We start from the raw sequence: 230,686 nt of genomic DNA on the forward strand, positions 1-230,686 counted from the left end.
GGAAATTTGCACCGTAGCACCTTCCACTTGTACACCAATGGCGGAAATGTTGCCGGAACCAGAAATACTGGAGTTCATCGATTTTGCAGAGCCCTTGAGGTTCATGTCTCCGGAACCGCTTACTCTGGCTTCTAATTCGGTGGCTTCAAACTCCAGGTTCATATTGCCGGAACCAGAAATGCCCAGTGCCAACGCGCCTAGGTTTTTGAATGCCGTTTCTCCTTTTACATCGCCGGAACCACTGATTTTTACCGCATTCAGCTTAGGTACGGTGATGTACACATTGAATTTGTCGTAGCGACCTACATTTTCAGTAAAGCGGATTTTCCAGTGTTTATCAACTACTTCTTTGGAAAGCAAACTGATCAGGTTTTCGTGCGATTCTACCTCTATTTTTTGTTCGTTGCCCTGGCGCACGTAAACGTTGCCAGAAAAGGTCAAACTGAAACCTTCGAAATCCGAAATATCGAGTGTTTTGCGAACAATGGCACCTTTACCTTGTACACCGTTGCCCCAACCCCACCAGTTTTGGGCGGAAACGGATAGACCAGTCAATAATAAAGTCAGGGTGAAAAATGAGCTTAATGATTTCATCGAAGTGTTTTTTGATGGTGATCTCTTCAACAGATGATCAAAAGGACGAGTGCCCCCTAGCATAGGTTGCTTTTTTTCAAAGAAATCTTTTCTCAATCGAAAAAAATTTGGTTAAAACTATTCTAAAATTTGTGCCAAATCGGTGCTTTTTGAAGGGTATTGTTAACAAAAACCAATCATCACGTTAAAGTAAAGTTACACCTATAACTTCCTTTTAAACTTGTATTTTTCCGGCAAGTCTAATGGACAAATAACCAAAAAATCCTGTTTACTATGAAAAAGATGATTGCTCTGCTGGCGCTGATTGCGCCGATGTTCTTGCTCGGTATGGTTGATGCACAAGCACAAGGCCGCTGGGAATTTTTAGGCAAACGCGCCGTGAATTATGGTTTGGATCGCGACGTGATCCCGGTTACCTGGCGCGATGGCGCTTTTGATGGGATCAAAATTGAGGTCAAGGGAGGAGCATTGAATATGCGTAAATGTGTGGTTCACTTCGAAAATGGTGGCAAACAAGAAATTGACCTGCGTCACAATTTTGACCGTGGCAGTGATTCAAGAATAGTGGACTTGCGCGGCAACAACCGTTTGGTTGAAAAAATCGAATTTTGGTACGATACCAAAAACGCTGCACGCAACAAGGCGGTGGTGTTTGTCTACGGAAGGCATTAATTGCTAAAAATAGACTGCTTTTAAGTCGGGTTTAAATGGCGAAGGCAAGTTCAGTTCAACTGACTTGCCTTCTTTCGTATCACCTCAAATGGTGTAAATAAGCGAGAATGATTTTAGAGCAAGCTTTAGAATGCATTCACCCCGTTAACGGTGGTGTATTTAAAGCTCAGTTTTTTATCAGGATTCACCCTTTTGAAGGCAGATTGGCACATCAAGGTAGCTTCATGGAAACCACACAAGATCAGTTTCAATTTGCCTGGGTAGGTATTGATATCCCCAATAGCATAAACCCCGGGGATATTGGTGCTGTAATCAAAGGTGTTTACCTCGATCGCGTTTTTATCCACGTTCAAACCCCAGTTGCCCAATGGCCCAAGTTCTGGAGACAAGCCAAAAAGCGGGATAAAATAATCCGTTGAACGAACCACTTCTCCTTTTTCCTTGGTGTCAATCACTACATCGGTCAACACGCCATTGCCGCGCAGACCTGTTGTTTGAGAATCAGTCAACAAGTCGATGCGGCCACTGTGTGCCAATTCATGCACTTTTTCTACTGAATCTGGTGCACCACGGAAGTCCTTCCGGCGGTGAATCAAGGTTACTTCACTGGCTACTTCAGCCAGGAAAATTGTCCAATCCAGCGCAGAGTCACCTCCACCAGCAATTACTACCCGCTTGTTACGGTATTTCTCCGGATCCCGGATGATGTAATCGATGCCTTTGTCTTCAAAACGCTCCAGGTTCTCAAGTGGTGGTTTGCGGGGTTCAAAGCAGCCCAAGCCGCCCGCAATGGCAATTACAGGTGCCTGAATTTGAGTACCTTTACTGGTGGTCAGCACAAAGTGACCATTTTCGAGTTGTTCAAACCTTTCAGCACGCTCACCCAGGGTAAAGCCAGGCTTAAAAGGAGCGATTTGTTCCATCAGGTTATCAACCAAATCACCGGCCAAGATAGAAGGGAACCCGGGGATGTCATAGATTGGCTTCTTTGGATAAATTTCAGCCAATTGACCACCAGGTACTGGCAGTGAATCCACCAGGTGGCAGCGCATTTTCAACAATCCGGCCTCAAATACTGTGAAAAGCCCTACTGGCCCTGCTCCTACAATGAGAATGTCTGTCTGGATCATTTGTTTGGATCAATTTAAACAGAAAAAGTGCACAAATTTAAAACGATTCGTGAATCAATTTGGATGATATTTGGCATCTGTTGGGGCGCCCCTTCGTGGGCGCCCTTCGGCAGGGGCACCCACAGAGGGGTGCCCTTACTTGTGTTTGTTGACGAAAAAACCGGGGTGTAATCCACATTCCGTTTTTCCAGTTCCTGCCCAGCGACCTTCGCGGCCTTTGCCTTTTTGGGTACAGTGGGTACATCCGATTGAACCATAACCCTGGCTTTCCAGGGGGTGTTGTGGCAACTTGAACCAGGAAGCCCAGTACAAGAAATCCCCCTCAGTAAGGTCGATCAATGGATGGAATTTAATGATATCGCCCTGCTGTTCAAAAATGCGCAGGTGCGAACGAAAATCAGTTTGATAAGCCATCAGACCCGAAATCCAGACCTTGTGCTCCTCCTTCAGCGGCTCCAACGGAACCACTTTATTGATGGAACAACACATTTTGGGATGGTCCTTCCACCATTCCTCGTCACGAGTCAGGGCATTTTGGGTTGGGTCGGGAAGAACATCGATCACATTGAGTCGGTACAACTCCGTGAGTTCTTCTTTGTAGGCAAGGGTTTCGGGAAAATGGTAAGTGGTATCGATGAAATATACCTTTTGGGTAGGGCGGTGCTCGGAAATCAGGCGCAGCAAAAACGCAGCGCTGGCACCAAAGGAAGAAGTCATCAAGACTTCATTTTCATCGAAAATTTCATACAACTTCTGAATACGCTCCTCAAAATTCAGTGGCTCAAAAATCTCATTCAGGTACTCTACACTATACTCCTCTACATCGAGTTCAGGAGTAGGTAAGGCTTGTGATGTCGACATACTATTGGTTGTGTTGAGTAGCTAAAGAGTTGAAAGGTTGGAAAGTTGAAAGGACTACACCTCGACTCTGCTCGGCGACCGTCCTTTCAACTTCTCAATTTTTCAATTCTTCAACCTTTTTTCAAAAATTCAATACAATTTCCCGTACAGTTGCCGCCACATTCACATCCGGCCATACCCGTTAGCAAGGTAGAAGTGATTTGATTGAGCATCCGCACTTTATGCGCGAAATCGCCACCGAGGCGATCGCGGATTTCGTTGAGTTTGGGCAACAGATCTTCCACTTCTTCCGGCAACGCTGCTTCCAAAACCTGGCGGAAACGTTTGGCAAAAGTGGGCGACTGCCCATTCGTTGAAATACCAATTTTCAAAGGTCCACGGGTCACGATTGATCCGAGGTAAAAATCACAGAGATCAGGGGTATCAGCCACATTGATCAACTTGCCAGCTGCTTTGGCAGCATGTTGCACCTCACGGTTCAGTTCCGGGATATTCGTTGCGGCAATGATCAAGTCATGCCCCTGAATATCCTCGATCTGAAAAGCTTTGTGCTGAATCTGCACAAAGTGCTTTCCAATCTGGCTCAGTAATTTTTCAATCTCCGGGTTTACCCAAGTGGCTACCATTGTAACCTGGGCTTTGGGGCTGCTTTTGAGGATGAACGAGAGTTTTTCGTAACCTACTTCCCCGGCGCCTACAATGAGGGTGCGCAGGGTGTGCAGTTTCAAAAAAACCGGATACAACTCGTTTTGCTCCATCTTAGACGCTAATGTGCTCATTGGTAACTTCCCCTTTTTTTGACAAAGCCACATAATTTGGCTCGGCCTGTTTGTATAAAGGGTGCAAAGCTACTACATCTCCGATAACTATAATACCCGGTGAGCTCGCATCAGCCATTGCTACACGTTCAGCCAGGTTGTGTACACGACCCAGGACAACTTTTTCCTCGGGAGTTGATCCATTTTGAACCACCATTGCCGGGGTATCTCTTTTACCTAGAGCCGCATAGATGTTCATGATATCGCCCAATTTGCGCATGCCCATCAGGATAACTGCAGTGGCGCTGGATTGAGCGGCCAGTTCAACATCTTTGGAGATGCTACCTGAGCGGGTTGTACCCGTTACTACCCAAAAGCTTTCGTTGATGCCCCGACAGGTTACCGGAACGCCTTGCAGGCCGGGAACGGCGATGCAGGAAGAAAGCCCAGGAACGATGTCCACTTTGATGCCAAACATGGCTGCATGCGCCATTTCCTCATAACCACGGCCAAAAACGAAGGGATCGCCTCCTTTCAGGCGCACTACATGACCATGATTCATGGCGTATTCAACCAACATCCAGTTGATGTCTTCTTGTGGGTGGGTGTGCTTCGCTGCACGTTTGCCAACATCCACCAGAATGGCACCGGGACGCACCATTTCGAGCACTTCTTCGCTGACCAGCGCATCGTACAATACGACGTCGGCTTGCTGGAGTGCTTTCCAGGCTTTGATCGTGAGCAGTTCTGGATCTCCAGGACCTGCACCAACGAGGGTTATTTTGGGTATGATTGGATTGATCATGTTTCGTTTTTTCCCACGAATAAATTCATGGGTTGCGTGGGTTAAACGGCTAAAGCCGTTGGTTGTCCGGGTTACGCGCGATAATAATCGCCAACTACCTTTTTATCGATGCCGTTGCTTTCTACCAATTGAGCCTCACGCTGTGCGATAACCGAGCGGACAAAGGCATCCGCTTGAGCGACGTAGTCACTGGCGAAGTTTTCTTCTGGCTCGTATTGGTTGATTTGCAAAACGGTTGCAGTGAAATCATTGAGTAGGGTGTAATCACCCGTGGCTACGTAATGGGTTTGAAAGTCGTCGATGACCCCTTTTTGGGTATTGCACTTCACGTCTTTGCTCAGCAACATTCCTTTGGCAGCCACCACAAATGCCGCGTAGCTGGAATAAATCGCATCTGACCACAGGCCCTGCTCCAAAGATTCTTTAGCTACAGCAATTTTGTCAATAGCGTCTTTGAGGATTACACCAACCATGTCCAGCATGACCCCGGCGCACTCGCCTACCCCAATTTCTTGCTTGTACAAGCGATCCTGGCCCCAGTCGAAATATTCTTCCTGGGTCATGGTTTTGAGGTCAGCCAATGGTTTAAGCAGTGCGTAGAAATACTTGTCACCCTGGCGCAGAAAATAATCGTTGTAGTATTCTCCTTCGCCACCATTTTTCTCAAAGTCGTCCAACACGTATCTCACCACATCGGGGATACGTTTGGTGGGTACCTTGACAATTTTGTCGGCGATGAAGCCGCGCCCATCGGGGGCAACTCCACCGCCTAAAACGACCTGCATAGCTGGAATAACCAAATCTCCGTGTTTGAATGAACTACCATGGAAGCCCAAATTTGCAGCCATGTGCTGGCCGCAGGCGTTCATACAACCACTTATTTTAATCTTAAAAAACTTCTCATCAATCAATTCAGGGTATTCTTCCCGAATCATTTCTTCCAAAATCCTGGACAATCCGGTACTGTTGGTTACACCCAAGGCACAAGTATCTGTACCAGGGCATGCTGTGATATCAGCAGTAGAATCAGCGCCAGGCAAAGCCAGACCCAATTCATGCAACTTGTTGAACAAAAGAGGCAAAGCTTCGGGACGTACAAATTTCAACAAAATACCCTGGTTGATGGTAAAGCGGATGTCGTCAGCGGCATATTGTTTGATGACCGCCGCCAAGGCACGCGCCTTGTCAGAAGGCAAATCGCCCAATACTACGCGGACATATACACCATAATATCCCTTTTGTTTCTGCTCAAAAGTGTTGGTGCGCTTCCATTCCTGGTACCAGTGTTCATCTACGGGAGCTAAGTCAGCAGGGATGATGCCTTTTCCAATTGGTGCTTCTTCAGGCACCAGGTTGCGGTCAATAGCAACCGACTTATTTTTGAGTGCTTTCCATTCCTGTTTGACCAGTTCCATCCAGGCTTCAAAACCCAGTTTTTGGATGAGGAACTTCATCCTCGCCTTCATGCGCTTTTCACGTTCGCCGTAGCGGTCAAATACCCGTATGCCGGCTTCCATGAAAGGAATGATTTGATCTTCAGCCAAAAATTCGTAGGCCACTATACCCGTAATGGCTTGGGCACCCAAACCACCACCAACCAATACTTTAAAACCACGTTGCTCCTGGCCATCCACCACCTGTACTTTGGGGATAAAACCATAATCGTGGAAATAAGTGAAAGCAGAATCTTCTTCGCTGGAAGAAAAGGCAATTTTGATTTTGCGGCCCATTTCCTGGCAGATCGGGTTGCGCAAAAAGTATTGGAAAGATGCTTCAGCATAAGGTGAAACATCAAAGGGTTCTTTTGGGTCGATCCCGGCAGTTGGAGAAGCAGTGAAGTTCCGCACTGTGTTGCCACAAGCTTCGCGGGCGGTGAGGTTCATCTGCGCCAACTCCGTCCAAACTTTGGGCGAATTTGCCAGTTTCACGTAGTGCAACTGGATGTTTTGGCGGGTGGTGATGTGCAGATTTCCGGTTGCATAACGGTCCGAAACATCTGCGATACGCACCAATTGATCGGAATTGATACGGCCATAAGGCAATTTAAGGCGAAACATTTGTACCCCTTCCTGGCGCTGACCATACACACCACGGGTCAAGCGATACAAGCGGAAGCGCTCGGTATCTTCTTTGCCACGCTGAAAATCATGGATGCGGCGCTCCAATTCCTGGATGTCTTTTTGATCTGCTGCACTTACGGTAGAAAAGTCGTGTTCGTAATTGCTCATGGTTTTTGTGTATGGCCCACGATTTGAGTCGCGGTTTGTTTTGGATTAAAAAAAGCCCTGTCGGGTACAATCCGGCAGGGCTTTTTATGCTAAAGGACAATATATGTACACATCAAGCTATACCCCTGCCAGTCGGCTGCAACAGCACGCACAACAACAACCCATCATTGGGCTATTCAGTGTGGACAATGGCTTGGATATTGCGAGCATATTTTTGTGTTTTGAGCTAGTTGCGTCGCAATATTGCTTGCACTAGCGTGATTTCACAGTGCAAGTATAGGGGCATTTTTTTTCTCGTGCAATTATTTTAAGAGAATTTTATCATTTTTTTGATGTCAAAATACTTGAACATATATTCATATGTCCCTTTAATCGTGGGTTTTGAACATATAGAGTGCCAAGAGGCACTCTATATGTAACTTATTTGATTATAAAATCACTTTAATCGTTTAACTACGGCCAATGGTTGGATGAATTTGCCGGTCAGCGTGGAATTGCGGGTATTGATCCCAGTCTCAGTCAGAATTTTATGGGCTTGCTCTGTAGTAAGATCGGGATTGATACTTTTCATCAGGCCCAGCAAACCCGCTACATAAGGTGTAGCCATTGAAGTTCCGTTGTAGGTCTCATAGCGGTTATTGGGGATGGTGGAATAAATGCCCACACCCGGAGCAGCTACGCCATATGGAATATCCTGTACAAAATTGGAGAATTCAGCGCGGTTGAGTTCGTTATCAACAGCTGAAACTCCAATGACTCCTTTAGAGTTGACAGGACTAAACTGCGCAGCGTTGCGGTTGGAGTTCCCTGCAGCCACTACTACAATTGCACCTTTATTATTGGCATACTTGACCGCCTTGTCGTAAGCTCTTTGCCGACTTTGATTGCTCGGACCGCCCAGTGACAAAGAAATCACATCTGCATTGGCATCTGCTGCTTTGATGATGCCATCAATGATGATTTCCTGAGTGCCAAAACCCTGATCACTCAACACTTTTACACTGGTGATGGAGGTGAAGCGATTGTCTCGGGAATACGAAGCTACGCCTATCCCATTGTTGGATACTGCCCCAGCAATACCTGCACAATGGGTGCCGTGCCCTTTGAAGTCGCGATTGGATGCAGCGTCAATGGATTTAAAATTGGCTTTGAGGTCTTCGTGGTTACCATCCACCCCGGTGTCCAGAATAGCGATCAGTGCTTTGCGCACCGGTTGTATCTTATTTTGATCCAAATAATTGTACAATTGATCCATTTGCATGCGGTCAAAGCCCCATAGGTTGGCAACCCCGGGGTCGTTGATCCCAAATTTAGAAGGTAATCTAGTCGGGTTTTCGGCTTTACGCAGCGGCTCTACCTGGATAAGTTCATTTTCTTCCGTCCATACAACTGCGCTGGAACGGCTCAGTTGCTGCTCAATCCGTACAAGATTTTTGACCTTGGCATTCGGAATATCGACTAGGTAATAATTGTCCAACTCGGTAGAATTGGCATCTTTTGGGAAAAAGGCCCGCCGCAGGTTCAGGCCATATTTATTTGAGATGTTATTCAATTCGCTTACCTGATGTCCTTCTTTTAACTCCAACAAAATTTCACCCTGGGCATCCAGCGGGATCTGTTCGTGGTAAGGGAATGTGGTACTTACAAATTGGCGGTAAAACCAAAACAACGCCACTAAAGCCAAAACCACCCCTACCCAAAAACCTTTGCTCCAACCCGCCATGCGGCTAAAGATGGCGCCAAATACCCCCAAAAAGAGCATATCCCGAAAAACCGTCTGGAATTTATATACCATCGGTGCAGCCGCCGTCACCATACTTATTGAGTACAATACCAGCGCCAAAAACATCAAACGGCTGAAGTATTTTTCAGCCAATTCGCGCTTTAAAGCGAACCAAAGTGCCAGTGCCACGAAGGCTACAGCAAAACTTAGACCATATAACGCGATCATAGTCAGGATTTAAATTTGGTGGAAATTTAAGCTTTTCCACCTTACCATGCCACTCTATTTTGGAATAATCGCCCAACGGACATTCTGCCAGGATAAAACCTTTCTTTTCAACCGATCCTGATCTGGATATGTTTGTTTCTCGCAAGTCTGTGATAAGAATTACAGCCTGGGGCATTAAATCATCCTTAGTATTGCACGCTACGTGGTAGTAAATATGCGTAGCTTGATTAAATTTGCGCACAATTCCGCAAAGAGCATATCTAAGGATATAAAAACAGTTAAAAATGGCAAACACAGCAGAACACCTGCACTGCGTCATCATCGGTTCCGGACCTGCCGGATATACCGCCGCCGTTTATGCGGCCAGAGCCAACATGAACCCTGTACTTTTCACCGGTAAAGACCCCGGTGGCCAGTTGATGATCACCAATGATGTGGAGAACTACCCCGGATATCCAAGTGGCATCATGGGCCCAGAAATGATGGAAGATTTCCGCAAACAAGCCGAGCGCTTTGGTACCCAAATCCGTTACGAAATGATCACCAAGGTAGATTTTAGCGGCTCTGTACACAAAATGTGGACAGAAAGTGAGCAGGAAATCCATGCCGATGCAGTTATCATTGCCACCGGTGCCAGCGCCAAATGGCTGGGACTGGAATCTGAGAAAAAATTCTGGAGCAAAGGTGTTTCTGCTTGCGCGGTATGTGATGGCTTTTTCTTCCGCGGACAAGAAGTTGCCGTGGTAGGTGGTGGTGATACTGCTGCGGAGGAAGCCACTTATTTGGCCAAACTTTGCCCTAAAGTACACCTGATCGTGCGCCGTGACCAACTGCGTGCTTCTAAAATTATGCAGGAAAGAGTTTTAAATGCTGAGAATATCGTTATACATTGGAACTCTGAAACGCAGGAAGTCCTCGGCGAGAACGAAGTAGAGGGCGTAAAACTGCTCAACAATAAAACCGGTGAAACAACCGTAATTCCTGTTAAAGGATTTTTTGTAGCCATTGGCCACCAACCCAACACCGATATATTCAAAGGTTGGTTGGACATGGATGAAACTGGTTACCTCAAAACCGTACCAGGTCGTACCCTAACCAATATAGAAGGAGTTTTCGCCAGTGGCGACGCCCAAGACAACATCTACCGCCAAGCTGTAACTGCTGCTGGAACCGGGTGTATGGCTGCATTGGATGCAGAGCGTTATTTGGCCGCCAAGGGAGTGATTTAAAGTTGAGAAGTTGAGAGGTTGAGAAGTTTAGGCTATCGCAAGTGGTGTTGACATAGTCCTTGTCAAAATAATTCGCGGTAGCCTCAACTTCTCAACTCCTCAACTCCTCAACTCAACCAAAACACACAAACACTTTAAACATGTCAACAGCTACCCGTTTTCGCGCTGGGGTACTCTTTGGAGAAGAAGTAACCGAGTTGCTGAATTATGCCAATGAGAACAACTTTGCATTGCCAGCCGTCAATGTAATTGGTACCAACTCTGTCAACGCCGTTTTGGAAACTGCTCGGGAGGTAAATTCTCCGGTAATCATTCAGTTTTCCAATGGTGGTGCTTCTTTTTTTGCAGGAAAAGGCTTGAGTAATTCTGGCCAAAAGGCGTCCATCATTGGTGGGATCTCTGGAGCGATGCACGTTCACCAAGTTGCCGAAGCTTACGGTATCCCTGTGATTTTACACACGGACCACTGTGCTAAAAACATTTTGCCTTGGGTTGACGGCCTGCTGGACGCCAGTGAAAAACATTTCGCCGCCACTGGTCAGCCATTGTACAGCTCTCATATGCTCGACTTGTCGGAAGAGCCACTGCACGAGAACATCGAAATCTGCGTGGAATACTTCAAACGCATGGCCAAAATGGGCATGACCCTGGAAATTGAATTGGGTGTAACCGGTGGTGAAGAAGACGGAGTAGACAACTCGGATGTGGACAACTCAAAGTTGTACACCCAGCCAGAAGAAGTTGACTACGCCTACCAACACCTCAAAGCAGTTAGTCCAAATTTCACGATTGCGGCAGCTTTCGGAAACGTACACGGAGTATACAAACCCGGTAACGTACAACTGACACCAAAAATCCTGAAAAACTCTCAGGATTTCATCAAAGCCAAACACAACTTGAGTGGCGACACACCCGTTAACTTTGTATTCCACGGCGGTTCTGGTTCTTCTCGTGAAGAAATTCGCGAGGCAATTGAATACGGTGCCATCAAAATGAACATCGACACTGATATTCAATGGGCATACTGGGCCGGCGTTAAGGATTATTACGTAAAAAATGAAGGTTACCTCCAAGGCCAAATCGGCAACCCAGAAGGAGACGACAAACCGAATAAAAAATTCTACGATCCACGGGTATGGCTGCGGGAAGGTGAAAAAAGCCTCATCTCACGCCTGAAAGTGGCATTTGAGGATTTGAATTGTATCAACCGCAACGTTTAATAGTGATGAATGATAAGTGATAAATGATGAATTGGTACAGGAATTTGGATCAATTCATCATTTATCATTTATCATCCATCACTCATCATTTCCTATGCTTCGACTCACCACCCTCTTCCTCCTCCTCCTCGCGCTGAGTGCCTGCCAAAATAACGGTAATAAGGAATCGGATTGCCAAACCAAACCGCAAGCAATGATGCGGGAAGGCATGCGTGGCGTGGCAGAGCACAAGTTTACAGTCAGTGGAATTGAAAGTGAAGAATTCGTCAGATTTGTCAATGGAAAAACCCTGACAATTTTGCAAAGTGGTTGTGAAAAAATCCGCCAGGAATTTCGTTTTGAACTAAAAGAAAAACCCAGTCAAGACGATGCTGCCTTTTGGACCGATCAAGCCATTTTAAATTTGGCAGCTTTGGCAGTTTTGGATCCTCAACTCATGCCATTGAGCAATTGGGTCATGATGATCCGGGCACAAAAAGATGACATCCGGCTTGCCGAAACCAAGGCACTGGAAGGAGGTTTTTACACCAAAATCGACCGCATCACCAGCAATGACAGGGTTTTTCTAATCATTACCCTTTCCAACTACCCAACTTAGCTTTTTTCGTTCGTCGAAAAAATCAAAATACTCACAATCAGTTAGTTGCAATAAAAATCAATATCATTTTTCTGTTTTTAAAAATAAACCATATTCATAATCAATTACTCATCAAATTCTTAAGCAAAAGAATGACAGCTTCAGCAAAATCTGAACTGACAAATTTGCACTTGGAAAAACTTGACTTCACTCATGGCATTTCCTAATTTTGAGGAAGTTTTTATCCAGGCTTATCTACACATTTGATTAAGCGAATCGTCGGGAAATGCATTATTCAACAACACCTAGCATCCTCATAGTGTCCTATCTGAGTCAACGATCATCATTTTCGTTGCGCAACTGGCCTATCGCTGGGAATTTCCCTGATCATCCTACTGAATAATCACTTTGTCGCACGAGGCTCCCATAACCGTCGCCTATCCAGGATGACGCTGTTATGCCACCATATTAAGTATCAGTAAGTTAGTAAATTCGCTCCGCTACCCAACCAGGTCAGCGGAGTTTTTGTTTTGTATATAAGGGTAAGTATCTATCTTCGCGGGGCGAAACGGTCGAAGTGACCCTATGCGCTCAACAAACTCTACTTTACATTAATTCAACCTGTCATCATGAATTTTGATCTTATCGTTATAGGCAGCGGTCCCGGTGGTTATGTTGCCGCCATTCGTGCGTCTCAATTGGGTTTGAAAGTGGCTGTGGTCGAACGTGAATCATTGGGCGGAATTTGCCTCAACTGGGGTTGCATTCCCACCAAAGCACTCATCAAAAGTGCTCAGGTTTTTGAATACATTCAGCATGCTGAAGATTATGGTATCAAGGTTGGCAGTGCCAAAGCAGATTGGGAAAGCATCGTAAAGCGTAGCCGTGGGGTAGCCGATGGCATGAGCAAGGGTGTCAATTTCCTGATGAAAAAAAATAAAATTACCGTCATCAACGGAAATGGCGTTTTGACTACTGACAAACAAGTAGAGGTAACCGACGCCCAGGGAGCCAAAACCAAGTACAGTGCAACGCACATCATCATCGCCACTGGTGGTCGGGCCAAAGGTTTGCCCAACGTACCCATCGACGGTGAAAAAGTAATCGACTACCGTAAAGCAATGGTCCTGGAAAAACAACCCAAAAGTATGGTTGTCATCGGAGCTGGCGCCATCGGGGTGGAATTTGCTTATGTGTACGCCGCTATTGGTACTGAAGTCACGATAGTAGAGTTTATGGAGCAAGGATTGTTGCCACGTGAGGATGCCGATATTTCTAAAGAATTGGGCAAAATTTACAGCAAAAAAGGCATCCGGGTAATGGGCAACTCTGCCGTGGAAAGTGTAGATACTTCTGGCAAAGGCTGCGTGGTTAAAGTAAAAGACCGCAAAACTGGGAACGTAGAAGAAATCAAATGTGACATCGTCCTGTCCGCAGCAGGAGTAGCTGCCAATACCGAAAACATCGGACTGGAAGCCCTGGGCATCAAGACAGATCGCGGAATGATCTTGGTGGATGAATTTTACCACACCAATGTGCCAGGTATTTATGCCATTGGAGATGTTATTCCAACCGCTGCACTAGCTCACGTTGCCAGCGCAGAGGGCATCATTTGTGTGGAAAACATCACCGGACACCATCCAGAACCACTCGATTACAACAACATTCCATCTTGCACCTATTGTGTGCCTGAAATCGCTTCGGTTGGACTTACCGAACAACAAGCCAAAGATAAAGGTTACGAGCTCAAAGTGGGCAAATTCCCCTTTAGCGCTTCGGGTAAAGCCAGTGCAGCAGGCGACAAAACCGGCTTTGTAAAAGTCATTTTTGACGCCAAATATGGAGAATTCCTGGGCGCTCACATGATCGGCCAAAATGTGACCGAAATGATTGCCGAGGTAGTGGCTACCCGTAAATTGGAAACAACCGGCCATGAAATCATCAAAACCGTTCACCCCCACCCTACCATGAGCGAAGCGCTGATGGAAGCGGCCGCAGCGGCGTATGGTGAGGTGATTCACATATAAAATTCGTAGGGGCGACCCTCGCGGTCGCCCCTGCCATCCACGTAATCCAATAGGAACATTGCCGCCCCTCGCGGTCGCCCCGTTATCCCAAAAGGGCAACCACAAAGGGTTGCCCCAACAACCGCCCATGCCCATCCCCGTAACCATCCTCACCGGTTTCCTCGGAGCTGGCAAAACCAGCCTGCTCAACCAACTCATTGCCAATTACCCGGAGAAAAAATTCGCCATCATTGAAAACGAATTTGGTGAAGTGCCTATCGATGGTGATCTGGTGATTGGTGCCAGTGATGCTATTTTCGAATTGGCCAACGGCTGTATTTGTTGCTCCCTCAATGGCGAATTGGTTGAAACGCTGGAAAAACTACTCGATTCCGGAAAAAGTTTTGACCATCTGATCATCGAAACCACTGGCATGGCCGAACCCGATGCCGTAGCAGCCGCTTTTGTGAGTGATCCGGGTATCCAATCTGCTTTTCAATTGGACGGCACCATTTGTCTGGTTGATGCAGTTAGTGTACAGGAAACCCTGGCTGAACGGGAAGAGGCAGTCAAACAAATCACCTTTGCCGATCACATTGTCATCAATAAATCTGACGATGTACAGCCCCATTACCTTGAAGCCCTCCAATCCAATTTGAGGGAAATGAACCCCTTGGCGGATATCAGTCTGGCCAATTATGGTCATACCAAGGCAGCTCTTTTATCCTTGCATGCCTACGAAACTGGGCCATTGGAACAACGCATCAAAACTGTGGTACCAGATAGTCATTCACATGGGCATGAGCATGGTCATCATCACCATCATTCCGACGTCACTGCACATAGTTTCACCTTCGAACCAGCTTTTGATCTGCTTGCTTTTATCCATTGGAGCAAGGTCTTGTTGATGATTCAGGGTAAAAACATCTATCGCATCAAAGGGATTTTGAATGTGGGAAAGGAAGTATCTAAAATGGTTTTTCAATCTGTGCGCACTCAATCGGCCTTTACCCGCGCAGGAGATTGGCCCGAAGATGAACCGCGCCTGTCCCGGATTGTGATTATTGGGAAGGGATTGAAGCGGGAGGCGTTGGAGAAGGCATTGCGGAGTTGTCTACAGAAAGGTTGAGGAGTTGAGGAGTTTAGAAGTTGAGGCTGCCGCAGCGATTTTGACACTGGTGTTGTCCAAGTCTCTGCGGCAGCCTCAACTTCTAAACCTCTCAACTTCTCAACTCTTCCCTTTTTACTCCCCCAGCGCACTCATCTGATTCCACATCCGCTCATTCGGAGCATCCGCAGTGATGGTCACTGGCTCCTGCTTTACAGGATGCAGAAAAGACATTGAACGGCAGTGCAAATAAATGCTGCCATCCTGATTGGCCTGGCTGTAGCCATATTTCACATCGCCCACAATAGGGCAACCAATTTTGGACAATTGTACCCTGATTTGGTGAGGGCGTCCCGTAATTGGTTTGACCAATAAGAGGTATCGCGCTTCCAAATTGCCGATCAATTCGTAGTCAAGATCCGACTTCTTGGCATCCTTCGAGCGATTGCTTAACTGATCCAAAGCCTTCGAAACATTGCGTTCCTGGTCTTTAAGGATGTAATGAGTCAGATGGCCATATTCCGGAAAAGGCCGATTTTCGGTAATGGCCCAATAGCGTTTTTCTACCTTCCGCTCTTTAAACAGTTCGTTCATGCGGATCAGCGCCTTGCTTGTCCGGGCAAAAATAACGGCTCCACTCACTGGGCGGTCCAAGCGGTGTACTACGCCCAAAAACACATCACCAGGTTTTTTGTACCGGAATTTGATGTAGTCTTTTACATAGTCCACCAAGGGAGTATCTTCGGTTTCGTCACCTTGAACCAGAATGCCCGCGGGCTTGTTTACCGCGATGAGATGATTATCTTCGTAGATTACTTGTAAGTTCATACCGCAAAGTTATGAAATTAACGCTTGGCTTTTCTCCCTGTCCTAACGACACTTTTATTTTTGATGCCATGATTCATGGTAGAATTGATACCGAGGGGCTCGAATTCGAGCTTTTTTTGGGCGATGTAGAAGAATTGAACCGCCGCGCAGGGCTTGCCGATTTAGACATCACCAAACTCAGTTACCATGCCTATGCCCATTTGACAGAAAAATACATCCTCTTGGATGCAGGTAGTGCCTTAGGCAACAACTGTGGGCCACTGCTGATTGGCAAGTCCTCGATTCCTCATGAGCATATTCCCAATCTAAAAATTGCCATACCCGGGAAATTGACCACCGCCAATTTTTTACTTAGCCTGGCCTTCCCTGCTGCTACCCAAAAAGTGGAAATGCTATTTTCTGAGATTGAAACAGCTGTAATAAATGGTGTCGTTGATGCAGGTTTGATCATTCATGAGAATCGTTTCACCTACATGGATAAAGGCCTGGTGAAACTGATTGATTTGGGTGAATATTGGGAGCAAAGTACAGGCATGCCAATTCCCTTGGGAGGAATCGTCATCAAACGAAGCTTGCCAGAGTCCATCATCCACAAAGTGAATCGCATCATCCGGCGAAGTGTTGAATACGCCTGGGACAATCCTGCCGCTTCTGAAAGCTTCATTGCCCAACATGCTCAGGAAATGGATCCTGCTGTCCGCCGCCAACACATCGACCTCTATGTGAATCATTTTTCAGCCGATTTAGGTGCGCAGGGCCGTGCTGCTGTTGAACATTTGTTCAAGGTTGCGGAGGAGAAAAAAATCATCCCGACTCAAAAACAAGCAATTTTTCTATCTTTTACTGCCTAATTTTCATAAAACAACATAGTTACTCTATAAAAATCCAAAGAATCTATAAACATATTTTCATTTGTTGGTAGATTCTGGTATATTCGCTTCAGTTTAGTTGATTCCTTCCACTGTAATACATCTCTTATTTCCCCTCGTATAACTTCCCTTAGAAACACTGTGATTAGTCAATGTGAACCTTGATGATCTAATCCATGTCGTTTACGTTGCGTCGTAAGCACCCATTGGTGTTTAACGACCTAATTGTTCATTGTACCTATGAAAAAGGATAAAAAAACAGGAGAAGAGATGAGTGACAAGAAACGTTTGCAGGGTTTGGTTTGGGATGGCTTGTTCAATTCACTGGAAGAAAAACCAGGAGAAAACAAGAATTCTACTACTCAAAAGAAGGAGAAAAAAGGCAAAAAAGCCAATGGAGACAAGGAGAAGCCCGAGGACAACACCAGTACAGAATAAGGCCCGGTTTTACCCGTTAAAGGTACTGCGATAAGCTAGCGGGGTTGTCTTTTTGAGCAGTTTGAACTGTCGGTTAAAATTGGATAGGTTGTTAAATCCACTTTCCAGGGAAATAGCAGAGATGCTCATTTTATCCTGAACAAGCAATTTACATGCATGCTCTATCCGAATCTCGGTAATGAACTGAGAAAAGGTGCGCCGCGTCCTTTTTTTGAAATACCGACTAAAGGCAGATTCACTCATGTTGGCCAACCTGGCTACATCGCTCAACTGGATTTCTTGTTGGTAATTCTGGACAATGTAGGACAATACTCCATTGATTCTGGCTGAATCTACTTCATTTTGTAAAGACATGGAGTTCGTGGTCAATTCCTGGATGTCTTCACTTTCACTCAATATCGCCAATACTGCAATCAATTCCAATAAGCGGTTGATGCCCGTAAGGAATTGAAGTCCTTCAATTTTGGTAGCCACTTTTTTTACAGTTTCGGGGCCAAAATTCAACCCAAGCTTCGAGCGTTCCAGCAAATTTTTGATCGCCTGACACTCCGGCAAGTCAAAAAAATTCCCGCCCATAAAGTCTTCCAAAAAATGAATCACCAAAGACCTTGCCCGCACGTTGCTGTCTTTGGCATAAAACTGCTCATCATTGCGGTAGTAATGGGGTAAATAAGCTCCAATCATACACAAGTCTCCAGGTTTAAAGTGGGAAATATTACTCCCAACAAATTTCTTACCCGTGCTTTCCAAAACCAAAACAATCTCGTATTCGGGGTGATAATGCCAGGGGGTAGCAAAAAAAGCGGCGTCCTGAGCAAAAAAATTAAAGGACGAGTTGGGCGGCGGTGTGATTTTTAATAATTGCGGCTTCATGGTTTAAATGTCGCGAATTTTACACTAAAAATAATGGATTTTTTCCAGAACACCTCCAATTATGAGCATAAAAGTATCAGAAATCAACAAAATATCAGTATTCCTTCTACTTGCAAATTCCGACATTTGTACCGCACTCATTAAATTTTTAGAATTTTATTTTAAACAAACAACATTTAGCAGCATGAAAAGTCCATTACACGGAATGATGCTAGTTTTGACACTTTTGCTGAGCTGTCAATTCGCATTTGCCCAAACCCGTCAAATTACGGGAAAAATTACCGACACCAATGGAGATGGCCTGATTGGCGCCTCGATTGCGGTGAAGGGAACTACTACAGGTACTGTCACCGATGCCGACGGTGCATTTGCCTTAGCGGTGAGCAACGAGTCTGTTTTGGTGATCAGTTACACTGGTTACAACACCAAGGAAGAAACGGTGGGCACCAGAACAGTGGTCGACATTACTCTGGAAGAAAACGTATCAGAATTAGCCGAAACGGTGGTGGTTGGTTATGGTACCCAACGCAAAAGTCAATTGACCGGGGCCATTTCTTCAATTAGCGCCAAGCAGATCACTGAATTGCCGATTACCAATGCTCGTCAGGCCCTACAAGGTCGCGCAGCAGGGGTAGACGTAGTGCAGGCAGGTAGCCGCCCTGGTTCCGGCCCAACGGTTCGGATTCGCGGACGTCGTTCCATCCAGGCTTCCAACGATCCATTGTACGTAGTAGACGGTATCCCACTTGCTGGGGGTATCGACGACATCAACCCACAGGACATCCAATCAATGGAAGTACTGAAAGATGCCTCTGCAACAGCCATCTATGGTTCCAGAGGTTCTAACGGGGTAGTTTTGGTAACGACCAAACGAGGAAAGAGTGGTAAATCAGTCGTAAGTTTTGACACTTATTACGGTATCTCCGACGCCTTGGGCCGCATTGATGTAATGGATGGACCACAATTTGCCGAATACAAGCGTGAATCTCGCCGGGCGATTGGCACTTATCCTGCTGGGCCTGCTACAGCGGATGCTGACGCCAAATTGTTTGAACCCATTGAATTGGATGGTATTGCCAAAAACCGTACCACCGATTACCAGGATTATTTGCTGCGTCAGGGAACCATTCAAAGCCATCAATTGGGCGTATCGGGTGGTGACAAAAAAACACTGTTTAACATTTCCGCCAACTACTTCAACGACAAAGGGATCATTTACAATCAGGATTTTACCCGTTACACTTTCCGATTGAACCTTGATCACCAAATTTCCCAAAACATCAAAATAGGTACTTCTACCCTGCTGGTTTACAGCGAGCGCAACGGGGAAAACTTCAACCCCTATGGTGGTGCCTTGCAGGAAAACCCGCTGGGTAAACCCTACGATGACAATGGCAACCTGATCTTTTTGCCTACTTCTGATGGTTTGCGGACCAACCCGATTGCTGAGGTTATTCCTGGTGCACAAATTGATTTGACCAAACGTACTCGGATGTTTACCAGCTTGTACGGAGAATGGGAGATTCTGGAGGGTTTGAAATACCGCGTCAATTTTGGCCCAGACTTTACCAATAATAGAAATGGTCGTTTTATCGGAAGTTTGACCAACGCTCGCCGGGCAGGTCAGGCCGTTGCTAACACCAACTATAGCTATTCTTTCAACTATACTTTGGAGAACATTCTGACTTATGGCAAGAGCTTTGGGGCCAACAACCTGAACATCACCGCCATGCAATCATTGCAAAAGGATGACTTTGAAACCGCCAGCATCAGTGTAGATGGTATTCCGGTTGAAACTCAACAGTTCTATGCACTGGGGCAAGCTTCTATTATTAACAACCCAGGTACCGGGATCACCCAATGGGCGCTGAACTCTTACATGGGTCGTATCAATTACGATTTCCAAGGCAAATACTTGTTGACCTTGACTGGTCGTTATGATGGTTCTTCCCGTTTCGGTGCCAACACCAAATACGGTTTCTTCCCTTCTGCAGCCATTGGCTGGAACATCAGTGAGGAAGGATTCCTGAAAGGTTCCAAGTGGTTGGAGCAATTGAAACTGCGCGCCAGCTACGGATCAATTGGTAACACGGCGATCAACCCATACCAAACCCAAACTTCTCTGAGCCGGACTACTTATTTGTTCGGAACTACCGGAGCATATGGCTACCGTCCAAACGTATTGGGTAACCCTGACCTGAAATGGGAATCTACTTCTACCGCCAACATCGGTTTGGACTTCTCGCTTTGGGCTGGCCGGGTTTATGGTAACATCGAAGTGTATCAAGCGGATACCCGCGATCTATTGTTGAACGACCAATTGCCGCTGACCAGTGGTTTCTCCAGTGTATTGCGCAACGTAGGTCGTACCCGCAACAAAGGTTTGGAAGTGACCTTATCTACTGTTAACATCGACAAAGGTGACTTCCGTTGGAGCACCGACCTGCAATTTACCCACAACAAAGAAGCCATCCTGGAGCTGTTCAACGGTAAGGTGGATGACATCGGTAACGCCCGTTTCATTGGCCAACCTTTGACTGCTTATTTCGATTTCAAAAAAATCGGCATCTGGCAAACCAGCGAACTGGATTTGGCCACCAAATACCAGCGCAAGCCAGGAGAAATCAAGGTTGAAGACGTAAACGGCGACGGCAAACACGATGCATCAGACCGTACGATTCTTGGTTCTCAGGTTCCAAAATGGAGTGGAGGTATCACCAACCGTTTTGAATACAAAGGATTTGACTTGTCCTTCTTCTTCTTCGCCCGGATTGGTAGCATGTTCCAAAGTGGTTTCCACTCTTCTTTCAACTCTCTGGCCGGTCGTTACAACAACTTGGACGTAGATTACTGGACGCCCAACAACCCAACCAATGAATTCCCACGTCCAAACCAGAACCAGGAATTCCCGGTATACCAGTCTACTTTGACTTACTTCAGCGGTACTTTTGTTAAATTGCGCAACATCAACTTCGGTTACAATGTACCGACCAAAAAGATCGCAGGTTTGCGCATCTTTACCAGTATCCAGAACCCATACATCTGGTCTGAATACCGTCAGAAGTACAAAGGTATCGACAACGAAACGGATGGTACGGTTAACGAAAACCAAACTCCTTCCGTACGCCAGATTACCTTTGGTATCAACGCGAAGTTTTAATAAAATCACTCATTCAAATAAAATAGTCATAACATGAAAAAAGTGCATGTTATTAAATTTATAGCCTTTGCAGCGGTGTTGTTGTCTACACCTGCTTGTGAAGATCTTTTGACCGAAGTTCCAGTGAGCCAGGTCAGTGGTTTGTACCTCGACTCCAGGGCTGGTTTTGAAGATGCGGTAGAAGCAACTTATTCAACTTTGCGCGACTGGTATGGCCGCGAGGCAGCTTTTACCCTCACAGTTTTTGGTACCGATACCTATACCATGGGTGCGGATGGTAGCTTCAAGTTTGTGAACCAATACACCTCACAAATGGATAGCCGCTTGACCCCTACCCGTGACGTGTGGAACTTCTTTTATCGGGCCATCAACACGGCCAACGCAGTGATTGACCGTGCAGGTGTCAGCATCACAGGTTTGGATCCTGCTGTTCAAAAAGTTCGGGTTGCAGAAACCAAGTTTTTGCGCGCCCACGACTACTTTTTGTTGGTGCAAATGTTTGGTCCAGTACACCTTACCTTGAAGGAAAACAAAGAGGTTCAAAAAACTGCGTCACGTACTCCTGTACCTGAAATCTACAAAGCCATTGTAGCTGACCTGGAATCTGCACTAGCAGACTTGCCCGTAAGCCAGGCTCAGTATGGTCGCGTGACCAAAGGAGCGTGTGAGCACCTACTGGCTAGGGTTTATTTGACCAAAGCTACATCTGAAGCCAAAGCAGCTGACGATTTTGCCAAGGCGGCTACTTATGCTCAGAACGTGATCAAAAACTACAGCTACAGCCTCGTGCCAGATTTTGCCAAACTGTGGGAACAAGGTGGTGCCGAGGTAAATAGTGAAGTAATCATGGCCTGCCAGTACTCTGCTGACCCGCTGACCAATATTGGTCAAACAGTAGGTACCAACAACATAGGCAGCGGTATTGGTAGCGACCAAAGTGGTAATGGCAACAATGGTCACTTGTACTTCGGGATGGAATACGATACCCAGGCAGGAATGCAACGCGATGTATTTTATGGCCGTCCATTCAAACGTTTCCGTCCAACCGATTACATGTTGAATGTGGTATTCAAATTTGAAGACCGGGTCAACGATTCTCGTTACAAGAAGACTTTCCGCGATACCTGGTTGTGCAATCGCCCAGGTACATTCACCAACGTTTTTGACACTTCGAAAAAGTCTTTGACTTTTGCATCTGGGGATACCACCATGTTCATCCCTGGTTACGAAATGTCCTTGGAAGAACGCGCCAAGCGCAAGTATCAGGTTTTGGTACCTAGCTTGTACAAAGCCAACCTCTTCCCTACCCTGATCAAACACATGGACCAAACTCGTCCAGACCGTACGTATGAGCCAGGTAGCCGCGACTTCTTCATGTTCCGTTTGGCTGAAACTTACCTGATTGCCGCTGAAGCTTTAATCAAGCAAAACAAGGCTGCTGAAGCCGTTCCATTCATCAACGCAGTCCGCCGCCGTGCCGCATGGCCAGGCAAACAAGCTGCGATGGAAATCACCGAAGCTCAAGCTACTATGGATTTCATCATGGAGGAAAGAGAGCGTGAATTGGCTGGCGAAATGTTCCGTTGGTTTGACCTGAAGCGTTGGGGCAACCTGGTACAACGGGTGAGAACTTACAACGTGGATGCTGCACCAAACATCAAGGATTTCCACGTTTTGCGTCCAATTCCACAGGATCAGATCGACCGTACTGCGGGTGGAGCAGCTAGCTTCCCTCAGAATCCAGGTTATTAATTAGTTTCTTTTCATAATGAGTGCATAACCACAGCGGTGCAGGTTTTCCCAAGCCGCTGTGGTTGGCGCTTGCTGCAGTTGTTCCTACTACTACTACTTTTAAAAACAGAACCTATTCCAAAACCTAGCAGAGTTTGCAAAGGTTTTGGGGTAGGTTTTTTTTATGCAAGTGGTGATGCTGTAAACAGCGTAAAACGCTAGAAGGGCATACCGTGCGTCAAACCAATCAACTTCCTGGTCAATGCCGGAGCGTAATAGAGCGTCTTGAGCGCCAGTTGGGTACTGACTTTTTTGCCAAACAAATGTTGTAAGTGCTGCCCTGCCCATATCCGTGTGCTGAAATTGGCTTTCCAGGCACTTGTGTACTGCTTTACCAACTCCGTTTTGTTGATCTTTCCTTCCACATATGACGGCATTAGGTCGGCCAGAATTTTCGACGCTCGCATGGCCATACTCATGCCATTGCCACAAAGTGGAGTAATGGCACCCGCCGCATCACCAAGCATCAACATGCCATTGAGATAGGTATCCTTGGGATGAAAATAGACATTGCTGATCACCAAGGGTTTGTCGAATAAAAAACTGGACTGCGTAAAGTATTTTTTGAGGAACGGGTTTTTGTACAAAACCGCTTCTTCCATGGATTTAAGGTCGTTGCCATTGCGCTGCAAATTGCTGGACTTGGACAGATAACACAGACAGTATCGGTTCCCATCTACTTTTGAAACCCCACAATAGCCATCCTGAAAATTGTGCAATTCTATCCGGTCGGGAGTAAGGTCAGTTTCAATATGGTACTTAACGGCAATGTAATTGGGCAAATGATTGGCAATTTTATCTGGCGATTTAGCAAACGATGGGGCGTATTTCCCAAAACTCCCGCACAACAAATTCGCCTGGTATTTGCCCATTGTAGTGGTGATTTCCGCCACGGGAGCATCCGCATGTTGGGCATCCAAAACCTTACAATTTTCTAAAACAGTGACGCCCCACTTGCGCGCAATCTGGCACAATTGATGATCCAGGGTGAACCTGCTGATGCCAAAACCACCCAAAGACAAGGGGCTGTTGAGCATAAAGCCCCCCTCCGCAGAGATGCCCAATTGGGTGAGTCGAGGCAAACCAAGATCGTTCAGCGGCATGCCCAAGTCTTGTAAAAAGTCCCAGCTTTCCATCGAGATGTACTCCCCACAAACCTTGTGCTGCGGGTAAGTATTTTTTTCAAACAAGACCACCTCCATACCTTGCCGGGCCAGTTGAATCGCCAGACACAAGCCGCCTAAACCGCCACCAATGATGGCGCAAGAGTAAATTTTATTGTCCACTTCCATAGATGATGACTTCGTGGCGAAAGGCCCATTTGTTTTTGACGGAGAAATGTTTGGCTCCAGCTTTTCTGATGATGTCCAACCACTCTTTTTTCACAAACCCACGCGCCACGGACAGCGGCGCATCGTTTTTAACCAAGTACGATTTTGAAAAAAGGGCAGTTAGTATTTTGATGGACCAATAGGCAAAGCCGTTTCGCTCCAAATCATTGATGATTAACACCTTGTTTTTGTCCAAAGCGAATTGAATGAGTTCAATCAATTGCCGTTCGTCCAGGTGATGACAGAACAAACAAGCGTGAATGATGTCAACCTGAGGAACGTGTTGGAACATGTTTCGGTAATCATCACAAATAAACTGGATATCGGGGCGAGGTTTGTGCCGGCTTGCGTATTCGATACAAACCGGTTTCAGGTCAATACCAATAAGTTTTAGTTTCAATCTTTTGCGCAGCTGCCATTGCTGAATGCGTTTAAGGGTATCCCCGCCGCCACAACCAATATCAATGAGGGTGTAGGCTTTTTCGGGCTGGATCACATTTTTTAATGCCGAAAATGTGATGTCGTACCCCCCCAACAAGGCATTAATCCGGTCCAATTCCTTCAGGTTTTGGTACAAGTCCGCAGTCGGGATGTCCTCGGCATCCAAGAGTTCTTTTTCTAGGCTACGTTGTTCAAGCATGGCACAATTGCATGGTTTCAACCGTCAGGCCTGGTCCAAAAGCGGCGGCAAAAATATTTTTGCCATCGGCAATAGGGCCGAGCTTATCCAGGATATTTTTCAGTACAAACAATACGGTAGGCGACGACATATTGCCATAATCTTTGAGTACCTGATAAGATGCGGACAAGTCGGCAGCCGAGAGCCCCAGCGCTTCTCCAAAGCTGTCCACAATTTTTTTCCCCCCTGGATGCACGGCCCAATGGTCGATGGACGCTGGGTTGATGCCCACATTGTCCAACATGCCTTTGATGTTGTTTTTGATCAAATCGCCGACATAAGAAGTCAAGTTCATGATGAACCCCGTTTCAGAAAGTTGCCAAGCCATTTCCTTGCGGCTATCGGGAATACAAAATGAATCGAAGCTGGTTATTTTTACATTCCGGCTTTGTTCCTCTTCTGCGGGCTGGCTGCTCAGCAACACAGCTGCGCTACCATCGCCAAAAAGGACATTGCAGAGCAGATAATCCTGGTTGTAAATGGTTTGAAAATGCAAAGTGCACAACTCAGTACAGACCACCAAAACTTTGGCATCGGGCTGGCTTTTGCAGATCCCATCAGCTTGTTTGAGGGCGATGATGGCCGCATTACAACCCAAAAAATTGACACTGCTGCGGTGCGTGGTTGGCGGCAAGGCAAGAGCTTGCATCAATTCAATGTCCAAACCTGGCGCCGACAAGCCCGTGCAGGTTACGGTAATAAGGTGCGTGATGCTGCTTTTGATGCTGGCAAAATCCGGCAAGTTCTGAATGGCCTTCAGTGAAAGTGGCAAGGCTTCTTTTTTAAAGCGATCCATCCTTTGGGTAAGCCCGGGCGAAGGAATGAGTTGGGTGTTTTTGGGAAAAAAAGTGAATTGTTCTGCAGGCAATCCGTAATCCTCCAGCACCGAATAACGGGTGGAAGTTCCCGATTTGTCGGCGAGAATTTTGACTTTCCTTTTTACACTCAAATCATCAATCGAGTTACTGTAAAATTGGGTGAGCACATGCTGCTCATATCCATAATCGGGTACCGCAGTGGCTATGTTAACGATGTAACTCATAGGAAGTTAATTTTTCAAGCATAAAACAATAAAGCAGATGTTCATCGAAACTGCCGCAAGGACGTTCATCCGCATGGTGTTTTTGAAATCTGCGTTGCGTGTATCTTTAATGACTTGGCTAAACCAATACCCAAAGAAGACCGCAATCGGTAGGAAGAAGGCTTGAATGATGTAAAAACTGGCGATTTGATTGATGTTGCTGAAATAGATAAAATAGCAAAGATTACAGATGCCAAACATGATGGCCGAAAAAACAAACGTGCCACGATAGCCCAATTTGTAACTAATGGTAACCACGCCGTCATCCAAATCCTGTTTGTGTTGATAAATCTGGGTAAGGGGGTAAACCCCGGCGATTTGAAACGAACAGGCCGCCATCACCCAAAGATTGCTTGCATTCAGCTCCAAAAACTCTTTGGTAATCCCCACATGAGACAGGTAATAAGTGAAGCCCCCCTGAAAAAGAGCCACAACCAAAAAACCGGTAAAGGGATATTTTTTCAAGCGAATTTGTCTTGCACTATATGCTCTTGATGCTGCGACACAGATCAGCAAGCACAAAGCAAAGCCAATATTTACCAACCACATGGAGAGAAGGATAGCAACAATATCCATGATCAAGGTGACATAAAACAAGCGGATGGTGGGCATGGGTGGTTTTTCCAAACCGCCAATACTGTCCTGATCTTTGTCGACATAACTATTGTATCCATTGCTGGCGGGGTAAATCAAAAAATGGAGGATCAAAAAGGGATACAATACATCCGTCCACGAGAAATTGCTGCGGATTTGGCTCAATGCCAAAATAAAAACGGGCATGAGCAAAAGGGAAAAAGGAATCCTTAACAATTTGAGGGTGTCTCTATCTATCATCTTTTTCGTTTGAAAAGGTGGATTATAGCTAAAAAAGGATGTTTTTCTAGAGTGATGCTCGATTTTCCAAGGAGAGTACTTCAACGGTAACATGGAAATCCACTTTAAGTTGTACTTTTACAAGAAAAACAGGCTTTCTGTTGCGGGTAAATCTCATTTCAACCGTCTTTTAACTATCAAACTTTTTCAAACATTCAACTTGTCAAATATGGCATCACGCAGAGAATTTATCATCAAATCAGCTATGGCTGGTGCTACGGTTGGAATTTCGGCCAAGAGCTACGCCAGGATACTAGGCTCCAACGACCGGGTTCGAGTGGGTTGTGTTGGCTTTTCGGATCGTTTCAGGTCTTCTCACGTCCCTCCTTTCAAAGCTTTGATGAAAGAGATGAACTTCGAAATGGTAGCCTTGTCCGATATCTGGAATCGCCGCCGGGAAGAGGGAAAAGCCTTTATAGACAAACAATTGGGCAGTGACGTAAAGGTTTTTAACAACAATGAAGAACTGTATGCTTCCAAAATGGTGGATGCAGTTTTTATCAGCACTGCCGATTTTCAACACGCGCTACATACCATCGAAGCAGTAAAAGCGGGTTGTGATACCTATTCAGAAAAGCCCCTGGCGGAAACCATGGAGGACAACCGGGCAGTACTCAAAGCTGTACGGGATTCCAAAAAAATTGTTCAAATCGGTTCTCAACGCCGTAGCGGTTCCAATTATCACGCTGCAGCGGATTACATCAAGTCGGGTAAATTTGGCCCCATTGTGATGGTCGAACTGATGTGGAACGTCAATCAACCCGGGCGCTGGCGCCGGCCTGAATTGGTCAAAAACCTCAAAGAATCTGACGTGGATTGGAAGCGGTATTTGATGAACCGTCCTTTTGAAGCTTTTGACCCACGCAAATATTTGGAATATCGTTTGTTTTGGCCTTATTCTTCCGGAATCCCTGGCCAATGGATGAGCCACCAGATCGACACTGTTCACTGGTTTAGTGGTTTGCCGCATCCACGTAGTGTAGTTGCAAACGGTGGAATTTACCAGTGGAAAGATGGCCGTAAAAACGCGGATACCCTTACTGTGGTGTTTGACTACGGTCCCATCAATGACCCAACTACTGGTTTCCAGGTCCAATTCACTTCACGTTTTTCAAACGCGGCTGGAGATACCAAAGAATTGTACTACTCTAATGGTGGTATGATCAATTTGGATACCAATGAAATTTCGGCTACTGGTGGTTTGCGCGAGCGGGAGGCCGCCGCGATGGGATTGAAAGCGAACCTTTTGCAGCCGCTGAAACTGGAAGGCATCAAGGTTGAAACAGATGCCAATACAGGTGGCGATACCTTAACTTTCAACCACATCAAAAACTGGATGGAATGTGTACGGAGCCGCAAGGAGCCCAATGCACCGATTGAAGCTGGTTATCAGCACTCAATTGCCACGATCATGTCCAACGCTGCCTGGCGCACTGGCGAAAGGGTTACCTTTGATGCCAAAAAGCAGGAAGTGCTGGCTGGAGGGAAAGTATTTAAGTACTAGGCTTCGACTTCGCTCAGCCACCGAAGAAATATTTTTTGTCATTGAATTGGGCAGGGTGTACAGATTATATACCTTGCCCTTTTCTTTTGGCATCAATTAAAAATTGGTCCGATTCAAACTATAAGCAACAAACATTTATGAATGCACAGTTTTCACTACAAGGTAAAGCCGTAATTGTTACAGGAGGTACTGGTATTTTGGGAGGCTCATTTATCAAAGGCATTGCCGCCGCAGGCGGAGCCATAGGTATTTTAGGCAGAAATGAAGAGGTAGCACAGGCTAGAGCAGCAGCAATCAACCAAGCGGGCGGAAAAGCCATTGCGCTGATTGCCGATGTTATGCAAGAAGCACAACTCAATGCAGCCAAGGAAAAAATGCTGGAAGCTTTTGGCCGCATCGATGGCCTGGTAAATGGGGCCGGTGGCAACATGCCTGAAGGCGTTGTCCCCCCCGGAGGAGATATTTTCGACCTGAATATGGAGGGCATGCGCAAGGTAATGGACCTTAACTTGTACGGTACACTAATGCCTACCCAGGTTTTTGGTCGCACGATTGCCGAAAACGGGGGCAGTATTGTCAATATTTCTTCGGTATCCTCCACTTCTGCCATTACACGAGTGCTGGGCTACAGCATGGGAAAATCGGCGATTGACAGTTACACCCGCTGGTTCGCACTCGAAATGGCCAATCGCTATGGGGACAAAGTGCGCATGAATGCCCTGGTGCCTGGTTTTTTCCTCACTGAACAAAACCGCAGTTTATTGACCAATCCTGATGGCAGTTTTACCTCTCGTGGTGAGTTGATTGTGCAAAACACCCCTTTCAAACGCTTGGGAGACCCGGATGAACTCATTGGCGCGCTCGTTTGGTTGTTGAGCGATGCCTCCTCTTTTGTTACCGGAACAACAATTAATGTAGATGGTGGATTTTTGGCTTTTAGTGGTGTATAAAAGCCTTTAAAATTACTGGTTCCGTTGCCAATCAGGCTTACTATTATGTGGGAAAGCACTGGAGATGTCTTACAAAAAAACCTACTATCTGTTGTCAACCAATGCCAACCCTGATGGCAACGAAGTAATGGTATATACCAATTTCCAAGGCTATTCTAATTTCATTGACGCGAAATTTCGGGCCATCCAGGTATTGGGAACTTATTACCAGTACGGATGATAAAAGCAGCAGTTTCCCCGAATTTTGTGGGAATAAACCGCCGCAGTGGTTGAGCTTTTGCTCAATTAAGCTCAATCACTGCCGTAGTTGCCATCAATGTGAACCAACTATTACTTTACCTCTCGCGCTGAGTTGATTACGCCCACTTTTAAGCGCTTAGGCAAACCAGATGAATCCATTGACACACTCATTTGGTTGTTGAACGATTCCTCCTTTTTTGTCATCAAAATAACAATTAATATGAAAAGTGGGTTCTGAGCTTTTAGTGACGTATAAGTTATTGTGATTTTGAATTATATTTATGTTTCCTTTCACTACCTGAGTATCATTTGATGTAAACAAATTAGGGATTTTCAACCTTTAATAATAAGTTCCTATGGCAAACACAAATGGGAATGTTTATCCTGCGTTAGGGATAAACGCTCAAAATCAAGTTTTTGGAGTTGATTCCAACAACAACATTCACCTTTTATCTGCTGAAAATTTTGCTCAGGTCATCGCCATTTCTGAAAATGGTACCATCTGGGTGATCTCTACCGATCCAGTTTCTGGCGGGGCGCAGATTTCCTGGAGTATTGGTGATGGCAACTGGACACCTGTTAACAATGACCCTGGAGCTGTACTCATTACAGGTACCACTGCAGATGGTGCGTTGTATTACACGGAAAGTGAAACCCTGTGGGCAATTCAGACTGCCTACAATGAGGGCGAACAAATTGGGCAAATACCAGCTGTCCAAAACCTCGACTACGGAGGTGGCTATCTTTGGATGGTGGCGCCCATTCAACCAAATACAGAGGCTTGCCTCCAATTCACGCCCACAGATGGGACATACAATTGGAAACCCTTTGCCGGATTGCCAGAGCCTTCTAGTATTTCCGTCAATTATATGGGAGACTGTTACGGGGTAAATGAATTTTCGCCAGTGTACTATTCAAGCGATGGCACCAATACTGGAAGTGATGGTTCTGGAGCAACCGGAAGTGCCCTTGAGATTACCTTCAAAAACACTTATTACGTGTTGTCTACCAATGGCAATGAAAATGGTAATGATGTACTGATTTGGGAGGACGTCAACGGAGGCACATTTGTGAGTGCGGGCTTTCAAGCCATTCAAGTGTTAGGAACCTACTATTTAGCAGGTTCTTGATGCTTTAAAAACTGTAGAGACGCAAACATTTGCGTCTCTACAGCCAGCTCTTTCTACTTTTTACCCGCCACCTTCACTCTCTGTACAAAAGCCTGGGCCCGGTTGTTGTCTACAATCTGGATTTCGAAATTCTCTCCATCCTCCATTTTAAGCACCAACTCGGTTTTTTTCATCTTGTTGGCCTCGTCCATGAAGCGGCTATCGTTGGAGGTCATTTCCAAAATGCCTTGCTTGTAGCCGTAGTAATAATAAATGTCGTTGGGTAACTTGAGGTAAAAGTATACCCGGTCATCATCGTTGCTCGGCATTTTGAACTCTACGTAAGAAGTAATCACCTTATTGACCATCGTTCCGTTCACGGAGATAAGGCCAATCTTATCCTTGGTACTGACAAAAGATTGGTAATCCATATCCCAACGCATCTTCAAACCCGAGAGCAGGAAGTTGTAAGTATTGTATTTTTTAGGCAAGTCTGCCAAGCCTGTGCTGATTTCCGCAATGGCTTTGTCCACACTTTCGTCTGCGGGAAAAAGCATGGTCATCCGCCGCTGGTAGTAGGGTAAATCCGTGAGGTAATTGACCGTTTCTGAACCAAAACCCGCAGCTTCAATTTCGTTTTGCATGATGCGCATCAATTTATCGGGGATGCGCATGCTCAAGCCGGAAATCACATCGATGTCGACGGGTGGTGGTGGTGTTTTACCAATCAAACTGTCTGGAATATTGGCAAATTCACCCGTAATGCTGCCAGCTGCATCAACCTTTACATATTTGAGCGCTGTGCCAATATTGATCTTTCCTTCACCCTCTACTTTACCCGTTTTGTTGCTAAAAATCAAGCGCGAGCCCTGTAGGCCATTGGCGATAACCTTAGTGGAATCACCAAAAGTAAATTGGTCCTTGGCCGCGTCGTATCTGAATACCCCTTTGGTCGGCAAAATGGCCCGATCCTTGCGGAAATACAGGGGCATCATAACACTGGGGTAAGCAAAACTCATTTCTTTGCTCAGGTAAAAACCAGTTTCCAGTGGCACTCCGTCGATACTTTTGGGGGAGTCGTATTTGATGGCCAGGTTGCTTTTATCGCCCTCACTTTTCAGGGTAAACCAATGTCTGACCGGCAATTTATCAGCCTCCAGACGGGCAAAACCATCAAATTTCAAATTTCTGGATTCTGAAGACAAATTGATCGTTCCATAAAATGAGGTTTTCCGATCAATGATAAAACTGTCTTCCTCTGCGACCGTACCTTCTGCACGGGTGGCAGTTGCCTTTTCACTCGCCTTTCCTTTACCTATCCGTTGGCCTACGATGCTGCTGAATTCAATTTCCTGCTTTTTATTCGCCACATTGTATTCATAAAAACCGTGGGCTCGGTAATCCTTTCGCCCATTGATGCTCACAGTAGCCCGATTGATCTTGTGGTTTTTGTTCAAAGTATCACAAATGATGGTGGCATTGCGCAAGGAATCCATAATGGCCTTGGGTTGAATGTAAACTGTGCCACTATCAGGGATGATCATGGCATCGGCCGATTTGATGAATGGCACTTCCGTGACTTTGAGCAGGTAGGTTTTGAGGTCGTAGGACGCCCTTTTCCCCTTAAAGCGCAGGGAATCCTGATCAGGATGCACCGAGGTAAATGTGCCCATTTTAGTGGAGTCCGATTTAAACCGAATCATCGAGTTTTTCATTTCCCAGATGAATTCGTTCATGGAAGTCACATATTGATTGAGCGGCAGTTTGGTTTCAAGGTACTCATCCAGCGCTTTAAAACGGCCTAGCTGTTTGTCAAAGTCAACATCGCTGCGCAAGCGATCCGATTGGATGGCAATAGCTCCTGCTTCTTCGGCCTTGATCTTGAGGGCAGTGGTATCGGCTTTTGCTGAAAAGGCTCCAAAGTTAAATTGTTTGGAAGTCAAAGCTGCTTGTGGCCAGTCCAACAAACCATTGCCTTTCAGACCGCCAGGAGTCAGGGCAAGGGTACCGGTTAAAGTATGTTCGCCGGATTTAAAAATCTGGAAAGCGTTCTTTTCAGATCGCACATACATACTATCACGGTAAGGTTTCCAGTTCAGGCGTACCAGTTCACCGTGTACCTGGGGCACTTCTTCTTCCTTGCTGCGCTTTTCAGCTAGGTCAAAGTCCTTGGCCCCAGCCGTCATTAGTTTGGGCAAAAAGTGTACATCTTCAGATTCCAGGGTAGCTCCGAGGTATTGGATTTTACCCTTGCCCCAAAGTCCCTTGTTGCTCAAGTCAAGTTCGCCAGAAAAACGGCCCTTCACTTTGTAAGCCGGATAACCTTTCTCGGGTGTTTTGTGTACAAAACCCAGGGAATAATCGTGCTCACGGACCTTGAGGGTTTCTTCAAAATCAGGGAAGATTTGGGCCGAAACCAATTTGCCCCGGAAGTTGACCATTTCTTTGACATAGTTGTCCAAACTATTGAAAAAGAAAGGTTTTAGTTCAAAATAAAAAGAGTCACGTTTGTACAAGGTGTCCTTCACAAAGGGGTTCTTTTTGCCATCATAATATTTACCATCGTAATAGACGTAACTGCTGGAGCGACTATTGAGATTGGGGAAAATGGGGACATCGTTTTTCCCGCTGCGGTTCCCTTCTGCATCAATAAGCAGGGTAGCCTTAAAGTTCTCGATATCAGAAGTCAACGCGAAAGGATTGATTTCCTCCATTTTATGGGTCTTTGGCAGTTTGTCAGGCACAAATAAACGCCAGTATTTGAAGGAGTCACTAGTAACTGAAAACTTGCCATAATCAAAATGCAGTTTATTGCCACGCAATTCGCTGAACCCCGCTTTGAGTAACCCTTTGGAGTCGATGTCTCGGTTTTGGCGCATCACTAGGGTGGCGCTATCAGGCAACACCCCTACTTGTTGTAAACGACTGAACTCGAGCCATTTTACACCAATTATCCGAATCGAGTTGTCTTTTAGATTTAGAGTCGCATTTGCACTGTCTGTTTTGGATAAAATCCGCAATTGATCATAATCCGAACGTTGCATGTACGAATTGTAATAGTGTTGGACCTTGTCCTGGACATGAATCAACAAGCTGTCTGCGTCGTAACGAATAAAACCTTGTCCAACCAAATCATAAATCAAAGTGGTGATGTTTTCCACCTTAAAAGTTGGATTGAGTTTTCGAGCAAACTCATCGGCATAGATGTCTTTTACCCCAATTTCATCCGTCAGCTGTTTCAATTTTGCCAATGGATTTGAGGTAGCAATGCTTTGTAGCTGGTCGTAATCCTTCTTGTTAAAATACTGTAGGGATTCAAACTTGACCGGCTCCTTGCGGGCAAAACTTACCGATTTGTCTCCAATCACCACGGAATCTTTGGACAGGTATGCCTTGAAGTTGTCGGCGTCGAAATTGATTTGATGACTGGAACTGAAGAAGGGGTTTCTGTCGCTACCCCGCTCACCCCGGTATAAATGCAATACCTGATCCTTGATGGTATAGCGGAAATTGACTGAAGGGTGGTATAAGGAATCTTTTTTGTAATAAAACACTGCCTCTACCCCTTCACCGCCAATTTGTTGTCCCCGGCGCACCGAAAAACGACGGGCACTACCTTTAAAAATGCGCTGGTTCTTTTTATCGTAAATCTCCAGAACGGCCCTCCGATTATCCGAACCTGTACCATAAATGGTGGTGCCTTCCAGGTTAAATCCTCCCTTAAAGCGTACCCCATCGGCAAAGTTTTTGATTTCCATATCCTTATTGGCCGAATTGAAGCGGGGGTAGGAACCTTGCCCATCTGCGGATACCTTATCGCTGAATTGGCCAGGAATTTTTTGACTGCCAAAGTATTGTGGATAAACCAAAAACGCCTGGTCGGTTTCGTAAATGCCTTTGTTGACGTCCAATTTGTAGTTGCCCAACTCCGTAATCACCGTTGAGTCCAAACCAACCCTTTGCCAACCAACCTGGCCGCCTTTCCCTACCCATTCACCCTTGAGCGGATAGTAAGTCCCACTGGTATTGGCCAAACGAATCGAGTCGTTTTTGCGTGATGCTACCAGATTCCCTTCTTCCATCTCCAAATAGGGTTGCTTGTTTTTGTAGCGGAGATGAATCTTATCTGAGTAAATTTTCCAAACGGTACTGGCTGGTTCAGCCTTGTTAAATGCCTTGTTTTTAAAGAACTGAGTGGAAAATGCTATAAAATCACTGAATTGGGTCGTCTGATGGTTTCCCGATAAAAGCAAAGAGTCAAGAATGACATGCCATCCTCCAAATTTCTGCTCATCGGGCATGGTACCTTTAAACGCCATCAAAGCATTGAGGTAAGCTTGAAAGTGTGGATTAGGACTAAGCCTCCGGGTGAGCATATAATTGCAAGTGCGAATGACTCGCTCCCCTTCGACGGTACTGAAACTTCCAGCCCGAAAAATTCCGTCAAATTCCTTATAGGTTTTTTCCAGTACCTCATTTTTGGAAGAGGTCATGAATGCACCAAGTTGAGACAAAAATTCGGGTGTTTCTACCGCGAATTTTTCTGGTCGTTGTGCAAAGAGCGCCAGGCAAAAGCCCAGAAAAAATAGTGTGGCAATCGAGTGGCGAAAAAAGATTTTCATGAAACCGTGTTTGCCCGGGACCTTACAGGAAATCTTCAATTTGGGGTCCTCCGCGAAACCACGTCAGACTATGATTCAATGCAGCCTCAGCGCCAACCAATTGCCTTTCTCTAAAGATTGTACCGGAGAAAAACCATGTTGGCGTGCTTCCGCTTCGACCAATTCCCGATCTGTCTTAAGAATCCCGGAAATGAGCAAAATACCGCCTTGTTTGAGTTTTTGATGTAACGTTGGAAAAGCATCCAAAATTACACCTCGGTTGATATTCGCTAAAATAATATCATAACCGTTCCCATCTACAACGCTCAGATCACCCAAAAGTGCATGTATAGCTCCCGACACTCCGTTAATTTTCGCGTTTTCCAGGGTATTTTCATACGATGGGGGTTCAATATCAACCGCATCGATTAGGCGTGCTCCCAATTTGGCCGCCAAAATGGCTAAAATTCCCGTGCCACAGCCAAAATCAAATACATATTTATCTTGAAAATCAAGGTCAGCCATCAATTGCATCACCATATGGGTGGTCTCGTGATGCCCGGTTCCGAAGGCCATTTTGGGGTTGATGATGATCTCATGCTCAACGCCTTGCATGGTTTCGTGAAAATCAGCCCGCACCCCACAAAAATTGCCCACGGTAATGGGCTGGAAATTGGACTCCCAGATGCTATTCCAGTTTTGATAAGGTATTTCCTCTACTGTAAATTCAACGCCTAATGGCGCTACAATTTCCTGTACCTCGGCGCTAAACGCAGCGACATCCGCAGGTAAAGGCACAAAGGCCAGAAGAAACTCACTGCCTTCTTCAAAGGTGTCAAAAGGAAGTTCGCCCAACAAAGCGACCAAAATTTCTTGCAACTCTGCTGAGGCAGGAAAGGTGTATTGTAAATAATTCATCGGAAATTTTAAAAGAAATTAAGCTTCTTGCTGGCGGAATTTTACCGTTGAAGGAGCCACCCCAAAGGTATGGTCTTTGATCAATTCAGGTGCTTCAATTTGTAAACCAATTTTAATGATCGCCAAATGATGCACTGCATGATCGTGTAAAAAGGTGATTTCACGGCCCAGGGACGAGGGATATTCGGGACGGGTTGCGTCGTTTTGAATGGAAAAATCTCCACGCACCTTTACCGGGGTGTATTCCTCAAGCGTCAACAAGTATTCCAGTTCCTGGCCAAAAGCGGTCATGGCAAACAATGGGTCCTGTTCTATGCGCACATCGCGGTCGCGTTGGGCGTAGTCCACGGTTTGCTGGGCTGCTCCACGAGCCAGGCAACGAAAAAAGTCGTAAATGTGCCGAAAGTGCTGGCCAATCGAAGATCCATTGTAAATGGCCAAAGGAGCTTTGTAGAGCTGGTCCTCGATCCTGGTCAGAATGCCATTGATTTGGTTGACGATGTTGATGATGCCTTCTTTTCCGTTCATTTTTGTGTCATATCTCCATGGATGAATCCATGGGTTGAGTTAGTATGGTGGCCTCCCACGGATGAATCCGTGGGTTGGCTGGGTAAGTTGAAGATCAAGGCTATACGCACAAATCTAATAAACCTCATTCCTAGCAGACTTCAGCGTATTGATCAGCAAGGCGACTACGGTCAATTGGCCCACACCACCGGGTACTGGGGTAATCCAGGCGACCTTGGGTGCAACTGCTGCATAATCTACATCTCCTACGAGTTTATAACCCGATTTGGATGTTGGATCTTCCACCCGATTGATGCCTACATCGATGATGACTGCGCCTTCTTTAACCATATCTCCCTTGACAAATTCCGGTGCTCCGATGGCAGCAATCAGAATATCGGCTTTGCGGGTATGGGCAGCCAAGTCAGCTGTACGGCTGTGGCAAACCGTAACCGTCGCATCGCCTGGATACCCTTTGCGTGACAACAAAATGCTGATCGGGGTTCCTACAATGTTGCTGCGGCCCAACACCACGACTTCTTTACCCGAAGTTGGAATCTCGTAACGCTTTAAAATCTCCAGAATTCCCATCGGGGTAGCTGGCAAATAACAAGGAAGTCCTTGCGCCATCCTTCCAAAATTGACGGGATGGAAGCCATCTACATCCTTGCGTGGCTCAATGGCTAAAGTGACCTTGTGCTCATCAATGTGCTTAGGCAGTGGCAATTGTACGATGAATCCATCAACTGAATTGTCGCCGTTGAGCTGTTCTACAATTTCTAGCAATTCTTTTTCCGAAGTGTCCGCTGGACGATGAATCAAAGTGGATAAAAAACCTACTTCTTCACAAGAGCGGACCTTGTTGCGCACATAAGCTTGACTGGCTGGATTGTCACCGATCAATACCGCGACCAAATGGGGAATTTTGCCGCCTTGAGTTTTGATTTGATCTACTTCTTTGCGGAGCTCCGCCTTAATCGTTTGGGCCAATTGTTTCCCGTCGAGAATTGCCATTGTTGATGATTGATTTAAAAATTCAAAGGTACAAGTCTTCATGCGAAGGAGTTCCTTTGGGGCAATAAAAAATAATCAGCTTTGAGAAAAATTACTTTAATCCCCACTGCCTTATATTGGAGCCAAAATCGATTTTATCATGCAATCCAGAAGAAAATTCATCCAACAAGCAGGTTTGTTGAGCACTGGGGTTTTGTTGAGTCAAACCCCTGCCTGGGCCTGGAATAACTATAGCTTTGAAAGCAAACGCCCTGCGCCAGGTGACCGCAAATTCAGTAGCGCGGCGGTCGAAGCAACCATCGATCGTTTAAAAAAACAAATCGCTGACCCGGAACTGGCCTGGTTGTTTGAAAACTGTTTTCCCAATACGCTGGATACCACCGTTGAATTTGAAATCATCGATGGCAAACCCGATACCTATGTCATCACTGGAGACATTGATGCCATGTGGCTACGCGACAGTACCGCGCAGGTTTGGCCTTATTTACCTTTGATCAAAGAAGACAAACCACTGCGAGAGTTGATCGCTGGTGTCATCAATCGCCAAAAAAAATGCATCATCCTCGATCCTTATGCCAACGCTTTTTATAAGGATGTGAACAAGGAAAGTGAATGGAAAAAGGATTATACCACCATGAAACCGGGCATCCACGAGCGCAAATGGGAGATCGACTCCTTGTGCTACCCCATTCGCCTGGCTTACCACTACCACAAAACAACTGGAGACACCAGTGTTTTTGATGCCGATTGGGTACGGACTATCGAATTGACGCTGCAAACCTTCAAAGAGCAACAACGCAAGGATGGCAATGGCCCTTATACTTTCCAGCGCAATACTTATTGGGCTACCGATGGCGTGCCACTTTCCGGTTATGGGTATCCGGTGAAGCCGGTGGGTTTGATTTGTTCGGTGTTCCGGCCTAGCGATGACGCGACCATTTATCCTTTCCTGATTCCGGCGAACTTCTTTGCGGTGGTTTCCTTGCGTCAGGCTGCTGAATTGTTGAATAAGGTGCTCAACAATACCGCCCTCGCCTTGAAATGTACGGCTTTGGCGATGGAGGTTGAAAAAGCACTGCAACAACACGCCATCATCAACCACCAAACCTACGGGCGCTTGTACGCCTATGAAGTCAATGGCTATGGTAGTTTCAATTTGATGGATGATGCTAATGTTCCAAGCCTTTTGTCCCTACCCTATCTGGGTGCGGTTAAAAATACCGATGTGGTGTACCAAAATACGCGGAAGTACTTGTTGTCGACCAATAACCCTTTCTTCTTCAAAGGTAAGGCGGCCGAGGGCATCGGTGGGCCACACGCGGGGATGAACATGATTTGGCCATTGAGCATCACCATGCGGGGTTTGACCTCGACCAATGCGGCTGAGGTAACGCAATGCCTGCACAACCTGAAGGCTACACACGGGGGCACAGGGTTCATGCACGAGGCTTTCCACAAGGATGATGCGACCAATTTTACGCGGAAGTGGTTTGCCTGGGCGAATACGCTATTTGGTGAGTTGGTGATGGATACGAGTGCTAAGTATCCGGCGATTTTGGCGATGAAGGAGGTGTAAATACTAGGCTTTTGGCAAGTTGATAATCAAGGACTTGTGCACGAATCCAGAACCCCTTCCCGAAAGTTTTAGACTTTCGGGAAGGTAAAGCAGTGCTGCGTTGCTCGACCTCCCCGAAAGTCTAAAACTTTCGGGGAGGAGTCTTAGATGTTACATAATATGCCTATTATTTGCCTAATAATCAAAACATAACCGGTTTACTATTGCTTCACCAGCCCCATTTCCCCCGCCTTTTCCAGCATCAACCCGTATGCTGCCTCAAACTCATTCGGAATCACCCCATCGAGAATGGCTTCCCTTACGTAGTTTTTGATGTCGCCCACCTCACGTGAAGGGCCGATTCCAAAGGTTTCCATGATGATTTCACCCGTAATCGGTGGCTGCCAATTGCGAAGTTGATCCCGTTCTTCCACCACTTGCAGGCGCTGGCGCACCAACTCATAGTTTTCGAGGTATTTTTTGACTTTATCGGGGTTTTTGGAGGTGATGTCCGCTTCACAAAGCAGCATCAGGTCTTCCAGGTCATCATCCGCATCTACCAACAAACGGCGCATGGCGGAGTCGGTGATTTCTTCTTTGGTCAAACTGATGGGGCGCAAGTGCAGGCGAACCAGCTTTTGCACATATTTCATCTTGTGATCCATCGGCAGTCGGAAACGGCGGAAGATGGTCGGCACCATATTGGCGCCTAGCGTTTCATGCCCATGAAAGGTCCAACCTTGTTCTGGATGAAAACGTTTAGTGGGTGGTTTCGCGATATCGTGCAGAATGGCCGACCAACGCAACCAAAGGTTTTCGGTTTTTTTGCTCAGGTTATCCAGCACTTGCAATGTGTGATAAAAATTATCCTTGTGCCCCCGGCCATTGCGGATTTCCACGCCGTGTAAGGCAGTCATTTCTGGAAAAATGATGTGCAACAAACCTGAATCGAACAGGAGTTTGAAGCCTACCGAAGGTTTGGGAGCCTGAATGATTTTGTTCAGCTCTATCGCAATCCGTTCTGCAGAAATGATTTTGATGCGTTCCTTGTAGACGCTGATCGCTTTGAAGGTAGCGGGTTCGATAGCGAAATCGAGTTGAGTGGCAAAACGAATGGCTCGCATCATTCGCAATGGATCGTCGGAAAAGGTTTTTCCAGGGTCTAAAGGGGTGCGAATGATTTTTCGTTCCAAATCGCCTAGCCCATCAAAAGGATCAATGATGTTGCCAAAATCTGGTTCATTCAAGCTAACGGCCAGGGCGTTGATGGTGAAATCACGGCGGTTCTGATCGTCTTCCAGCGAACCGTTTTCCACCGCCGGTTTGCGCGAATCGTGGCGATAGGATTCTTTCCGCGCCCCCACAAACTCCACTTCCAGATCGCGGTGTTTGATCATGGCCGTACCAAAACGTTGGAAAACCGCAATCCGAGGCACCGGGTGCAATTCACCAGCTACCCTCTCCGCGAGTTCGATACCACTGCCTACACATACGATGTCGATGTCTTTGGACGCACGCGCCAACAAGCGGTCGCGTACATATCCACCTACGACATAGGCAGGCACCTGCATCTTTGCTGCTGCATAGCTTACGATCTCCAGGATCTTGCGTTCGTTATCTTGAATCTTAAAGACCACTACTTTTCAGGTTAAAATACCGATTCAGCCTCAACTGCGCTGTACTGATCTTCCAATCGGTCGAGTATTTCAAATAAAATCGCAGGCGTTTCTTCGGTGACCAATTGGCCCCGAAATTCCTTGATACCCGGAAATCCACGGAAGTAATTGGTGTAATGCCGGCGCATTTCTACCACGCCCAGTTTGGCCCCCTTCCAATCAATGGAATGTTGCAAGTGCTGGCGTACCGCATCGACCCGCTCGTGAATATCGGGTGGAGCTAAAAGCTCACCAGTTGCGAAATAATGCTTGATTTCACGGAAAATCCAGGGATAACCAATGGAAGCCCGACCAATCATAATGCCATCAACCCCGTACCGATCGCGGTATTCTTTGGCTTTTTGGGGGGTATCAATATCTCCATTGCCAAAAATGGGGATGTGGATCCGTGGGTTGTTTTTAACCTTGGCGATCCAGCTCCAATCGGATTCACCCTTGTACATCTGCACACGGGTACGCGCATGAATGGACAAGGCTTTAATGCCAATGTCTTGTAGTCGCTCTGCGACATCTTCAATAAAAATGGTATTGGAATCCCAACCCAAGCGGGTTTTTACAGTGACGGGTAGATTGGTGGATTTGACCACCGCTTCGGTCAGTTCCACCATTTTTTTGACATCGCGCAGGATACCTGCGCCTGCCATTTTGCAGACCACTTTTTGTACTGGGCAGCCGTAATTGATGTCCAGTACTTCGGGCTTTGCTGCTTCGACAATTTCGGCAGCACGCATCATGGAGTCCAATTCTGCGCCGAAGATTTGTACACCAATCGGCCGCTCTTCGTCGTAGATGTCCAATTTTTGCAAACTTTTGGTCGCGTCCCGAATCAAACCCTCAACGGAGATGAACTCGGTGTACATCATATCTGCACCTTGCTTTTTGCACAAAGCCCGGAAAGGTGGATCACTCACATCTTCCATGGGTGCTAAAAGCAGGGGGAATTCTCCCAATTCAACTTGCGCAATTTTTACCATATCCCTTTTGTGCATTAGAAGTGCCGCAAAAATAGATTGATTTAACCAATCGGACTTCAAAAAAATTCCAATTTGTGGAATTAAATCGGCTTTTTGCTTAAAATCCTGTTAATTGTAGTGAGGATAAACACCTGGGGCTTTACTTTTGTGTTTTCTTTGTTCTACCCCACCCCACGTGGGATATAACCCTAATTTTTCACAAGTAGTCAGAAAATGTATAAATCCTTTGCTAGTCCTGTTTTAATCGCTATCCTATTCCTGTTGCTGGGTTGTTCGCCTTATCGCCAACGTGATTTGGTTGGAGGATGGCAGGCTGTTGCTATTTCACAAGAAGGTGATACCCTTCAAATTGATCCCAAAGTGGTACAATTTACCTTTAACAAAAATGAAGGGTATACGTTCAAAAGTACCCTCAACTACCACGAATCTGGCACTTATTATATCCTGAACAAGCGGCTGTTTACCATGGATACCCTCAATCGGGCTTCTACAGAAAAAGCAGTAGAAATCCTGATGCTGACTCCCGATTCCCTACACCTCAAAATGAGTGATGCGGGCAAAGACCGTTTGATGAAATTGGTTAAACAGAAATAATCAACGCTGAGATCCAGCGCTGGATCAGCACCTCACCATTTTTTTCTTTTTACCGATGGCGCCCTTTTCTTGAATCTTGTAAATGTATTCTCCGGCGTCGGGTACTTTACAGGAGGTTCCACCCATGTCTACAAAGACCGTACCAATGGATTCGGATAGTTCAATACAGGATTCGGTCATTTCCGGGAATTGTGAGCCAACCATAATCATAAAACCATTCATGGTGTAGCGCACCCGGTTTTGAGCCTGGTGGATGTTTTTTTTCACCCGATCCAATAGTTGTTGGTACAAAGCCAGGTCTAATTCGGCATTGGGCTTCAATTGAGCCCAATAAGACAAGATGGCCCAACCCGCCGAGGCAATGGTTTCCTCTGGTGATTCGATCCATTCCAAACCCAATTCCAGGCCATGTGGCGATTCTGCAGCCACCCAGGCTACGGTGTAATCGTGGATCATGTACCAGTAGGCACCCTTAACCCAATGACGCAAATCGTCTTTGCTGATTTTTTTTTCATCTACGATCAGTCCCGCAAGGTACATGGCATCGGAGTTGCCAGTATTGTAAAGATCCAGCGCCAGTTGGTACTCCTTTTTAAGCTTGAGTTCTTTGATGATGGTTTTCATATCGCCCACTTTTACACCATAAAAAGGCTCTCGGGCACCGTGTTTCATCAAGGTGTTTTTAGTGGTAGGGCTGTTGTACTTTTCCAGCGATTGCATGACTTCGTTGACAGTAGGCATGGTTTTGGGTATTTGTGGCAGGATGTTTTTTATACCAGGCACCAAAATAAAAATAAAAATTTATAAAAACAAAAAACAAACACTTTTAATTGTTTCGAATTTCAATTTCTTTTCCACTGGCTACATTACTTTTGAGTCAAGATCAAGACCATGAAAACGGCAGTACTCATCATCGACGACGAAATCAAACTCCGCAGTTTGCTTGCCCGCCTTTTGCAACTGGAGGATTATGAAGTAAGTGAGGCAGGTGATTGCCAATCCGGGCTCAAAAAACTGGCCCAGCAAGATTTCCCCGTGGTTCTTTGTGACGTCAAACTACCCGACGGCAATGGCGTAGACCTTACTGCCGAAATCAAACAAAAATACCCCCTCACCGAAGTCATTTTACTTACCGCTTACGGCAACATTCCCGATGGGGTAAAAGCCATCAAAAATGGCGCTTTTGACTATTTGGTAAAAGGCGACGACAACAACCGCATCATTACCTTGTTGGCTCAAGCTACCGAGAAAGCCTTAGTTGCGAGGGCTCATTCCAGTTCCCCTGCTCCGGCCAAAGTGCCCCTTGATTTTCAACAGGTCATTGGTCAATCTCCGGCTATTCAAAAAGCCATAGCGCTCGCCCGGAAAGTCGCCCCCACCAATGCCAGCATTTTATTGACTGGAGAAACGGGCACGGGCAAAGACGTTTTTGCCCAGGCCATCCACCAGGCTAGTTTGCGCAAAGGCAAAACGTTTGTTGCCCTCAATTGCGCTGCATTTTCCAGAGAAATCATTGAAAGTGAATTATTTGGGCACAAAGCTGGGGCCTTCACCGGAGCGATAAAAGACAAAAAAGGTTTATTGGAAGAGGCGCACGAAGGCACGCTCTTTTTAGATGAGATTGGTGAAATGCCGCTGGAGTTGCAGACCAAATTGCTGCGGGTGCTCGAAAATGGAGAATTCCTGAAAATTGGCCAAACCAAAACCCAAAAAGTGGATGTCCGCATCATTGCCGCCACCAACCGCAACCTGGAACAAGACGGCAACAATGGGCAGTTCAGGATTGATTTGTACTACCGCCTGGCCACTTTTGCCATTCATTTGCCTTCTTTGAACGAAAGGCTGGAAGATATTCCCTTGCTGGTGAAGCATTTTATGGATCAGTTCAGCCAAAAGCTCAATAAAAAAATCAGCAGCACCCATCCGGATTTTTTAAAAGCCTTGCAGCAGCACCAATGGCGAGGCAATATCCGCGAGTTGCGCAATACCATTGAGCGCGCTTGTATCTTGAGTGAGACATCACAACTGGAAAGTGATACCCTACCCTGGGATTTTTTGCATCAAGCCAATAGCGGCACCACTGGGGTCTTGTCTTTGAAGGAGGTAGAAAAACGGCACATCTCACGGATGCTGGAACATACCCACGGCAATAAGACCCAAACTGCGGAGTTACTGGGCATTGGATTGACTACATTGTATGCCAAGATCAAAGAGTATCAATTGTAAGGTTAAAATTTAGCCCCGCTCCGTGGCAAACTTTTCCTAAGGCCGGGGCGTTAAGTTTTTTAGACCCGCCTCTATCAGGATCGTACCCAAGGCTTAAACAAACGTTTTTGACGATTATCCAGGCATTTCCCACACTCAAACATGACGTTGAGCTGTGGGTTCACCATTGTTTAACTGCAACAAACGTATCGTATTTATGAATTCACTATGGACCAAAATAATCCTTAACACCACCCTACGCAAAAAGAAACTGAGCAAATACAGCAATTATGTACTCGCCAAAGGCCTAAAGCAGTTTCAAATTTTATTCAAACGCCGCCTCATTCAGCTCTTTTTGTTGAGTATGGGGGTTTTGTCGGCAGGCTTTGGCTTGAAAGGTTTTTTATTGCCCAATCATTTCATCGATGGAGGGGCGGTCGGGATATCTTTGCTGATTTCCGAAATCACCGATTGGCCCCTTTCGCTGTTGTTGCTCCTGGTCAATATTCCTTTTGTCCTGCTGGGGTTACGCACCATTGGCCTTGATTTTGCGGTCAAAACAGCCATTGGCATAGTCGCCTTGGCGCTTGCAGTTGAGGTGATTCCTTATCCACAAATAACGGAAGATAAATTGTTGGTCTCGGTCTTTGGTGGTTTTTTCCTGGGGGCCGGGATTGGGCTTTCAATGCGCGGCGGCGGCGTGATCGATGGAACTGAAGTGCTCGCGCTCAACATCAGCAAACGCTCCGGGCTTTCGGTCGGTGATTTGATCTTGATTTTCAACATCATCATCTTTTCGGTTGCGGCTTACTTGCTGTCCATCGAAACGGCCCTGTACTCCATTTTGACTTACCTGGCAGCCTCCAAAACAGTTGATTTTATTGTAGAAGGGATCGAAGAATATACCGGGGTGACCATCATTTCTCCCAAATCCGAAGATATCCGCCAAATGATCATCCACGACATTGGCCGGGGGGTAACCATCTACAAAGGTGAACGTGGCTTTGGTAGAACGGGCCACCGTGACAGTGAAATCGACATCATTTTTACCGTCATAACCCGCCTGGAATTGAGCAACCTAAAAGCGGAAATTGAAAAGATTGATCCCAATGCGTTTATTTTGATGCATAGCATTAATGATACGAAGGGGGGGATGATTAAGAAGCGGCCGCTGCATTAAGAATTTCAACAAATCAATTATGTTAAAAAAAATTTGCACAAGTGCAAAGAGGGCTTTATATTTGCAAAATAATAGTATTACTATCATAAATGATTTTAGAGGCTATCTACACAAAAGCAATACTATCTAACTCTAAAATCAATATTTATGTACAATCAATTTGTGACAAAGCTATTGCGTTGCTGCCTGTTGGCCATTCTGGTGTTCAGTTTTTCTTGCCAACCTGATGATAAAGAGGAAAGTAGTTCAAAACCTACCGCCGACTTTTCAGCAGAATTGCCTCAGGAATGGATGACCCAGGCCTACAACTCAGTCAAAAGAACCGGACTATTTGCGCTTGATGCTTCGCGCGTTTATGCTTACACTGCCATTACCATGTATGAATCAATGGTACATGGTATGCCTGGCTACCGCTCACTGGAAGGTCAGCTCAATGGACTGACCAACCTTCCCAAACCTGATCCCAACAAGCGTTATGATTGGGGTATTGTAATTTGCCATGCAACTCCTCAAGTTATTGCAGAGCTTACCCCCAACATTTCAGCAGGGACGGTGTTTTCGCTCCAAGCTACGGCAGATCGGCAAGCCGATAATTTGGTTCTGCAAAATGGCCTGGATCAGGAAGTAATGAAAAACTCCAAGGATTTTGCAGACCAACTCGCCTTAGCCATTCTTCAGTGGGCGGCGTCCGATGGGCGGGCCAGTGTCGGTAACAAAAATTACACTGAACGTTCCAGAGTAGGCAATCCTCAATTCTGGACCGGAGCCACCCTGAGTCAGCAGTATATGCTTCCCTATTGGTGGGAAAGCCGCCCATTGGCCATTGAGCGTGCACAGGTTTGTCAACCCGCTGCACCTTATGAATACAGCACAGATCCTAATAGTGCTTACTACAAGGACGTCAAAGAAGTGCTGGACGCTTCTTTTGACCCGGCAAAGGTAGAAATTGGTAGGTATTGGGCCAATAACCCTGGAGTTTCAGGATCTCCCGCAGGATCGTGGATTGGAATAGCCAATCAATTGGTTGATCAATTTGATATGGATATCCAGACTACCCTGAAAATGTATGTTCTTTTGGCGTGCAGTACTCGTGATGGATTCATTTCTTGCTGGTATAGCAAGTATACTTATAACCTTCAACGCCCGGTTACCTACATTCGGGAAGTAATCAATCAACAAAACTGGGCTTCTCCAGTCCCTACCCCACCCTATCCCGACTATACCTCAGGAACCTCGGTAAATGCGGGTGCGTCATCGCGTATTTTGACCCATCTGTTTGGCAGCCGCAGTTTTACGGATGCTCAGCATACCGACAAGGGTTTTGCACCACGAAAATTCAACAACTTCCGGGATGCAGGAACCGAGGCATTCCATTCCCGGATTTATGGTGGTGTTCACATGCGCCGGGCTTGTGAAGAAGGCTTCAAGCAAGGTACCTGTATTGCAGATCTACTCATCGAAAAAATCAAGTTCGAACAAAAATAATTTCTTATAGGATAAATTTGGTGGGCACCTCAATTGGGGTGCCTTTTTTATTTCCGCCTTGTTCTTTTCCATTTCCGCATACCCTTTTCCATTTCTGCATGGTTTTATGCTGCCAACTTCTTTCTAAAAATCCACATCTCACTGATTTTCAAATTAAAAATCGCCTACCAATTTTTCGGCACCAATTTTGGCATTACTGTTGCGTATCAAAATCCAAACGTATGGACACGCTCATTGCAGCAGCATTATTGATTGCGGGCTTGATTTGTTTCGCCCTCTTTTTCTGGGTCACCGACCGATTTGATCACATCTAAACCAGGACCATGTTCAGCGCACTATTCATCCTTTGTTTGCTGGTGTTTGGGTACCTCATTTATGTACTATTACGGCCAGAAAAATTCTAATCCTTCAATTAAAAACCAATGAATACCAACTTACTTGGCGTGCTGGCCACCTTGACCCTGAGCGTAGGGCTGGCCATTCCCTTGGGTCGCTACCTGGCCAAAGTTTATCAGGGTGAGCGAGTCTGGACCGATTTTTTAAATCCGCTGGAACGTTTGATGTACCGCCTGGGCGGCGTAAATCCCGGCGAAGAAATGGGCTGGCAACGCTTCATCCGGGCATTGTTGACCATCAATATGTTGTGGTTTATTTTTGCTTTCCTGGTGTTGTTTCTACAAGGCATCTTGCCACTCAACCCCGACGGAAATGCTAGTATGACGCCCGATTTGGCCTTCAATACGGCCATCAGTTTTGTCGTCAATTGTAACCTGCAACACTATTCCGGCGAATCGGGACTTACCTACCTCACTCAAACGGGCGTCATTATGTTCCTGCAATTTGTGAGCGCAGCGACCGGGATGGCCGCCCTGGCGGGAGTCTACAGAGCCATGCAAGAAAAGCAGTCGAACACCATCGGCAATTTTTACGTGTACTTCGTACAAAGCATCACTCGGGTCTTATTACCCCTCTCAATTGTACTGGCTATCGTGCTGGTCGCCTTTGGCACACCCATGACTTTTGATGGAAAAATAAACCTAACTACCCTCCAAGGTGTACCCCAAAGCATTTCCCAAGGCCCGGCCGCTGCCATGATTGCCATCAAACAGTTGGGAACCAATGGTGGCGGTTTTTTTGGGGTCAATTCGGCGCACCCACTGGAAAACCCAAATTTCCTCAGCAACATCCTGCAAACCGTTTCCATTTTACTCATCCCCATGGCGATGGTATTTGCACTGGGTTATTACCTGCGGCGGCGGCGCCTGGCCTGGGTGATTTTTGGGGTGATGTCGATTGGCTTTTTGAGCTTTGTAGTCGGTACCATTCGTGCGGAAACGGCTGGTAACCCAGCCATCAGCGCCCTGGGCATTGACCAAAACTTGGGCAGCATGGAAGGCAAAGAAATCCGCCTGGGAGCCGAAGCCTCCGCGCTTTGGGGGATCGCCACCACGGCCACTTCCAATGGTTCGGTGAACGCCATGCACGACAGCATGACGCCCTTCAGCGGTTTTCTGCAAATGCTGGACATGATGATCAACGCCCTTTATGGCGGCGTGGGGGTGGGATTGCTCAACTACTACATTTTTATCATCGTCGCCGTGTTCATCAGTGGGTTGATGGTAGGACGTACACCGGAATTGCTGGGCAAAAAGGTAGAAATCCGCGAGATGAAAATCGCCACCCTGATCACCTTGTTGCACCCATTTTTGATTCTGGCGGGCACAGCCTTAAGCAGCTATTTGGTGGTGCATCATTCGGACTTGGCCTGGGCGGTGAAACCCGGCAACTGGTTGAACAACCCTGGCGATCACGGTTTCAGCGAAATGTTGTACGAATACACTTCTGCTTCGGCCAACAACGGCAGTGGCTTTGAGGGGCTGGGCGACAACAATTTTTTCTGGAATTTCAGCACGGGTATTGTGCTCATTCTGGGACGTTTTTTGCCGATTATTGGCCCGGTCGCTATCGCAGGTTTGTTGGCTCAAAAGCAATACATCCCGGAAAGTTCGGGTACGCTGCGGGTGGATACGCCGACGTTTGGGGTGATGACTTTCGCGGTGATTTTTATTGTTGCGGCTTTGTCTTTCTTCCCTGCTTTGGCACTGGGGCCGCTGGCTGAGTATTTTTCCATGTATTAACTCACGTTGCGCAGTAAGCAGCTCCGCTGCTTGTTTTTGTAACCGCGACGACGCGACGGCGCGACGTTACGTGTGCTTCGCACACCTATACGTCGTTTTACGTCGCTCATTTGGCGCAGCCAAATGAACCGTCGCGCCGTCGCGGTTATATAAAAGCAGCGAAGCTGCAACCATGTAATGTGAGATACTAATCTAAACAAAATGTCAATCGATAAAAAAAGCACTTCCCTCTTTGCCGCCGAGCTCGTCCGCCCGGCCTTGGTGGAAGCCTTTCGCAAGCTCAATCCTGTGTTGCTTTACCGCAACCCCGTCATGTTCACCGTAGAACTCGGCACAGCCATTATGCTCGTCATGACCATCTACACTCTGCTCAGTGGCGACAGCAGCCAAGGTGGTTTTGGCTACAACCTAGTCGTCTTCATCGTCCTATTTCTGACGGTTTTGTTCGCCAATTTTGCCGAAGCCATCGCCGAAGCACGTGGCAAAGCCCAGGCCGAATCCCTGCGCAAAACCCGGGAGGACACGCCCGCCAAAGTACTGCGCAATGGCAAACAGGAAGTGATCAGTTCATCAGCCCTCAAAAAAGGAGATGTTTTTATCTGCGAAGCAGGGGACATCATCCCGATGGATGGCGAGATCATTGAAGGCCTGGCTACCATTGACGAATCGGCCATTACCGGGGAATCTGCACCCGTAATCCGCGAAGCCGGGGGCGATAAAAGCAGCGTTACCGGGGGCACCAAAGTACTTTCCGACCGTATCAAGGTAGAAGTCACCACCCAGCCTGGCGAATCCTTTTTGGACAAAATGATCGCCCTGGTGGAAGGCGCCTCCCGCCAAAAGACGCCCAATGAGATTGCGCTGACCGTATTGCTGGCTGGCTTCACCCTGATCTTCATCATGGTTTGTGTGACCCTGAAACCGTTTGGGGATTATGCGGGAGCGCCCATCACCGTGGCAGCATTTGTGGCGCTATTTGTGTGTTTGATCCCCACCACCATCGGAGGTTTGTTGTCGGCCATTGGTGTAGCGGGAATGGATCGGGCCCTGCGGGCAAATGTGATCACCAAATCGGGTAAAGCCGTAGAAACTGCGGGCGACATCGATGTACTGCTTTTGGACAAAACCGGGACCATCACCATTGGTAACCGCAAAGCAACCCGTTTTTATGCTGCACCGGGTGTGCATCAAAATGACTTCATCCAGGCTTGTGTGCTCAGCTCCCTGGCGGATGATACCCCTGAAGGCAAAAGTATCCTGGAATTGGCTGGCGAGCAGGTCGTCAAAAACGCCAGCATTACGGGGGCACAATTGATCAAGTTTACGGCCGAAACCCGGACCAGTGGGGTCATTTTGAGCGATCAAACCGACATCCGCAAGGGAGCACAAGATGCCATTTTGCGCCTGGTGCAACAAGCAGGAAACACCTTCCCCTCAGAGACCAGCCAAGCGGTCAAAGACATCTCCAGCAATGGCGGAACCCCGCTGGTAGTCGCCCAAAACGGTCAAGTGCAAGGTGTCATTGAATTGCAAGACATCATCAAACCCGGCATCCGCGAACGTTTTGAACGCCTGCGGCGCATGGGGGTCAAAACGGTGATGGTCACTGGAGACAACCCACTCACCGCCAAGTACATTGCCGAAAAAGCCGGAGTCGATGACTTCATCGCCGAAGCCAAGCCCGAAGACAAACTGGCCTACATCCGCCGTGAGCAAGCCGATGGCCGCCTGGTAGCCATGATGGGCGACGGTACCAACGACGCGCCAGCCCTGGCGCAAGCCGACGTAGGGGTAGCCATGAACAGCGGTACCCAAGCGGCCAAAGAAGCGGGCAACATGGTGGATCTGGACAATGACCCCACCAAACTCATCGAGGTGATTGAAATTGGCAAACAGTTGCTGATCACCCGGGGCACCCTGACCACCTTCAGCATCGCCAACGACGTGGCCAAGTATTTTGCCATCGTCCCGGCTTTGTTTATGGCTTCGTTACCAGCTTTGCAGTCGCTCAACATCATGAGATTGAACAGCCCGGAAAGTGCCATTTTGTCAGCGGTGATTTTTAACGCCATCATCATTCCGATGTTGATTCCGTTGGCATTGCGGGGGGTGGCTTATCGGCCGATTGGGGCGGAGGCCTTGCTGCGGCGCAATTTGTTGGTGTATGGTTTCGGTGGCGTGGTTTTGCCTTTTATCGGGATCAAGGTAATTGACCTCTTGGTTGCAATCTGGTTTTAATCATTTCCCAATAAAACCCCGAAGGGGTGAAATGATTATAGCAATTGATCAGGCGCCACCGTTTTCCAAGAGAAACCCCGAAGGGGTGGCATTTTTAAATTGTCTTTCAAGGAGTTATAATACCACCCCTTCGGGGTTTCTCTTGAAAAACACCAATTCATTGATTTTTTCTATAATCATTTCACCCCTTCGGGGTTTAAACTTTAACTTTACAATGAAACAAGATATTTTTCCAGCAATCCGGCTCACCCTGGTGAACCTAATTTTGGTCTCAGTATTGTATCCTCTACTCATCTGGGGTTTTGCCCAGTTCATTGGTCCGGCGCAGGGGAGAGCAGAATTGGTTTACCACAACGGCCAAGCCGTAGGCGCTGCTCTCGTTGGCCAAAACTTTAGCGAAGATCGCTATTTTTGGGGCCGTCCCTCCGCAGTGGATTACAACGCTGCCGGTTCGGCGGGCAGCAACAAAGGGCCTTCCAACCCTGATTACCTCGCACTTGTACAAAGCCGAATTGACAGTTTTTTGGTCCACAATCCTCAAGTGGCAAAAAAAGACATCCCTGCGGAGCTGGTCACTGCTTCCGGGAGTGGCCTTGACCCGGACATTTCCCCCTCCGCCGCAAAGATTCAAGTTGCCCGAATCAGTGCTGCACGGGGTATTCAGGCGCAACAGTTGGAGCAGCTGGTTGAGCAACACACTCAACAACCTTTACTAGGCTTATTCGGCCCTAAAAAGGTAAATGTGCTAACTTTGAACCTTGCACTAGATCAAATCAAATGAGTGTATGACAAAATCGGGGCAACGCAGCGTAGAGACGCACGGCCGTGCGTCTCTACAATCCGGCATCACCCGTTATGTTTTACGTTGACCCAATGTTGCCATGCATTTAAATCAAGTAGACCATGAAAACCAAATTAGTCCTTTTTTTGGCGATCTGTGGCATCGCCAACCTGTCCTCTGCACAAGATTCTACCACCACTGCTGCCCTGAAATTCAGCGCCTACGTTGAGGCCTACTACAGCAATGATTTGTCAAATCCCGCCGATCATTTGCGACCGGGATTTTTTTACAGCTACAATCGCCACAATGAAGTCGCCCTTAACCTGGGTTACCTCAAAGCAGCCTACACCACCGAGCGGGTACGCGGTAATCTGGCTTTGATGACGGGTACCTACGCCCAGTACAATCTGGCGGCAGAACCTGCCTTGCTCCAACACATTTATGAAGCCAATGCCGGGATCAAATTGTCAAAAAAACAAGATCTCTGGCTTGATTTGGGTGTTTTGCCTTCGCACATTGGGTTTGAAAGTGCAGTTGGAAAAGATTGTTGGGCACTGAGCCGGAGTTTGGCGGCAGAAAACTCGCCCTACTACGAAACTGGAGCACGACTGAGCTACAATTCCAGCGATGGCAAATGGTACGCTGCGGCATTGTTGCTCAATGGTTGGCAACGGATGACCAGAGTAGAAGGCATTCAAAGTGCCATTTTGGGTGCCCAACTCAGTTACAAACCCAACAGCAACATCACCTTGAACTGGAGCTCCTACCTGGGCGATGAAAGACCTGACAATCAAATTGTCAAACGCTTTTTCAACAACTTTTATGGCATTTTTAACCTCACCCCAAAGTTGGGTCTGATCACCGGATTTGACATCGGAATACAGGAAATTGACAATGAAGAGACGGGCACCTGGATTGCCCCCATTGCCATTTTGCGCTACAACATCAACGATCAATTCGCCATCGCGGGCCGGGCCGAATATTATGGGGACAAGGATGAAGTGATTGTAAGTTCACCCGGAAATGGCTTTGAAACGCTGGGCTTGTCGCTCAATCTGGATTACATGCCCGTTTCCAACGTTTCACTGCGTTTGGAAGGGCGCACTTTGTCGGGGCAGGGCGATTATTTTTTCAATCGGGACGGTCAACGCAGTTCCAGCAATACTTTTTTCACAACTGCACTGGCCTTAGCTTTTTAAAGGATGCAAGACGAACGCACTCAATTGGCTGATCAATACCTCGCCCAGCTCCGCAAGGCTGGGCGAGGCAAACTCAAAATCTACATTGGCATGAGTGCCGGGGTGGGCAAAACCTACCGTATGCTCCAGGAAGCCCGGCAAATGATGGAGCAGGGCATTCAGGTCGTGCTTGGTTTGGTGGTGACGCACGGGAGGAAAGAAACCGAGGCTTTGCTAAAAGATTTGCCCGTTCTGCCCCCCCGTGAAGTATTTTACAAAGGGAAAAAAATGACCGAGCTCGACCTGAATGCCATTCTGGTCTTGCATCCAACTTGGGTGGTGGTCGACGAACTCGCGCATTCCAATATCCCCGGGAGCAAAAATCCCAAACGATGGCAAGATGTCATGGAGTTACTAGCAGCGGGCATCAACGTGATAACGGCGGTGAACATCCAACACATCGAAAGCATCAACGACGAGGTATATCGAATTACCGGAGTTCAGGTGCAGGAGAGAGTGCCCGACGATTTTTTGCAAAAAGCCGACGAAGTCGTCAACATCGACCTGAGTGCCGAGGACCTGATTACCCGCTTGAAAGAGGGAAAAATTTACGATCCTGCCAAGGTGGAAACGGCGCTGCGCAATTTTTTTCAGCCCGAAAAAATCCTGCAATTGCGTGAATTGGCCCTCAAAGAAGTGGCCACCCAGGTGGAGCGCAAAGTAGAGCAAGAAGTGCCACGCAGTGTCAAGGTACGTCACGAACGGTTTTTAGCATGTATCAGCAGCAATGAGGCTACTGCCCGCAAGATCATCCGAAAAACAGCCCGGTTGGCGCGGTATTACCAAAGCAAATGGTTCGTTTTGTACGTCCAAACCCCCAATGAAAGCCTGGACAAAATCCCCCTGGACAAACAGCGCCACCTCATCAACAATTTCCAATTGGCGGTAGAGTTAGGCGCAGAAGTGCTCCAAGCTCAGGCCGCCAATCGTTTGAATCGCTGGCTGGTGCCGGTGGCGATTCCCCTCAAAGCCATCAACGTGGCCGTGCCCGACATTGGCAAAGCCATTTTGGAGGTGGTCAAAGAAAAACAAATCACCACCATTTGTATTGGCAAGCCACATCTTACTTTTTGGCAAATCGTCTTGCACACCGGCATTTTTAATCAATTGTTGCGAGCTTTAAAGGAAAATGAAGTGGATGTGGTAATTTTATCTTAAGCGTTTTGTAACTATTAAGCAGCCGCCTGCGGCGGAATTTTTTACCACAAAGACACAAAGGCGCAAAGGCGCAAAGTCGACATGCTTCAAAAATTTCCCTTCGCGTCTTTGTGCCTTTGTGCCTTTGTGCCTTTGTGGCGAAAAAACCGTTTAATCGTGTCTTAAGCAAATCATTATGACCTTGCAAAACAAAATAGCCCTGGGCACCACCTTTTTGTTCCTGATGCTGCTCTTGATTGGGGGCATCAGCATGTATTACATTTCGGAGCAAAAAAACGTCACCCAAGAAGTGTTGAAGGACAATTATGAAAGTTTAAATTATTGCCATGGCATGCTGAATCTGGTGAACAGGGAAGACCCGGCTCAGCAAAAAATCCATCGCCGCTTTGATGCTTATTTGCGTTTACAGGAAAAAAATGTCACCGAAAAGGGGGAGGCTACTGTAACAGTGGCACTCCGTAAAGCTTTTGAGCAAGTCGACCGTGATAGTAGTGCCATCTTAACAGTACGCCAAAATATCCTGCAAATCCTGCAAATCAACCTCCAGGCCATCCGGCGCAAAAACGACATTGCCATCCGTGCTGCACAACAAGCTAAATTGTACATCTCAACCCTGTCCGGTTTTTTGTTCCTGATTGGTTTCACTTTTGTGCTCAATTTTCCTGGGTTAATCGCCGGGCCAATCCGCCGTTTCAACGAAGCCATTCAAGAACTCAGTCGCAAAAATTATACTTACCGGATGCACATCGATACCGCCGATGAGTTTGGGGAGCTAGCCATGGCCATCAACCAAATGGCGGGCAAACTGGATGAATACGAGCACAGTAATTTGGCCCAATTGATGTTTGAAAAAAAACGCGCCGAAGCAGTAATCAATAGTTTGGACGACGCCAGTATCGGGATGGACAAAAACCAAACCATCCTCTTTGCCAATCAAAAAGCGCTGCAACTATTGGGCTTGGAAGCCGAAAACACCATTGGGCAAACCGCCCGAGATATTGTTCAACACAATGACTTGCTAAAATTCATCATGGACAACCCTTCGGGCACCTCACCTTTCAAAATTGTGATGGACAATCGGGAAAATTACTTCCTGCTTGATTCGTATAAAATCCAGGTGGACGAAGAGCCTGGTACCGTATACGTCCTCAAAAACATCACTACCTTTTTGGAAAAAGATGTGGCTAAAACCAATTTCCTGGCGACAATTTCCCACGAACTCAAAACGCCAATTTCTGGCATCAAATTGGGTTTACAATTGCTGGAAAACCCCAAAACGGGTGCCCTCAGCCCTAACCAGGTGCAACTAGTGCATGACATCCGCGGCGAAAGCGACCGCCTGCTGCGCATCACCAGCGAGTTGTTGAACATGACTCAGTTGGAAACGGGTAAAATTGATTTGACTTTACAAGCCAATGATCCTGCCGAATTGGTTCGAACGGCTTTGCAAGCACTTTACCCACAAACTCAGGATAAAAAGCTACAAATCAGCACGCAGTTCGCGCCTCAATTGCCTAAGGTATGGTCGGACCCCGAAAAAACCATTTGGGTCTTGATTAATCTCTTGTCCAATGCCATTCGGCATGCTTCGGAAGGTGATCATTTGAAGGTGGAAATTGAAGCCACATCAGATCGACAGGTTCATTTTTCGATCCAGGATCAAGGCCCTGGCATTGCACCAGAATATCAGGATAAAATTTTTGAAAAATATGTAAAAGCTCCAGGAAGTAAATCAAGTGGAACCGGCTTGGGGCTGGCCATCAGCAGGGATTTTGTGGAGGCGATGGGAGGAAAAATTGGGGTCGTCAGCCAGCTTGGGCAGGGGGCCAATTTCTATTTCGACCTGCCCCAATTTCAAGAATAACACTCCCTAAGGTGCCTCTTAGGTGTCTGTGGTTTCTTAGGTGGTGAAGAAAAAAAGCCTGCGAAGCAGGCAGTGTATTTTCACCACCTAAGAAACCATAGACACCTAAGAGGCACCTTAGAAGGGGGATTTAGTTATTGGAAAAAGGCATAACTGGGGCAACCTTCCCACTAAGCGCCTCCGTTTTGGGCAAACGAATCGAAACGATCCCATTTTTGGAAGTGATCTTGATCTGATCCAATTGCACCATCTCAGGATGAACCGGAATCTGGCGCACAAACGAACGCATCTTGAACTCCTGCCGCCAGTGGCGCTGGGTCAAAACCGATTCAAATTCGTTGTTGTCGCGCTTGTATTGTAGAACCAACATGTTGTTGTCGGCCAGGTAAATATTCAGGTCTTCGTGGGTCAATCCAGGCACCACCAACTCAATCAAAAAAGCTTTGGTGCTTTCTTTGATGTTCAGTGCAGGATTCGGGCTTAACGATGGAGGGTTGAGTTGTTGCGCCATTTCCCAGGCGTTTTTGCTCAGCTCATCATCGAAGTAAATTTTGCCTTCTGTGAAATGTTGTACAGTCATAGTTGTAAAATTCGGGTTGATGATGCAGTTTAGTCTGGAATTGGTGTTACAAAACTGGTTCCAAATCCCTATTTCAGCCACGCTGTCAGGCTGCCTTTAAAATGTCATGCCAAAAAGTCACAATTATGACAACCTTTTTTTTCCTTAGTAATCCCTATTTTCGCTTCAACGTAAACAAATCAAAAACATGGATCGCAGATCGTTTATTCAAAAGTCGGGGATGGCCAGTGCCGCGCTGTTGACCCCGCCATATCTCATTCCTTCCCGTCCGGCCAAATACAAAACCGTGCTCATCGGCAGCGGCTGGTGGGGCCTCAATATCCTGCGCGAAGGCATCCGCAGTGGTCAGATTACGGTAGCCGCCCTTTGTGACGTGGATGAAAACCAGCTCAAAAAGTGCAAAGCCGAAGTGGACAAATTGTGCAATGACCAACCCAAGGTGTACAAGGACTACCGCGAATGCATCAAAGCCGAGCGCCCCGATATTGTCATCAATGCTACCCCGGATCACTGGCATGCCCTGATCGCGATTGAAGCGTTGCACAGTGGTGCCCATGTCTTTTTGGAAAAACCCATTTCACACACTGTTAAAGAGGGAAGTGCCATTGAAAAAGCAGCCCGCGACGCCCAAAAGGTCTGTGTTGTTGATTTCCATCGCCGCTATTCTCCCCACAACGTGAGCGGCATGGAGTTTTTAAAATCGGGCAAAGCGGGTAAAATCCACAGCGTCCGCGCATTTGTGCACTACAACAATGGAATGGGTAAAAAAGAGGAAGAAAGTGCTCCACCTGCTGGACTGGACTGGGATTTCTACTGCGGCCCTGCTCCGCTGAGTACCTACAATCCCGGCATGCACCCACGCGGCTGGCGGCAATATACCCAATTTGCCAATGGCAACATCGGCGACTGGGGGCCACACTGGTTTGATCAAATTTTATGGTGGACAGAGGAAAAAATGCCCCGCAAAATATACTCTACTGAACTATCCGACATCCGCAACTCCCTGGCCAACGCTCCAGAAGAACAACGGGTGATTTATGAATTTGAATCCTTCATCTGCACCTGGGAACATACCCTGCTCAGCAACCACCCGGAACGACAGGGTGAAAACGTGGGCGTCTACTTCCACGGTACCGAAGGGGTCTTCCACATGGGCTGGCAACGTGGCTGGGCTTTTTATCCCAACGATACCAAAAAAGAAGTCATCAAGGAAGCGGCCAAATTGAATGAGCCGGATCAGCAAAATATCGATTTGGTGTGGAACGATTTCCTGGCTTGTATCCCGACCAGCAAACGCCCCTTTGCCGACATTGAGCGCGGGCGGCATGCCACAAACATGGCGCTACTCGGCAACCTTTCAGCCAAATTGGGCCGCTCCATTGAGTGGGATCATGAGAAGGATATGATTGTGGGGGATAAAGCGGCGAATAAGTTGCTGACGAGGGAGTATCGGAAGCCTTGGGTGTATCCGAAGTAAGTGGAAATTTAGGTTTGGAGTTTCCACCCCATGTTGCACGAACGGGCAGCGGCAGAGCCGCGAAACGTCAATAAAACTTTAGCGAGGGTATTAAATGGAAGGTGCAGCGCATCGGAACAATTTCACAAGATGTTCCGGTGCGCTGCACCTCCAATCTAACATCCTACCTTTTATTCTATTGACGTTTCGCGGCTCTGCCGCTGGTCGTTGCCTAGGTTTTATAGGCTTTATTCGGATTGTCTAGCGCAAATAAATAAACCGCCCATTACTCACTCCACGCATTCCCCACCTCCGCCACTGGCATACAAGCAATGTAGGCTCCAGGAACCGGATCATAACTCAAAATTTTGGTACACACGTCTTCTGAAGTATAATATCCAAAAAGGGTCAGGCTTTTCAGATTGCGGAAAAAATCGGTCGGTTTTGGCGGTGCCAAAGTGATGCCCCATACCGAAGGCGGCTGGGTAGCCGCAGCTTTATCCATGGCCAACAGCAGGGCGTTGCGTTCTTCCTGAGTACACTCCGCAAACGCTTTTCTATGTTGTTTTTTGCTATCTGTTTCAATTTGTTCCAAACCGGCTACAAAGGCCTTTTGGTCCCCTTCACCCAACACTTCTTTCAGCATTTTGTCAATGAATTGGGGGACACCCAGCTCTTTTGCCCCAGGAGTATCCGTTTTGGGCAAAATGGTTTCGGTGACTTCAGCCAGAGTCGCGGCTTGATTTTTGGATAAAAACACCGGTTGCCAATCCAGTTTGGCTTCCGCCTGGCAACTCAAAAATAAGGTACTCAAGCTAGCCGAGGTCAATCCATAACCCAACAACCAACCCGAAGATATGATGACATCGCGACGATTCATGTTTGTTCCTTTTTAGAAGTTGAGTTAGAGGTTTCTTTTTTTCAATTCATTCACCGCAAAATCCACCGCACGGGCAGTCAAAGCCATGTAGGTGATCGACGGATTGACGCAGGAAGCGGAAGTCATGCAGGCACCATCGGTGACGAATACGTTGGATACCGCATGGATTTGGTTGTTGCCATTCAGCACCGAAGTTTTGGGATCACGCCCCATGCGAGCCGTTCCCATTTCGTGTACGCCTACACCCAAGCCCCCCGCATAATCAAAGGTGATCACGTCTTTGAAACCCGCGGCGCTCAACATTTCAGCCGCGTCGGTTTTCATGGCCTCGCGCATTTTTAGCTCGTTCTCCCGGATTTTGGCATTGAGCACCAACAGTGGAATGCCCCATTGGTCTTTTTTCTCGGCATCCAGGCTGGCCTGGTTTTCGTGGTAAGGCAGGCATTCGCCAAAACCCATCAGCGCCATGTTCCAGGGGCCGGGTTTGAAAAGGGATTCTTTAAATTCAGCGCCCACTCCTGGGCTATTGGTGCCGCGGCCCCAGTTGGCGCGACTACCGCCATTGCCTTGGTAATCGTAACCACGCAGGAAATTAGGGTTTTTCGTATTGTCGTCGAGGTTGGTGAAACGGGGGATGAACAAACCCGTTGGGCGGCGACCTTTGTAGTACTCGTCTTCTAGGCCTTCGTAGACACCCATTGCGCCAGTGCGGTAGTGGTGATCCATGAGGTTGTGGCCGAGTTCGCCGCTGTCGTTGCCCAGGCCATTGGGGAAACGGGTAGAGGTAGAATTCAGCAGGATTTGGGTTGTGGCCAAGGTGGAAGCACAGCAAAAAATCACTTTGGCGTAAAACTCGATCATTTCTTTGCTCTCGTGATCCACGACGCGGACGCCAGTGGCTTTTTGGGTCTTTTCGTCGTAAATGATCGAATGCACGACCGAATTGGGGCGAATGGCAAAGTTGCCCGTAAGATTGGCCGCTGGAAGGGTGGCGGAATTGCTGCTGAAATAAGCACCAAAGGGGCACCCCCGCGAACAGCGGTTGCGGTTTTGGCACTTGCCCCGCCCGAGCTCCAAGTGCCAGGGTTGCGGTTCGGTGAGGTGAGCGACGCGGCCAATGGTGATGTTCCGTCCCCGGAATTTCTTTTCTACTTCCTTTTTAAAGTGCTGTTCCAGGCAGTTCAACTCCATGGGTGGCAGGAAGTAGCCATCGGGGAGGTGATCCAATCCCAATTTTTCACCACTGATGCCGACAAATTTTTCTACATGGGTATACCAGGGGGCAATGTCTTTGTAGCGGATCGGCCAATCGACGGCGATGCCCTCCTTTGCGTTGGCTTCAAAATCCAGGTCGCTCCAGCGGTAGCAATGTTTGCCCCAGGTGAGCGAACGCCCACCCACGTGGTTACCCCTGATCCAGTCGAAGCGTTCTTTTTCGATGTAGGGATCTTCGGAGTCCTGGGTGAAAAAGTGCTTGGTAGAATCCCCAACAAAACCGCTACGGATTTGGATGTGGTATTTTTCGCGGTCTTCGGCACTGAGGGCACCGCGATTTTCGAACTCCCAGGCTTCCATATTCATGGTGGGATAGTCTTCGAGGTGGTTGACCATGCGGCCTTTTTCGAGAACCAGGGTTTTGAGTCCTTTTTCACAGAGTTCTTTAGCGGCCCAGCCGCCGCTCATGCCTGAGCCGATGACAATGGCATCGTAGGTATTGCTTTTGTTGAGTTTGGTGTTGAGATTGGCCATAAGCTTGCTGATGTAGGATTGGAAAGAGGTTTAGTTTTTGGATTTACTGAGGTGCCTCTTTGGCACCTTAGGAATGTGTAGTCTAAATTATTTTCCAGGACGAGGCCCAGGGCGCTTGGGCATCACCAAACTATCCGCCGGGTACTGCGCCTTGATGGAATCCATATTGGTTCTGGCCCAGTCAATCAGGGCAGTTTTTTCCTCTTCGGTCAACTTGGCTTCCGGGTGCCGCCCCAGCCAGGTATAAGATGGTAGTGGCATTTCACCTTCGTCTACCGTTTCGATGACTTCTTCAAATTTGTGGTTTTGAATGGCAATTTTCATTGAAGTGAAATTCGAAAAATTCAGGTGCCGCTTGCCGTCTTTGACGTGATTGGCCAGCAACCAGCCAACTGGCTGAATGTTGGCGTACCAGGGGTATTCGGTTTTGTTGCTGTGGCAATCGTTACAGGCCTTATCTAAAATGCCCTGGATGTAATAAGGCCCTGGATATTTCTTGTGCACATCGTAGGTAAGGTCATTCGAGGTATTGCGCTCGGGGCGAATGAACTGAATGAGGACGAGGATAGCTCCCAAAACAAGCAGAATTTTTTTAAGCATGGTGTTTGTGTTTGAATTTTGAACAAAAAGAAGGGTTCAAAATGGGCTCATACCTGCAAAATAAGGCTTATGGTAAAATTTTTAGCATTTTTTTGCCCCAGCACTTGATTTATTTAAAAAGTGTTCTAAATTTGTAGTGTACTAGTAAACTAATACACTGTAACAATGATCCAACTCCAAAACCTCCACTTCCGTTACCACCCCAAACGCCCCTTGTTCGAGAGCTTGCAGGTCCAGATCGACAAACCTGGAATTGTTGGCTTACTTGGCTCCAATGGGGCGGGCAAAACGACCTTGCTGCACTTGCTGGCGGGTTTGCGCTTCCCCTGGGCAGGGAGCTGTACAGTATTAGGCTCCGAACCCCGCAAAAGACAGCTGGCCTGGCAACAACAAGTACTGTTTGTGCCCGAAACCATCGAAATGCCTGCGCGGACCCTCCAACGCTGGTTGGGCGAACTGGCCCCTTTTTACCCTCGTTTCGACCAGCGGCTTTTTGAGGCCATTGTCAAAGAGTTTGAGCTGGAGGTGAGTGGCAAACTCAGCGAGTTGTCTTTTGGGCAACAGAAAAAGGTGATGCTGGCTTTTGCCCTGGCAACCCAGGTCAAGGTGCTGTTGCTGGATGAACCGAGCAATGGTTTGGACATCTTTTCCAAATCCCAATTGCGCCGCATCTGGACCCGCCACTTGCCAGAGGATACATTGGTGATCATTTCCACCCATCAGGTGCGGGAATTGGGGGCGCAGTTTGATCAGGTGATGGTGATTGATCAGGGCAAATTGTTGTTTCACCAGAGTACTGAAGTGCTCAATTCCCGGTTTTGCATCCAGCGCAGCACGGAAGAGCCGGGCAAAGATGCCGTGTATTACGAACCAATCCCGGGAGGTTATCTGGCTTTGTATGTAGCCGAACCTGGAGATCCCGAAACGGAAATAGATCTGGAAATATTGATGAAAGCTATTGTGGAAAAGCCGGAAATATTGGTTCACCTTCAAAATGAAAAAGTGTATGTATAGGAATAGTATAAGTAGAATGGCTTTGCTCTGGCAGATTGAATGGCGCAAACGCTGGAAACTCTTGGCGGGTTTTATCGCCATCAGCATGAGTGTGTTGTTGTTAACAGCAATTATTCCCGCACAAAACATGGAAATTACACCTTCTTTTTTACCCCTTCACTTGATTATTGATTTGCTATTCCTCTTTATCATTCAAATGGCTACACTCTTCCCTGAATGGAATAACCCCTTCCAGAGCATCCAATTCATTCAGGTGCCTGCTACTATTTTTGAAAAATTTTTAGTGAGACTCAGTTTCCCGCTGTTTGTTGCGCCTTGTGTTTATTTGATTGCCTTTTTATTAATAAAACCCGTTTGCTTGTTGCTTTGCTTTAGGTTAACTGGGTTTGTGATCCATCCTTTTTATGGTTTTGAAGTATGGAGCTTTGGAGGCTCCACTTATTTAACCCTATTTGTGATGGCCATTCTTACATTACCAGGTGCTTTTTACTTCAAAAAAGGTCATTTGCTCAAATCAATCTTGCTGTACTTGAGCATCTTTATTTTTATAGGAATTTTTGCAGCACTGTTCAACTTGCCGCTTTACACCAGTATGAATAAAGCAGAAAATGTAGTCAGCAAAATGTTTGCAGCTCAAATCCAGGGTGTGAGTTTAGTATACGTAAAGAACAAACTGATCATTAGCACAATTTGGCTTGGGGTCATTCTCCCTTTGCTATTGTATACTAGTTATATCCTCTTCAAACAGCGCGAAGTATGAATTGGAACGAACACAAGGCCATTTATCTCCAAATTGCTGACCGCATCATCGAAGATATTCTCATCGAAAAACTTAAAAGTGGTGATCGGGTGGCATCTGTAAGAGAATTAGCGGCCCAAATTCAGGTCAATCCCAATACTGTTGTTCGATCATATGGCATGCTTGAACAAGCAGCAATCCTGCACAACCAACGCGGATTGGGGTTTTACATCGCCGAAGGAGCAATTGAAAAAGCGCGAGTACTCAAACGTACTGAGTTTTTAGAACAAACACTTCCAGAAGTTTTTAAGACGATGCAACTTTTACAAATTCCTGTCAACGAATTAATGGCATTACATCATCAATTTCAAAACATTAGCCAATGAAACGTCCACTTCAAAATAGCCAGCTGTTATTCTATTGTAGTATTTCCTCTATTGTTGTTTTTATGCTTGCGGTAAATCTTGTTTTTACAGAAAACAAACCAAACATTTCATCTCGACCTGCGGAAGATGTCCAGCAATTGAAATTAACCCATAAAACTTTGATCAAACGGAAAACAGTTCCAGCGTTTGATGGCATCAGGATCGAAGCGCAATTTTTGGACACTATCATTTTTGAACCATCTACTCATCCACACCTGGAGATTAAAGGTGACCAATCCCTGGTAAACAACTTAGGAATTTACCATCAAACTGCAACCAATGAGTTGATCATACAAAGGAATCTGGCTTTTTGGGTAGATAGCTTGCGAGATCGAGCGTTTTACGACTTCAATTTTACAGGCGTGTTGGACAAAGGTGGCTTGAGCATAAAAATCTACTACACTGAATTAAAAAACATCCAAATTCATGGCGAAGCAAACCTTATTGAACAAAAAGGTACTTTACGTGGCTCAAGTGTCTTTATTCATGCCTGCGCTGAAAAAGCTAATTTTAATGTAGAAGCTAAAAATTTGGAGCTTTTTCTATTCAAACCCCAATTTTGGGTAGACAGTCTTGGTAAAACAATAAAAACACCTCCTAATGCTCAAACGGGATTTCAAACCATTACCGGAAAAGCTGACCTGGTTCAGTTATATCCTCCATACGGTAGCAGTTGGGTGGATTTGAGCAAATTGCAGTGTCGACATGTTCATTGTGTGTTGAGAGGTGGTGGTGGAAGTAAAAAAATAATTGCAGCGCCAAGCCAATTGCTGAGTTATTTTGGAAACCGGCCATTGCCTATACCTGAAGTAGAAGTGATTTGTAAAAGTAAGGCCAAAGTCAGTTATGCCTATGAAGACCCTCGGACTAGGCGCACCATCCGCACAAAATAAGCCTTTTTGAAGTTTTAAATACTGGAACTTTGCCCCCCAACATCGTTCCATCACCCGACTTTTACTTGTTTGTTAAACCAATTCTATGCTCATCTGCCTCGATACCGATTACCGCGACCCCCGAGCCCAGTGCGCCTACGCCCTCTTCGAGTCCTGGGCTGCTGCCGAACCTGTACAAGTCAATTGTGTGCAGGTCGAGCAGGTTGCGCCTTACGAACCAGGTGCCTTTTACAAGCGGGAATTGCCGGGTTTGTTAAAAGCGCTGGCCAGTATTGAACTCCCCCTGGAAGCCATCATCATCGATGCCTACGTATGGCTGGATGAAGGCCGTGGCGGGCTGGGCTGGCATTTGTACGAAGCCCTGGAACAAAAAATCCCGGTGATTGGGGTGGCCAAAACGCGGTTTCGGCCTGCGGAAAAAGTAGCAATCCCTGTACTGCGGGGCGAAAGCCAAAATCCACTGTGGGTAACGGCGATTGGTATTGAGGTAGCCTTTGCGGCGGAGAAGGTGAAGGAGATGGCGGGGGAATTTCGGGTGCCGGGGTTGTTGAAGTTGGTGGATGGGCGGTGTCGGGAGTGGGGGGAGTGACGAATGACGAATTGGTCGGGGGCACTCAATTTCCGGATTGATCTAAGCTACCAAAGCGACATTATTGGCAGCGCGGGTGACGCGGATTGGGCGGATTTACACGGATTTTAATCCCACCTTCGGCGTGATAAGCCAGCCACTAATTGCACAAATTTTCACAAATCGGGTCACAAACTTCGTTTGTTCCTACGCGATTTTGATAGCACAAAGGACACAAAGAAGGGCACAAAGAGCACAAAGTTGGACGTTGCCAATGCGTTGTGCTCTTTGTGCCCTTCTTTGTGTCCTTTGTGCTATCAAAATGTCACTTTAGAAGCCTTTTTAATTCTTCAACTTCTTCCCCTTGTCCTCCTTCCACTCCACCAACTTCGAGGGATAATAATTGATCCCCATCGCCGTAAAGCGCGGCCCATGCGCCCCCAAACGTTTCTTATATCCATCCCAATTCCGTGCACTTGCCGCCGACCAGCCGATCTCCGCATAACCCGGCAAACGTGGGAACACCATGTATTCCACCTCGTCGATTTGATCTACCGTTTCAGACCACAGTGGAGCTTCGATGCCCAATACATCCTTTTGGGCCAGTCCAGGCACCAAAGTCGCTGGATCCCAGATGTAAGCACTATCTACTTCTATGTATGCTGCCCAGTGCAGGCCCCATTGGGTGGTGGAGTCGTATTGCATGTCCATATAAGCCTTACGCGCGGGTGACATCAGGACTTTGGAGCCTTGTTTAACCGCGTTTACCGCGTTGTCCACATCCGCCCAGTGCTGCACAAAAGCACCTTTTTTCAAAGTACCCAGTGCGATTTCGTCCCAGCCAATCGCTTGTTTACCATGTGAAAGCACGATGCCCTGCACCCGGTTTACAAAAGGAATGTAATCCTCTTTTTTGGTCACATGCGATTCATCCCCTCCGATGTGGATGAAAGGGCCAGGAGTCAGGGCCGCCAATTCCCGGATCACATCATCGATGAATTTGTAGGTGATCTCATTTTTGGTGCACAAGGTGCTGAAACCCACTTCGGTGCCTGTGTACAGCTCCCGGGCTTTGCCATCACAGTTCAGTTCGGGGTAAGCAGCCAGAGCGGCATTGGTGTGACCGGGCATGTCGATTTCCGGAATGATGGTGATGTAGCGATCCAGGGCATACTGAACGATATCTTTGTATTGTTCCTGCGTGTAGTAGCCACCTTTGCCGCCACCCACCTGGGTTTTGCCTCCATGCTCGGCCAATTTGGGCCAGGATTTGATCTCGATGCGCCAGCCCTGGTCGTCAGACAAGTGCAGGTGCATGGTGTTCATTTTGTAAGCCGCAATCAGATCGATGAAACGTTTGGTGTCTTCCACACTGAAGAAATGTCGAGCCACATCAAACATAGCACCCCGCACAGCATAAGTTGGAATGTCATTGATGGTACCAGTGGCCATTCGCCAGGGGCCTTCCTGCTTACTGCTGGATTCCACCTGTGCTGGCAACAATTGGCGGATGGTTTGAACCCCCATGAACAATCCCGCTGGTGCATTAGCCTCCAGGGTAACTCCATCCGGGGTAATATTCAGGTTATAACCTTCTGCTCCCAGTTTCGCGTCTTTTTTGATGCTCAGGTAAATGTTGCCTACTGCTGGCGCTTCATTGCTCGACTTTACCTCAATCCCTAAACCTGTGGATGGATTGAGTTTGTCCGCCAGGTATTGCCCGATTTTGAGCAACTCTTTGGAGTCGCCTTGCACATAGATGTCTGTTGCGCTAGTCAACTCAAAGGAACTATTCGTAGCCTTTACAGACACCGGGATGGGGATGATGCTTTCCTGCGCCAAATCCATCGGTACCGGGGGGGACTTTTTGGGTGCGCAGGCCATAAATGTGGTCAAAACAGCCAGCAACAAGAGTGCTGAACCAGAATTGCTAATGCGTAGTGTAGGCATGAGTTGATTGATTTTTTCGGGGAGTTAAGGTAAACATTTCTAAAAAAAATTAAAAAAGACTTTTAGCTAGACTTGAAGGAACTTAAAGATTGTCGACTTTGTATTGTCCTAAATTAGCGGTAAAACTTATCTTTGGTTGACAAAGTATTCACCCATGAGCACACTAAATCAATTCCTCAGTGATTTATGGAAAAACGGCCAGGTGGAAGTAGCCCATGAGCTTAAAACTTTCTCGTTGGAGGAGCTGAACGATGCTCAATTGGTCCTTCAAAAAGGCTACGAAGCAGAGCAAACTCACTTCCCCGGCACCGCCCCCACTTTCGCTGCCGAACCTGCCCTTTGGGCCGCCCAATACCTGTACCGCTCCATCCAGTTCATTTTGCTGCGCCATTTGGATGAAAAAACCATGCAGGAGCACTTGTTACCCTGGCCAGTGCAGGTCAATGCCGAAGCAGTATATGCTGCTGACCTCAGTTTGCGGCATTTGCCCAGCCTCTTCAGTTTTGCCAAAGGCCTTTCCCCCGCTGATCCCTTGCTGCTGGAATTGAAAAAAACGGCGAGCACCTGGCCATTTTCCGGTTTAGGCATTGCTGAAGCTGCCCCAGAAGCAGAAGCACTGCTCCTCTCCCACCCCGACCTGGCCATCGCCTATTCCGACCGCATCATTGCCAAACGCCTCAAAACCAAGGCTCAAGAGCCCCATATCCGCCCCCTGATCGCCGCCGCCCTCGGCGACCACGCCCAAACCCTCTGGCCCAACTGGGACGCCTAATACTGCACCACCTCACTCCTCCAACCCCCTAAGGTGTCCCCTAAGATGCCCTTAGGTGCCTAAGGTGGTTCAAAAAAACAAGCAGCGAAGCTGCCAAAAAAAGCGAAGCTTTACCTGAAAAACAGCGAAGCTGCCCAAAAAATCTTCAAAAACTCCAACTTACTTAATAACATGCCCAACTTCCAAGCCGCCACCCAACTCAAAACAACCCTCAACTACCTCAAACAACGATTTGTCGGCAAAGACGAAATCATCGACCTATTCGGCATTGGCCTCGTCGCCCGCGAAAACGTGTTCCTCCTCGGTCCTCCCGGCACCGCCAAAAGCGCCATGGTTCGCGAACTCGCCGCCCTGTTGCACGGCCAGACCTTTGAATACCTGCTCACCCGCTTCACCGAGCCCAACGAGTTGTTTGGCCCTTTTGACATCCGCAAGTTGCGCGAAGGAGAGCTGATCACCAACACCGAAGGCATGTTGCCCGAGGCCGACCTCATCTTTCTCGACGAATTGCTCAATGCCAATAGCGCCATCCTGAACAGTTTGCTCATGGTGCTCAACGAACGCATCTTCCGCCGGGGCCGCGAAACCCGCAAATTGCCCGCCTTGATGATCGTGGGTGCCAGCAACCATTTGCCCGAAGACGAGGCCCTAAACGCCCTCTTCGACCGCTTCCTCATCCGGGTACGCTGCGACAATGTTGCTCCCGATCAATTGAGTGCGGTGCTGGATGCAGGTTGGGCGCTGGAAAGCCAAGGCAGCGTAGCTACTCCGGAGATTGCCGCCAGCACCATCAAGTCCCTGCAAATGCAGCTTTCCGACATCGACCTGAATGGCATCCACCGGGAGTACCTGGAGTTGATCCACAAGTTGCGCAATGCGGGAGTTCAAGTATCTGACCGCCGGGCCGTGAAAATCCAGCGCCTGGTGGCTGCCAGCGCTTTGCTCTGCGAGCGCGATCACGCCCTGGTTTCTGACCTCTGGGTGGCGCGCTACATTTGGGATACCGAGGAACAACGGGAGGTGATTGCTGAGATTGTCAATTCGGTTTTTGCCAAAGAAGAAAGCTCGGAAGTCCAACACCCCCGTGCCCGGAACAGCTCAGCTCCCAACGCCGATGATTTGTACCGCGAAGTGGAAAACATTGCCCAGCAATGGGACAATGCGCAGCTAAACGCCGCAGAAAAAGCCGTGCTCAAAGACAAATTGCGCTACCTGAGTGGGCGCTGCGCCTGGATTACCGAAAGCACCCAACGAGAGTTTGTCCAAACTGCGGTAGATCAATTGTGGACCAAAATGATGTAACGGCATGGAAAACTGGGTAATGGTGTTTAAAAAATCGGACCTTCCACATCTGGCCGCAGTGCGCTGCTGGCCGGGGTTATACGCTGCCGAAAGGGAATCTGAAGTGTGGTTGCGTTGCCCCATGCTGCATGCGGATATGGATCAGGCCTTGCGGGCTTTGCCAGCCATGTTCAGCTATCGGCAAGATGCTCAGGGGTTGTTGTTTCCTTTGAATGGCAGTACTCCAGTTGCCAAACTGCCCGCGCTGGACTGGCTACCGATGAAGCAGTTCATCCCAGTCGAACTACCTGGTGCTGCCCTGCCTGCTCAATTGACCCAGCAATATGGTTTGCAGTTGTTGCCTTCCTCGGAATACCATCCTGGGGCTGCCTTAAAAGTCAAACTAGCAGATTGGCAGACATATGCGGAAACTGCACCGGAGATTCGTTTGTCCGCCTTGCATTTTGCCTTGTCGGCTACGGAGGATGTGCTGGTGATGGGTGAGCCACTACCTCCTTTGCCAGGGGTGGAATATTGGTTGCGGGACTCCATTTTGTTGCCTGCCGCATATGATTTGGAATGGCCATTGGTGGCGGAGTTGTTCAATCAGCGGGAGAACGGTAAGGGGGGAGATTTAATCCTTTTTGAAAAAGATGGGAATTGGCAAAAAATTGAAAAACGGTGCTTTGTTCCGGCGAGTCGGGCAGGAATAAGGTTGAGTTATCCAGGCTTATGAATCAGACCGAATTGGCACTCAATTACTTTAGTCCTCGAAAAAAAAACTACTTCTGGCGCTGGTCCAGTGATGGACAAACCCTTGAATTAGCAAGTGATTACACCATTTGTTTTCGTAAAGAATTGGTGGAAATATTAAGAGATGTTCAGATGATTGGTCTTCCCTCTTTAGAAGTAATTGTATTTTTTATCCTGGCTTGTAAAGGTGAGTTGGAGCGTATTTCACACCATTTTGAACTTGAAGAAACATTACTAGAACAAATTTGTACCAACGAAGCCGATGAAAATTATGAGGCTTTTTACAATGCGAAGGAAGACAACCAGGTTGTTAAATACATTTTGCCGCTTTTACAGAGAATAAGTCGACTGCCTGCCGAATTGAGGCGTGGTCATATGCGAAGCCATTTGCTCAAAGAAATCTTAAAACATTCAACTGAATTAACACCCCCTCCTTTAGCTAATTTTTTAATTCATGAAATCGACAGTGAGCGGCTAACACCTGGTCGATTAAATAATTATGTAGCTTCTCCTCCCAAAACTTTGGTTGAAATACTGCACATTTTTAAGCCCTTAAAGGACATCGATGATCTAGAGTCACTACTCCGCACCGGCCTGGAACACCTCCCAGAACCAGCCCCTCTTCCCCAACCCGATCCCATCCCCAGCCAGGACGACCTCCTCACCCAACTCTCCCAAGACCATCAAACCGCAGGCCTGGCCCGTCTGACCAAACGCCTGATCGCTGCCCTCAACATCCCGCCCCATACCCAGGGTGCAAGTGATCAACCGCTGGGTGGTGTATCCGACATCAGCAATCGGGGCGACTTTGACCGCCTGCTGCTGAGTGAATTGGCCAACGACGACGACACCCTCAGTGCCCGCCTCGTGAACAACGAAGCTTTGTACCTGCGCCGCGAAACGCCCCCTGACCCACAGGTGCAGGAACGGGTGATTTTGGTGGATACCAGTTTGCGTTTGTGGGGAATGCCGAGGGTCTTTGCAGTATCCGCAGCACTGGGTTGTGCACTGAACAATCACCAAAAGGCGGGTATTTCGGCTTTTGCATTGGGAAAAGAAATAAGCGAACCCAATGCCCTGGCAACCAAGGAGGAAGTTGTGCAATTTTTGGAGCAACAAAGCCCGGTTTTGCACAGTGGGGAGGCTTTACGCGCTTTTTTCCGCCAACAGCCCCGTTCAGCCCAGCGGGCAGTTTTTTTCATCACTAGTGAAGAGGTGATGGCTGATAAAAACTTCAGCCTGATTTTTGCGGAGCAACAACAGCATTTGGATTATTTGCTGGTATTGAGTCGGACGGGCACCTTGTTATTCTATAAGTTAGTGAACGGGCAGCGGAGTTTGATGAGTACGAGTGTGTTTGACCTGGAGGAGTTGTTGTTTGATCAAAAAAAATCGGCGATGCTTGCGGCATTGGTCGGTGCCCTCGGCCTCCAAGCCGAGCATGCCATTAAACATGATGGGCTGTTTCTTCCCTCCTATCCCGGTAAATTAAGGCGAGATGATGTCGCCTTTGATGGAAGCGTTTTGGTCGCTGTACTGCCTTCAAAAAGGGTTTGGTTCTGGCACAGTGCGCAAAAGGGGGCCATTGAAGTATTGAATAAAATTGAAGATGGTGAATACAAATTTTACCTAGTCAACCATAAGCTCAAATGTATCGTTGTCACCACCAAAGGCTTTAAATTCAAGGCCTATTTGTTTGAAAACAATGAATTATACGCTGTAGTTGACTTGTACGCCAAGCTGATCCGATACTATCCTCAACAAAACGTGGTCAATTTGCATGAAATAGATGAGCCAGTGGTTGCTTGTGCCTACGAAGAGGGGAATGTTTTGATCGGTTTGAATCAAGCCGCCAGCCCCAATTATTATTATACCTACAAGAACATTAGCCATGTGCTTGATCTAAAATCCCAGACCATTTCCCCGCTCCCAGAAAAACGGGTCATCCCCAAAGAACACCTACTTCAAAATTTGCAACCCGTCAAAAAAATGGTCAACAATGGCTATTCAGTGTTGCGGAACATCACCGAAATTGGCTTTACCCCTGAAGGTTTTATTCAATTAGGCAGACACCAGATGATCTTGCGCGATGGGAAATTATGGTTGACTAAAGCCACCTTTGTTGGTCTTGAGGTACGATCATTCTTATTCGATACCAATCTGGATGGTCAATTTTACACCAGGTCCTGTACTTGGCCAAATGGTAGCAAAATAATCCTGGACAGTCGTGGTTTTTTGCTATTTTTCTGGTCGGGCAGCACCCAGGCAGATTTTACCATTGCACTGATCATAGGGCAAGAATTAGCAGCTTGTAGCAGGACTGGTTATTATACAGGGAACACCTACTTTTACAATGCCGACCCTGATCAAATCATTACACCAACTGATTTTTACAACAGTTATATTGTTTCATTCATAAAGCGTGTTGGATAAGCCATGAAACTCAGCCTTCAACTCCACTCCAGCCCCCGTGGCGCTATCCAGGCCGCCTTTCTGCGTGGCAGCGACCCGCAGCATTGGCTCGGCACACTCCAATCCTGGGGAATTCCCCTCAGCGATTTGGAAGCTTATGCTGTACCCCAGTCCAAAAGTGACTTGCAGGTAGCTGGTTTGTTGTTGATCATGCGCCAAGGTCATTTCCCTGCTCAGTTGGACTTACAGGAACCGTATCGTTGCATTGGCCAGGCTTTGCTCATTCCTCAATACGCTGATGTCCAGCCTCAAGTAGCCGAAGAGGAGTGGAAAACCTTATTGATTTACGATTGGCATTTTTTCCATCCGGGGATCGGCATGGTTGGTTTCCACCACAGCGATCGGGTTAATTTAGCTGACCTATTGACCTATCTTGCCCCACTTCAACAAGATTGGTCTCTGGCCAAACCCGGCCCTCCATCTGTCCCAGCCCTGCGGCAAATCAGCGTGGTACAACCCAAAGTGGAAGACATTTTTGCTCAGGTGCAAGGTGTAGGTGACAAAGACTTAAAAGATTTAGGTAAAAACAAACCCTCTCCTGAAGATGCCAAAGACCTACGTAGCACCTTGTTAAGCTCCCTGGAGAAACTACTAAGCCAACGCCCCAACCTGAGGGAGGGCGAAAGCCAGGGCTGGTTGGGCAAAATGCTCGATCGTTTGGAAATGCGCATCAGCCAAATACTTGCTGATCTACAAAAACAGCGTGAGAGTGAGATCGATCGTTTGCTCAAATTGTATCAGGACGACCCCGAAGAAGCGCTGCGGTATTCGATTCCCTTGGACAGCCCGTACGAAGGTCGGGGAATTGCGCCTCCCTCGGGGCTTTTAGGCCGCAACAATGCACCGGATTTTAATCTAGGCGGGCTCAATACCGGTGGTCCACGCGACAATTGGAATCTGGATGCCCAACGCCAGATTGCTTTGCGGCAGCAGTACCTCCGATTGGCCAACCAAAAAATTGCTGAGGGCGACTACCGCAAGGCCGCCTACATCCACGCCCATTTGCTTGGCGACTTCAATACCGCTGCCAATGTGTTGGAACAGGGCAAACATTTTTACAAAGCGGCCATTCTGTACCGCGATCACCTCAAAGACAAGCAGCGTGCTGCCCAGTGTTTTGAAAAAGGGAGCTTGTATACCGAAGCAATTGATCTTTACCTGGAATTGGGTCAAAAGGAAAAAGCTGGGGATTTGTATGCCCATATTGATCAGTGGGCTGAGGCAGAAAAATTGTATCGAAATTGTGCCGAAGAGGCACTAAAAACCTTTAATTATTTGGAAGCTGCCCGAATTTTTGACCAGAAGCTTAAGGATCAAAACCAGGCAAAAGTCAGTCTGCTCAAGGGTTGGCATGACAAGCTCAATCCCACTTCCTGCCTGAACCATTATTTTGATTTTTTTCAGCAGGTCAGCAATGCTGAGTTTGATGCTGAAGTACAACGCATCTACCAAACCGAGTACAAACCCATACAGCGCAATGCTTTTATGGAAGTGCTCAAGGAGATTGGAAAAAATAAACAGCGTAGCTCCGAATTACCCAATGCCAGGGAGATTGTATATCAGGTAGTAAGCAAAGAATTGCAATCGGATATTCTTGATCATATGGGGATGCTGGAGACTTTTGGACCTGAGGATCGGTTGTTGGGTGGGGATGTGAGTAGGTATAAGGTAGGCCTGAAGGAACGGCAAAAAAAGGCACGGGAACAACTCAACAATGACAAATGGATATTGGTAAAAACCATTGATTTATCGCTGAAGGTAGATACCTGGTTAGAAGCACGAATGATCAATCAAAAATTAGTCGTACTAGGGCAAAGCGGGGAGAAAGTTTACCTCCAATGCTCTGACCTGGAGTTTTTTAATGAATGCGTCAAAATGGGTTTGGCCAATAACCCGCAACAGAAGCCTCAGCTGGTAGCTTTGCCCTCCAACTCCCCTTATTTAAGCATCATTCACACCAAATTTTTATCCAGCAGCGCGATTCGATTCATTGAGAGATGTTTCGGCAAGGAAGTTTTGAAATACAACATTCACTTGGGAGAAAACACCATTGGTTTAGGAGTGATTGACAATAAAACCATCGCTAAACTGGATATTCTCCCGGACGGAACGCTTCACCTAAGTATTTGTACGGTAAAAGGAGCAGTGAAAAAAACATTTTTGTGCATTGATGCCAAGGATCACATCAATAAGGTAATGATCAGACCACCTGAAGCTGGGAGCTATTTTGAACTCATGCATTTTATGAATGGGTTTTTATATTTTATTACCCCAGACCGCAACACCGTGCTGCGCATTGATGAATCAGGCAACACAATTGGGCATCAGCCTGATATCCCCCTACCTATTCTCAAAATGGCCTTATCTGACGGTTATTCAGCCGAAAGAATGGTCATTCATTGTGGTTATGATGACCCAACTTTTAATATGAGATTGCAATTTGGCTGTCAATATTTTAGACCGGACGCTGATGGTTTTAATCCACACGGTGACATTTTTGAAAGTACCCCGCTTGATAGCATTCTATTCACACACAATGGCCTGATTGTCACATTTGGAAAAAATATTCGTTTGTACAATACCAGAGGAATTTCAACCCCACGGCTTGTTGACGAATTTGAACTGGATGAGGAAATCGTGGATGTTTTTAAAGGGCCAAGTGTGCACCAAGTCGGCTTTTTGACCAAAAATGGCAAAGTCCATTTCTACGAAATTGGCAACCTTAACACCTAACGTTTATTTCTTTTCCGCCCCTAATTCGGAAATTGATGCTTAAAATGTTTTGAAAAGTCCTCTACCGACTCGATAAAATCTTCCCCAAATTGTTCAGTAGGTTTGGTGGGGGTTGGTGTGATTCGTGCCATTTCCGTGCTTTTCCCGGTAGTGATCACCAACAAACCTTTGTTGATGCGTTTGCAGTAAAAAACATTGAACAACTTGGCTTCAACCCAGCCAGCACCATGGATGATGCCCAATCGTTCGTGGTTGAGCAGTAGCATGTTTGTGATTTGAATCGGAATTTTATTAAAAATCTGAGCCGATGCCTGGCTCACCATTTCCTTGATGAGGGGGGATTTGAATTTTTTACTTTGCTGCGTAAAGGCGGGTTGCTCCGCAAAATTGGTCAGGAAATAGTCGAAGATTTCCGAAAAATCATCGCTGTCTTTTAAAATATTTTCGAGGTATTTGGATTTTTCCGCCGTCATTTCTACTTATTTGTTGTAAAAATAAATTTTTCCAACAAATAAGTCAAGTTGTCAACCAAAAAATTATCCAACAATTTCTTCAAAACTTCCCACTCCGGCATGCCGCATGCTCGGAATGGTGCCCGGGCGCAACAACTGCAAGCACTGCATACCCGCCGCCTGGGCCGCATCCAATTCTTCTTCAATATCGGATAGGAAAAGGATTTCTGCTGGCGCTAATCCCAATTGTGTCGCTATATTTTGATAAGAAGCTACTTCCCGTTTGTGCCCTACTGCAGTATCGAAATTATGGTTAAAAAACCCGTTCAAATCCCCATACTCACTGTGACCAAACAGCAGTTTTTGTGCCCCCACCGAGCCGGAGGAATATATCCCCATCGGTATCCCCTGCTGTTTCCAACGCTCCAGGGCTGGAACCACATCGGGATAAACATGCCCTTTAAAACCGCCGCTGTCGTAACCTAATTTCCAAATCAGGCCTTGCAACAATTTGAGGGCCGGATGTTTGCGGTCGGCAGTAATCCAGGAGAGCAGGCCATTGATCAGGTCTTCGGTGCCATCAGCGGGTAGTTCTTCTTCGAGCAGGGTCTGGCGGGTTTGTTCCAAAGCCTGAGCTACAGCCGGATCATGCAGATTTGCCCGCACAAAGTCCGGTAGCTTTTCAAATGAATAGGGAAAAAGAATCTTGTGCACGAAGTTGATGTCGGTAGTCGTGCCTTCGATGTCGGTGAGGATAAACTGCATAGGTTGGTGGAATGAAGATTTTTTTTGAACCACCTTAGAAACCTTAGGTAGCGATCTAAGGTGCCCTAAGGTGTCTAAGGTGGTTCATAAAAAACCAGCAGCGAAGCTGCCCTTAATTCAAATTGTACCGCTGATCAACCCCGGACTCCGTATAATGCGGAACCCAGCCCGATTGATCAATAAATACGCGAATGGCTTTGACGAATTTTTTTGGGCCCATGTCAAACCAGTGCTTGGTGTTGGCAGGCACCGAAATGAGGTCGCCTGCCTGGCAGGTTACGCAGAAGATGTCTTCATCTCCGCCCAGGTTGAACCAAAACATGCCCTCGCCGTCCACAAAAAAGCGTACTTCATCCTCGGTGTGGATGTGCTCACTCAAAAACTTGGTGCGCAACATTTCCAATTGTGGGTGATCGGGCGTAACGTTGATCACATCGGCAGTTTTGTAGCCGTTGGAATCCATATAAGGCTTGAGTTTGTGTGCATAGGCGCCAATGATCGTGTCCTGATCAGCGTCGTCGGCAAACTCAACCGCGGCTTCCCATTGCTCGTAAATGACCCCGCGGGCGTTCAAAAAACTTTTGATCTCGGCAGGATCGTTGACAACGGTTTGTTTGTCTGGAATGGTAAGGATGGCCATGGCAAAAAGTTTATTAGAGTTGAGGAGTTGAGAAGTTGAGAAGTTGAGGCTGCCGCGAGCGACTTTGGCAATAATCTTGTCTAAGTTGCTCGCGGTAGCCTCAACTTCTCAACTCCTCAACTCCTCAACTTCAATTTTAAGTATTCACACTCTAACAAAAACTCCACCACTTCCACATGCCTTTTGGCGTCAGCGATGGTGTTGCCCCAGGTGTACATGCCGTGTCCAGCGATGAGAAAAGCGCGAAGTTCTGTATCGCTCCGCCCCACAAACTCTGCTACTTCGATAGACAATGCGGCAATATCCTGCGTATTGGCAAAGATGGGAATTTTTACGGAAACTTCATGGGTTTTGATGCCACTAAAACCTTTCAAAATTTCATAGTTCTCAAGCACGATTGCCCCCTTTACCTGCAGCAATTGGGAAACGACCGTATTGAGCACCGTATGGGTATGCAATACGCAGTGGGCGTCAGGGAAAAGCTTGTACACCGCGCAGTGCAGCAGGGTTTCAGCCGAAGGTTTGCGGGCATCATCAATCGGGTTGCCCGAGGCATCTACCTGCAAAAAGTGCTTTTCGGCAAAGTCGCCCTTATCCAAGCCACTTTGGGATACAAAAAAATTGCTCTGCCCGACTTCCCGGTACGAGTAGTTGGAAGAAGTGGCTGGTGCCCAGCCTTTTTGGTGCAAAAAGTGAATGGCTTTGACCAATTCAGCGCGTTGGCTCATCGCTTTTTTTGAGTGCAAGTGTACGAAATTAAAAACAAAAAAGCCCAGCCTGAATGTCAGACTGGGCTTGGTAGCCTCGAGTGGAATCGAACCACTATCTTAGGTTCCGGAAACCTACATACTATCCGTTGTACTACGAAGCCGTATGAAATTTCTCTTTCGAGACCGCAAATATACAAAAGCTATTTTCACAAAGAATAATTTTTTCTAAAAAAAGGAAACTACTTTTAGCGGAAAGAAGTTCCAATGGAATGAGAAAGATTGCCATTTCAGACATTCATGGATGTAATGCCACGTTTGAAGCATTGCTCCAACAGATCAATTTTTCCAAAGAAGATCAGCTGTTTTTGCTGGGCGACTACCTCGATCGCGGTCCATCCTCCAAACAGGTACTGGATACCATCTTCAGACTCAAGGCAGAAGGTTATCAGCTACAATGCCTGCGAGGGAACCATGAAGAAATGCTCTTGTGGGCATTAGAAGGTCATGTTCATAATTTACAGTCTTTTTTACAAAATGGAGGTGAGGTTACGCTTGCCAGTTTTGGCGTTCAATACCCCTGGGAAATCCCCCAACCTTACCTTGATTTTTTAGAAAACCTCCCCTTTTGGATAGAAGTGGAGGAGTACATATTTGTACACGCAGGATTGAAGTTTTTGCCCGATACCAGCCCTTTTGAGCATACAGATAGAATGCTTTGGATCCGAAATTGGTACACTGATCTTGACCTGGAATGGTTGGGCCCTCGGTACATTGTGCATGGACATACCCCAACACCCTACTCCACGATTCAACATTTGTTTCGCCATTTTAAGGGATTGCGGGTCATCAATATTGATGGAGGTTGTGTATTCCGACAGGCGGAGTATGGGCACTTGTGTGCCGTGGATTTAAGCAATCGACTCTTGTATTTTGAGCCACGCCACCCTTGGGATGAGATTGGAGAACCGTATATCAAATGAATCTCTTCCACTATCATGTTTTCATCCCTGAGGTGAAACCTTTGGTGTCTTAGGTTTCTTAGGTGGTTCAAAATACTTATCCTTTTTTTTTCACCACCTAAGAAACCTAAGGCACCAAAGATTCACCTTAGAAATTGTGCCTTATCGCATGGCCTTGAATGCATTGATCAAGCCATTCGTAGAAGCATCGTGGGAATTTACCGTCGAAGCATCTTCCAACTCCGGCAAAATCTTATTGGCCAATTGTTTGCCCAATTCCACGCCCCACTGGTCAAAGCTATAGATGTTCCAAATGACGCCCTGGGTGAAGATTTTGTGTTCGTACATGGCGATCAAGATACCCAAGGTACGTGGGTCGATCTTTTTCACCAAGATGGAGTTGGTTGGCTTGTTCCCCTGGAATACCTTGAAAGGCAGCAACTCCGCGATCTCTGCCGCCGACTTACCTTGTTTGACCAGTTCAGCCTCTACTTCTGCTGCAGTTTTACCCATCAGCAGTGCTTCGGTTTGAGCAAAAAAGTTGGACATCAACTTCACGTGGTGGTCACCAATCGGGTTGTGGCTTTGTGCGGGTGCGATAAAATCACAAGGGATCATTTTGGTGCCTTGATGGATCAATTGATAAAAGGCGTGTTGGCCATTGGTCCCAGGTTCACCCCAAATGATTGGACCCGTTTGGTAGTCTACGGCTTTGCCATCGCGGCCTACGTATTTGCCATTGCTCTCCATGTTCCCTTGTTGGAAATAAGCGGCAAAACGGTGCAGGTATTGGTCGTAAGGCAAGATAGCTTCGGTAGCAGCGCCGTAAAAGTTGTTGTACCAAATGCCAATCAGAGCCAGGATAACCGGGATGTTTTGTTCCAGTGGAGTTGCGTAAAAATGCTCATCCATCGCGTGCAAACCTTCGAGCAGCTCCTTAAAATTGTCAAAACCAATCACACAGGCAATCGGCAAACCAATCGCTGAACTCAAGGAGTAGCGACCACCAACCCAGTCCCAAAACTCAAACATGTTCGCAGTATCAATACCAAAAGCTGCTACTGCTTTTTCGTTGGTAGACAAGGCTACGAAGTGTTTGGCTACCTGCGATTGATCCTTCGCTTTGTGTAAAAACCAGGTTTTCGCCGTTTCGGCGTTGGTCATGGTTTCTTGTGTGGTGAAGGTTTTGGAGGCGATACAAAAGAGCGTGGTTTCCGGGTCCAGCGGTTTAAGGGTTTCCGCGATGTGGGTGCCATCTACGTTGGACACAAAATGCACCTTCATCCCCGATTGCCAGTAGGGTTTCAAGGCTTCGGTCACCATTACCGGGCCCAAGTCTGAGCCGCCAATGCCAATGTTGACAATATCGGTGATGGCCTTACCCGTGTAGCCTTTCCATTCCCCCGACAAAATGCGTTTGCTAAAGGCGTCCATTTTAGCCAAAACGGCGTTGACATCGGGCATTACATCCACACCATCCACCAAAATCGGTCGATTGGAGCGGTTGCGCAAGGCAATGTGCAATACGGAGCGACCTTCGGTTGCATTGATTTTTTCCCCGCTGTACATCGCTTCGATGGCCGCTTTGAGGCCACATTCTTCAGCGAGTTGCAAGAGGGTGTTGAGGGTATCGGCAGTGATGATGTTTTTGGAATAATCGACCAAAACGTTTTCGAAACGTTGGGAGAACTGAGCAAAACGTTGTGGGTCGGCGGCAAACAGGTCTTTCATTTGGACTTCCTGCATTTTGGCGAAATGCTCGGTCAGCTGTTGCCAGGCTTTTGTTTGGGTTGGATTTTGCTTGTGCATGTCTGGATTGATTACTTGGGGTAAAGGTAGAAGATTTGAGAGAAATAGAAAATGGAAGGACGATTTTCCAAAAGATTGAACCATTTGGCCAGCAAGACTATTCATTGTGTAAATAACCAAACTTCATCCGTCTTGCGCAGCCAACAATTATCATCCATCCGACCAAATCTTGACTTGGACAGTACCCAGTCTACTCCAGCCGAACAATTCCAGAATCAAACCCTGCGGCCCATCCTCAAGTTTCAGCATGAGCTGCTGGTAGTCGCTTTCCGGGCTTACATTGACAAACGGCACGGGGTCTTTTTCCAATTGTCCGCCAAAGATCGAGTGGAGTGGATCAAGCACAGCTTACAAAAAGACCAAAGTTTGCGAAACACCCTGACAGGAATGGTAATCGGGCATTTCTCCCTTGAAGAATGGGACTCATTCCAGGCAAATGAGGCAGAACATTCCCGGCGACTGATCCAAATGTTGATCCAACGTTTACAATCTGCGGTTGAAAGTTTTAAAAATCAGGATTAATCGTTGAGCAGAGTCAGCAAAAGCCTACCTTTGTCTTCCTACATTTGTAGCACAAGGGGCAACACTCATTTTTGCCCCACTACTAAGGTTAAAATACGATGTACAAACAACTGATTCAGGAACTTGGCTCTGCCCGCCTCGTGGCAGTTTCCAAAACGCAGCCCAATGAGGCCATCATGGACCTCTATGCACAAGGGCAACGTCTGTTTGGAGAAAACAAGGTGCAAGAGGTTGTGCCCAAATACGAAGCCTTACCCAAAGACATCGAATGGCACCTGATTGGGCATTTGCAAAGCAACAAAGTCAAATACATTGCTTCTTTTGTGGCCATGATCCACTCGGTAGACAGCCTGAAATTGTTGGAAGAAATCAATCGGCAGGCGGTCAAAAACCACCGGGTAATTGACTGTTTGTTGCAGTTTAAAATCAACGATGAAGAGACCAAGTTTGGACTGGATATCCAGGAAGCTTTTGCCCTATTGGAATCCCTCTCCTACCCCAACTTATTGAACATTAGACTTTGTGGCGTGATGGGTATGGCCTCTTTTGTGGAGGATGAGGATCAGATTCGCCGGGAATTCAAGAACTTGAAAAACATTTTTGATCAACTCAAAGACCGCTATTTTCCCAATGATCCTGCCTTCAAGGAAATCTCCATGGGCATGTCCGATGATTATCCGATTGCGGTCGAGGAAGGTAGCACCTTGGTGCGCATTGGAACCTTGCTCTTTGGGGCCCGGAATTATGGGAATGTGGGTTAATTACATTAATTTTATGGCCTAAAATCACCAATTCTTGAGCACCACTGCCTTTCTTTTTACGCCTCCCTTTACCCAACTGAATACGCCGTATCCAGCCACTGCGTACCTGAAAGGCTTTTTGAATACCAAAAACATCAGTTCTTATCAAGCCGATTTAGGCATTGAGGTTTTTTTGGCCTTGTATTCTTCCAAAGGCCTTAACGACCTATTTGAGCACATTGCAGCTAAAAACCAAAGCTGGTCGGAAAACGCCCGACGGATCATCGTCCTGCGCAAACATTATATCCAGACCATCGATGGAGTCATCAATTTTTTGCAGGGCAAAAACCCTACCCTAGCCCATCTCATTTGCCAGGAAGGCTACTTGCCCCGGGCCGAGCGCTTCAAACAACTCGCGGATTTGAATTGGGCCTTCGGCAGCATGGGCACTCAAGACAAAGCCAAACACCTGGCTACCCTTTACCTTGAAGACCTGGCGGATTTGATCACCGAATGTGTGGATGAACACTTTGGGCTCAGTCGTTATGCGGAGCGTTTGGGCCGATCAGCTTACCATTTTGATGAATTGTATGCGCAGCTCCAGGCGGAGTACACCTATATTGATCAGCTGCTTATTCAAATTCTGAGTGCAAAAATGGCGGAGCTAAAGCCCCAGCTGGTGGCCATCTCCGTGCCATTTCCAGGGAATTTGTATACCGCTTTCCGCTGTGGGCAGTGGATCAAAAAACACCATCCCAACAGTAAGGTGGTTATGGGTGGTGGTTTTGCCAACACCGAATTGCGTTCATTGAGTGATCCCCGGGTTTTTGAATTCTTCGACTTCATCACCCTGGACGATGGCGAAACACCCATCGAAAACCTCATTGAGCACTTGCAAGGCCAGCGCCCCGTTGATCTCCTGAAACGTACCTATACTTTAATAAATGGCAAAGTTGAGTACCTCAACCACAGCCTCAACCGCGATTACAAACAAAGTGAGGTTGGTACCCCCGATTACAGCGACTTGCCACTGGATCAATACATTTCAGCCATTGAGGTCGTCAATCCCATGCACCGCATGTGGAGCGACGGACGTTGGAACAAACTCACCATGGCCCACGGCTGCTATTGGGGCAAATGTACATTTTGTGATGTTTCCCTGGACTACATCAAGTTGTACGAACCGGTAGCCGCGCAATTGTTGTGCGACCGCATGGAAGAGTTGATCGCCCAAACTGGTGAACGCGGCTTCCATTTTGTGGACGAAGCTGCTCCACCCGCCCTCATGCGCGCCCTTGCCCTGGAAATCATCCGCCGCAAACTCACGGTGACTTGGTGGACCAATATTCGTTTTGAAAAAAGTTTTAGCCGGGATTTGTGCCTTTTGCTCAAAGCCTCGGGTTGTATTGCCGTATCAGGTGGATTGGAAGTAGCTTCCGATCGTTTGTTGGCTTTGATTCAAAAAGGAGTAACGGTGGCTCAGGTGGCCCGAGTTACGCGCAACTTCACAGAAGCAGGCATTATGGTACACGCTTACCTGATGTACGGCTTCCCAAGTCAAACCGCGCAAGAAACCATCGACTCACTAGAAATGGTGCGACAATTGTTCGAAGCGGGAGTCCTGCAGTCGGGATTTTGGCACCAGTTTGCCCTTACCGCACACAGCCCGGTAGGTCTAGATCCTGGTGCATACGGCATCAAAATTGAACCTGGCTGTAGCGGACCTTTTGCCAACAATGACATTCTTTTCACTGACCCGACCGGGACAGATCACGATGCATATGGTTTTGGTTTGAAAAAATCGCTGCTGAATTTCATGCATGGGATAGGCTTTGAATTTCCACTGCAAGATTGGTTCGATTTTAAAGTACCCCGCACCAAAATTCCGAAGGATTACATTGTCAATGCACTCAGTGAGGATGAGCTTTCTTCAATCAAGGCCAATGCCAAGGTGGTTTGGTTGGGCAATGCACCCGACCTGGAAATCAGCAGCAAAACGAAACGGGGTGAAACCTGGGAAAGTGCACTCTTGACTTTTTATGATCAAAAAGAAAACCTCAGCATCAAGGTAGATGTGCCACAGGGAAAATGGGTGGTGGAGATTTTGGAAAAAATTGCCGTGGATCAGCCAGAAACCTGGACTTTCCAGCAGGTGCAGGAGCATTACGAAGCGGAGGGGCTGGAGGATTTTGAGTTGTTTTGGTACAATAAGCCCTTTAATAAATTGGGAAAATTGGGATTGCTGGTATTGTAAAAAGCATAGCTTGAAATCCCTAAGGTGCTTCTTTAGTGCCTAAGGGGTTTCTTAGGTGGTGAAAAATACGCTGCCTGCTTCGCAGGCTTTTTTCTTCACCACCTAAGAAACCTTAAACACTAAAGGGCCACCCAAGATAAAGTGCTACTTGAGCTCTGCCAAGTTCACCACAAATCCTTCGATCCGCTTCTTCTTCAGGTTATTGTCATAAGCTTTGGCACTCCCTTCTGTATCAAATGGTCCCAGGATAACCCGGAATTTTTTTCCACCATCCATACTGATCAGGATGTTGTCGAACCATTTGCCTTGCAGTTCGGCCACCTTATCCAGCATACTTTCGTAGGTACTTACCATGGCTACCTGCACACCAAAACCCTTTTTATCCGAATGTGCAATAGCTATTTGGAACAAACCACTGGTGCCCATGTCTCCACGAACCAGTTTGTTCTTGTCTACCTGTAATTTGGTGCTTGGTTTTACGGGTGCAACAACTACGTTTACTTTTTTCTCTGCTACTGCTACTGGCGCGGGTTTCGTTTCAACAGGCGCTGGCGGCGGCGGTGTATTAACAGCAGTCGTAGTTGGTTTGACTACTTCTTCGGTATTTGTGGTTGGAACGGCAATAGGGTTTGTTTTAGGCTCTTCTTTTTTTGCCACTTCCTGACCCACTACTTCCACTTTTACTTCAACCTGACCGTCGTTGAGCATGCCCAACTGTTTGGCGGCTGCGTAAGAAAGTTCTACAACCCGGCCTTTGAGGTAAGGCCCCCGATCATTTACCCGAACAATGACCGATTTTTTGGTGTCCAGGCGCGTTACCCGTAAGCGGGTGCCCAGTGGGTGCATTTTATGTGCCGCAGTCATCTTGCCACGATCATAAATTTCTCCGTATGCGGTCTCGCTACCGTTGTACTCATCTGAATAGTAGGAAGCATAACCAAATTCTTGCGCGCAAAGCACCAATGCATTGAGCGACAGTACCAGCGTAAATACTAATGTGATTGATCTCATATGGAATATCAGGTTTATTCGGTACATAAACGTCCTGAAAGCCCAAATCGGTACCCAGGTCTCGTAGAAAGTAATCAAATATAGAATAAATGTTGGATTTTTCCAAACAAAGGACTTTCGGAAAACTACTGCGCCATCACCTCTTTCACCCCTTGAAAAAGACCTATGCCGATCAAAATGACGCCAATGATTTTGTTCATCCATTGACTTACAAACGCAGCCCTACGCACAATCAATTGACTGAGAAATGCGTAAAACAACAATGTAAGCAATTTTCCACAAGCTACTCCAGCCAAAAAGATGCATAAAAAGTACAAGGGTGGATGTGCTGAAATATCCAGGTATTTTGCCGATTTTAAAAAAGCGAGGATAAAGATCCAGAAAGGTATTGCTTGTGGGTTTGCAATAGAAACCAACAAGCCATGCAAAAAGTCGTTTTCTTTGATTTTTCGCTTCTTCTCCTGATTTTCAGCTGGTTTTCGACAGAAAAAAACCAAACCTAAGGCAACAAAAAAGATAACCACAAATGCTTTGGCCCATATGTTGTGCTGCAAAAGAGCCTGCATTGTGGGATTAAAACGAATGGCAATAAAAGATTGTGGGATTTCGATCAAAGCAGCCGCAACCGAAAAATGAAATGCGGCGCGCCAACTGCGGTTGATGGTGGTATCAACTACGGAGAGATTGATGGGGCCGAAAGGCAAAGTTCCAACAATACTAGCCAGCATGCTTAGTAAAAACACCAGAGCGGGTGACGGCTCCATTCTTCTTTTTTTGAAAAACACGGATAATCAATCGGGAGGCAAAATTAAACGCTTATGGCGCAAAAGTCAACTTTTTTTAACAATTAAACGAAGTCCTTTTTGTCTTGGGGGCGATAAAAAAATAAGTGACCATTTTGCCAGAGGATTAGATAAGTAAACGTTTCATTTCAAGTGCCTTATCTAATCCTCTGGCTCAGGAAAAATGATCACTTATTTTTGCCCCACTGCTTGTTACGAACTTTTGGGTTGATAATTTTGTAATTTTGCCGGGATATTTTTTCAAAAATCATCTAATGAGTAAACACGGAAAGGTTTTAGTGGCCATGAGTGGAGGAATCGACAGTACAGTTACTGCGATGTTGCTCCACGAGGAAGGATATGAAGTGATTGGCATTACCATGAAAACCTGGGATTATGCCAATTCTGGCGGTTCCAAAAAAGAAACGGGTTGTTGTAGTCTCGATTCCATCAATGATGCCCGTGAAGTGGCCGTGAGTATGGGTTTTCACCATTTCATCATCGACATCCGGGATGAATTTGGCGATTTTGTCATCGATAATTTTGTAGAAGAATACATTGCGGGCCGCACCCCTAATCCTTGTGTGTTGTGCAACACACACATCAAATGGAACGCCCTGCTGAAACGCGCCAACTCGCTGGATTGTGAGTTCATCGCGACCGGACATTATGCCCAGGTCAAGGAATTGAATGGCCGCAAATACATCAGCAAAGGGGCCGACCCACACAAGGATCAGTCTTATGTGTTATGGGGTTTGAGCCAGGAAGCCTTGCAGCGTACTCAATTTCCGGTAGGCAAGTTCACCAAACCAGAGGTACGGCAAATCGCCTTTGATGCCGGGTACGCCGAATTGTCCAAAAAATCGGAGAGTTACGAGATTTGTTTTGTACCTGACAACGATTATCGAGGTTTTCTCAAACGCCGCTTGCCCGATTTGGAAGAACAAGTCAAAGGAGGAAATTTCATCAACACCAAAGGGGAAGTCATCGGCAAACACGAAGGTTATCCTTTTTATACGGTGGGTCAACGCAAAGGTTTGGGAGTCGCTTTTGGCCAGCCCATGTTTGTCACCGAAATTCGCCCGGATAGCAATACCGTAGTCCTCGGGGAATTGGATGAACTGATCCGCAACAGCATGAGCGTTTACCAGGTCAATTCCATGAAATACGATCAAATTCCCGATGGCCTGGAAGCTTTGACCAAGGTGCGTTACAAAGATGCCGGCACCATGAGCCAGTTGAGCAACACCCCCGATGGGCGCATTTCCGTAGAGTTTTTTGCCAATGTCAGCGGCATTGCTCCCGGGCAATCCGCCGTGTTTATGGAAGGAGATGATGTGATCGGTGGTGGGATCATTTATAAGGAAATACCGAAAGATTTCGCGCTGTAGAGACGCACGGCTGTGCGTCTCCTATATATGGCCGAGGTCAAAAGACGCACGGCCTTGCGTCTCTACCTTAAATAATCAATATGCGTACACTCCTGCTACTTTTACTTGCATTTGGCCTGTTTGCCTGCAAAGAGGAAGTGGCAGCCCCTGCTCTGGAGTACCGCTACGAATATTTTCCACTTTCAATCGGGCAAGAAAGGCTTTTTATCGTCGACAGTATTTTGTTCGACCCATTGGGTAATCGGGTACAAATCGACTCAAGTAAAACCTTCATTAGGGAATTAGTAGTGGATACTTTCCGCAATGCCAGCAATGCGCTGGAATACAGCATTGAACGTTATGAGCGACGTAATAATGCTGCACCATGGGTGCTAAAAAAGGTATTGAGTGAATCTCGCCCAATTGACCAGGCCCAACGTTTTGAAGACAATTTTCGCTTGTTAAAAATGGCCTTCCCATTAAAAGAAGGTCAAACCTGGGATCCTCTTATTTTTGTCGACCCCTTCAGTAAAGTAGAAGTAAAAGGTGAACCCCTTGAAATGTTCAAAGGCTGGGAAGCCAAGGTCAAAAGCATCGATCAAAGCTGGAATCAATACCCCAGCACCCTGGAAATTCAATTCAGCAACTATGAAAATGCCATTGAGTTGCGTCGGGGAACGGAGCGTTATGCTGCCAATTTGGGTCTGGTTTATCGCGAACTTAGTGTACTCAACACCCAATGTTTGAATGCTTGTCAGGGGCAGCCCTGGGAGAAAAAAGCCCAGGCTGGTTTTATTTTAAAAATGCGTAGAATTTAATTTTGCATATGGATAAGTACATTGCCATCGGTAGAGTCAGTAAAACCCACGGGGTGGATGGTGCGCTAAAACTCAAGATCAAGGATCGTTACTGGGATGATTTTGCAGAAGCGAAAGTCCTGTTTGTAGAATCAGCGGGTAAAGTGGTGCCTTATTTCATTGAAGAGTTTCGAGGTGGCCTTGATCCCATCGTCAAATTTGAAGACCTGAACCAACGCGAACCAGCCCAAGCCCTCAGCGGCAAGGAGCTTTTTATGCGGGAAAGTGACCTTCTACCCGAGGCCGCAGAGGTAAATGTATCCCAATACGAAAGGTATGTAGGTTATCTTTTACAGGATGTGGAATTGGGTGAATTGGGCAAAATTGAAGAAGTTGTTGAATCTCCTGGCCAATACCTGGCTTTTTTGGAGTACCAGGGACGTGAGGTAAGTGTTCCCCTCAATCCAGTTTTCATCAAATCAGTGGATCATAAGGGGGAAAAAGTGCTGGTGGATTTGCCGGAAGGACTGCTGGAATTGTAAAGTGATGAATTATGAGTGATGAGTGATGAATTGTTGAGCAATTGTATTTTTGGCGCAATGCATGTATTTCAAATGTAAGGATAAAGGTTGAGTCGATTCATCATTCATAACTCATCATTTATCACTATATTCAACCCTAACCATAATCATACATGAAAAACATCCACACCCTTTTTCTACTGGTGCTGTTTTCACAGGCCATCAGCGTATTTGCCCAAAACGGCACCCAAAAAATTCTGGTCACCGACCTAACGCGCATCAAACAGGTGGTGTCGGTAGCCGCTTCGCCTGATGGAAATAAGGCACTGTACACCTTGCGGACCATTGAGCCCAATGCCGAGAACAAGCTGGAGTACGATTACCGTAACCACCTTTACCTGGTTGATTTACAAGCTAACGCCACCCCCCGCGCCTTGACCCGGGGAGCTGAAAGTGTTTCCAGCCCCGTATTTGCACCCGATGGCAAAACCGTTGCTTTTGCACGCGCGGTAAAAGGCAAATCTCAAATTTTTATTTTACCCCTGGACGGCGGCGAAGCCTGGCAATTGACCGATGTATCCTACGGTGCGGGCAATCCCCGGTTTTCGCCGGATGGCCGTAAGATCCTCTTCAGTGTATCCCTCAATTTGAGCACCCTGCTCAACGATACCATCTTAAATCCTGGCAAAGGAATTCCGGCCTGGTCGCTTGAAAAACCGGGTTTTCCCAAAAACGAGTTTTTAAACCGCGATAAAAAGATCAAACCCAATCCCGATGGGAATCTGGAAGAAATCCGCGCCTACCTCGATAAAGACGTAGAAGACCGGAAAGCCAAAGTATTCAACCGCCTTAATTTTCAGGGTGAGGCTACAGTAGAACCAGAAATCCAATTCAACCATCTCTTCGTAATCGATGTGAAGGAAGGCGCAAAGGCTAGCCCGGTTACCAAAGGTTTCTGGTCTTATGGACAGGGCAGTTGGGCAACTGATGGGCAACGCATTTGGGCCGTAACGGGAAAAGACCGCAGCCAACACCCTGACCGGGAGCAGGAATCCACCATTGTAAGCATGAACCTGCAAGGGGGTGATGAAAAAACCATCCTGGCCGAAAGTGGGAAGTCTTTTAGTGGCTTCAGCCTTTCGCCCGATGGCAGCACTTTGGCAGCCGTTATGTCAACGCCAAATCTCTTGTCATTCAGCCAATTGGTCCTGGCCAACTCCAATGGCAGCAACCTGCATATTGTTCCTTTCGACCGTACTCCTGGCGGTGCCAACTGGTCAGCGGATGGTAAATACATTTACCTCACTGCTCCTTCTAATGGAGGCTCACCCGTATACCGCATCGACGCCAGAACCCGTGCCGTGGAGCGATTGAGCGATTTTGATTCGGGCATCAACGCTTTTGACTTAACGAATACCAAAGTGGTATACAGCAAAACGGATGTATCGAATCCCTCCGAACTCTTCTATGCTGATTTGAACATGAAAAACCCTGTTCAGCTCAGTCGCCACAATGAGGCTTGGTTGAAGGACAAAAAACTGAGTTTGCCGGAAAAGCGGGTGTATACCAACACCAAAGGACAAAAAATAGAGTATTGGATCATGAGGCCCACCTTTATGGAAACGGGTAAAAAATATCCATTACTGCTACAATTGCACGGTGGACCTACTGCCATGTGGGGGCCGGGTGAGTTTTCGATGTGGCACGAGTTTCAGTATTTCTGTTCGCAGGGTTATGGTGTGGTGTATCCTAACCAACGTGGTTCGGGTGGATATGGCAAAGATTTTCAGTTTTCCAATTACCGCGATTGGGGCCCCGGCCCACAGGAAGATGCCCTGGCTGCCTGTTCTGACGCTGCCAAAGCGCCCTGGGTAGATACGTCTAAACAGGTGATTACAGGTGGTTCCTATGCGGGTTACCTCACCGCCTGGATCATCGCGCACGATCACCGCTTCAAGGCCGCTTTTGCCCAGCGTGGGGTCTATGACCTGACCACTTTTATGGGCGAAGGCAATGCCTGGCGCCTGGTGCCCAACTATTTCGGTCTACCATGGGAGGATGAAAAAACCACTGAGATCGATGCAGAGTCACCTTACAGTTACGTGGATAAAATCCGTACTCCATTTTTGATCAAACACGGAGAAAATGACCTGCGCACCGGGGTAATTCAGTCGCAAATGATGTTCCGCAGTTTGAAATACCTGGAGAAGGATGTGGAATATGTCTTGATGCCGGGTGGAACGCATGAATTGAGCCGCTCGGGGAATGTGCGGCAGCGGATTGACCGGATGTTGCGGATTTACGAGTTTTTTGAACGGTATATTCGGTAAATCTTCCTTAGGTGTCCCTTTGGTTGCTTAGGTGCCTGAGGTGGTGAAGAATACCTGCTTCGCAGGTTGTTGATTTTTCACCACCTTAGGCACCTAAGGAAGCAAAGGATTCACCTAAGAAAATTAAATTCAATATCCATACTTTTTCTTCCACAAACCCTTTAACCAGCCCCTTGTCTTTTCTTCTGCCGGGTTTGCTGCAGGTTCAAACAATTTTGTCCCACTCAATTTTTCCGGTAGGTACTCCTGCTCCACAAAGTTGCCCGGAAAATCGTGGGAGTACTGATAAGCCTTTCCATAGTCCAGTTTTTTCATCAATTGGGTAGGTGCATTGCGCAAATGCAGCGGTACCGGCTGGTTTCCCTGTGAATGCACCAATTCCTGAGCTTTAGCGATGGCCAGATAGGCTGAGTTGCTTTTAGGGGAAGTAGCCAGGTAAATTACTGCTTGTGATAAAATGATCCTGGCCTCTGGCAAACCCACCGCCTGCACCGCCTGAAAAGCCGTAGTTGCCATCAAAAGTGCATTGGGGTTGGCCAGTCCAATGTCTTCCGCAGCAGCGATGACCATGCGGCGAGCGATGAATTTGACCTCTTCTCCTCCTTCTATCATTCGAGCTAGCCAGTACACAGCCGCGTTGGGGTCGCTCCCCCGGATGGATTTGATGAAGGCGGAGGCCACATCGTAATGCTGCTCACCTCCTTTATCGTAACTCGTGATGTGTTGTTGCAAAATATTGGTGACGATGGCATCATCCACTACAATTTCCCCCTCCACATTTGGAGCCTGACTGGTCACCAGTTCCAAGATGTTGTACAGCTTGCGGGCATCCCCGCCTGAGTAATGCAAAAGCGCATCGTAACTGTCAAAGCGTACTTTTTTGTTTTTCAGGTACTCGTCCTTTTGCAGGGCATCCTGAATTAGTTGCATCAATTGATTGGTTTCCAGCAGTTTTAGTACATATACCTGGCAACGTGACAAAAGAGCCGGAATCACTTCAAAGGAAGGATTTTCTGTCGTTGCTCCAATCAAAGTCACCACTCCTTTTTCAACAGCTCCCAACAAGGCATCTTGTTGTGATTTGCTAAAGCGGTGAATTTCGTCGATGAACAACAATGGATTGGGTTTGCCAAAAAAGCGCTGTTGTTCTGCCTTTTGAATGGTATCCCGCACGTCCTTAACCCCGGCAGCAATGGCACTCAGGCTATGGAAAGGTCGACCTGTTTCTTTGGCCAAAATATTTGCCAGGGTAGTTTTTCCCACTCCCGGAGGGCCCCAAAGGATAATCGAGGGCAAAAACCCCGCAGCCAGAGCCTGACGCAGCACCGAACCCTCCCCTACCAAATGTTCCTGCCCTAGATAATCCGCAAGGCGTAACGGGCGCATTCTTTCCGCTAATGGCTGCATTGGTTGATTGTATTTTTAGTGTCAAAATCTCAAGGGGCGATAAAAAAATAAGTGATCATTTTGCCAGAGGATTAGATAAATAAACGTTTCATTTCAAGTGCCTTATCTAATCGTCTGGCTCAGAAAAAATGATCGCTTATTTTTGCCCCACTACAAAGCACTGGGAAAAATATTACAAAAAACAGGAATTACAACAACTTTTGTTGTACTTTAGCAGTCGCAATTCAGTATTATGGTTTTACCAGAGGTAATTCCTACTTCGCGAGAGCATCTGCCTATCTAAATCTACCCTTTTTTGGTTTCATTTTGACGAACAGCAAGCACCGCTGAGTATATTTTTTTTTGTTATACGCAAAAAATAAAATTATACTCGATCTGCCCCCATCGGTGAGTTGCACAAACTATTGAGAAAACTATGGCTGCTAACATCAGTCACCTGAAAGTGATGGGGCAAAGCGCGGCTTTGACAGATGATGCTGTTTTGCGTTGGTTACCCAAACAACAATTGTGGATTGACCCAACTCGTTTCAACCAAATTAGCGGTGAAAACGGGTTAAGAATCAGTCTTTTACCCGGTTCTTTTTGCGACACACAAGGTCGAATCATTACCGAAAGAATCGAACTGGAACTGGTAGAAATTGTGCACAAAGCCGGAATGTTACTGGCTGCGATGCCCAGTACGTCCAGGGATGGCGTTTTTGAATCCGCCGGGATGTTTAGTTTGCAAGCCAAAAAAGACGAGCAGACTTTACGCCTGATCAAACCCGTCCAAATTGCCTGGCCAATCTATAATTTGATTACCAAGCCCACTGCTTTACAAATTGTCACCTTATCAATGGCCAGTACACGTTCCTTTAGTGCGACTGCTGAACAAGACTGGGTCCCTTTTTTCAATAAACCTACTCCGGTTCTCAAATTGCATGGACAACGTTGGTTAAAGTTTGAACTCAATCAATTGGGTTGGTTCAGCGCCCATTTGCCACTTGCCAAAGAAGGGCTCAAATCCATGTTGAGTATTCGTTACCATGACCTGGGTTTTGAACACAAACAAGCCTTCTTGGTGTTCCGCAACCACCAATCGGTCGTCAAACTTTTCCCGTATGACCAAAAGTTTTGCGCCTTCAACATCCCCCGTCGCGCCCCTGCTTGTGTGGTCATGCTGGCCTGTAAAAACGAACGCTATTTCCTGGGACATACTTGTTTTGATGGGCATTATGCCAACAATTTAACACTGCAATTGGAGGAAGTCGAAAAGGGTTTGTTGCCCCAACATTTGCTTGCGATCATCAACTGTTAAGGTTATTAGCCAGCAACTGGTGAAAATGATGCACGCATGCTTCACGTTTGGGGGAAAAACGTCCCGTTTGGTAAAAGCGGGACTGTAGCCCTTTTTGTACATTTTCTACTACAAATTCATCTTCCCGTTCCACTTTGTCCAAATCCGCGCCAGCGCCCTGATCCAGCTTGCTTTCATCGTACACGTACAAGATGAAGCGGACTTTGCATTGTTTGATGGACAAGGGTTTGACAATGTTGACGCTCAAACCCCAGGGGTAAAAATTAAACATCATATTGGGGAAAACCCAAAAATAGTAGGCGGCAATCCGCTTGCCATAGTCGATATGCCCGGCCGGGAGATCAAAACACTCGGTGCCAGAATCCGCAATCCCCACTTGCAGGTTACAATAATCGAACAGCTCACTGTAATAAGCCCCATAGTCCAAAACCTGATTTAGGCCTGCGTGGACGAAAGGAATGTGAAAACCTTCCAAATAATTGTCGCAGTACAAAGCCCAGTGCGCATTGACCAAATAATCCCGGCTCAATTCTGGAGCATAGCGAAACTGGGGCAATGGCATAAACCCAATCCGCTCCTGCATCACCTCCAAGACTGGCTTAAAATCAAAACCCGGATCGAGGGAAACAAAAGGAAACTGAGCCCAGGTTTGGCAAGGCACTTCGGTTAGATGATCACATGCGCGAGGGAATCCCTGAGCTTCCTTAAACTCGGGCATAAACTCCATTTGCCCCTGGAGGTCAAAGCGCCGACCGTGGTAATTGCAGGTCAGTTTTTTGTATTGCCCAGGGTTGTGTACCAGGATGTTGCCCCGATGGGTGCAGACGTTGCTAAAACATTGCACCTCGCCAGTTTCAGTTTTGCTCAAAAACAGGGGCTCATTGACAAACCCCGGCAGGAATTGAAATGGATAGACCGATCCAGCTTGGTTCAAATTTTCCCCGGTTTCAATCCATTGCCAACTGCGGGGGAATAACTTTTCCTGCATGGCGTCGAATACCCGGGGATTGCGGTAAAACTCGGCGGGTAGGGTTTCGGCTAGGGTGATGTCGGGGTGTACAGAGTAGGTAAAATTTGGCATGGGCAATCCTTTGGTTACACAATGATAAATAATTTTTTTCCCAAAATTTCGTCTACTCAAGCAACCATCTCAACACAATAATGGTAAAGGATGAGTAAACATTACAACCAATACCCCCACTTACATCGTAGCATTAAGTGGACCATAACCAATCAAATTAAAAACATGGATCGGAAAGAATTTTTGAGCCTACTGGGGCTAACAGTAGGTGGTGGCGTAGCTATTTCTTGTCTGGGCGGTTGCACCAAGGAAGACGGGGCTACCCCTGGAGGAAACACTGGTGGTAGTGGTGGTGGAAGTTTAGATTTCACCCTCGACCTCAATGCTGCAGAAAATGCTGTTTTGAACAACAACGGTGGCTTCCTGGTGAAAAATGGAGTGATCGTTGCCAGAACCACCGGAGGTGTGTACATTGCAGTAGCGGCAGCTTGTACTCACCAAGGCACCATTATTCAGTACCAAGGCAACAATTCACGGTTTTTCTGCCCCAATCACGGCTCCACCTTTTCAGAGTCGGGAAGTGTATTGAATGGGCCTGCTTCTTCAGATTTGAAGCAATATAAGACCGAACTGAGTGGAAAGAATTTACGAGTGTTTGCATAATATGCAACAAGAAACACGTAGAGTATTTTAGATTCCTAATCTGAGGTGACTCCTTTGGTGCCTTAGGATTCTTAGATGGTGAAAGAATAACTGTTATGCAAGTTTTTTCTTTTTCACCACCTAAGAATCCTAAGGCACCAAAGGAGTCACCTCAGCAATGACAAATAGCTTCAGGAAATCCATAAACCTTAAGCTGCCCAATTCTGAGCACCAATTGCCACATTCTCCCCCTTTGCCACCCGAATTGCCCCGTTGCTGTACTGCAAATCAATGCGGCCCATCAACAAACCTCCCCAACCAGCATGGTTGATCAGGACAGGTTTTCCGTCCAGGTTATTGACCACGATGGGTTCGGGTAAAAAAGTATGGGTGTGGCCACCAATGATGATGTCGATGTGCCGCGACTGAGGAGCCAGCTTTAAGTCCGAAATTTGTTCGTCCTTATAATGGTAGCCCAGGTGGGACAAACATATCACCAGGTTACAGGCGTGTTTTTCTTTCAATTCAACGGCTACTTGATTCGCTGTGGCCAAAGGATCGGTATAAACCAGGCCTTCTCGCAGCAGTTGAGGGATCGACCCTTCTGGATTCACCCCCAGCCCCATGATGCCGATGCGCTGCCCTGCTTTCTCAACGATGTGATAGGGTTTAACCAGTTTAACCAGAGGAGTATCCGCCAACTGATAATTTGCCGCAAGGGCAGGAATCGGGTTTTTGCTGAGTTGGCTGGATAAGTCTTGCATACCCCGATCAAAATCGTGGTTACCCAGGGCAAAAGCATCATAGCCCATCCCCTTCATCCAGGCCAACTCCTCCCCTTTTGAGTTGGAAGGGTTCAATACGTCTCCAGCATCGAGCAACAAAACATGAGCTTGTTCTTGCCGGATCTTTTGCACAAACTGTCTGGCCTGCTGGGCAAAAACATGATAAGCTGCCTTATTGCCTTCAAAACGACCGTGCAAGTCGTTGGTATGCAGGATGCTCAATGAAAAATCACCGGAAAAGTCCAACTGGGGAATTCCCGTACCCAAGGCAACGGCTCCGAGGCCGAATTGATGAATGAAGGTACGTCTTTGCATGGTTGAGGGTTTTATTCAAACAATGTTCTTTGCTGAGCTGGAGGTACAATTCCCAGGTGTCGATAGGCTTTTTCGGTAGCTTCCCGACCACGTGGCGTTCTTTGTAAAAAGCCTTCCATAATCAAAAACGGTTCGTGTACCTCTTCAATTGTGCCTGCTTCTTCACCAATTGCCGTTGCAATGGTAGAAATACCCACCGGGCCACCTTTGAATTTCTGAATGATGGTTGACAAAATTTTATTGTCCATTTCATCAAGGCCATATTCGTCCACATTCAGGGCTTCCAGAGCAATTTTGGCGATTTCCAGGGTAATCCTTCCATCCCCTTTGACCTGAGCAAAATCACGTACCCTTCGCAGCAACGCATTGGCGATGCGTGGTGTACCTCGGCTCCGACGAGCTATCTCAGTGGCGCCTTCATCCAGAATCTCCAGGCTAAGGATATTGGCCGAACGGTGGATGATTCGCTTCAGGGTTTCTACATCGTAATAATCCAGGTGGCAGTTGATGCCAAAACGCGCCCGCATTGGTGCCGTCAACAAACCCATTCGGGTGGTGGCACCTACGAGGGTGAAGGGGTTGAGTGTAATTTGGATACTCCTGGCATTGGGGCCGCTGTCGATCATGATGTCGATGCGGTAATCCTCCATGGCGGAGTACAGGTATTCTTCAACTACGGTATTGAGGCGGTGAATTTCGTCAATGAATAAAACATCTCCTTCGTTGAGGTTGGTCAGCAACCCGGCCAGGTCTCCCGGTTTTTCCAAAACAGGTCCTGAGCTCATTTTCAGGCCCGTTTCCAGTTCATTGGAAATGATGTGTGAAAGAGTAGTTTTGCCCAATCCCGGTGGGCCGTGCAGCAAAACGTGATCCAGGGCTTCTCCTCTCTGTTTGGCTGCCGTGATAAAAACCTTCAGGTTATCTACAATTCGGGGCTGTCCACTGAAGTCTTCCAGCGCCTTCGGACGCAACGCGCGCTCGATTTGCTGTTCATCCGTGCTAAACTGCTTGCCAGAAGCATCCAATATAGGATTTGCCATTTAAATATTGTTTTTAAATTTGCGCAGCAAAATTTGAGGCCAGCTCTGTTTCAAAGCTTTTTGGGCTCAAATATTGTTGCTAAAGACGTAAACCTTGCGTCTCTACATTTTTTCAGCATTGAAAATACAATAATACAACAATGAGTGGATCAAAAGTAACCATTGAAAATGGAAAATTAACGGTGCCAAACGATCCGATCATCCCTTTTATCGAAGGAGATGGTACTGGAGCCGATATTTGGGCGGCCTCAGTTCGCGTTTTGGATGCCGCAGTGGAAAAAGCGTACAATGGTACACGCAAAATTCATTGGAAGGAAGTGTTGGCTGGTGAAAAAGCCTTCAACCTTACTGGCAGCTGGCTTCCAGACGAAACGCTGCAAATTATTGACGAGTACCGCATCGCCATCAAAGGTCCTTTGACTACCCCGGTTGGTGGTGGTATCCGCTCTTTGAACGTTGCTTTGCGTCAGATGCTCGACCTGTATGCCTGCGTTCGTCCAGTGCATTATTTCAAGGGTGTTCCTAGCCCGGTGAAGGAGCCTGAACTGGTTGAAATGGTGATCTTCCGCGAAAATACCGAAGACATTTATGCGGGTATTGAATACCTTGCCGGGACGCCAGAGTTGGAAAAACTCAAAAAATTCCTGATTGAAGAAATGGGTGTTAAAGGGATCCGTTTCCCTGATACCGTTTCACTGGGGATTAAACCTGTTTCCCAGGAAGGAACCGAGCGCTTGGTTCGTTCGGCCATCGAATACACCATCGACAATAACTTGCCTTCATTGACCCTGGTTCACAAGGGCAACATCATGAAGTATACCGAAGGTAAGTTCAAGGACTGGGGTTATGCCTTGCTGGAGCGGGAGTATGGCGATAAGGTGTTTACCTGGGCTCAATACGACCGGATTGCTGCTGCCGATGGCAAAGCTGCTGCTGATAAAGCTCAAGCTGACGCATTGGCTGCTGGAAAAATCCTGATCAAGGACGCCATTGCCGATGCCTTCTTGCAACAAATCCTGCTGCGTCCTGCTGAATATTCAGTGATTGCTACCTTGAACCTGAATGGTGATTACATCTCCGATGCTCTGGCTGCGGAAGTAGGTGGTATCGGGATCGCCCCAGGTGCCAACATCAATTACCTCAGCGGCAAAGCCATTTTTGAAGCTACCCACGGTACTGCTCCGAAATACGCTGGCCAGGATAAGGTAAATCCAAGTTCGGTAATCTTGTCTGGTGAGATGATGTTCCGCTACATGGGTTGGAAAGAAGCTGCTGACCTGATCATCAAAGGCGTTGAGGGCGCCATCAGCAACAAACGTGTAACCTATGATTTCCACCGCCTGATGGAAGGAGCAACTTTGTTGAAGTGTTCTGAGTTTGGCGATGAGATTATTGCGAACATGTAAATTAGAGATGAATGATGAAAGAAGCTACCGCAGAGCCTTAGACAAGATTATCGTCAAAAACGCTGCGGTAGCCTCTCTCATCTTTCATCTCTCATCTCTATTCTTTATTCGCTCTTCACAAACTTCTTCGTTCCCGTTCCGTTCTCCGTAGTGACCTGCATCAGGTAGGTACCCGCTGGAAGTCCATCCACCGAAATCTGGAATTGATCCCGCTTCACGTTTGTGTATACTTTCTCCATGATTTGGCGACCTGCCATATCCATGATCCTTACATTGGCTTGTTTGGACACTTTGTTCAATGCCAATTGCAAGTAGATGTCTTCACGAGCCGGGTTAGGGCTAATCGCAAATTCATTGCTGATTGAAGGTATGTCCCGATCACTGGTAATCTTTAGTGGTCCAACGTTCATACGTACGACATATACATTTTCCAAACCGTAACCAGTTGGGCTATAGGTAACGGTGCCCAAATCTGAATCCAGTGCGGTAAAGCTGGCATAACGCGGTTTGTCGGCAGCAAAACCAGTCAACAACATTGGACGGCGATCGTAAGTATCGTTCAACAACAATTCAATGTCGGTATCATCACCGGTGAAATATTCAATCATCACCAAATAGGTAGTGGTATCTGCCAATTGAACTACTGGCTCACCTTGTTCAGGGAAAGGTACGGTAATCAGGCGAGCGCCTGTCTCAGTTCCTTTGATGTCATAAAAGTTATCAGCGATCAAATTGCGCTCTCCTGCTTCCACCAAGGCATTTCCGTTGCGGTCGTCCCAGGTATACAAACTCACCAACAGCGAAATTCCCTGAAGGTCTGCGCCATTGTTTACACCAAAAGAAACACTCCGCAAATAGTTGCCCTTTCCTTTGACAACGTAATAGCTGTTGCCATAAGCAGCCGAGTGTGGCTCGTTCACATCCCAGTTGTCACCGGGAAGGGTATAAAAAGTAGCGCCCAATTCTTTAGCGAAAGTGGTATCGGTAACACGGAAGAAGAAACCTTCCAGGTTGTCAAAACGGTCGTAATCAGTTGAATCAGCCGATGCCTGGTAAACCATGGCATAGGTTCCTTTTTTATTGGGAAGGAATTTTGCAGCAAAAATAGCTGTATCAATCTGGTTCGGTGCAATAGACGCCGAAGTTACCGAATCCCGGAAAATTCGGGCATTGGTGGTAGAGTCAATAGCGTTGATGTACAACTTCAAGTTCGATTGTGCATTGGCCCCGATGTTTTCAACTGCAGCACCAAAAGGAATGGTTTCAGCCTGTGAGACAGGTTGTTGTTGGTTGGGTGACAAGGCGTAAAACTGAGTCAAAGCAAGGTTGTTGGCTTCCCGCTTAACCAGCTTTACATCGTCGATGGCCCAGTGGTAATAATTGCCATCGTAACGGAACTTGATTTTGATACTATCCGCCGTTTCGCTGCCAATCAAGCGTACAGATTTATAGGGATCATCATTTTCTTCAAAAGGACGAATTTCTTCGTTGATTTGGGTAGAAATCCAGGATTTACCCCCATCTTTTGACCATTCCACAAAGTATTCAGAATCGTAAAAGTGGGTCAAGGACTGGTAAAAAGACACGTTCATCGCGCTTCCTTTGGTCACCTTGATGGTTGGGGAGATCAATTCTGCACTGTGTGGTGCGGGGCAAGGGCCTTGAGCAAAGTTGGTACAAGATGTTGCGCTTGCCAAATCCAAAGTGGCAGCGTTCATGATCATGGCTCCATTACACCGAGTTGGGGAAAAGAATACCAATTGACCTGGAGAGGCTACCAAACAAGGAGATGGAAAGGCGTTGGCAGGAATCCAGGACCAGGCAACTGCGGTGTTGGGTTTTCCGGAACAAGAAACCGTGTTGCTTTTCCATCCGTTCAAGCCGCCATCAAAATCGCCTTGTTTGGAGCTGTTGCCCCAAACCACCAACTTGGGGTCCACAAAATCAGGGGTATTTGACTTAATGGTTACTTTTACTGCACTACCAAGCAATGGCTTGATTTTGTTGGCAGTAGCCAAAGAAACCATAAAGCTTGGAATCGTAACCTGGTCGCCACCTGCTCCGGTAGCCATTGAAAAAATGACTGGTGTTGCAGCAGTGTTATTGAGTATGATTACTGCAATAGCGCCCTTTTTTTGGGCATTGAGTACCTTTTCTGAAAAATTACAAGTTCCTCGATCAATAACGGCGATTTTTCCAGTCAAATCGGTTACGATTGGGGAAGCCGTACAGCCCAGTGTTCCATTCGCTGCATCTTTAGCCTGGATCAACTCTCCAGTAACAGTACAGAAGCTGCGACCAAAAGTGGCCATTTCTGCTTGGTATTCGCCAGCGATTGCAGCAGGCTCAGTTACCGTCAGCACGTGGCTTTGGGCAGCAATTTGGGAAGTGAAGATCAGTAGGAACAATCCCGATAAAAGGGAATAGACTACTGAACAAGAGTGCGTAAAACTCCGCATATGCGAATATTTATTTAGGTGATGAAATGTAAACCAAAATTGGCATTGATCTGATGGATGAAAAGATTTGAATCAAATGTAACAACCCGAAAATTACAGTTATAATGTAAAAGATCAAATTCTAAGCGGTATTTTGTAGGAAGGGTTACAAAATACACAACCGAAGCATCTCTTCAAAGTCGCCTCATTCGCAAAACAACCCGATACTCTGCATCCTGGATGAAGCGAATTTCAGCCCCAATCCGCTGTGCCCTCATTTTCATGTTTTGGAGCCCATTGCCTGAACTTGCCTTTGGTGTAATTTCCGGAATAGGACCGTCATTGGCTATCTCCATTTCAAAAAAGCGGCCTTGATGCCCGAGGCGGATATTGACCTGACTGGCTTTGGCGTGTTTGGCTACATTGTTGATGGCCTCTTTAAAAATGTAGTACAAATCCTGGCGAATTTGAATGGGGATACCCGTTTTGAGGTCCAAATTTTTTAGGGTTACCTGGTATTGCACATTCAGGGGGCTCAACACATCGTTGGCATGCTCCTGCATCCGGAACAAGAGGTCTTCGATATGGTCTTTGCGGGAATCGATAGACCAGATCACGTCGTGCAAGCGAGACATGGCCTTGCGGGCAATTTCAGCAATTTTGTTCAATTTACCAGCATCAACACTATTGGTGCCAAGGTGTTGCAACACTTCAGCCTGCATGGCAATTCCTGCCAGCAGCCCACTCACTTCATCGTGAATGTCCGCTGCGATTTTGGTGCGCAGGCGTTCGATTTTTAATTTGTGCACCAATCGGGAACGCAAAGCGTAATACACCCCCACCCCCAGTGCCAATGCGAGTAAAGCCCAAAACCACCAATATTTATAAACGTAGGTGAAGACCCGTACCTCCAGGACTAAACTTTGGGACCAATTTCCCCGGGGATCTGCACCCTGGATGCGCAAGCGGTATCGACCAGCTGGTAATTGATTGTACTTGATCTGATTGAGCCCTCCCAGGTCTACCCAATCAGGGTCTAGTCCTTCCAATTTATAGCGGTATTTGATTTTATCCACGTTCCAGTACACGGGAAGGGTGAATTCTAGTTCCAGGTCTTGTTCATAAGCACGAAGTTCCAGGTACCGCAGTTGTTGTAAATCGTGGGTGATGTTTGATAAAGTATCTTCTACCCAATTGTATTTGCTTACTCTGGTGAGGCTAACCTGAGGTATGGTATCTCTGCGCAATAGTCGTTCTGGTCGAAAAGCATTTACCCCGTTGATGGTGCCGAAGTACAGGATATTGTCTTCGTCTCTGAAGAAGGAATAGCGGGTAAAGGAGCTGTGTGAAAAGCCGTCCAGATCGTAAAAATTGGTAAAGGTCCCTCCTTTTCTGTCAAAACAGGACAAGCCGTTATGGGTACTGATCCATAAATTGCCCAAATGATCCTCCAGAATGCCGGAGATGGTATTGCTGGCCAGACCTTCTTTTTGTGTGTAATACTTGGATTTCAGGGTTTTAGGATCAAACCGAATCAAGCCTTGGGAAGAGCCTAGCCATAAAATCCCCTGCTTATCTTCGTATACACAGTAAATCAATTGGGAGCCCAATTGAGTGCGATCAAGATAAGTTTCAAAATGGTTATCCCTCAGGGTCTTGCCAGCTACAATTTTGTACAATCCTTTATTGGTGGCGATCCAAAAGGTGTTGTTTTTGCTGCTGGTGATGTAATACGGAAAAATATTATTGAGTGGAGCGGGATCTTCCTGGGTCGCAAACTGGCGAAATTCAGCGGTTTCTCGATTAAAAATCAACAATTTATAGTCACCATTGGGGTATTCCGTCAACAACCAGAATTGCCCATCAGCATCCACTGTAAAGACCCGAAATCGAGCAGGGTAACGGTAAATGGTTGCCCTCTTTGTACTGAGGTTGTAACGAATCAAGAGGCCTTTATCCCTTCCTTGACATGCGATACCCCAAAGGTAGTTGGGTTCCTGGTATTTCAGGTCAAAGCAACAATTAAAACGTAGTACTGTGTCTGTTTTTTCCTCGATGATGCGCAAAGTGTCCATCCCTTTTTGCAAGTCATTTTTGTTCAGACTGTACCAAAAGCTATTTTCATTTGCGAAAAAAATATTGCCGCGTCGGTCACTGGCCATACCCCGCAGAATCCGCCCAAAATCATCTTCGGCAATGTTCTTTTGGAGGTATTGTTGAACAATGCCCTGGTTATTCTTAAAAACTTTCAATCCGGTATCAACGCCAAAGAAGAGGGTGCCATAAAAATCATCACTGTACACATCGATGATTTGTTTGCTGACACTAGTGAATTTGCTAAAATCTTCGACCCGTCCATTTTTCTGAATACAATACAATTTTTTCGTGATCGGGAACCTAAGATTACCATCCGTTTCGGAAACGAGGACATTCCCTTTTTTGTCTTGCCACCACAGCGAAAATTCACCATCTTCAGGCAGGCCATTCACCGCTTTAAAGGTTTTTTTCTGTGAATTGTACTTAAATAGGTAATGATTGCGGGCAAAAGCCAACCATACCTGGCCGCTGCGATCCCGTTTCAGGATAGAAATTCGTTCGTTGAACACATTAGCGGGTAGCGTAGCTCCTTCAAAATCAAACTGCTTAAACTGCTTGATCAATCCTTGCCTGGAGACCAGGTTTAAAACACCATCTTTATTGTTTCCAAAAATCCATGCGTTTTTCCCCACTTTGATGGCATCAAACAATTGGTCATTGGGTTCACCTGAAAAATCAGACTTGACTTCCACAATTCGAATAAATCGATTCCGTACTATATCAAATTCATACAAGGCATACATTTTATGGGTATCCGTTTGGTAACGCGTAATTACCAACACGTTTCCGTCTTCATCTGCTCGAATACCCTGCACTTGTTCATTGGACCTAATCCCACTTTTTTTAAGGAGAATGGTTTTTCTACGGAAATTTTTATAATCAATTAAATCGAAAAGTTCATTGTTGCGCAAATAGACAACCAACAGCAAACTGTCTTGTAACAAGCGAATAGCCTGGACATGATGGTCAGATATGGAGTAGCGATTATTGGGATTGGTGTTGAATGTCAGAAACTTATAGCCATCAAAGCGTTGCAAACCATGTGCAGTACCAATCCAAAGCAAACCAGAGGGATCTTTTTGTAAAGAAGTAATTGTCCAATCAGCCAACCCATCACGCAAGGAAAAATACCGAAAAGGAATATCTCCCTGTTGTGCATTGAGCGTCAGGCTCAAACACAGGAACATCAGGAGGCTGAATCTTTGTACAGGTAGTTGGCAATAAAATTTAAACATGAAGTTTCCACGATAATTCAGGCCGTAAAATAGGCTGAATTTTCACTTTTTTGAAAAAATAATATTAACTCACTGAGTTTTGATTTGGTTCAAAGTCATTAAAGACGTTTATCCAATATCATTGAAACCAATTCACCTCGACTGTTGATTTGTAGTTTTTTGTAGATTTTTTTGATGTGGTCTCGAACAGTTTCCAGCGTAATATCGCAAGTAGCGGCTATCATTTTGTAACTCTTCCCATCCATCAAGCCTTGCAAAATTTCCTTTTGCCGTTCCGTCAATTCTACATCCGGGTTGTTCACCCTTTGCCGGAAGCGGAAAAAATTGACTACGTGCCTGGCGATTGATGGTGACATAAATGAGCCTCCGGCAGCTACCGTATTGATGGCTTCCTGAACCATCAACAAAGGTGACCTTTTGGACAAATAGCCCACGGCTCCTCTGCGCAAGGCTTCGAAGACATGTTCCTCTTCTTCGTAGGAGGTCAGCATAATGATGTCCAGATTGGCATGTTTTTTTTGAATCAAATGGATACCTTCCAAACCAGACATTCCGGGAAGGTTGATGTCTAGCAGGAGGATTTGCGGAGCAATTTTCTGTTGAAGCGCCAAAAAGGCTTCAACAGATTCAGCTACGGAGTGGATTTCGAAGTCGGCTTGGGCGCCCAAAAAGTCGGCTAAACTTTCGCGTACTGTTTCCTCATCTTCAATGATGCTTAGGTGAATTCGGGCCATTAGATTTGATGTGTTTCACTAGTGATTATTCGATTTTAAACAAAGAAAAGTAAAAAAAAATTGTAAACCTGCCTAAAACTTCTTCGAAAAGATAACTTTGCAGGCAACATTGTTATTCTACCAATGATAATTTGGAAAAAAGTCCTATTTGAACTTTTTTTTCAGGTGATATTCAAACTTACAATCATTATTTTCGAAAATACACATGGGTATGTTAAAGTCAAAAATTGCTGGAATTGGGTATTATGTCCCAGAACACGTGGTAACCAACCAAGACCTGACCCGAGTCATGGATACAACGGACGAATGGATTCAGGAGAGAACAGGTATTCAGGAGCGGCGTTACGGCAAAAAATTTGAAGAAACCCCCACAACCATGGCCGTTCATGCTGCCAAAATTGCCATTGAACGTGCTGGAATCCAGAAAGAAGACATCGACTTTATCATTTTTGCTACCCTGAGCCCCGATTATTATTTCCCTGGCTGTGGGGTATTGCTACAAAGAGAATTGGGCATTACCAAAACCGAAATTGGCGCTTTGGACATTCGCAATCAATGCTCCGGATTTGTATATGGCCTATCCGTAGCTGATCAGTTTGTCAAAACGGGTATGTACAAAAATGTACTCCTGGTAGGTGCCGAAATGCACTCCATGGGCCTGGATTATTCCACCCGTGGCCGCAACGTTACGGTTATTTTTGGAGATGGCGCAGGAGCAGTTGTCCTGCAACCCACTGAGGAAGAAAATAGAGGAGTGCTCACCACCCATTTGCATTCCGATGGCACTTATGCTGAAAAACTGGCCCTCATTAGCCCAGGTTCACACGGTGCTTATCATTTCAACAAGATGGCGATCGAGACTGACTTCGGTTTCCCGGATGTTGAATTTGGTGAAGTCTTTGTCAATCAAACCATGATCGACAATGCCTATACTTATCCAGTGATGGAAGGGCAATTTGTGTTCAAAATGGCGGTACAGAAGTTTCCTGAAGTCATCATGGAAGCCCTGGCCAAAACGGGACTCAAACCCAGTGACATCAATATGCTCATCCCCCATCAGGCCAACCTGCGCATCAGTCAATTTGTGCAGGGCAAACTTGGCTTGAGCGATGATCAGGTGTGGAACAACATCCAACGTTACGGCAACACCACTGCTGCTTCTATCCCCATCGCTCTGTGCGAGGCATGGGAAGCAGGTAAGGTAAAAGATGGCGACCTGGTGTGTTTGGCAGCTTTTGGTAGCGGCTTCACCTGGGGCTCGGCTTTGATTCGTTGGTAATTGACTAATCTGCTGATGGGGTAATGTCATCAACTGTTACAAAAATTACCACTATATTTGTGCAGCTAGCACATTAGCCCATTAGCAAATCAAGCGCATGATTAACCCAAGTACCATAGCCCTTCGGGCACGGATCGATGAAGCCGTAAAAGACCTGCATGAACTGACCATTCGCATCAACCACAATGATTTGGCCAAAACGGTAAGCGACCTGCGCAACCGCATCAATGACCCCTTCATGTTTGTAATCGTGGGAGAAGTAAAAGCGGGCAAAAGCAGCTTTATCAATGCCCTATTGCAAACCGAACGAGAGATCACCAAGGTGGCTCCTCAACCGATGACGGATACCATTCAGCAAATCGTGTATGGCGAAAAAGAGGAGGTCATCGTCATCAATCCCTACCTGAAAAAAATCCTGATCCCGGTCGATATCCTCAAGGAAGTAGCCATTGTAGATACACCAGGCACCAATACCATCGTGGAGCACCACCAGGAGATCACCGAGTCTTTCATACCCGCCTCAGACCTGATCGTTTTTGTTTTTGAAGCCAAAAACCCTTACCGCCAATCGGCCTGGGATTTTTTCAAGTTCATCCACGAAGACTGGCGCAAAAAGATCATCTTTGTTTTGCAACAAAAAGACCTGATGTCTCCTGAAGACCTGGAAGTCAACATTAAGGGAGTACACGATTACGCCGAAAAACAGGGCATCAACAATCCGCTCATTTTTGCTACTTCGGCCAAGCTGGAAAAAGATGGCAACAAAATCGATAGTGGCTTCATCCCCGTTCGCCATTACATCCTGGAAAACATTACCGGGGGAAAAGCGCCTGTGCTCAAGCTGGGCAATAGCGTCAGCACTTGCTTGCGCATCAACGACAGCATTCGGGAAGGCCTGGATTTGCGCCAAAGCCAGTGGGAAGCAGACATGGAGTTCCGCAAAGACATCAAAAACACCCTCGATAACCAGGAAGTAAAGTCCTACAAACAAGTTGACCAACTGGTAGAAAATATCCTGGCTGGTTATGACCGCACCACTCAGGCCAAAGAGCAGGAGTTGCGCGATGGTTTGTCTTTCTTTTCGCTGGTCCGTCGTTCCATCTCCTCCATTTTTACCAAAAAAACTTCCGCGAAAGAATGGCTGGAAACCCTGGCTAGGGACCTGGAGCAAAGCCTGAATACCACACTAAGGGAAAAACTACACGATGGCATCAACGATCTGGCCGATAATGTGCAACAAATGGCCAAGCTGATTGACCTAAAAATCCATACCAGCAAAAATTTGCTCCAAAACGACCACGAGATATTCAGCGCCATTGCCGAACGCAGGCACAACATCTTTCGGGAGTTACAGGAAAAATTTGAAGACTTTATCAAAAAGAGCGAAAGTTTTACGGATCAAAGTTTGTTTCCAGATAAAACCCCGCTGCCCGGTTCCTTTGCCACAGGTAGTGGAATCGCAGTCATTGGTTTGATCCTGGCAGCCATCACCCAAGGGGCAGTTTTTGACATCACGGGTGGGGTACTCACTACAATTGGTATCCTTTTCGCCGGCTTCGCCACAAGTGGAAAGCGCCGCAAAATCATTGAGGGCTTTTTGCATGAAATCACTAAGGGCCGTGAAAAAATCGAAGTTGACGTAACTGCTCAATTGAAACAATACATCAAACGCCTCAAAGAACGCATCGATAGCAATTTTGACCCTTTTGACCTGATGCTTGATAAGGAAAAAGAACAACTTGCCCTGCTCAATCAGGAACAGGCGGTGGTCAGCAATCAATTTGGGACCCTGGATGTTGAAATCAAAACCCTCCTATCAACAATGTAGCAGCAAGAGCGATTATTTGAAATTCGTAAGTTTTGGTTTGAAATTCGTTCGGTGTTGCCCGATCAAAGCCTGTCCTTTGTGCTTGAAATAATCAAATCACAAAGGGATGAATTTGTCCAAATCTACTACATCAATTCAAAAAATCGGATTGTTAGTGGCCATGTTATGCATGGCTCAGTTTGCCTCAGCGCAAAGCCAGGACAGTACCAAACATGTTTTAAACTTCATGGGGGCGGCCAGTGTAACCAATAATGGTTTTTCCTTTATTCCTTCGTTCTCCTTGGGGAAACCCGCTGCCATCTTGAACTTCAATGTCAATGGAGGAAAAAGATTCAGTTTTGAACCCGAATTCCGCTTTGATTTAGAGGGCGCAAGGCCTTGGTCTTTCATCTTTATTTGGCGGTATAAATTGATAAATGCGGAACGGTTCAAACTCACCATTGGCACCCACCTGCCTGCGCTCAATTTCAGAACGGTGCCCGTGATCAAAAACGGAGTAGCATTGGATGTCATTCAAACCCAGCGTTTTTTCCCTGTGCTTGAAGTGGCGCCGAATTATGCCCTGAATAAAAGCATCAGCATCGGCGCTTTTTACCTCTATGGCCACAGTCCGGAAGTAGACGCGACCAAAAACACGCACTTTGTTTCCTTACGTTCCAATTTTTCCAACGTTAAGTTGTCGAAGCAGCTCTTCATGCGTTTGAACCCACAGGTTTTTTACCTGAAAAGTGGTGATAAAGATGGATTTTACGCCGCAGCCAATTTGACCCTGGCCAAGAAGAACTTTCCATTCTCCCTTTCAACGATGATGAACAAGGCCCTGAAAACGGAGATCGCTGGAAAAGATTTCAACTGGAACCTTAGTTTGGGGTATACATTTGGAAGTAGTTACACCAGGCCTTAAATTTGATCATCTCGGTATTGATTGAAATTTGCAAATAAAACATCATGGACAAACCCGAAAGCCTTGCTGATTTTTACCAACGGAAGCTCAATTGGATGCCCGAACAAATTCGCAATGAAATTGGGCATTTCAATGTATTTCGCCTGGAACCCTTCACAGGCGATAATGCGAAACCTGTGCCCTACAAGCGACGCGATTTTTACAAAATCACGCTGGTGGTGGGCAACAGTAAGGTCCATTATGCGGATAAAGTGGTGGAGGTCCAAAAACAGGCCTTGTCTTTTTCCAACCCCCAAATCCCCTACAAGTGGGAACATTTGGACAATATCCGCAGCGGGGCATTTTGTATTTTCAACCACCATTTTTTCCACCAATTTGGCAATTTGAACCAATACGAGGTGTTTCAACCCAACGGGAACCACATCTTCGAGTTGAGCGATGAGCAGGCTGCCCGCATTGCGCCAGTTTATGATCGCATGTTCGAAGAGATTGCTTCGGAGTACATCCACAAGTACGACGTGCTGCGCAATCTGGTATTTGAGCTGCTGCATTTTGCCATGAAATTGCAGCCCAGCACCGTGTTTGACAAACAACAGATCAACGCTTCCCAACGCATTGCCACCTTGTTCCTGGAGTTGTTGGAACGCCAATTCCCCATCGACGACAACCACCAACACATACAGCTGCGTTCGGCTTCCGATTTTGCTGGGCAACTCAATATCCACGTCAACCACCTGAACAAAGCTGTTAAAGAAAGTATGCAAAAAACAACCTCTCAACTCATTGCCGAGCGGGTTTTGCAGGAATCCAAAATCCTGCTCAAACACAGCAACTGGAACGTGGGAGAGATCGCCTACGCCCTGGGTTTTACGGAAGTAACCCACTTTAATAACTTCTTCAAAAAACACGTTCAGCAAAGTCCTACCAAATTCAGGAATGCGTGATTTTCGTAAGTTTTGTTTTGTTTTTCGTTAGTGCACAGGTAATGCCATTCTTAGTTTTGTAGTAACTATTTAGCAGCCGCCTGCGGCGGCTTTTTTATTTTATACCACGAAGACACTAAGGCACAAAGACATTAAGCGCTTAAATGTTGTGTCTTTGTGTCTTAGTGTCTTCGTGGTGAAAAATCCCGCCGCAGGCGGCTGCTAAATAGTTACGTTTTGTAAATGTTTAAGCCATTCTTTAAAACAAATCAATCATGCATAAGCGCAAACTTGGAAATAAGGGCTTGGAAGTGTCTGCCATCGGCCTGGGCTGTATGGGTATGAGTTTTGGTTATGGCCCTGCTGGCGATAAAAAAGAAATGATAGCGGTGATTCGCGCCGCCGTAGAGCAAGGCATCACCTTTTTTGACACCGCCGAAGTGTACGGGCCCTACACCAACGAAGAACTGGTAGGTGAAGCCCTCGAACCCTTCAAAGGACAGGTGGTCATTGCCACCAAATTTGGCTTCAAATTCCAGGATGGAAGGATGGCTGGACTCAATAGCCATCCCGAGAACATCAGGCAGGTAGCCGAAGCCTCTCTGAAAAGATTGCGGGTGGAGGTGCTGGACCTGTTCTATCAGCATCGGGTTGACCCCAATGTTCCCATTGAGGATGTTGCCGGAACAGTAAAAGACCTGATCCAGGAAGGTAAGGTCAAACACTTCGGCATGTCGGAGGCTGGCGCCCAGACAATCCGCCGGGCCCATGCCGTACAACCACTTACCGCATTACAAAGTGAATACTCGCTTTGGACTCGTCAGCACGAAAAGGAAATCATCCCAACCATTGAGGAACTGGGTATAGGTTTGGTGGCTTATAGCCCATTGGGTAAAGGTTACCTGACGGGAAAAATTGACGAAAACACCCAATTTGCCGAAGGTGACATCCGCAACGTTCTACCGCGCTATACCGAAGAAGCGCGTGTTGCCAATAAAGCTTTGCTGGATTTGATCCAGCTATTTGCCGCAAGAAGAAACGCTACTCCAGCTCAAATCGCCCTAGCCTGGGTACTGGCTCAAAAACCCTGGATTGTGCCCATTCCCGGCACCACCAAACTTCATCGTTTGACCGAAAACAATGGAGCTGCTGCAATTGAGCTAAGCGGTGAAGAACTGCAGGAAATGGAACTTGCTTCAGCACAAATCAAAGTGGTGGGCACCCGCTACACGGAACAAATGGAGCGTTCAACGGGTCTTTGATCTGGTGAAATAAATCAATTGGTCACTCAACAACAAAGGCGTTAAGCGGGAAATCCACTTAACGCCTTCGCATTTTCGGAACAAGTTCAAGTTATTACTTCACGATAAAACGCTGAGCATTATCGTTGAACTTGATGATGTAAATACCTGCATCCAATCCGTTTAAGGAAGCACGGTCGGCTTTGAAACCATGACGCAACAAACGGCCATTAAGGTCAAAGATACCATAAGCTTCAACCTGACGACCAAAGTACAAGTCACTATTGGCTGAAACAGGGTTAGGATAAACCGGGTGAGCAGCAGTAATTGCACGATTGATCTCCCGCAATGAAGTTACCAAAGCACTCAAAATAGGGTTATCCTTAAAGTTGGCACCCGACAAAGCAGGAGAACCAGTCACTGGCTTGAAGTCAGGAGTGGTAGAAGATGCCAATGGATTGATCAATACCGTACCTGTAGTGAAAGCAACAGGGTCGATGTTATTGGCCAGGGGACCAGTTTGACGCACCCAATTGTTCAGCGCCGCCAGTTTTTGGCTGGCTCTTGCATTTCTCGCAATTTCCAACAAACCATTAGAAGTGGAATCCGCAGGGGCTTGAGCGGCGGCGGTGTTGACGATCAAGTTATTGGTAAAGAAAGTCTGGTGTGTTTTTTGATCCACCGGAGTACTTGGGGTAACCAAGGCCAAAGCCGGTGCATAGTTGGTGTTGCGGATCACGCTATCACCATCGATCATCAAAAAGTTACGGTAACCCATGAAGATCGAGTTGGTAATGCGCAATGCAGAGTTGCGACGGATCCGTGCACCACGGCGGAAAGCAGCTCTCTGAACCGTACTCAATGCGCTGTAAGTAGAGCCAACGGCAACTGGGCCAACCATGGTATAGTTGGAAAAAAGCGCGCTGGTGATAGGGCGTACGTTTGCAGTACCTTGACCTTCATTGTCACTTTCAAAACCTTCAGAAGTTGAAGAACCGGAAGGAGCAGCATAAGTACCGTCGTAATTGTCCAGATCACGAATGGCAATACCAAATTGGTTCAAACCGCTGTAACCAAAATCGGTGTCAAAGTCATCGTCCGTGCCTTTAAAAGCAATCAGGCGTTTGCTATTCACCGTTCCGCCAAACCATTCAAAAGAATCGTCGTTTGAAAAAGAAACCTGAATGTTGTTTACTTGGGTAGCAGAACCAACCGAACCAAAAGTCAAACCATTGATCTCACGGTTGATTTCAAAAGCCAAACCGCCAAATTCCAGGCGCAGGTAACGAAGAATTCCAGAATTGTCGTTGTTGTCATTGCCACCATGGAAGGCCAATTGGTTGTCAAAAGCTACGTTGTTAAATCCTTCAACCTGAACATTGGTTCCTTGGTTGTTTACAGCTTTACCAGAAATAATAATTCCGCCCCAATCTCCACGATCACGGCTTCCTGCAGCTTTAGCAGAAGTAATCACTACAGGTGCAGCAGCAGTACCATTGACTTCAATTTGTCCTCCACGTTCTACCACGATAGATGCGTAGTTTTTAGGGCTAGCATTCAAGTCAGCCTGAGCACGAATCACCGTACCTGCAGGAATAACCAGTTTGCCACCACTTTTAACCACGACAAAGCCTTTCAACAAATACACCTTGGATGCATCCAGGGTCAAAGTATTGGTGACCACTAATTCTCCACGAACAGGCAGGCTAGTCAGCATACCATTCAGCGTAGTGGTATCGGTAGGAACAGGGTAAGCAGTGGTTTTCGGATTCCAGTTGGTCCAACCAGTTGTCCAGTCTTTTGCCGGATCAGCAGAAAGTGCCCCAACATAATCGGTTTCCTCCAATTTGAAGGCAGTTTGTGCAACCGGAGTAACTAAAGTCAAATCCTTCAAAATCGGGTTATCTAAAAAGTTGGCCCCCATTAGAGCAGGAGAACCATCTACAGGCTTGAAATCAGGACTTGTAGAAGCAGCCAAGGGGTTCACCAATAAAGTACCAGCCGTAAATGGAACAGGATTGATGTTGTTGGCAAGGCTTCCGGATGCTTTTAACCAGGTATCCAAAGCCGCCAATTTCAATCCGGATTTTGAGTTTCTGGCTACTTCTAACAAACCATTAGAAGTAGAATCTGCGGGAGCCTGAGCAGCCGCACTGTTGACAATCAGGTTATTGGCAAAGAAAAGTTGGTGGCTTTTTTGATCTACTGGAGTACTTGGAGTAACCAATGCCAAAGCAGCGGGGAAGTTGGTGTTGCGTACGCAGCTGTCACCGTCGATCATCAAGAAGTTGCGGTACCCCATGAAGATCGAGTTGGTAATGCGCAAGGCTGAGTTGCGGCGGATTCGGGCACCACGGCGGAAAGCAGCTCTCTGAACCGTGCTCAATGCGCTATAAGTAGAACCAACTGGAACTGGCCCAACCATGGTATAATTGGAAAAAATGGCGCTAGTGATAGGCCTAACGTTTGCAGTACCCTGACCTTCATTGTCACTTTCGAATCCTTCTGAGGTTGAAGAACCAGAGGCAGCCGCATAAGTGCCATCATAGTAGTCCGCATCACGAATGGCAATACCAAATTGGTTCAAACCACTGTATCCAAAATCAGTATCAAAATCATCGTCTGTAGTCTTGAACGCGATTAGGTACTTGCTATTTACTGTTCCACCAAACCATTCAAAAGAATCGTCGTTTGAAAAAGAAACTTGGATATTGCTCACTTGAGTAGCAGAACCAACCGAGCCAAAAGTCAGACCATTGATTTCACGATTGATTTCAAAAGCCAAACCGCCAAATTCCAGGCGCAGGTAACGCAGGAAACCGGAGTTATCACTGTTGTCAGTTCCACCATGGAGTGCCAATTGGTTGTCAAAAGCCACATTATTAAAGCCTTCTACCTGGACGTTGTTTCCCTGGTTGTTCACTGCTCTGCCGGATATAACGATTCCGCCCCAGTCACCACGATCACGGCTTCCAGCAGCTTTTGCAGAAGTAATCACCACAGGTGCGGCAGCAGTACCATTCACTTCGATTTGTCCACCACGTTCTATTACGATAGAAGCGTAGTTTTTAGGGCTAGCATTCAAGTCAGCCTGGGCACGAATCACCGTGCCAGCAGGAATAACCAGTTTGCCACCACTCTTTACCACTACAAAGCCTTTCAACAAATAGACCTTGGATGCATCCAGGGTCAAAGTATTGGTAACCACCAATTCTCCACGAACAGGCAGGCTAGTCAGCATACCATTCAGTGTAGTAGTGTCGGTGGGGCTTGGGTAAACGGTAGTTTTGGGATCCCAGTTGGTCCAACCAGTCGTCCAGTCTTTTGATGGATCACCAGAAAGAGCTCCAACATAGCTGGTTTGTTCGAATTTAAAATTGGATTGTGCTGCCAGAAATGACGTGCTGCAAGCAGCCAACACAAGCAACAAAATTTGTAGATTCTTCTTCATTATGATTGGATTTAAAACTTGGGTCAAAGTTCGTTCGGCAAGATTAAACCAGCGTTAATCTTGTATTGCGAATTTGTTAACCTTACCAGAATTTTGGAAAAAAATAGTGCAGAAACAAAAATAGCCAACTGGAATTCAGACACTTGACTCCAGTTGGCTATTGTACTACCAATTACTAGATTAGAACGTATAGCTGAGGTTTAAAGCAATGGTACTGCCATTGGTGAACTGGAACATCCTGCGGTCAGATTCGTTGAAATCTTTGCTGTTGTCCACATCTTGATAGTAAACCAAATTTTTGCGCAATAAGTCCCCTGCGGTAAGTTTTGCATTCAATTTGCCAATATTCTTACCTACTTGTACATCAATAACTGTACGAGGTTGCTCGTAAATATCCTGACGGGTATCTCCAAACTGTGGATCAACTCCAACAAAAGCGATCCGACGACCTACGCGGTTTAATACTGCACTGGCAAACCAGCCATTTTCCTGGTTTTCATACTGCAAGCCAGCATTGATGACATAAGGTGATTGCCCCTGCAATGGACGGCCTTGTTTGGCATTTGAACCTTCTTCGAAAGTAAGTTGGGATTTAATCAAAGCCAGATTGGAGAAGAAAACCATATCGTGAAAGAAACCACCATCACCCTTGCCATCTAGAAAATCAAGGTTCTTTCTTACCTCAAATTCCAATCCATAAATATTGGCTGATTTTTCATTTTGATAAGTAAAGGTGGTGAAAGGTTGAGTGATGTCGATGCTCAACTCGATAGGATTTTGAATGGACTTATAAAAGCCACCCACCGATATAACCTGACTGCCCGAAGGATAAATTTCCAAACGCAGGTCGTAGTTGTTCAATGTAGCAATTTTCAAGTCCTTGTTACCCTTGATCTCTGCATTGCGATCAAATACATAGAATGCAAACGGTGCCAACTCGCGGAATTCAGGACGATTGACTGAACTGTAATAAGCAGCACGGATATTGGCTTTTTCAGTCAAAGAGTAAGAAAGGTTAGCAGAAGGTAACCACACATTTTGCCCCAATTTGGCAACATCTGTATTCACTTTTTGATTGGTTACATCAATATCAATACTTTCGAAGCGCAAACCGTACACTGCCCGCAATTTTTCGGCAATCTTTTGGTCAGCCATACCATAAACAGCAGTAAGATTAGACTTTCCGGTGTAGTATGCCAGGTCATTGGATGTTTTCTCCAATAAGTACAACTTGTCACCTGCAATCGCACTTGGCCCTAAATCAATGGCTGGGTTTTGAGTATTTGACGCAGATATACCGTTATAAACAAAGTTGCGGCTCTCAAACTCGCGGTTGCGATTTTGGATAAAACCACCCAATTTGAGCTCCGTTTTGATTTTTGTTTTACCTTTTAAAGACTTGGCCAATTCCACAGTAGCGCCACTAACATTTTCACTCAAATTGGAGAAAAATCGGCCAGAACTGGTGTTGAAAAAATCTCCAGGGGCAATGTAGTAATTTTCTGGTTCGGAGGCAGGGTCAACATTGGAGTAGTTGACGATTCGGTAATCGGGAATATTTCTGGAAATCTTGGAATAATTGACAGATGCGCTTACGGTGAAATCGTTGTCACCAAATACCCGTTTGAAGGATAAAATGGAATTAGACAGGCCATTGTAATTAATGATGCTGGCAAAGTTGCGCACCAGTACATTGTCAGAAATGTTACCCACGCCAGTACGCCGAATCGTGTTGTTGTCCTGATTAACATTTAACAAGTTGCGGAAGTTAATCTGTGTTTTACCCGCAACGTAATTAATGTTCAACAAGCCGCCAGTGCTGATGTTTTGCTGGTAAATCTGATCTTTGAAATTTGATACCTGACCAGAGCCATCAAAAGTGTTGATGATCCCATCTGAAAAACGGCGAGTATTGGCGTAGTTAAGCGCAAAAATAACCCCCAGTTTACGGGTATTACTGAATTTGATTGGAAAACCCAATGAGTAAGAAAAACGTCCGTTAGGAGCTGCTGAAAGAGTTTCATTGGACCAATCATTATTAAAATTCTGGGAAATTCCAGCAAATTGCTGTTTCTGGGCATTGTTGGGAAAAAGGGCACTCGACCTCAGTCCATTTTCATCGAAATTGGGGATGTCGCGCTTGCTGCTGATGAAGTTCAGACCTTCCCCGCTGTACCGTTTGAACTGGAAGAAGTCCTTGAAAGTAGTAAGAGAATGGGTTTGAGCACCAATCGAGATAGATTGGGTGAGTTTTGTAGGTACTGATTTGGTATTAATTTTGATGACACCCCCACCAAAATCACCAACCAAATCAGGAGTACCTGCTTTGATAATCTGCAAATTGTCCAGCAAGGTAGCTGGAACAACATCGAATGCAAAGGCCTTGCGGTCGGCTTCAGTAGATGGCAGAAGTGCGCCATCCAGGTAACCTGCATTATAGCGGTCATTCATGCCCCGAATGATGGCAAATTTTCCATCCTGGATCGAGGCACCCGTTACGCGCTTGAGTACATCCGAAGTGGTACGGTCAGGCGTTTTGCGGATTGCATCGGCTGAAATCCCATCCGAAACCTGAGGTGAGTTTTTACGTTCAGTTAACAAGGCCAAAGCGCTTGATTTTTCAACTGTAGCAACTACGACCACTTCTTCCAGCGCACTGACTGATTCTTGCATGGTCACATTCAGGTTCGTTACCTCACCCGATTTTGCAACCACCTGTACTTTTTCATTCTGGTAGGATACATAGCTGCATACCAGAATAAAAGTACCGGGGTTTAGTTCCAGGGTAAAATTTCCTTCGATATCGGTAACCGTGCCGTTATCTGTACCTTCAACCATAACTGTAGCTCCGATCAAAGCTTCTCCCGAAGCTTTGTCGATGATTTTTCCCGCGATGGTTCCTGGTTTATTTTGAGCGGTGAGGTTGCTGAGAAATCCTAAAAGGAGGATAGCGCAAAAAACAATTTTTGACAAAGAAAGACTGTAGCTGAATCTCATGTAAAAGCGTGCTTTAATTCGAGTGCAAAGTAACGGCAAGTAAAACTGGCATGCCTTAAGAGTGGAATTAAGTTTGATTTAACTTTGTGTAAACTCTAGGTAAATTATCCGGCTACTGTGTTAACTTTTTTAAAACTCTCTCTCTTGGGCCAATCTCATTTTTTTTATCACTGACTTTCAGCTACTTAATATCATGTAGTAAAGTAATTTTCACCACAGGCTAACTATCCTTAAGCGAATTGTCGTATCTTTACGACCCGTAACAACCAAAGTGAAAAGTGAAAAGCGAAAAGTGAAAAGCAAGGATTATAAATCTTGCCTAATCTTTTCGCTTTTCACTTTTCGCTATTCATTTTTCACTGATTATGACCAAGTACATTTTTGTTACGGGCGGTGTAACCTCTTCCTTAGGCAAGGGGATCATCTCAGCTTCGTTGGCCAAGCTGCTTCAAGCCAGAGGCTTCTCAGTAACCATCCAAAAATTTGATCCTTACATCAATGTCGATCCCGGCACCCTCAATCCTTATGAGCACGGCGAGTGTTACGTAACGGACGACGGTGCAGAAACCGACCTGGACTTAGGACATTACGAACGTTTTTTGAATGTTCCAACTTCGCAATCCAATAACGTGACCACTGGCCGGGTTTACCAAACCGTAATCGAAAGAGAACGGCAAGGTGGTTACCTCGGTAAAACTGTACAGGTCGTTCCACACATTACCGACGAGATCAAGCGGCGCATGCAGGTTTTGGGCACTACCGGGCAGTTCGAAATTGTGATCACCGAGCTGGGCGGTACGGTTGGCGACATCGAGTCCCTACCCTACCTGGAATCCTTGCGGCAACTGCGTTGGGATCTGGGTGCCGACAATTGTCTGGTCATCCACCTGACTTTGATCCCTTATCTGAATGCAGCCAAGGAGCTCAAAACCAAGCCGACCCAACACTCGGTAAAGGAACTGCTCAATACCGGAATCCAACCAGATATCCTCGTTTGCCGCACCGAGCACCCGATCAACATGGACATTCGGCGCAAATTGGCGCTGTTCTGTAACGTAGATGTTAACTCGGTAATCGAAGCCATGGATGCCGATACTATCTACGATGTTCCACTCTTGATGTTGGAAGAACGACTTGACTCAACGGTATTGACCAAACTGCGTCTGCCCGACCGCCGTGAGCCCGACCTTACGCGTTGGAAGAGTTTTTTGAGCAAGCTCAAAAAGCCAAAATCGGAGGTCAGAATTGGCTTGGTGGGTAAATACAACGAGTTACAGGATGCCTATAAATCCATCCACGAGTCCTTCGTACACGCTGGCGCAGCTAATGAATGTAAGGTAAGAGTGGTGCCGATTCACTCTGAACAACTGGAAGGAGATCCTGTCGAAATCGAGCAAAAACTGGCTGGCTTGCATGGCGTACTCGTTGCACCAGGCTTTGGTGAAAGGGGCATCAATGGCAAAATTGCTGCCATCAAATACGTGCGGGAAAACAACATTCCATTCTTTGGCATTTGCCTGGGCATGCAATGTGCCGTGGTGGAATTTGCGCAACATGTATTGGGCCTGGAACACGCCGCCTCTACTGAGGTCTCCCCCAACGGCCCAGATCCAGTGATCAACATGATGGAGGAACAGAAAAAAATCACCAATAAAGGTGGAACCATGCGCTTGGGGGCTTTTGAATGTGAACTTAAGCGCAAATCCAAAGCGGCACAGGCCTACGGAACTACCAAAATTAGCGAACGCCACCGTCACCGCTACGAATACAACAACGACTACCGAGACCGCATAGAACAAGCGGGTTTGCTGGCCACTGGCATCAATCCTACCACTAATCTGGTTGAGATTGTGGAGTTAAAAGACCACCCCTGGTTTGTCGGGGTACAGTTTCACCCGGAATTAAAAAGTACGGTTGAAAACCCACATCCGCTGTTTGTGCAGTTCATCAAAGCCGCAATGGCTTTTCAAAAAGGGCATGAAAAAAGTAAAGTCCTTACTCCAGCCTAAAGAATGGTCTAGAACGGGGGCGATTCTTTTAGGCATCGCTCCCGTTTTTATCACCATCGCTGTATGGCTCCTCTCCTGTCGCCATCCTTTTTTTTGGGATACCATCCAATTGGCCTCCCGTCAAGCCCAATGGTATTACGATCAGCATTTCAAATACCTGTTGTTGCCTGACGTCATTGACAGTGGGCATCCAAGCGGTTTCGGGATGTACCTGGCGCTTTGCTGGCAGGGCTTTGGACAATCGCTGCTGGTGAGTCATTTGGCAGTCTTCCCTTTTGTCATTTTAACATTGTTGGGATTATTTCGACTGAGTAAAAATTTTGATAGTTATTTAATTTGGGTATTTCCCTTGCTGGTTGGCATCGATTCGGTATTTCTGGGTCAAATCTCACTGGTCAGTCCTGATGTAGCCTTATTTGCCTTTTTCATTTGGGGTTTGGTGGGGGTTCTGGAAAAACGCTCTGGCTTATTATTGTTTTGTTCCATTGTTTTGGCCATCATTAGTTTGCGTGGCATGATGGCAGTATTGGCACTTTATCTTTTTCAGGTGGTAAATGGTCAAGATGGGGGCTGGCGTAGACTTGGTCATTGGTTGCGCAGCACACTTCCTTTTATCCCGGCAGGCTTATTGGCTCTGGCTTTTTTAGGGTACCATGCCTGGGCAAAATCCTGGGTTGGGTTCCATTCCGATTCCCCCTGGCGGGAGAGTTTTACGGTAGTTGGATTTAAAGGAATGCTAAAAAATGGAGTGGTATTGGCTTGGCGAATTGCCGATTACGGGCGAGTGTTTTTGGTTTTGGCAATTCTAGGTTTGGCTTTCAAACAATTAAAGACTTTAAAATCAAACACCTTTTTTCCCCTGGTTTTGATCACTTCGCTCATTCAGGTCCCGCATTTTTTGTTGTTCCAGGGGGTGAGTGCGCACCGGTATTTGTTGCCTTTTTACCTGGCTTTACACCTGTTCTTTTGCTCATTGCTGGAACAAAGTCAAGTCAAAAGCAAAACCAAATCGATTATCCTTGGGCTTGTCCTATTTGGCCTGGCTAGTGGAAATTTTTGGATATACCCTCCAGGAATCGCTCAAGGTTGGGATAGTACACCTGCGCATTGGCCACATTTTGCTTTGCGAAAGGAAGTGATCGAGTATTTAGATCAGCATGACATCCCATTGGATAAGGTAGGGGCGACCTTCCCGGAAATTGGGCCTTTGCATTGGCGAGATCTAAATGGCAGACAGGATGGTTTTAGCCCCTTAAATTTGTCCCAAAATGAATATGTCTATTTCTCCAGTGTGATGAATGATTTTTCGGATGAAGACCGGAAATTGCTTTTTGAAAAATGGACTCCGGTTTTGACTTTGAAAAAAGCAGGTTTGAAGACTATTTTATTTAAAAAACCATAAGCAACAATGGCTTTTCGCAAAAAAAACATCCTGGAATTGGAACGCAGCAGCGTTGAAGCCTACAAAACCCAGGAAAAGACGCCCCTGATTTTGGTACTTGATAATGTCCGCTCCGCACTCAATGTTGGCTCAGCCTTTCGGACTGCGGATGGCTTTGCCTTGCAAAAAATCTACCTCTGTGGCATAACGGCCCAGCCACCCCACAAGGAAATCCTCAAAACCGCCATTGGTGCCACTGATTCCGTAGATTGGGAATACGTGGAAGATCCAACCGAGGCCGTGCAAAAGTTGAAAACCGAAGGTTGGCAAGTTTGGGCCGTAGAACAAGCCGAAAACAGTACTTCCTTGGAGCAGTTTCACCCCAACAAAAACAGCAAAATCGCCGTGGTGTTTGGTAATGAAGTTACCGGAGTGGCTGATGAAGTGATGGACATTGTGGATGGAGCGCTGGAAATCCCACAATTTGGCACCAAACATTCCTTAAACATCTCGGTCTGCGTGGGAATTGTGGCCTGGGATCTTTTTGTTAAGCTGCGGGTTTAAACTACATATTATCCGATCACCCGTACAAATACGCATATTACAAAACAGGTATTTTTGCGCATAATTTTGTTTTCACCTGATTCTATTTTTGCATAAATCAAAATAAGTTCCAATGCAAAGTAGAATAACACACTGTATGATTGTGCTTTTTCTGTTGTTCGGTATTTTCGCCGGGGCACAGAACAAGAACCTTGTGAACAACCTCATTCCCAAACCCGCAACCCCTGCCACCATCGAGGCCAACAAAAAAATCTTGAAAGAGCTCAATTTCAACGACACCCTCGATTATGTCAACGCCAAACGCTACCTGATTGCCCCGCTGCCAGGGGTGATTAAAGACAAAGATGGGAACGTGGTTTGGGACATGTCGCGTTACGATTTTTTAAACAAATACACTCCTGAAACCTGTCCACCTGAATTGAATCCAAGTTTGATGCGCCAGGAGCAACTGAACAACTTTGCGGGTTTGTACGCGGTAGTACCCGATCACATCTACCAAATCCGAGGTTTTGACCTCTCGGTGATGAGCCTCATCAAAGGTAAAACGGGCTGGATTGTGATGGACCCTTTGGTCACCGTCGAAACCGCCAAGGCAGGGATTGATTTAGCAAAAAAACACCTGGATCGCAATTTCCAAGTGAGTGCCATCATTTTCACCCATAGCCACATCGACCATTATGGTGGAGTGTTGGGTATAATAGAACCCAGTGACATTGACAAAATTCCCATTTATGCCCCAGAAGGATTTTTAGAACATGCCTTCAATGAAAACATCATGGCGGGTACTGCCATGGGGCGACGCGCCAGTTACATGTACGGCAATACTATCCTGGAGCACGATGTGCGCAGCCAGGTTGGGGCTGGATTGGGCAAAACCACGTCCGCAGGCCATAGCAGCATTGCGGTACCCACTGTTTCGATCAACGCCACGATTGAAAAACCCTACGACACCCCAATCGACGGGGTTCGGGTGCACATCTGGAATAGCCCCAATACCGAAGCGCCCACTGAAATGATGTTCTATTTCCCGGATTTTAAGGCTTTTTGTTCAGCCGAAGAAGTGACTCAAACCATGCACAATACTTATTCCCTGCGGGGCACCATGGTGCGTGATCCGCTGGCCTGGAGCCAATACATCGATCAGGCCTTGATCAGATATGGAAATGAGGTAGACGTGATTTTTGCCAGCCACCACTGGCCAACCTGGGGCAACAAAGTAGTAGTCAATTTATTAAAAAAACAACGGGATTTGTACAAATACATCAACGACCAAACCCTCCGCATGACCAACCAGGGATACACCATGATCGAAATTGGGGAACAGGTTAAATTGCCCAACACCCTGAGCCAGTTGTTTCCCAACCGGGGGTATTACGGCACCCTCAACCACAATGTGAAAGCAACTTATCAGCGGTACATTGGCTGGTTTGATGGCAATCCCGCCAACCTCCACTCCTTGCCCCCCACCGAAGCGGGGAAAAAATATGTCCAGTTTATGGGCGGGCCAGAGAAAGTGCTAAAAATGGCCAAGGCCTCTTACGACACGGGAGAGTTTCGTTGGGTAGGCATGGTTTTGAATCATCTGGTGTTTGCCGAACCGAATAATATGCCCGCCCGGCATTTGTTGGCCGATGCCTACGAACAAATGGGGTATCAAGCGGAGTCAGGCCCCTGGCGCAATTTCTACCTTACTGGTGCGCGTGAGCTTAGGGATACCGCCAGGCTACGCCTTTTTGCCCAAAAGAACAACCCTGAACCCAATCGGGACGACCTGGATAACATGGATGCTTCAGAGTACTTCCAATATTTGGCGATCCACTTGAATGGTTTAAAAGTAGAAGGAAAAGAGTTCACCTTTAACCTGATTATGGAGGAAAAGGATGGATCCAGTACGATCTGTTTGTTAAAAGTCGAAAACTCGGTATTGCGGGCTTATCCCACGGTGTTTGGCGGGTCAAAATACCCGATTGTTACCCTTACCCGTAGTGTGATGAACGACATAATGATCAAAGGAGGAAAAGGAGCAGTGGAATCTTTCGATAAAGCAATAATAGCTCAGAAAGCTACGCTGTGTGGTAGCGCAAAGGATCGTTTGGATTGGACGGAGTTATTGCTGGCGCTGGATTCCTTTCCGTTCTGGTTCAATATTGTGGAGCCGTAAGCGCTTGTCTAAAGCTACATTAATCCTGGTGTTGAGGCTGTTCATGGAGCACCCTCAACACCAATCTTGGTGCCCTATTTCACAAACACCTCCTCCAAATATTCCTCTCCCAAATCCTGATTGATCATCTTGCGGATTTTTTCCCGTCCATAAAACAACTCTTGCCGTAAGGAAGGGGAATCGATCATCAGGTACATTTTTTTACGGATAACCCGAATCTGGGTAGTATGCTGGGCAATGGATGGCCCCATCAAACGCGCCCAGGCAGCCTTGATCTGGGACTCGCTGATGCCTTGTTTGAGGCGGTACTGGTTAACCATCTCCAGGAGTACATCCTTCAGGGATTTTTCATCGTATTTGGCCATGAGGCGAAGGTAGAAGTTTTTTGTGTTTTGGTCAAGCCGATGTTTGTATCTTTGCACCATCCTACACCAACCCGACCACCGCAATGAACACCCTTTTACTCATCATTTTAAGCACCATAAGCAGCCTCAGCATGCGTAACAAAAAGGCTTTTGCCCAAAGTTTGTCCATACCCCACCACTTTCAGGAAAGCACTGCTGCCCCGAATGTAAAAATTATGGCAACAGATTTTGAGATACCCCAGCTCAAGCGCAAACGCCGCATCTGGGTGTATTTGCCTTTGGATTACGACAAAAGCCAAAAGCGCTATCCGGTTTTGTACATGCAGGACGGGCAAAATTTGTTTGATGCCAAAACCAGTTTTGCCGGAGAATGGCGCATCGACGAAACCCTTAACCACCTGGATAGCACCCTCAAACGCAGTTGCATCGTCATCGGCATCGACAATGGTGCCGAAAAACGCATGACCGAATACGCACCCTGGGACCACCCGCGTTTCGGCAAGGGTGAAGGAGTGGCGTATACCAAATTTATGGTTGAAACCCTCAAACCCTACGTCGATCAGCACTTCCGCACCCTCAAAGGACCAGAATCTACTGCCGTAATTGGGTCTTCGATGGGGGGCTTGATTGCTTTTTATGCTGCTTTGGAGTACCCACAGGTCTTTGGTCGCGCAGGCGTTTTTTCACCTTCCTTTTGGCATTCCGAAGCGGCTTTTGAGCTGGCTAAAAAGAAGGGTCCGCTGGCTAAAAAACTCAAAATTTACTTGTTTACGGGCGCTTTGGAAGGCCAGGTCGAAATGGTTGAGCCCATGCAACGGATGGCCAAGGTGCTCAAAGAGGCCGGTTTTAACAAACGCCGCCTGTACACTGCCATCCCCAAAGACGGCAAGCACAATGAAGCTTTTTGGGCCAGTGAATTTGCGGGAGCATTCACCTGGTTGATGCGTTAGTACTAGTTTAAAGGGCGATCAAGCCATGCTCGATTCCCAACTTAACCAGCGCTGCGGTATTTTTTACCGTGAATTTAGCCAGCAGATTTTTTCGATGGCTGTCTACGGTCAAAGGGCTGATGTACAATTGATCTGCAATTTCCTTGTTGGTCAAACCCTCGGAAATCAATACCAAAATCTCCTTTTCCCGGCTGGTCAAGATGGGCACCTGGGACAATGATCCTTGGGTAGTGATGGCCGTTGCCGCCTCCATGCTGAAGTACATGCGGCCTCCGGCCACTTGCCGAATGGCTTCGATAAGCTCTTCTTTGTCTACATTTTTCAAAACATACCCCGAGGCTCCTTTTTCCATCAAACGGGTGATGTAGCTGCGCTCTTTGAAGGTGCTGATGCCCAAAACTTTAACGGCTGGGAATTCTTTTTTGATTCGTTCACACAATTCGATGCCATTCAAATCAGGCAAATTGATGTCGAGTAAAACAACATCTGGTAAAGCTTGCCGAAACATTTCCAGAGCCTCCAAGGCGAAGTTGGCGCTGCCCACCACCGGGTAATTTTCCTCACCCTGCAACAAACCTTTGATGCCCGCCACCACCATGGGATGATCATCAACGATAAAAACCTTAATCATTGGATCTGTATTTAATGGTTAACAAATCAATTCAACACAAAATCAATATTGATGGAAGTCCCTTGGCCGGGTTTGGAACGAATGTCCAATTGCCCGTTGAGGTAATCTACCCGTGAGCGGATGTTAGTCCAACCAATCCCCTGGGCTTTATCCAACGTGTCGCCAGGTATACCTACACCATTGTCCTCCACCGTGAGGCTGAAGCGCTGCCCGTCGCGCAACAATTGCAACAAGACCATACTGGCTTTAGCGTGTTTGACCACATTGTTCAATAACTCCTGCACAATCCGAAACACGATGACCTCCTGCCCTTCGGGTATGCGCTGCTCAATGCCAAAAGTTTGGTACTGGATTTGCATTTGGGTGCTGTTGCTCAGGTAATCGCAAAAGTCCTGGAGCGCATCTTTTAATCCAAACTTCAGGAGTGCTTCAGGCATCAGGTTGCGGGCCAGGCGCCGCATTTCGTTGATGGATTGATCCATGGATTCGATGGTGCGGCCAATAGATTTACTGCTCTGTTCGGACATCTCCGGGTTGCTTTTGATTACCACCAGCGACTGCTTGATGCCCGATAACATTCCACCTAAACCATCGTGCAAATCGCGCGACAAACGCCGCCGTTCTTCTTCCTGGCCTTTGAGCATGGCATCCGCCGCCAGCAATTGTTTCTCTTGTTCCAGTTCTTTGATTTTTTGTTCTTGCAACAACAGGGCTTGCTCGGCCAGTTTTTTGCGGTTGTGTTGGTTGCGCCAAGCCAGCCAACCTACAATCCCAATCAGGATGGCAAAAATAAAGGCCCCGAGCGCCAATCGACGTTGATTCTCTTGCATTTGGGTCAATTGGACAATGCGCAATTCTTTTTCTTTCGTCTCGTATTTGGTTTCCAAATCCTGGAGTACCCGGATGAGTTTTTCGTTTTGTACGGAATCACGACCTGATTTGTACAAGGAAAAATATTGCCGATATTGATCAATCTGACCACGAGCGAGAGCCAGGTAAGAAAGGGTTTGATACAAGGCGAAGGTATACGCACCTGCCTTTTGTTCAATGCCCAGCTTCAGCGCAGATTTAACGTAGTTTTCAGCTTCATTCCATTTACCTTCGTTCAAGGCCACCAAGCCCAGGCCGTGTAAGGCATACATCTGATTGATGCCATCCTGGGTTTGCAGGGTCAAATTCAAACTTTCCTGATAATAGCGTTTGGACAATTCTATTTGCCCTTGCTGCATTTTAATGTCCGCCAGATTAGATAAGGCTCCGGCCAGTACCACATTCTCCCCCAAATTCTTACACATGGGGATCAGTTTTTCGTAACACCAGATCGCAGAGTCCTGCTTTTGTAGTCCTCGGTAGGCTTCAGCATGGTGTTGCAAGGATTGAACCACCACACTGGGAATTTCTCCCTCCTCCCCTTTTTTCAGCGTTTGTCTCAAAACTTTCAGTGCTTCCCGGTACAAAGAGATGCCATTGTAAACCATGGCCAGGTTGTTTTGAATGGCCAGTGGATAATGGGGAGGTAATACCTCTGGATGTTGATGCACCAGTTCGAGGGCTTGTTCATAAGCCTCAATGACTTTGAAATTGCTGCCCCGATACAACCATATATTCGCTGTGTTTACCAGGGCTGCTACTTGTAATTTGATCGCGCCTTCTTTTTTCGCCCAGCTTAACCCCTTCTGCGTGTGTTCGTATGCCTGATCGTATTTCGCCTGGTTTATCAGGGCATAACCCAGGTTGATTTCAGCCCGAGCAATACCGGAACCAAATTGCAGGGTATTGGCTTTGTCAAGGGCTTTGCGGATGAAGTATTCAGCAGAGTCGGCGCGGTATTCCAGGTACAGTTTACCAGCATCCATGAGAGCTAGCATGCCCGTAGTATCCAATTGATGCTGACGGGAAATGCGCAAAAGGCTATCGCGTTGCCGCCAGAGCTGCGCGTGAAGAGGCTGAGCTAGCCCAAGGATAAGTGCTGCTAAAACAAGGATCAATCGTGGGTTCATTCGGTGTTGCTTGGAATGAAAAGGGGACGACTTGGTGAGCCGTCCCCTTATGTACGAGAGAATCTTATTTTTGGATCATGGGGGCAAATCGTACGGGCAACCCTGTGTGGTTGCCCACCCTGTGTGGTTGCCCACCCTGGGCGGCAACCACCCCGAACGGCAACCACGTAGGGTTGCCGCTACGCGTCGCCTTCCATGCGCACCACCTTGGGATGGAAGGTGCCGATCGTTTCCACCAACGATTCCTGAGCAGCCATCACCTGATGGATGTTTTTGTAAGCAAATGGTGCTTCATCCAGTCCACCGCCCAGCAATTCCACCCCGTGGGTGCGCAAGTGTTTATCCAAATCTGATTTGGTGACTGCACTCAAGGCCTGACGGCGCGACATCTGGCGCCCAGCGCCGTGTGAAGCGGAGTTCAAGGAATCTTCAAAGCCTTTTCCACGAACGATAAAAGCCGGAGCGGTCATCGAACCCGGGATCACGCCCAGCACACCTTTGCCCGCTGGAGTAGCTCCTTTGCGGTGCACAATGTATTCCTTGCCATCCACTAGGGTTTCTTTCCAGGCAAAATTGTGGTGGTTTTCCACAATAGCCAGGGATTTTTCACCCAAGGACTTTGCCATGCGGTGATGAATCTGGTGGTGACAAGCGGAGGCATAATCGCCAGCCAGGTTCATTGCGATCCAGTATTCTTGCCCAGCTTCGGTGTCCAGGTCGAGCCAAGCCAGGTGTTGAGCCTGTTTTGGTAGGTTGCAGGTTTCCATGGCCAGTTTGGTGTAGTACTGCGCCAAGGTAGCACCCAATCCTCGTGAACCAGAATGCGACATCAAGCCCAGGTATTTACCCAGGGGCAGATTGAATTCGTTGTGCTCATCCATAATCTCCACGATGCCAAACTCGACGAAGTGGTTCCCTGAACCTGAAGAACCAATTTGTTCCCAAGCTTTGCCCTTCAAAGAACGCAACTTGGGCACCTCTTTGAACTCAGCGCGTTCAAAAATGGCGTCATCCATTGGTTTTTCAAAAGTGCTGAACCCAAAGCGGGTATTTTCCAACAGCAGTTTTTTAAACATGCTGCGTTTGGCTTCCAATGCTTGTGGCTCAATTGGGTAAATCGTCATACACATGCGACAACCGATGTCCATGCCCACGCCATAGGGGATCACGGCGTTTTCGGTAGCCAACACCCCACCAATCGGCAGGCCATAGCCTTGGTGCGCGTCGGGCATGAGGGCACCTGCATGCGTAACGGGCAGGCGCATAGCAGTCTCCATTTGTTGGATGGCTCCTGCCTCAATTTTTTCTGCCCCAAAAACCGGGTAAGTTTTGGCCTTTGGCAGCAGGTCAATCAAAACCGGGCCTTGTTTTTCTGGTTGCACCAAGGCTTCTACAATGCGGCCCAATACTGCATCTTCGGCATAATCACTTGGATTAGCCAGGATGGATTGCAGCAATTCATCAACTTGTTGCTGGGTATGTCGTTTGTAATGTTTCGGGATCAGGTTGATGCAAAGTCCGATCACGGGACCTTCCGGGTACCCCATTTTCATTAAGTCTTTGCCTCGAATTTGAATTTTTGCCATAAAAAGGGATTAAGAAAAATAGACTGCAAAAGTGAGTCAATTGCAGGAAAAAGCATCTTTCTCCCAAAAAAGTTCCCAATCTAGCGGGAAGCTTCCAACAAAGCCTGAGTATAGGGATGGGTGGGTGCTTCAAAAACCTGCTCTGCCGGGCCCTTTTCTACAATAACGCCATCTTTCATCACCATAATATCGTCGCACATAAAGCGGACTACGGCCAGGTCGTGGGAAATAAACAGGTAGGTTAAGCCCTCTTGTGCCTGTAAATCTTTGAGGAGATTGAGCACAGTAGCCTGTACGGAGACATCCAGGGAGGAAACAGCTTCATCACACACCAAAAAACGTGGTTGCACCGCCAGTGCCCGGGCAATACAGAGCCGCTGGCGCTGGCCACCAGAAAATTCGTGGGGATAACGGGTAAAATGATCAGCCTGCAAACCCACCTGCTCCAAAAGCACAATGCAACGCTCTACCCGATCCTGATCATTGCTGCCGATGCCGTGGACTTTCATCGGTTCGGTAATGGCCAAACCTACCGGTAAGCGAGGGTTTAAAGAGGAATAAGGATCCTGAAAGACAATTTGTAATTCCCTGCGCAACTGCCGCATTGCCTCAGCGTCTATTTTTTCAATGTCTTGTCCATTGTAGTGAATTACTCCAGCGGTGGGTTCGATCAAACGCAGAAGGCTGCGCCCCAAGGTGGTTTTCCCACTTCCAGACTCTCCTACCAAACCCAGGGTTTGCCCGGCTTTGATGTCAAAACTGGCCTCTTGGACGGCTTTTACCCAGTTGCGGGTTTTGCCAAACCAGGATTTTTGCACGGGAAACCAGGTAGATAAATTTTTTACCTCCAATAAATTTGCGCTGGGAGCAGGCGGTATTGTGGGAGCAACTTCCTTTTCCTCCGTATTTTGCTCTTTTTCTACAAAGTCATCAATAGTCGCCAAACGCACCACTTTCCGATCCAATGGGGGACGGCAACTCAGCAGTGCTTTGGTGTAGGGCGCCTGAGCGTGTTCAAAAATCTGCTCGCTACTCCCTTTTTCCACCAATTTACCCTGTTGCATCACCAGCACTTGATCAGCCATACCAGCGACCAGGCTCAAATCGTGGGAAATGAACAGAATGGCGGTATTGAACTCCTGCTGCAATTCGCGCATGAGCAGGATGATGTCCTTTTGTACCGTGGCATCCAGAGCCGTGGTGGGCTCGTCGGCTAACAATAAACTCGGATTGCAACACATGGCCATGGCAATCATGACCCTTTGTTTTTGCCCTCCCGAAATTTCGTGAGGATAAGAGCGGTAAATGCGTTCAGGATCCTGAATTTTCACTTTACCCAGCCATTCCAAACTTCGCTGGCGGGCTTGCTGGGCATTATGGCCCAAATGCAGGCGCAGCACTTCGTCAATTTGTTGGCCGCAGCGTTGCAGAGGGTTGAGCGAGGTCATTGGCTCTTGAAAAATCATGCCGATTTCTCTACCCCGGATTTGTTGCCAATCTTTGGCCTGGCAGTTTTGCAGTTGGAAGCTTTGTTCAGCAGTGGGTTGAAAGTGCAATTGTTGAACGCTAAGCCGGGCTTCGGGTGGCAACAGTCCTAGCAAAGCGAGGGCGGTCATGGATTTTCCAGAACCTGATTCGCCAACAATGGCCAGGGTTTTTCCTTTTGGTAGCACAAAAGTAAGGTCATCCACCACGGTATTGGCACCAAAGCGAATGGTCAGTTTTTGTACTTCCAATAAGTTCTCCATACTGCTTACCCTTAGCGCTTTAATTGTCTGCAAGCCGCAGTTCAATTACATCTGGCTTAATCTCAATGCGCAGGTTTTCTGGCTGGCTCAACCAACGGATGAAGGTGCTTCCGAACAATTCTTTGCGCCAACCCTGAGTAAAAACCTCTTCCGCAAAGCCAGGATCGCTTTTGATTTTTTTAAACCAGTTGCGCGGTAATGCCAGGGCATGTGAAACCCCATTTTGCATACATTGGTGCCGAATGATAAGGTATAAAAACTCGGTCAGGATTTCTTCGTTGGCGTTTTCCTCGTCTTCAGTGGGCACCTGGCGCAGCAAAAACTTTTCGTCTTCGCTGATTTCCCGGATGTACAATTCGTTCATCACTGGCCACAAATCACCGGCGAATTTATCGGGAATACGCCGGTTTTCGCGCAAACCAGCCCGCCCCGAGCGCATGCTGCGCACGATTTGGCTCATAAATTTGCTGGGCAACACCATTTCTTTAGAGTAGTTCTTTTCCTCCGCCGTTTTACGCCGCCATTCGAACAAACGCAACAAAAACAGGCGCTCTCTTTTGTTCAAGGATTTCATCAAATCGCTATTCAGCGCTTCGTGGTGGGGATCTCTGGCGTAATATGCTTCCCGCTCCAGCGTCCGAAATTCTTCCTCTGCCCAATGCAATCGATGGTGCCGTTCAAGATCTGCTTCCTGTTTTTTCCACAAATCATACAGTGGCTCAATGTCCTGAATGGCGTATTTGAGTTGGTTTTGGTTAAAAGGGCGGGCTTCCCAATCGGCTACGGTGAAACTTTTATTGAGGTTGATTTTTAATTCAGTTTCCACCAGCTTTTTAAATGCCAGAGGATAGCGATACCCTAAAAAACCAGCGGCAATTTGAGTGTCAAAAGTGTTTTTAGGGATGGTGCCATGGGTGGCATAAAGCAAGCGGTAGTCGTTTTCACCTGCGTGCGTGATTTTGACAATTTTAGGGTCCTCAATCATTTTCAAAAATGGCCCCAAATTCTTGAGTGGAAAAGGGTCAATCAAAAACAAACCGTGCTCCGTTGCCACCTGAATAAGGCACAAACGAGTGGTAAATCTTTTTTCCCCAACGAATTCTGAATCAAAGCACATCCACTCAATGTCCGCGTTGATCTGAGCAAAGTGTTCTAGTCCTTCCTTTGTAGTGATTAATTCAAATGCTTGCATTGGTATGTTTTTAGGGGTTCGGCTTCCGCAAATATATCGATTCGAATTGGAATATTTTCCCAAAAAAGTTGTAACCTAGCAAAAGTAAAGGCTCGTCTAAGGATTTTGTAATTGCATTACATGGAAGAAGACCTACTTTTGGTTCAGCGCGTACTGAGGGGAGATCAGGCTGCTTTCCGCCAATTGGTGGAGCAATACCAAAACTATGTCTTCACCATTGCTATGCGGGTACTGAATTCGAGAGAAGAAGCAGAGGAAGTGTCCCAGGATGTATTTTTGAAGGTGTACAAAATGCTGGGCAGCTATCGGCAGGAGTCCAAATTCAGCTCCTGGCTCTATGCCATTACTTACCGTACTGCGATTGACAATGCCCGCAAGAAAAAATTACCTTTGCAAAGCATTGAGTCGGGCAGTACTGCATTTCAGGCACCAGACCTCAATAGCAAAAACCCGGCTGAGCTGACCCAGGACAATGACCTCAGGCATCAAGTACAGTCGGTAATCAATCGACTAAAACCCAGTGACGCCAACATCATTACACTGTATTATCTGCATGAACAATCGGTACAGGAGATTGCCGAAATTACGGGTTTGAGTGTGACCAATGTCAAAACAAAATTGTTTCGTTTAAGAGAGCAGTTGCGCCAGGAATTGACGGCCAGCGCCTTGGATCAACACTAAAGGGCGATAAAAAATAAGTGTTTCATTTTGTCAAAGGATTAGATAAGTAAACGGTTCATTTTAAGTTTTTTATCTAATCCTTTGACTCAAAAAAATGAACACTTATTTTTGCCCACTACTAAATATGGAAAATGTACAGTCCATTTTAATCTGGAAATACCTCGATGGGGAGTGTACTCCTCAGGAAAAAGAACAGGTGCAGCATCTGTTGGCTCAGGATCTGGCCTTTGCCGAAGAACTGGAGATGGCCAAAAGTTTGCAGGAAACCCTGCGTGGATTGGAGCCTGAACAGCCCTCCATGCGTTTTAGTGCCAATGTAAGTGAAAAACTGCCCGCGTTGTATCGACCAATTCACACTTCAGCGGATATTTTACCCAAAGGCCTGGTGCGTATTTTTGGTAGTTTGGTGGGTACTATTGCAGTGCTGAGTTTGGGCTTGTTCTTTGGGGCCCAACAGAACGCCCAAGATAAATTAAATATACTGGGCCATTACACTTTAAATTTAGGCGTATTTTCTAATCCTATGGTCTTTACTGCATTTCTGGTTTCTCTGGCAGTATTGAGCTATTTTTTAATGGATTTTGCCTTTAAAAAATGGATTTTGAAAAAATAGAGGCCATTTAAAAGATGTTGCTATCTTGGAAACTTCTTACCATGAAGTTCGCAAGCAACATGAATTTGAATAAAATTTTACTCTTCCTGCTGTTCGCGTTGCCACTTTTGCTGGCACATCGCCCATCCACTCCGCTGGAAATCAAGCCCAAAAAGCCCAATATCATCTACATTTTTGCCGACGATCTCGGGTATGGCGAACTTGGCGTGTACGGCCAGGAAAAAATCAAAACGCCACACCTTGATCAATTGGCTGCCGAGGGCATTCGTTTTACCCAGCATTATTCCAGTGCACCGGTTTGTGCCCCTTCGCGTTGCATGTTGCTAACCGGCAAACACCCAGGGCATTCTTACATCCGTGGAAATTACGAGTTGGGCGAGTTCAGCGATGACATGGAAGGTGGTCAAATGCCGCTACCCGAAGGAACCGTGACCATTGGGCATATGCTCCAAAAAAATGGCTACCACACCGGGATCATCGGCAAGTGGGGACTTGGCATGCACAATACCACCGGAAACCCAAACTTACAAGGCTTTGATTACAGCTACGGCTATCTTTGCCAAAAACAAGCGCACAACTACTACCCTACCCACCTTTGGGAAAACGGGAAATGGGACACCTTGAACAACCCGCCCATCTCGGTGCACCAACGTTTATCAGCAAGCACACCGTTTGAGTATTTCATTGGCAAAGAGTATGTCGTTGACAATATGACGGCCAAAGCCCTGAAATTCATTGAACAAGGAAAAAATAAGCCCTTTTTTTTGTACCTGGCCTTTCCCCTACCCCATTTGTCCATCCAAGTACCTGAAAAAGCACTAACACCTTACCTGGGCAAATTCCCGGAAGAACCATATACCGGAGACAAAGGCTATAGCCCACAGCGTTACCCCCTTTCGGCCTACGCGGGTATGATCTCGTACCTGGACGAACAGGTAGGCATCATCATGGCAGCCTTAAAAGCGCAGGGACTGGATGAAAATACTCTGGTGATGTTTTCGAGCGACAATGGCGCTACTTTTGACGTGGGTGGTGTAAATGCAGTTTTTTTCAACAGTGTTCAAGGACTGCGGGGGCTAAAAATGGATGTGTACGAGGGGGGAATCCGGGTGCCGTTTATCGCGCGTTGGAAAGGAAAAATCCAGCCCGGACAAGTGAGTGATCACCTCTCGGTGCAATACGATTTGATGGCCACATTGGCGGATTTGCTCAAGCTTGAAGCGCCTAAAAATGATGGCATTTCCTACTTACCTACCCTTCTGGGTAAAAAGGAGTTGCAAAAACAACATCCCTTTTTGTATTGGGAGTATCCTGAAAAAGGCGGGCAGATCGCAGTGCGGATTGGTAATTGGAAAGGGGTAAAAACACAAATGAAAACCAATCCCGCTGCCAAGTGGGAATTGTATGACTTGAGCAGTGACCGGAGTGAACAGAAGAACCGCGCAGAAGAGCTTCCGCAGCGGGTAAGTGAATTGGATGAGGTGGTGGCGCGGGAACATGTGCCTTCCCACATAAAAGATTGGGAGTTCGTCAGCCCCAAGTTCAAACGCAACTAAGGTGCGTCTTTGGTGCCTTAGGTTTCTTAGGTGGTGAAAAAGAAAAAGCCCTTGCGAAGCAAGGTATTAATTTCACCACCTAAGAAACCTAAGGCACCCAAGAAACACCTCAGGGATTAGACTTTGAAGGTCAAACGTTCTCCTTTTTTGTCCTCAAAAAACTGACCATGCTGGTAGGCCAGGTGCCCGCTCACTACCGTAGCCTCCACCTGCCCCTTAAAGGTATGCCCTTCAAAAGGCGACCAGGCACATTTGTAATGCAGATTGTCCTTTTGCACCGTCCATTCTTGGTTCAAATCCAATAAAACTACGTCCGCCCAGGCACCTTCGTCCAGGTAACCGCGCTGCTGTACATTGAAACATTGAGCTGGGGCATGGCACATTTTTTCCACAATTTTTTCCAGACTAATCAGCCCCTGGTGGTAAAATTCCAGCATCACATTCAGGGTATGTTGTACCAGTGGAACGCCAGATGGTGCTTGAAAATACGCATTTTGTTTCTCGGCCCAGGTATGCGGTGCATGATCGGTGGCGATGATGTCGAGGCGATCATCCAACAAGGCAGCGAGTAAGGCTTCGCGATGCCGTTTTTCTTTTACCGCCGGGTTACACTTGATTTGGGTGCCAAAGGTGGCGTAATCATCGGCACTGAAATAGAGGTGGTGGACACAGACTTCCGAGGTAATCCGCTTTTCAGTCAGTGGAATATCGTTGCGAAACAGGGCCAGCTCCTCCGCAGTGGAAATGTGCAGAATGTGCAATCGCGTATTGTGTTTTTTGGCCAACTCCACGGCCATACTTGACGATTTTAAACAAGCTTCCACGTCCCGGATAATGGGGTGCATGGCAATAGGCACTTCCTCGCCATAACGTTCGCGCATTTTTGCCTCGTTCCCTCGCACCGTTGGTTCATCTTCACAGTGGGTAGCAATCAACATGGGGGACTGAGAAAAAAGTGCCTCCAGAGTTTGAACATCATCCACCAACATATTGCCCGTACTGGAGCCCATAAACACCTTGATCCCGCATACGTTTTGGGGATTGGTTTTGAGGACTTCATCCAGGTTATCGTTGGAAGCGCCCATAAAAAAGGAATAATTGGCCAAGGATTTTTGGGCGGCAATCTGGTATTTTTCTTCCAGGAGCTCCTGAGTCAAGGTAGGTGGTTTGACGTTGGGCATCTCCATAAAAGAGGTAACTCCGCCTGCTACCGCCGCCCGGGGTTCGGTGTACAAGTCAGCTTTATGGGTCAAACCTGGCTCCCGAAAATGCACCTGATCGTCAATGATGCCAGGCATCAAAAACTTGCCCTCAGCGACAATTTCGCGCGCGCCAACGGCTTCAATCACGCCCCCAACCTTGCTGATTTTACCATTTTCCACCAATAAATCTCCATCGATAATCTGCCCTCGATTGACGATTTGGGCGTTTTTAAACAGAATTCTGGCCATGTGTGTACAGTTGTGGGAGCGAAATAAACCGATTTTGGGCAAATCGTGCGGATAATTTCAGGAAAAATGAGGTATTTCGCGGAAAAAGTTGAGGAGTTGAGAAGTTGAGGAGTTGAGTTCCCGGTCGCTGAGCGGAGTCGAAGCGCGCCGGAACTCAACTCCTCAACTTCTCAACTCCTCAACCCCAACATACAACTATGAAAGAAATCCTCTCCCCCACCTTCAAAGTGGGTATACTCGGCGGCGGCCAACTCGGCAAGATGCTGGGCCAGGCGGCCTCCAATTGGCATTTGCCACTGTATTTTCTGGATGAGTCACGAGATTTTCCAGCCGGGATTGTTGCAGCTGAATTTGTGGAAGGCAACTTTAAAAACTATGACGATGTGCTCGCCTTTGGCCAGGATAAAGATGTGTTGACCATTGAAATTGAACATGTCAACACGGCCGCACTGGAGTTGTTGCAAGCGCAAGGGGTAAGCGTACATCCTCATCCAGAAGCACTGGACTTAATCAAAGACAAAGGTTTACAAAAGTTATTCTACCAGGAGCACAACTTGCCTAGCTCCTATTTTGAATTGTTTGAAGATGAACACGCGGTGCGTCATGCGGTGCACTCCGGTCGTTGGCAGTATCCTTTTGTGCAAAAGTCCCGCACGGCAGGATACGACGGCAAGGGGGTGGCTGTGATCAAAAACGAGTCGGACTTGCAGCACAAGTTATTACAAGGCTCTTGTCTGCTCGAAACCATGGTGGACATCCAAAAGGAATTGGCCGTGATTGTGGCGCGCAATCCAAGTGGCGAAATCGCCGCTTTCCCGGTGGTAGAAATGGATTTTAACCCCGAGGCCAATTTGGTGGAATTCCTGATTTGCCCAGCCCGGATTGACCCAGTCATTGAGCAAACGGCAATCGATCTATCCAAACGAGTCATCGAAACCTTCGGGATTTGTGGATTGCTGGCGGTCGAATTGTTCCTGACCAAAGACAACCAAATCCTGATCAATGAAGTTGCCCCTCGCCCGCACAACAGTGGCCACCATACCATTGACAGTTGCTACACTTCCCAATTTGAGCAACACCTGCGCGGTATTCTCAATCTGCCGTTGGGAAGCACGGCCATGAAATGCCCGTCAGTGATGGTCAATTTGTTGGGAGCTGAAGGTTTCAGCGGGCCAACGCGGTATGTGGGTCTGGAGGATTGTTTGGCTTTGCCGGGGGTTAAGTTGCATTTTTATGGCAAAAGTACGACGAAACCTTTTCGCAAAATGGGGCATGCGACGGTGCTGGCGGAGAGTATTGAAGAGGCGGTAAGGGTGGCGAAGCTGGTGCAGGAGAAGTTGAGCATACAGTGTTAATTTTTTCACCACCTAAGAAACCTAAGGCACTAAAGATACACCTAAGACGATTAGGTAAAAAACTGAGGTGTCCCTTTAGTGCCTTAGGTTTCTTAGGTGGTGAAAAAAATCAAGGTACCAATTTCAACTTATTGAACTGTACCGACTCAATCTTCCCCTTTGAATAAAATAGTGGAAAATACTGATCATTTGCCCACATCTCGAACAAATTGCGGTAATGCGGATGATCAGGGTTCCCCGATTGTCCCGGCGTGTTGGTTGCCAGGCAATAATCCCAATTGCCAGTGTCCACCACCAGCCGAAAACTTGCGCCGTGGGTTTGGTTGTAAGTTCCGGAAGTAGCTCCAACCGTTTGTGAACTTCCACCTCTGGGCAAAGGACCATGATCCAGTTTTTTGCGCAATTCCGGGGCGGCAGCGCTACTCAAAGGATGGCGGATCAGCACATGTTTGTATTGCGCTTGTCCATATTGCCATTGGCTGCGCGTTTGCCCGGACAGGCGAGTCTCCAAATTGCTCATGGCGACCCCGAGGGCTTGGGTCAACAAGGCATTTCGACCTTGCACCGGATTCGCTCCAAACTTTCCGTCGGGCAGCATCAAAAACTCCAAAATCCGGTAGCTTTGTATCGTCACCAATGTACGGGCCTTTTCAGGCAAAAGTATCTTTTCCAATTGGCTGCGCAGTTCCCGTTCCCAGGCATCGTACAGCGTTGCTGCGACGGAATTTTTTTTCAACTGGAAATCCCATTGCAACAATTGTTGGCGGGCCCATTCAGCGCTAGTATCCGCACAAGGTAAATTGCGCAACAAAGGCACCAGGTTCCGGGCAGGAATGGACAAATAATCCGTTTGCAGGTTCATAAAATCCTGTAAAGTATGTCTACGCCCGGCACCCAACACCTCAGCACAACGATCGCCCCGAAAAGGATCAGCCCATTTATACCCTACCGCTGCCCAGTGTTGGTAATCATTGGGGGTGACATTCTCATTGGCCGTAGCCCAAAATCCTTGCTTTGGGTTCAATACACTAGGTCGTTCTAAAATCGGCAAATAGCCCTCCCACTCGTAGCGACCATCACCGGGTACGGGTACCAAGCCACTGTGCTTCCGGCGGATTGGCGTAATGCCCACCGCTTGCCAGCCGATGTTGCCGGTTCGGTCGGCCCAAATCATGTTTTCCGCCGGGATATGACTGTATCGGCAAGCCAGGCGAAATTCCTGCCAGTTTTTGGCCTGCCCCATGCGCAAACTGGCCAAATACGGTGCTCCTCCCACTTCCAACCAGGCGCAACGAACGGCACAAGCTGTTTTTAGGTTCCGATCTTCGTGTACCACTGGGCCGTGGTGGGTGTATTTGAGTTCCACAATCACGGGAGCCTGACCTTTGACCCGGATGGTGTCTTTAATGATGCGCATATTCCGCCATTCCGTGCCGACTTTGTACAAATTGGGATTGCTGGGATGGGTTTCGTATACGTATAGATCTTCAGCATCGGTTGCAAAGATGGTTAGGCCCCAGGCGCCATATTCATTGTGGCCAATGGAGACACCCGGAATTACTGGTTCACCTCCCCCGATCACGTTCCAGCCTGGCCCGACCAAATGCGTCATGTAGCGCAGGGAAGGCGTGGAAATGGCCCGGTGAGGATCGTTGGCCAACATAGGGAAACCACTTTGGGTAAGTTGGCCGCTAACAATCCAGTTGTTACTGCCTACAGTGGAGCTGCGATCAGCCTGGGCCTCAAGGTATTCCTGCATTTCCAGCGCCGCAAGATTGGAGTAATCCTTTGGATTGGGGTTGCGAACAGCACCAATTAAATCTTCGGGTTGAAACTTGAGTGGTTCGCGGAAGGCATTGTACAATTTGAGGACATCCTGCTGAAAAAGCGCCGCTGGGATTTTGGGATCAAGGCGCAAATCAGGTTCCTTTGGGTGAAACCATTGCAATTCTTTCAGTTTGTCGGCTCCAATCAGGGCAATAGCCCGGGCGTTCTTCAATTCATCAGTGACATTTTCCAATAAGCCTTGATGGCGAGAAATGACGATTTCCGGTGTCCACAAGCCCGGTTTGATGCCCAGCAATTTGAACTCAAGAGGAAGCAAGTCAGGTTTTGCTTCGGTTTGGGCAATCCAGGCATTTACTCCAGCTACGAAGGCAGTAATGATTTGTTTGCCCCGGGGATGATAATGGGCCATTTCCTGCTCCATATCCCCACGGAAACGGAAAAGTCGGGCACCCCGGTCGCGATCCAATTCACGTTCGCCCAAAATTTCGGCGACAGTACCCGTTGCTTGCCTGCGCCATATTTCAAACTGAAACATACGATCGCGGGCGGCATAAAAACCCTGGGTAAAAAACAAATCATGCTCGGTTTGGGCATAAATATGGGGGACACCCCATTGATCTGTGATGATTTCCACGGTTCGTTCCAGTTGAGGAAGTTTGAGTTGTTCCTGGGCCTGGATGTTGGTAAGGGCTAAAAGAAGGAGGAAAAAAATGCTGTGTTTCATGTGGCTATACTTGAATACTAATCCTCGGTAAGTATAGCCAAAAAAGCAGAAACGCCAAGTAAAACAGGCTTAAACCCAATGATTATTTTTTCTTGCCATGACCTTTTCCCGGATGTACAGCCTTGGTCGGATGTACTTTGACCGGAGCGGAGGCATCAGCCACCGCATACTTTGGCCTAAAACGCATTTGGTGTTCACTGTTGTAAATTTGTGGATTATCGATGTCGATGTCCAATTCAAATTTGGAAGCGTTGCGCAGGTTGAGGTTGCCCAAACGAGCGGGCAAATCCACTGTAACTGTCCATTTACCCGCCTGAAAATGGATGTACACCCTTTTTTCGATGTCAAAATAAAAGTTGTACTCGGGGAAATACACATGCCGGGTTTTGGCACGAAAGCCATGTGCAGGAGCCCAAGGTGGCGGCCCCTGGCCATTACTTTTGCCTTGAGCAATTATTTCAGTGCTCAAAACGAGGCTTACAAGGGCGCATAGGAGTAATTTATAGATCATATGTTTACTTTTTATACATCAAAAACGACAGGATCGTGGGCTATGGTGTACCGAAGGTCCAAAATACTTGCATTGACGTATAAGGTTTCACCAACCTGCTTGCTTCCATAAGCCTCGTGAATGTGCCCGCACAGATGTACTTTGGGGGCAATGCGCTGGATAACTGGCAGCAAATCTTCGCAGCCCACCAGTTGGCCGCTCGCCGTCCGGTCGTGTATGCCAAAAACCGGACCGTGGGTAATCACGATGTCGCTGTCTTCGGGGATCAAGTCCCAATGTTTCTGGATGGCTGGCCCTCTTTGGCGGTTAAAAGCCCAATCGTAAAACCAGGGTTGAATGGGTGAACCCCAAATTTTGATGCCTTCAATTTCTACTCCTGAATCGTTCAAATAAATCAAATTTTCCGGAATCAGTGCCTGGATTTCAGACTGGGATGCATTTTCAAAGAAGAAATCGTGATTGCCCGCAATGAATATTTTGTAAGCGTAGTCCAAACTGGAAAACCAGTCCAAAAAACGTTCAACTTCGGCCTTCAAACCCCGTGAAGAAACATCGCCAGCATGCAAAATGACATCCCCCGGTGGTAGGTCAAACTGGTGTTTGCCATGCGTATCGGAAATGGCTACAAAACGCATCGTTGTTTAATTTAAGCTGAGTAAAAAGGCCATACTGTCCACTCCATCGGGATAGTCCCAGAGGGCGGGTTCCTGAGACTTACCAAACACGAAAGTTTTGGTTTTTAGTACATTGGGCTGGGCAATGATGCATTGAATGGCTTCGGCCTGGCGCTCCAATTCCAATTCCACTGCCTCCAACGAATCGTAATATTCGTAATGCAGGGAGGCAATCCGGGAATGCAGGGAGGGTTCCTCGATCATCAGGATGCAGCCATTGGCCTGGTATTGCACTTTATTGAGGATGTACAGTGCAAAATTGTAGTCGAAATTGTTCTTGTATTTTTGGTGCAAAATGATGTCGCGGTATTCGTGCAAAGCCTCCAAAAGTGGGTTGAAATCATAACCCCTGGGCAGGTACAACTTGGCCACATTGCGGCAACCCAAACCAAAATAACGAAAGACATCGTGCCCCAATTCATGCAACTCATCCTTACTTTCATTGCCTGTCAGCACGGCCACCCCATTTCGGTTTTTGCGGATGATATTGGGGTATTTGCCAAAGTAGGATTCAAAATACCGCGCTGAATTGTTGCTGCCCGTGGCGATCACGGCATCCATTTCCAGGAGCCGATCGGTGATTTCAAAATAGGCAGTGGTAGCTGGGTCTATTTTTTCCAGCAGTTTTAATAAATAAGGCAAGAGATAAGGGTCTTTTTCCGACAGTTTAATTTTGGCCTTGTGCCCAGCTACAAATACGCACAATACGTCGTGGAAACCGACCAGGGGTAGGTTGCCAGCCATGACCAGGCCAACTGTTTTCATCGAAGTTTCAGCAGGGATAGAATAGCGGCTCAGCCATTCTTCCAGTGCAGCAGCTGCCAAAAACTGTTCAGCGATAGCAGCAATAGCCCGCTCCTGGTTTTCGGCGGTGAACCAGGGATTGTGGTGCGAAGTACGGTGGATGATGGCTTTGAGGTAGTCGTCTTCGCCGCGTAGGTGTTCTCCTAATTTAGTTGCTGCTTGTATACGTTGTGAAAGCGTCATCTTTTTGGATTCTTTCGGCCAACCCGAGATGATCCTCGTGTGTCTGCCCGTATCTTTTTTTCCCACGAATGAATTCGTGGGCTGGTTTATGTTTATGTGTGCCTGCCCACGGCTAAAGCCATGGGTTGCTAAGCTTTTTGGCCAACCCACGGATTTATCCGTGGGAGGCTACCCTATGGCATCAACCCACGAATTTATTCGTGGGAATTTCGTGGGAGTTCGTAGGAAAATAGCGAAGCTAAAGCTGACTCATGTTCCCTTTCGCCGAAGATTTTCGGCCTTCCAAATACACGCGCCAATGCTCCAATGCAACTTTAAAATCATCGGGTAAATCCGATTCAAAGTGCATGAATTTGTTGGTGCGTGGATGTACAAAGCCCAGGGACTTGGCATGCAAAGCGTGCCGAGGCAAGACATCGAACATGTGGTCAACAAAAGTTTTGTATTTACTAAAAATAGTGCCTTTCAGGATCTCGTCGCCACCGTACTTTTCGTCATTGAACAAGGTATGGCCGAGGTATTTCATGTGTACCCGGATTTGGTGCGTACGACCAGTTTCAAGGGTACACTTGATCAAACTCACGTAATACAAACGTTCGAGTACTTCGTAATGGGTCACTGCCCACTTGCCCTGGTCGCCCTCGGGAAAAACAGTGAAGTCCTTGCGAAAGCGGGGATGGCGGCCTACGTGGGCGTTGATGGTCCCCTTGTCTTCTTCGGGTTCACCCCAAACCAGGGCGTAATAGGTCCGTTCGATGGTGTGGTAAAAAAATTGCTTCGCGAGATGGCTGAGCGCAAATTCATTCTTAGCCACCACCAAAAGACCTGTAGTGTTTTTATCGATGCGGTGCACCAAACCCACTCGTTCCTGAAAATTGCCGCTTGACAATTGGTTGGGATCCAGCTTGAGGTGATACGCCAGGGCATTCACGAGAGTGCCCCGGAAATGCCCAACCCCGGGATGTACGACCAAACCAGGAGGCTTATTTACCACCAGTAGATCCTCATCTTCATAGATCACCGTTAGTGGAATATTCTGAGGAACGATGCGGTATTTATCCGTAGTGGATTTGGGTAAAATCAGGGTGATTTTTTGCCCAGGTTTGATCTTAAAATTGGGCTTGATTTCTTGGTCATTGACCAATACTGCCCCGGTTTTGATGGCATTTTGCACCCGATTGCGGGATACGTCCCCGATTCGGTCCATCACAAACTTATCTATCCGCAAAGGTGATTGCTTTGCATCAACCTCAATGATCCGATGTTCGTAAAATTCGTCGCTGAGGTTGTCGGAATACTGATGATTATTCTCTTCTTGTTCAATTGGTTCCTGCTCCATTACTCCGACTCTTGTACATTTTAAAAGGTAAAGGTACGCTTAAGTAAGCACACCTACAAACCAAAGCTGGGAGATTACATTTTCAATTTACACATAGATATTTATTTTTTCCTCAAACGTTACAAACCAAAGTGGATCAAATCGACGTTCTTTTTGCAAAATGAGTTTTATGAACCGAATAAAAATCAGCCTGGCATTTGGAATGGGGTTCTTGATAGTCAATAATTTACAAGCACAAATCCCTGCTCCACAAAAAAATCAAGACATCAACTTACGCAGCACCCAAGCAGCTGCATTTGGGGTACAAGACCAAAGACTGATCGACATGATGATGCCCTTCGTAAAAGGGGTAGGGCGGAGCGTCACTAGCTTGGATAACTTGCGGGAGCAAAGTGTAAAACCCTTCATGATGCCCGTGCGGGAGATCGAACAGGTTGGCACTGAAATGAGTTACACCCTGGCTGCCTGCCTGGAATTCTACTACAATCAGGACAACAACTACAAAATCAACCTTAGTCCCGACTTCATTACCCTCAATTTGTTGGGGCAAAACCGAGGGCTGCAATTTAAGGATGCCTTTCAGTTTTTATCGCAGAACGGAACCGTAGATTCGGCAATTCTGCCCTATGGCTCACAAAAACTGACCAATGCGGTATACAATGCCAGCAAGTTTCGCATCACCAATTACCTGCACATTTTCACCCCTTTGACCAAGTCGCTGCAAAAAATCTTTGAAATCCGCAAAGCACTGGTGCGCGGAAATCCGGTCATCGTGGAGTTCAATGCTGACCCGAGCCTGCTTCAGGCCAACGGCAAAGACATCTGGGTTCCAACCGGGGCACCTTCACAAGTGTACCCCATGGCGGTGGTGAGTTTTAATGAGGACAAAAGGATGATTGAATTGATGAGCCCCTGGGGAAGCGACTGGGGTCGTGCGGGGTATATCTGGATTTCTTACGATCATTTTGGGCAATTGGCGCAAAACGGTTTTGTGGTTTTGCCAATTGGACAATAGACATTGGGTCAACGCCCGTAGAGACGCACGGCCGTGCGTCTCTACAAAAGCCAAGGTGACTTTAATACGCACTTTGGCTTTTTTGTTAAAAATTAACACACAAAACACGGATTCATATAAAAAATCACCTTACTTTTACGAATACAAAGTTTTGCCCGTCAATTGGTCTGAATTAGAATTTATTACACGTCATAATTCCATTTAAATGTTGACTCGACCCATATTCAGGCTGACGCTATTGTTGGCGGCTTTTTCACTTTCCTTCCTTGGTCTGAAGGGCCAAAATGATTGTAATTGCAGTCAATCTCCTATTTTGCAAGTAAAATCAAAATGCTATTTTGTCTTGAGCAAAGCAGACCTGGGCATCTCCAATTGTGCAGATTCTTACATTGTTGTTCAGGACGGAAAAACCAAAAACCGGGACACCATTGACGCCCCCGGTACATTTGATTACAACCTTTACTCAAAAGATGGCCGCCTATTGTGCATCGGCAAAGTAACTGCCGTGGGGGCTTATGGGCCACAATTAGATTCGGTGCGATTTTCGAAGGACACCCTGCCTTTCACCAGCAATATTAACGACCTGATCTGCCAATCTGTTGGGTTGCCGGGTACCTTTGCCTCCCCAAAGTCCTGTTTTTTACTTCGCTATACTGCGGATGGGAAAGTAGCCGAAAGTGAATTTACGACCGACCCCGTTCCCAATCTGGGATTTGCCTTTTTTAGCATGGGTTGCCACGCAACTACCCAATGTGGCATCAACGTCAGAATTGATGATCGAGTTGAGTACCCTGATTGTAAAACCAGCCTGCAGTCTGGCCTGTTTGCAACGATCAAAAGAACTTGGTTGGCCAGAGCTTGTATCAACCAGCCGGAAACTCCATTTGCAACTCAGTATATACCCATTCGCCGACCAACTAAAAAAGACCTGCAATGGAGTATTCCAATTTTTAAATCCAAAGAACTGACCGTCCAATACGGCGATTGTACCCTAGATAAAAGCCAAATCCCACTTGAAGCAATCATCCCGGTTGTAGGCAAGGATCAAGCCCAAATGAATGGCCGGGTATTGGGTTTGAACCTTAGTTATGCGCTAAATGAAAAAATCGATACGGTTTGTAACAAAACGGGGCTAAAATTGCGCAGAACCTACCTCATTTATGATGAATGTAAAGATCAAGTGATCGATACATTTATGGTGAATTTCATTCCAGGGACATCTACTAAAGAATCGATCGTGGCAAATGATGCCGTAGTCAGGGTCAATTTGCCAAAGGATGTTTGTTTACTAAAAATTCCCAATCGAATCGACGCCATTAAAAAGCTTTTGAACTTGACCATCAACCCAAATTGTCCCATTTCATTCATCAATTGGAGGGTGGTAGTACTCAGTGCACCCGGACAAAGGCCTTTTTTCAACCCCATCGAAGTTAAGCCCGACAACGACTCCTTGCGCATCATTGCAGGAAAATACCAGATTTACTTCACGATGCTAGACAGTTGTCAAAATTTGTATACCAAAACGATTGATTTTTCAGTGAAAGAGCCCGGAACGCTAAATGTGACCTGTCCTGCTCCCTTTGGCATCAATTTGATTCCTGTGGGAGAGGTCTACGAGCGAAAAAACCTTAACGGAAAAACGGATCGACAGGCTTGTGGGTTGATTGGTGGTTTGCGCAGAATAGTTTCTCCAGATTGTGTAAACAATTATCTTCCAACAGTCTATAATTCTGACCGAGATCTCGATATTTTGGAACACTTTGAATTGATCAAAACGGGCCCATTTGCTGGCCAGTACTATACTCCTTGGGACGATTTTCTAATTGCCTTTAGTTGCGACAACAACAAAAGAGTGTATTATGAATTACGTTTCGTTTCTGGAAGTGGCAAAGAAGGCATTTGTTCCAGTTATTTTGATGTAGGTTCTCCTACCAATTTATCAGCAAAAATCGAAGTAGACAAGGTAGTGGCAAAACCTGGCAAAAGTACCTGTGTCCCTTTCCGTGTAAGCGGGTTTAACGAAATGGTTGCCGTACAATTCACCGCCAAATTTGATCCCAGTGCCCTATCCTACGATTCCATTCATTTGCCTCCTCATGGTATCAATGTTTTGCATTCCAACCCTGGCAAAACCACTGATCACATCGTTTTTTCCTGGGTTTACAATGGCACCAAAACCGCCTCTTTAAACAATCAGGCTATACTGCTGGAAGTTTGTTTTAGCCCTAAAACACTGGGTATCAGCAAAATTTGGGTAGACAGCACCGCTACCTTGGAATGGATTGATCGGACGGAGGGCAATTACAAGATAAAAACTCAGGTAGGTGAATTTCAAGTGCTAAAGCCGGGTGATTATCAAACTCCCATCAGAGAAATCCAAAGTAATATACCGCTGGAAGTTCAAACAGACAAGCAAAAAATCCCGGATATCAAGGTGTTCCCCAATCCAAGCCAGGATCAAATCTACATCAGTCTCCCCTCATCCTGGACCCCGCAAGGCAAAATTGTATTGAAAGACTTACAGGGGCGAGTCCTCAAACGTCAGGAAATAAACGCCTCAGTCACTACATTCAACTTGGGGGATCAGGTGCCCAATGGAGTACATCTGTTGGAAATACAAAGTCAAAATCAAGTCTGGACACAAAGGCTAGTCGTCCTCAAGCCATAGGTTTACGCCCGCGAAACTCCACTGGCGACATTCCCACCAACTGCTTAAAAGTGGTGTTGAAGGTCGTCTTGGAGTTGAAGCCAGCCTCAAAACCAATTGCCAGAATGGTAAGGTGTCCCAATTTGGGGTCGCTCAGCAACCTTTTGCTTTCTTCAATCCGGTAGGTATTGATGAATTGGTAAAAATTGCGGTCAAACCCTTGGTTGATCAGGTGAGAAAGCTCATGGGTGCTACAATGCATCAATTGAGCCAATTTGGGCAAACTGAGTTCGGGATCGAGGTAAGGTTTTTCACTTTCCATTAAATGCAGAAGTTGCTCTTTTTGAGCCTCATCAATAACTGAAGGGGTTGAATTGATCACGGGTTTTTCCTGAATAATTGCTGCAATCTCCGCCAATTCTTGCGGATCAAAAGGGTAAATCTCTTTTTGTTGAATGGCATAAAAACCCAGGTAAAAGGTGCCCAACCAATAAATCCAGCTCATTTTTCCATCCAAAAAATTGGTGTAAAAGCCGATTTCAATTACCCAAAAAAGCAGCAATATGGCAACACCGTTCAAAAAATAGATGAACCACCGTAAATCTGTGTCTTCCTGGCTTGAGCTCACTCTTTTTAGATTTTGCTGATGCCATAAAATCTGTCGGTAACTCAAAACAATGTAAACCACACATTGTACAAAAATTAAGGCAAAAACAACTATTTCCACAGGTCCTAACACCTGCCCCCGTTCTTCCAAGACTTTAAGTAAAGCCAATTTTTCCGCTTTAGAATCCAAAAAAGCGGGGATACTCAACAGTAAAATCAGGTAACAGGGAATAAAATGCCATAAACTCTGCCCGTAAAATCGCCGACTAGGTTGCACAAAATGGAAAGTTGCCCAATAAAAGGCGGGGGCGATACCAAATATAAAAGGGTCAAAGACATTGTAAAAATGCGGATACTGAAAATAAGTCCGCGAAATAATCAGTGCATCATCAAGTTGCAAAAAACCTACAAAAATGACAAATGTTGCCAACCAGCGATTGGCCAAACGATTGGTGCTTCGTCCCTTTACAAGCAATACAAAGGCCAAATAAAAAAAACTACTGGCGCTAATGGCATTGATGAGCATAACGGTTTCCTGGTCAAATTTCGTCCAAATATAATTGGCATTTGACCAGGAAACAGTAGTACAAAAAGATTTAACGCAGCAATAACAATAGGTCATTGTTCAAAGCCGTGCGTGCCTCAGTTTCGGCTTTGTTGCCGCCACTGTAGCTGTTGTAACAAACGATGAGCACCAGCTTTTTCTCCTTGTCCAAAATCAGGCTACAATTAAAGCCCCCGGTTCCGCCATCGTGAAACAACAAAGTACCGGTTCTATCCTCCGTTTTTAATTGGTGCCAGCCCAGGCATACTTCGACCATTTCCGTCAGGTTTTTCGCATTTTTTAGCGTAGACACCTGGGCAGTGCTCATGGCCTGACCGAGTGGGGTATTGGGTGGATTGAGACAGGCAGCCCCGTATTTGAGCAGGTCGCTGGTGGTCGAGCGCAAAACCCCAGCCCCATCCAGGGCGCCCAGGCTTTCCCACAAGTCCACTTTTTTTCCGCCCCGGTGGCCATCGGCCATGCGGATTTTTTCTTCTGCACTCAATTTTGCTTTGGTCTCAAAAAGGCCCAATGGTTCGCACACTTTCGTGCGTAGGTAATCGCCATAATTCGTTTTGTTTTCTCTGGCCAAAATTGTCCCCGCCAAACCCAAGGCAGTATTGGAATACTCGTAAGTGGTGCCAGGTGTAGCGTTCAGTTTTCCTTTTTCCAAATAATCAAACAACTTGGCTTCGCTATAGCGGGCCAGTTCCTTGGCATCATCGTTCAGCAACAAATTCAGGTTGCTGGGGAAATAAGCTAAGCCCGAGGAATGGTTCAGCATTTGTTTAAAATTGACGGTCACCCCACCCTTGCTTAATGTCGGAATTGAACTGGGTAAAAAGGGTTGAATGGGGCTCTCCAAACTCAGTCCTTTTTCATTCAGCCATTGTACCATCGCCGCTGCGGTAAAGGTTTTGGTGATGGAGCCAATTTCAAAAAAGGTGTGGGCATCCGGGACTTGTTTGCCTCCTTTTTTGATTTCTCCATAGCCATAGGTGCTACTTGCCCCGTTTTTCCAAATCCCCACAGTCATGCCCACGGTGTTGAGGGCATTGCGGTGCTTTTGGACCAAAGCGTCTACATCTTTGTCCAATTGGCTGGACAAGGGGTTGGTGCTCAACTCGGCGGGAGTGATAGGGTCTTTGGTACAGCCCAGGATCGATCCAGCGATCAATAGGCCAATCACAATTGCATTTTTCATGTCGGATGTATTTTTCGACAAAAGAAGCCGCAATTGTTGGCCGGAGGGTTCGGATGGATAGAAGCGAACGTTAAGAAAAAGCTAAAGCAGGTTTATTTTTCAAACTCCACAATGTGCTCTGAACGATAGGCCCCCAAATCGGAATACTTAAAAAACAAACGCGCTCGTTTACCCAATCGCAAACAGGTGTTTTTATTGGCGATGTCCTCCGGGGTATTCATAGGTTGTAGAGATGGGTACCATAAAATATGCCCTGGGCGTTTGAGCAACAATTTGGGTTTGCTCCATTTTTGGGAATTATCACCTTTGCCTAAATCAGGGTTGGTATTGAAGGAAATGTACAATTCATCCCCTTGCCAGGAAGGGCCTTCCACCTTGCCCATCAGCATCACCCAACAATTGAGGTAGGTGTTCCAGCTCACCGATGGGCCCCAGTGAAATTGGCCTTTGGGCGAAGAAGCTGGGCCGCCACCCGCCTCACGAGGTATCTGCAGGGAAGCCACTGGTGCACCGATGCCATTGTAAGGGCGGGTAAAAGCCTGGCCATCCCAACGCTTGGCTTTGCCCACTGGATTATCCAGGTCGCTCAATTTGATGCGGGCTATGCTGATGCATTGTCCGCTCCATTCTTTGGTAGGGTCGTAAGCAGTGGAATCGTATGCGCCCGGATAGCCATACTCTCCATAAAACAAATACAAATAATCGCCACTGGCCACCGCGGAAGGGTCCCCTACTCCACCCGCAAAGGTATTCGAAGTATTAAAGGGTTTGAGGATCATTCGGGGCTGCAAATCTTCGAGGAACAAGCCACGGTTGTCCCAACTGCGTCCACCATCCTGGGATTTCATGATGCCAATGCGGCACACCGCAGCGGGTGAGGCGGGACCTGTGAGGCCTCGGGGCCAGCGATAATTGATGTATCCTTCCCCCGTAGCTGAATCATAGGGCAAGGTTTGGGGGTAGTTTTCGTTGTGGTACACTGCGTAGAGGGTGCGGCCACTGGGGTCTTTGGCATCCTGGTACACGGTTTCAAACCAAGCCGCCCCATGTAGGCCTGGGGTACCAATGGGTACATTTTTGGGCATCCGGGGCTCGGTGAAGTCTTCTTTTTTGCTGCTGAATGCCTCATCTGCGTTGCGGCCATTGGCAAATTTCAGGTCGCGGGCATCGCCCCAAAGGGGGTCTTCGCCGTATTTGCCAGGGAAGATGCGGAAGGTATCACCAATCCAGGCCTCCGCCATGTTGCAATCCACAAAGGAGTTGAAATAAAAGGTGTCAGCAGGCAGGAGTTTGAATTGGGGCTCGGCGGCAGTTTCTTTGGGTACTGGAATACAACTTTCAGCCCAAAAAAGGCTCAGCAACAGCAACATGGCTGCTTGATGGAGGAGGCTAAACTTGCGCATGGTGTAGGTTTTCTGATTTTTAGAAAACTAAGGAATGTGGGTTGGATGAGCAAGAATCCGAGCGGTATTTTTTGCGGAAATTTTGGCGAGTAGGTAGCATCTAGGGTAGAGACGCACGGCCGTTCGTCTCCGCATTTAGTAATGTCTAAGGTTGCTAAGACGCACAGCCGTGTCTCGTCTCTACCCCATCTTCCCCCAGCACCCGCTCCAACATCCCCAGCAAAAAATCCGCCTGCGCTTTCCCAAACACCATCGGGGGCTTAATCTTCAACACATTGTGATCCGGCCCATCGGTACTCATCAAAATGCCCAGGGTGCGCATGCGGTTGGCAATGTAGCTTGTAGCGGCGGCAGCAGGAATTTTAGCCAAGGGGTCGCTAACCAACTCGATTCCCAGAAAAAGGCCGCTACCCCGCACATCCCCAATCAGTGGAAAACGGGTACTCAACTCGGCCAGGCCCTGTTTCAAGTATGCACCCGTTTGGAGCGCATTGGCCTGTAAACCCTCCTCCTTGATCACTTTGAGTACTTCCAGGCCAATGGCACAAGAAACCGGATTGCCGCCAAACGTATTAAAATACTCCATGCCATTGGCAAAAGCATCCGCTACCGCACGGGTGCACAACACCGCCCCCAGGGGGTGACCATTGCCGATGGGTTTGCCAATCGTCAAAATGTCGGGTACTACGTTCTGTGCTTCAAAAGCCCAAAAATAATCCCCAGGTCGACCACAACCCGTTTGTACCTCGTCGGCGATACAAAGCCCCCCCGCAGCGCGTACCTGCGCGTATACCTGCGCGAGGTAGCCAGGCGGCACAGGAATTTGTCCCCCACAACTCACGATGGTTTCCGCCAAAAACGCGGCGGGTTTACGGCCACGGCTTTTTAAATCTTGAATCACTTGCCCGATATGCGCCGCGTATTGGCTGGCACTTTCCAGGCTATTCCCCCGGTACAAGCCCCGGTAGGTATCCGGCAGGGGCACAATGTGTACACCAGGCGAAGCACCCTTGCCGCCTGGCCCATCAAACTTGTAAGAACTCACTTCCACACAGGCATTGGTGTTGCCGTGGTAGCCCACTTGCAGGGCAATGATGTCGTTTTGACCCGTGTAGGTTTTGGCCAAACGTAAAGCTAATTCGTTGGCCTCGCTGCCACTGTTGACAAAAAAAGCCACTTCCAGCGGAGCAGGTGCAGTAGCCAAAAGGGCTTTCGCAAATTGGGTAATCAGCGGATGCAAGTATCGGGTATTGGTATTGAGCACAGCCATTTGGCGCTGCCCGGCACGCACTACCCGTGGATGCTCGTGCCCCAGGTGCGCAACGTTGTTGACTGTATCCAGGTATCTTCTCCCGGTATGGTCGTATAGATAGGCTCCCACCCCGCGCTGCATGTAGAGGGGCTCGGTGTAGGAAATGCTCAGGTTGGGCGAAAGGGTCTTTTTGCGCTGCGCCAGTATTGCTTCAATCGAAAATTCAGCAGCAGGTGGCGACGGCTCGCCGGCGATCAAATACCAGGGGTCGGGGCAAATGCCCGTCCAAATCGCCCTTTGGCGTGGAAAGGCCACCCCGGGAAAATCACCCTGTTTGCCCAACATGTCCAACATCACCTGAAAATGCAGGTGAGGCGACCAATTGCCGTTTTCCGGCATCGGGCCCATCCAGCAGAATTGTTCCCCTTTGGCAATGGGTTTACCTACGTACAAAGCGTCTAGCGAGCTTCGGCTCAAATGCCCATAAAGCGTGTAAAAATGCAAATCAGGGCTCACTCGATGCTCCAAAATAATGGCCGGGCCATAATCCCGATCAGCAGCATTGTCCTGAAAACTGTGCACTATTCCAGCCAGTGGCGCAAAAACTGGGGTACCCGCAGGCATAAACACGTCCAGGCCAATGTGTACACTGCGCCATTCCGGGCCTTCATTGCCTTGCACTTCGTAGGCATCTGTAGTGTAAAAAGGGCGAACCTCGTTGTAGCGACCAATAGCGGCTTCAGCATTTGCTGCCCGCATGGTGGCCAAAATTTGTTGGTGTAACAACTCGGCATCCGCAATATCCGCGTAGTTACCCAAATCCGGGCTACCTACACTACAATCCAGCCAAAGGGTATTTTTATCACGTAAATCAGCAGCAACCAGTGGAGCGAATTCTCCTGCTTGCTGTTTGGCCCAGGCTTCAAATTGAGCCATTTTGGGGTGTGCTGGCCAGCCACAGGCTTCCCGAACGGTGTAGTGAACGAGCGCAGGTGGAAGTTGCTGCAGTTTTGCCAACAAATCCCAGGCCGGCCGATCGCTGATTTGTAAATATTCGTTTTCGGGATTGGCCAGCAAATTTTGCGCTGAACAAACCACACTGATCAATAACCGAGCAATGATCAAGGGGAACAATACCGCAGCCTCTTGTTCTTGTAATGGGAAAAAGTGGTGGTAACCCCGGGTCATTTGTTGAATCACCGCCAGAGGGTCGGGTTTATCCATGGCCGCGTAGGCGATGGCAATGCCCAGTTCATTGAGGGTATGGGTAAAAACGGCGTCGCCAAAGTCTATTACGCCCGGCACTTCAGGATTGAGCGGGTCGAAACTGAGCAGGATATTGTAATCATTGGCATCGTTATAACAGACACTTTGCCGCAGTTGAGGCAAATGGGGCAACGCTTGTTGTTCAAAAAAATCAAGCGCCCATTCGGCTAGTGCTTTTTTGTCCGGATTTTGTATTGCCCCCAGGTGGTCTTTGGTCCAAATGGCTTGTGAAGGGTCCCATTTGATCCAGCGATGGGCAGCGGGATGATCAAAATCGGCGAGTGCAGCGCTGAGTTTCCCGCATAAGGCACCTACTTTTTCCAACAAAATTGGGGTATGCGGCTTGGCTTCGGCAAAACAGCGGCCTTCTACCCAGGTCAAGGTTCGGAGGTAGCGGAGCTCTCCATTTGGAAAATGGTGATGGACAATTGTTTCGCCTTTTAGACCTTTAAGTGGCACCGGGATTTCCAGTCCCAACCCAGCGGCTTGCAGGTGTTCCATCATGGCATTTTGGAATTCCAATTCGGGCACTATGCTTTGGGCATGGGCTATTTTGAAGCAGAATTTTTCTCCTGTGCCGCTTTCAATCAGGTAATTCAGGTCTATTTCTCCACTGAGTTGTTTGATTTGCCCTTGAAGTTGAAAATAGTGGAAAGCGAGTTCCTGGACTTCGGTAATGGATACGAACATGTGTTGGATGCTTCTTTTTAGAACCCACCTGCGGTGGATTCTTCAATTTTTTTGCCACAAAGACACGAAGGCACAAAAAGAGCGACCTTGTCAAACTTTGTGTCTTTGTGCCTTCGTGGCCATATTAAAATCCCGCCGCAGGCGGGTACAAAGTTTATTTTTTCGCTAAATGACGCCTATTTTAGCTGGTACAAGTCTCCAGACCCACATTTTCGCGTCTCTGACGCACGAGCAACGCGAAAATACTGAGCAAACACACGTCAGAGACGTATTGATACTGGTACAAGTTTGGAGACTTGCACCAGCTGCAGTGCCTAAATGACACCAAGCCTGCGCAGTTCCCAATAACAACGCGCGGTAGCTTGGATATCCACGAGGGCATCGTGGGCACCTTTGAGTTCTTGTTTGAAGAGTTTGTAATGGAGCTCTTCGAGCTTTGGCCATTTGTAACCTCCCCTCGGGCTATTGGCGGGTAAGGCGCAATGCGTGATGACTTCCGGACTGGTCATGGTGCAAAATTTGCGCAAGGGCAAAAGTGGATCTTGTTGGATTTTGCGGTAATACTCTGCTCCAACGATGGCGTGGTCAAAATTGACATTGTGGGCCACCAGCAAGGAAGTCCGTTCCAGCAATAATTTGAATTCGTCCAACACCACACTCAGGTTTTGTCCTTCAGCCAAAGCCCTTTCTGTACTGATGCGGTGAATTTTGACCGAGGCATAAGGGATGCTGAATCCCTCCGGCTTTACGATGTAACTGCGCTCTTCCAACAAAGTCCCGTCTTCATCGTACAACAAACAGGCCAGTTGCACCATGCGCGGCCAGTTGCTGACTTGTTTGATGGGTGCGCTCCAGTTGAGGGGTAAACCGGTGGTTTCGGTATCGAGAAATAAGATCATTGGTTGACTATTTGGGGAGGACAATGTACGTATATTTTTAAATTACCGTAGAGGAAGCCACACAGGGCTTCCTCTACCACCACATGTTTATGGGGTTTCAACTTCCACAATTACCCTTATCTTTGAGTCATTGAAAATGTTTGGTTATATTCTATTCAGTGGATGATCTAAGTCAATGCCATTTCTACACAATCATCTACTTCCAAACATTTAAAACCCTGTTAAACAAAATACAATACCTCCATAGAGCCCTCATATCCTGCCCGGAATTATCGAGGGCTCTGCTTTTTCCGCCCTAAGTAAAGACCCTTCAGCGCCTGTAAAATTATACAGGCGCTGATCGCCTATCGCATTCCGCCTCTTTATTTCATTTTCGTTCCTTATGTTTGTACACAAAATTTGTTGAGGCAAGCGCATGAATTTAGACAAAGCAAAACTCGCCCTCAAGCGATACTTCGGTTACGATCAATTTCGGCCTTTACAGGCAGACATCATCCGAGCGATTTTTTCAGGAAAAGACGCTTTAGTATTGATGCCAACTGGAGGGGGCAAATCGGTTTGTTTTCAAATCCCAGCAGTGACCCTTCCCGGCACTTGTATTGTGGTTTCTCCTCTAATCTCTCTGATGAAAGACCAAGTTGAGGGGCTGCGCGCCAACGGTATTGCTGCAGCTTTTATCAACAGTGCCATCGACTCGCGGGAGCAATTGCGCGTGGAGGAGTCTTTTTATGCAGGTGACTTGGATCTGCTATACGTTTCGCCGGAAAAACTGGTGTCCGGCAATTTTGTCTCCATCCTCAAACGAGGAAAAATCAATCTTTTTGCCATTGACGAAGCGCATTGTATCTCTGCCTGGGGACATGATTTTCGGCCAGAATACACCCAAATGGGCATGCTCAAACAGCATTTCCCCAAGGTTCCGGTGGTGGCCCTCACTGCTACTGCCGACAAGCTGACCCGCAAAGACATCGTCGATCAACTCAAACTGGAAGAACCTGGAATATTCATTGCCTCCTTTGATCGGCCCAATTTGAGCCTGGAGGTTCGCCCCGGCCAACAACGCCTGCAACAGATCGAAGATTTTGTCCGCAAACACCCCAAACAAGCGGGTATCATTTACACCCTCAGCCGCAAGGCCACCGAAGACATAGCCGACAAACTAAAACAAAAAGGATTCAAAGCCGAGGCTTACCACGCAGGCTTGTCGCCCGATCGCCGTTCCAAAATCCAGGATCACTTCATCAATGACAACCTGCACATCATCTGCGCTACGGTGGCTTTTGGCATGGGCATTGACAAATCCAACGTGCGTTGGGTCATCCACTACAACTTGCCCAAAAACCTGGAAGGGTACTACCAAGAAATTGGTCGCGCAGGCCGGGATGGTGCCAAAGCAGACACCCTGTTGTTTTACAGTTTTGCCGACGTAAGTATGTTGCGCGACATCATCCAAAACGGGGAAAATGCCGCTCAAAATGAAATCCAGTTGGTGAAACTGGAACGGATGCAACAATACGCCGAATCCCTGGCTTGTCGTCGACGCATCCTCTTGGCTTATTTTAGCGAAAACCTGAGTGAAAACTGTGGCAATTGTGACATTTGCCGCAATCCGCCGCAATCCATTGATGGCACTGTGATCGCCCAAAAAGCGCTATCCGCCGTATACCGCCTCAATGAACAAGTACCTATGGGTATGCTCATCGATGTATTGCGGGGCTCTGGGCGTCGAGAAATCAAACAATTGGGTTATGATACCATCAAAACCTACGGTGCTGGTCGCGATTTTTCACAATGGGACTGGCAACATTACCTCATGCAGCTCATCAACCTCGGCTACCTGGAAGTCGCTTATGATGCCGCCAATGTGCTGCGCCTGACCTCAGCCAGCCAGGAAGTTTTGTTTAAAAATCGCAGCGTAGAACTCATCAAACCAACCAGCTACAAAGAGCGGCAGGAACAGGAACAGGCCAATGCCAAAACGAAGGCGCCCACTCAACTCAAAAAAGAGCGCCTACGCGACGAACTCTTTGAGCACCTGCGCCAAATACGCAAGGAAATTGCCCAAAAAGAAGGCATTCCACCCTATCTCATTTTTTCGGATGCTACCCTGGAAGAAATGGCTTTCAGCAAACCCCAAACCGAGGACGATATGCTGGCTGTTTCCGGAGTTGGTGAAAAGAAACTGGTGCAATTTGGCTATCGATTCATCAAAGCCATTCGCAATTACGAAAAAAAGTAAAACGGGGCAATAAAAAACAAGTGTTCATTTTGACAAAGCATTAGATAAGTAAACGATTCATTTTAAGTGTCTTATCTAATGCTTTGTCTCAAAAAAAATGAACATTTGTTTTGCCCCACTACAAAGGAACAATTTTTTTGAAAAACTCCATTTCAACTCATTATTTTTGAGACTTGCAGCCTCCTGATCATCCAACTTTCAAAAAGTACATGCACGAAAGCTAATGAAAAAAAAGTATGCCATTATTGATGTAGAAACAACTGGAGGAAAAGCATCTCGTGATCGCATTACCGAAATCGCCATTGTTCTACACGATGGCAATCAAATCATCGACAGCTGGGAAAGCCTCATCAATCCCGAAACCCCAATTCCCTGGAACATTACGGTATTGACGGGTATCACCGACCAAATGGTGGAAAATGCGCCTCGTTTTTTTGAGGTAGCTCGTAAAATTGTAGAAATGACCGAGGGTGCCATTTTTGTAGCCCACAACGCCCGTTTTGATTACAGCTTTATTGGGGAGGAATTCAAACGCTTAGGCTATACCTATACCCGGCGACAATTGTGTACCCTACGCCTGGCTCGTCAAACCCTTCCTGGTTTGTATGCCTACGGATTGGACGCGCTATCCCGCCATTTCAACATCCAGAACCATGCCCGCCACCGCGCCATGGGGGACGTACAAGCCACCATCAAGGTGCTTGAATACATTTTACAGCACGAAGACAACCGGGAAAAAGCAGACCTCTTGATCAATCTGGGCATCAAAGAATCCATGCTGCCCAAAAACCTGAGTTTGGAAACCATTCATGCCCTACCCGAAGCTTGTGGGGTGTACTATTTTCACAACGAGGCCAATGAGGTCGTATATGTGGGCAAAAGCATCAATATTCAAAAACGCATCGCCGAACATTTTGCCGACAAAACGGATAAAGCCCAAAAGCTTCAGGAGCAGGTGCACGATATTTCCTACGAAATCACCGGGAGTGAATTGATGGCCCTCTTGCACGAGTCTTTTGAAATCAAACGCCTCCTGCCGGGGATCAACCGGGCTCAACGCACCCGCAAGTTCCCCTATGTTGTGCACAGTTATTACAATTCTGATGGATACCTCTGCTTCGGGGTGGCCGAAACAGCTGCCAAAACCCGACGTAAATTGGAAATCCTGGCCGAATTCCCCAAAGTTTCTTCCGCTAAAGGTCGCATGAGCAGCGCCCGCCAAAAATTTGAGCTGTGCGAAAAATTCTTCAATTTTAACCCCAATGCTACTGGTCCTTGTTTTCACTACCACATCCAACAATGTGCGGGAGCTTGTATGCAAAAAGAACCTCCAGAGGAGTACAATGAGCGAGCACTGCGGGCCAAGGAATACCTATGTAAGATCTTTGATCACAATTTTTTCATCATTGACCAAGGGCGTGAAGAGGAAGAATGCGCCATAGTGTTGGTAGAAAATGGCCATTTACGCGGTTATGGCTACCTGGAACGGGAGGCGCTGGTACAGGACCCTGAAACCCTGCGCAACGCCATTCAACCAGTAACGGGCAATGCCGAAACGAACCGAATTATTGCGCGTTTTTTAAGCGAAAATCCACAAGTGGAAATAGTGAAGTTTTGATTTGGGTTGAGAAGGTTGAGGGAGCTTGAGGAAGGTTGAGGCTACCGCAGCGATTTGGACAAAGTCATTGTCAAAAACGCTGCGGTAGCCTCAACCTCCCTCAACCTTCCTCAACTCCCCCACTATATCTTCACAAAAATCCGCTTCCGGTACATCCAATTCAGCACCAAAAACTGCATGGCTAGAAACACCGTACCACTGACCAAAGTCCGGTACCCTTCTCCAAAAATCATATCGTACTGAGGATGCACATTAATTCGGAAGGAGGAATCGATGAAACCAATCACGGTATGCGCCAGCACATAAGCGGCTATTGAATTCATACCCAACACTTTGAAAACATAAAACCAAGAACCTTGCTGTTTCAAGTCCGCTATGTAATAAAAACCGGCCAGCAAGATAAAACACCAACCACCACTGAACAAAGTCCAACTCGGCGTCCAAATGCGTTTAACATTGGGGCAAATGCCCAGAATACTCAACAAGAATCCTACAGCCAGAAATACCAGCCCAAACAACAACAACTTACGCAGCAGCAAACGGGTTGATTCAGCGGTTTTGAGCCATTGCCCGGCAATCAAGCCCAAAATCATGGTGCCCAGAGTAGGAATAAAACTCAAAGTCGCGTAGCCGCCTCCGTTGAATCGGAATACATTTTCCCGGGGAAAAAGATTCAAAAACCAGCGGTCGAACGCCCAGGCAGCATTGGTATTTTTGTTCCAATGTGCGGCAAAACCTTGCGCATGATGCGGCCAATCTGCCGCTACCCCCGCCTCGGCCCAGTTGAAATCGGGGCCAGGTAAGGGGTAAATGGCAAACAAAGCCCAATAGGCCAGCAAAATGCCCGCAAAGGCAATCCACTGCCAGCGCTCTTTTGCCCATCCCAGGGCAAAAAGGAATACATAACCTAGGCCAATCTGAGTCAGCGTATCTTCAAAGGTGAAATTGGTTTGTTTGGCGTACATCGAACGCAGGAAAATGCCCAACAAAATTAGGATCAGCGCCCGGCGAAAAGTATGCCCCCAAACCTGCCAGTTGTTTTGCCCACTGGCTTGCCGGCTAGCCAGTGAATAAGGCAAGGCTACACCCACCAAAAAGGAAAAGGAAGGCTGGATTAAATCGTGCAAGGAACAACCCACCCAGGGTACATGGCTCTGGTGAAAATGCAAAAAGGCCCAGAAGCCACTATCGGGAAAAGCTTTGGCGACATGGCCAAATTCCCATACTTCGGCCATCATCAGAAACATGACAAAACCCCGGTAGATGTCGACAGAGGCGAGGCGGGTAGGCAGAGGGACGTTAGGCATAAGTGAAGGTGTTTTTTTATTAACCAAAAATAGCTTTTTTCCTTACGAAATATCACTTCCAATACAAATAAACTATCTTGGTCGGCACTAAGTATGACGCAAAAAATTACTTCCCGATTTTTCTGCGTTACCAAAATCATCCTCCATGCCCTTCTTTCAAGACCCGTTGGCCATTTTCGCCATATTGATGCTCAACATCATCATTTGTGAACAACTGTGCAAACTACCCTATTTCCGAGCCTTCGGCAGTGCGCTGCTGGTGATCATCACCACTGCCATCACGGCCAATTTGGGCATCATTCCCTCGGCCAGTACCCCTGCGCCCTTGTACGATGGGATTTTCACCTACCTGGCACCTTTGTCTATTTTTTACCTTTTGCTCACCGTCAATTTGCGCGGCCTTAAAAAAGCGGGCGCACCCATGATTTTGTTTTTTCTCTTGGGCTCGATTGGAACCATGCTGGGCGTGTTGGCAGGCATGTATTTGATAAAGGGGCCGGACACCTTGGGCGATTCCTTTTTTGCCCTGGGTGGTATGTTCACTGGAACCTACATCGGAGGCAGTAGCAATTTTAATGCGCTGGCCCTGCACTACAATGTCAATAAAGAAGGGAACTTGTACGCAGCTGCGACTGCCGCCGACAACATCATCACCGCTTTGTGGATGGTGGTGACCCTTTTATTGCCCCCCTTGCTACAGCGTTATTTCCCACGCCAGCAAAAAGGCCCGTTGGAAGCTGAAGAACAACAACGCCTGACCGATGAGGCCCATGCCCACATCAACGACCAGGAGCAACTCAATCCATTGGAACTGAGCATCCTTTTGGGTGTGGGGGCCCTGGCCTTGTACATTTCTCAGTGGTTCGCCAGTCTATTTCCGGGTATTCCGATGATCATTTTTTTGACCACCCTGGCGCTGATCATGGCTCAATTTCCAATTATTCAACGGCTTAGAGGTTTGCGCCTGGTTGGGATGTTTTGCATTTACCTCTTTTTGGCAGTCATTGGAGCCTATTGTGATTTGGCGGCTTTAATGCGGGATGGACAATTGGCCATTTCCATGCTGATGCTGGTGACAATTTTGGTACTGGTACACGGCAGCTTGCTTTTTGGTCTTGGAGGCTTGCTCAAACAGGATTGGGATGTTTTATCCATAGCTTCACAAGCCAACATTGGTGGTTCGGCGTCGGCGTTGGCCTTATCTAAAGGGCTCAACCGCGCTGATTTACACTTGCCTGCCATCCTGGTTGGGGCCCTGGGCAATGCCATTGGAACCTATTTGGGAATTTTGATTGCGGAGTACTTGAGAACCTGGGGGTGATTTTTACAAAAACTAGTCTTGTTTGTTGTATTTATAAACTTTTTATTTATTTTTGAGCACAAACACCTTTATTAACTCGAAAAAACGAAAAAATGGCTTTGAACTATCTACTGGTCTTTCTCACCGGATTGATTCCGATTCTGACTGGTTTTGTCTGGTATAACCCCAAAGTTTTTGGCAATACCTGGATGAAAGCAGCCGGAGTTACACCAGAACAAGGCAAAAGTATGAACATGCTGTTGACCTTTGGGCTAACTTACCTCTTTAGTCTCATGTTGTCGATGATCTTGTTTTCGGTGGTCATTCACCAAACTCACCTCTATTCCATCTTGTTGGGCAGCCCTGGGTTTGGGCAGGAAAATTCAGATTTGATGAACTATATCGAAGAGTTCATGGCCAAATACGGCGGCAATTACCGCACCTTCAAACACGGTGCCTTGCATGGAACCATTGCAGGCATATTTTTTGCGCTGCCAGTCATTGCAGTCAATGCCCTATTTGAAATGAAAGGGTTCAAATACATCGCTGTGAATGCAGGGTTCTGGATTTTGAATTTGATGTTGATGGGCGGGATTATTTGTGCGTTTGGGTAATTTTTCTTAGGTGATTACTTAAGTGCCTTAGGTTTCTTAGGTGGTGAATATTGTTTTTTACCACTTAAGAAACCATAAAAACCAAAGACTCACCTTAGACTACAGACTAGTTAATTGTCCTAAAAATTATTAATTCAGAATTACAAAAAATCGGTTCTGTTCGCAACCTAGCTAAGTTTCTGTTTGTCAATACCGACACAACATCAAACACCTTTTGTCATGGAGACCTTAGCCCGTGAAATCAGCACCCTACAAACTCCTTCTGCCCAATATTTTATTTTTAACCAGCATAAGATCATTGATTCCTATAGTGCAGGTTTGGCCCAGGTTGAACAGCAAATTACTGTCAATGCCAATACCACTTACCACGCTTTTTCGCTGACCAAAACCTTCACTGCTTTGGCAGTTTTGCAGTTGGCAGAACAAAACAAACTGGACATCGACCACCCGGTGGTTCAATACTTACCAGGATTCCATTTTGGTCCCGACATTACCATTCGGCAATTGCTCAGCCATACCGCAGGTATTGCCAATCCCATTCCGATCAGTTGGATTCACCTATTGGAAGAACATACTAATTTCGATCGCGACGAATATTTTGAGCCCATCATGGCCAAAAACCGTCGGGTTAAATCCAAACCCAATGAGCGGTTCATGTACAGCAATTTGGGCTACATCGTCCTCGGCCAGCTCATTGAAAAGGTCAGTGGGCAGGCATATGAAGTGTATGTGGCGGAGCACATCATTGCCAAATTGGGATTGAACAATGAAGACCTGGGCTTTACCATAACGGCACCTGAGCACCACGCTACCGGTTACCACAAAAAAAATTCCTTCTTCTACCTCATTCTGGGGCTGTTCATGGACAAGGCCAAGTTTTTTGACAAAACCGAAGGTGCCTGGAAATCCCTCAAACCATTCTACCTCAATGGAGCCCCATACGGTGGCCTGATTGGTAAACCCATGGCTTTTGTCCGCTACATCCAGGCTTTGCTGCAGGAGGACAGTCCCTTGTTGTCAAAACCTTACAAAACCCTGCTTTTCCAGGAAAACCATACCAACAATCAACAAAAAACGGGCATGGCCTTGTCCTGGTTTACTAGTGAACTCCAAGGGCATCGGTTTTTCACCCATGCTGGCGGGGGCCCAGGCTATTATTGTGAAATGAGGCTATACCCCGACTTAAAAATGGGTAGTGTGCTCTTTTTTAACCGAACTGGGATGTCCGATGAACGGTTTCTGAGCAAGTTGGATGGCCAATACCTTAAGTAGGAAAATGTAAGACATTAACAGGCAGCAATAAAAACTAAACTATTCCTGAAAAAACCCAGCTTTTCCCCCTATCTTCGCGGCTTAACCTTTACCGAAGACCATGAATTCCAAGCCGCTCCTTTGCATCTTCTTGAGTGTCATTGCATTGACGTCTTTTGCCCAAAAAAACAAAAAAGCGCCCCAGATCACTCCACCTGCTCAAACTACCGCTGCGCCAATTTCTACACCCTTGACTACCAGTCAACTCAAAGCACTCAAATACCGCTTTGTAGGGCCAAGTCGTGGAGGGCGTTCTACCGCGGTGGAAGGGGTTCGGCAAGAACCGAATACCTTCTACATGGGAGCAACGGGCGGCGGCGTTTGGAAAACAACTGACGCGGGTTTGACCTGGAACAACATCTCCGATCAGGACATCAAAACCGCTTCGGTAGGCGCCATTGCGGTAGCCCCCTCCGATCCGAATGTGGTGTATGTCGGCATGGGTTCCGCAGATCCTCGCGGCAATGTGATCCCCGGGGATGGCATGTACAGAAGTACCGATGCGGGTGCACATTGGAAACAAGTTGGTCTGGAAAAAGCCGGGCAGATCGGCAAAATTGTGGTCCATCCCCAAAACCCTGACCAACTCTACGTAGCTGTGTTGGGCAATGTATTTGGTCCCAGCGATCAGCGCGGCATTTTCCGCAGCAAAGACGCTGGCAAAACCTGGGAAAAAATCCTCTACGTCAGTGATAAAACCGGAGCTATCGAGTTGGTAGCCGATCCCAGCAATCCCCGCATTCTTTACGCTGGTTTTTGGACCGCCGAGCGCAAGTCCTGGACCTTTATCGACGGGAGTGTCGAAGGAGGCGTTTGGAAAAGCCTCGATGGCGGTGATACCTGGGAAAAACTGGGCGGTGGCTTGCCTACTGGGCTGGTTGGCCGGGTTGGTATTGCCGTTTCCCCCGTAAAACCTTCCCGCGTATGGGTTCAAATGGAAGCCCAGGAAGAAACCAAGGGTGGTCTGTACCGCTCTGAAGACGGTGGTAAAAGTTTCACCAGAGTCTGTCGCGATCACAGCATCCGCCAACGGGCCTGGTACTACTCGCGCATTTATGCCGACCCCAAGGACGAAAACACCGTGTACAACCTCAACGTCAGTTTTATGAAGTCCATTGATGGGGGCAAAAGTTTTACCCGCATCTCGGTACCACACGGCGATACCCACGTACTCTGGATCAACCCTGACAATCCCAATCAGATGATCCAGGGCAACGACGGTGGTGCCTGTGTGACCCTCAATGCTGGCCGCACCTGGAGCAGCCAACTCAATCAACCCACCACCGAGTTTTACCGTCTTACGCTCGACAATCAGTTCCCCTACCGCTTGTACAGCGCACAGCAGGACAATTCTACCATTTCTATACCCAGCCGTTTTGACAATGCTCTGACTCCACAGGAACTCTGGCATGAAGTCGGCGGCGGGGAAAGTGGCCACATCGCCGTTGACCCACGCAACCCGAATGTGGTGTATGCGGGCAATTACATTGGTCAAATCACCAAAACAGACCTGAGCCGTGGCCATCGCCGTGACGTAGTGGCATATCCACAAATGCACGATGGAACTGCCCCTCGGGATATTCGTTACCGATTTCAGTGGAACGCGCCTATTCGGGTTTCGCCACACAATCCTGATGTCATCTACCACTGTTCGCAATATGTACACCGCTCGCCCGATGGGGGCCGTACCTGGGAGGTCATCAGTCCCGATCTGACCACGGATAAGGATAAATTTCAGGATATTCCCGGTGGTCCAATCCAGCACGACCATACCGGGGTAGAGTTGTATACCACCATTTTTGCCTTTGAAGAATCTGCGCAAACCGCCGGTGAACTCTGGGCGGGTAGCGACGATGGGCGAGTACACCTCTCCCGTGACAATGGCAAAAACTGGAAAGAAATCACCCCTAGCAACATTCCACTGGAAGGTACGGTGAACATGATCGAGCTCTCCAGCCATGCCCCCGGTCGCGCACTCATCGCTGTCCACAAATACCGCGAAAACGACTTCAAACCTTACATCTTTTTAACCAATAACTACGGCCAAAGCTGGACTTTATTGACCGATGGCAAAAATGGCATCCCAGCTGATCACTACGTCAAAGTGGTGCGGGAAGATCCAAAGCGTAAGGGTTTATTGTACGCCGGAACAGAATACGGCATGTACGTCTCTTTTGATGAAGGAAAAAACTGGCAAAGCTTCCAGTTTAACTTGCCTCCAGTGTCTATCGCTGACCTGGCTATAAAAAATGACGATTTGGTAATGGCTACCCACGGCCGGGGCTTCTGGATCATGGATGACCTAACGCCTTTGCACAGCATTCCCCAAAATGTTGAAGCCGAAGCGACGTTGTTCAAACCCCGCGTGGCCTACCGCAACCAGTTCAGTGGGTTCCGTGGCGCTGCTGCACCCGATCCGAGTCCCAACGGCGCTATCCTCTATTATTTTGCCAAAGCAAAAAAGGCGGGTGATACCGCAGTGTTGCGCCTTTCGATCATTGACCCACAAGGAAAAACCCGGAAAGTTTACGCTTCCAGTCCTGGTGACAAAGAAGAGATATTGGCCTGGCGTGATGGCCTCAATCGCCTCGAATGGGATTTGACTTATGAAGGTCCCGAAGCCCTGCCTGGTGCGCAATTTTCATTGGCCGATATGAGTCCCGTAAAAGCCATGCCCGGTGCACACAAAATTGTACTGGAATACAAAGGCACGCGGCAAGAACAAACGCTGGAAGTCAAAAAAGACCCCCGCTGGGCCCAAAGTGATGCCGACTTGCAAGCGCAATACGATTTGGCCATGCAGGTAAAAGAATTGTTCAACACCTGCCATACCACCATCGCCGATTTGCGCTCCTGGCGCGCTCAAATCAAAGACGTGTTGGAACGCAGCAGCAAATACAAACCCAATGTGGCCAAAGCCATCAAAACAGCGGGCGACCCACTGGTCAAATCCTTGAACGAGTTGGAAGAAAAATTGATCCAAACCAAAAGTGAGGTTGGGCAAGACCCCATCAATTATCCTTCCCAAATCGACGACCAGATGGCTTATTTGTACTCGATTGTAAACAACCAGGACGATCGCCCCAACGCTGGTTGTTATGAAAGATTGGAAGACCTGAAAAAAGCTTTTGCCCCATTGCAAAACCAATTGAAAGCGATCAGAACCAACGACGTAGCGGCATTTAACCGCTTGTTGCAGCAACAAAGCATTCAATTGATCATGACTAAAGAAAGGTAAATAACGTATGTCTTTTCCACTTAAAGACTTGGAACGATACATCCACCCCACCATTTTGGAACGGGGTAAACTCCTGTTTTTGGAAGACGCTGTGCAGGAATTAGCTCCCGCAGGCCCCAACCAATGGCAAGCCCTGGTGCGCGGTGACAGCGACAAATACCGCGTTGACATCTTGCTGGAAGACGGCAAAGTTGAAGAACATGATTGTTCCTGTCCCTATTACGCCGGCCCGATTTGTAAACATCGCGTGGCAGTATTCATGGAATTGCGGGAAAAACTGGAAAAAGACCCGATTATTGTACAAACTTTGGCTACCCGCAAAACAGCTGAACAATTGTACCGGGATTATCGGGCACTTTCCCCCGACGACAAGTTGGTTCTACGCATCCTGGCCATCGCCTACGAAGGCATGAACATCAATAAGTTCAGCTACATCATCACTGATGCCCGTTTTAAGGTGAGTTTCAGCCAGGCGATCTTGCGCAACAACCTGAACCGCCTGGTACAAAGTGGTTTTTTAACCCGCGAAAAAGCCGATCGCTACGTAGTTGACCCTGAGTTTGCTGATTATTTGCTCGATCAGGAGTTTTTGACCGAACCCGATTTTGCCAAAGCCATTCCTTCGGTCAAACGTTTTTCTGATTCCGAATGGTGGTTGACCAATTCGCCAGACAAGGCCAAACGGGCTTTTCGAAATGCACGACTGGCTTACTATCAAAATGACCTGGCCACTTTTACCAAAGAGATTCAGATTGCCGAAACCCATTCACCTAAAACGGGTGAGCCCATTTGGCGCATCTTTTTGCCCAGTGTTTTTGACAAAGACAAATTGGAAAAAGCACCCTCCGGGATTCGCCACCAATTGTTGATTACCCACCTGACCCATGTGTTGTTGTATCTGGAGCCACGCGACGGGTATTTCCATTATTTACTCGATCCCAAAAACCTGCCCAATAACCCCGATCAACGCAGCAGTGTTTTACGCCTGATGTGTCAGATCGCTGTTTTTCAAGGCGATTGGGATACCGTAGGCAAACTGTCTTCAGCACTCGACGAGTTTGGCCAATACGGTTTTGCGGCTCAACACCACTTTGTCAAGGGCAAATACACCGAAGCAGTTCTGGGTTTTGACTTGTCCCAAAAGGCCTACCGCAAACAAACCCGTAACAACAAATCCCTGCTGCCTGCGCTCAATGGCATTTTCCATCTCCTGGCACGTTGCAAGGATTTGGACATGGGTACTTCAAGCTCCTTGCTGGAGGAATTGCGGCGACAAATCAAACAAGAAGGCAATTATACGGCGGTATACATGTACCTGGAGGCCGTTTTGGGTTCTTTTACGGGCACTTTAGAGCAAGCCAAACAAACCCTTGGTTTTCCTCCCAACCACAATATTGCCTTGTTTTTCCAGGCCTTGTCCGTAGCTTGGGTAGATGATAGTGCATTGGATGAACAGGAACTGGTCAGCCTGGCGCAAAACCTTAAATCCAAAGGGTATCGCTGGTTGGCCTGGCAGCTTTGGGCTACCCTGCACCATATAGACCCCAAAAATACCAGCTGGGAAGCCAGTATGCAGTCCTTAGAGGATGAGGGGGACAATTGGGCGCCCATGATCCAGATTTTTCCCAAAGTAGAGATCTGGGAAAGTGCCCTCAATGCCCTGTTTAACCTCACCGGAAAAGTAAAACCTTCTGCTGTTGAAGGAGCGACCAGGGTCATCTGGCTGGTCGATTTTGAACGTTATGACGCCGTGGCCAAAGAACAAACCTTTGGTAAAAAAGGCTGGACTTCTGGCCGAAACATCTCGCTTAACCGCCTGATGAACCGAGAAGTCAAAGGTATGACCGAACAGGACATGACTGCCGTCAAAAGAGCGGTAACCAGGGTGGGATTTGAGCAATACGAACTCAATACGCAGGCCGTTTTCCCCAGCCTCGTGGGGCACCCGCTTCTGTTTTTGATGAAATCGCCGGAGATTGCCGTGCAATTGTTGGCCGAAAAACCGGTGCTCAAAACCCGCGAAGTAGAGGGCGGTTATGAGTTGTCTTTTTCTCACGAAATCGACAATGTTGGCTACGAAATCACCAAGGAATCGCCTACGCGTTACAAACTGATCGAATATACCGAGGAGCATTATAAAGTGGCCAAAGCGCTGCAAAAGCAAAAATTGTTTGTACCCCATCACGCCCAAAGCCGCCTCAAGGACGCCCTGGCTGGCTTGATGGCGCTGGTCGACGTAGAGTCAACCGTGGTTGGACTCAACGAAGAGGCCCGCGAAGTACCCGCAGACGCCCGTCCCTGTGTCCACCTCTTACCTGTGGGTGATGGTTTCCACGTGGAATTGTACGTCAAACCCTTTGCTGATAATCCACCCTATTTGCGGGCGGGTGAAGGGGAAGTCAATCTTGTGGCGAAGGTAGGTGAAGAATGGTTGCGTACCGAGCGCGACCTGGAGATAGAATTGCTCAAACAGGCGCACTTGTTGGAATCGGTGAGTGTGCTGCGCGACAATATCCCGCACAACAACATCTGGGAACTGGAAGACGCGGACCTCTGTCTGGAACTGCTACTGCAATTACAGCCCTTCATTGACAACCAGGACATCATTCTGGAATGGCCCAAAGGGGAAAAATTCCGCATCACGCGGGTAGCCGGTATGGGGCAGTTCAGCATGAAAATCAGTTCAGGACAGGACTGGTTCAATGTAGACGGCGAATTGCGGGTAGATGAAAACATGGTGCTGAACATGCGCCAGTTGATCGAGCTCTCGCAGCAAAAACGCAATGGTTTTGTCGAAATCGGCCCAGGACAGTTTTTGGCACTGACCGAAGAATTCCGCCGCCGCTTGCAGGAAATCAATGCCCTGATGTCGCCCAACAAGGACGGCAGTTTCCAGCTGCATCCTCTGGCGGCACCGGCCCTGGAAGGTTTTGCCTCCTTGCTGGATCAGGTAGAAGCGGACAAACGTTTCAAAGAATCGATTCAAAGGATGAAAGACGCCTTTGAACGAAATTATACCGTGCCACCAAGTTTTAAAGCCACCTTGCGCGAATACCAGATCGAAGGTTTCGAGTGGTTGTGTCGCCTCTCGGATTGGGGGGTTGGCGCTTGTTTGGCCGACGATATGGGTTTGGGAAAAACCGTACAAGCCTTGGCGCTGTTGCAACTGCGCGCAGAACAAGGCCCAGCCCTGGTGGTTGCGCCCGCTTCGGTGTGCCGCAACTGGGTAGCTGAAATCGGCAAATTTACACCCACCCTTACGCCCATTCTGTTTGGTGAAGGTGACCGCGACGCGGAGATTGAAAAAGCCAAAGCGGGTCAAATCCTCATCACCACTTACGACCTGATGACGCGGGAAGCGGATAGTTTTGCCCAAAAACAATTCTCTACCATCATCCTGGACGAGGCGCAGGCCATCAAAAACCGCAGCACCAAACGTTCGGAAACGGCCATGCGTTTGCAGGCTGGATTCAAACTCATCACTACGGGTACGCCGCTGGAGAACCACCTGGGCGAATTGTGGAACCTCTTCCAGTTCATTAATCCCGGGCTGCTGGGTTCCATGGACAGCTTCAACGAGCGTTTTGCCATTCCCATCGAACGCCTGGGCGACAATAGCCGCCGTGATCAGTTGCGGCGATTGATACAACCCTTCATCCTGCGCCGCCGCAAGGATGAGGTACTGAAGGAATTGCCCGAAAAGACCGAAATCACCCTAACGGTGGAATTGAGTGGGGAGGAAAGAGCCTTCTACGAAGCCTTGCGCCGCAAAGCCCTGGAGGAACTGGAACAATCCATCGAAGGGATGCAAGGCGGGCAAAAACACCTGCGCATTCTGGCCGAAATCATGCGCCTGCGCCGGGCGGCTTGCCACCCGGGCATGGTAGACAAACAGTTTGTGAAAGACCAAAGTGCAAAACTGCGGCTGTTTGGAGAAATTGTGGAGGAGCTGCTGGAAAACAACCACAAGGCCCTGGTGTTCAGTCAGTTTGTCGACCACTTGCACATCCTCGAAAATTACATCAAAAGCAAAGGCATTGCTTATCAATACCTGGACGGGCAGACTCCCCTACCCTTGCGTCAAAAACGCATTGAGGCCTTTCAGGCGGGCGAGGGCGACCTTTTCCTGATCAGCCTCAAAGCGGGCGGCGTGGGCCTCAACCTGACCGCAGCAGACTACGTGATCCACATGGATCCCTGGTGGAACCCGGCCGTGGAAGACCAGGCGACCGACCGGGCGCACCGCATCGGTCAGGAGAAGCCTGTTACCGTGTATCGCCTGGTGGCGGAGGATACGATTGAGGAAAAAATCTTGAAGTTGCACGGCACGAAGCGCGATTTGGCGGATTCATTGCTGAGTGGCTCGGATGTGAGTGCGAGGTTGTCGGCAGATGATTTGTTGAATTTGTTGAAGGAGCGGTAAGGTTTGCAAAAGCGGCAGGATAGCAACACGGATGCCACGGATGCCACGGATAAAAACGGATTCTTTTCCGCCTGCGGCGGGAAAAGACGAACCGAAGGTGAGTCAAAATCCGCTCTAATCCGTGGCATCCGTGGCATCCGTGTTGCTATTCTGCCGCTTTTAGCAAAGAGGCGAAGCCTCAAACAGCGCGAAGCCCATTAACGTCCTCGTGTTTAAATTAAAGTAGCAAAGCTGCAAAAATGCTGGATATTACTTTCCACTGCTCATTACTACAGGCAAAAGAAAATCCGCGTAAATCCGCATAATCCGTGTCATCTGCGTTGCTATTGTGCCGCTTTTGAATTCGCAGACCAAAACTCCCACCTTGCGCTTACGACCAGCGGCGCTAGCCGCAAAACGTCGATAGCATTTGAGCCACAGGGAAATGCTTGAGGTGCGTAGCACAGGAACAATGGCAAAATGTTTCGGTGCTACGCACCTTTGAAATCGCCCTTCGTTCCCTTGGCTATTGACGTTTCGCGGCTAATGCCGCTGGTCGGTTCAGTCTAAAGAATTACGTTCCGTTGTATTTTGTATTCTATTCTTGCGCAATCTTTTGCAAGTTTTTCCCTTCTTTAAATGGGTTTCCTCACCGCATCCCCACAACATTCACCAACTCCCCAATTCCCTCAATGCTTATACAAACCTCATCGCCTACCGCCAGCGTAAACTCATTCGGCGGCACAATCCCCGTGCCCGTCATCAGGAACACCCCATGTGGGAAGGAAGTCTCCCTGAAAAGCCAGGAAGCCAATTCCGGCAATTGGCGCTTCATGCGGTTGATTTGGATGCTGTTTTCAAAAACCACCTGGCCAGCGCGCTTGATCTGAATGGAAATCACCGTTTCAGGGGAGATGGGCTCTTCCAACACCAAAACACCAGGGCCGAGGGCCGCGGAAGCGTCATAACTTTTCGCCTGGGGCAAGTACAAGGGGTTTTCGCCCTCAATGTCGCGTGAGCTCATGTCGTTGCCGATGGTGTAGCCGATGATTTTACCGGAGGAAGCCATACAAAGCGTCAGTTCTGGCTCAGGGACGTTCCATTTCGAGTCGCGGCGAATCAAGACCACAGCACCGGGGCCAACCGTACGGGCGGCAGTAGCTTTGAAGAACAACTCTGGCCGTTCGGCGTCGTAAACTTTGGCGTAAAAATCGCCGCCGCCGGCATCTTTGGACTCTTCCATGCGAGCTTCGCGGCTGCGGAGGTAGGTTACGCCGGAGGCCCATACTTCCTGGCTAACAATCGGTGCCAGGGTTTCCTTGCTCAATAAGGTTGCTAAATCGCCGTTAGGGCTCAAGGACTGGATTTCAGCCTTTAAAGCCTGGAACAAGTCGTCGCGGTTGAGGAAGCTGTCCCAATTGGTGGAAGCAGACAAAAAATACTGGCCGTCAGACTCAATGACGTTGCCTTGGGTAGTGCGGAAAATTCTCATGTTTTTGTTTGTGTTATAGTTTCCAGCCTGCGGCTGGTTCTTTTTAGCCACAAAGACACAAAGGCACGAAGTCGCTAAGGGCGAAAAGCACAAACAGTTTGTTTTGTGCCTTGGTGCCTTCGTGGCTAAAAAAATCACCGCAGGTGATAAAAATAAAAACTCAAATGCTCTGCTGCTCAATCAGCGCTTTGATCAGTGGGCGGTACTTCTCCCCTACGGGCAACAATTTTCCATCCACTTCCAGCTCATTGCTGTACAAAGCTTTGATTTTGTTTAGCCCCACAATGTAGGATTTATGTATGCGCAAAAAAAGCCTGTTGGGCAATTTTTCTTCCAGGTAGCTCATTTTTTGGTACACCACGGTGGTTCCTTTGGTCCCCACAATTTTGACATAATTGCTCAGGCCTTCGATGTAGAGGATTTCATCCAAAAATACTTGGACCCATTTGTTGCCCGATTTGAAATACAAAAAGGCGGGTGTAGCTTCTGTAGCCAGAGCAATCTTGGGCGCAAAGGCATTGAGTTCAAAAAGTTTGTGCAAAGCCGCCTGAAAACGTTCAAAAGAAATGGGTTTGAGCAGGTAATCCACGGCATTGAGGTCATAGCCTTCCAGGGCGTATTCCCGGTAGGCCGTGGTGATGATCACTTTGGGCGGTGAAGCCAGGGAGCGCAACAGGGATAAACCATTTAAACCCGGCATCTCGATGTCGAGGAACAAGAGATCTACTGGGTTTTCACGCAAATAGGTCTGCGCCAGCACCGGATTGTCAAAACTGGCCAGCAGTTCAAAACCACCCAGTTCGGCCAGGTATTTGTCCAAAATCTGCCGCGCGATGGCTTCGTCTTCAACGATTACACAGCGAATTTTTTTCATTGATTGAGTTCCAATACAACCATAAAAACATCCTCTTCTTCCAGTATCTCCAGGCGGTGCTGGTCGGGGTACAAGAGTTCCAGGCGGCGACGCACGTTTTCCAGCCCCAGTCCGGGCGACTGATTGGGCTTGGTCGAAGTACCTATGCTGTTTTCCACCACCCATTTCAATTGTTTGGGCTCTGCCTGCAAACTGAGGTTCAACCAGGCCTGCCCCGTTTCGGGCGACACCCCATGTTTAAACGCGTTTTCCACAAAGGGCAACAAGAGCAACCCCGGGATCCTCCACTCCGTCAGAGAACCACTTTTGTTGATGGCAATCTGCACCCGTTCGCCGTAGCGCAATTTTTCCAGGGCGATGTAGTCTTCGATGATCTCCATTTCGCGTTGCAAGGGTACATCTTTGGCCTTGGCTTCGTAAAGCACAAAGTTCATCAATTCGGACAAACGTAAAATGCTGGCCGGAGTGTGCTCCGATTGTTCCAGCGCCAGCCCATACAAGGAATTTAAGGTATTGAAGAAAAAATGGGGATGAATCTGGGCTTTGAGCAGTTGTAATTCCGTGGCGATGTGTTGCTTCTCCACTTCTTGCCTGCGCGTCAATTCCTGATAATAGTGGCGCAAAACCTCCAAAGCCCCCGTAACACCCACTACCGCGATGCAGGTAAAGATGTATTGCAAACTCCGGGTAGTCGAGATGAATTGCGGCACCTGATTGTCATACATGAATCTGGGCACAGGCAGAAAGAGCAGCAAAAAACTTTGGATAAAATTGGCAAACAGAAGCACCAAAGCCAGCCCAATGAAGTATTGTCCAAAGCGCTGACGGAACAAATAGGTTTCCAGCAAGATCCACAAGTGTAAATAAACCGCCAGCAGTTTACCGGGTAATTCCAAAAATTGCACCCACATGGAAATCAAAAAGGTATCCGGAAAGACGGTACGCTCTACAATCTCCTCACCCGTTTCACGAACCACCTTGATGGTTTCAAATTCATAAAAATTCATGTACACCAGGGACTGCACCAGGATGTAGAGCAGCCAAAAAGCCAGATGTAGCAGCCAATAATTCGATTGCTTTGTATTCACCGATTTGATTTTGATTTTTCTTGCCACAAAATTGGCCCTTTTTTCCTACTTCCCTTTCCCGTTCACATAAAAGCCAGGGCATTTCACATAAAGCTCCAGAAAAACAGCCATAAAGCCCCCAATTTTGAATCGAAATCAAAAAATACATGACAAAATCAAACTTTATGAAACTTCATTTTTTAGCCCTACTCCTCCTGTTTTGTTTCCATTTGAGTGGGCAAAATCCGGCTTTCGACAAAATTGACCGCTTTTTAAGTGAATTGAACCAAAAACACAACTTCAGCGGCAGTGTGCTGGTGTCCTGGAAAGGTCAGGTGTTCAAAAAAGGGTACGGACTGAGTGACCGTGAGGCCAAAACCGCCTTCACGCCCCAAACCATCTCTTGCATTGGCTCCGTTACCAAACAATTCACCGGAGCTGCTATTTTGAAACTGGAAATGATGGGCAAACTCAAAGTAGAAGACCCCATCAGCAAGTATTTCCCCAATGTTCCTGCCGACAAACAAGGCATTACCCTGCACCACCTGCTCACCCATAGCGCTGGTTTTCCAGGTGCGATTGGCGACGATTATGCCAGTATCACCACGGAGGAGTTTGTCAAAATGGCCATGGACCAACCCCTTTTGTTCAGCCCTGGCAAGGCGTATGAGTACTCCAATGTGGGCTACAGTCTGCTGGGCATTATTCTGGAGCAAGTGAGCAAGGAACCCTATGAAGCTTTCCTCAACAAGTACCTCTTCAAACCAGCAGGAATGACCCAAACGGGTTACGTTTTGCCCGGCTTTAAATCAGCCAATGTGGCCACTGGCTACCGAGGCGAGCGCAATTGGGGCAAGATCAATGAAAAAAACTGGGCCAAAGATGGGCCATACTGGCACCTCCGCGCCAACGGGGGTATCCTGAGCACTGTGGAAGAATTGTACAAATGGCACCAGGCCCTGCTGGGTGAAAAAATCCTGAGTAAAGAAGCGAAGGCCAAGTATTATGGCCGCCACATTGAAGAAGGTGAAGGTGCGGGCAGCTATTACGGCTATGGTTGGGCGATTTTTCCCACGCCACGCCAAACGACCCTGATTGCGCACAATGGTGGCAATGGCATCTACTTCTGCGATTTCCTGCGTTACGTGGACGAAGACCTGACCGTTATCCTGATGACCAATGCAACCAAACGCGAATACCATCAACTAGCGACCCAATGTGCACGGACCTGTATTTTGCCCGATTTTGTACCCGAACTCAAGATCAATGATCCATCCAAAGCTATTCCCGTGGATCAATCGCAGTACGATGGTTTGATCAAAAACTTTATACAGACCATTAGCTCTGGTGATGAGAAAGAAATCAGAGCCATGATCGATAGCCTTTTTGTGCCCCGCTTCAAGGAAGATTTCCCAATGGAGCAACACTTAAAAGTCCTAACCCAACTGGGTGGCGAAGTCAAAAACCTGGAACTGGCGACCATCAATGTCCATGACCGGGGTTTTATGATCAATTTTACGGGTTCACCCCTAACGATTGAGATGGAACTGGATGGAGGGAAAATTGCCGGGATTATGGTTAATTGAACTATTGAAGGGTTAACCACTCCTTACACTTCGGCTTCGCTCAGTGACCGGAGTGGTTAACCCTTCAATAGTTCAATTAAAATGGCATTCCCAAACCCAAATTCAAATTCATACGTTTGAACCACTGACTAGGTGGATTCCAAAAACGCTCACCTTCATAGCGGTAAGGGTAGCGAATCTTCATACCCAAATCAAGCCGCAGGATAAAATAGCGGATGTCCAAACGCAATCCAAACCCGGTACCAATCGCGATTTGTTTGTAGAAGGGGTCATACTGTCCTAGGCTGATGTTGTCTGAAGTGAGTTTAGGATCCTGAAAAAAGAAGGGCGCTCCCGGGCGCAGCGAATCACGCTGAAAGCTCCAAACGTTGCCAGCATCAATGAAAAATGCTCCGTTTAACAACCAATAAATGTTGAATCGGTATTCGGCGTTTGCTTCCAGCCACAAGTCTCCGGTGTTAATCAAATTGAGGTTGTTTGCTACCTTATTGCTTTTGAGCGTAGTATCAATGTAGCCTCCCGGGCCAAGCCCCCGGGCAGGCCAGGCTCTAATGCTATTGGGGCCACCCACGCTGAATTGTTTGATAAAAGGGACAACTTCACTATAGCCAAATGGGCGTACAATGCCAAAACCCAGGCGTGAGGCAAAAGATGTTTTGGGTGAAAATTGGCGATTGAAACGCAAAGAGCTTTCAAATAGGCCATATTGAGCAAATTTGACCCCATCAATCTCAAAAACATCTTCGCGGCCAAAAATCCGGTTATTGAGCCAATTTATGGCCAAAACCTCACTTCCAGCGGTTTCAAAACTCATTCCAACCTGAATACTTCTGCCTTTGCTGTTTGTTTTTCCAATGTAATCGTAGGTGATTCCCCGAAACAATACGCTTACCAAAAATCGGGGGTCAAAGCTGCGGAGGAACAATTGGTTGTTAAAGGCACTCAAAAATTTATCGGTCAGTTTCGATTTGAAATACTCGGCAGCAAAGTTGGTAATGGAGTAGGATTTTTGTTTGCCCAACTTAACATCAAAGCCATAATTCATATTAAAAATGCTGATGTCGTAAAAGGTGATGAACTTTGTAAAACTGTACCCAAGTGAAAACTTGCTGGAAGCATTCTCTTTAAATAGATTGTACAATCCGCCTCCAGGTTTTTGCTTATTGTGGTTGTAAGTTAGATTGTCTGCCAATTTCCAAATCCCAAAGTAATCCTTAAACTTGGGCAGGTATAAGTCGTTTTGAAACCCGACATCAAGGGTATTGATAAAGCGTTTTTTCGAAAACAAACTGTTGACCTCTACCCCGGTTCGAAAACTGGTCACCAATGTTTCGCCACCATTGAAGATATTCCGGTTGCGAATGGATGGCCGGAGGGAAAAGCCCACCAGGTTAAAAGTCTGGCCTTGAGTAGCCCGGTTCGTAAAACTCACTTCAAAGTCAACACCCATTTCCAATTTTGGGTTGGGCGTCAAAAAAATCCAGATGTCCAACAAACTGGGGTCTTCTGCATTTGGGAGCTGTTTGATGCGCACAAACTTGAATACCCCACTTGCTGCCAATTCACGCTGGGTCGCTTCCAGATCGGTCTGACGAAAAGGCATGCCAACCCGGGCTTTGACGGCATCCACCAAAAAGGTACTTCTGAAATACAAACTGCTATCCGGTTCATTTCTGAAAATAAGCCCCTGAATAAGTGAGTCTTTCATGGGGTGGTAGGGCGATTCCTGTTCTGGGGAGTAGTAAGGGAAAACCACTATTTTTCCTACTTTAAAGGATTGGTGCACACTGTCTTCCAGGGGCGGAAGTACTTCCAGGTTGACCAAAGCACGATTCTTCCTGAGACTGGTGTCGGCAGTCAATTGGGCAACATAGTTGGACAAAAAATTGGCGTAACCCTGGTTGCGCATGTAGAGGGCAATCCGTTCTTTTTCCTGATCGTATAGGCGGCTATCCAGGGGTTCCCCACTTCTGAGCAGGCTTTCCCCTTTGAGGACTTGCAACATGGAATCCACCTTCCGGTCGGAGGAATGATAAATGAGGGTATCGATGTAGGTGCGTTTTTTAGGGTAAACGTGGTAAGTTACCCAGGCCTTTTTTTTGCGCAGCACCTCTTCATAAATGGCTTCTGAATTAAAATAGCCCTTGTTTTTAAGGTAATCCTCAATGGCGATTTCGGTTTCGTTGCACAATTTTTCGTCAAAAATGGCCGGCACCTCACTCAATACCCGCCGTTGCCAACGGTCAAATCCCGAGGTATCGCCGGGTTCATTCGTTTTGAACCAAAACCATTCCCGGGGAAACACAAAGAACAAGTTGCTGTTGGGCTTCTGTTTGTACAAGGTTTCCATCTCGTAGGTGAGGGTACCTTTGTTGGCCATTTTTTCTTCGTCATGGATCAGTAACTGGTTTTTTTTCAGCAAAAATTGATCAACATCCAAAAACTTTGTAGTATTACAGCTACTCAGCAACAGGCCCAGGGCCAAACTCATCCACAGTGGGTTGTACATTGATTTCGACATGGTTTCTACAGGATCACTATGCTTTCAAAAAACAAAATTAAATATATTACGGCACTGCAAAAGAAGAAGTTTCGCAGCGAACTGCAATGCTTTTTGGCCGAAGGTGATAAAATAGTGCGTGAATTAGTGGCTTTCCCTCAGTGGGAGCTGGAGTGTATTCTGGCGGTTCCGGAATGGTTGGAAAGCCATGAACGTTTGTTTGCCGGGCGAAAAATAGAAATCATTTCCATCACTACCGCCGAGCTGGAAAAAATCTCTACCCTTCAAACGCCCAATCAGGTGTTGGCTATTGTCAAAATGCCCCCCGAATTTGACTGGATAAACCATTTTTCTACTGATTTGGCCTTGTACCTGGATGGCATTCAGGATCCGGGCAACCTGGGCACCATTTTGCGCATCGCCGATTGGTTCGGGATTCTGCAGGTGTTTTTGTCGCCGGATTGTGTGGAGCTCTACAATCCGAAGGTGATCCAGGCCACGATGGGGTCATTTTTGCGGATCAAAACGGCGGTGGTGGAGCTGCCCGCGCTCAAAGCGGGAATTCCCGGTTTGACGACTTACGGAGCGCTGCTGAGTGGAGAAAATGTGTTTTCGGTACAGGTACAACATCCGGCTTTGCTCATCATCGGCAATGAGGGCAAGGGGATTCGGGAGGAGTATATTCCGCTGATTGATCGGGCGATTTCGATACCGAGGCATGCGAATGGTGGGGCGGAGTCGTTGAATGCGGGAGTGGCGACGGGGATTATTTGTGGGGTGATGCGGAATGGGGGCGGGTGAAGTTATTTTGTTGGGAGGGTTGGATAGGTGATGAAAATGGGTTATGTTTGGGGGAGCTAGCTGGAATAAAATTATATAAGCTTAACTGAAACTAATGACTATGTGAAAGAGGTACCGTAGTTCTATTCTTAGTCTTCTATTGAGACAGATGCTCCCTGTCTGCAAGTCCAAGAAAAAATAAACAATGCCAGGAATAAGTTTATCTGATTTCTTCAAAGAAAAACGTAGCGCTTCAGAAATCAAATCTGAAATACTTAACGAGTATTTTAAGGCCTGGGCAGCTATACTACTCAAAGGTCAAAGTTATAAACAGATCAAGAAAATACTCTATGTCGATTTGTTTTCTGGGCCAGGATTGTACGAAAATGGGAGTCCATCAACGCCAATAAAAATTTTAAATAGTATCTATTCAAGTAAAGGTACTTTCATTGATTACGATGATCATGTCCAAACATTTTTCAATGACAAAGACTCAAAGGTAATTAACCAATTAAAGGAAAATATCTCAAATCTCGATTTTTACGAAAAGCTTAAGTATAAGCCGATAATTTTGAATGATTCAGCCAATTTTGAAATGCTCAGAAAAGCATTTCAGGAAAATACACCAGCTTTAACTTTCATTGACCCTCTTGGATATGGTTTTACACAAAAAATGCTCATGTTCGCCATAAAGAACTGGGGGTCTGACTTGTTTATGCTATTCAATTTCAATAGGATTCGAGCAGCTGTAAAAAATAGCAAGGTAGAACAAAATATGATTGAAATATTTGGAGATTACTTACCGAAAATTCATGAATACTATGATAAAGAATCTTCACCTCAAAAAAGAGAATTGTTTATAATTGAAACATTTCAAAGTATTTTTGAAGATAAAGGGTTTTTGACATTAAAATTCAAGGTCAATTTTCCCGATAGGGATCAAACCAGCCATTATCTGTTTTTCATCTCAAAAGTCAAATTAGCAATAACCAGAGCAAAAGAGATTATGTCAAAGTATAGTGAGTACCAGGAAGATGGAATACCTCATTTTGGAGCAAATTTAAATACACTACCTGTTTTAAACCCAGATTTCAATATATACTCAATAAATAAATTAGCAAATTCGATTCTTCAAAACAAGCAAGAATATGAAGGCAATACAATTGAAGATATATATCTTGCTCATAACCATAAAACCAATTATATAAAACCAAATTACAAAGATGCAATCAAAAAACTAATGGCAGATAACCTTGTTTTATTGATTGATAAAATGGGAAAGGAAACAAATAGAATTACCTATACCGCAAAAGTTAAATTTAAATAAAATGGCTCAATCTTCAATAGAATGGACAGAAATGACTTGGAATCCAACCACAGGTTGCGACAAGATTTCTGCAGGTTGCAAGTTCTGCTATGCAGAAGTAATGTCCAAGCGTTTACAAGCCATGGGAGTTGAAAAGTACAAGAACAATTTTGAAATAACCATTCACGAAAACGAATTAGGAACTCCTTATACTTGGAAAAAGTCAAAGGTTGTTTTTGTAAATTCTATGAGTGACTTGTTTCACAAGGATGTTCCGATTGAATTCATTAGAAAAGTATTTAAAGTAATGAAAGACAACCCCCAACACGTTTTTCAAGTTCTGACAAAGCGGGCAGATATTTTAAAATACTATGACAGCAAAGGTTGGTTAGAATGGACGCATAATATCTGGATGGGTGTTTCAATAGAAAACAATAAAGTAGCTAATAGAATTGACCTATTGCGAGAAACCGGAGCAAGAGTAAAATTTCTTTCTTGCGAACCATTAATTGGCCCAATTCCAAACATGAATTTGCAAAATATTGATTGGGTTATTGTAGGTGGTGAGAGTGGAAGAAAACCAAGGCCAATGAAAGAAGAATGGGTTAGAGATATAAAAAATCAATGCTCAAATTCAAATGTCGCTTTTTTCTTCAAACAATGGGGGGGAACAAACAAGAAAAAAACAGGCCGACTCTTAGAAGGAAAAACATGGGATGAAATGCCAGAAATTGAATTACTAAACAACATATAAGCACTTGTTGGAAAACAAATTAAAGTTCAAACATTTGCCCTTAACGATCTTACGCTGTATGCGAAAATTACGGTCTTTAACAAAAAATAAAACCTAAAAAATGCAAACCGAAAAGAGGGGAACAAAAATATTTGAAGGTGATGTCACTCCTGAAGAAGTGCTTGCTGAAATTGAACGAGATGTTTCGAAGAGGGAGCCTAATATAGGAGCAATTCAAAGCATTTATTCAGGCAAATAGCCTCACTCCGAAACAACCTCCCTTTTCACATTCTTCCGCCCTTCCAACAGCCCCAGCACGGACAAATCCTCATCCAAATCATCCCAGGAAATCCCCTGCCCTCCGGCAATCAAGCGCCAGTTGTTCAATTGCTCTGGCGTAGCTTCGGCAAGCCGCCAGTACCAATCATAAGGAATGCCCAACTCTCGGCCATCTTCCAGCATGACATAAAAGCGCTCTACAGCAATGCGCACTTGGGTTGCTTTGATGGTTTTGTATTCAGCTAAAGAACTCATACCACTTTTTTTTGAAGTTATCCTGCTCTTCCCCTACGATCTCTTCTGCCTGCTTTTCTTCTTTTTTACTGAAGTTGTGCATGTAATCTTTTTTAACGGGGTCAATCCAATACTTACCATAACCATCTCCTTTTTCGACATGAACATGAGGTGGTTCGGTGTTTTCGTTGCTGTAGAAAAAGAAGCGAAAGCCAAGTTTACGGAATATTGTTGGCATACAGAGTATGTTTAGTTAAGCATTCACACTTACCATGCAACGTTTCTAAACTGCTCTGTTTTGATTTGCAAAGTAAGGGTTCTTACGGACAAAAGCAACATTCGCTGGATTCAGTCTTCTGTTCGTTGAGGTGGCTGGTTTAGCACAGCCATAAGCCGATCTCGTCTTAAAAAACATAGAACAACCAGCCTTCCCACCCCCACCTTCCAACTTTTACCTATCAGTTACATTATTTTACATTTTTCCGAGCCGTTTCCGAGCCCAAAGGCGCTACGTTTGCCCAAAATCAATAACAACTTACAATCCTAAATTTTTATGCAGGCAATCCATGTCATCTCAAAAGTGTTTACCCTGATTTGTTGCTGTTGGCTGTCGTCGTGCGGCCTCAACAACACACACAACACGCTAGGCAAAAACCCGGCGAGCGCCAGTCCCAATGCGCCAAAACAATCCATCGTCCAAAAAATAAAGGAGTATGGGCATTTACCAGTTGCTGAACGGATTGCGTATTATCATCAACTGAAAAAAGAAAACCATAGTGCCTATAATTTTGAAAACGAGGACGAGCTCACGATGTACGGATATTCCTTGTTTTGGGACAACAAGGTTGCGGAAGCCCTGGAAATATTCAAGTTGATCGCGCAAGAATTTCCCAATTCTGCGAATGCTTACGACAGTTTGGGCGAAGCCTATCTGAAAAATGGGGACATGGCGCTTTCCTTGGCCAATTATGAAAAAGCATTGGCCATGAATCCCGACAATTTCAATGCCGAGGACCAAATAGAGCGCATCAAACACCCCGAAAAACCAGTCGAACAACTCAGCGACCAGTTTTTAAAGGTTTTTACCAGCAAAGAATACCGCGACGATTTGGATCAATTGGCGCAAACCTTACTGAAAGTCCACCCAAACGCGACCAAATTCATTTCCGAAAAAGACCTTTGGAAGCTGGTGGAGCAAAAAAAATCGCTGATTACCGAGCGTACCACTTTCCCGGAATTCGTCTGGCATTGCAATGAAATCATTGCCAGTCTCCATTGTGCGCACACCGAAATGGGCCGGTTTTTTGTTGAAAATGAACTATTGCCGCCCCATTTAAAGTTTCCGCTATTGACCCGCCTGGTGGATGAAAAATTATACGTCATTGACCCCTTGAGCAATACTGGCCAAGTGAATACAAAAGACGAAATAATAAGCATCAATGGCGTGGCGGTTTCCCAATTGATTGCCGCTATTTATCCGCACATCACTGCGCAGGGTTTTATTCAAACTACCAAACGGCACGTTTTTAACATAAATGCTACGGTTATGATTCCGTATGCACTTGGCTTTCCGGAAACCTACTCAATCGAGTTGAGAGGCAAGGAAAGGCCGGTTGTTTTGAACAAGCAAGAAGGCAAAATCAACCCACGAAGAAATCCCATTTATCGTTGCACGGATGGCCTTTGTCTGGAGTTTTTGGGCGACCATAAAACGGCAGTCATGAGCATTACTACCTTCAATTATTATCCTTTCAACGACCTCGATGTTTTTACAGCCTTTATCGATAAAAGCATGGCCGAAATGAGCCAAAAAGGCATCAAAAACCTGATTATTGATGTTCGTTGGAACGGCGGTGGTTCTCAATACGCCAGCATCCATTTGTTGCGGTATTTGGCCAAAAAACCATTCGTGTATTATTCCAGAGCAGAGTTTGAAGGAAAAACTGAAAAAGTACTAGGTGAAGAAGCGGTTGCGCCCTTTAAAAACAGGTTCAAGGGGAAACTCTTTTTTATGATGGATGGCCTTGGCAATTCCACAACAGGGCACTTTATGTCCTTGGTAAAAATGTTGAATCTGGGCACTATCGTCGGCGAGGAATTGGGCTCCAATCAATTTTGTTCGGCGGGCCAAAAAGTTTGCAGGCTCAAACACACCAAACTGGTATTCAATGTTGCCAATAATACCCACGAATCAACTGCCACGATGCTGCCGGACGAAAAGGGCATTTTACCCGATTACCAGGTGAGCCAAAATATTGATGATTATTTGAAAGGAATAGATACGGTTAAAGAATTCACCATCGGCCTAGCCAAAAAACAGCCATGAATAATGTAAACCCAAATAATTTACATATCCGTTACAAGCTTTTACAATTAAAAAGCGACAGGGCAATCACCCTCCGATACCTTTGTAACATCATTTCATCAAACCAATGATTACCATGAAAATCCATAACCTTGCTTTTTTGCTCCTTTTCCAATTCCCCTTTATCGGTGATGTGGCATTTGGTCAGCAACAATCAGATAGCACCAGGACAGAAGTTGTAACATTTAGTCAGCAAAATTCAGATAGCACCAGAGCGGAAATTGCAAACACTGTTTTAAAATCCACTGATGGCGGACAAAGCTGGCAAGACATTAGCAAAGGACTACCCGGAAATGTGCAGGGAGAGGGTTTCTTTGCCAATGACAAGGGCTTCTATTTGTGTGCTGGCAATGAAATATTCCATAGCACCGCAAATTCCAGCACTGCTTCCTGGAAAAAAGAGGTTTTTCCTGCCGCGCACAGCAGCATTACCCCCGGTAAAAACGGGATATTTGCCTATACCTACGCTGGCGAGTTTTTACAAAAACCAAACGAAACGAGTACCTGGTCGCCTGTCTTCACCAATTTTCCAGAGAAAGAGGTACGCACCGTTTATGAAACTGCGGGAGGCACCGTTTTCATCGGTTGTGACAAGGGCCTTTTTAAATCCGCTAACCATGGAAAAACCTGGAAATTGGTCCACGACGGAGGCTGGGCAATGAAAATGGTAGAGTCAAACGGTGTGCTCTTGGCAACCAGCCAGGTGGGGATAATTCGATCAAGCGATGGTGGCGAAAACTGGGATGCTGTGATCAGTGAGGGCGGCGTGGGTATCGCCATAGAGCTCATCAAAGGTGGAGTCGCGGCCATCACTTACAATACCACGTCGGAAACCAGAAGAGTGCGTACATCTTACGACGGCGGTAAAACCTGGCAGGCCATCGATGCGGGCCTCCCACCAAGCCTCTCCATTGCCTCGATTGTTCAGGTTGGTGAATCCTTCTTTTGTGGGCATCCAAGCGGCATTTACAAATCATCAGATCAGGGAAAAACCTGGCAACTGATGCTGCCTTCTATGGGCAATAAGGTCTTCAATTTATCGGTTTCCGGCAATGTGATTTATGCCATCCCCAGAAATGGAGGATGTTGAAAAATTCAGGTCAATGTAGAGACGCACGGTCGTGCGTCTCTACCGTGTCAGATTCTACTTCCAAATCTAGAACTGATCGACCCACCCGATCATTCCAACTTAAATCGCCAGATATCCCTCACAATCCCATTCACATCATCAAAGCCAAGCCCCCAGTAACCGACATCAGCAATGCTAAAATTTATGCCAATTCCCCGGAGTTGAGGCTGGTCAGCGACTGCCCGCCAGCGATCTTTTAATCGATCGTATTCCCACCAATCGTAGATGTAATACCGTGGGTCGGAACCCAGGCCTTTGATTCCACCGCCAGCATAAATTTTATCTTTGATTGCAAAAATGCCCGCACCATATCGTGTAGTTCCCGGGCAATCCGCCAGTTGTTTCCATTTGTCCAGGGTGGGATCATATTCCCACCATTGTCGCCCTAGACTGAGCCCTGGACCCGCCAAACCAAGGTAAGCTTTAGCGCCCAAACCTATCCCGGCAGCAAAGGAGCAGGGGCCGCCGGGAAAATCGGCTTTTTTCGTCCAGGTTCTGGAAAGCGCATCGTACTCCCACCAATCACTCAATTGTTTTTGTACAGTCGGCCCCGCCAGATCGGTCCAGCCAGTGCCCAGGTAGGCTTTGTTGCCCAAGGTGAGGGCGCTGGCACTGTACCTCCCCAGCCCAGGAAAATCCGGCAACTGCGTCCAGGTGTTTTGTGTGGGGTCGTATTCCCAAAAGTCTTTCAGAATGCCCAGGGAGTCGCGCCCAGTAAGCACGTATCCTTTCCCCAGCAAAGAGAAGGCAATGGCTTCCGACCGCCTATGAGGCAAGTCCGCTATTTTTGTCCATTGGTTGGTAGAAGGCTGGTAGGCATAAAAATCCTTTGCCCATGGCTGGCCCGTTCCAACATAGGCGACATCGTTTATCACAAAGGCGACACTTAGAAAGGGGGAAGCACCAGGAAAATCCGTTGCTTTTTCCCATACGCCAAGGGGCAGTTGTACCTCCTTTTCTTTTTTGGAGCAACTGAACAAGGCAGTTAAGCCAAATAACAAACAAGAGATCCAGCGAGCCATAGGCAAAGGATTAAAAAGGGTCTATTTCAAGGCCTTCAAATATGCCACACTCTTCGGTACATTGATCATTTCATAATTGCTTTCATCCTCGATGAAACAATGCTTCACACCACCTTTTTTCGCTGCTTTCAGGATGGCCGGAAAATTGGCCTGTCCAGTCCCCAGCACCACGTCATTTTCAGCGGGGGTATGTCCCGTGTTGTCACCAGCCACACCTTTGCGCAGGTCTTTCAGGTGCATCAACTTCCAGCGGCCTTTGTACTTTTTCAACAAGGAAACCGGGTCGCCGCCGCCGTGGATGGTCCACAGTACGTCCATTTCAAAGGAGACGTATTCGGGGTTGGTGTTTTTGATGATGTAGTCCATCAGGGTGCCATCTTCGTAGGGGCGGAATTCGTAGCCGTGGTCGTGGTAGCAAAGCGTGATGCCGTTTTCTTTCAACACCTTACCCGCTTTGTTGAAGTCTTCCACCGCTTTTTTGGCCTCCACGATGGTGAAGTCATTGCCTTTGTGTGGGATCCAGGCGCACATCACGTAGGAAGCACCGAGGATTTTAGCGGTTTTGACCACTTCCATCGGGTCTTTCACCAATTGTTCGTAACCCGCGCCAGTGGAAGGGATTTTGATGCCCCGGTCATCGCAGGCTTTACGGAAATCTTCTGGGCTCATGCCCCTGGGAGCGCCTCCCTCAATTTCGGTGAAACCGAACATTTTTATCGTATCCAGCGCCTTCATGGCATGGAGCGGAAAGCTGCGGCGGAAGGTGTAGGTTTGTACCCCTAATGGAAAGCCGTAGATGGATTTTTGCGCCTGGATTTCGCCGAGACACAGGATTGAGAGCAGTAAGAACAGATATTTTTGCATGATTGATTGGTTGATAAAGTTGAGGAGTTGAGGAGTTGAGAAGTTGAGGCTACCGCGAGTTACTTTGACATAGTCCTTGTCAAAATCGCTAGCGGTAGCCTCAACTTCTCAACCTCTAAACTCCTCAACCCCATTTACAGATTGCGTTTTTTAAATTCACTCACCGCGTAATTTGCAGCGCGAGCCGTAATGGCCATATAGGTCAAAGACGGGTTTTGTGTACCCGTGGAAGTCATACAAGCCCCGTCGGTTACAAAGACGTTTTTGCAGCTGTGCACCTGATTCCATTTGTTCAGGATGGAAGTTTTGGGATCAGCACCCATTCTCACGCCGCCCATTTCGTGGATGTCGGAGCCAGGGTTCGACTTGGTGTCATTGGCGTTGATGTTTTTGAAACCCGCTCTGCTGAACATTTCCTCCACCTGCTCCTGAAAGTCTTTGACCATTTTGTCGTCGTTTTCAGTCCAGGCCACGGAAGTGATCAGTTGTGGGATGCCGTATTTGTCCTTGAGTTCGGTGTGCAGGCGCAGGTGATTCGACTCGATGGGCACACATTCGCCCTGCATCCAGGCACTAACGCCCCAGTTGCCCAGTTGGGGATGGATGAGTTGGTTTTTCAGGTCTTCGCCAATCCCGTCCCGGTTGGTCACGGTGCCACGCCCGGCGCCAATTCCGATGGAGTAGCCACGCAGGAAATCGGTATCCTGCTTCAAGACATTGCGGAAGCGGGGGATGTAACCATTGCTGGGGTTTTTACCCGAGGTGGTTTTGTCCAAAAAGCCTTCCACTGAGGCATTGGCCTTACCCCGATAGTTGTGGCAAGTGAAATATTTGCCCAAAACCCCACTGTCATTGCCCAGGCCGGTAGGGAAACGCTCTGAAATGGAGTTGAGCATGATCATGTTGCTGTTTACCGCGCCAGCGTTTACAAAAATCACTTTGGCGTAGTACTCGATCATTTCTTTGGTATTGGCGTCGATGATCCGCACGCCGCTGGCCTTGCCTTTTTTCTCGTCGAAAATGATGGAATGCACCACCGAGTGCGGCCGCAAAGTCATTTTCCCGGTTTTGGCCGCCCAGGGCAAAGTGGAAGAATTGGCGCTGAAGTAACCGCCAAATGGACAACCCCGATTGCAGAGATTGCGGTGCTGGCACTTGCCCCGCCCTTGTTGCAAATGAATGGGTTGAGGGCTGGTGATGTGGGCACAACGCCCCTGTATCAACTGCCGATCGCTGTAGTTTTTCGCCAGTACGCCTTGCAGGTGTTGCTCCACACAGTTCAATTCAATGGGGGGCAAAAACTCGCCATCGGGCAGGTGCGGCAAGCCATCTTTGTTGCCCGAAATGCCCGCAAATTTTTCGACGTGGCTGTACCAGGGTGCTATGTCCGCGTAACGAATCGGCCAATCGATCGCGTACCCATCACGTGCCGGGCCTTCAAAATCGAAGTCACTCCAGCGTTGGGTTTGGCGGGCCCAAAGCAAGGATTTGCCACCCACGTGATAGCCCCGCGTCCAGGTGAAAGGTTTTTCCTGCACAAAGGGTTGCTCATCGGCTTTAATGGCCCAATGCAGGGTTTCTTCCCGCAAAAAGCTGCGGCCGTAGTTTTCCCGAAGCGCCAGTGGCACTTGGCCCCGGTGTTCAAACTCCCAGGGATGTTTGTTGGCGGTAGGGTAATCTTCGATGTGTTTGACATCGCGCCCCCGTTCGAGTACGAGGGTTTTGAGTCCTCCGTCACACAATTCTTTGGCAGCCCAGCCGCCACTGATGCCCGAACCAATGACGATGGCGTCGTAGGTGTTTTTTTTACGGGCGTTTATATTGAGATTGGCCATTTTTGTTTAGAGTTTAACTAGCTTTTAACCGGTACACATCCATAATAATGCCCTGGCACCATTTCGTACTTCAAAAAAGTGGTCTGCACGTACTCCGAAGTAGTGTAGCCCTGAATGGTAAGGTTTTTGATCAGGCTGTAAAAATCTTTTAAATCCTTGTCCTCCCCTTTTTCAATCTCCAGCAGCAGCGCCTGTTTTTGGGCCATTGGTAATGCAGCAAATCCCTGCTGGAATTTGCTTTGCGCAATACCTTCCACTCGAGTCAGACTCTTTTCCACGTTCTCAACTACCTTTTTTTCATAGCAATCGGCCAGCATGGTATTGATGAAAGCAGGCACGCCCAATGATTTAGCCCCTTTGGTTTCCGATTCCGGAATGATGGCTTCAATGATGAGCGCCAGGGTATTGCCCTCTAGCAAAGGCAGCGGCAGGGCGGCCATTGGCGGCAAAGTTTCCAGCGACCAGGCCTTGGCCCAACTGGGTAGCGCAATCAGCCCCCCGGCCAATAGCGCGATATTTTTGATGGATTTGCGTCGTTGCATGTAGTAGTATTGTAGAGTTGTTGTGATCTTAAGTTGCCTACTAAAAAATCAAATAGAACCAGCCCGACCTTTGAGGGTCGGCCGTACATCTTTATTGTTTGCACTCAAACGGGTGCGGCTATTGTTGAAACTCAATTCGAGTTGGTCTCCGCTAAAATTGAAAGTCAACAAATCGTGGTGGGGGCTTTCAATGTACCTCAAGGTTAGGATGAAGGTATTTTCGTCCTTCCAAGCCCCACTGATCGCTGTTTTTTTCAAACGAATGCCACTGGAACGGGAACTGGGTTTGACTGTCAATTCATTGCCCGGAAAAGTAGTTTCTCCAAATTTCCAGGCCCCCAGGCCAGCACTCATGCTATAGTTTTCCTTTTCACCCTGCCAATCAAGGGTACATTTGCCTTTGGAAAAAGCCAGTTTAATACTTTTTAAGCCCATTTCATTGGGCTCCAATTGAAAACTGCGTTTGGTCCAGGGTGCCGGGATATTGCTTTTTTCCAGAGGCAAAGCCAGTCCTGCGGTTTTGCTCTTCAGGTTGGTGATGGCGCTTGCATCGGAATTGCGGGCATCAAAAGCAGGCAGAATGTGTTCCCAAACCAGGTCCAGTTGCCCTTGCATGTTTGGGCTTTCACTGGTGATCACCAGCACGGCGTCCTTTTCCGGCATCACGATGGTGTATTGGCCATTGGCACCATCGCCCCGGTAGGCATTGTTGCGGCAACGCCAGAACTGGTAACAATACCCTTGGAGCCAATCGTTTTCTGCATTGGGTCTGGTCGGTTTTTCTGGGGCAGGTTGTTGGATTTTGAAGCTGGTTGCCTCTTCCACCCACTCCCGGGCGACGATCTGCTTGCCGTTCCATTGTCCTTTTTGCAAAAACAATTGCCCGAATTTGGCCAGGTCTTCGGTTTTGACCCTCAATCCCCAACCGCCCACATTGATGCCTTTGGGGCAGGTTTCCCAATCCATTCCTTCGATCTGGAGTGGGTCGAACAAGCGGGGTTTGAGGTAATCGACGATTTTTAGCCCAGTCACTTTTTGTACAATGGCGCTGCACATGTAGGTTGCACCGCTGTTGTACAAAAACTGGGTACCGGGCTTGTATTTGAAGGGGAAAGCCAGGAAAGCCTTGACCCAATCTTCCTCCTTGCGCATGGCCTGCGAGGTGTCAACTTCATGCCCCACCGACATGGTCAAAAGGTCCTTGATGGTCAACTGCTGCAATTCCGGACTGATGTTTGCAGGTAAGGATTCAGGGAAAAATTTCACCACTGGATCGCTAACCTTGAGCTTGCCTTCCATCACCGCAAAACCTACCGCAGTGGAGGCAAAACTTTTGCTCATCGAGTACATGGTATGCCGCAACTCGGGAGCGTAGGGTGCCCACCAAGCTTCGGCAATCACTTGTCCGTGGCGCAAAAGCATAAAGCTGTGAAACTCGTGTTTGCTTTGATTGATCGCCTCGATAAAATTGATGATTCGGGCGGCATCAACCCCTTGTGCTGCCGGAGTACTGCGAGGGAGGCTGCTATTGGTTTTGAGCAATAAATCTTTGGAAAAACCGACTCCCAAACCAAAATACAGGCTGCTGAGCCCGATCTGAGCCACAAATTCACGGCGCGTTGAACCCATTGTTTTGTGTTTATAGTTTATCGTTTGTGTAAAAGAGGGGTTTTCTTCGGCGCTTTATTTAGTAAAAAGCATAAATTTTGCCTGTTTATAGTTCAGCCAAATTTATGTTTTTATTTCTGGAAAAACCAATAGGGTGCTGTTGCATTTCCAAATCTGTACTAATTTAGAGAAGATAAATTACCTTCGTCGACATGTTGATTACCAATGCACACGATTATTTACTGTCTATTTGGCCAATGCTTCCCGAAGAAGTGCTGGAAGACCTCGCTGCCATTTTTCAGGAGTTCAGCGCCAAGCGCAAAACCATACTCACCGCCGAAGGGGAAGTGGAAAAATACCTCTACCTGGTGCAAGATGGGGTTCAACGGGCCTATGCCATCGGGAGTGACGGGCGTGAGGCAACACTGGTGTTCACCTACGCCCCTTCCTTTTCGGGAGTAGCCGATTCTTTTTTGTTGCAAAAACCTTCGCGGTATTGGTTTGAAACCCTCACTCCGAGTAAATTTTTGCGCGCCAATTTTCGGGATTTTGATGCTGTTTTGCTCAAACACCCGCTGTTGGAACGCTTGATCCGTTTGGCCCTAAGCCAGACTCTGGAAGGTGTACTCGTGCGCCAAATCGAGTTACAATCGTTCACCGCCGAACAGCGCTTTCGTACACTAATGACCCGGAGCCCTCACCTCTTACAGCTCGTCCCGCACAAATACATCGCCAATTACCTGGGCATGGATCCTACCAACTTCAGTAAACTTCTGGGACAAATCAAGATATAAACCAATGTGATTTTTGATTTATTTACCTTGAATACCAATAAATTGGCATATTTTCAAACACCCTAAACCCTTAACATTTTTCACCGCAGAGTTTCTCAGAGTACACACAGAGTTTCTCAGAGTTTAGGCCACCTTCGGTGGCAAAGATTACTCAGAAGTGCATTGAAAAACCACTAATGTAAAACCTTTAAATTTTACATTGTCCAACCTCTATCCACCGGAGGTGGCATAACTCTTAAAAACTAAAAAAACTCTGCGCAACTCTGCGTGTGCTCTGAGAAACTCTGTGGTAAAAAATCAATTCAGAATTCACCTTAAACTACCCATTTCAAGGTTCTCACTCCTCCCCTTTTTCAGGGTTTTTCATGCATGTACAATCCTGATTTACGCAGATCTACGTATGCCGATTATGTAGACTTACGGATGCTATTGGCCACGGAAAAGCCGAATTTTGCCTCTGTAAACATCATTTATCAAAACACCAAAACCACAGGTCATGAAAAACGCCACCCTTGAAATCCTGGGCATTTGTACTTCTTCTTTGCTGTTGGCTTCAGTCGTGGGCTACAGTTTGATCTTGTTTTTCAGGTTCCTATTTGTATTCATCACTGCTATAAGAGTTTGGATCGATACTGGACTAGGTTTCTAAATCTTGGTTTTTACCAAGGTTTTCTGAGCTGAAGTCCCGTAGGTTTGCAGAAAAAAAACATGCAAGCGAATACACTTTTGGACACCCTCTACCAGCAAACCGAAGCCATGCTGGACAAAGCTGTACAAGAATGGCAAAACATGCCGCCACAAAAACTGAATGTGGAGCCAGCGTCCGGCCGTTGGAGTGTGGCACAATGCCTGGCGCACCTGAATGCTTACGGGAATTATTACTTACCTGCCATTGAAAAAGCCATTCAGGAAGCGAAACAGGCAGGTAGTACGCCTGCAACGGAGTTTCGGAGTAGTTGGCTGGGAGCTTATTTTACGAAGCTGATGCAACCGGATTCCAAAACTAAAATGAAATCACCCGCCAATGCCATTCCGCCCACTTTTTTGAACCCCGCCGAAACCCTGGCCCAATTCATCGACCAACAGGAGCGGATGTTAAAGCTGATTGAAGCGGCTAGGGCGGTGAACCTGAACCAAGTGAGGATTCCCATTTCTATTGCGCAATGGATTCGTTTGAAATTGGGGGATACTTTTGGATTTTATACAGCACATCACCGGCGGCATGTATTGCAGGCAGAGCGGGCTTTGGAGGCGGTTTCGAATCCAACGATGTCCGTAGTGAAGTAACGTTAAGGCTGAATACCATCTCTTGAGTGTTGCTTAAGTGCCTTAAGTTTCTTAGGTGGTGAAACATACGTCGCTCTCTGTTTTTTCACCACCTAAGAAGCTTAAGGCACCACAGGGGCACCTTAGATTATGCGATTACAGCCCTGGGTTTTTCTTGTTTGCCCCAAGCCTTCACATCTTGCCAGGCATCGTACCCAAACGCTGAAACTGACATCAGGATCATAATCAATCCAAACAAATAAAGCCCCAAAAATAGCCCAATTCCCACATGTAGTCCAATCATCGCCAGCAACCAAAACACCCGCAATCGAGGCACCCACATCCCGATGAAATAAAAGGTTTCGATGAACATCGTAAACCAGCTCAGCAGCATCACCAGCCAAGGCACTTCACTCAGCCAATACACCCCAAATTGGCGAAAATCTGGTTGAATCACTGCTCGCCACAAGACATCACCCTCCCACCAATTGGTGTACAACATTTTTTCATACCCCGCCGAAAAATAGGCCAGACACAGGTGAATTTGTAAAACCCGAATCGCCAGTGTTGAGGCCCAGTCTGGAGCAGAGTTGACCCAACCCCAATAGGCATCCAATGAAAAAGCCTTCGCTGCGGGCATGACCATCAAATAAAAAAGGGAAATGTGCAAAAAGATGTCCACCCCATAAACGTAAGTCGGCAAAGAACTCATCAATACATAGTGGCAAGCCCAGGTGCAAATCGCCCAAAACCGGGTAAGGATGCCCAACAAAAGGCCAGTTGCGGAAACCACGTATACCACAAAAAAGAGGTAAATAAACTGGCCATCATTGATGCCCCAAGGGCGCAGCAATACGTAAACATCTTGCAAGTGTACATGCCAGCTGTGATTGAAAGCCTTGGAAATCTCCCACTGTACCCAGCCTTCACTGCCTACAAAGGCTTCCCAATCCGGGTACCACAAGGCAGCTTGCAGCAAAACAAAACCAGCGATCAGCAAGCGGAAAATACCAAGGGGAGCAACTGGAATGGGCTGGGTGAAAAACTGTTGAAAGCGGAGAAGCCCATGATGGAACAAATTCATATCCTTAGTTTTTAGGGTTATAGGATTTTAGTTTAGAGGCCAAACTGCACCCGGTAAAAAGTGCCCTTTTCTACTTTGGCCCCTTTGCGGTAGTCTGCCAAGTCAGGATATTTGATGCCCTTCATCGTGTAGGTAATTTTGGTCATCTCGGGATGTTCATTGAGCAGGTAGGTACAGGCAGAGCGGGCGCAGAGATCGATGAAAGTGGAGTCGCGCGCAGCGTGGACTTTGTATCCATAAAATCGATTGGCGGACTCCTGATTGTGGGTCAAAAAATCAAAACCTTCCAGCGTAGAGTAATGGATTTTTTTGCCCTGTCCATTCTCCAGCAGGATGTCTACCTCGGTGCTTTTGCCTACATCGGGGGTAAAAAAAGCAAAGCGCCAGGCGGAGTAATTGACTGCAGTTAGAATGGCAAAAGGTTTCTCGGCAAATTGATACACCTTATCATTGTCCAACAAGCGCAAGATTACCGCAGCCACCAGCAACAAATGAAGAGTGGCCAGGATATAGATGATTTTTCTGAACATGGTTTTAGGCGTTGTGGGTACCATGACCCGGTAAAGCCATGGTACCCCTCCATGCATTAGTTTTTAACGCAGGTCATTGTACTTCGCAGAAATGTCTTCCAGGGCTTTCATCTTCTGTTTGCCCAACAAACTCATCAGTTCTGATTCCCCTTCGCTGTAGATGTAAAAGACCTCATTGGCACTGCGGTCACCTGCAATGAAAGTCCATTTGGTGCCTTTAGCGGCAGTTCCGCCAGTTCGGCTTAAGGTTTTTAAATCTGCCATTTTGATGGCTTTGCTACCGTACACTTCACTACCATTGTTGAATACCAGGCGGTATTTGCTGGCATCCACCCCTTTAAAAATGTCAACAATGGCTTTTTTGTCAGCCGCAGAAACGCCGTTTTGGGCGGAGACCTGGGTCATTGTTCCTACCATCAATAGGGCAATTAGGCATAATTTAATCAATGGGTTGTTCATGATGAATTGGTGTTTTTGGTTTGTGAAAAAAGGAATTCGGAGCAAAGTTCAGGGGATTGGAGCATACCCACCTCACCCAAATGGGTGATTTTGTAAGTGGCTCGGATCAGGAAGGTGTAGCATTGTGTGGCAAAAAAATAAAATAAGCAACGCTTTTGCTGGTTTTGTTGTACCTTAATTTAGTGAAGTTTACATTGAAACCAGCGATTGCCATGAGAAAATTGCCTTATTGTGTCGTGCTACTGCTTTACCTGGGAATATTGCAGTTTCCCGGCTTGTGTTTTGCCCAATCTGGCGGTGAAATCTGCGAGAATGGCCGCGACGACGACGGCGATGGGCTAATCGACCTCAATGATCCCGATTGCACCTGTGCTATTATCCAACCCAAGTCGCTGATCCCTAACCCATCTTTTGAAGAATTCACTTGTTGTCCACAAACCCAAAGTCAACTCAATTGTGCAGAAACCTGGATTCAGGCCTCGGAAGCCACCACTGATTTTTTACACACCTGTGGCTGGATGGGTTGGAACAACTTGCCTGCACCTACCCCTTTTCCTGATGGCAATGCCGCAGTTGGTTTTCGCAATGGTCGCTTTAACCAGCAGATGAACGATCCAAACTGGAAAGAATACGCTGGTGCTTGCCTGTTGGGGCCTTTAAAAGCAAAAACAGCTTACAAGTTCAAGTTTTGGGTGGGCTTTACCGTGGCAAGTGAGTCGCCACCTACCAACATCGTTTTTTATGGGGCTACTGATTGTGCTTCACTGCCATTTGGCAAAGGCAATACCGCCTACGGTTGTCCGCTCAATGGCCCTGGTTGGGTAGAATTGGGCCGGGTATTCATTCAAGGGGCCAATCAGTGGATTCAGTATGAAATCAATGTTACTCCGCAGCAAAACATCTACGCCATGGCCATTGGGCCAGACTGCGAAGTTTCTGCCCAGGCTACCAATCCTTACTACTTTTTTGACAACTTGGTCCTCGATGAGCGGCGCAATTTCGAATATGCCATCAGTGCCAAAGGTTTCCCCTGTACCAATGATCAGTTTTTCCTGGAAGTTCCCCTGATCGAAGGTTCCAACTACCAATGGTACAAGGATGGTGTAGCCCTGGTCGGCGAAACCAAAGCCAGTCTCCAGGTCAAAACGGGCGAAGGGCGTTACCAGGTGCGCATCAGTGATGATGATGGTTGCCGGGTTACGGTGCCCTATGTGCATTTGTTTCCTCGCTCCACCAATTTTATTGCTCGGAAAATTTGTCCGGGTACAAGTTATGCTTTCAACCAAAGGCTGCTCCGTTCGGCTGGGGAATACATCGACACGGTCAAAACCATCCACAATTGTGACAGCATTGTGCGCCTGAGTTTGAGCATTGAAGATGATTTGATGGATACAGTTCAGGCCCGGATTTTGGAGGGAGAACAATTCAAAGTGGGTAGTCGGCTATACGGTTCGCCCGGGCAATTCCTTTCCACCCTGAAATCGACCATTGGTTGTGACAGCACAGTGCTGCTTAACCTGGATTTTTATAAAATTTTCTTCCCCACTGGTTTTAGCCCCAATGATGATGGCAAAAATGACCGCTTCGGTTTTTATGGTGGTGAAGAGCTACAACTCATTGCCTCCTTCCATATTTACGACCGTTGGGGTGGCTTGGTCTGGTCGGCACGCGATGTGCAGCCTGGGGATGAGGCAGCCTTTTGGGACGGTACTGCCCGCTCGGAACCTGCGCCCCAGGGGTTGTATACCTATGTGGCTACGCTTATTCTGGCAGATGGGCGGGAACATGTGCGGTATGGGGGGGTTACGTTGGTGCGGTGAGGTTTAAATTCCCTTTTTGTCATCCCCATTAGCCGCTATATAAAAATTGGGGTTGCTACATAGTAACCATATAGCCAGTGAAGCATTATGTTATTGATTCTAAACGAATCGATCAACATATTAAATCATGTGTCATCCAGCTTCTAATCTCTTGTTTTCACTGTTGCTTTTCTTCTCCTCTACTGGTTCGGGCGGGGTTCTGTTCGGGCAGGCTTTAGACCATCCACTATATGAGTTGGAAGCCAGGCTAAAAAAAGGAGACCAATACGCTCTTTTTGAAGTAGCCCATTATTTTGACAGTCAGGCACCCATTTCATTGTTTTTTTGCTCAAACCCCTGGGTAACCACTGAGGCATATGTCGCAAAAAAGATGGTAAAAGAAAGTTGTCAATTTAAACCCGAAGAGTTCATCATTACAGATTCTACTACGGGCAGGCAATTTTTTGATTTTTTAAGCCTCTATCATCAACAGCTCCTGTTTTTTAAAATGGCCTCTTGTTTCATGCTCCAAGCCCCTGAAAAATGGGAAATTCGCTTTGACCTTCGTAAAATTTCTTCGCTAAAAAAAGAGGAAATAGAAGATCGAATTGAGGAGCTTTTGGATTTGGAATGGATCAAACAAAGTCAAGTAGAAGCACTCATCGCTAGAAAAGACCCTAAAGCACTTTTGGCGATCACAGCAGAGTTATTCACCCATCGCAGAGATAATGATAGGTTTAAGTCCCCGGAACCCTACCTTCAATTGGTACATTGGTTGACAGGAATGGAAATAGGTGTAGAAAATGAACATGGAAAAATGTCATGGGTGGATGATTATTATTTTGATGATAAATCGCGGTTTAATTTATGGGTCTTCTTTGCAAAGCATTACCAGCAATTCGAATGGAATGAACAAGAATCCAAATTTATCAACCCTCAGCTTTTGATAAGATCTCTGGACAAAGAAGAATACTTATTTCAATTGCTGAGCAACGAAAATGACTCTTTGGCTATGGATGCCTTCATCCAACTGAGTTCTTGTTCTCCCCAAAAGGTGAAACTTGCAGCAAGTGAATACTTCGATTTTAGTATGGTAAAAAATGATTTCATTCCTGTTTTTCCTTGTGCCTTTATCACCAAACTTGCCGAATTGACGGCTTATTGCCGCGATCATGGCATTGATTATAAAGGGGCTGCACTTTTACAAAAAAAAATTGCTTTACTGGGCACTGAATTACCTGTAAATGAAATGGTTAAACTAGAGAATGATCTCATTCAAGGACTTAACTTGGAAGAAATTACTGTGCTCGAATATTGGGCACTGGTTTACGAAAGTCGTTGGCAACTGGGTAAATCGACCAAAAGAATTTTGAATGAATTCTATCAAAAAAACTGGCAGCAAATTTTAGCCCAACCCAAACACCTGGACCTTTACCTTAAAAAAGCAAATCTATTGTATCAATTGACCTACCAGGGATTCTACAATGACTATCGCGGAAGATTTAGCCCGATTACTGCTGAAGAATCAAAAGCCTTAAACAATCACTCGACTCAAGATATTGAGGTAAAAGCGGAGATTGAGCTGCTGTTGGGTCATAAAAAGCATTAATTTATCTACACCTCGACAAACAATTCCCCCCGACTCAACAACCTCGCCGTCCTTAACACCCCGGCCTTTTTCACCCCTATTTTTCCATCCAGCAGCTCATAATTCAACTGCACCGTGCATTCCCCGGAAGGATGTTCAATGGAAAAAAGCTTAACGTTTTGACTGGGTAACTGGGATATTCCTTCAGCGATACTCCCCGGAACCACAACCGCCGTCGCCACTGAAATCGCCGCCAATACCCCAATGGCATCATGCAGGACATGGGGAATGAACATGCGGGTATGCAGCACACCGCCGTCTTTGGGCGGAGCAATCAGGCACATTTTGGGTACCGTTTTTTGCGCCACATTGCCCAGATTCATGAGTGGCCCCACCTTGAGTCGGATCTGTTCAATTTGGGCTTTCAATTCCAGGTTGCTACTCAAATCTTCAACCGACTCATACCCACTGAGTCCAAAATCGGCCGCGCGCAGCAGCACCACTGGCATGCCATTATCGATACAAGTCAGCTCATATCCATCCACCTCATCTAGCACCTTACCTGTTGGCAATAAAGCTCCACAAGTGCTCCCCGCCACATCCAGGTAATTGCAAATGATCGGCGCAGCCGTGCCTGGAACCCCGTCGATCCGGGCAGTACCCTCATAATTTACTTGCCTGCCAGGTGTTTCTACCAACACCTCACAAATTCCCCCGGTATTCAGCATATTCACCCGCACCCGAGTTACAGGGTCGCTTGCTTTGACCAAGCCTGTTTCAATCGAAAAAGGAGCCACCCCGGCCAGGATGTTCCCACAGGTTTGTCCCGTCGAAACTTGCCCTTTGCCTACCACCACCTGCAAAAAAAGGTAATCCACATCCGCATCAGGGTGCTTTGAAGGGCCAACGACCGCCGCTTTGCTGGTCAGTGAATGGGCTCCCCCCAGGCCGTCAATTTGGCGAGGGTCGCCTTCGGTGGTACCTTCCATGGCCAACAAAACGCTACGTTTGATGGCTTCTACATCCTCGGGTAGGTCTTTGCTCAAAAAGAACAGGCCTTTGGAGCTGCCACCGCGCAATTGCATATAGGGAATGGCTTTTTGCATGTCAAGCTTTTTGTTGTACCAATTTTTCCAATTGATCCCGGGTAGCCTTACTCATCAAAGGATCGAGCTGTTGTGCTTCCAGCATCTCCACCACCGCGGCCATTTCTTCCCTGCGGCGGGCAGCATGGGTGTAAGTTCCGCTCACAAAACGATCAATCAATTCATCCTTCCCACCGATGACGGAGCGGATCTGCTCACGGATGTAAGCCTCCTGCCCAAAGGCTCGGCCCACCTCTACCGCTTCGTAAATCACCCCGGCAATGCCCTTGTACACAATCGAGCGCAGGAGTTTGAGTTCAGCAGCAGTACCAACTGCGGCATCTGGCAATACTTCGATTTGCAAGGGGTAGTCCCCCATTTTATCCTGAAACAAAGCAGCTCCCTGTCCGGCAGCCAGCATCGGGGTACGAATACCCGTAGGAGGCACCGGCGCCATGATGGCCAGGTCTACGAATTGCACACCGGAGCTTTGCAGGATTTCAGCAATGGCTTGTTTTTTGCCTGGGGCAGAAGTGTTCATTTCCAAAAATACTTGCCAGGGTTGTAGCACTGGCAAAATCTCTCGTGCAACTTCCTCCGACACCGTGGAAAGATTGACACTAAAAATGAAGTCAGCCCCTTGCACAGCTGCAGCGTTGCTTCCCGCCAAAACGAATTCAGCTGGCAGTGGCCGTTGGGGATTGGGATCCCAACCCTGCACCTTAATACCCAATTCAACTAAATCCCGCGCAAAATGGCTGCCTGCTTCCCCGAGTCCTAAAATAGCGATGCGCATGTCAGTATCCGAATTTTTCATCCCAGCCATAAATTTGAATTGACGTTTTTCCACGACGCAATTGAACTCTTACCGCTTCCTCCCGGGCCTCCCGGGCAGTGGCTTTTTCGATGGCTTCTTCGATCCGCTTTTGAGGCACTACCACTACCCCATCCCGATCCCCTACAATGATGTCGCCAGGATGGATCAGGCATTCGCCAATGATGATGGGTTCGTTGAGGGTGCCTTCGCCGAAGTTGGTCGTTCCACGGATACAAAGCCCTCGGCTGAACACCGGAAACCCTATGGCTTCGATGTCGTCGGCATCACGTACACAGCCATCGATGACCAGCCCGGCAATCCCTTTTGTTTTAGCCCCCAGACTCATCAGGTCGCCCCAATACCCCGCTTCGTAAAAGCCGGAACAATTGGCCACAATCACGTCGCCAGGCTTGGCATAGGCATAGGCCCGATGCAAAAGGACATTGTCGCGGGGCATGGTTTGTACGGTGTAGGCGGGGCCACAAAGCTTAATGCCTGGATAAATCGGCTTAATCGCTGAGGGCAAATTCCCGGTTCGGCCTAGGGCTTCGTGCAGGGTCGCTGCCGAAAATTGGTGGAGTTGTTGGATGACATCCATATCAAAAAATGCTTGAAACGATTCGGGGCACCATACTTTGGTGCGCCTCGGCAAATTGAATTTGTTTTTTGCCGGAGATCCGGCGAGCGTGGTTGGCCCGGCGGGTGGCCAGCTCTGCGTAATAGTCGCGCAGGTAGGTTTGAGCACCCATACAAGCCATGGCGGCCAGTTTTTTGTCCATCACCGAGCTAATGTCGATGAAGGTATCGGGTACAAAGCCACACAATTCCGGTTGATGCGGTTCAAAACTGTACCAGGCGGGCGGATCGATGTTTTTGAAAGCGCTGGGCACCCCGGCCCCGGAGGAAAGCAAGCGGGCGCGCTGCACGGCTTGAAAAGCCAGGGGATGGTCGGGGTTAAAAGGGTCTTTTTCCGAATGGGTCAGGATAACCGTTGGTTCAAAATCTCCCACCAGCGCTGTCAATTGTGCAATTCTTTCGTCCGACAAAAGCATGGGATAATCGCCCCAATCCCAAAATTGAATGGGGGTTCCGATGGCGTCCGCGGCGCGTTGTGCCTGTTCGTGGCGGATGATTTTTACACTTTGCTCGCTGCGTTTGGGGTCTTCTTTCCAGAGTTCACCAGATTCGCCCCGTTCGCCGTAGGACAAGGCGATCACCAGGGTTTCGGCCCCTTCTTCGATGGCTTTGGCAATGGTGCCTGCAGCGCGCCATACGAAATCGCCGGAGTGAGCACCGACGACTAGTAGTTTCTTTTTCATAGGTGATTGTTTAGGAAATTGTTGCTGGCTTAGGTGCTTCTTAGGCGGTGAAATTTTGCCCTGCTTCGCAGTGCTTTTTTTTCACCACCTAAGAAACTGAAGGCACCTAAGGAGCACCTAAGTGTTTATGGCATATGATGACAAATCAACCCTCAGCATCGGGCATTGGTGTGCCTCTGGTATGAAAACTCGCCACGGTTGCCAAGCCCCAGGCTTGCCCTTTTTTCCGCTCTTCCAATGTCCATTTGACCGTTTCGAAGTCAGGATCAAGCACCAGACGAGCGGTAGTGTTAGCAATTTCAACGCGGTTGCCACCGGGCTCGTAAACGTACAAGAAAAAGGTCTGCTGGATGGCGTGTTTGTGCGGGCCAGTTTCGATAAAGATGCCGTTTTCCAGGCAAATATCTGCGGCGATCAGTACTTCTTCCCGGCTGTTGACGGCGTAAGTGACGTGGTGCAGGCGATTGTCCAGGCCCAGGTGGTCACCCGTAACGGCCAGGTCATAGGATTTTGAATTCACCTGAAACCAGACCGCCAGTGGGTTTTGCTCTTCCAGGTTATCGATAATGGTTTCGGTGAGGACTCCACCCAGAGTGTCCAACTGAAAATCGCGGAAAGCCCGAATGTCTGGCGCCAACAAATTAAGGTGGTCGATGCGCCGCACATTGATTCCTTTGGCTGGAAATTTGCTGGCGGTGTTTTTTAAAGCCGACTGCATATCGCCCTCGGCCTTGTACTTGTGGCTTTCAAAATACAACTCCGCCAAATGGCCACTAGGATAACGAAATTGGTAGGCGGGCCCATGGCCCACACTTTCGTGCCAACCTATTCCTGCTCCGGTCTCGGCCAGTGCTGCCACCCTTCGCTCAAGGGCCTCCTGGCTTTGGGTACGCCAGGCAAAATGGCCGATACCAGCCTGGCTGCGGGCGGTAAGCTTGAGGGTATGGTGCTCATAGTCGTCGTAGGCCCGCAAGTAGATCGAGTCTCCACTGGCTTCGCTGACGTACATGCCCATGATGTCTGTAAAAAAACGGGCACTTTGATCCAGTTTGGGCGTATACATTTCCACGTGCGCCAAATGAGCCAAATCGCGAATGATGGTTTTCATATGTTGGTGTAACTGCTGCTGATGTAAAGGTCAAATTTCGACAGCTTTTTGCAAAGTAGATGAAAACTATCCTTAGTATTGCGGATAAAAATCAAACATCCGATGGGCAAAATCAAACCCTTGCTCAACTTCGAAGGCTTGTACGGCGATCTGAATACCCAGTATTCGGCAGATTATATTTTTTTGGAGCTCATTGCCACCCGCAGCAAAGATTTTGACTGGAACATCTCACCCCATTTGCATACCCATCTGTTTCAATTTTTCATCATTGAAAAAGGGAAAGTCAGTTTTCAGGGAGAGTCAAACCATCTGGATTTGCAGGCCCCTTGTATCCTGCTTTTTCCACCCAGCGTGCTGCATGGCTTGGTTTATAGCCCGGATGTGCATGGGCATATTTTGACGCTTTCCGAGAGCATCGTCGAGGCTATTTTTCCAACATCTTCACCCTTGTGGCAAACCTTTCATCAAGCTCAAATTTTGCAGGATTTTGGCCCGGATAGTCCTTTTTCCAGTTTTATTCACCTGATCCAATCCATTGAAAAGGAGTTGTTCTCCGAAAAACCTGCCCGCGAGCAGCTACTCAATGCTCATTTCGCTACCTTTTTTATCCAATTTTACCGACAAGTTGTTGATCATGCCGCCCATGAAAAAGACAATTTGATGGTGAGCCATTTCCGGAAGTTTCAAAAAAACATCAAAACGGCCAGCTTTCCCAAAAGTATTCCCCAGTTTGCTGCCGAACTCGCCATCACTCCGGTGCACCTCAACCGCATTTGTAGGGCTGTAGCTGGGAAGCCGGCCATCCAGCTGGTGCAAGAGCATCTGGTGGGTGAAGGTAAAAAATACCTAATCCACACCTCCTATTCCATTTCAGAAATTGCCTATCAGCTCAATTTTGAATACCCCAACTATTTTGCCCGGTTGTTCAAGAAATACACTGGGGTTTCGCCCATGGAATACCGGGCAAAGGAGCGGGGCGGGGAGCCTATTTGAATCACGACTTTAGGTTTTGAAATTTGAAGAAAAGGCGTTTGTGCTCCAAGCAATACTGGCCAATAGCCACAATGGTCAACACAAGTAAGCAAATGGGTGCATAATTCACTCCTTGTGCGATTGCATTGGTCAATACATTTGACTCCCCGCTGATCCGCTCAACGAGCCAGGCCAAAGCAGCAATGGCGACCATAGCGGCAAAAACGCATCTGAATTTTCCATTGACTGCACATTGACTGATCAAGATTAAAGCTGGCAAACAAAGCACAATAACACCAATTTGCATGGCTTCGATTCCCAGGTTGAATCCCAATAAACTGAGGAGGAGTTGGGGTAAATCCAGTTCCAGGTTCGACAACGTTTCGGAAAAAGCCATACCGTGGATCAGTCCAAATCCCAGGGCAATCCAAAGTTCTTTCCCTCCAAAAACTGGACGCAAGGCATGCATTGCTGATACCAAAATCGAAATGGAGATCAACAATTCAATCGGCTGGACGGGTATACTGATCCAGCGCATAGTACCAATGAGTAAGGTAAGTGAATGTCCAATGGTAAACGCTAAGCTCAGCTTGAACAAACGCCCCAGGCTATACCTGAAACCACCGTATTTGCCCCAACGTTTCCCCGAAGAAACCAAGGGCGCAGGTAAGAGCAAGGCCAACAGAAACAACAAATGATCTGTTCCAGCAGCAATGTGCTCCACCCCCAGGCAGAACATCTTTGAAAATTCAGCCCAGTTGTTCTCCTCATCAAGTTTTACCTCCAATGGAAGAATTTTCCCCGTAGGAATATCCAATTGAATCGTACCGACTTGCTGCCTGTTTTTTCCATTTCTCCAATTAAACGACGCCGACACCAGAATGGTATGGGTAACCACCTGATGAATTACAACATCGTAATGCAACATGAAATGATGCAGGTCTTCACCTTCTGGGGGCGCCATTGTAGCGGCGCCTTGTATCTCGTAGTACAGCCCGTTGATTGGGTTTTCGGTTTTGCTGAGCTTAAAATTCCCTATCCGAATGTTCCAGGCATCCCCCTGCAAGGTTTTGGCCTGAATATGCGCTTGCAAATATGCGCGTAATTTGTGTTGGTGATCCTGCATAAATTGTACAGGATCACCGTCTTCATGGAACCCCCAAGCTGCCTGCAATTCATTGAGGGGTATTTGTAACTGTACCTGGATTTGCTTCCCCTCTACTTTCAATTGAAGCAATGAATTGGGCATGGGATGCGCATACAACTGTGGATGGGCAAAAAGAACTGCCCAGAAAATCAGCGGTAAAAACAGACCAAGACTCAAGGCCTTGGTCCGTTTTTGACAATTAATTGCCCCCATAATCTCCCGTTCTATCCCGCCATACGGAGTGAGGGTGATTGGCACTTCGAATCACTATCCCACCCTGGGTCGAATATTCAATCCAAATGTTGGGTCCATCAATCCGCACGTAATCGTTTTTGGTCTCCATGGCCGTCGTGCCGGAATAAGCGATGTAAGTCTCATCCAATTCTGCGGTATATTTAGCCAAAATAAGGGCCGCATTTTCATCGTCTATGTCGGCAACATAGGTTTTTATCGCCGCCAAAACCAGTGCTTTTTTTGCCGAGGAGAGCGCAGATACCTTTAAACCGGAGCGGGTAGTGGGGAACTTTCCGTCCTGACCAGGGCCAAGTAAAATATCGCTGTAGGTTGAGCTTAGTTTTGCGCTTGTCAACTCCGCGTCACTCAAGCCCGTCAACATTGCAGCAAGCGCAACCCGCTCCTGCCCCAGTGGTTCGTAATTGATGCTGGCCTGGGAAAATGGTGCAAAGGGCTCCACTGCGCGAAAAGAAGGCGTTGCCCCCACCAATTTACCACCACTGTACGTGTTTGATAAAGCGATGTGATGCCCACCATACTGCAACTCCCACAAACCAGTAACACTCGGTGTGCCTAAAAAAGCAATGTAGTAGTTTCCTGACCCATAAGTGGAACCGCCCCCGTTTGCATTCAGGTAATCGTCGGCAGCAAGAATGGCCAATGCTTCAGCGTACCCTTCACTGCTGGAAGTACCCATTACCGATGCGAGTAAGGCTTTAAAAGCGACAAGCTGCTCAGCACTCAGGTTACTCAGGGCCAGGCCAACACGCTTGGTTTGTACCAAAGCCTGGGGAAGATTTGACCATTTTACCGCATCCGTTTTTGAGTAACTGAGTTGCAAACTGGCCAATTGGGATGCATTTAGCGTAGCTTTAAAAGCCTCTGCCAAACAAACTACTTTTTGCAAACCCGTAGCGGCGGAACAATCTACCGAACTAGTCGAACCAGCAACGGTAAGTGCAAGGGTACAGGATTGCCCCCCAAAATTAATCGCAAAGTTGGCCGTTCCGGAGGTACCTGGTGTGCCCGAAACCTTAAAACTGAGGGTGCCAGCACCATTGACCAGTGTTCCTGCCTGTAAAGTTGCGCTTAGTCCGGTAACACCTGTAGAAGCTATGGCCGAACCGGCCGAATAGGATTGCGCATTGCCTCCTGTGTAAGGAAGTTGCGCAGTACCATTATAGGTTGCATTAACCGTGGCATTTGCAGAAAAAGTAACGGTACTACAACTTAGGGCGCTTACGCTTGGTGTCAAGTTAGTAGGTGTTACATCCGTTTTTTTGCAAGCACAAAAAAGCAGGGCGATCGTGCCCAATGTGAGCAAGATTGAAGTTCTCATTCAGGTGGTTTTAATTAGAGAATCGTGGATACTAAAGCAACATAAATAAATAGCCGTATCTGCTCGAATGGCTACCATTGAGTCGCTTAAATTTTAAATACTGAGCTTGATTGTGAATGCTTGAAGGCACAAAATTGACAGGAATAATAATTCGACACAAGGACTATTTTGTAAAATGCAGATACAAAAAGAACATTGCATTAAACCACTCCAGTTCACAAATAAAAAGGTTCTTGCCTGGAGGGCACCTCACTCTGACTACTTCATTGATGAAAATCTCCCCATAAAGCCCATGCTGATCAATCTTTGGATTAACTTAAATCCCCAAAATTGTCCTTAATTTGTTCTCCATAGTTGCCGTACCCACCCAGTGGCGGTAACAGCAACTCCTAAATACAAACTACATCATGAAGCATCAACTCGCACTCCTTTTAGCATTAAGTATCACACTGAGTCTTTTTGCCCAACAACCCAATGCTGCATATCTCGCCAAACGTGAGGCCTATGTCCTCGCTTTGCTAAAAAAAATGACCCTGGACGAAAAACTGGGGCAATTGAATCTGGTGGTTGGCGGTGAAGCCACCACTGGCTCTTCAGTCAGCACCGACATAGAAACCAAAATCAAAGCTGGTAAAATCGGCGGCATCTTTAGCGTTTCTACTCCTAGTCGTATCCGCAAAATCCAGGAGCTGGCAGTCAACCAAAGTCGCCTCAAAATCCCAATGATTTTTGGGATGGACGTGATCCATGGGTATAAAACCTTGTTTCCCATTCCACTTGGTATCTCCAGTAGTTGGGACATGAGCCTGATTGAAAAAATGGCGCGTATTTCCGCCATAGAAGCCTCAGCTGATGGTATCTTTTGGACCTTCTCCCCGATGGTTGACATTGCGCGGGATCCACGCTGGGGGCGCATTGCCGAAGGTTCGGGTGAAGACCCCTACCTGGGTTCGCAGATTGCTCGGGCGATGGTGAAAGGTTATCAGGGCAATGGGTATGCCCAAACCAACACCATCATGGCCTGCGTCAAACACTTTGCCCTTTACGGCGCTGCCGAAGCTGGCCGCGATTACCATACCACCGACATGAGTAAGGTGCGCATGTACAACGAATACCTGCCGCCGTACAAGGCCGCGCTAGATGCCGGAGCAGGTTCAATCATGGCTTCTTTCAACGAAATTGACGGCGTACCCGCTACTGCCAATAAGTGGTTGCTGACCGACCTGTTGCGCCGCCAATGGGGCTTCAAAGGCCTGGTTGTTTCTGACTATACAGGCATAACCGAGATGGTCAACCACGGCTTGGGCGATGTCCAAACCGTAGCTGCCAAAGCCCTGATGGCTGGCAATGACATGGACATGGTGAGTGAAAGTTATGTAAATACCCTGGGCAAGTCGCTGCGGGAACAAAAGGTAACTCAGGCACAGATTGATCTGGCCTGCCGCCGGGTCCTGGAGATGAAATACGACCTGGGGTTGTTTACCGATCCCTACCGGTACTGTGATGAAAACCGGGCTAAAACGGAAATTTTCACCGCAGAGCACCGCGCTGAAGCACGCAAGGCCGCAGGCAAATCTTTTGTATTGTTGAAAAACGCCAATCAAACCTTACCCCTGGCCAAAAAAGGCACCATTGCCCTGATCGGCCCACTTGCCGACAATAAGGAAAACATGGCGGGCACCTGGAGTGTATCCGGTGACTTTACCAAATGTATTTCCCTCGAAGAAGGCATCAAAAATGTGGCTGGGAATGTGACCATCCTCAAGGCCCGGGGCAGCAACATCTACAGCGATGCCCGCCTGGATGCCAATGTGAGCATTTTTGGCAAACCGACCAACCGCGATCCCCGCAGCGATGCCGACATGATCGCTGAAGCGGTGGCTACTGCCCAAAAGGCTGACGTAGTGGTAGCTGCCTTGGGTGAAGCCGCGGAAATGACTGGAGAGGCATCTAGCCGTTCGGACATTGAGATCCCTGAAAACCAGCGCGACTTGTTGAAGGCACTCATCAAAACTGGCAAACCTGTTGTTTTGGTGCTTTTCACAGGCCGCCCACTGGCAATTCAATGGGAACACGACAACATTCCTGCCATTCTGAACGTATGGTTCGGTGGTACCGAGGCGGGTAATGCCATTGCCGATGTATTGTTTGGTGACGTCAATCCTTCCGGTAAATTGTCGGCTACCTTCCCACGCAATGCCGGTCAAATCCCGATTTATTACAGTTACAAAAACACCGGGCGTCCTTATGGCGGCAATGGGGTGGATTTTGCCAAGTTTCAATCCAATTACCTGGATGTACCCAATAGCCCTTTGTATCCCTTTGGTCATGGTTTGAGTTATACCAAGTTTGAGTATAGCCCGGTTACTTTGAGCAAAAATACCCTATCGATGACCGTACCCAAAGATGTCATCAACGTGAGCGTGACGGTGAGCAATACGGGGAATTTCGATGGCGAGGAAGTGGTGCAATTGTACATCCGCGACAAGGTACGCAGCATTACTCCGCCAGTGAAAGAGTTGAAAGGTTTCCAGAAGATTGCCTTGAAAAAAGGAGAATCCAAAACGGTGACTTTTGCACTGAGTGTAGAAGATTTGAAATTCTACAATGGCGAACTAAAATTCGTGGCTGAGCCAGGTGAATTCCTAGTGTTTGTGGGAACGAGTAGCAGTGAGGTGAAGGAAGCTGGATTTAGTTTGAAATAGATTTATTAAACCAGGAAGAGGGGCTACAGCAAGCATTCAGCATTGTTGTGGCCCCTTTTCGTTTTATAAATAATTCTTACCTTTTCAAAATAAAAACTGGAACCATCATGTTCTAAAATCCGTTGACAAACCTAAACCTCAAACTTCATGGAAGCCAAGCAAATCCCCATGTCTCCTGATTTTAAAGTCAACCTAATCAAAGCTATTTTTTCAATTGCATTCTTCATTTTAGTTTACCTAATCTTATTGCTTACAGGTGGGCTCATTACTGCAATCGCCATTTTTTTTGGCCTGACGATTATTGTAATGCGGCCTAGCTTCATCACCATCATGCTTGGTCTGGGTTTGATTGGAATGGGCGTGATGATTTTTGTTTTTCTGATCAAGTTTATTTTTAAAAGAAACGTTGTTGATCGATCTCATCTCATTGAAATCAAAGCAGAAGATGAGCCCAGGTTGTTTGCGCTGCTTCAGGAAATTGTGGATGAAACGAAAACTCATTTCCCTAAAAAAGTTTACCTCTCTTCGGTGGTTAATGCCAGTGTATTTTATGATTCCAGCTTTTGGAGCATGTTTTTCCCCGTCAAAAAAAACCTGGAAATTGGATTAGGTCTGGTCAATGGGGTCAGTGAAGCGGAACTTAAAGCCATTTTAGCGCACGAATTCGGCCATTTTTCGCAACAATCAATGAAGGTAGGGTCTTACGTTTACCACGTGAACCAAGTGCTTTATAACCTGCTGTTTGAAAATGAAACCTTCAATCACTGGCTTCAACGCTGGGGAAGTATATCCACTTATTTTGGCATTTTTGTTTGGCTGGCACTACAAATCATCCGGGGCATTCAGTGGATTTTGCGCAAGGTGTACGATATCGTCAATTTGAGCTACATGGGCCTCAGCCGCGCCATGGAGTTTCATGCTGATGAAGTAGCCGCTCGGGTAAGCGGTTCTGCGCCAATGATTACGGGTCTGTCGCGCCTGGAATTCCTGGATACGGTATTCAGTGATGTACTTAACCATTACAGTAACAAAATTGCTGCCTCCATCAAAACGCAAAACGTATATCCGCAGCATCGTTTTGTGATGCAGTTTCTGGCCAAGGCTTATAAATATCCGATCCAAAACGAGCTTCCTCTAATCGACAGCAACAATAATCCTTACAACAAGTCCAAATTGGTGATCAACAACCAGTGGGCCTCTCACCCTGACACTAGCGACCGGGTTAAAGCTTTAAAGGCATTAGACATTCCGGCAACAGCTATGGAACAACAAGCTGCCGATCACTTGTTTGACCAACTCCCACTATGGCAAACTCAACTGACCCAAAAACTCTTCAATGGTGTTGAATACCAAACTCCCCCCCAGGACGAGGACTTACACAGTTTTCAAGGAGACTATTTGGCCAATTATGAAAGAAACTCCTTTTCTAGTTCTTACAATGGGTACTACGACCAGCACAACCCGGTAAACTTGGAACTGGATGAGCTTTTAGCCACGGCGGACACCACGGATTTATCGCCCTCAGCTAGTGCTCTTTTCGGTACTTCCGCTATTGATTTGATCTATGGGGCTTCTGCATTAGAAAATGATTTGGCTTGGTTGAAATCCATTCAAAAAAGAGAATATGTGGTAAAAACCCTTGATTATGCAGGCCAAAAATACGCCCTGAAAGAAATACCTCAATTGATTACCCGTTTGCAGCAAGAACTAGACGAGGTCGAAGTAAAAATCAAATCCCAGGACTTGGCCATCTTTAGGTATTTTTATGCCTTGGCGCAAAAGTCTTCGCAAGCTGAAACGCTGGTACAGCACTATCAAACCCTCATAGCGTATGACCGTAGTTTTGCCGAAAAACAGCAACTTGGTCGGGAGCTGCAATTTCGGGTTCAGTTTATCCAGGAAGAAACGCCTTTTAATGTCATTGAGAACAACCTGAGGTTATTTCAGGAATGGGAGGAAAAACTCAAAACTGCCCTTGAACAAATGCTGAAGGAGCCCATTTATCAAGCCGCAATAAGCCCTGAATTGAGCGCGTATTTTCAACAGTATTGCGAAAAACAATGGCAATATTTTATCCATCCCGAATACCAGGATGATGCGTTGGCGGTCTTATTTGCCTGTATCAATGGTTATGGAACGGTCTTGCAGGATACCTATTTTTACCTAAAAAAGGACTTGTTGAATTTCCAGGTAGAATTGGAAGAAAACAAGGACAAATAATTCTGTCTAATCCCTTACCAAAAATAATCACGAAACCTCCTAATTTGGGCCAGGTTTGTAGCCCAAAAATACCATCATGAAGATTCAGTTTTTTTCTTGCCTATTCCTTTTGTCCCTCACTTGCTTTGCCAATGGTACTGATCCTAGTCCAGAGCCTGATTGGGGTTTCTTTGGCCATCGCCGCATCAATCGCCTAGCCGTTTTTGCGCTGCCACCCGAGTTGATTCCTTTTTACAAACAGAACATAGAATACATTACCGAACACGCTGTTGACCCTGACAAGCGCCGCTACGCCAGCCGCCACGAAGGCCCACGGCATTTTATTGACCTGGACCAATACGGCAAGGCTCCTTTTCCGGATTTGCCCCGAGGTTGGAATGAGGCGCTCGCCCGTTACACCGATGTCTTTGTGGTTGACTTGCAAGGCGACACCATCAAAATTATTGGAGAAGGGGTTACCCGTTATGAAAATCAACGCCTGATCGGGCTTGACAACAACCGTACCATCAACAATAAAGGCATCAGCTGGAAAGACTACCAAAGTTTCTACAATGAAAACATCTTTCCCCAGTATTACGAGGAAAGCTGGCAAATTGCACCCGATAGTTTAGCCAAATTATTAGGCACAGCACTCCCCTGCCGCAGCGTTTTTGCCGAAGATCGGCTTTCCGAACACGGCGTTTTGCCCTACAACCTACTGCACATGCAACGCCGCCTGACCGAGGCATTTTATACCCGCAATGTGGCTGCCATCTTGCGTTTATCGGCCGAAATTGGCCATTACATTGGTGATGCCCACGTGCCACTCCACACCACCAAAAACTACAATGGCCAACTGACGGATCAAATTGGCATCCACGCTTTTTGGGAAAGCCGCATCCCGGAATTGTTTGCAGATAAAGCTTACGACAATTTTGTGGGAGTGGCTGAGTACATCTCCAATCCGCAGGATTATTATTGGAAAATGGTGTTGGCGAGCAACAGTTTGGTGGATTCGGTTTTGTTGATTGAAAAACGCCTGAAACAAACCCTGCGGCCTGATGAGCAATTTTGTTTTGAAGAACGCCTCGGGGTGACCATCCGCACCCAGTGTACCGCCTTTGCACAGGCGTATCAGGAGGCAATGCGTGGCATGGTTGAAACCCGCTGGCGGGCCTCCATTCAGGCGGTAAGCAATGCCTGGTACAGTGCGTGGATTGATGCGGGCAAACCTGATTTGCGCAAGCTCAGTTTCAAGCCAGACGAGAAGGAGTTAGAAGAAATAAAGGCACTGGAGGCAGGCTTGAAAAAGGGGAAAATTCAGGGACGGGAGCATGATAACTAGTTTCAATTCTCCACCCAATACATTTCCACTTCGCCCTTGTTTTTCACGCTGATTTTGCCCCGATATTCACACTTAAAGCTGTCTTTAACCAGTTCATAAGTTGAAGAAGAAATATTGACCCTACCCGCATCACTGCTGGATTCCATCCGGGCAGCTACGTTCACGGTATCGCCCCAGATGTCGTAAGCAAATTTCTTTTCGCCTACTACCCCGGCAATGATAGGGCCGGTATGGATGCCGATGCGGGCTTCAAAGTAAGGCTTCCCTTCCCGCATACGTTGCTCTTTGAGTACCTCCAGGAAATTTTGCATCTCAAATGCAGCCTGAATCACCTTGGTTGGATTGGACTGGTAAGGATCTGGTAAGCCCCCTGCACACATATAGGAATCACCAATGGTTTTGATTTTCTCCATACCGTATTTGCCCATGATTTTATCAAAACCTTTAAAACACAAATCAAGCTCTGAAACCAGTTCCTCCGGAGTCAATTTTTCTGAAATGGTCGTAAAGTTTTTAAAATCGGCAAAAAGCACCGAAACACTGTCATATCGCCGGGTATTGGCATGGCCAAGTGTTTTGAGTTCTTCCGCAATTGAAGAAGGCAGGATATTGAGCAAGAGGTTTTCCGAACGTTGGCGTTCCTCCTGAATGATGCGGTTTTTTTCTTCCAATACCGCATTGTTGCGCTTAAAGGTGAGGAAGCGGTTGTATAAACCTGCGGCAATGATAAAAATTACACCAGCTAAGGCGAGGAAGAGGTTTCCCTGGCTGCGTTTGAGTTTTAACTCTGCATCTTTCCCCTTCAATTTCATATTGCTATTGGCCAATTGGATGGAATCAAATTTCTTGAGATAAGATAGCGAATCCACCATTTTCTTTTGTTGCAACAGCAGCAAGGCCGCTTTGGCCTGCTTCTCATTCATGTCTTTGATGGCTTCCTGTTGGGTGCTGATGATGTCGACCAGTTTTTGACGTTCCCGGCTAAGTGACTCCTGGCTTTGAGATTTATTTTGGTGGCTACTCGACAATGCGGAAGACAATTCGGCAACCTGCTCGTACAATTTGGCGTTCTCTTCTTTCAAAACTGATTTGTTGTCTAAAGAAACAGTTGGGGATTTAGGAGGAAGCGGCATCGCAACCCCGCCATTCAAAGCCATCAACTGGTCGGTGTATTCCTTCAGATCCCGGTCTTTGCCACGTTCTCTGGCGATGATGGACAGTACCTCCAGGTTTTCTTTTTGCAACTCGATCATCTTTTTGCCCCTGGCCAACTGCAAGCTTTTTTCCAAATTGGCGACGGCCTTAACCTTTTGTTTTCCACCCATGTTGTTCAGCGCTTTGCCATACACATTGAGGGCAGTAGCCAAATAGGTAAAATCGTAAAGTTCGGTAGCAACGGCCACTGCTTTTTCGCCAGCTTCAGCGGCTTGAGCATGATTACCTTGTGCGGAGAGTTGTTGTGCTTGAGAAAGGTACTGATTGAGTTGTGCTTTTTTGTCGGCAAGATCTTCCTGGGCAATCAAAAAACAGGAAAAACACATGATGCCGAGAACAGTCAAAATGGATTTCATCATAGCAGGATTATAGAAACGTCAGTAAAGATAGGGAATAATTTAGTATCAACAACCACATCTTCATGTAGTCCTATAAAAAGTTAATTTTCGTGGTTGAAAGGATAGTTGGAAAAGAATTTCAACACCTTATCCAACCATCCAAAGGTTTTACTGCTCTATAATTTGTTGAGAACTGGCAGCTTTTTGCGCTCCAATACCACTAAAACAGCACAACAAATAAAAGTAGCCAGAGCCAGCCCAAAAAGGTTTCCCCCATCATTGTTGACGTTGATGCCCAGTTTGGTCAGGTGAAAAAACAAAGCCCCGCTGATGATGCCAACCCCCAGCACAGCTCCAAATGGGCGAGTCAGGGGAATCAAAAGCAAAATGGAGGTAATCAACTCCATCACCCCGATCCCAATGCGACCGTATGGCTCCATCCCCAACTGGGTGAAAATGTACACACTATCCGGGTGGGCCGTAAATTTGAAATACAGGGTTTGCAGCATAATGATCGCAGCAACTAAGGCAAGGATCAGTGAAATTGAAATTTTTGGCATGATTAGGTGTTTTGAATGACGAATGATTGAGTGACGAATGACGAATTGGGTCATCTGGGGCAAAATTAGGTAGCTTTATACGGCGAAAATGTTCCCGGGGTTACATTTGGAAGGGGGAAAAAGTAGCCACACGGACATTAACAAAATTTATGGTCCACATACTGAACACCCCCAATTTTACCGTTAGCATCAAGTTCAAAATAAGTGAGCGCTTTTTTTTAGTTTTGCGCGCAAATCCATCAGAGTTTGTTAGGGGCGATAAAAAAATGAGTGCTCATTTTTGCCCCACTACTTAAACAACAGAGCATGTCGGTAACAGTCAAAGGGTTGACCAAAATTTACGGAGAGCAAAAGGCCATTGATCAGGTTTCATTCACGGCTGGAAAGGGTGAAATTTTGGGGTTTTTAGGGCCTAACGGCGCTGGAAAGACCACTACCATGAAAATCATTACCGGTTTTATCCCTCAAACCGAAGGTGAGGCCGAAGTGTGTGGTTTTGATGTGACCAAGGCCCCACTTGAAGTACGCAAACGCATTGGTTACTTGCCCGAACACAATCCACTGTACAAGGACATGTACGTGAAGGAATTCCTGGAGTTTGTAGCGGGTCTGCACCAGCTCAAAAAGCCCATGCAACGGATCAAGGAGATGATTGACATGACTGGCCTGGAGAAAGAACAGCACAAACCAATTGCCGCACTCTCAAAGGGTTATCGGCAAAGGGTAGGTTTGGCTCAGGCCATGTTGCACGACCCCGAAGTACTGATCCTGGATGAACCCACCACTGGTCTCGACCCCAATCAATTGGTCGAAATCCGCAGCCTGATCAAACAATTGGGCAAAGAAAAGACCCTGATTTTTTCAACTCACATCATGCAGGAGGTAGAGGCCATTTGCAACCGGGTTTTGATCATCAACAACGGCAAAATTGTCGCAGATGACCGCATTGAACAACTGCCCAACCTGATCAAAGGGGAGGCAATGGTCAGTGTGGCCTTTTTGGAGGAAGTCAAAGCCGACGTGTTGAAAAAAATCAAGGGGGTAAACTCCGTCAAAAAAATCAACCAAAACAGTTGGCAGCTTTCCAGCGACGCCAAAGCTGATATTCGCCCGGAAGTGTTCCGCTTTGCGGTAGACCAAGGCTTGACCTTGATTGAAATGCATAAGGAGGCTTATTCCGTGGAAGATGTTTTCCAAAAATTGACCGCAAAGGGGCGATAAAAGTATTCATATTGCCGCACGACACAAATAAAATGATTCGACCTTTAAGCTACCTCTACATCCTCGCCTGCTTATTAGGGACCTGCATAGCCAGCGCCCAAAACCGCACGGCTGTGAAGCCTAATTATAATTTCAAGGACGGGATCTACCCCAATTTGGCGGCCTTTCAGGCAGACAAACCGCAGTATTCCATGTTCAATGTGGAGTTTTCAGCGGTGGTAAACGAGGAGAAAAAAGTAGTACAGGTGGAATGGATTCGGCACAAACGTGGTGACACCTTGCGCCTGGATTCCATTTGGGGCATTTGTTGGCGCGGGCGGCCTTATATTCGCATCCCGGCAGATAGTGTCAAGCGCAAATTGGCTATTTTTGCTGAATTACAGGTGATTGGGAACATTTGTTTGTTCAATTATGAAACAGAGGTGGAAAAACTGGTCGAAATCAAGGCTTATTTTCCTGAAACCGGGATTCCCTTTCGCAAAGGCAAGGTTCGAAATACGGAAACTTTGATCAAGGAAAAGATGCTGCGTTTGGAGAACGGAGAATGGGCCACTTTGAATCAACAAAATTTGGCTCAATGGGTGGCCGATTATCCCGATCTGCAAAAAGCAGTTAAGGCCCTGGCACCGGATAGAACCGCCGAACTACTGCCCAGGATGGTACTGACTTACAATGAGCGAAATCCGTTCTATTTAAAATAAATTTATGTGGACGATCTTTAAAAAAGAAGTAAACACCTTTTTCAGCTCCCTGATTGGTTACATCGCCATCGCCGTTTTTTTGGTGATTTTGGGGCTGTTTGTATTTGTGTTTGCGGACTCCAGCATTTTGGAAAACAAGTTTGCCACCCTAGCTCCCTTGTTTGACACGGCACCCCTGGTGTTTTTGTTCCTCATCCCGGCGGTCACCATGCGGATGTTTGCCGAAGAACAACAAACCGGTACCATCGAATTCCTGGCCACCAAACCCGTGCGCGACCTCGACATCATTTTGGGAAAATATTTTGCAGCCCTGGCCCTGGTGCTGTTTTCAATATTGCCCACCGTTTTGTACTACTACACGGTGTATCAATTGGGCTCTCCGCAAGGGAATCTGGATGCCGGAGCAATCCTGGGTTCTTACCTCGGTTTGTTTTTGCTGGCCGCCATTTTTGCCGCCATCGGGATTTTTGCCTCTTCCCTGAGTAGCAATCAGATCCTGGCCTTTTTGCTGGCAACCTTCCTTTGTTTTTTGTTTTACTACGGATTTTATTATTTCAGCAAACTACCTGTATTTGTGGGGCGTTTGGATGATTTGATTCAAAAATTGGGCATCGACTACCACTACAACTCGATCAGTCGGGGCATTGTGGATACGCGGGATGTGGTGTACTTTTTTTCCGTGAGCACTCTCTTTTTGGCCTTAACGCTCTTTTCACTGGAAAGAAGAAAATGGTAAACATGAGCAAAAGTAAAAAAACACAATCCCTGTTGCAAATGGGGCTTTTCCTGGGGATTGTGGTCTTCATCAATATTCTGGCCAATGCCCGCTTGGGCAATTTTGCCTTGTACCGCAGTTTTGACCTCACCGAGGAAAAACGTTTCACCCTTACGGATGGCACCAAAAACTTGTTGCGCAATCTGGATGAGGTGGTTTATGTCAAAGTAATGCTGGACGGCAAACTGCCCGCCGAATTGAAGCGCCTGCGTGCCTCCACCATCGACATCCTGGATGATTTTCGTGGGCAATCCAGTTTGGTGGATTACGACTTTGAAAACCCGCTGAACGGCAAACCCGAACAGGTCAATGCCCGGATGGAACAACTGCGCAAGGAGGGCATGTTCCCCATGTCTTTTACCGTGGTGAAAGGTGCTCAGCGCGATGACACCCCTGTATTTCCCTACGCAGTGGTGAATTACAAAGGCCGCGCCTATCCGGTAAACCTGATGGAAAATCAGGACAACACCCAGTCGCCCGACGTGGTACTCAACAATGCCGTTTCGCTGCTGGAATACAAACTGGCCAATGCCATCCAAAAACTCCAAGAGGCCAACAAACCCAACGTAGTCTTCACAATGGGCCACGGGGAGTTGGGCGAATTTGAACGTGCCGATTTTGAAGGTTCATTGCGCAAATTTTGCAATACAGGCACCCTGGTTTTGGACAGCGTCACTTCGATCAATCCAGAGATCTCAGCCTTGATTGTGGCCAAGCCACTCCGGCCTTTTTCCGAAAAAGACAAGTTTAAAATTGACCAATACGTGATGGGCGGTGGAAAAATCCTCTGGATGCTCGACATGGTGCGCATGGATAAAGACAGCCTGCTCGCACACCCCGAATACATCCCCGGCGACTACCAACTCAATCTGGATGACCTGCTTTTTCGTTACGGTGTGCGGGTACAGCCCAATTTGGTGCTCGACCTGCAATGCTCGCCCATCTGGATCGCTACTGGGAAACAAGGCACTAAGCAACAACGCCAGCCGATTGCTTTCCCTTACCATATCCTGACCTTAGCCAACCCGGATCATCCGATTTCCAAATCGGTGGCTCCGGTCAATCTGCTCTTTGCGAGTACCATCGATACGGCCATTCGCACCAAAACACCGGTCAAAAAAACGGCACTTTTAACCACCACCCCCCGCACCCGCCTGCAGTACTTGCCTGCACGCCTGGGGCTGGATTTTCTGCGCTACATCCAACCAGACAAGTTCAACAAGGGGCCACAAGTGGTAGCGGTAGCCATGGAAGGCACATTCCCCTCGATGTATGAAAACCGCTTGACTCCGGAAATGGAAAGTGGACTGACTCAACTGGGCTTACAATTCAAAAGTGTAAGTGTTCCAACCCGGCAGATCGTCGTGTCTGATGGCGACGTGGCCAAAAACAAGTACCTCCCTACCCGCGAGCAGGTGGTGCCCCTGGGCTACAACGACGTGGAAAACTTCATTTACGCCAACAAGGAATTCTTGCAAAACGCGGTGGAATACCTGTTGGACAAAAATGGCATCATTGCTGCAAGGGGCAAAGAGGTGCGTTTGCGCATGTTGGACACCACCCGGGCCCAGGAAGAAAAAACGTGGTGGCAATTGGTGAACATCGTTTTCCCGTTGGTTTTGATTGGGGTGTTTGGATTTGGGTATGGATGGTGGCGGAAGCGGAAGTATGCACGGGCGTAAGTGTTTTATAATCGTATAATTTTACACCAATGAAAAACTTAATTTATGGCATGCTTTTACTGAGCTTTTCCTGTGTAAACCAGGGGACTCAAAAAACTCAAACTAAAACAAACCAAATAGAGGATAAAAATGTAAGCCTTGAAAAGCATGCCGCTAAGGTGATGGATATCTTAATTCGTAAAGACTTCGCTGCTCTGGCTGAACAAATTGAAATGGGGCAGGATTTATTGTTTTCCCCTTATGGGTATATCGACACTACCTCAGCAATTAGATTTTCCAAAGAAAAACTAAAACAAGCAGCAACTCAGCAACAGAAAATCAATTGGGGCGAGTACGATGGAACGGGTGATCCGATTGAATTAAATCTAGCTGAATATTTCGACAAATTTGTAACGGACAAAGACTATTTAAAATGTGGTGCCAACCCAATCAATGAGACTACCGCAGTAGGTAATATGGTTAATAATCTTGAAGAGGTTTTTCCTGGTTACGATTTTATAGAATATTACTGTAAAGGCTCAGACAAATACAGCTTTATGGATTGGGGAGCCCTCCGTTTGGTCTATAAGGTTTCGGATGACAAAATATATTTGGTTGCAATCGTCCATGACCAGTGGACAATTTGATCATGTGTAGATAACATTAAATGACTGCCAAAAGCTAAAACCCAATGTAGATTTTTTCCAATTTTGCACACCATTTCGGCTTAATCAATTTGCTTGCATGAACCGCACCACCTGGCTTTTACTTTCCTTCTTTATCCTCGGCGTAATTGCCGTGAGTTATGTCTATTTCAACCGCGAAGACGCCCTCATGCGTGGCCTCAAAGCCGAGCGCAACTTTGCCGTTAAAGACATCAGTCGCCTGCAAAAAATCTTCATCGCCCAGCGTGATGGTGAGACTACACTTTTGGAAAAAAAAGGCTCGGAATGGCTCTACAACGGCAAATACAAAGCCCGCCCCAATGCGATGGACAACCTGTTGGATGCCATTCAACGCGTTGAAATCGACCACATCCCCGCCAAGGCCGCCATCAAAAACATCGTCAATAACCTGGCGGGAGAAGGCATCAAGGTAGAATTGTACGAATCCGGCGAGCAGCCTATCAAGACTTACTACATCGGTAGTGGCACCCAGGATGAACGCGGTGTGTACATGATCATGGATGGTTTTGATCAGCCCTTCGTTTGCCATATCCCGGGCTGGGAAGGCAATTTGCGCTACCGCTACAACCTGCGTGGCGATGATTGGCGCGACAAAACGGTGTTTGCCGAAGATCCCGATAACATCCAAAGCGTGAGCATTGAATACCCAAAACAAAAAAATCGCTCATTCAAACTGGATCGCAAGGGCAGCAGTTTTGACATTCGGCCTTTTTATGAAATTACGCCCGAGCTCCGTATGCCTTATCGCGAAGGTAGTGCCGAAGCCTTTTTGATTGGTTTTGAAAGCCTGGTGGCCGAAGCATTTGAAAACGAAACTCCTGCAAAGGACTCCGTGCGGCAAATTGTACCCTTCAGCGTGATTACGGTGACCAATAAACAGGGCAAAACCACTCAAGCGAAATTGTTTCCCATTTTTCCCGAATCAGTCATGTCCCTTGATCCCAAAACCGGGCAATGGGTCAGTTCCGACGGAGCTACCGTGGAGCGCTATTTTGTGGACCACAGTTCGGGGGATTTTATGCTGATTCAGGATCGGGTGTTTCGGAAGGTGTTGAGGGGGTATGATTTTTTTTATGGGCGGTAGTGGTTTTGGATCTAAAAAAAGACAATTACAACAAATAAACTCCTTAAAACAACGTTTAGCCAGGGTAATTTTTCTTAAAAAGAAATGCAGAACAAACCTTAAATACTGTCAAAATGAAACCCTTCGTAACTGTTTTATTTACCCTTTTTACATTGACCATTTTTGCCCAAACCGCTGCCGAACACCTCCAAAACGGCATTGCAAAGCACAATCAAAAAAACTATAAGGACGCGATCAAAGATTACGAAAAAGCCATCAAAGCTGATCCCAACTACAAAGAAGCCTACTTCAATCGAGGCATTTGCGCCCTGGCTTTAAGAAATTTCAAACTGGCAATGAGCGATTTTGACAAAACCATTGAATTGGATCCAAAATTCATCAAAGCCTATTACAGCAGAGCAAGCGTTTGGGTTAGTCAAGAACAATACCTTGAAGCTTTGCCCGACCTCGACAAAACCATTGAATTGGATGTTGCTTTCCCCAACGCCTTAACCCTGCGTGGGCAAATCCGAGCCCAAACTGGCAACAAAAAAGGAGCTTGTGAAGACTTCTCTACTGCCAAACAAAATGGAGACAAACAAGCTGATCGTTACCTTGCCCAGTTTTGTGGCAATGAGCAGTTATCCGGCGAATCATTTATGCTCAACTGGCCAGAGGAAGAAAACTGGAAAATTGGGAACAGCCAGGAAAATGCTCAAATGGCCATGCTGGAATTGATACGTGCCAATGAAACGCTGGAAAATTGGACCGAAATGGGTACAATGGCCTCATTCTTTGACTCTAAACCCATTCCAATGGATCAGGTGATGAACATCATGTTTGAACAGGCCAAACTCAAAGCGCCCAAAGCAAAATTGACTTTTATTGAAAAAGATGAAACCGCCACTTATCCCTGGATTATTTTTACCATTGAATCCCCAAACTTCAAAAATGACAAAAAGCCGGAATCTCAACTCTGGTACATTACTCAGGGAAAACAAGCACTCTATTCTAATTTCAGGGCCATCAAAGAGGCCAGTATTCCCGATCTGTTAAAAGAAAAATGGATCAAGTTTTTCAAAACTGGGCAAGTGGTGAATAAATAAGTTTATCATTCTAAATTTTCTTATTTTGGCATGGCTGAATTTTAAGAGATTTTAGAATGTTAGAAAAAACATTGTTTCTTGGCCTCATCGTCGCACTCTTCTGTTGTGCTTGTTCCACCGAGCTACCGCCGGAACTGCAAGCAGAACTCGCAAGCTTGCCCGCTGAGCTGGACTACAACCTCCACGTCAAGCCCATTCTCTCCGACAAGTGTTTTGCTTGCCACGGGCCCGACAAAGCCAAACAGAAAGCTGGCCTGCGCCTCGACCTGCCCGAAGACGCTTACGCCCAACTGGAAGAAAGCCCTGGCAAAGTAGCCATCGCCAAAGGCAGTTTGCGCCGCAGTGAAGTCTTTCACCGCATCATTTCCGATGACCCCGAATACCTCATGCCTACACCCGAGTCTCACCTCAGTTTGAGCAATCGGGAAAAAGCCATCCTCATCCAATGGATCAAAAACGGAGCGGAATACCAGCCACACTGGGCTTTTGTAGCACCAAAACAGGCTAAAATCCCCAGTGTAAAGAATTCAGATTGGGTTAAAAATCCCATTGACAACTTCGTGTTGCAAAAACTGGAAGCTGAAAAGCTCCAGCCTGCCCCGGAAGCCTCGAAGGCCATCCTTTTGCGCCGATTGTCCCTCGATCTGACTGGCCTCCCTCCTACCCTGGCTGAAATTGAAGCTTTTGAAAAAGATAAATCCCCCAATGCCTACGAAAATCAGGTAGATCGCCTGCTCCAATCGCCCCATTATGGCGAAAAAATGGCAGTGGACTGGCTGGATTTGGCGCGTTTTGCCGATTCTCATGGCTACACCGTGGATCGTCTGCGCGACATGTCGCCTTACCGCGACTGGGTCATTCAGGCTTTCAACCGCAATCAGCCTTACGACCAGTTCATCCAGTGGCAATTGGCGGGCGATTTGATGCCCAAACCCAGTCGGGAAATGTTGATCGCCACCGCCTTTAATCGCAACCATCCCCAAAACCTGGAAGGCGGCATCATCGAAGAAGAGTTTCAGACCGAGTACGTAGTAGACCGCACCAACACCTTCGGCGATGCTTTTTTAGGGCTTTCGCTGGGTTGTGCCAAATGCCATGACCATAAGTACGATCCCCTTTCGCAGCAGAATTATTACGAGCTATTTTCCTTTTTCAACAACGTCAAAGAAGCGGGCCAAATCTCCTGGGATGGTGCCCTGCCCACACCAACCTTGCTCTTGCCGACCAAAAAGCAGGAAAAAATGCTGGCCTCCATCCAAAAATCCATTGCCGAGCAGGAAAAAGAGGTAGAAAAACTCAGCCCCCAAACGATAACGGCCTTTGAAGAGTGGCTAAAAAAGGGCCAGCAGCAAAAACTGGCCACGGAAAAGATCCCCCAATCCGGCCTACAAGCCCACTATAGCTTCGATGCCAGCGACCTGAAAAACCAGGTCAACCCCAAACAGATGGGCATCATGAAACGGGAAACGGGCATGACCGGAGACAAGCCCAATTTTATCAACGCCAACTCCGGCAAAGCCCTCGCGCTCGACGGCGACGTATACCTTGACCTAGGTGAAGTAGGCGTTTTCCGCAAATCCGCCCCCTTCAGCATTGGCATCAAAGTTTGGATTCCAAAAGCGCTGAAAGAAGGTGTATTGTTCCACAAGAGCAGTGCTGAACGCTTGTACAATTTCCGGGGCTTTCACGTCTACCTCAAAAATGATCGCCTCGAAATCAACATGGCGCATACTGCCCCCTCCAATGCCCTTACACGTGTGAGTAAAGCCTCCGTGCCGCGCGATCGTTGGTTGCACCTGACCCTCACTTACGATGGCTCTTCGCGTGCTTCGGGATTCAACTTGTACCAAGATGGGCAGGTACTCGCCATGGAAACCACCATGGATCAGTTGTACAAAGACATCCTGCTGGTGGGCAATCCACAACCGGGTTTACAAATCGGTGCCTGGTGGCGGGGACTTGGCTTCAAAGGTGGGCAGGTGGACGACATCAGCGTGTACAATCGGGAATTGACGCCCTTTGAAGTGGCGGTGCTGGCACAAAAACAGAGTTGGGCCAAAGTGGCGAATAAACCTGTGGCACAATTGAGCGAAGCCGAAAAGGGACATTTATTGGCCTATTACCAACAAGCCGTTTCGCCCCTCTTGCAAGAAGCACGCAAAATCCTCCAGGCACGCCGCACCACGCTCTCCGACTCCATCGAGCAGGTCGAAGAATTGATGGTGATGCAGGAAATGAAGCAGCCTAAAAAGACCTTTCTGTTGAACCGGGGCAATTACGATATGCCCGGCAAGCAGGTTTTTCCCAATACGCCAGCCTCTATTTTGGCCTGGCCCAAAGACCTGCCTAAAAACCGGCTTGGCCTGGCCCAATGGCTGTGTTTGCCCGAACATCCCTTGACGGCTCGGGTGGCGGTCAATCGTTTCTGGCAAAACTACTTTGGCGCGGGGTTAGTCAAAACCACCCAAGATTTTGGCAATCAGGGCGAAATGCCCAGTCATCCACAATTGTTGGACTGGTTGGCGCTGCGTTTTATTGAGTCGGGTTGGGATGTCAAAGCCCTGCAAAAACTCATCGTAATGTCGGCTACTTATCGGCAGGATTCGCGGGTGGACAAAACTTTGCGGGAAAAAGACCCCGAAAATCGCCTGCTGGCGCGAGGCCCAGCTTTCCGGCTTTCCGCCGAGCAAATTCGCGACAATGCCTTAATGGCCAGCGGTTTGTTGAATCCAAAAATCGGGGGCAAAAGCATCAAACCCTATCAGCCAGCGGGTCTGTGGGAAATCAACAGCGCCAACTACGAGGCAGATACCACCGACGCGGTGTATCGCCGGAGTTTGTATATCGTAGTCAAACGTTCGGTACCCAATCCAACCCTGGCTACTTTTGATGCAGGTTCGCGGAGCTACTGCGTGGTGCGAAGGCAAAAAACCAATACGCCCTTGCAGGCCCTGGTCACCTTGAATGACCCAACTTTTATTGAAGCTTCGAAGGTGTTAGGGGAACAAATGTGCAGGATACCGGATGCGCCCAAGGCCATTGCTACGGTGTACAGGAAGTTAACGGGTTTGCAGCCTTCAAAGGCGGAATTGGCACTGTTGTTAAAAATGCAACGCGCTCAGCAGGAAAATTTCAAACTTCATCCTGAAAAAACGAAAGGCTGGCTGGAAGCAGGTTTGTACAAATTGGATCCAAAATTGGATAAAGCGGCACTAGCGGCGAATGCGGTGGTGGCGAATACAATTATGAATTCAGATGCAACATTGAGTAAAAGGTGAATGATCCAGGCTTTAAAGCTATGCTCAAAGTCTGATTTAGTTTAAGGCTACAAAAGTGGTAGCCAGTTATTTGCCAGACTGAGCCGACCAGCGGCATAGCCGCGAAACGTCTGTAGTCAAGGGAACGAAGATCAGTTTTTAAGGTGCGTTAGCACCGAAACAATAACACGATTTTCAGATGGATTGTCCAGATTTAAAGGTTTCGGAGCGCTGAACCTTCATCCAACATCCGAACTTTACATCTAATGACGTTACGCGGCTCTGCCGCTATTTGCCTCAGTCTGGCTAATCGTGCAAGTCCCAATTTTTGTAATTTCAATAGTAAAGTGATCAAGCAAGATGTCAACCCATAACCATAACCACGACCCATTTCGGCTCCACACCCCCGAATTTGATTCCTTGAACAAACAATGGGATCGGCGCAATTTTTTGCTCAAAACGGCGCTGGGTTTGGGGGCGATCGCTACGGGGACCCTATTGGGAACTCGTTCGATTTCGAAGGGGCCTTCGGCCATGCCGGGTGAAGATTTCCAACAAGCGATGTTGGACGCATTGCCCCATTTTGCGCCCAAAGCCAAAAGGATCGTGTACCTGTTCATGAGTGGTGGGCCTTCGCAGTTTGAAACCTTTGATTACAAACCCAAGCTCCAAAACCTCTTGGGGCAAGACCTGCCCGATTCGGTGCGCAAAGGCCAGCGCCTGACCGGGATGAGTGCCAATCAGGCCAGTTTACCCATCGCTCCTGCTTTTTGCCGATTCAATCAGCATGGACAAAGTCAAACCTGGGTCAGTGAATTATTGCCCCATACCGCCAAGGTGGTGGATGACTTGTGCATCGTCAAATCGGTTTTTTCCGAAGCCATCAACCACGACCCTGCTTTGACCTTTTTTCAAACCGGCAATCAGCTCCCGGGGCGACCTTCAATTGGTTCCTGGATCAGTTATGGCCTTGGGTCAGACAATCAAAACCTGCCCACTTTTATCGTACTGGTCTCCAAGGATGCTCCCCGCGACCAGCCTTTGTACGCCCGTTTGTGGGGCAATGGTTTTTTACCCTCCGAGCACCAGGGCGTGCAGTTCCGTTCGGGTAAAGACCCCGTTTTGTTCCTCAACAATCCGGAAGGTTACGACGGCGCCGACCGCCAGGAGATGCTCGATTACCTCAAACAACTCAATCAACTGCAAAACGAAGCCTACGGTGACCCGGAAGTCAATGCCCGCATTGCCCAATACGAAATGGCTTACCGCATGCAAACTTCGGTACCCGAGGTAATGGACATTTCAGAAGAAACCGATGAAACCTTTGAATTGTACGGGCCAACGAGCCGTGACCCCGGAACTTACGCGGCCAATTGTATTTTGGCACGCAAACTATTGGAAAAAGATGTTAAGTTCGTACAATTGTACCATCAGGGCTGGGATCACCACGGCGGTTTGCCCGGGGGAATGAAGCAGCAGTGCCAAACCATCGATCAGCCAACGGCAGCCTTCATCACCGACCTCAAACGCAGGGGCTTGTTGGAGGATACATTGGTCATTTGGGGTGGAGAATTTGGGCGTACGGTGTACTCGCAAGGTATTCTCACTGCCGACAATTATGGGCGGGATCACCATCCGCGTTGTTTCACCATGTGGATGGCAGGTGCCGGGGTCAAAGCGGGATTCAGTTTTGGCGAAACCGACGATTTTAGTTACAACATTGTCAAAGACCCGGTACATGTGCATGATTTTCACGCGACTTTAATGTACCTCATGGGCATTGACCACGAGCAGTTGATCTACAAGTTTCAGGGGCGGCGCTTCCGATTGACGGATGTGCATGGGAAGGTGGTGAAGGGAATTTTGGCTTAAATTTTTACTTGCAAGCGCCGTAGGCGCACAAATTCTAAGGTGATCTAAGGTGCCTAAGGTGGTTCAAATTAAAAACTTCTAAAATTTTTAGAACCCTATTAAACTTATTATTGAACCACCTTAGGCACCTTAGAACATCTTAGAATTTGCATCTTCGATGCTTAATTCAACCCAACATACATCAGTTATGCATCCACGCAGAAAATTTATTCGCAATGCTGCTTTGGCCTCCGCTGCCGCAGTGGCCAGTCCTAGCTTTGGTTTTTCCATTTTGCACCCAGAGCTAAAGCCCGAAGAAACCATCATCGGACATGGCGAGTTCACCTACAAAGTCAACAAGGGTTGGGCTAAAATCAGCGCCAATACCAACCCGCTGATCAACTGCCATGAGATGGTTCAGGACAGCAAAGGGCGTTTGATCATGTTGGGCGACCATACCAACAACAACATCCTGATCTTTGACCAATCGGGCAACTTGCTCGATTCCTGGGGGCATGCCTACCCCGGTGGCCACGGGTTGACCTTGAGCAAAGAAGGTGGTGAAGACTTTTTGTGGATCGTCGATTGTGGCTATTACCAGGACAAGTACGGCGCCGGAAAAGCTCAGGCAGGACAGGTCATCAAAACCGACCTGACCGGGCGCATCATCTTCAGCATCGGACATCCCCGCACCATTGGCATTTACAAGGACGATGAGCGCTTTCAACCCACCGAAACCGCAGTTGCCCCCAATGGTGACCTTTATGTAGCGGATGGCTATGGCTCCGATTACATCATCCAGTACAACAGCAAAGGCCAATACATCCGGCACTTTGGTGGCCGCAACAACGCCAATAAGGAACACAACCTGGTCAACGCCCACGGCGTGGTGGTGGATACCCGCGACCCCAAAAACCCAGTGCTGATTTGTACTTCACGCGAAGAAAACTGCTTCAAGGTCTTCAGCCTGGATGGCAAATACATCAAGCGGATCGATCTTCCGGGTTTGTACGTATGCCGTCCGGTGATGGATGGCCAAAACCTGTATGCGGGTGTTTGCTGGTCCAAGGATGCAGCGGGCAATCGCCAAGGTGATTCCGGTTTTGTAACCATTCTGGATGCCAACAACAAAGTCGTTTCTAATCCTGGCGGTACGGCACCTGTTTATAAAAATGGGGTATTGCAGCCATCACTGGCGCTGACCGAACGGGTGTTCCACCACGGTCACGACGTTTGTGTGGACAATGATAAAAACGTCTACGTTTGTCAGTGGAATGCCAACCATAGTACTCCCGTTAAACTAACCAGAGTCTAAATGGGCTATTTCCACCCACTACTGGTTCATTTGCCCATCGGCTTTTTGCTACTGGCCATTTTGATGGACCTCTTGGCTTACCGCAGCGCGTTCGTACAGTACCGCGCTGCGGTGCCCATGACCTTGTTTTTGGGTTTTGTGGCCGCACTTTTGTCCTGTGGGACGGGGTATTTGTTGGCCAATTCGGGCGACTACGATTTCAGCAGCTTACAAAGGCACCAACAAGCCGGCTGGATTGTAGCGGGTGCCAGCGGCGGGCTTTGGCGGCTAAGTGCGGTGTTTTTTCGCAAACAAAGCCAGGCAGGCTCACGCTGGATGAGCGCTTTACTCCTTGCTTTGGGTGGGTTGATCGCCTACACCGGGCACCAGGGCGGCAGTTTGACGCATGGAAGTGATTACCTTTCCTGGCAGGCGGCGAATGAAGTTGAAAAACCGATCCGCAAAGTCGCCCTTGTCGACAGTACGGCCATCGAAATACCAAAAGTCAATCCCGATCTCCCCCTCGAGGTGGATACACAAGCAGTGGAACAATTGCGCAAATTGGGATTCAAT

The 230,686-nt window shown here is 47.2% G+C and carries 180 protein-coding genes and 1 tRNA gene (2 of these 181 only partly in view); 98 read left to right on the forward strand and 83 right to left on the reverse strand.

Annotated features, from left to right (window positions below):
• Nucleotides 1-594, reverse strand: partial view of a head GIN domain-containing protein gene (locus tag ACO08K_RS27040; RefSeq protein WP_421799617.1) — the 5' portion only. The gene continues 138 nt to the left of window position 1, outside the view; the window shows 594 of its 732 coding nt (coding positions 1-594); the start codon lies at nucleotides 592-594; its stop codon lies beyond the left edge, outside the window.
• 273 nt (nucleotides 595-867) lie between these two features.
• Between ACO08K_RS27040 and ACO08K_RS27045 the strand changes: the two genes are divergently transcribed.
• Nucleotides 868-1,266, forward strand: coding sequence for a hypothetical protein (locus ACO08K_RS27045; protein ID WP_421799618.1), 399 nt, complete (start codon nucleotides 868-870; stop codon nucleotides 1,264-1,266).
• A 125-nt stretch (nucleotides 1,267-1,391) separates the two neighbouring features.
• Here the strand turns inward: ACO08K_RS27045 and ACO08K_RS27050 are convergent, their stop codons facing one another.
• From ACO08K_RS27050 to ACO08K_RS27075, 6 genes are all read right to left on the reverse strand, one after another.
• On the reverse strand, nucleotides 1,392-2,396 hold the full coding sequence (locus tag ACO08K_RS27050; protein WP_421799619.1) for an NAD(P)/FAD-dependent oxidoreductase: 1,005 nt from the start codon (nucleotides 2,394-2,396) through the stop codon (nucleotides 1,392-1,394).
• Between the two features lie 135 nt (nucleotides 2,397-2,531).
• Entirely contained in the window at nucleotides 2,532-3,257 is a 726-nt protein-coding gene (locus tag ACO08K_RS27055) for a phosphoadenylyl-sulfate reductase (RefSeq protein WP_421799620.1), read from the reverse strand.
• A 110-nt stretch (nucleotides 3,258-3,367) separates the two neighbouring features.
• Nucleotides 3,368-4,036 carry a precorrin-2 dehydrogenase/sirohydrochlorin ferrochelatase family protein gene (locus ACO08K_RS27060; protein ID WP_421799621.1) on the reverse strand — a complete coding sequence of 223 codons (669 nt, stop codon included), beginning with the start codon at nucleotides 4,034-4,036 and terminating at the stop codon, nucleotides 3,368-3,370.
• Nucleotides 4,017-4,820: a uroporphyrinogen-III C-methyltransferase gene (gene cobA, locus ACO08K_RS27065; protein ID WP_421799622.1), complete on the reverse strand. Its 804-nt coding sequence runs from the start codon at nucleotides 4,818-4,820 to the stop codon at nucleotides 4,017-4,019. Before cobA ends, ACO08K_RS27060 begins: the two co-directional genes overlap by 20 nt.
• 71 nt (nucleotides 4,821-4,891) lie before the next feature.
• The gene (locus tag ACO08K_RS27070; protein WP_421799623.1) at nucleotides 4,892-7,048 is read right to left on the reverse strand and encodes a nitrite reductase; all 2,157 of its coding nucleotides are present in this window, start codon (nucleotides 7,046-7,048) and stop codon (nucleotides 4,892-4,894) included.
• 436 nt (nucleotides 7,049-7,484) lie between these two features.
• Entirely contained in the window at nucleotides 7,485-8,999 is a 1,515-nt protein-coding gene (locus ACO08K_RS27075) for a S8 family serine peptidase (RefSeq protein ID WP_421799624.1), read from the reverse strand.
• A 284-nt stretch (nucleotides 9,000-9,283) separates the two neighbouring features.
• Between ACO08K_RS27075 and trxB the strand changes: the two genes are divergently transcribed.
• The 5 genes from trxB (at nucleotide 9,284) to ACO08K_RS27100 (ending at nucleotide 15,160) form a co-directional block, all read left to right on the forward strand.
• On the forward strand, nucleotides 9,284-10,228 hold the full coding sequence (gene trxB / locus ACO08K_RS27080; RefSeq protein ID WP_421799625.1) for a thioredoxin-disulfide reductase: 945 nt from the start codon (nucleotides 9,284-9,286) through the stop codon (nucleotides 10,226-10,228).
• Between the two features lie 140 nt (nucleotides 10,229-10,368).
• Nucleotides 10,369-11,448, forward strand: a complete 1,080-nt coding sequence (gene fbaA / locus ACO08K_RS27085; RefSeq protein WP_421799626.1) for a class II fructose-bisphosphate aldolase — start codon at nucleotides 10,369-10,371, stop codon at nucleotides 11,446-11,448.
• A 94-nt stretch (nucleotides 11,449-11,542) separates the two neighbouring features.
• Nucleotides 11,543-12,046: a hypothetical protein gene (locus tag ACO08K_RS27090; RefSeq protein WP_421799627.1), complete on the forward strand. Its 504-nt coding sequence runs from the start codon at nucleotides 11,543-11,545 to the stop codon at nucleotides 12,044-12,046.
• Nucleotides 12,047-12,654: 608 nt separating this feature from the next.
• Entirely contained in the window at nucleotides 12,655-14,052 is a 1,398-nt protein-coding gene (gene lpdA / locus ACO08K_RS27095; RefSeq protein ID WP_421799628.1) for a dihydrolipoyl dehydrogenase, read from the forward strand.
• 127 nt (nucleotides 14,053-14,179) lie between these two features.
• Nucleotides 14,180-15,160, forward strand: a complete 981-nt coding sequence (locus tag ACO08K_RS27100) for a CobW family GTP-binding protein (protein WP_421799629.1) — start codon at nucleotides 14,180-14,182, stop codon at nucleotides 15,158-15,160.
• 114 nt (nucleotides 15,161-15,274) lie between these two features.
• Here the strand turns inward: ACO08K_RS27100 and ACO08K_RS27105 are convergent, their stop codons facing one another.
• Entirely contained in the window at nucleotides 15,275-15,967 is a 693-nt protein-coding gene (locus tag ACO08K_RS27105; protein ID WP_421799630.1) for an RluA family pseudouridine synthase, read from the reverse strand.
• 11 nt (nucleotides 15,968-15,978) lie between these two features.
• On the opposite strand from ACO08K_RS27105, the gene ACO08K_RS27110 reads away from it, so the two are divergent.
• Together ACO08K_RS27110 and ACO08K_RS27115 are read left to right on the forward strand one after the other, a co-directional pair.
• Nucleotides 15,979-16,818: a menaquinone biosynthesis family protein gene (locus ACO08K_RS27110; protein WP_421799631.1), complete on the forward strand. Its 840-nt coding sequence runs from the start codon at nucleotides 15,979-15,981 to the stop codon at nucleotides 16,816-16,818.
• A 288-nt stretch (nucleotides 16,819-17,106) separates the two neighbouring features.
• Complete coding sequence (locus ACO08K_RS27115; protein WP_421799632.1) at nucleotides 17,107-17,274, forward strand: hypothetical protein; 168 nt, start codon at nucleotides 17,107-17,109, stop codon at nucleotides 17,272-17,274.
• A 9-nt stretch (nucleotides 17,275-17,283) separates the two neighbouring features.
• Here the strand turns inward: ACO08K_RS27115 and ACO08K_RS27120 are convergent, their stop codons facing one another.
• Nucleotides 17,284-18,147 carry an AraC family transcriptional regulator gene (locus ACO08K_RS27120; protein WP_421799633.1) on the reverse strand — a complete coding sequence of 288 codons (864 nt, stop codon included), beginning with the start codon at nucleotides 18,145-18,147 and terminating at the stop codon, nucleotides 17,284-17,286.
• Between the two features lie 184 nt (nucleotides 18,148-18,331).
• On the opposite strand from ACO08K_RS27120, the gene ACO08K_RS27125 reads away from it, so the two are divergent.
• Both ACO08K_RS27125 and ACO08K_RS27130 read left to right on the forward strand, forming a co-directional pair.
• On the forward strand, nucleotides 18,332-21,307 hold the full coding sequence (locus ACO08K_RS27125) for a SusC/RagA family TonB-linked outer membrane protein (protein ID WP_421799634.1): 2,976 nt from the start codon (nucleotides 18,332-18,334) through the stop codon (nucleotides 21,305-21,307).
• A 33-nt stretch (nucleotides 21,308-21,340) separates the two neighbouring features.
• Entirely contained in the window at nucleotides 21,341-23,059 is a 1,719-nt protein-coding gene (locus ACO08K_RS27130; protein WP_421799635.1) for a RagB/SusD family nutrient uptake outer membrane protein, read from the forward strand.
• A gap of 197 nt (nucleotides 23,060-23,256) precedes the next feature.
• Here the strand turns inward: ACO08K_RS27130 and ACO08K_RS27135 are convergent, their stop codons facing one another.
• From ACO08K_RS27135 to ACO08K_RS27150, 4 genes are read right to left on the reverse strand one after another with little or no spacing between them, the layout of a single operon-like run.
• Complete coding sequence (locus tag ACO08K_RS27135; protein ID WP_421799636.1) at nucleotides 23,257-24,390, reverse strand: NAD(P)/FAD-dependent oxidoreductase; 1,134 nt, start codon at nucleotides 24,388-24,390, stop codon at nucleotides 23,257-23,259.
• The gene (locus ACO08K_RS27140) at nucleotides 24,374-25,069 is read right to left on the reverse strand and encodes a methyltransferase domain-containing protein (protein WP_421799637.1); all 696 of its coding nucleotides are present in this window, start codon (nucleotides 25,067-25,069) and stop codon (nucleotides 24,374-24,376) included. The genes ACO08K_RS27135 and ACO08K_RS27140 overlap by 17 nt, the downstream gene beginning before the upstream one ends.
• Nucleotides 25,062-26,150, reverse strand: coding sequence for a type III polyketide synthase (locus ACO08K_RS27145; RefSeq protein WP_421799638.1), 1,089 nt, complete (start codon nucleotides 26,148-26,150; stop codon nucleotides 25,062-25,064). The genes ACO08K_RS27140 and ACO08K_RS27145 overlap by 8 nt, the downstream gene beginning before the upstream one ends.
• A 6-nt stretch (nucleotides 26,151-26,156) precedes the next feature.
• Nucleotides 26,157-27,023, reverse strand: a complete 867-nt coding sequence (locus ACO08K_RS27150; protein WP_421799639.1) for a UbiA family prenyltransferase — start codon at nucleotides 27,021-27,023, stop codon at nucleotides 26,157-26,159.
• Between the two features lie 208 nt (nucleotides 27,024-27,231).
• On the opposite strand from ACO08K_RS27150, the gene ACO08K_RS27155 reads away from it, so the two are divergent.
• From ACO08K_RS27155 to ACO08K_RS27170, 4 genes are all read left to right on the forward strand, one after another.
• Nucleotides 27,232-28,566, forward strand: a complete 1,335-nt coding sequence (locus ACO08K_RS27155; RefSeq protein WP_421799640.1) for a Gfo/Idh/MocA family protein — start codon at nucleotides 27,232-27,234, stop codon at nucleotides 28,564-28,566.
• Nucleotides 28,567-28,703: 137 nt separating this feature from the next.
• A complete protein-coding gene (locus ACO08K_RS27160; protein ID WP_421799641.1) occupies nucleotides 28,704-29,516 on the forward strand; it encodes an SDR family oxidoreductase in 813 nt (270 codons plus the stop codon).
• A gap of 64 nt (nucleotides 29,517-29,580) precedes the next feature.
• On the forward strand, nucleotides 29,581-29,736 hold the full coding sequence (locus tag ACO08K_RS27165) for a hypothetical protein (protein WP_421799642.1): 156 nt from the start codon (nucleotides 29,581-29,583) through the stop codon (nucleotides 29,734-29,736).
• Between the two features lie 376 nt (nucleotides 29,737-30,112).
• A complete protein-coding gene (locus ACO08K_RS27170; protein ID WP_421799643.1) occupies nucleotides 30,113-30,886 on the forward strand; it encodes a hypothetical protein in 774 nt (257 codons plus the stop codon).
• A 53-nt stretch (nucleotides 30,887-30,939) separates the two neighbouring features.
• Here the strand turns inward: ACO08K_RS27170 and ACO08K_RS27175 are convergent, their stop codons facing one another.
• The 4 genes from ACO08K_RS27175 to folD all read right to left on the reverse strand — a co-directional run bounded on the left by ACO08K_RS27175 (nucleotide 30,940) and on the right by folD (nucleotide 37,905).
• Nucleotides 30,940-35,487 carry a hypothetical protein gene (locus ACO08K_RS27175; RefSeq protein WP_421799644.1) on the reverse strand — a complete coding sequence of 1,516 codons (4,548 nt, stop codon included), beginning with the start codon at nucleotides 35,485-35,487 and terminating at the stop codon, nucleotides 30,940-30,942.
• A 75-nt stretch (nucleotides 35,488-35,562) separates the two neighbouring features.
• Nucleotides 35,563-36,384 (reverse strand): 50S ribosomal protein L11 methyltransferase, encoded by an 822-nt coding sequence (gene prmA / locus ACO08K_RS27180; protein WP_421799645.1) that lies wholly within the window; start codon nucleotides 36,382-36,384, stop codon nucleotides 35,563-35,565.
• Nucleotides 36,385-36,402: 18 nt separating this feature from the next.
• Nucleotides 36,403-36,912, reverse strand: a complete 510-nt coding sequence (locus ACO08K_RS27185) for a hypothetical protein (RefSeq protein ID WP_421799646.1) — start codon at nucleotides 36,910-36,912, stop codon at nucleotides 36,403-36,405.
• 114 nt (nucleotides 36,913-37,026) lie between these two features.
• On the reverse strand, nucleotides 37,027-37,905 hold the full coding sequence (folD, locus tag ACO08K_RS27190) for a bifunctional methylenetetrahydrofolate dehydrogenase/methenyltetrahydrofolate cyclohydrolase FolD (RefSeq protein WP_421799647.1): 879 nt from the start codon (nucleotides 37,903-37,905) through the stop codon (nucleotides 37,027-37,029).
• 139 nt (nucleotides 37,906-38,044) lie between these two features.
• Between folD and ACO08K_RS27195 the strand changes: the two genes are divergently transcribed.
• The gene (locus ACO08K_RS27195; RefSeq protein ID WP_421799648.1) at nucleotides 38,045-39,481 is read left to right on the forward strand and encodes a glycoside hydrolase family 125 protein; all 1,437 of its coding nucleotides are present in this window, start codon (nucleotides 38,045-38,047) and stop codon (nucleotides 39,479-39,481) included.
• A gap of 200 nt (nucleotides 39,482-39,681) precedes the next feature.
• Here ACO08K_RS27195 and ACO08K_RS27200 read toward each other — a convergent pair whose 3' ends face one another.
• Nucleotides 39,682-41,097, reverse strand: a complete 1,416-nt coding sequence (locus tag ACO08K_RS27200) for a CCA tRNA nucleotidyltransferase (protein ID WP_421799649.1) — start codon at nucleotides 41,095-41,097, stop codon at nucleotides 39,682-39,684.
• A gap of 11 nt (nucleotides 41,098-41,108) precedes the next feature.
• Nucleotides 41,109-42,110, reverse strand: a complete 1,002-nt coding sequence (gene dusB, locus ACO08K_RS27205) for a tRNA dihydrouridine synthase DusB (RefSeq protein ID WP_373550368.1) — start codon at nucleotides 42,108-42,110, stop codon at nucleotides 41,109-41,111.
• Between the two features lie 213 nt (nucleotides 42,111-42,323).
• Between dusB and ACO08K_RS27210 the strand changes: the two genes are divergently transcribed.
• A complete protein-coding gene (locus tag ACO08K_RS27210; RefSeq protein WP_421799650.1) occupies nucleotides 42,324-42,704 on the forward strand; it encodes a lipocalin family protein in 381 nt (126 codons plus the stop codon).
• Between the two features lie 24 nt (nucleotides 42,705-42,728).
• On the opposite strand, the gene ACO08K_RS27215 is transcribed toward ACO08K_RS27210, so the two are convergent.
• A complete protein-coding gene (locus tag ACO08K_RS27215) occupies nucleotides 42,729-43,445 on the reverse strand; it encodes a DNA alkylation repair protein (protein WP_421799651.1) in 717 nt (238 codons plus the stop codon).
• Nucleotides 43,446-43,595: 150 nt separating this feature from the next.
• Between ACO08K_RS27215 and ACO08K_RS27220 the strand changes: the two genes are divergently transcribed.
• From ACO08K_RS27220 to ACO08K_RS27265, 10 genes are all read left to right on the forward strand, one after another.
• Complete coding sequence (locus ACO08K_RS27220; RefSeq protein WP_421799652.1) at nucleotides 43,596-44,930, forward strand: sigma-54-dependent transcriptional regulator; 1,335 nt, start codon at nucleotides 43,596-43,598, stop codon at nucleotides 44,928-44,930.
• A 196-nt stretch (nucleotides 44,931-45,126) separates the two neighbouring features.
• Nucleotides 45,127-46,089: a YitT family protein gene (locus ACO08K_RS27225; RefSeq protein ID WP_421799653.1), complete on the forward strand. Its 963-nt coding sequence runs from the start codon at nucleotides 45,127-45,129 to the stop codon at nucleotides 46,087-46,089.
• Nucleotides 46,090-46,236: 147 nt separating this feature from the next.
• Nucleotides 46,237-47,574, forward strand: coding sequence for a vanadium-dependent haloperoxidase (locus ACO08K_RS27230; protein ID WP_421799654.1), 1,338 nt, complete (start codon nucleotides 46,237-46,239; stop codon nucleotides 47,572-47,574).
• 323 nt (nucleotides 47,575-47,897) lie between these two features.
• Nucleotides 47,898-47,978 (forward strand): K(+)-transporting ATPase subunit F, encoded by an 81-nt coding sequence (gene kdpF / locus ACO08K_RS27235; protein WP_373550412.1) that lies wholly within the window; start codon nucleotides 47,898-47,900, stop codon nucleotides 47,976-47,978.
• An 18-nt stretch (nucleotides 47,979-47,996) separates the two neighbouring features.
• Nucleotides 47,997-49,712, forward strand: a complete 1,716-nt coding sequence (gene kdpA / locus ACO08K_RS27240; RefSeq protein WP_421799655.1) for a potassium-transporting ATPase subunit KdpA — start codon at nucleotides 47,997-47,999, stop codon at nucleotides 49,710-49,712.
• A 201-nt stretch (nucleotides 49,713-49,913) separates the two neighbouring features.
• Complete coding sequence (gene kdpB / locus ACO08K_RS27245) at nucleotides 49,914-51,950, forward strand: potassium-transporting ATPase subunit KdpB (protein ID WP_421799656.1); 2,037 nt, start codon at nucleotides 49,914-49,916, stop codon at nucleotides 51,948-51,950.
• A 214-nt stretch (nucleotides 51,951-52,164) separates the two neighbouring features.
• Entirely contained in the window at nucleotides 52,165-52,731 is a 567-nt protein-coding gene (locus ACO08K_RS27250) for a K(+)-transporting ATPase subunit C (RefSeq protein WP_421799657.1), read from the forward strand.
• A 122-nt stretch (nucleotides 52,732-52,853) separates the two neighbouring features.
• Nucleotides 52,854-53,930, forward strand: a complete 1,077-nt coding sequence (locus tag ACO08K_RS27255; RefSeq protein ID WP_421799658.1) for a porin — start codon at nucleotides 52,854-52,856, stop codon at nucleotides 53,928-53,930.
• Nucleotides 53,931-53,933: 3 nt separating this feature from the next.
• Nucleotides 53,934-55,127, forward strand: a complete 1,194-nt coding sequence (locus ACO08K_RS27260; protein WP_421799659.1) for a sensor protein KdpD — start codon at nucleotides 53,934-53,936, stop codon at nucleotides 55,125-55,127.
• Between the two features lie 175 nt (nucleotides 55,128-55,302).
• Nucleotides 55,303-56,991, forward strand: coding sequence for a sensor histidine kinase (locus tag ACO08K_RS27265; protein WP_421799660.1), 1,689 nt, complete (start codon nucleotides 55,303-55,305; stop codon nucleotides 56,989-56,991).
• Between the two features lie 130 nt (nucleotides 56,992-57,121).
• Here ACO08K_RS27265 and ACO08K_RS27270 read toward each other — a convergent pair whose 3' ends face one another.
• The gene (locus ACO08K_RS27270; protein ID WP_421799661.1) at nucleotides 57,122-57,571 is read right to left on the reverse strand and encodes an Hsp20/alpha crystallin family protein; all 450 of its coding nucleotides are present in this window, start codon (nucleotides 57,569-57,571) and stop codon (nucleotides 57,122-57,124) included.
• A 187-nt stretch (nucleotides 57,572-57,758) separates the two neighbouring features.
• On the opposite strand from ACO08K_RS27270, the gene ACO08K_RS27275 reads away from it, so the two are divergent.
• Nucleotides 57,759-59,048 (forward strand): Gfo/Idh/MocA family protein, encoded by a 1,290-nt coding sequence (locus ACO08K_RS27275; RefSeq protein WP_421799662.1) that lies wholly within the window; start codon nucleotides 57,759-57,761, stop codon nucleotides 59,046-59,048.
• A 265-nt stretch (nucleotides 59,049-59,313) separates the two neighbouring features.
• Here ACO08K_RS27275 and ACO08K_RS27280 read toward each other — a convergent pair whose 3' ends face one another.
• The 3 genes from ACO08K_RS27280 to ACO08K_RS27290 form a co-directional block, all read right to left on the reverse strand.
• The gene (locus tag ACO08K_RS27280) at nucleotides 59,314-59,907 is read right to left on the reverse strand and encodes a gluconate 2-dehydrogenase subunit 3 family protein (RefSeq protein ID WP_421799663.1); all 594 of its coding nucleotides are present in this window, start codon (nucleotides 59,905-59,907) and stop codon (nucleotides 59,314-59,316) included.
• 24 nt (nucleotides 59,908-59,931) lie between these two features.
• Nucleotides 59,932-61,656, reverse strand: a complete 1,725-nt coding sequence (locus ACO08K_RS27285; RefSeq protein ID WP_421799664.1) for a GMC oxidoreductase — start codon at nucleotides 61,654-61,656, stop codon at nucleotides 59,932-59,934.
• 87 nt (nucleotides 61,657-61,743) lie between these two features.
• Nucleotides 61,744-62,256 (reverse strand): heme-binding domain-containing protein, encoded by a 513-nt coding sequence (locus tag ACO08K_RS27290; protein WP_421799665.1) that lies wholly within the window; start codon nucleotides 62,254-62,256, stop codon nucleotides 61,744-61,746.
• A 165-nt stretch (nucleotides 62,257-62,421) separates the two neighbouring features.
• On the opposite strand from ACO08K_RS27290, the gene ACO08K_RS27295 reads away from it, so the two are divergent.
• The 5 genes from ACO08K_RS27295 (at nucleotide 62,422) to ACO08K_RS27315 (ending at nucleotide 65,916) form a co-directional block, all read left to right on the forward strand.
• Entirely contained in the window at nucleotides 62,422-63,270 is an 849-nt protein-coding gene (locus tag ACO08K_RS27295) for an ATP-binding cassette domain-containing protein (protein WP_421799666.1), read from the forward strand.
• The gene (locus ACO08K_RS27300) at nucleotides 63,263-64,030 is read left to right on the forward strand and encodes a hypothetical protein (RefSeq protein ID WP_421799667.1); all 768 of its coding nucleotides are present in this window, start codon (nucleotides 63,263-63,265) and stop codon (nucleotides 64,028-64,030) included. Before ACO08K_RS27295 ends, ACO08K_RS27300 begins: the two co-directional genes overlap by 8 nt.
• Complete coding sequence (locus tag ACO08K_RS27305) at nucleotides 64,027-64,395, forward strand: GntR family transcriptional regulator (RefSeq protein ID WP_421799668.1); 369 nt, start codon at nucleotides 64,027-64,029, stop codon at nucleotides 64,393-64,395. The genes ACO08K_RS27300 and ACO08K_RS27305 overlap by 4 nt, the downstream gene beginning before the upstream one ends.
• Nucleotides 64,392-65,327 (forward strand): hypothetical protein, encoded by a 936-nt coding sequence (locus ACO08K_RS27310; protein WP_421799669.1) that lies wholly within the window; start codon nucleotides 64,392-64,394, stop codon nucleotides 65,325-65,327. Before ACO08K_RS27305 ends, ACO08K_RS27310 begins: the two co-directional genes overlap by 4 nt.
• Before the next feature lie 85 nt (nucleotides 65,328-65,412).
• Nucleotides 65,413-65,916 carry an endonuclease V gene (locus ACO08K_RS27315; protein ID WP_421799670.1) on the forward strand — a complete coding sequence of 168 codons (504 nt, stop codon included), beginning with the start codon at nucleotides 65,413-65,415 and terminating at the stop codon, nucleotides 65,914-65,916.
• 321 nt (nucleotides 65,917-66,237) lie between these two features.
• Here the strand turns inward: ACO08K_RS27315 and ACO08K_RS27320 are convergent, their stop codons facing one another.
• A complete protein-coding gene (locus tag ACO08K_RS27320; protein ID WP_421799671.1) occupies nucleotides 66,238-67,845 on the reverse strand; it encodes a beta-N-acetylhexosaminidase in 1,608 nt (535 codons plus the stop codon).
• Between the two features lie 154 nt (nucleotides 67,846-67,999).
• On the opposite strand from ACO08K_RS27320, the gene ACO08K_RS27325 reads away from it, so the two are divergent.
• The 5 genes from ACO08K_RS27325 (at nucleotide 68,000) to ACO08K_RS27345 (ending at nucleotide 75,856) form a co-directional block, all read left to right on the forward strand.
• Nucleotides 68,000-68,617, forward strand: a complete 618-nt coding sequence (locus ACO08K_RS27325; protein ID WP_421799672.1) for a hypothetical protein — start codon at nucleotides 68,000-68,002, stop codon at nucleotides 68,615-68,617.
• Between the two features lie 171 nt (nucleotides 68,618-68,788).
• Complete coding sequence (locus ACO08K_RS27330) at nucleotides 68,789-69,919, forward strand: AAA family ATPase (protein ID WP_421799673.1); 1,131 nt, start codon at nucleotides 68,789-68,791, stop codon at nucleotides 69,917-69,919.
• Nucleotides 69,920-69,923: 4 nt separating this feature from the next.
• Nucleotides 69,924-70,634, forward strand: coding sequence for a hypothetical protein (locus ACO08K_RS27335; protein WP_421799674.1), 711 nt, complete (start codon nucleotides 69,924-69,926; stop codon nucleotides 70,632-70,634).
• A complete protein-coding gene (locus ACO08K_RS27340; protein WP_421799675.1) occupies nucleotides 70,631-73,084 on the forward strand; it encodes a hypothetical protein in 2,454 nt (817 codons plus the stop codon). The genes ACO08K_RS27335 and ACO08K_RS27340 overlap by 4 nt, the downstream gene beginning before the upstream one ends.
• A gap of 3 nt (nucleotides 73,085-73,087) precedes the next feature.
• Nucleotides 73,088-75,856: a hypothetical protein gene (locus ACO08K_RS27345; protein ID WP_421799676.1), complete on the forward strand. Its 2,769-nt coding sequence runs from the start codon at nucleotides 73,088-73,090 to the stop codon at nucleotides 75,854-75,856.
• A 20-nt stretch (nucleotides 75,857-75,876) separates the two neighbouring features.
• Here ACO08K_RS27345 and ACO08K_RS27350 read toward each other — a convergent pair whose 3' ends face one another.
• From ACO08K_RS27350 to ACO08K_RS27370, 5 genes are all read right to left on the reverse strand, one after another.
• The gene (locus ACO08K_RS27350; RefSeq protein WP_421799677.1) at nucleotides 75,877-76,329 is read right to left on the reverse strand and encodes a hypothetical protein; all 453 of its coding nucleotides are present in this window, start codon (nucleotides 76,327-76,329) and stop codon (nucleotides 75,877-75,879) included.
• 63 nt (nucleotides 76,330-76,392) lie between these two features.
• Complete coding sequence (gene mtnC / locus ACO08K_RS27355) at nucleotides 76,393-77,073, reverse strand: acireductone synthase (RefSeq protein WP_421799678.1); 681 nt, start codon at nucleotides 77,071-77,073, stop codon at nucleotides 76,393-76,395.
• A gap of 112 nt (nucleotides 77,074-77,185) precedes the next feature.
• Nucleotides 77,186-77,713 (reverse strand): 1,2-dihydroxy-3-keto-5-methylthiopentene dioxygenase, encoded by a 528-nt coding sequence (locus tag ACO08K_RS27360; protein ID WP_421799679.1) that lies wholly within the window; start codon nucleotides 77,711-77,713, stop codon nucleotides 77,186-77,188.
• Between the two features lie 116 nt (nucleotides 77,714-77,829).
• Nucleotides 77,830-78,441 carry a methylthioribulose 1-phosphate dehydratase gene (locus ACO08K_RS27365; protein WP_421799680.1) on the reverse strand — a complete coding sequence of 204 codons (612 nt, stop codon included), beginning with the start codon at nucleotides 78,439-78,441 and terminating at the stop codon, nucleotides 77,830-77,832.
• A gap of 68 nt (nucleotides 78,442-78,509) precedes the next feature.
• Nucleotides 78,510-78,584 (reverse strand) — tRNA-Arg (locus ACO08K_RS27370).
• A gap of 108 nt (nucleotides 78,585-78,692) precedes the next feature.
• Between ACO08K_RS27370 and ACO08K_RS27375 the strand changes: the two genes are divergently transcribed.
• Nucleotides 78,693-79,403: a metallophosphoesterase family protein gene (locus ACO08K_RS27375; RefSeq protein WP_421799681.1), complete on the forward strand. Its 711-nt coding sequence runs from the start codon at nucleotides 78,693-78,695 to the stop codon at nucleotides 79,401-79,403.
• A gap of 141 nt (nucleotides 79,404-79,544) precedes the next feature.
• Here the strand turns inward: ACO08K_RS27375 and pgi are convergent, their stop codons facing one another.
• Nucleotides 79,545-81,191, reverse strand: a complete 1,647-nt coding sequence (gene pgi / locus ACO08K_RS27380; RefSeq protein WP_421799682.1) for a glucose-6-phosphate isomerase — start codon at nucleotides 81,189-81,191, stop codon at nucleotides 79,545-79,547.
• Between the two features lie 132 nt (nucleotides 81,192-81,323).
• Here pgi and ACO08K_RS27385 point away from each other — a divergent pair, with 132 nt between their 5' ends.
• The 3 genes from ACO08K_RS27385 (at nucleotide 81,324) to ACO08K_RS27395 (ending at nucleotide 84,707) form a co-directional block, all read left to right on the forward strand.
• Nucleotides 81,324-81,713, forward strand: coding sequence for a glyoxalase (locus ACO08K_RS27385; protein WP_421799683.1), 390 nt, complete (start codon nucleotides 81,324-81,326; stop codon nucleotides 81,711-81,713).
• Nucleotides 81,714-81,811: 98 nt separating this feature from the next.
• Nucleotides 81,812-82,474 carry a YggS family pyridoxal phosphate-dependent enzyme gene (locus tag ACO08K_RS27390; protein WP_421799684.1) on the forward strand — a complete coding sequence of 221 codons (663 nt, stop codon included), beginning with the start codon at nucleotides 81,812-81,814 and terminating at the stop codon, nucleotides 82,472-82,474.
• A gap of 34 nt (nucleotides 82,475-82,508) precedes the next feature.
• Nucleotides 82,509-84,707 (forward strand): B12-binding domain-containing radical SAM protein, encoded by a 2,199-nt coding sequence (locus tag ACO08K_RS27395; protein ID WP_421799685.1) that lies wholly within the window; start codon nucleotides 82,509-82,511, stop codon nucleotides 84,705-84,707.
• Between the two features lie 144 nt (nucleotides 84,708-84,851).
• Here ACO08K_RS27395 and ACO08K_RS27400 read toward each other — a convergent pair whose 3' ends face one another.
• Complete coding sequence (locus ACO08K_RS27400) at nucleotides 84,852-85,718, reverse strand: septal ring lytic transglycosylase RlpA family protein (RefSeq protein WP_421799686.1); 867 nt, start codon at nucleotides 85,716-85,718, stop codon at nucleotides 84,852-84,854.
• Between the two features lie 125 nt (nucleotides 85,719-85,843).
• Nucleotides 85,844-86,482, reverse strand: coding sequence for a LysE family translocator (locus ACO08K_RS27405; protein ID WP_421799687.1), 639 nt, complete (start codon nucleotides 86,480-86,482; stop codon nucleotides 85,844-85,846).
• Between the two features lie 293 nt (nucleotides 86,483-86,775).
• Here ACO08K_RS27405 and mnmA point away from each other — a divergent pair, with 293 nt between their 5' ends.
• From mnmA to ACO08K_RS27425, 4 genes are all read left to right on the forward strand, one after another.
• A complete protein-coding gene (gene mnmA, locus ACO08K_RS27410) occupies nucleotides 86,776-87,891 on the forward strand; it encodes a tRNA 2-thiouridine(34) synthase MnmA (protein WP_421799688.1) in 1,116 nt (371 codons plus the stop codon).
• A gap of 80 nt (nucleotides 87,892-87,971) precedes the next feature.
• Nucleotides 87,972-88,688, forward strand: a complete 717-nt coding sequence (locus tag ACO08K_RS27415; protein ID WP_421799689.1) for a hypothetical protein — start codon at nucleotides 87,972-87,974, stop codon at nucleotides 88,686-88,688.
• Between the two features lie 8 nt (nucleotides 88,689-88,696).
• A complete protein-coding gene (gene rimM, locus ACO08K_RS27420) occupies nucleotides 88,697-89,209 on the forward strand; it encodes a ribosome maturation factor RimM (RefSeq protein ID WP_421799690.1) in 513 nt (170 codons plus the stop codon).
• Between the two features lie 152 nt (nucleotides 89,210-89,361).
• Nucleotides 89,362-91,518, forward strand: coding sequence for a S9 family peptidase (locus tag ACO08K_RS27425; protein WP_421799691.1), 2,157 nt, complete (start codon nucleotides 89,362-89,364; stop codon nucleotides 91,516-91,518).
• 129 nt (nucleotides 91,519-91,647) lie between these two features.
• Here the strand turns inward: ACO08K_RS27425 and ACO08K_RS27430 are convergent, their stop codons facing one another.
• Nucleotides 91,648-92,925 (reverse strand): replication-associated recombination protein A, encoded by a 1,278-nt coding sequence (locus tag ACO08K_RS27430; RefSeq protein ID WP_421799692.1) that lies wholly within the window; start codon nucleotides 92,923-92,925, stop codon nucleotides 91,648-91,650.
• Between the two features lie 415 nt (nucleotides 92,926-93,340).
• On the opposite strand from ACO08K_RS27430, the gene ACO08K_RS27435 reads away from it, so the two are divergent.
• A complete protein-coding gene (locus tag ACO08K_RS27435; RefSeq protein WP_421799693.1) occupies nucleotides 93,341-94,222 on the forward strand; it encodes a hypothetical protein in 882 nt (293 codons plus the stop codon).
• Here ACO08K_RS27435 and ACO08K_RS27440 read toward each other — a convergent pair.
• On the reverse strand, nucleotides 94,212-95,303 hold the full coding sequence (locus ACO08K_RS27440) for an aromatic ring-hydroxylating oxygenase subunit alpha (protein WP_421799694.1): 1,092 nt from the start codon (nucleotides 95,301-95,303) through the stop codon (nucleotides 94,212-94,214). The genes ACO08K_RS27435 and ACO08K_RS27440 overlap by 11 nt on opposite strands.
• A 165-nt stretch (nucleotides 95,304-95,468) precedes the next feature.
• On the opposite strand from ACO08K_RS27440, the gene ACO08K_RS27445 reads away from it, so the two are divergent.
• Nucleotides 95,469-95,906 (forward strand): ubiquinol-cytochrome c reductase iron-sulfur subunit, encoded by a 438-nt coding sequence (locus tag ACO08K_RS27445; RefSeq protein ID WP_421799695.1) that lies wholly within the window; start codon nucleotides 95,469-95,471, stop codon nucleotides 95,904-95,906.
• A gap of 188 nt (nucleotides 95,907-96,094) precedes the next feature.
• On the opposite strand, the gene ACO08K_RS27450 is transcribed toward ACO08K_RS27445, so the two are convergent.
• Nucleotides 96,095-96,985, reverse strand: coding sequence for a bifunctional metallophosphatase/5'-nucleotidase (locus ACO08K_RS27450; RefSeq protein WP_421799696.1), 891 nt, complete (start codon nucleotides 96,983-96,985; stop codon nucleotides 96,095-96,097).
• 11 nt (nucleotides 96,986-96,996) lie between these two features.
• A complete protein-coding gene (ruvB, locus tag ACO08K_RS27455) occupies nucleotides 96,997-98,025 on the reverse strand; it encodes a Holliday junction branch migration DNA helicase RuvB (protein WP_320031312.1) in 1,029 nt (342 codons plus the stop codon).
• A 140-nt stretch (nucleotides 98,026-98,165) separates the two neighbouring features.
• Between ruvB and icd the strand changes: the two genes are divergently transcribed.
• Nucleotides 98,166-99,431, forward strand: coding sequence for an NADP-dependent isocitrate dehydrogenase (icd, locus tag ACO08K_RS27460; RefSeq protein ID WP_421799697.1), 1,266 nt, complete (start codon nucleotides 98,166-98,168; stop codon nucleotides 99,429-99,431).
• A 104-nt stretch (nucleotides 99,432-99,535) separates the two neighbouring features.
• Here icd and ACO08K_RS27465 read toward each other — a convergent pair whose 3' ends face one another.
• The 3 genes from ACO08K_RS27465 to ACO08K_RS27475 all read right to left on the reverse strand — a co-directional run bounded on the left by ACO08K_RS27465 (nucleotide 99,536) and on the right by ACO08K_RS27475 (nucleotide 105,935).
• Nucleotides 99,536-101,890: a PA domain-containing protein gene (locus ACO08K_RS27465; protein ID WP_421799698.1), complete on the reverse strand. Its 2,355-nt coding sequence runs from the start codon at nucleotides 101,888-101,890 to the stop codon at nucleotides 99,536-99,538.
• A gap of 173 nt (nucleotides 101,891-102,063) precedes the next feature.
• The gene (locus ACO08K_RS27470) at nucleotides 102,064-105,201 is read right to left on the reverse strand and encodes a ligand-binding sensor domain-containing protein (RefSeq protein ID WP_421799699.1); all 3,138 of its coding nucleotides are present in this window, start codon (nucleotides 105,199-105,201) and stop codon (nucleotides 102,064-102,066) included.
• A gap of 98 nt (nucleotides 105,202-105,299) precedes the next feature.
• Nucleotides 105,300-105,935, reverse strand: a complete 636-nt coding sequence (locus ACO08K_RS27475; RefSeq protein WP_421799700.1) for a response regulator — start codon at nucleotides 105,933-105,935, stop codon at nucleotides 105,300-105,302.
• Nucleotides 105,936-106,146: 211 nt separating this feature from the next.
• Between ACO08K_RS27475 and ACO08K_RS27480 the strand changes: the two genes are divergently transcribed.
• From ACO08K_RS27480 to ACO08K_RS27500, 5 genes are all read left to right on the forward strand, one after another.
• Nucleotides 106,147-107,214 (forward strand): 3-oxoacyl-ACP synthase III family protein, encoded by a 1,068-nt coding sequence (locus ACO08K_RS27480; protein ID WP_421799701.1) that lies wholly within the window; start codon nucleotides 106,147-106,149, stop codon nucleotides 107,212-107,214.
• 97 nt (nucleotides 107,215-107,311) lie between these two features.
• Nucleotides 107,312-109,042, forward strand: a complete 1,731-nt coding sequence (locus ACO08K_RS27485) for a dynamin family protein (RefSeq protein WP_421799702.1) — start codon at nucleotides 107,312-107,314, stop codon at nucleotides 109,040-109,042.
• 106 nt (nucleotides 109,043-109,148) lie between these two features.
• On the forward strand, nucleotides 109,149-109,946 hold the full coding sequence (locus tag ACO08K_RS27490; RefSeq protein ID WP_421799703.1) for a hypothetical protein: 798 nt from the start codon (nucleotides 109,149-109,151) through the stop codon (nucleotides 109,944-109,946).
• A 44-nt stretch (nucleotides 109,947-109,990) separates the two neighbouring features.
• Complete coding sequence (locus tag ACO08K_RS27495; protein ID WP_421799704.1) at nucleotides 109,991-110,890, forward strand: helix-turn-helix domain-containing protein; 900 nt, start codon at nucleotides 109,991-109,993, stop codon at nucleotides 110,888-110,890.
• Between the two features lie 254 nt (nucleotides 110,891-111,144).
• Entirely contained in the window at nucleotides 111,145-112,131 is a 987-nt protein-coding gene (locus tag ACO08K_RS27500; protein ID WP_421799705.1) for an aldo/keto reductase, read from the forward strand.
• A gap of 94 nt (nucleotides 112,132-112,225) precedes the next feature.
• Here ACO08K_RS27500 and ACO08K_RS27505 read toward each other — a convergent pair whose 3' ends face one another.
• Nucleotides 112,226-115,561 carry a T9SS type A sorting domain-containing protein gene (locus tag ACO08K_RS27505; RefSeq protein WP_421799706.1) on the reverse strand — a complete coding sequence of 1,112 codons (3,336 nt, stop codon included), beginning with the start codon at nucleotides 115,559-115,561 and terminating at the stop codon, nucleotides 112,226-112,228.
• Between the two features lie 180 nt (nucleotides 115,562-115,741).
• Nucleotides 115,742-118,558, reverse strand: coding sequence for a TonB-dependent receptor domain-containing protein (locus ACO08K_RS27510; protein ID WP_421799707.1), 2,817 nt, complete (start codon nucleotides 118,556-118,558; stop codon nucleotides 115,742-115,744).
• 359 nt (nucleotides 118,559-118,917) lie between these two features.
• Here ACO08K_RS27510 and ACO08K_RS27515 point away from each other — a divergent pair, with 359 nt between their 5' ends.
• From ACO08K_RS27515 to ACO08K_RS27530, 4 genes are all read left to right on the forward strand, one after another.
• Nucleotides 118,918-120,567, forward strand: coding sequence for a CTP synthase (locus ACO08K_RS27515; protein ID WP_421800583.1), 1,650 nt, complete (start codon nucleotides 118,918-118,920; stop codon nucleotides 120,565-120,567).
• A complete protein-coding gene (locus ACO08K_RS27520; protein WP_421799708.1) occupies nucleotides 120,536-121,969 on the forward strand; it encodes a hypothetical protein in 1,434 nt (477 codons plus the stop codon). The genes ACO08K_RS27515 and ACO08K_RS27520 overlap by 32 nt, the downstream gene beginning before the upstream one ends.
• Before the next feature lie 6 nt (nucleotides 121,970-121,975).
• Complete coding sequence (locus ACO08K_RS27525) at nucleotides 121,976-122,512, forward strand: RNA methyltransferase (RefSeq protein WP_421799709.1); 537 nt, start codon at nucleotides 121,976-121,978, stop codon at nucleotides 122,510-122,512.
• 112 nt (nucleotides 122,513-122,624) lie between these two features.
• Nucleotides 122,625-124,673, forward strand: coding sequence for an alkyl/aryl-sulfatase (locus tag ACO08K_RS27530; RefSeq protein ID WP_421799710.1), 2,049 nt, complete (start codon nucleotides 122,625-122,627; stop codon nucleotides 124,671-124,673).
• 74 nt (nucleotides 124,674-124,747) lie between these two features.
• On the opposite strand, the gene ACO08K_RS27535 is transcribed toward ACO08K_RS27530, so the two are convergent.
• Nucleotides 124,748-125,038: a DUF721 domain-containing protein gene (locus ACO08K_RS27535; RefSeq protein WP_421799711.1), complete on the reverse strand. Its 291-nt coding sequence runs from the start codon at nucleotides 125,036-125,038 to the stop codon at nucleotides 124,748-124,750.
• 83 nt (nucleotides 125,039-125,121) lie between these two features.
• Here ACO08K_RS27535 and ACO08K_RS27540 point away from each other — a divergent pair, with 83 nt between their 5' ends.
• Nucleotides 125,122-125,988 (forward strand): alpha/beta hydrolase, encoded by an 867-nt coding sequence (locus ACO08K_RS27540; RefSeq protein WP_421799712.1) that lies wholly within the window; start codon nucleotides 125,122-125,124, stop codon nucleotides 125,986-125,988.
• A 7-nt stretch (nucleotides 125,989-125,995) separates the two neighbouring features.
• Here the strand turns inward: ACO08K_RS27540 and ACO08K_RS27545 are convergent, their stop codons facing one another.
• The 5 genes from ACO08K_RS27545 to ACO08K_RS27565 form a co-directional block, all read right to left on the reverse strand.
• Complete coding sequence (locus tag ACO08K_RS27545; RefSeq protein ID WP_421799713.1) at nucleotides 125,996-126,619, reverse strand: response regulator; 624 nt, start codon at nucleotides 126,617-126,619, stop codon at nucleotides 125,996-125,998.
• A 26-nt stretch (nucleotides 126,620-126,645) separates the two neighbouring features.
• On the reverse strand, nucleotides 126,646-128,619 hold the full coding sequence (locus tag ACO08K_RS27550; protein WP_421799714.1) for a tetratricopeptide repeat-containing sensor histidine kinase: 1,974 nt from the start codon (nucleotides 128,617-128,619) through the stop codon (nucleotides 126,646-126,648).
• A gap of 179 nt (nucleotides 128,620-128,798) precedes the next feature.
• The gene (locus ACO08K_RS27555; RefSeq protein WP_421799715.1) at nucleotides 128,799-130,205 is read right to left on the reverse strand and encodes an RtcB family protein; all 1,407 of its coding nucleotides are present in this window, start codon (nucleotides 130,203-130,205) and stop codon (nucleotides 128,799-128,801) included.
• Between the two features lie 80 nt (nucleotides 130,206-130,285).
• A complete protein-coding gene (locus ACO08K_RS27560) occupies nucleotides 130,286-131,998 on the reverse strand; it encodes an ABC transporter ATP-binding protein (protein WP_421799716.1) in 1,713 nt (570 codons plus the stop codon).
• A complete protein-coding gene (locus ACO08K_RS27565) occupies nucleotides 131,973-133,145 on the reverse strand; it encodes a ribonuclease D (protein ID WP_421799717.1) in 1,173 nt (390 codons plus the stop codon). The genes ACO08K_RS27560 and ACO08K_RS27565 overlap by 26 nt, the downstream gene beginning before the upstream one ends.
• Nucleotides 133,146-133,265: 120 nt before the next feature.
• Here ACO08K_RS27565 and ACO08K_RS27570 point away from each other — a divergent pair, with 120 nt between their 5' ends.
• From ACO08K_RS27570 to ACO08K_RS27580, 3 genes are all read left to right on the forward strand, one after another.
• Entirely contained in the window at nucleotides 133,266-133,826 is a 561-nt protein-coding gene (locus ACO08K_RS27570) for an RNA polymerase sigma factor (RefSeq protein WP_421799718.1), read from the forward strand.
• A 124-nt stretch (nucleotides 133,827-133,950) separates the two neighbouring features.
• Complete coding sequence (locus ACO08K_RS27575) at nucleotides 133,951-134,439, forward strand: anti-sigma factor family protein (RefSeq protein ID WP_421799719.1); 489 nt, start codon at nucleotides 133,951-133,953, stop codon at nucleotides 134,437-134,439.
• A gap of 41 nt (nucleotides 134,440-134,480) precedes the next feature.
• Nucleotides 134,481-135,995 carry an arylsulfatase gene (locus ACO08K_RS27580; protein WP_421799720.1) on the forward strand — a complete coding sequence of 505 codons (1,515 nt, stop codon included), beginning with the start codon at nucleotides 134,481-134,483 and terminating at the stop codon, nucleotides 135,993-135,995.
• 116 nt (nucleotides 135,996-136,111) lie between these two features.
• Here the strand turns inward: ACO08K_RS27580 and ACO08K_RS27585 are convergent, their stop codons facing one another.
• Nucleotides 136,112-137,446: a dihydroorotase gene (locus tag ACO08K_RS27585; RefSeq protein ID WP_421799721.1), complete on the reverse strand. Its 1,335-nt coding sequence runs from the start codon at nucleotides 137,444-137,446 to the stop codon at nucleotides 136,112-136,114.
• A gap of 197 nt (nucleotides 137,447-137,643) precedes the next feature.
• Between ACO08K_RS27585 and ACO08K_RS27590 the strand changes: the two genes are divergently transcribed.
• Nucleotides 137,644-138,801: a 5-(carboxyamino)imidazole ribonucleotide synthase gene (locus ACO08K_RS27590; protein WP_421799722.1), complete on the forward strand. Its 1,158-nt coding sequence runs from the start codon at nucleotides 137,644-137,646 to the stop codon at nucleotides 138,799-138,801.
• Between the two features lie 109 nt (nucleotides 138,802-138,910).
• Here ACO08K_RS27590 and ACO08K_RS27595 read toward each other — a convergent pair whose 3' ends face one another.
• The 5 genes from ACO08K_RS27595 to ACO08K_RS27615 all read right to left on the reverse strand — a co-directional run bounded on the left by ACO08K_RS27595 (nucleotide 138,911) and on the right by ACO08K_RS27615 (nucleotide 144,824).
• Complete coding sequence (locus ACO08K_RS27595) at nucleotides 138,911-141,313, reverse strand: penicillin acylase family protein (protein ID WP_421799723.1); 2,403 nt, start codon at nucleotides 141,311-141,313, stop codon at nucleotides 138,911-138,913.
• 82 nt (nucleotides 141,314-141,395) lie between these two features.
• Complete coding sequence (locus ACO08K_RS27600; RefSeq protein WP_421799724.1) at nucleotides 141,396-141,824, reverse strand: hypothetical protein; 429 nt, start codon at nucleotides 141,822-141,824, stop codon at nucleotides 141,396-141,398.
• A gap of 11 nt (nucleotides 141,825-141,835) precedes the next feature.
• Nucleotides 141,836-142,459: a metallophosphatase domain-containing protein gene (locus tag ACO08K_RS27605; RefSeq protein ID WP_421799725.1), complete on the reverse strand. Its 624-nt coding sequence runs from the start codon at nucleotides 142,457-142,459 to the stop codon at nucleotides 141,836-141,838.
• 6 nt (nucleotides 142,460-142,465) lie between these two features.
• Nucleotides 142,466-143,485, reverse strand: coding sequence for an acyl-CoA reductase (locus ACO08K_RS27610; RefSeq protein ID WP_421799726.1), 1,020 nt, complete (start codon nucleotides 143,483-143,485; stop codon nucleotides 142,466-142,468).
• 238 nt (nucleotides 143,486-143,723) lie between these two features.
• Nucleotides 143,724-144,824, reverse strand: a complete 1,101-nt coding sequence (locus ACO08K_RS27615) for an RluA family pseudouridine synthase (protein ID WP_421799727.1) — start codon at nucleotides 144,822-144,824, stop codon at nucleotides 143,724-143,726.
• A 169-nt stretch (nucleotides 144,825-144,993) separates the two neighbouring features.
• Between ACO08K_RS27615 and ACO08K_RS27620 the strand changes: the two genes are divergently transcribed.
• Nucleotides 144,994-145,839, forward strand: a complete 846-nt coding sequence (locus ACO08K_RS27620; RefSeq protein WP_421799728.1) for a C1 family peptidase — start codon at nucleotides 144,994-144,996, stop codon at nucleotides 145,837-145,839.
• 343 nt (nucleotides 145,840-146,182) lie between these two features.
• Nucleotides 146,183-148,507, forward strand: coding sequence for a T9SS type A sorting domain-containing protein (locus ACO08K_RS27625; RefSeq protein ID WP_421799729.1), 2,325 nt, complete (start codon nucleotides 146,183-146,185; stop codon nucleotides 148,505-148,507).
• On the opposite strand, the gene ACO08K_RS27630 is transcribed toward ACO08K_RS27625, so the two are convergent.
• From ACO08K_RS27630 to ACO08K_RS27650, 5 genes are all read right to left on the reverse strand, one after another.
• Nucleotides 148,497-149,714: a helix-turn-helix domain-containing protein gene (locus ACO08K_RS27630; protein WP_421799730.1), complete on the reverse strand. Its 1,218-nt coding sequence runs from the start codon at nucleotides 149,712-149,714 to the stop codon at nucleotides 148,497-148,499. The two genes, ACO08K_RS27625 and ACO08K_RS27630, sit on opposite strands and share 11 nt — an antisense overlap.
• Nucleotides 149,689-150,840, reverse strand: a complete 1,152-nt coding sequence (locus ACO08K_RS27635) for a serine hydrolase domain-containing protein (RefSeq protein WP_421799731.1) — start codon at nucleotides 150,838-150,840, stop codon at nucleotides 149,689-149,691. Before ACO08K_RS27635 ends, ACO08K_RS27630 begins: the two co-directional genes overlap by 26 nt.
• 92 nt (nucleotides 150,841-150,932) lie before the next feature.
• Nucleotides 150,933-152,210 (reverse strand): hypothetical protein, encoded by a 1,278-nt coding sequence (locus ACO08K_RS27640; protein WP_421800584.1) that lies wholly within the window; start codon nucleotides 152,208-152,210, stop codon nucleotides 150,933-150,935.
• 187 nt (nucleotides 152,211-152,397) lie between these two features.
• Complete coding sequence (locus ACO08K_RS27645) at nucleotides 152,398-155,451, reverse strand: aminotransferase class III-fold pyridoxal phosphate-dependent enzyme (protein ID WP_421799732.1); 3,054 nt, start codon at nucleotides 155,449-155,451, stop codon at nucleotides 152,398-152,400.
• 314 nt (nucleotides 155,452-155,765) lie between these two features.
• A complete protein-coding gene (locus ACO08K_RS27650) occupies nucleotides 155,766-156,350 on the reverse strand; it encodes an exonuclease domain-containing protein (protein WP_421799733.1) in 585 nt (194 codons plus the stop codon).
• Nucleotides 156,351-156,765: 415 nt separating this feature from the next.
• Here ACO08K_RS27650 and recQ point away from each other — a divergent pair, with 415 nt between their 5' ends.
• Both recQ and ACO08K_RS27660 read left to right on the forward strand, forming a co-directional pair.
• Nucleotides 156,766-158,589 carry a DNA helicase RecQ gene (gene recQ, locus ACO08K_RS27655; RefSeq protein WP_421799734.1) on the forward strand — a complete coding sequence of 608 codons (1,824 nt, stop codon included), beginning with the start codon at nucleotides 156,766-156,768 and terminating at the stop codon, nucleotides 158,587-158,589.
• 223 nt (nucleotides 158,590-158,812) lie between these two features.
• A complete protein-coding gene (locus ACO08K_RS27660; protein ID WP_421799735.1) occupies nucleotides 158,813-160,207 on the forward strand; it encodes an exonuclease domain-containing protein in 1,395 nt (464 codons plus the stop codon).
• Between the two features lie 122 nt (nucleotides 160,208-160,329).
• Here ACO08K_RS27660 and ACO08K_RS27665 read toward each other — a convergent pair whose 3' ends face one another.
• The gene (locus tag ACO08K_RS27665) at nucleotides 160,330-161,514 is read right to left on the reverse strand and encodes an acyltransferase family protein (RefSeq protein WP_421799736.1); all 1,185 of its coding nucleotides are present in this window, start codon (nucleotides 161,512-161,514) and stop codon (nucleotides 160,330-160,332) included.
• Nucleotides 161,515-161,659: 145 nt separating this feature from the next.
• Here ACO08K_RS27665 and ACO08K_RS27670 point away from each other — a divergent pair, with 145 nt between their 5' ends.
• The 5 genes from ACO08K_RS27670 to ACO08K_RS27690 all read left to right on the forward strand — a co-directional run bounded on the left by ACO08K_RS27670 (nucleotide 161,660) and on the right by ACO08K_RS27690 (nucleotide 172,400).
• Nucleotides 161,660-162,835, forward strand: a complete 1,176-nt coding sequence (locus tag ACO08K_RS27670; protein ID WP_421799737.1) for a DUF819 domain-containing protein — start codon at nucleotides 161,660-161,662, stop codon at nucleotides 162,833-162,835.
• Between the two features lie 92 nt (nucleotides 162,836-162,927).
• Complete coding sequence (locus ACO08K_RS27675; RefSeq protein ID WP_421799738.1) at nucleotides 162,928-163,428, forward strand: DUF1761 domain-containing protein; 501 nt, start codon at nucleotides 162,928-162,930, stop codon at nucleotides 163,426-163,428.
• Nucleotides 163,429-163,647: 219 nt separating this feature from the next.
• On the forward strand, nucleotides 163,648-164,700 hold the full coding sequence (locus ACO08K_RS27680) for a serine hydrolase domain-containing protein (RefSeq protein ID WP_421799739.1): 1,053 nt from the start codon (nucleotides 163,648-163,650) through the stop codon (nucleotides 164,698-164,700).
• A gap of 100 nt (nucleotides 164,701-164,800) precedes the next feature.
• Nucleotides 164,801-167,977, forward strand: a complete 3,177-nt coding sequence (locus tag ACO08K_RS27685; protein WP_421799740.1) for a WD40/YVTN/BNR-like repeat-containing protein — start codon at nucleotides 164,801-164,803, stop codon at nucleotides 167,975-167,977.
• Nucleotides 167,978-167,984: 7 nt separating this feature from the next.
• Nucleotides 167,985-172,400, forward strand: a complete 4,416-nt coding sequence (locus ACO08K_RS27690) for an SNF2-related protein (protein ID WP_421799741.1) — start codon at nucleotides 167,985-167,987, stop codon at nucleotides 172,398-172,400.
• 628 nt (nucleotides 172,401-173,028) lie between these two features.
• Here the strand turns inward: ACO08K_RS27690 and ACO08K_RS27695 are convergent.
• From ACO08K_RS27695 to ACO08K_RS27705, 3 genes are all read right to left on the reverse strand, one after another.
• A complete protein-coding gene (locus ACO08K_RS27695; protein ID WP_421799742.1) occupies nucleotides 173,029-173,871 on the reverse strand; it encodes a fumarylacetoacetate hydrolase family protein in 843 nt (280 codons plus the stop codon).
• Nucleotides 173,872-174,031: 160 nt separating this feature from the next.
• Nucleotides 174,032-174,745, reverse strand: a complete 714-nt coding sequence (locus ACO08K_RS27700) for a LytR/AlgR family response regulator transcription factor (RefSeq protein ID WP_421799743.1) — start codon at nucleotides 174,743-174,745, stop codon at nucleotides 174,032-174,034.
• A complete protein-coding gene (locus tag ACO08K_RS27705) occupies nucleotides 174,742-175,833 on the reverse strand; it encodes a sensor histidine kinase (RefSeq protein ID WP_421799744.1) in 1,092 nt (363 codons plus the stop codon). The genes ACO08K_RS27700 and ACO08K_RS27705 overlap by 4 nt, the downstream gene beginning before the upstream one ends.
• A 164-nt stretch (nucleotides 175,834-175,997) precedes the next feature.
• Here ACO08K_RS27705 and ACO08K_RS27710 point away from each other — a divergent pair, with 164 nt between their 5' ends.
• Complete coding sequence (locus ACO08K_RS27710; RefSeq protein WP_421799745.1) at nucleotides 175,998-177,398, forward strand: serine hydrolase domain-containing protein; 1,401 nt, start codon at nucleotides 175,998-176,000, stop codon at nucleotides 177,396-177,398.
• A gap of 76 nt (nucleotides 177,399-177,474) precedes the next feature.
• Here the strand turns inward: ACO08K_RS27710 and ACO08K_RS27715 are convergent, their stop codons facing one another.
• On the reverse strand, nucleotides 177,475-179,919 hold the full coding sequence (locus ACO08K_RS27715; RefSeq protein WP_421799746.1) for a BamA/TamA family outer membrane protein: 2,445 nt from the start codon (nucleotides 179,917-179,919) through the stop codon (nucleotides 177,475-177,477).
• A gap of 18 nt (nucleotides 179,920-179,937) precedes the next feature.
• On the opposite strand from ACO08K_RS27715, the gene ACO08K_RS27720 reads away from it, so the two are divergent.
• From ACO08K_RS27720 to ACO08K_RS27735, 4 genes are all read left to right on the forward strand, one after another.
• Entirely contained in the window at nucleotides 179,938-180,699 is a 762-nt protein-coding gene (locus ACO08K_RS27720; RefSeq protein ID WP_421799747.1) for a TrmH family RNA methyltransferase, read from the forward strand.
• 184 nt (nucleotides 180,700-180,883) lie between these two features.
• The gene (gene tcmP / locus ACO08K_RS27725) at nucleotides 180,884-182,005 is read left to right on the forward strand and encodes a three-Cys-motif partner protein TcmP (protein WP_421799748.1); all 1,122 of its coding nucleotides are present in this window, start codon (nucleotides 180,884-180,886) and stop codon (nucleotides 182,003-182,005) included.
• Between the two features lies 1 nt (nucleotide 182,006).
• On the forward strand, nucleotides 182,007-182,738 hold the full coding sequence (locus ACO08K_RS27730; protein WP_421799749.1) for a DUF5131 family protein: 732 nt from the start codon (nucleotides 182,007-182,009) through the stop codon (nucleotides 182,736-182,738).
• A 100-nt stretch (nucleotides 182,739-182,838) separates the two neighbouring features.
• Entirely contained in the window at nucleotides 182,839-182,976 is a 138-nt protein-coding gene (locus ACO08K_RS27735) for a hypothetical protein (protein WP_421799750.1), read from the forward strand.
• 2 nt (nucleotides 182,977-182,978) lie between these two features.
• Here the strand turns inward: ACO08K_RS27735 and ACO08K_RS27740 are convergent, their stop codons facing one another.
• Nucleotides 182,979-183,251, reverse strand: coding sequence for a DUF2442 domain-containing protein (locus tag ACO08K_RS27740; RefSeq protein WP_421799751.1), 273 nt, complete (start codon nucleotides 183,249-183,251; stop codon nucleotides 182,979-182,981).
• Nucleotides 183,235-183,468, reverse strand: coding sequence for a DUF4160 domain-containing protein (locus ACO08K_RS27745; RefSeq protein ID WP_013766498.1), 234 nt, complete (start codon nucleotides 183,466-183,468; stop codon nucleotides 183,235-183,237). The genes ACO08K_RS27740 and ACO08K_RS27745 overlap by 17 nt, the downstream gene beginning before the upstream one ends.
• Before the next feature lie 315 nt (nucleotides 183,469-183,783).
• Here ACO08K_RS27745 and ACO08K_RS27750 point away from each other — a divergent pair, with 315 nt between their 5' ends.
• Together ACO08K_RS27750 and ACO08K_RS27755 are read left to right on the forward strand one after the other, a co-directional pair.
• Nucleotides 183,784-185,556 (forward strand): S41 family peptidase, encoded by a 1,773-nt coding sequence (locus ACO08K_RS27750; RefSeq protein WP_421799752.1) that lies wholly within the window; start codon nucleotides 183,784-183,786, stop codon nucleotides 185,554-185,556.
• A gap of 115 nt (nucleotides 185,557-185,671) precedes the next feature.
• Entirely contained in the window at nucleotides 185,672-186,685 is a 1,014-nt protein-coding gene (locus ACO08K_RS27755) for a WD40/YVTN/BNR-like repeat-containing protein (RefSeq protein WP_421799753.1), read from the forward strand.
• 89 nt (nucleotides 186,686-186,774) lie between these two features.
• Here the strand turns inward: ACO08K_RS27755 and ACO08K_RS27760 are convergent, their stop codons facing one another.
• The 5 genes from ACO08K_RS27760 to ACO08K_RS27780 all read right to left on the reverse strand — a co-directional run bounded on the left by ACO08K_RS27760 (nucleotide 186,775) and on the right by ACO08K_RS27780 (nucleotide 192,616).
• On the reverse strand, nucleotides 186,775-187,746 hold the full coding sequence (locus ACO08K_RS27760; RefSeq protein ID WP_421799754.1) for a Kelch repeat-containing protein: 972 nt from the start codon (nucleotides 187,744-187,746) through the stop codon (nucleotides 186,775-186,777).
• 21 nt (nucleotides 187,747-187,767) lie between these two features.
• Nucleotides 187,768-188,610 (reverse strand): sugar phosphate isomerase/epimerase family protein, encoded by an 843-nt coding sequence (locus ACO08K_RS27765; RefSeq protein ID WP_421799755.1) that lies wholly within the window; start codon nucleotides 188,608-188,610, stop codon nucleotides 187,768-187,770.
• Between the two features lie 134 nt (nucleotides 188,611-188,744).
• Nucleotides 188,745-190,445, reverse strand: coding sequence for a GMC oxidoreductase (locus tag ACO08K_RS27770; protein ID WP_421799756.1), 1,701 nt, complete (start codon nucleotides 190,443-190,445; stop codon nucleotides 188,745-188,747).
• 17 nt (nucleotides 190,446-190,462) lie between these two features.
• Nucleotides 190,463-190,987 carry a gluconate 2-dehydrogenase subunit 3 family protein gene (locus ACO08K_RS27775; protein WP_421799757.1) on the reverse strand — a complete coding sequence of 175 codons (525 nt, stop codon included), beginning with the start codon at nucleotides 190,985-190,987 and terminating at the stop codon, nucleotides 190,463-190,465.
• A gap of 48 nt (nucleotides 190,988-191,035) precedes the next feature.
• On the reverse strand, nucleotides 191,036-192,616 hold the full coding sequence (locus ACO08K_RS27780) for a serine hydrolase domain-containing protein (protein ID WP_421799758.1): 1,581 nt from the start codon (nucleotides 192,614-192,616) through the stop codon (nucleotides 191,036-191,038).
• Nucleotides 192,617-192,807: 191 nt separating this feature from the next.
• Here ACO08K_RS27780 and ACO08K_RS27785 point away from each other — a divergent pair, with 191 nt between their 5' ends.
• From ACO08K_RS27785 to ACO08K_RS27795, 3 genes are all read left to right on the forward strand, one after another.
• Nucleotides 192,808-193,389, forward strand: a complete 582-nt coding sequence (locus ACO08K_RS27785; protein ID WP_421799759.1) for a Crp/Fnr family transcriptional regulator — start codon at nucleotides 192,808-192,810, stop codon at nucleotides 193,387-193,389.
• A 496-nt stretch (nucleotides 193,390-193,885) separates the two neighbouring features.
• Nucleotides 193,886-194,038, forward strand: coding sequence for a hypothetical protein (locus tag ACO08K_RS27790; protein WP_421799760.1), 153 nt, complete (start codon nucleotides 193,886-193,888; stop codon nucleotides 194,036-194,038).
• A 59-nt stretch (nucleotides 194,039-194,097) separates the two neighbouring features.
• Nucleotides 194,098-194,676 (forward strand): DinB family protein, encoded by a 579-nt coding sequence (locus ACO08K_RS27795; RefSeq protein ID WP_421799761.1) that lies wholly within the window; start codon nucleotides 194,098-194,100, stop codon nucleotides 194,674-194,676.
• A gap of 127 nt (nucleotides 194,677-194,803) precedes the next feature.
• Here the strand turns inward: ACO08K_RS27795 and ACO08K_RS27800 are convergent, their stop codons facing one another.
• The 3 genes from ACO08K_RS27800 to ACO08K_RS27810 all read right to left on the reverse strand — a co-directional run bounded on the left by ACO08K_RS27800 (nucleotide 194,804) and on the right by ACO08K_RS27810 (nucleotide 196,728).
• Nucleotides 194,804-195,739, reverse strand: a complete 936-nt coding sequence (locus ACO08K_RS27800; protein WP_421799762.1) for an HTTM domain-containing protein — start codon at nucleotides 195,737-195,739, stop codon at nucleotides 194,804-194,806.
• Nucleotides 195,740-195,771: 32 nt separating this feature from the next.
• Nucleotides 195,772-196,269 carry a hypothetical protein gene (locus tag ACO08K_RS27805; RefSeq protein WP_421799763.1) on the reverse strand — a complete coding sequence of 166 codons (498 nt, stop codon included), beginning with the start codon at nucleotides 196,267-196,269 and terminating at the stop codon, nucleotides 195,772-195,774.
• A gap of 63 nt (nucleotides 196,270-196,332) precedes the next feature.
• Nucleotides 196,333-196,728 (reverse strand): hypothetical protein, encoded by a 396-nt coding sequence (locus ACO08K_RS27810; protein ID WP_421799764.1) that lies wholly within the window; start codon nucleotides 196,726-196,728, stop codon nucleotides 196,333-196,335.
• Between the two features lie 212 nt (nucleotides 196,729-196,940).
• Between ACO08K_RS27810 and ACO08K_RS27815 the strand changes: the two genes are divergently transcribed.
• Together ACO08K_RS27815 and ACO08K_RS27820 are read left to right on the forward strand one after the other, a co-directional pair.
• Complete coding sequence (locus tag ACO08K_RS27815) at nucleotides 196,941-198,548, forward strand: gliding motility-associated C-terminal domain-containing protein (protein ID WP_421799765.1); 1,608 nt, start codon at nucleotides 196,941-196,943, stop codon at nucleotides 198,546-198,548.
• Between the two features lie 127 nt (nucleotides 198,549-198,675).
• Entirely contained in the window at nucleotides 198,676-200,136 is a 1,461-nt protein-coding gene (locus ACO08K_RS27820; protein ID WP_421799766.1) for a hypothetical protein, read from the forward strand.
• Nucleotides 200,137-200,141: 5 nt separating this feature from the next.
• Here the strand turns inward: ACO08K_RS27820 and ACO08K_RS27825 are convergent, their stop codons facing one another.
• The 5 genes from ACO08K_RS27825 to ACO08K_RS27845 form a co-directional block, all read right to left on the reverse strand.
• Nucleotides 200,142-201,221, reverse strand: a complete 1,080-nt coding sequence (locus ACO08K_RS27825; protein WP_421799767.1) for a 4-oxalomesaconate tautomerase — start codon at nucleotides 201,219-201,221, stop codon at nucleotides 200,142-200,144.
• 1 nt (nucleotide 201,222) lies between these two features.
• Nucleotides 201,223-202,026 carry an NAD(P)-binding domain-containing protein gene (locus ACO08K_RS27830; protein ID WP_421799768.1) on the reverse strand — a complete coding sequence of 268 codons (804 nt, stop codon included), beginning with the start codon at nucleotides 202,024-202,026 and terminating at the stop codon, nucleotides 201,223-201,225.
• Nucleotides 201,998-202,615, reverse strand: a complete 618-nt coding sequence (locus tag ACO08K_RS27835; RefSeq protein ID WP_421799769.1) for a 4-carboxy-4-hydroxy-2-oxoadipate aldolase/oxaloacetate decarboxylase — start codon at nucleotides 202,613-202,615, stop codon at nucleotides 201,998-202,000. The genes ACO08K_RS27830 and ACO08K_RS27835 overlap by 29 nt, the downstream gene beginning before the upstream one ends.
• Before the next feature lies 1 nt (nucleotide 202,616).
• On the reverse strand, nucleotides 202,617-203,336 hold the full coding sequence (locus ACO08K_RS27840; protein WP_421799770.1) for a PIG-L deacetylase family protein: 720 nt from the start codon (nucleotides 203,334-203,336) through the stop codon (nucleotides 202,617-202,619).
• A 145-nt stretch (nucleotides 203,337-203,481) separates the two neighbouring features.
• Nucleotides 203,482-204,444, reverse strand: a complete 963-nt coding sequence (locus tag ACO08K_RS27845) for a VOC family protein (protein WP_421799771.1) — start codon at nucleotides 204,442-204,444, stop codon at nucleotides 203,482-203,484.
• A gap of 102 nt (nucleotides 204,445-204,546) precedes the next feature.
• Between ACO08K_RS27845 and ACO08K_RS27850 the strand changes: the two genes are divergently transcribed.
• A complete protein-coding gene (locus tag ACO08K_RS27850) occupies nucleotides 204,547-205,437 on the forward strand; it encodes a helix-turn-helix domain-containing protein (RefSeq protein ID WP_421799772.1) in 891 nt (296 codons plus the stop codon).
• A 1-nt stretch (nucleotide 205,438) separates the two neighbouring features.
• On the opposite strand, the gene ACO08K_RS27855 is transcribed toward ACO08K_RS27850, so the two are convergent.
• Complete coding sequence (locus tag ACO08K_RS27855; RefSeq protein ID WP_421799773.1) at nucleotides 205,439-206,776, reverse strand: HupE/UreJ family protein; 1,338 nt, start codon at nucleotides 206,774-206,776, stop codon at nucleotides 205,439-205,441.
• On the reverse strand, nucleotides 206,763-208,136 hold the full coding sequence (locus ACO08K_RS27860) for a DUF3500 domain-containing protein (RefSeq protein ID WP_421799774.1): 1,374 nt from the start codon (nucleotides 208,134-208,136) through the stop codon (nucleotides 206,763-206,765). Before ACO08K_RS27860 ends, ACO08K_RS27855 begins: the two co-directional genes overlap by 14 nt.
• A 407-nt stretch (nucleotides 208,137-208,543) precedes the next feature.
• Between ACO08K_RS27860 and bglX the strand changes: the two genes are divergently transcribed.
• The 3 genes from bglX to ACO08K_RS27875 all read left to right on the forward strand — a co-directional run bounded on the left by bglX (nucleotide 208,544) and on the right by ACO08K_RS27875 (nucleotide 214,385).
• The gene (gene bglX, locus ACO08K_RS27865; protein ID WP_421799775.1) at nucleotides 208,544-210,841 is read left to right on the forward strand and encodes a beta-glucosidase BglX; all 2,298 of its coding nucleotides are present in this window, start codon (nucleotides 208,544-208,546) and stop codon (nucleotides 210,839-210,841) included.
• 147 nt (nucleotides 210,842-210,988) lie between these two features.
• Complete coding sequence (locus ACO08K_RS27870) at nucleotides 210,989-213,061, forward strand: M48 family metalloprotease (protein WP_421799776.1); 2,073 nt, start codon at nucleotides 210,989-210,991, stop codon at nucleotides 213,059-213,061.
• A 76-nt stretch (nucleotides 213,062-213,137) separates the two neighbouring features.
• A complete protein-coding gene (locus ACO08K_RS27875; RefSeq protein WP_421799777.1) occupies nucleotides 213,138-214,385 on the forward strand; it encodes a zinc dependent phospholipase C family protein in 1,248 nt (415 codons plus the stop codon).
• Nucleotides 214,386-214,387: 2 nt separating this feature from the next.
• Here the strand turns inward: ACO08K_RS27875 and ACO08K_RS27880 are convergent, their stop codons facing one another.
• Nucleotides 214,388-215,956 carry an adenylate/guanylate cyclase domain-containing protein gene (locus ACO08K_RS27880; RefSeq protein ID WP_421799778.1) on the reverse strand — a complete coding sequence of 523 codons (1,569 nt, stop codon included), beginning with the start codon at nucleotides 215,954-215,956 and terminating at the stop codon, nucleotides 214,388-214,390.
• Nucleotides 215,957-216,114: 158 nt separating this feature from the next.
• Nucleotides 216,115-216,498 carry a DoxX family protein gene (locus tag ACO08K_RS27885; protein WP_421799779.1) on the reverse strand — a complete coding sequence of 128 codons (384 nt, stop codon included), beginning with the start codon at nucleotides 216,496-216,498 and terminating at the stop codon, nucleotides 216,115-216,117.
• Nucleotides 216,499-216,804: 306 nt separating this feature from the next.
• Between ACO08K_RS27885 and gldA the strand changes: the two genes are divergently transcribed.
• The 11 genes from gldA to ACO08K_RS27940 form a co-directional block, all read left to right on the forward strand.
• Nucleotides 216,805-217,719 carry a gliding motility-associated ABC transporter ATP-binding subunit GldA gene (gene gldA, locus ACO08K_RS27890; RefSeq protein ID WP_421799780.1) on the forward strand — a complete coding sequence of 305 codons (915 nt, stop codon included), beginning with the start codon at nucleotides 216,805-216,807 and terminating at the stop codon, nucleotides 217,717-217,719.
• 113 nt (nucleotides 217,720-217,832) lie between these two features.
• Nucleotides 217,833-218,420 (forward strand): hypothetical protein, encoded by a 588-nt coding sequence (locus ACO08K_RS27895; protein ID WP_421799781.1) that lies wholly within the window; start codon nucleotides 217,833-217,835, stop codon nucleotides 218,418-218,420.
• 4 nt (nucleotides 218,421-218,424) lie between these two features.
• Nucleotides 218,425-219,156 carry a gliding motility-associated ABC transporter permease subunit GldF gene (gene gldF / locus ACO08K_RS27900; protein ID WP_421799782.1) on the forward strand — a complete coding sequence of 244 codons (732 nt, stop codon included), beginning with the start codon at nucleotides 218,425-218,427 and terminating at the stop codon, nucleotides 219,154-219,156.
• Between the two features lie 2 nt (nucleotides 219,157-219,158).
• Nucleotides 219,159-220,877, forward strand: a complete 1,719-nt coding sequence (gldG, locus tag ACO08K_RS27905; RefSeq protein WP_421799783.1) for a gliding motility-associated ABC transporter substrate-binding protein GldG — start codon at nucleotides 219,159-219,161, stop codon at nucleotides 220,875-220,877.
• 29 nt (nucleotides 220,878-220,906) lie between these two features.
• The gene (locus tag ACO08K_RS27910; RefSeq protein WP_421799784.1) at nucleotides 220,907-221,503 is read left to right on the forward strand and encodes a hypothetical protein; all 597 of its coding nucleotides are present in this window, start codon (nucleotides 220,907-220,909) and stop codon (nucleotides 221,501-221,503) included.
• Nucleotides 221,504-221,600: 97 nt separating this feature from the next.
• The gene (locus tag ACO08K_RS27915) at nucleotides 221,601-222,626 is read left to right on the forward strand and encodes a DUF4340 domain-containing protein (protein ID WP_421799785.1); all 1,026 of its coding nucleotides are present in this window, start codon (nucleotides 221,601-221,603) and stop codon (nucleotides 222,624-222,626) included.
• Between the two features lie 113 nt (nucleotides 222,627-222,739).
• A complete protein-coding gene (locus tag ACO08K_RS27920) occupies nucleotides 222,740-223,711 on the forward strand; it encodes a tetratricopeptide repeat protein (RefSeq protein WP_421799786.1) in 972 nt (323 codons plus the stop codon).
• 56 nt (nucleotides 223,712-223,767) lie between these two features.
• Entirely contained in the window at nucleotides 223,768-226,989 is a 3,222-nt protein-coding gene (locus ACO08K_RS27925) for a DUF1553 domain-containing protein (RefSeq protein WP_421799787.1), read from the forward strand.
• A gap of 339 nt (nucleotides 226,990-227,328) precedes the next feature.
• Nucleotides 227,329-228,840, forward strand: a complete 1,512-nt coding sequence (locus tag ACO08K_RS27930; RefSeq protein ID WP_421799788.1) for a DUF1501 domain-containing protein — start codon at nucleotides 227,329-227,331, stop codon at nucleotides 228,838-228,840.
• A 187-nt stretch (nucleotides 228,841-229,027) separates the two neighbouring features.
• Nucleotides 229,028-230,134, forward strand: coding sequence for a 6-bladed beta-propeller (locus ACO08K_RS27935; RefSeq protein ID WP_421799789.1), 1,107 nt, complete (start codon nucleotides 229,028-229,030; stop codon nucleotides 230,132-230,134).
• Nucleotides 230,135-230,686 carry the 5' portion of a DUF2231 domain-containing protein gene (locus tag ACO08K_RS27940; protein ID WP_421799790.1) on the forward strand. 351 nt of this gene lie beyond the right edge of the window, so only the first 552 of its 903 coding nucleotides appear in the window; the start codon lies at nucleotides 230,135-230,137; the stop codon falls past the right edge of the window. It abuts the gene before it with no gap.

Source organism: Haliscomenobacter sp. (assembly GCF_965225875.1).
In the GTDB taxonomy this organism is placed as follows: Bacteria; Bacteroidota; Bacteroidia; order Chitinophagales; family Saprospiraceae; genus Haliscomenobacter.

Excerpts from the sequence above, each read along its gene's own strand:
- ACO08K_RS27045 (WP_421799618.1), top strand. The coding sequence starts at position 868 with ATGAAAAAGATGATTGCTCTGCTGGCGCTGATTGCGCCGATGTTCTTG.
- ACO08K_RS27050 (WP_421799619.1), bottom strand. The coding sequence starts at position 2,396 with ATGATCCAGACAGACATTCTCATTGTAGGAGCAGGGCCAGTAGGGCTT.
- ACO08K_RS27055 (WP_421799620.1), bottom strand. The coding sequence starts at position 3,257 with ATGTCGACATCACAAGCCTTACCTACTCCTGAACTCGATGTAGAGGAG.
- ACO08K_RS27060 (WP_421799621.1), bottom strand. The coding sequence starts at position 4,036 with ATGAGCACATTAGCGTCTAAGATGGAGCAAAACGAGTTGTATCCGGTT.
- cobA (WP_421799622.1), bottom strand. The coding sequence starts at position 4,820 with ATGATCAATCCAATCATACCCAAAATAACCCTCGTTGGTGCAGGTCCT.
- ACO08K_RS27070 (WP_421799623.1), bottom strand. The coding sequence starts at position 7,048 with ATGAGCAATTACGAACACGACTTTTCTACCGTAAGTGCAGCAGATCAA.
- ACO08K_RS27075 (WP_421799624.1), bottom strand. The coding sequence starts at position 8,999 with ATGATCGCGTTATATGGTCTAAGTTTTGCTGTAGCCTTCGTGGCACTG.
- trxB (WP_421799625.1), top strand. The coding sequence starts at position 9,284 with ATGGCAAACACAGCAGAACACCTGCACTGCGTCATCATCGGTTCCGGA.
- fbaA (WP_421799626.1), top strand. The coding sequence starts at position 10,369 with ATGTCAACAGCTACCCGTTTTCGCGCTGGGGTACTCTTTGGAGAAGAA.
- ACO08K_RS27090 (WP_421799627.1), top strand. The coding sequence starts at position 11,543 with ATGCTTCGACTCACCACCCTCTTCCTCCTCCTCCTCGCGCTGAGTGCC.
- lpdA (WP_421799628.1), top strand. The coding sequence starts at position 12,655 with ATGAATTTTGATCTTATCGTTATAGGCAGCGGTCCCGGTGGTTATGTT.
- ACO08K_RS27100 (WP_421799629.1), top strand. The coding sequence starts at position 14,180 with ATGCCCATCCCCGTAACCATCCTCACCGGTTTCCTCGGAGCTGGCAAA.
- ACO08K_RS27105 (WP_421799630.1), bottom strand. The coding sequence starts at position 15,967 with ATGAACTTACAAGTAATCTACGAAGATAATCATCTCATCGCGGTAAAC.
- ACO08K_RS27110 (WP_421799631.1), top strand. The coding sequence starts at position 15,979 with ATGAAATTAACGCTTGGCTTTTCTCCCTGTCCTAACGACACTTTTATT.
- ACO08K_RS27115 (WP_421799632.1), top strand. The coding sequence starts at position 17,107 with ATGAGTGACAAGAAACGTTTGCAGGGTTTGGTTTGGGATGGCTTGTTC.
- ACO08K_RS27120 (WP_421799633.1), bottom strand. The coding sequence starts at position 18,147 with ATGAAGCCGCAATTATTAAAAATCACACCGCCGCCCAACTCGTCCTTT.
- ACO08K_RS27125 (WP_421799634.1), top strand. The coding sequence starts at position 18,332 with ATGAAAAGTCCATTACACGGAATGATGCTAGTTTTGACACTTTTGCTG.
- ACO08K_RS27130 (WP_421799635.1), top strand. The coding sequence starts at position 21,341 with ATGAAAAAAGTGCATGTTATTAAATTTATAGCCTTTGCAGCGGTGTTG.
- ACO08K_RS27135 (WP_421799636.1), bottom strand. The coding sequence starts at position 24,390 with ATGGAAGTGGACAATAAAATTTACTCTTGCGCCATCATTGGTGGCGGT.
- ACO08K_RS27140 (WP_421799637.1), bottom strand. The coding sequence starts at position 25,069 with ATGCTTGAACAACGTAGCCTAGAAAAAGAACTCTTGGATGCCGAGGAC.
- ACO08K_RS27145 (WP_421799638.1), bottom strand. The coding sequence starts at position 26,150 with ATGAGTTACATCGTTAACATAGCCACTGCGGTACCCGATTATGGATAT.
- ACO08K_RS27150 (WP_421799639.1), bottom strand. The coding sequence starts at position 27,023 with ATGATAGATAGAGACACCCTCAAATTGTTAAGGATTCCTTTTTCCCTT.
- ACO08K_RS27155 (WP_421799640.1), top strand. The coding sequence starts at position 27,232 with ATGGCATCACGCAGAGAATTTATCATCAAATCAGCTATGGCTGGTGCT.
- ACO08K_RS27160 (WP_421799641.1), top strand. The coding sequence starts at position 28,704 with ATGAATGCACAGTTTTCACTACAAGGTAAAGCCGTAATTGTTACAGGA.
- ACO08K_RS27165 (WP_421799642.1), top strand. The coding sequence starts at position 29,581 with ATGTCTTACAAAAAAACCTACTATCTGTTGTCAACCAATGCCAACCCT.
- ACO08K_RS27170 (WP_421799643.1), top strand. The coding sequence starts at position 30,113 with ATGGCAAACACAAATGGGAATGTTTATCCTGCGTTAGGGATAAACGCT.
- ACO08K_RS27175 (WP_421799644.1), bottom strand. The coding sequence starts at position 35,487 with ATGAAAATCTTTTTTCGCCACTCGATTGCCACACTATTTTTTCTGGGC.
- prmA (WP_421799645.1), bottom strand. The coding sequence starts at position 36,384 with ATGAATTATTTACAATACACCTTTCCTGCCTCAGCAGAGTTGCAAGAA.
- ACO08K_RS27185 (WP_421799646.1), bottom strand. The coding sequence starts at position 36,912 with ATGAACGGAAAAGAAGGCATCATCAACATCGTCAACCAAATCAATGGC.
- folD (WP_421799647.1), bottom strand. The coding sequence starts at position 37,905 with ATGGCAATTCTCGACGGGAAACAATTGGCCCAAACGATTAAGGCGGAG.
- ACO08K_RS27195 (WP_421799648.1), top strand. The coding sequence starts at position 38,045 with ATGCAATCCAGAAGAAAATTCATCCAACAAGCAGGTTTGTTGAGCACT.
- dusB (WP_373550368.1), bottom strand. The coding sequence starts at position 42,110 with ATGGTAAAAATTGCGCAAGTTGAATTGGGAGAATTCCCCCTGCTTTTA.
- ACO08K_RS27210 (WP_421799650.1), top strand. The coding sequence starts at position 42,324 with ATGTATAAATCCTTTGCTAGTCCTGTTTTAATCGCTATCCTATTCCTG.
- ACO08K_RS27215 (WP_421799651.1), bottom strand. The coding sequence starts at position 43,445 with ATGCCTACTGTCAACGAAGTCATGCAATCGCTGGAAAAGTACAACAGC.
- ACO08K_RS27220 (WP_421799652.1), top strand. The coding sequence starts at position 43,596 with ATGAAAACGGCAGTACTCATCATCGACGACGAAATCAAACTCCGCAGT.
- ACO08K_RS27225 (WP_421799653.1), top strand. The coding sequence starts at position 45,127 with ATGAATTCACTATGGACCAAAATAATCCTTAACACCACCCTACGCAAA.
- ACO08K_RS27230 (WP_421799654.1), top strand. The coding sequence starts at position 46,237 with ATGTACAATCAATTTGTGACAAAGCTATTGCGTTGCTGCCTGTTGGCC.
- kdpF (WP_373550412.1), top strand. The coding sequence starts at position 47,898 with ATGTTCAGCGCACTATTCATCCTTTGTTTGCTGGTGTTTGGGTACCTC.
- kdpA (WP_421799655.1), top strand. The coding sequence starts at position 47,997 with ATGAATACCAACTTACTTGGCGTGCTGGCCACCTTGACCCTGAGCGTA.
- kdpB (WP_421799656.1), top strand. The coding sequence starts at position 49,914 with ATGTCAATCGATAAAAAAAGCACTTCCCTCTTTGCCGCCGAGCTCGTC.
- ACO08K_RS27250 (WP_421799657.1), top strand. The coding sequence starts at position 52,165 with ATGAAACAAGATATTTTTCCAGCAATCCGGCTCACCCTGGTGAACCTA.
- ACO08K_RS27255 (WP_421799658.1), top strand. The coding sequence starts at position 52,854 with ATGAAAACCAAATTAGTCCTTTTTTTGGCGATCTGTGGCATCGCCAAC.
- ACO08K_RS27260 (WP_421799659.1), top strand. The coding sequence starts at position 53,934 with ATGCAAGACGAACGCACTCAATTGGCTGATCAATACCTCGCCCAGCTC.
- ACO08K_RS27265 (WP_421799660.1), top strand. The coding sequence starts at position 55,303 with ATGACCTTGCAAAACAAAATAGCCCTGGGCACCACCTTTTTGTTCCTG.
- ACO08K_RS27270 (WP_421799661.1), bottom strand. The coding sequence starts at position 57,571 with ATGACTGTACAACATTTCACAGAAGGCAAAATTTACTTCGATGATGAG.
- ACO08K_RS27275 (WP_421799662.1), top strand. The coding sequence starts at position 57,759 with ATGGATCGCAGATCGTTTATTCAAAAGTCGGGGATGGCCAGTGCCGCG.
- ACO08K_RS27280 (WP_421799663.1), bottom strand. The coding sequence starts at position 59,907 with ATGAATCGTCGCGATGTCATCATATCTTCGGGTTGGTTGTTGGGTTAT.
- ACO08K_RS27285 (WP_421799664.1), bottom strand. The coding sequence starts at position 61,656 with ATGGCCAATCTCAACACCAAACTCAACAAAAGCAATACCTACGATGCC.
- ACO08K_RS27290 (WP_421799665.1), bottom strand. The coding sequence starts at position 62,256 with ATGCTTAAAAAAATTCTGCTTGTTTTGGGAGCTATCCTCGTCCTCATT.
- ACO08K_RS27295 (WP_421799666.1), top strand. The coding sequence starts at position 62,422 with ATGATCCAACTCCAAAACCTCCACTTCCGTTACCACCCCAAACGCCCC.
- ACO08K_RS27300 (WP_421799667.1), top strand. The coding sequence starts at position 63,263 with ATGTATAGGAATAGTATAAGTAGAATGGCTTTGCTCTGGCAGATTGAA.
- ACO08K_RS27305 (WP_421799668.1), top strand. The coding sequence starts at position 64,027 with ATGAATTGGAACGAACACAAGGCCATTTATCTCCAAATTGCTGACCGC.
- ACO08K_RS27310 (WP_421799669.1), top strand. The coding sequence starts at position 64,392 with ATGAAACGTCCACTTCAAAATAGCCAGCTGTTATTCTATTGTAGTATT.
- ACO08K_RS27315 (WP_421799670.1), top strand. The coding sequence starts at position 65,413 with ATGCTCATCTGCCTCGATACCGATTACCGCGACCCCCGAGCCCAGTGC.
- ACO08K_RS27320 (WP_421799671.1), bottom strand. The coding sequence starts at position 67,845 with ATGCCTACACTACGCATTAGCAATTCTGGTTCAGCACTCTTGTTGCTG.
- ACO08K_RS27325 (WP_421799672.1), top strand. The coding sequence starts at position 68,000 with ATGAGCACACTAAATCAATTCCTCAGTGATTTATGGAAAAACGGCCAG.
- ACO08K_RS27330 (WP_421799673.1), top strand. The coding sequence starts at position 68,789 with ATGCCCAACTTCCAAGCCGCCACCCAACTCAAAACAACCCTCAACTAC.
- ACO08K_RS27335 (WP_421799674.1), top strand. The coding sequence starts at position 69,924 with ATGGAAAACTGGGTAATGGTGTTTAAAAAATCGGACCTTCCACATCTG.
- ACO08K_RS27340 (WP_421799675.1), top strand. The coding sequence starts at position 70,631 with ATGAATCAGACCGAATTGGCACTCAATTACTTTAGTCCTCGAAAAAAA.
- ACO08K_RS27345 (WP_421799676.1), top strand. The coding sequence starts at position 73,088 with ATGAAACTCAGCCTTCAACTCCACTCCAGCCCCCGTGGCGCTATCCAG.
- ACO08K_RS27350 (WP_421799677.1), bottom strand. The coding sequence starts at position 76,329 with ATGACGGCGGAAAAATCCAAATACCTCGAAAATATTTTAAAAGACAGC.
- mtnC (WP_421799678.1), bottom strand. The coding sequence starts at position 77,073 with ATGCAGTTTATCCTCACCGACATCGAAGGCACGACTACCGACATCAAC.
- ACO08K_RS27360 (WP_421799679.1), bottom strand. The coding sequence starts at position 77,713 with ATGGCCATCCTTACCATTCCAGACAAACAAACCGTTGTCAACGATCCT.
- ACO08K_RS27365 (WP_421799680.1), bottom strand. The coding sequence starts at position 78,441 with ATGAGCCAACGCGCTGAATTGGTCAAAGCCATTCACTTTTTGCACCAA.
- ACO08K_RS27375 (WP_421799681.1), top strand. The coding sequence starts at position 78,693 with ATGAGAAAGATTGCCATTTCAGACATTCATGGATGTAATGCCACGTTT.
- pgi (WP_421799682.1), bottom strand. The coding sequence starts at position 81,191 with ATGCACAAGCAAAATCCAACCCAAACAAAAGCCTGGCAACAGCTGACC.
- ACO08K_RS27390 (WP_421799684.1), top strand. The coding sequence starts at position 81,812 with ATGTACAAACAACTGATTCAGGAACTTGGCTCTGCCCGCCTCGTGGCA.
- ACO08K_RS27400 (WP_421799686.1), bottom strand. The coding sequence starts at position 85,718 with ATGAGATCAATCACATTAGTATTTACGCTGGTACTGTCGCTCAATGCA.
- ACO08K_RS27405 (WP_421799687.1), bottom strand. The coding sequence starts at position 86,482 with ATGGAGCCGTCACCCGCTCTGGTGTTTTTACTAAGCATGCTGGCTAGT.
- mnmA (WP_421799688.1), top strand. The coding sequence starts at position 86,776 with ATGAGTAAACACGGAAAGGTTTTAGTGGCCATGAGTGGAGGAATCGAC.
- ACO08K_RS27415 (WP_421799689.1), top strand. The coding sequence starts at position 87,972 with ATGCGTACACTCCTGCTACTTTTACTTGCATTTGGCCTGTTTGCCTGC.
- rimM (WP_421799690.1), top strand. The coding sequence starts at position 88,697 with ATGGATAAGTACATTGCCATCGGTAGAGTCAGTAAAACCCACGGGGTG.
- ACO08K_RS27425 (WP_421799691.1), top strand. The coding sequence starts at position 89,362 with ATGAAAAACATCCACACCCTTTTTCTACTGGTGCTGTTTTCACAGGCC.
- ACO08K_RS27430 (WP_421799692.1), bottom strand. The coding sequence starts at position 92,925 with ATGCAGCCATTAGCGGAAAGAATGCGCCCGTTACGCCTTGCGGATTAT.
- ACO08K_RS27435 (WP_421799693.1), top strand. The coding sequence starts at position 93,341 with ATGGCTGCTAACATCAGTCACCTGAAAGTGATGGGGCAAAGCGCGGCT.
- ACO08K_RS27440 (WP_421799694.1), bottom strand. The coding sequence starts at position 95,303 with ATGCCAAATTTTACCTACTCTGTACACCCCGACATCACCCTAGCCGAA.
- ACO08K_RS27445 (WP_421799695.1), top strand. The coding sequence starts at position 95,469 with ATGGATCGGAAAGAATTTTTGAGCCTACTGGGGCTAACAGTAGGTGGT.
- ACO08K_RS27450 (WP_421799696.1), bottom strand. The coding sequence starts at position 96,985 with ATGCAAAGACGTACCTTCATTCATCAATTCGGCCTCGGAGCCGTTGCC.
- ruvB (WP_320031312.1), bottom strand. The coding sequence starts at position 98,025 with ATGGCAAATCCTATATTGGATGCTTCTGGCAAGCAGTTTAGCACGGAT.
- icd (WP_421799697.1), top strand. The coding sequence starts at position 98,166 with ATGAGTGGATCAAAAGTAACCATTGAAAATGGAAAATTAACGGTGCCA.
- ACO08K_RS27465 (WP_421799698.1), bottom strand. The coding sequence starts at position 101,890 with ATGCGGAGTTTTACGCACTCTTGTTCAGTAGTCTATTCCCTTTTATCG.
- ACO08K_RS27470 (WP_421799699.1), bottom strand. The coding sequence starts at position 105,201 with ATGTTTAAATTTTATTGCCAACTACCTGTACAAAGATTCAGCCTCCTG.
- ACO08K_RS27475 (WP_421799700.1), bottom strand. The coding sequence starts at position 105,935 with ATGGCCCGAATTCACCTAAGCATCATTGAAGATGAGGAAACAGTACGC.
- ACO08K_RS27480 (WP_421799701.1), top strand. The coding sequence starts at position 106,147 with ATGTTAAAGTCAAAAATTGCTGGAATTGGGTATTATGTCCCAGAACAC.
- ACO08K_RS27485 (WP_421799702.1), top strand. The coding sequence starts at position 107,312 with ATGATTAACCCAAGTACCATAGCCCTTCGGGCACGGATCGATGAAGCC.
- ACO08K_RS27490 (WP_421799703.1), top strand. The coding sequence starts at position 109,149 with ATGAATTTGTCCAAATCTACTACATCAATTCAAAAAATCGGATTGTTA.
- ACO08K_RS27495 (WP_421799704.1), top strand. The coding sequence starts at position 109,991 with ATGGACAAACCCGAAAGCCTTGCTGATTTTTACCAACGGAAGCTCAAT.
- ACO08K_RS27500 (WP_421799705.1), top strand. The coding sequence starts at position 111,145 with ATGCATAAGCGCAAACTTGGAAATAAGGGCTTGGAAGTGTCTGCCATC.
- ACO08K_RS27505 (WP_421799706.1), bottom strand. The coding sequence starts at position 115,561 with ATGAAGAAGAATCTACAAATTTTGTTGCTTGTGTTGGCTGCTTGCAGC.
- ACO08K_RS27510 (WP_421799707.1), bottom strand. The coding sequence starts at position 118,558 with ATGAGATTCAGCTACAGTCTTTCTTTGTCAAAAATTGTTTTTTGCGCT.
- ACO08K_RS27520 (WP_421799708.1), top strand. The coding sequence starts at position 120,536 with ATGAAAAAAGTAAAGTCCTTACTCCAGCCTAAAGAATGGTCTAGAACG.
- ACO08K_RS27525 (WP_421799709.1), top strand. The coding sequence starts at position 121,976 with ATGGCTTTTCGCAAAAAAAACATCCTGGAATTGGAACGCAGCAGCGTT.
- ACO08K_RS27530 (WP_421799710.1), top strand. The coding sequence starts at position 122,625 with ATGCAAAGTAGAATAACACACTGTATGATTGTGCTTTTTCTGTTGTTC.
- ACO08K_RS27535 (WP_421799711.1), bottom strand. The coding sequence starts at position 125,038 with ATGGCCAAATACGATGAAAAATCCCTGAAGGATGTACTCCTGGAGATG.
- ACO08K_RS27540 (WP_421799712.1), top strand. The coding sequence starts at position 125,122 with ATGAACACCCTTTTACTCATCATTTTAAGCACCATAAGCAGCCTCAGC.
- ACO08K_RS27545 (WP_421799713.1), bottom strand. The coding sequence starts at position 126,619 with ATGATTAAGGTTTTTATCGTTGATGATCATCCCATGGTGGTGGCGGGC.
- ACO08K_RS27550 (WP_421799714.1), bottom strand. The coding sequence starts at position 128,619 with ATGAACCCACGATTGATCCTTGTTTTAGCAGCACTTATCCTTGGGCTA.
- ACO08K_RS27555 (WP_421799715.1), bottom strand. The coding sequence starts at position 130,205 with ATGGCAAAAATTCAAATTCGAGGCAAAGACTTAATGAAAATGGGGTAC.
- ACO08K_RS27565 (WP_421799717.1), bottom strand. The coding sequence starts at position 133,145 with ATGCAAGCATTTGAATTAATCACTACAAAGGAAGGACTAGAACACTTT.
- ACO08K_RS27570 (WP_421799718.1), top strand. The coding sequence starts at position 133,266 with ATGGAAGAAGACCTACTTTTGGTTCAGCGCGTACTGAGGGGAGATCAG.
- ACO08K_RS27575 (WP_421799719.1), top strand. The coding sequence starts at position 133,951 with ATGGAAAATGTACAGTCCATTTTAATCTGGAAATACCTCGATGGGGAG.
- ACO08K_RS27580 (WP_421799720.1), top strand. The coding sequence starts at position 134,481 with ATGAAGTTCGCAAGCAACATGAATTTGAATAAAATTTTACTCTTCCTG.
- ACO08K_RS27585 (WP_421799721.1), bottom strand. The coding sequence starts at position 137,446 with ATGGCCAGAATTCTGTTTAAAAACGCCCAAATCGTCAATCGAGGGCAG.
- ACO08K_RS27590 (WP_421799722.1), top strand. The coding sequence starts at position 137,644 with ATGAAAGAAATCCTCTCCCCCACCTTCAAAGTGGGTATACTCGGCGGC.
- ACO08K_RS27595 (WP_421799723.1), bottom strand. The coding sequence starts at position 141,313 with ATGAAACACAGCATTTTTTTCCTCCTTCTTTTAGCCCTTACCAACATC.
- ACO08K_RS27600 (WP_421799724.1), bottom strand. The coding sequence starts at position 141,824 with ATGATCTATAAATTACTCCTATGCGCCCTTGTAAGCCTCGTTTTGAGC.
- ACO08K_RS27605 (WP_421799725.1), bottom strand. The coding sequence starts at position 142,459 with ATGCGTTTTGTAGCCATTTCCGATACGCATGGCAAACACCAGTTTGAC.
- ACO08K_RS27610 (WP_421799726.1), bottom strand. The coding sequence starts at position 143,485 with ATGACGCTTTCACAACGTATACAAGCAGCAACTAAATTAGGAGAACAC.
- ACO08K_RS27615 (WP_421799727.1), bottom strand. The coding sequence starts at position 144,824 with ATGGAGCAGGAACCAATTGAACAAGAAGAGAATAATCATCAGTATTCC.
- ACO08K_RS27620 (WP_421799728.1), top strand. The coding sequence starts at position 144,994 with ATGAACCGAATAAAAATCAGCCTGGCATTTGGAATGGGGTTCTTGATA.
- ACO08K_RS27630 (WP_421799730.1), bottom strand. The coding sequence starts at position 149,714 with ATGACCTATTGTTATTGCTGCGTTAAATCTTTTTGTACTACTGTTTCC.
- ACO08K_RS27635 (WP_421799731.1), bottom strand. The coding sequence starts at position 150,840 with ATGAAAAATGCAATTGTGATTGGCCTATTGATCGCTGGATCGATCCTG.
- ACO08K_RS27640 (WP_421800584.1), bottom strand. The coding sequence starts at position 152,210 with ATGTTGCTGTTGCTGAGCCTTTTTTGGGCTGAAAGTTGTATTCCAGTA.
- ACO08K_RS27645 (WP_421799732.1), bottom strand. The coding sequence starts at position 155,451 with ATGTTCGTATCCATTACCGAAGTCCAGGAACTCGCTTTCCACTATTTT.
- ACO08K_RS27650 (WP_421799733.1), bottom strand. The coding sequence starts at position 156,350 with ATGATCTTATTTCTCGATACCGAAACCACCGGTTTACCCCTCAACTGG.
- recQ (WP_421799734.1), top strand. The coding sequence starts at position 156,766 with ATGAATTTAGACAAAGCAAAACTCGCCCTCAAGCGATACTTCGGTTAC.
- ACO08K_RS27660 (WP_421799735.1), top strand. The coding sequence starts at position 158,813 with ATGAAAAAAAAGTATGCCATTATTGATGTAGAAACAACTGGAGGAAAA.
- ACO08K_RS27665 (WP_421799736.1), bottom strand. The coding sequence starts at position 161,514 with ATGCCTAACGTCCCTCTGCCTACCCGCCTCGCCTCTGTCGACATCTAC.
- ACO08K_RS27670 (WP_421799737.1), top strand. The coding sequence starts at position 161,660 with ATGCCCTTCTTTCAAGACCCGTTGGCCATTTTCGCCATATTGATGCTC.
- ACO08K_RS27675 (WP_421799738.1), top strand. The coding sequence starts at position 162,928 with ATGGCTTTGAACTATCTACTGGTCTTTCTCACCGGATTGATTCCGATT.
- ACO08K_RS27680 (WP_421799739.1), top strand. The coding sequence starts at position 163,648 with ATGGAGACCTTAGCCCGTGAAATCAGCACCCTACAAACTCCTTCTGCC.
- ACO08K_RS27685 (WP_421799740.1), top strand. The coding sequence starts at position 164,801 with ATGAATTCCAAGCCGCTCCTTTGCATCTTCTTGAGTGTCATTGCATTG.
- ACO08K_RS27690 (WP_421799741.1), top strand. The coding sequence starts at position 167,985 with ATGTCTTTTCCACTTAAAGACTTGGAACGATACATCCACCCCACCATT.
- ACO08K_RS27695 (WP_421799742.1), bottom strand. The coding sequence starts at position 173,871 with ATGAGAATTTTCCGCACTACCCAAGGCAACGTCATTGAGTCTGACGGC.
- ACO08K_RS27700 (WP_421799743.1), bottom strand. The coding sequence starts at position 174,745 with ATGAAAAAAATTCGCTGTGTAATCGTTGAAGACGAAGCCATCGCGCGG.
- ACO08K_RS27710 (WP_421799745.1), top strand. The coding sequence starts at position 175,998 with ATGAAACTTCATTTTTTAGCCCTACTCCTCCTGTTTTGTTTCCATTTG.
- ACO08K_RS27715 (WP_421799746.1), bottom strand. The coding sequence starts at position 179,919 with ATGTCGAAATCAATGTACAACCCACTGTGGATGAGTTTGGCCCTGGGC.
- ACO08K_RS27720 (WP_421799747.1), top strand. The coding sequence starts at position 179,938 with ATGCTTTCAAAAAACAAAATTAAATATATTACGGCACTGCAAAAGAAG.
- tcmP (WP_421799748.1), top strand. The coding sequence starts at position 180,884 with ATGCCAGGAATAAGTTTATCTGATTTCTTCAAAGAAAAACGTAGCGCT.
- ACO08K_RS27730 (WP_421799749.1), top strand. The coding sequence starts at position 182,007 with ATGGCTCAATCTTCAATAGAATGGACAGAAATGACTTGGAATCCAACC.
- ACO08K_RS27735 (WP_421799750.1), top strand. The coding sequence starts at position 182,839 with ATGCAAACCGAAAAGAGGGGAACAAAAATATTTGAAGGTGATGTCACT.
- ACO08K_RS27740 (WP_421799751.1), bottom strand. The coding sequence starts at position 183,251 with ATGAGTTCTTTAGCTGAATACAAAACCATCAAAGCAACCCAAGTGCGC.
- ACO08K_RS27745 (WP_013766498.1), bottom strand. The coding sequence starts at position 183,468 with ATGCCAACAATATTCCGTAAACTTGGCTTTCGCTTCTTTTTCTACAGC.
- ACO08K_RS27750 (WP_421799752.1), top strand. The coding sequence starts at position 183,784 with ATGCAGGCAATCCATGTCATCTCAAAAGTGTTTACCCTGATTTGTTGC.
- ACO08K_RS27755 (WP_421799753.1), top strand. The coding sequence starts at position 185,672 with ATGAAAATCCATAACCTTGCTTTTTTGCTCCTTTTCCAATTCCCCTTT.
- ACO08K_RS27760 (WP_421799754.1), bottom strand. The coding sequence starts at position 187,746 with ATGGCTCGCTGGATCTCTTGTTTGTTATTTGGCTTAACTGCCTTGTTC.
- ACO08K_RS27765 (WP_421799755.1), bottom strand. The coding sequence starts at position 188,610 with ATGCAAAAATATCTGTTCTTACTGCTCTCAATCCTGTGTCTCGGCGAA.
- ACO08K_RS27770 (WP_421799756.1), bottom strand. The coding sequence starts at position 190,445 with ATGGCCAATCTCAATATAAACGCCCGTAAAAAAAACACCTACGACGCC.
- ACO08K_RS27775 (WP_421799757.1), bottom strand. The coding sequence starts at position 190,987 with ATGCAACGACGCAAATCCATCAAAAATATCGCGCTATTGGCCGGGGGG.
- ACO08K_RS27780 (WP_421799758.1), bottom strand. The coding sequence starts at position 192,616 with ATGGGTTCAACGCGCCGTGAATTTGTGGCTCAGATCGGGCTCAGCAGC.
- ACO08K_RS27785 (WP_421799759.1), top strand. The coding sequence starts at position 192,808 with ATGTTGATTACCAATGCACACGATTATTTACTGTCTATTTGGCCAATG.
- ACO08K_RS27790 (WP_421799760.1), top strand. The coding sequence starts at position 193,886 with ATGAAAAACGCCACCCTTGAAATCCTGGGCATTTGTACTTCTTCTTTG.
- ACO08K_RS27795 (WP_421799761.1), top strand. The coding sequence starts at position 194,098 with ATGCAAGCGAATACACTTTTGGACACCCTCTACCAGCAAACCGAAGCC.
- ACO08K_RS27800 (WP_421799762.1), bottom strand. The coding sequence starts at position 195,739 with ATGAATTTGTTCCATCATGGGCTTCTCCGCTTTCAACAGTTTTTCACC.
- ACO08K_RS27805 (WP_421799763.1), bottom strand. The coding sequence starts at position 196,269 with ATGTTCAGAAAAATCATCTATATCCTGGCCACTCTTCATTTGTTGCTG.
- ACO08K_RS27810 (WP_421799764.1), bottom strand. The coding sequence starts at position 196,728 with ATGAACAACCCATTGATTAAATTATGCCTAATTGCCCTATTGATGGTA.
- ACO08K_RS27815 (WP_421799765.1), top strand. The coding sequence starts at position 196,941 with ATGAGAAAATTGCCTTATTGTGTCGTGCTACTGCTTTACCTGGGAATA.
- ACO08K_RS27820 (WP_421799766.1), top strand. The coding sequence starts at position 198,676 with ATGTGTCATCCAGCTTCTAATCTCTTGTTTTCACTGTTGCTTTTCTTC.
- ACO08K_RS27825 (WP_421799767.1), bottom strand. The coding sequence starts at position 201,221 with ATGCAAAAAGCCATTCCCTATATGCAATTGCGCGGTGGCAGCTCCAAA.
- ACO08K_RS27830 (WP_421799768.1), bottom strand. The coding sequence starts at position 202,026 with ATGGCTGGGATGAAAAATTCGGATACTGACATGCGCATCGCTATTTTA.
- ACO08K_RS27835 (WP_421799769.1), bottom strand. The coding sequence starts at position 202,615 with ATGGATGTCATCCAACAACTCCACCAATTTTCGGCAGCGACCCTGCAC.
- ACO08K_RS27840 (WP_421799770.1), bottom strand. The coding sequence starts at position 203,336 with ATGAAAAAGAAACTACTAGTCGTCGGTGCTCACTCCGGCGATTTCGTA.
- ACO08K_RS27845 (WP_421799771.1), bottom strand. The coding sequence starts at position 204,444 with ATGAAAACCATCATTCGCGATTTGGCTCATTTGGCGCACGTGGAAATG.
- ACO08K_RS27850 (WP_421799772.1), top strand. The coding sequence starts at position 204,547 with ATGGGCAAAATCAAACCCTTGCTCAACTTCGAAGGCTTGTACGGCGAT.
- ACO08K_RS27855 (WP_421799773.1), bottom strand. The coding sequence starts at position 206,776 with ATGGGGGCAATTAATTGTCAAAAACGGACCAAGGCCTTGAGTCTTGGT.
- ACO08K_RS27860 (WP_421799774.1), bottom strand. The coding sequence starts at position 208,136 with ATGAGAACTTCAATCTTGCTCACATTGGGCACGATCGCCCTGCTTTTT.
- bglX (WP_421799775.1), top strand. The coding sequence starts at position 208,544 with ATGAAGCATCAACTCGCACTCCTTTTAGCATTAAGTATCACACTGAGT.
- ACO08K_RS27870 (WP_421799776.1), top strand. The coding sequence starts at position 210,989 with ATGGAAGCCAAGCAAATCCCCATGTCTCCTGATTTTAAAGTCAACCTA.
- ACO08K_RS27875 (WP_421799777.1), top strand. The coding sequence starts at position 213,138 with ATGAAGATTCAGTTTTTTTCTTGCCTATTCCTTTTGTCCCTCACTTGC.
- ACO08K_RS27880 (WP_421799778.1), bottom strand. The coding sequence starts at position 215,956 with ATGAAATCCATTTTGACTGTTCTCGGCATCATGTGTTTTTCCTGTTTT.
- ACO08K_RS27885 (WP_421799779.1), bottom strand. The coding sequence starts at position 216,498 with ATGCCAAAAATTTCAATTTCACTGATCCTTGCCTTAGTTGCTGCGATC.
- gldA (WP_421799780.1), top strand. The coding sequence starts at position 216,805 with ATGTCGGTAACAGTCAAAGGGTTGACCAAAATTTACGGAGAGCAAAAG.
- gldF (WP_421799782.1), top strand. The coding sequence starts at position 218,425 with ATGTGGACGATCTTTAAAAAAGAAGTAAACACCTTTTTCAGCTCCCTG.
- gldG (WP_421799783.1), top strand. The coding sequence starts at position 219,159 with ATGAGCAAAAGTAAAAAAACACAATCCCTGTTGCAAATGGGGCTTTTC.
- ACO08K_RS27910 (WP_421799784.1), top strand. The coding sequence starts at position 220,907 with ATGAAAAACTTAATTTATGGCATGCTTTTACTGAGCTTTTCCTGTGTA.
- ACO08K_RS27915 (WP_421799785.1), top strand. The coding sequence starts at position 221,601 with ATGAACCGCACCACCTGGCTTTTACTTTCCTTCTTTATCCTCGGCGTA.
- ACO08K_RS27920 (WP_421799786.1), top strand. The coding sequence starts at position 222,740 with ATGAAACCCTTCGTAACTGTTTTATTTACCCTTTTTACATTGACCATT.
- ACO08K_RS27925 (WP_421799787.1), top strand. The coding sequence starts at position 223,768 with ATGTTAGAAAAAACATTGTTTCTTGGCCTCATCGTCGCACTCTTCTGT.
- ACO08K_RS27930 (WP_421799788.1), top strand. The coding sequence starts at position 227,329 with ATGTCAACCCATAACCATAACCACGACCCATTTCGGCTCCACACCCCC.
- ACO08K_RS27935 (WP_421799789.1), top strand. The coding sequence starts at position 229,028 with ATGCATCCACGCAGAAAATTTATTCGCAATGCTGCTTTGGCCTCCGCT.